Genomic DNA, 230,686 nt, shown 5'->3' with positions numbered 1-230,686 from the left:
GGAATACGACCCGTCGCCGAACGAAATACGCTGCTGTCCTGAACCATCGGCATTCATCACGTATATCTGCTGACGGCCGCCACGGTCGCTTTCAAAGGCAACACGTTGCCCATCCGGGGAGAATGACGGTGCAGTATCGATCGCGGACGTGTTCGTCAGGCGCGTCGTGGTTCGTGAGCGCAGGTCCATGGTGTAGATATTGGCGTTACCATCCTGCTGAAGGCTCATGATGACCTTCTGGCCATCCGGCGAGAAGCGCGGCGAGAATGTCATGCCGGGGAAATTACCGACCACTTCGCGCTGTCCGGTTTCCAGCTGCAGCAGGTAAACGCGCGGCTGCTGGCCTTCAAACGACATGTAGGTGACTTCCTGACGGTTCGGCGAAAAACGCGGTGTCAGGACGATGTCGTTCGAATTGGTGAGGTTACGGACGTTGAAGCCGTCCTGGTCCATGATCGACAGCTGACGCTTGCGGGCTGTCTTCGGGCCGCTTTCGGAGACGAAAACGACGCGGGTATCGAAGTAGCCCTTTTCACCGGTGACGCGCTCATAAATGGCGTCCGCGATGATGTGGGCGACACGGCGCCAGTTTTCCGGCTGCGTGAAGAACTGCTGCCCGGTCATCTGCTGGCCTGCGAAAGTATCCCAAAGGCGGAACTCCGCACGCAGACGGCCATCGCTTTCACGCGTCACGCGGCCCGTTACGAGTGCCTGCGCGTTGATAACCTTCCAGTCCTCAAAACGCGGCTGCTGATCCGGGTTGGCGATTTTTTCGATGAAGGCACTCTTGTTGACTGGCGCAAACAGGCCGGAACGCTGCAGATCGGCAGCAATTACGGCCGATACCTGCGCGCCGATGCCGTCACCCGAGATGAAGTCGGTGATGGCGATGGGCAAGGGTTCGACGTTGCCCTTGTTGATGTTGATTTCCACCCGCGCAAAAGCCGGTGCGGAGAAAACCGACATAAGGGCCGCGACAGCGAGCACCAGCCGGATCGGCGAAAATATCTTCATGTTGCCAGGCCTTTCAGCATTCATAGCAATTCACTGGGATCGAAATTCACTACGACTTCGTTCCATGCATCATATTTGTCGGCAGGAAGGTTCGTGAACGGAGCAGAACGCATGATGGCGCGATAGGCACCACCGGAAAGGGCGCGACGCGTTCCCTCGGAACCACCCGTTGCTTCGATCTCGGGTCGGCCGATGATGGATCCATCACGGTCAAGCTTCATGGTGACCCGAACGCGAACGTCCGAGGCATCCGCCATGCCGGGAATGATCTGCCAGTTTTTCTGGATTGCGCCACGCAGCGCATCCATTTCCGTCTGGCTGAGCGTCGAACCGCCCGTGGTCTTTTTGCCGCCAAGCGAGGCCTGCTGGGTGGAGCGCTTTGCACCACCACCGGAGGGCGCCTGCTTGTTCAAAAGCGCGGCAACATCGTCAGCGTTAAAATCGCTTTCCTTCGACGAAGCGGATTTCGCCGTTTCCTGCTTTTTCTCACCCGGCTTCTTGTCGGAAGGCTTGTCCGTGGACTTTGCCTGATCGGGCTTGGTCTCTGCAGGCTTCTCAGCGGGCTTCTGCTCGGCAGGTTTGGTCTCAGCCTGTTTCGGCACTTCCGGCTTCGGCGGCTCCGGGCGGGAATTCGGGCGCGGCACATTCGGCGGCACGGGAATTTCGGCCGGTTCCTGTTGCACCGGGGGTGGCTCTTCCGCTTTCGTTTCCTGCGGCGGCGGCTCCGTCTTCGGTTGCGGCGCGATCTCGGTCTTAGTCTGCGGCAAGGCGGCCATTTCCTGCGGCTTCGGAGCCGAGGTCTCTTCCTTGACGATTTCCTTCACCTCATTCGCCTTGGTGTCGACAACCGGCTGCGGCTTTTCCTGCTTTGGCGGAGCGGCCGCACTGATATTGTCGTTCGGCTTTGTAGTAGGCGTCGGCGGCGCTTCTATATCGGCCACGTTGTTGCCGACATTCTGAGCGTTCGGAACGATATCCGGACGTGTAGTCGGAACCGGGGCCGACTTTTCCGCCTTCGGCGCGTTCTTGTCGCCTTGCTGGATCTGGCTCAATTCCTCGATTGGCACCAGCTCCACAGGCAGTGCCTCAGCCTGCGACACGTCAAGAGGCTCCGGCGAGCCCAGGGAAACGAGGGCGAAAGCCAGAAGCGATGCGTGCACGATCGCGGATGTGGTAAGGCTGCCCTTCATCGCTGACGTCAATTATCCTGTTTCTGCTGGGTCACAAGGCCGATATTCTTGAAGCCCGCTGCCTGGATACGCGCCATCACGTCGGCGACGACGCCATAGGCGGCAACGGAATCCGCGCGCACGAAGATGCGTTCGTTATAGCCTGTCGTGGCGATTGCCTGCAGCTTGTCGGCCACCTCGGCCGCCTGGATTTCCGTTTCCTGCAAATGGATCTGGCCATTGGCATTGACGGAAATCGTGATCGGCTGCGTATCCGAATTCAGCGCGTTGGCAGATGTCTGCGGCAGGTCGATCGGAACGCCGACCGTCATCATCGGTGCGGCCACCATGAAAATGATGAGAAGCACAAGCATGACGTCAACCAGTGGCGTCACGTTGATTTCGCTGATCGCGCCGCCCCTGCGACGTCCGCCGCGCCCACGGCGTCCACCGGAACCGCCGCTGCTGCCACCTGCTGACATACCCATAACATCTACTCCATTTTGCCTTGCGGCAAATTACTGCGCGGCGCGCTTATTGGGCTGCCTGCCGCGTCTGAAGTTTTTCATCGATCTGGCGCGACAGGATCGCGGAGAACTCGTCGGCGAAACCTTCCATGCGAGCGGAAAGCTTGTGCGCGTCAGCCGTGAACTTGTTGTAGGCGATAACCGCCGGAATAGCCGCGACAAGACCGATGGCCGTTGCCAGAAGCGCTTCGGCGATACCCGGCGCCACGACCGCAAGGTTGGTGGACTTCGAACCGGCAATCGCCTGGAACGAGGTCATGATACCAACGACCGTACCGAAGAGGCCGATGAACGGACCGGCAGAACCGATCGTCGCCAACGAACCGAGGCGAGCCTCGTATTGTTCGCCTTCACGAGCAATCGTCACGTCCATTGCCCGGTCGATACGCATTTGCAGACCGATGGGTGAACGGGCGCCGCGTTCAAATGATTTCTTCCACTCCCGCATGGCGGAAACGAAAATTGCCGCGAGACCAACATTCTGGCGTTCTGCCAGAGTGCGGTAAAGCTCTTCGAGCGACTGGCCAGACCAGAAGACCTGTTCGAACTGGTCGAACTGGCGCTTTGCCTTGCCGAAGCTTACGTATTTGTCGAAGACGATCGCCCACGTCCAGACCGAGGCGGCGATAAGTCCAATCATCACGAACTTCACGATGAGGCCCGCCTGCATAAACAGCGCCCAGAGACTTACATCGTGCGTCGCCGCTGCCAAACCTGCCTGTTCCATAAATATCCAATCCCCGAATCCAAACGCCCGGTACGGGACCGGGCGATTCAAACGCGTGTTAACGCTCGAAGCTATGCAGCAACAGCCGCAAACCCCTTTGCCATACCCCGATACTTGCCAGTAAGCCTTACTTGCCAATAAATTTGGTGAAAGGAAGGCGTGCGCCGCACAAATGCCAGTTGCTAAAGTAAGACACCATTATGGTTAAAGGAGTGTTACAACCGCGCCACGTCTGATGGATTTACTGGACCAGCCCCGAACTTACTTCAGGAATTTTTCGGCCACCGTCTCCGGAAGGCGCCTTGGCCGGCCATTGGCATTGATGACGGCGATGATGACCTTGGCGGCAACAAGCAGCGTTTCGCCGCGCCGGATTTCCTGATTGAGCACCATTTTTGCGCCCCCGGCCTTTTCGGTAAGGGTGGTGATCGTCAACACATCATCCATCCGGGCCGGGCTCTTGAAATCGATCTCCATACGATGGACGACGAAAACGAGACCCTCCTCGTCGGCGGTCAGGAGTGCGCTTTGCTCGCAGCCGAGGCAACGCAGGTAGTCGGTTCGACCGCGCTCGAGAAAATGCAGATAGCGCGCGTGATAAACGAGGCCAGAAAAATCCGTGTCCTCATAATAGACCCGCTGCGTCAGGCGGTGCCCATGTTCGATGAGTTCGCCGGAAAGCGAAACCACAAGCTCGCTCATGATATCTCCTTGGAAAGTTCGGCCGCACCTGAACGACCTTCGCGGACGATAAGATGCTCGTGGCGCTGAGGCAGCATCTCGATGCGCTCAGCAATGAAACGGGGTCTGAGATCGTGTTCCAGCAGCGCGGAAGGCTGCGCGGGCAGCCAGCGGAACTCCACCTCGACGCCATCCAGCACGCGATGCACTATATCGCTTTCATGGAACGGCAAAGGCTGGCGCAGCGAAACCAGATAATAAAATGCCAGTTCATGCGCGGCATAATCATCATAGGCGAAAAAATTCTCCGCCGACCAGAGAAGACGCTCGACGGCGCAATCCCGGTCGAGCTCCTCGCCGATCTCGCGGATGATGGTCTGCTCGGAGCTTTCACCGATTTCCGCCCGCCCGCCCGGCAGGGCCCAATAGCTATCCTTGGCGCCACGCTGGACGAGAAGATAGTTGTCGTGGAAAATCAACGCCGCCACACGCATGCTGAACAGCTGCGGCTTGCGGTCCAGCCGGATCATATGGCGCTCAGGGGCAGAAGTCATTTGGCGTCCAGGTCGCCGTCATACCAGACAAGGTGTCGTGTGGTGTCAGGCAGGTGTTCTATTTCATCCGCGATGAAATAGGGCGGAATATCGAGTTCGGTCAATGCATCACGGGTCGCGGCGACCCAGCGAAACTCGAGCTCGTTATCGCCATCCTGAACGCGGTGAATGATATCCGTCGGGTGAAAGGCAAGGGTCTCCGGCAAATCCATCAGGTAATAGAAACCGAGTTCGTGCCACTCCTTACCCTCATAATGGAAAAAATTCTCGACCGCCCATAGAAGCCGCCCGACCTTCGCTTCGACGCCAAGTTCCTCGACCATTTCGCGCGCCAGCGTTTCTTCGGAACGCTCGCCCATTTCGGCGCGGCCACCCGGAAAGGTCCAGAATTTCTCATGGGACGCGCGGTGCACCAACACGTGGCCATCCCGAAACGCCAGCCCCGCAACGCGCATCTGGAAAATGCGTTTCGGCTTGAATTTCATGCGAATACGGGTGTCCTGCACCGTGGTGTCTTGCGTCATTAACTGAACCTGCTGGCTGGAAACATCAAATCGGTTTCCGTCCACCCTAACGCATCCATCTCGGCTTTTCTCGCCTTTGCGTCGTCTCCCACAATGAATTCATCCAGTTGTGGCGGCTTGATCATGGTGCCGGACAACATGGCATGCACCTGCCCGCGATGATGCGTCTGGTGCTGGAAGAGATGGGACAACACATCATCGCAGCGATCCTGCTGGATGCGTATTCCACGATGAATATTGACGATGGCAGCGAGGCCGTCCTCATCCAGCATGTCGACAAAATCGATCAGTTCTTCGTCCAGTTTCGCTTGGGCAGCATGCAGCTCCGCCATGGTGGTGAAAGGCTCTTCTTCTTCAAAAGCGGCAAGGCCGAGCGTCCCGCCTTTGACAGCGTCGATATAAAACAGGTCAACGGTGTAGATGTGGTTCAGGGTCGCCCGAAGGGTTGGAAAGAAGCTGACGCGAGCGGCCACGAATTCCTCCTGCAACAGCTGAAGACAAGCCTGATGCAGCCTTAAATTAGCCAGCCGGTTGTTGCGCGCGAGTTTGCGGAAAACCCGCATCGGATCGTAGGCCATCGACGTCCCTTCTTATGGCGCCTGATAACGCCGTTTTTCAATCGACGTGTTCAAGCTCGGACTTGCTCTTCAGAACCTTCGCCCCATCTTCCTGCTCGATAAGATAGGCGGGTTCGTCCTTGCTGGCCTTGCGCTTTATCGTGGAACCGGAAATCGTTTTTTCGACATCATCAGTAAACGTCTCGACGATTTTTCCTTCGCCGGTTCCGTTGCCCCATTTCCAGCGAACCTTCGTACCCTTGCGATATTCAGGCATCATCATTTCCTGACCAAAGAAAATCAAATGCGAAAGCGCCGGGCTTGTTCCCTCAATCCTCTTCCAGCGTCAGCCGGAATTGCGCCGCCTCGAGATCTTTAGGCGGCTGCATGCCCAGATGTTTCCAGGCAGTGCCGGTCAGAACGCGGCCGCGCGGCGTGCGCTGGATGAAACCCTGCTGGATCATGTAGGGTTCTATGATGTCTTCGATCGCATCACGCGGCTCCGACAAGCCAGCGGCGATGGTCTCGATACCAACAGGGCCGCCGCCGAAATTGACCGCGATCATGGTCAGATAGCGCATGTCCAGCTGATCGAGACCCATTTTGTCGACAAGCAACCGCGTCAGCGCTTCGTCGGCAATCTCACGGGTGACGGCTTCCGCCCGTGCCACCTCAGCGAAATCGCGAACCCGGCGCAAGAGCCGTCCGGCGATGCGCGGCGTGCCGCGTGCACGCCTTGCTATCTCGCGTGCGCCATCGTCGGTCATGTTCAGACCCATCAGCCGCGCGCCGCGCCGAACGATCAGTTCCAGCTCGTCGACAGTGTAGAAGGCCAGACGGACAGGAATGCCGAAGCGGTCGCGCAGCGGCGTTGTCAGCAAACCAAGACGCGTGGTCGCGGCAACGAGGGTGAACTTGGAAAGATCGATCTTCACCGAGCGGGCCGCAGGCCCCTCACCGATGATGAGGTCGAGCTGGAAATCCTCCATCGCCGGATAGAGAATTTCCTCGACTGCCGGGTTGAGACGATGGATTTCATCGATGAAGAGCACATCGCGCTCCTCGAGATTGGTCAAAAGTGCGGCAAGGTCGCCAGCCTTGGCGATCACCGGTCCGGAGGTGGACTTGAAGTTGACGCCAAGCTCCTTGGCCATGATCTGCGCCAGCGTGGTTTTGCCGAGACCGGGAGGCCCGACGAACAACACATGGTCCAGCGCCTCGCCACGGTTCTTGGCGGCCTCGATAAACACCTTGAGATTGGCGCGAGCCTCGGCCTGGCCGGTAAAATCGTCCAGCGACTGCGGGCGCATTGTGGTGTCGATATCTTCACCGCGCTTGTCCGCCGAAATCAGTCTGTCCGCATCGCTCATAGAGGGCATTCCATTGTTCTAACCAGTTCAAGAGATGGTCTTCGCCGCTATATCACGACTGTCGCACGAAGGCGCTTCACGAAATTCAGCATCGCACCCGGCTTTGTTCGCTTGCTGCGCGCAGCTTAGCGTGAAAGTTCGCGCAGGCCGAGCCGGATGAGTTTGGCACTGTCGCCGCCCTCCCCGCCGTTCTTCAGCGCGGCCGCAACGGCATTTGCGGCCTGATCGCGTGAATAGCCGAGATTGGTGAGCGCCGACACGGCATCCGCCACCGGCGCGGAGGCGACACCCTCGCCAAGTTCCTGCTTGAGCCCGATGGAAGCCGAAGCTTCTCCTGCAAAGGCAGGCGCCTTGTTGCGAAGCTCGGTAACGAGGCGCACCGCCACCTTCGGCCCTACGCCCGGCGCACGCGAAATCATCACCTTGTCCTGCAGCGCTATCGCATTGGCGAGTTCAGAAGGCGACAGGGTAGACAAGACGGCCAGCGCCACTTTCGAACCGACCCCCTGCACACTCTGGAGCAGATTGAACCATTCCCGCTCAAGTGCCGACAAAAAGCCGAACAGCCTCAACTGGTCTTCGCGCACATAGGTTTCGATGAAGAGGACGACCGCTTCACCAGCGGAACCTATTTTTGAGAGTGTGCGCGCCGAGCAATAGGCGACGTAACAAACGCCGTGCACATCCACCAGCACGTAATCCGTGCCGATTTCCTCAATGGTGCCTTTAAGTTTTCCGATCATGATGCCGCCCGCTGCAATGAGACTTCAATATTCAACCGGCTGCCAATAGCCGCGCCATCCTGTCGCCGCCGCGATTATGGGCGTGGCAGATTGCGATCGCCAAGGCGTCCGCCGCATCGTTACCCTTGAATTCTGCTTTCGGCATCAGGATTTTCAGCATCATGTGGATTTGCTGCTTTTCGCCGTGCCCAACACCTATGACGGCTTTTTTGACCGCGTTCGGCGCATACTCGAAAACAGGCAACCCTGCCCTCGCCGGAACCAGCATGGCAATGCCGCGCGCCTGACCGAGCTTCAGCGTGGCGACAGCATCCTTGTTCACGAACGTCTGCTCCACCGCCGCCTCATCGGGCTGATAGCTGTGAACGGTATCCGCCAGCCCATCATGCAGCTGGCACAGGCGGGAGGCGAGATCCATATCACCATCCGATGTCACAGTGCCGGAAGCGACAAACCGAAGGCTGTTGCCGAAGGTTTCGATGACACCCCATCCGGTGCGCCGCAACCCGGGGTCGATACCGATGATTCGAATCGTCTTTTGCATAAGCCACCCTATCTTTTCGGCTGCGACCCTGCCAGCGATAAGTGAACAAAACGACAACATTGATCAAATTTGCAGTGCAGCATTTACCTCTGCTTAAACCGCGTACCGCATTGTTCCCGCACAAAATCAAAAAAGGGGAGCTGCGGACATGATGATCCGCAGCGCAATATTTTCGCCATATCAGCCATCCGGTGGCGCCATCAATGCATGGTGCGGGAAGTGATACGGCATTGAGGGCTGCATCGGCCATGCTGAACCGTTTTCATTCCATATCCACCAAAGTGCTCGTGATTTTCCTTGCGCTGATGACGATCTCGACCGGGGCTCTCACGCTTCTCGGCTATCAAAGCAGCAGCGGCGTTCTCGAGGAACAGGCGTCGAAATCCATGGAGAGCATTCTCGTCTTCAGGGGCGATATGCTGCAGGAACGCCTTGAGCAGCTTGAAACGCAGGCGGATTCTATCGCCAAGATCGAATCCCTGCAGATGGCGGTAGTTTCCATGCGCAGCGGCTGGGGCACCGTGCAGAAGAGTTCCGGCGACGCAAAGGCGGAACTGCAACGCGTCTTCGTCAAGGAAAACCCCTACGGAGAGAAAGAAAAGCTCATCAAGCCCGAAAATCCGAGCGGCTTTTATTATTCCACCCATGAAAAAACCCAGACGGATATCGGCGGCTACCTCAAGGGAACCCCATTCAGCGATGTTCTATTCATCGATCCGGCCGGCACGGTTTATTACTCCTATCTGAAAGGACCGGCTTTCGGGGAAACCGTCACGGGTGGCGCCTGGGCGGATAGCGGCCTTGGGGCTGCTTTTGCGCGCGGAGCCACCAACGCAGGAAAAGCCGTGAACGACGTGGCGCAGACGAGTTTCTCCGGTCTGCGCATCGACGCCGCGACTAAAGAGGCCGGCATCTATTTCGGTATTCCGGTAGTCAAATTCGGTGCGTTCAAGGGCATCGTTCTCTTCCGCGTCAAACAAGAGGTCTTCAGCCAGATCCTCGCGAAAGGCATCTCCGCCGGCAGCTCCGAACAATCCGCGATCGTTTCCGCCGATGGCAAGGTTCTGGGCGTGGACGGAAACGGTCTCGTCAGCCTTAATCCGGCAATCTATGGCTTCCATGCACAAGCACTCAATACGTCCGGTATGACGATTGCCAAGATCAACCGTCCGGACGGCGAAGCCAATGCCTATGCCCGCGCCTTTTCGTTTGCCGGTGAAAAATACCTCGCGGTGGAAAGCATGTTGCGCAGCGAGTTGAACGCCGGTTCCATTTCGATTGCCGGCACGCTAGCCGTCATCGGCCTTTGCGTTCTGGCAGCCATGTGCGCGGCAACCGCCTTTTTTGCACGGCGCCTGTTCGCACCGCTGGAGAAGCTGGCCGGGCTGACCGGCGAAGTGGCGGCAGGCCGTCTCGATGCCGAGATCGGCAATCAGGACCGCAAGGACGAGATCGGCCGCATGGCGCGCGCGCTTGGCAGTTTCCGCGAAAAACTCATTTTGCAGAGGGAAATGGAAGCGACCGCGTCCCGTACGCGCGAGGAAGCCGAAATGGCACGCCGCGCACATCTTGCGGAACGAGAGGCCGAGGCCGGCACGCTGCAAATGGTCGTGCGTTCTCTTGACGAAGGGCTGGATCGACTGGCAAGCGGCAATCTCGCCTATCGCATTGAGACTGTCTTCCCAGACGATCTTGAAAGCCTGCGCCACAACTTCAATACGGCGCTTGCAAGGCTCAGCGAGACCATGCAGGCCATCGGCGGCAATTCCGCCGCCGTTCGCGGCGGCTCGGAGGAAATGCGAGTAGGTGCAGACCAGCTCGCTGAGCGCACCGAACGGCAGGCCGCCTCCATTACCGAGACGGCAAGCGCCATCAAGGCAATCACCGAAGCCGTCCGCGACCAGATCGAACGCGCCGAACAGGCAACACGGATCGCCCGCGACGCCAGTACGCAGGCCACTGCGTCCAGCCACGTCATGGAGCAAACAATCGCCGCCATGGAAGCGATCCAGACCTCGTCGCGCCAGATCAACCAGATCATCGGCGTTATCGATGAAATCGCCTTCCAGACCAACCTTCTCGCCCTGAACGCAGGTGTGGAAGCCGCGCGTGCGGGCGAGGCCGGCAAGGGTTTTGCCGTTGTGGCGCAGGAGGTGCGCGAGCTGGCACAACGCTCGGCCGCCGCCGCAAAAGAAATCACCAGCCTGCTGAAGCGCTCCACCGACGAGGTTTCCACCGGCGTGGCACTGGTCGAAAAGGCGGGGGCCTCGCTAACCGGCATCGGCAAGCACGTGCAGACCATCAGTTCCCGCATCGAAGAGATCATGGAATCCACCCGCGAGGAGGCGCATACGCTTGCGGAAATCAACAGCACCGTCACCAGTCTCGACACCATGACGCAGCAAAATGCCGCCATGGTGGAGGAGACGACGGCGGCCATTCACAATCTCGCTTCCGAGGCGGGCGAGATGGACGGCAGGCTCGGACAATTCGTGCTCGCTTCCGACCGGCAACCTCCAGACCATCGCGAAACCCGGCAATTCCGTCGAGCGGGCTAAAAAAATGAAAAGGGGCCTCTTTCGAGGCCCCAATTTTTTTGAACCATCCTTCAATTCTGCGCGACTTCTATGGTAAATCGGGACACGCGCCTTACATCCGCATCAAAGACAGAATTTGTGTAGGAGCGTTGGATGATCCCCTTTTCCATTCTCGACCTTTCGCCAATCGGCGAAGGCGAGAGCGTCAGCCAGGCGCTTGAAAATTCTCGCCGCATGGCGATCAAGGCTGAAGACCACGGTTACAACCGCATCTGGCTTGCGGAGCACCATGGCATGCCCGGTATTGCGAGCGCAGCCACATCGCTCGTGATCGCCCATGTTGGTGCCGCCACGAAACATATTCGCGTCGGTTCAGGCGGCATCATGCTGCCTAACCACTCCCCGCTCGTCATTGCCGAACAATTCGGCACGCTGGCGGCACTGTTGCCTGGCCGGGTCGATCTCGGACTTGGCCGCGCGCCGGGAACCGATATGCGGACGGCAAGGGCGCTGCGCCGCAATCTTGATGCCGGTGCGGAGAACTTCCCGCACGACATCATCGAGCTCCAGCAATACCTTGGCCAGCCCCAGCAGGATCAGGCGATCCTTGCCGTGCCCGGCATGAATTCGCACGTGCCGCTCTGGTTGCTTGGCTCAAGCACCTATAGCGCGCATCTGGCAGCTGCACTCGGCCTGCCCTATTCCTTTGCGTCGCATTTTGCGCCTGACATGCTGATGGAGGCGATCCATATCTATCGCGAGCGCTTCCAGCCCTCTGCGACGCTGGACAAGCCCTATGTGATGGTTGGAGTGATGGGAGTCGGCGCCGATACCGACGAGGAGGCGCAATATCTCTTCACCTCGTCACAGCAGCAATTCGTCAACCTGCGCCGCAATGTACGCGTCCCGTTCCCCAAGCCGGTTTACAGCATGGACGACCACTGGAACGAGATGGAGCGTTTTTCGGTGGAACATACCTTGCGTTTCGCCGCCGTCGGCTCGCCTGAAACAATCGGACGCCACCTCGACGGCTTCCTCGCCGAAACGCAGGCCGACGAACTGATCGTCTCGATGCCGATCCACAATATCGAAAAACGGCTGCGATCCGTGGAGATCTTCGCCGATGTGCGGACCTCCATCAGGAAGGCCGCCTAAACAAAAAGCCCCGGAGCGATGACGCTGCCGGGGCTTTTTTTTAAATCTGAACCGTCAGGCGGAAAGCTTGGCGAGAATTTCTTCCGAAACTTCGAAGTTGGAATAGACGCTCTGCACGTCGTCATCGTCTTCGAGATTGTCGATGAGCTTCATCAGCGACTGCGCCTTTTCCTCATCCACCGGCACCGTGTTCTGCGGCTTCCAGATTGCCTTGACGCTTTCAGCTTCGCCGAGCACGCCTTCCAGCGCCTTGGAAACCTCGTTCATCGCCTCGAAACCGCAGATGATGGTGTGACCGTCCTCAGAAGATTCGACATCGTCGGCACCAGCTTCGATAGCCGCTTCCATGACCTTGTCGGCATCGCCGACTTCGGCCTTGTAAGTGATCTCACCGACGCGGTCGAAGGAGAAGGAAACCGATCCGGTTTCGCCGAGTGCGCCACCAGCCTTGGTGAAGATGGAGCGGACGTTGGAGGCGGTGCGGTTGCGGTTGTCGGTCAAGGCCTCGACGACGACGGCGACGCCACCCGGGCCGTAACCCTCGTAACGGACCTCATCGTAGTTTTCGCTGTCTGCACCGGAAGCTTTCTTGATCGCGCGCTCGATATTGTCCTTCGGCATGGACTGGGCCTTGGCGTTCTGAATTGCCAGGCGCAGGCGCGCGTTCATGTTCGGGTCGGGCATGCCCGCCTTTGCCGCAACGGTGATTTCACGCGCAAGCTTGGAAAACATTTTGGACCGAACGGAGTCCTGCTTGCCCTTGCGGTGCATGATGTTCTTGAACTGTGAATGACCAGCCATGGAAAACCTGATTGTCTTAATTTGGAGATTGCGGGCCTTATAAGTGCGATATGCCCGCCGTTCAAGCCCGCAAGCGCTTTCTCTTGGCCGCAAGAATATAAGGAACTGATTTATCCGCTTTTCGTTTTGACAATGAAAGCGGAAGAGCGGGACATTTTTCACCCTCCCGGTCGCCGCAGCAAACCCAACGGAGGAAACACATGGTCAGTCTGACTGAAGCAAGAGAAAACCCTGCCCGCCAGCTCTGGGATGAGGTCAATTCGGTCCATGCCGGCATGCTTGGCCTCGAGGGCCTGCACAATCATATGCAGCCGATGGCACCGCACGCCGACCCCAAGACCAACACGATCTGGTTTTTCTCCAAGAAAGACACCGATCTCGTCAAAACGCTGAAGCCGGGTTCGCGGGCTCATTTTTGTGTCGTCGGCAAGGACCATGATTATCACGCCTGCCTCTCGGGCGTGCTCGAGGCGCGCGACGACAGGACAAAGATCGAAGAATACTGGAACTCCGTCACCGCAGCCTGGTACGAGCACGGTAAGAGCGATCCGCAACTGACGATGCTGGCGCTGCATGTTGACGACGCGGAAATCTGGGCCTCGACTGACAGCACGCTAAAATTCGGCTGGGAAATCGCCAAGGCCAATATGTCCGACGATAAAATGCCTGATGTCGGCGTTCGCCAGCACCTCGCCTTCGCCTGAGATACCGACTCCCCCGACTTTCCTCGCCGGTCGCTTTACTACATGCCTTTTGGCACCAGTATCTGCGGCTGGCGGGGAAGGTTTCTCATTGAGACCCGGATGATCGCATCTTTTGCGTAGGCGATCTGGAAGCTTTCCCCAAACATCGTCAAAAACTGCTCCAACGGAGGCCCAGTGCGGTGCATGGGCAAGATCAGTGCGGAGCGCAGGCGCTTGACCACGCGGCTCATGCTGTCGGCCCCCATCGTCAAACCACCATCCACTGGAACCATTAGCACATCCAGACGACCAATTTCGGCATAATGCTTGTCCGTCAGTTCGTGATGCAGATGGCCGAGATGGCCGATACACAGCCCCGCGACCTCGAAGATGAAAATGGAATTGCCGTTTTCCTGAAAGGATTCGTAATCGCCCCAGCGGTTGCGAATGTCAGTCGCGACGTTGCGGATATAGACATCACCAACCAGAAGCTTGTGCTCGGCCTTTTCTCCGGGCGTATCGCTCCAACCGTGCAGCACATGTTGAATGGCCGGATCCGGACTAAGAGTGAAATGCGTCATATGCGCCCGGTTCATCGTCACCACTGTCGGCGTGACCGGTGGGCGATAGACGCCATTATAATCTGTGGCGATCGTCACGCCGCCAGGACTTTCGATGAGATAGGTGGAATGGCCGATGAAGCTGATCTTCACCTCTTCCTTAGCCGTGGCCTGCGCCAGCTGGGCACCTGCCGGTTTGAAGCTGGCGAACATGACGCCGGGAATGTTGCGGGCGATTGCCTGGCACTGGCTCACAGGAGGGCGGCTTCCAGCCTGGGAAAAGGCCGCTCCCGCGCACGCAACCAGTCCGGCCATTGCAAGCATTAGCACGCGCAGCATCATGCCACTCCCTCGAACTTGCGAAGAAAGGAAGATGAGGCAGGTTTTGCAGGGCGTCCAGCGCCAACAGCGGCGGAACGCTCACGATCTCGTCATTGTGAACGGGTGATGAGCGCTAGAAGCCGAAAGCTCACGCCCAGAAGGACGGGAGGGTTTCGGAGAGCCTCGGGCCAATTCGCAGCGGTGCGATCTTTTCCGCAAGGCCGGTCCGGTCGGAAATCTCGACGCCGACGCCGCAGATCGTCGCAGGTCCACTGGCGGCTTCGAAACGGCCCTTCGGCATTTTGGAAATGAAGCGGTTGATCGGCTCTTCCTTTTCCATGCCAAGCGAGCTGTCGTAGTCACCGCACATGCCGGCGTCCGACATATAGGCCGTGCCACCGTTCAAGATCTGGGCGTCAGCAGTCGGAACATGGGTGTGGGTGCCGACGACGAAGCTTGCGCGCCCATCAACGAAATGACCGAAACACTGTTTTTCGCTCGTCGCTTCCGCGTGGAAATCGAAGATGATGGCGTCGGCCTGCTCCTTCAGCGGGCAGGCAGCGAGAATGTTCTCCGCCGATTTGAAGGGATCGTCCAGTTCCGGATGCATGAAGACCCGGCCCATGATGTTGGCGACAAGCACACGCGCGCCGTTGCGGGCGTAAAAGATGCCCGAGCCCTTGCCAGGCGTACCATCGGGATAATTGGCTGGCCGCAGGAACTGGTCATGGCGCTCGCAGAAGGAAACGGCCTCCTTCTGGTCCCAGACATGGTTGCCGGTCGTCACCACATCCGCACCGGCATTGATGGTTTCGAGATAGATATCCTCGGTGATGCCGAAACCACCGGCGGCGTTTTCGCCATTAACGATGACGAAATCGAGCTTCAGATCGGAAACAAGCCCGGGCAACCTGTCCCAGACAGCCGTGCGTCCGGTCTTGCCAACCATATCTCCGAGAAAAAGAAGCCTCATTCACCCGCCCCGATCTTGCGCATGTTCCTAAATTCCGTCCCCTCTAACGGGTAATCCATCTTTTAAAAAGTGCTAAAACGCCTTTTTCCCATCGGTCATCAACGGCTAAGCCGAAAACCAGCGCAGGCCACTCTCCGTCAGAACCGCCTGAAGCGGCACGTCATGCGGCTCCGCCGGCACGGATGGCACTTCCTGACAATCAAATGCGACGCCGATGAGAACGGGCGCTCGGCCTTTGCCGTGCAATCTCGCAATCGCGCGATCATAATGACCCGCGCCATAACCGATACGCTGACCCTGACCGTCAAAGACGGAAAGCGGGACGAGCAGAATATCCGGATCGAGAACTTCTGCGTCCTCCGCCGGACCGGTCGTGCCGAAGCCCGTCTTCACCAGCGGTGCATCCGCATCAAAGGCGCGGAAAATGATGGTCTCCCGGTTCAGCACAACGGGAAGGGCGAGGCGCCCGCCTCTTGTCCGCAGTGCCTCCATCAACGGCCGAATATCGGCCTCTGAGCGAATGGGCATGAAACCGGAAATAACGGCACCTGGCGAGAACGGAATGGCAGATGCACCATATGCTGTCATCGCCTCGCTTTTTTGCTGACGCTCGGCTTGTGGCAACGCATCACGCGCGGCAAGCCTCTCGCCGCGCAGCCTTGCTTTTTCGGCGATGTCGCCGGACATCAGGCAGCCCGGCTCACGAGCACCTTGTCGATACGGTGTCCATCAAGGTCTATGACCTCAAAACGCCAGCCGTTGCGGGTGATGTGTTCGCCCAGTTCCGGCAGGCGACGGAACTCGTCAAGCACCAGACCGGCAACGGTCTCGAACTCGGCGTCTTCGTCGATCTGGAAGCCCATGCGGTAAGCGAACTCATCGGCGGGCATCCAGCCGGCAACGAGGAACGAACCGTCCTCGCGCTCGACGATCGCCGGCTCCTCGTCATTGTCTTCCTGGAAGGCACCTGTGATTGCTTCCAGAACGTCGCCAGAGCTGACGATACCTTCGAAATGGCCGTATTCGTCATAGACCAGCACCATATGCACGGTGGAACGGCGCAATGACTGGATGACATCGACAGCGCTCGTCAGATCCGAGACGACGGGAACTTCGCGCAGAAGCTCGCGCACGTTCAGCTCCTTGCCGGATGCCAGCGCATCGAAAGCGTCCTTGGCGAAAAGCACGCCCAGAATTTCATCGGAGGCGCCGTTGCGCACGGGCAGGCGGGAACGCTGCGTTTCCCGAAGCTGAACGCGGATTTCTTCCGCACTGTCTTCAATATCGACGACTTCCACGTCGCGGCGCGGCGTCATCAGGCCACGGGCATTACGGTCGGCAAGGCGCATGACGCTGGTGATCATCGCCGATTCCTCGGTTTCGATGACGCCGGCGCTATGAGCTTCCGCCAGAACCGTGCGGATTTCGTCATCCGTGACCGATGCATTGGACGTGCCGCTATGGCCGAGAAGCGCAAGGATGGCCTTGCCGGATTTGTCGAGAAACCAGACCAGTGGCGCGCCGACCTTGGAGAGCATCACCATAGTGGGTGCAACACGGGCAGCGATCTTTTCCGGATCGCGCAGCGCAATCTGCTTCGGCACCAGTTCGCCGACGATCAGCGACAGATACGTGATGGCGACGACCACGGAGCCCACGCCCAACGCATCGGCAACCCGATCGGGGACGCCCTGCACCGACAGCCATGCCGTGAACCGGGCGCCGAGGGTGGCACCGGAAAACGCACCGGAGAGAACGCCGACCAGCGTGATGCCGATCTGCACCGTGGAAAGAAAGCGTCCGGGATTTTCGGAAAGACCGAGCGCCATCGTGGCGCCCTTGCTGCCGTGCGCGGCAAGCACCTTGAGCCTCGCCGGTCTGGAGGAGACAACGGCAAGCTCGGACATGGCAAGCACACCGTTCAATACGGTGAGCAGGACCACGATCATAATTTCAGTAAACAAGTTTAGCTCTTTGGGCTGTTGAACGGCACGTCGCGGTTTTGGCCGCAGCGCCCTCTTTCAAAAAAAGGGCATGACAGACATACCAATTGAGATAATAGGGAATTGTTCCGCCATTGCAATGACAGCAGCATAAAAAAGCCGTCTCCGGCAGCAATGAAAAATAACTGTCGACACTATATCAGTCAGAAGAAGAATCGGGGAGTGACCCGAAGCTCCAAGTGCGATCCACGGCGACCGATGGAGATTTACGATCCTGGGTGCCTACAAATGTAGGTGGGCGCCATGTGTCCAGCCCCACGGGACTGGCCAGGGACAGCTCCCTTTGGATCGAGTATGGCCCCAGGGATTGTGGTTCCTGTCGGGAAGCGCAGAACGCCTCTTAGATATAGGACGTATCCAACCAAACCACCAGAGGGCCACGAACGAATTTTGTTGCTGGAAAGCTTTGCCGACGATCAATGCGCCGCAGGCTTTGGCCGCGCCAGGAGTTTTTCGGTAATACCGTTCAGACGGTCGGCCAGATCGCTGATGGCAACGGCAACCATCTCGTCCGATCTTGCCTTGTGTTCGGCCATACCGTCGCGGTTGCGAGAAAGGGACGCTATTTCCCCCTCCAGCTTTTCGATCTTGCGGTTGAGCTCGGAAAGTTCGTCCATCACCATGATGCCCGACATGACGGTCAAGCGCAGATCACCGATTTCGCCGAACTGGCTCTTTAGATGCCCCACATAACGGTCAAAACGGGTAGCGAGATCGGTCAGGTGCTCTTCCTGCCCTGCCTCGCAAGCCATGCGGTAGGCCTTGCCGTCGATCATAACAGTAACTTGCGCCATGAAACCGCTCCCTATCGATCCAGCACCGCGCGAATCGTCTCCATCGCCGTCACCAGACGGCGGGAAACCTCGCGGTTGACTTCTTCGAGACGATTGGCGCGAAACTCGGCCTGGTCCAGCTCGTGCGCGAGCCTTGCGCGATCGACATGGACCCGCTTGACCTCGTTATCGATTTCGCCCGTCTCCCTTTGCCGTTCGATACGCATATCGATGGCATTTTCGAGATTTGTGATGGCAGCGCTCAGCTCCGTCACCGCAGATTGTACGGTCTTCTCAGCCGACATCGTTTTTTCCAACTCGCAAGTAACCGGCCGAATCGTCCGGTTTCAGGCCTTTTCAACATCCAAGAGGTTATTACCCGATTTATCATCACGTCAATCAAACCAGTGCATTGAGGCGTTTTGCTCTGTGGATGAACGAGGAAATGGCGACACATATCGCACGATTTTTCTCGAGACACCCGTTTTGCTAAACGATTTTTATCCTTGAGAGAACCGCAATTGCCCGTGGATTTATTGACTTGCCTGCCTCACCTGCTATGGATCAACCCGCTTTTTGGATAGTTGCGTAAAACTATCTCCCTTCACCCGGAAACAGACGGAAAAGCCATGATTTCTCGCGACAAACACGACCGGATGGCCAATGCAATCCGCTTTCTTGCCATGGATGCAGTAGAGAAGGCCAACTCCGGCCATCCCGGCCTGCCGATGGGCGCAGCTGATGTCGCCACTGTTCTTTTCACCCGCTTTTTGAAGTTCGATCCCAAGAGCTCGCTGTGGCCGGATCGTGACCGCTTCGTGCTGTCTGCGGGCCATGGTTCGATGTTGCTTTACTCGCTGCTCTATTTGACGGGCTACGAGGACATGACGATCGACGAGATCAAGCGTTTCCGTCAGTTCGGCTCCAAGACCGCCGGCCATCCCGAATATGGCCACGCGACCGGCATCGAAACGACGACCGGCCCGCTCGGCCAGGGCATCGCCAACGCCGTTGGCATGGCAATCGCCGAACGCAAGCTGGAAGAAGAATTCGGCTCCGATCTGCAGAACCACTTCACCTATGTGCTGTGTGGCGACGGCTGCCTCATGGAAGGCATCAGCCATGAAGCCATCGCGCTTGCCGGCCATCTGAAACTCAACAAGCTCGTTCTTTTCTGGGATGACAACAACATCACCATCGACGGTGAAGTTGGCCTTTCCGACAGCACCGACCAGATCGCCCGCTTCCAGGCTGTTCACTGGAACACCATACGCGTCGACGGCCATGATCCGGATGCGATTGCCGCCGCGATCGAAGCTGCACATAAATCCGACCGCCCGACCTTCATCGCCTGCAAGACCGTGATCGGTTTTGGCGCACCAAACAAGCAGGGCACCCACAAGGTTCACGGCAACCCGCTGGGCGCCGAAGAAATCGCCGCCGCCCGCAAGAGCCTCAACTGGGAAGCCGAAGCTTTCGTCATTCCGGAAGACGTGCTGGATGCATGGCGTCTCGCCGGCCTGCGCTCCACCAAGACCCGTCAGGACTGGGAAGCCCGTCTCGAAGCCACCGAAGCCGGCAAGAAGGCCGAATTCAAGCGCCGCTTCGCCGGCGATCTGCCCGGCAACTTCGACAGCGCGATCGATGCCTTCAAGAAGAAGATCATCGAGAATAACCCGACCGTCGCCACCCGCAAGGCGTCCGAAGATGCGCTCGAAGTCATCAACGGCATTCTGCCGGAAATGATCGGCGGCTCGGCCGACCTGACGCCGTCCAACAACACCAAGACCAGCCAGATGAAGTCCATCACGCCGACGGACTTCTCCGGCCGGTACCTGCATTACGGCATCCGCGAACACGGCATGGCAGCAGCGATGAACGGTATCGCACTGCATGGCGGTCTCATTCCCTATGCCGGCGGCTTCCTGATCTTCTCGGACTATTGCCGTCCGTCGATCCGTCTGGCTGCCCTGATGGGCATCCGCGTCGTCCACGTTCTGACGCATGATTCCATCGGCGTCGGCGAAGACGGCCCCACCCACCAGCCGGTGGAGCAGATCGCCGCGCTGCGCGCCATCCCGAACCTGCTCGTCTTCCGCCCGGCGGATGAAACCGAGACGGCGGAATGCTGGCAGCTGGCGCTTGAGCAGAAGCATCGTCCTTCGGCGCTGGCGCTCACCCGCCAGAACCTTGCGCCTTCGCGCAAGGAATACGAAGAAAAGAACCTTTCCGCTTACGGCGCCTACGAACTCGTATCCGCAAGCGATGCCAAGGTTTCGATCTTTGCATCCGGTTCGGAAGTGGAAGTAGCGCTCAAGGCCGCAGCGACGCTGAAGGACAAGGGCGTTTCCGCCCGCGTCGTTTCCGTTCCCTGCTTCGAGCTCTTCAAGGAGCAGCCGGAAACCTACCGCAACGCCATCATCGGCAAGGCTCCGGTCAAAATTGCGGTGGAAGCCGCCATTCGCCAGGGCTGGGATTACTTCATCGGCTCCGACGGCGCTTTCGTCGGCATGCATTCCTTTGGTGCGTCCGCGCCGGCGAAGGATCTCTTCAAGCACTTCGGCATCACGGCGGAAGCTGTCGTCGCCGCAGTCGAGGCAAAACTTGCATGAGGGCTTCCCAAGCCCTCACATTCCGCAAAGACCAAGCACATATCTTGTTCGGGAGACTATAAATGACTGTAAAAGTTGCCATTAACGGCTTTGGCCGCATCGGCCGCAATGTTCTGCGTGCCATCGTCGAATCCGGCCGCACCGATATCGAAGTCGTTGCCATCAACGACCTCGGCCCGGTTGAAACCAACGCCCATCTGCTGCGCTACGATTCGATCCACGGCAAGTTCCCGGCAGATGTGAAGGTCGAAGGCGACACGATCATCGTTGGCGGCGGCAAGCCGATCAAGGTTACGGCCGTTCGCGATCCGGCAACGCTGCCGCACAAGGAACTGGGTGTCGACATCGCGCTCGAGTGCACCGGCATCTTCACCGCCCGCGACAAGGCCGCTGCCCACCTGACGGCAGGCGCCAAGCGCGTCATCGTTTCCGCTCCTGCTGACGGCGCTGACCTTACGGTCGTCTTCGGCGTCAACGACGATCAGCTGACGAAAGACCATCTGGTCATTTCCAACGCGTCCTGCACCACCAACTGCCTCGTGCCAGTTGTGAAGGTTCTCGATGACGTCGTTGGCATCGATCACGGCTTCATGACGACGATCCACTCCTACACGGGTGACCAGCCGACGCTGGACACCATGCACAAGGATCTGTACCGCGCCCGCGCCGCAGCCCTTTCCATGATCCCGACCTCGACGGGTGCAGCCAAGGCCGTTGGCCTCGTTCTGCCGCACCTCAAGGGCAAGCTGGACGGTACGTCGATCCGCGTTCCGACCCCGAACGTTTCGGTCGTCGATTTCAAGTTCATCGCCAAGCGCGACACGACGGTTGAGGAAGTCAACGAAGCAATCAAGTCCGCTTCCAACGGCAAGCTGAAGGGCATTCTCGGCTACACCGAAGAGCCTTTGGTCTCCCGCGACTTCAACCACGACAGCCACTCCTCGATCTTCGCGATCGATCAGACCAAGGTCATGGAAGGCAAGTTCGTGCGCGTTCTTTCCTGGTACGACAACGAGTGGGGCTTCTCCAACCGCATGTCGGATACGGCCGTCGCATTTGCGAAGACCATCTGAATAGGCACCACGGTTCGCGAATTACGAAAAACCGGCAGGCGCAATCCTGCCGGTTTTTCTTTGCCAAAAAATTGCCGGCGGGACGAGGGACCCGCCGGCATCGATCCTGAAGCAAGGCGGGCGCTTCGGATCGAAAACCATCGCCCGGCAAGAGGCGCATGAGACCAAGCCGACCAAGTCTGATGAGCTGCACAACCCGTTATTTCCTGTTGTTGATGATAATCTGATCCGAACTGCTACCGCTCCAGATCGTATCGAAAGTCTGTTGCCTCAAATCGCTTTGCTGCATGGAAAGCTTCATCATGCAGTCAGCGAAATCACGCGAACCTTCAGGGTAACCAAACACCCGGCAACGCTCGCGTTGGGCGGCCATGTTTTCAGCCGTCTGTTCCGTGCTAGAACAGCCCGAAACAATTGGGCCGACCGCCAGCAAGGCAATAAATATAGTAATGGATTTCCGTTTCATCCGATCGCTCCGGTCATGGTGAAAGCAACTCGGACGCGACAACTAACGTAGCTGCATTGTCTCTATGTTACGTCGAAACGCCGGCATGCGAATTGTTTGCGCGAAACATCCACAGCGCTACACGCCATGAACGTTTCGCCCGGGCGCCGAAAAAAATCCCATTTCCTGCCTTCGTCTGGTCCACTTTGAAACGGACAAGAAGAACAGGGACAACGGTCGTGCGCAATGCACTTCGGCCCTGCCGTATCATTCGATACACCCCGCCTTGCGTCGCCTTTCATCGCCACCCACAGCAGCGCTGACAGACCGCAACCCGTGGCGCATTGACTGCAAACGTGTAGGGCATTGATTGCGACGGCCAGCGCGGTTTGAAAGAGGCGGTGGACGTGGAATCATTTTATCTTCTGTTGCTGGTGGCAACTGTTCTGGTTCTCGTCGCAGCGTTCTCAAGCCTCATCGCCTTCCGGTTCGGCGCACCGCTCCTGCTGCTCTTCCTGATGATTGGCCTTGCGGCAGGCGTGGATGGCCTCGGTATCCAGTTCACCAACAATCCGCTCGCCTATATGCTCGGCTCGCTCGTTCTCGCCGTCATCCTTTTCGATTCCGGTTTCGGTACGTCGATACAATCTTTCCGGCTTTCGGCAGCGCCCGCCGTCGCCCTCGCCACCGTCGGCGTCATCCTCACATCCGTGTTTTTCGCAGGCGCTGCCGCCCTGCTGCTCGGACTGTCGTGGCTGGAAGGCCTGCTGCTCGGCGCCATCGTCGCCTCTACGGATGCGGCAGCCGTATTCTTTCTCTTGCGCATCGGCGGCATTCATATCCGCGATCAGGTCCGCTCAACGCTGGAGGTCGAATCCGGCACCAATGATCCCATGGCGATTTTCCTCACCGTCGCGCTGGTCGAGATCATCGCCAAGGGACAGGGACTGGCCGGCATCGACACCGGCTTCCTGCTGCTGTTCGTCGAGGAAATGGGTCTCGGTGTTATTTTCGGCCTGCTCGGCGGCGTCATGATCGCAACAGTCGTCAACCGTTTCGCTGCCGACCGCGGGCTGGCGCCGATCTTCGTGCTGGCTCTTGCCCTGCTGGTCTTCTCCTTCACCGGCGCTATTGGCGGCAGTGGATTTCTTGCGGTCTATGTGGCGGGCATCGTTGCCGGCAACCGCCGGATTTTTGCCAAGGAGACCATCCGCCGTTTCCATGAAGGGCTGACCTGGCTTGCCCAGATCATCATGTTCCTGATGCTCGGCCTTCTGGCAACGCCATCGCAATTTCCAGCGATTGCCATTCCGGCCGTGCTGCTTGCGCTTTTCCTGATCTTTGTCGCCCGCCCGCTGGCGGTGTGGCTCAGCCTCATGCCCTTCAACTATACCCAGCAGGAAACCTCCTTCGTGGCATGGGTGGGCCTTCGTGGAGCGGTTTCCATCCTGCTTGCCATCATGCCCATTCTTGGCGGGCTGGACGATGCGCAAATCTATTTCAATGCCGCCTTCATCATCGTGCTCGTGTCGCTTCTGCTGCAAGGCTGGACCATCAAGCCGGTGGCAACACGGCTCGGGCTGATCGTGCCGCCGCGCATGGGTGATGTCGACAAGCTGGAAGTGGACCTTCCCGGCACTGCCAATCACGAACTGATTTCATACCGCGTGGCCAAAGGCAGCGCCATCATGCAGGGCGAGCGAATTCCCCGCTGGGCGATGCCTTCGCTCGTCGTGCGTGATGGCAAATCCATTCGCTACCAATATGCCGGGCGCCTGCGCGAAAATGATCTCGTCTATCTTTTTATCGCGCCCGGTTATACGCGGCTGATCGACCGGCTGTTTGCAAGCGCCCTGCCGGTTGCGGATGACGACGCCGATTTCTTCGGGATCTTTGCAATCTCTCCCGCGCGTCCGGCCACGGAGCTTGACGCCGCCTACGGCCCCGGCCTTATTTCGGCCCACGAGCATGCCATGACCATCGCGGAACTGATCGAGGCGCGCCTTTCTGGCAAGGCAGATTATGCCGACCGGGTGCGCCTCGGTTCTATTGTTCTCATCGTTCGGGCGCTGGACGAACATGAGGCGATTACCGGGATCGGAATTTCGCTTGAGCCGGTCGAACCGGCTATCGGCCTGCCGATCTTTATCAGCTTTTCGGAAATTCTCCGCCGCGTGCGCGCTTATCTGGCGCAGCGGCGCCAGTCGGGCTCCACCGCTGCCGGCAAGGGCATTTCCGCGCCTTCAGACGAGGCAAGAGAAAATGAGGCCTGACCGGCTTGCGTCGGCAATCAGGCATAGTATGGTCCGTCCCGAACTCGCAACGAAATCAGGATCGACCTATGCCCGCCTTCAAGACCATCGATGACCTTAACGATATTGCCGGAAAGCGCGTCCTTGTCCGTGTTGATCTCAACGTGCCGGTTGCGGATGGCAAAGTGACGGACAGCACCCGTATCGAGCGGGTTGCACCGACCATTCTGGAGCTTTCCGAAAAAGGCGCAAAAGTCATTCTGCTCGCCCATTTCGGTCGCCCCAAGGGTGAACCTGTCGCCGACATGTCGCTCTCCCAGATCGTGCCTGCGGTCGAGGAAGTGCTGGATCACGCCGTTTTCTTCGCATCCGATTGCATCGGTGCGCCGGCAGCCGACGCAGTCGCGAAAATGAATGATGGCGATATCCTGCTTCTGGAAAACACCCGCTTTCACAAAGGCGAAGAGAAGAATGACACCGCCTTCGTCGAGGCTCTGGCAGCCAATGGCGATATCTATGTGAACGACGCCTTCTCTGCCGCGCACCGTGCGCACGCCTCCACCGAGGGCTTGGCGCGTCATCTGCCCGCCTATGCCGGTCGCACCATGCAGGCCGAGCTTGAGGCGCTGGAAAAAGGCCTTGGCCAGCCTGTTCGCCCGGTCGTCGCCATTGTCGGCGGCGCCAAGGTTTCCAGCAAGATCGATCTCCTGATGAACCTCGTCAAGAAGGTCGATGCCCTCGTCATCGGCGGTGGCATGGCCAATACCTTCCTTGCCGCGCGTGGCGCACAAGTCGGTAAGTCCCTGTGCGAGCACGACCTTGCCGAAACCGCAAAACAGATCATGATCGAGGCGGCGACATCCGGCTGTGCGATCGTACTGCCGGAAGACGGCGTGGTTGCCCGCGAATTCAAGGCCGGTGCGGCAAATGAAATCGTCGATATCAACGCCATTCCCGCTGACGCCATGGTTCTCGATGTCGGCCCAAAATCAGTCGAAAGCATCAAAGCCTGGATTTCGCGCGCGGAAACGCTGGTCTGGAACGGCCCGCTTGGCGCCTTCGAAATCGAGCCCTTTGATGCGGCAACCGTTGCTGCCGCAAAACATGCTGCCGAATGCACGAAGGCCGGCAAGCTCGTCTCCGTCGCCGGTGGCGGCGATACGGTCGCGGCACTCAACCATGCCGGGGTCTCGGACGATTTCACCTATATCTCGACGGCAGGCGGCGCCTTCCTCGAATGGATGGAAGGCAAGGAATTGCCGGGCGTTGCCATCCTGACCGCCGCCAAGTAGACTTCCCACACTTGCCTGACACGAGGCCGGACAAGCGATGCTTGGCCGGCCTTGTTTTTTGGTAAGTGCGCATGGGAGGAAAGTTTCAAACGATTGAAATGATTTCAATCGTTTCAATGAGTTAGCATGCCATTTCCCTGCCCTGGAACTTCTGTTATCGGAAATTTATTGTGCCTTGGGAGAATAGCAAATGACCGAACGTCTCGAAGACATCGCAATCAAAATGGTTGCAGACGGCAAGGGCCTGCTCGCCGCCGACGAATCCACAGGAACGATCAAGAAGCGTTTCGACAGCATCAACCTGGAATCAACCGAGACCGCCCGCCGCGATTATCGCGAAATGCTGTTCCGCTCCGACGACGCCATGAAGAAGTGCATCTCCGGCGTCATCCTTTACGAAGAAACCTTGTTCCAGAAGGCCGCCGACGGTACGCCATTCGTGGACATCATCAAGGCCGCCGGCAGCCTGCCGGGCATCAAGGTGGATATCGGCGCCAAGCCGATGGCTTTCCACCCGGGTGAATTCATCACCGAAGGCCTTGACGGCCTATATGAGCGCCTGCGCAAGTACCATGAAGCCGGCGCGCGTTTCGCCAAGTGGCGCGGCGTCATCACCATCGGTGATCAGCGTCCGAGCTGGGGTTCGATCAAGGCAAACTCCCAGTCGCTCGCCCGTTACGCTGCCCTCTGCCAGCAGGCAGACATCGTGCCGATCGTGGAGCCGGAAGTGCTGATGGACGGCGAACCCGGTACGCACGATATCGATCGCTGTGCGGAAGTCACGCAATGGGTTCTCCAGACCGTGTTCGCGGATCTGTTCGACGCCCGCGTCAACCTTGAAGGCATGATCCTCAAGCCGAACATGATCATCGACGGCAAGAATGCCCGCAAGGCTTCCGTTGATGAAGTGGCGGAAAAGACCGTGAAGGTTCTGAAGGCGACCGTGCCTTCTGCCGTTCCCGGTATCGCTTTCCTTTCCGGCGGCCAGTCCTCCGAAGAGGCGACGGCGCATCTCTCCGCCATGAATGCCGGTTACGATCTGCCCTGGTCGCTGACCTATTCGTACGGCCGCGCCCTTCAGGACACCGCACTCAAGGCTTGGGGCGGCAAACAGGAAAATGTCGCCGCCGGCCAGCGTGCTTTCACACACCGCGCGATGATGAACACCCTGGCTGCCAAGGGCAACTGGAAGCAGGAACTCGAAAAGGCTGCCTGAGGCATAGCCCCAGGCATTTATAAAAAATTGAAGCCGCCCCTTGGGCGGCTTTTTCTTTATGGGCGCAAAAGCAGCGTCGCCGACCAGATGACGAAGGCGGCAACCGCTATCTTCCAGCAATCGCCTCTTTTCTTGAGGCCGGGCAGGCCCAAGGGGCGGATGATCTGCACAATCATCGCCAGCAGTAAAAAAAGGCCGATCGCCTTTGTCATTTATTGAGCCTTTTCTTTATTTCTGCATCGTCACAGGCTGGACATTTTTACCGTTCACCAGAAGAGTGCAACTCATTCGGGTAACCCCCGTCTTATGGCCTGCCGACCATACGTTCGAACGCATGAGAGTGTCTTCATGAGCAGAAATCTTCTACCCGTATTCGCTCTTTTATCCAGCACTCTGTTTCTTTTTCTCGGTAACGGCCTTCAGGGTCTCGTGCTACCCATGCGCGGTTCGGCGGAAGGCTATTCCAATGAAATTCTGGGCTTTCTCGGCACCTCCTGGGCGGCAGGCTTCGTCATTGGCTGTTTTGTGGCGCCCGCCATCGTGCGCCGTGCGGGGCATGTGCGGGCATTTGCCTCCTTCGTGGCGCTTGTCTGCCTGACCGTGCTGATGACCGGCCTCGTTATCGATGATGTCTGGTGGATTACGCTCCGCGCGCTTACAGGCTTCTGCACCGCCGGCACTTCCATGATCATCGAGAGCTGGCTGAACGAGCGCGCGACCAATGAGAGCCGCGGCATGATCTTTTCGCTCTATATCGCCATAACGCTGCTTGGCGTCGTGGCTGGGCAGATGATCGTGCCGATGGGCGATATCAGCAATAGCTCGCTGTTCATGATCTGCGGCATCATCTATTGCATCGCCATTCTGCCGGCCACGCTTTCTAAGGCTGCCAGTCCCCAGCCCTTGCAAAAGGTGAAGCTGGACTTACCCGCCCTCTATCGGAATTCGCCGGTCTCCTTCGTCGGTATCCTGATGATCGGCATCGCCAATGGTGCTTACGGTACGCTTGGCGCCGTTTTCGGCGCGCGGGCGGGCCTTGATCCGACCATGATCGCCATCATGGTTTCAGTCACGATTTTCGTCGGCGCACTCGCCCAGTTTCCAGCAGGCCGCCTTTCGGACCGGATTGACCGCCGTTATGTGCTTGCCGGACTGGCGGGGCTTGGCGCGGTTGCGGGCCTGGCCGTGGCGGCCGTGCAGCCGCATGATGTCTATGTGCTCATTCCGATGATCGCCATTTACGGCGCCGCCGCCAACGCGCTTTATCCCATCGCCGTGGCGCATGCCAACGACTTTGCGGCATCGGAAGACTTCGTCAAGGTTTCCGGTGGATTGCTACTGCTTTATGGCATCGGCACCATCATCGGCCCGACGCTCGGCGGTGCGGTCATGACCTATTCCGGCCCCTATGCACTGTTCCTGGTGACAGCCGTCGCCCATGTGCTGATCACGGCCTATGCCATCATCAGAAGCCGTCAGCGCGCCACGCTTTCGAACGCCGAAAAGGACAATTTCTCGACGATGATGCCGACAACGCCCTCACCGCTCGTGACACCGGAAAGCATTGCGCTTGACCCGCGCGCGCCGCAATATCCCGAGGACGATGGCGACCATGTTGAAAAAGGAGCAGGCATATGAGCCTCTTGGACGATGACCGTCCGCAAAAACCGGTAGCGCATGAGATCGGCAGCGATCTCAGCCTTCTTTCGGTGGACGAGCTGAGCAACCGCATCGACATTCTTCAAACGGAAATCACCCGACTTGAAGAGGAGAGGAAAAGGAAGTCTGCCGGCCGGCTTGCGGCGGAGAACCTCTTCCGGTCCTGACAGGCGGCCTTCAGCAAAACCTCCGGCCAAGTCTTAACTCGATAAGCTGCTGCCACAAAGGCAAACGAGATTAACGATTCTGATGCAGTCTTTCGTTTACCATTAACCAAAAATTAAGCTTTCTGAGAGATTACTATACATGTCCAGTTCTTCTGGGCCTCAGGCATCTTCTCCATACGGCGAATTGGTCTGATTTTTCTCCCTGTTTTACCTTGAGAGCCGCTTTCGCGGCTCTTTTTTTACCGATCACCGGATTTCGTAAAACTGTGGGTATTAACCCTTCTTTAATAATTGCCTTGCGCATTTCAGGTAAAGATACCATCCTGAAAACACTAAAGGCCGGAACAAAATATTACCGGTCGTCGTTGCCTGACAGTGTGGTGCGTGAGCAGGGATTTAAAGAAAATGTCGGAACAGGTTTTAAATACCATTAGCTTTGCGGGTCGCGCGGCTGCTTCCAACCAGTTCAAGACCCTCTATACCGAAGGCATGACCTTGGTTGAGGAAACGGCGAGCTATCTTGATGGAGCCGGTCGTACCGCTTCAAAGGTTCTGCCGCGCATGGCGTCTGTCCTTTACGCGGCAGAATCGATGCGCCTCACCACCCGCCTGATGCAGATGGCGTCCTGGCTGCTTCTGCAGCGCGCCGTCAACAATGGCGAGATGACACGCGATCAGGTTCTCAGCGAAAAAAGCAAGGTGCGGCTCGACAGCTTCAACGTCGATCGGAACGCTCCGGGCTGGAACGACCTGCCTGAGTCCTTCCGTGACCTCATCGAGCGGTCGCTCCGCCTCCAGAACCGCGTTGCCCTTCTCGACCGTGAAATTTACCGCCCGTCCGAAGCCACCAAGGTACCTGACAACGAAAACAGCGTGCAGGCGCAGCTTAACCTTCTGCGCACGGCTTTCTCGATCAACTGAGAAAAGACGACCTTATCCGGACAATTTGAAAAGCAGGCTCATGGGCCTGCTTTTTTGTTTTGGCCTACAATGGGCTCGTTTCACCGGATCGACAGACAACAAAAAAGCCCGGTAAAACCGGGCTTTTTTTAAATGATACGTCCACAAGTGGATTAGAGGCCGAGGCCGCCGAAACGCTTGTTGAACTTGGAAACGCGACCACCGCGGTCCATAAGCTGCTGGTTGCCGCCCGTCCATGCCGGATGGGACTTGGGGTCGATTTCAAGGTTCATGACTGCGCCTTCCGAACCCCAGGTCGAGCGGGTTTCGTATTCGGTGCCATCGGTCATGACGACCTTGATCGTGTGATAAGCGGGATGGATATCAGCCTTCATGACAATCTTCCTGGTTAAGTGACGTGCGGTCCATTTGCCGCAATTGCGTCAACTGAGCCATTTCAATAAATGAAGCCATAGTCCTGATGGGCTATGGCTTCCCAATTCGATGCGGAGCCTATACATGAAGGTCGCCCAGATAACAAGAGCCTGCTATCCCCTTGTGAAAGGAGATAGCCGCAGGGACTAGAATTTTACCGCGCGCCGGAAATTCACCCGCAAAAGGCCGAAAAACGGCACGGAACGAGGAGTGTAGCGGACGTGGCAGACATTGAAGAGCAGAAAGCGGCTAAACAGAGAAACCTGAAGCCGCTGCTTGGCCTGTTTCCCTATCTCAGGCGGTATCGCGGCCTGATGGCAGCGGCCCTGTTTGCGCTTGTGCTTTCTTCCGCCACGACACTCGCCTTGCCGCTTGCCGTTCGCCGTATCATCGATCACGGTTTCCAGACGCCGGACGGTGGCATGATCAACAGCTACTTCGCCGTGCTTCTGGCCATTGCCGTCCTTCTCGCTCTCGCCAGCGCCATGCGCTATTATTATGTCATGACCATCGGCGAAAGGGTCGTTGCCGATCTGCGCCGGGATGTCTTTGCTCATCTCACCACGCTGTCGCAGCAGTTTTTCGATGCCAACCGCTCGGGAGAGCTGACCTCTCGGTTGACCGCGGATACCGTACAGATTCGCTCGGCGTTCGGTTCCTCAGCTTCCGTTGCGCTGCGTAACATCATCATGTGTTGCGGCGCGGTGGCGATGATGATCTATACCAGCCCCGGCCTTTCCGGCCTTGCGCTCCTGGCCATCCCGTTCATCGTTTTTCCTTTGATTGCTTTCGGGCGCTCGGTTCGTGCCCGCTCCCGCAATACGCAAGACACATTGGCCAATTCCGCCGCCTATGCCTCGGAAACTATCGGGGCGAGCCGCACAGTGCAGTCCTTTAACGCCGAGGCGCTTGCGAATGCCCGCTACGGCGCCTCCGTAGAAGCAGCCTATCAGGGTGCGCGGGCGGCGATAGGCGCCCGCTCCATCCTCACCGCCGTCGCCATCGCGCTCGTTTTCGGCAGCGTCGTCGGCATTCTCTGGTATGGCGCGCAAAGCGTTTTGTCCGGCGGCATGACGGCGGGTACGCTTGGCCAGTTCGTGCTTTATTCGGTCATCGCGGCAAGCGGCCTAGGCCAGCTCTCCGAAGTCTGGGGTGAACTGGCGCAGGCGGGCGGCGCGGCTGAACGGCTTTCCGAACTGCTGAACGAGCGCTCGCCCGTTGCAGAGCCGTCAGCACCCGTTTCGATGGTTCAGCCGCCGCGCGGCGAAGCGGCATTCGAGAATGTCGGTTTCATTTATCCACTCGCAACCGGTGGCCCGATCATCTCCGGCCTCTCCTTCAAGGTCAATGCCGGCGAAACCGTCGCCATCGTCGGCCCTTCCGGGGCGGGAAAAAGCACGGTCTTTTCGCTGCTGATGCGATTCTACGATCCGCAGGAGGGCCGCATCACCATCGATGGCGTCGATATCCGCGATGTTAGCCTTGCCGATCTGCGCGCGCGACTGTCTATTGTTCCACAGGATGTGGCGATCTTTGCCTCCTCCATCCACGATAACATCGCATTTGGTCGGCCGGCTGCGACACGCGAAGAAGTGCGCACGGCCGCTATCGCCGCTCAGGCAGACAGCTTCATCGCCCGGCTGAACGATGGTTATGACACGCAGGTGGGCGAGCGCGGCGTAACGCTTTCCGGCGGTCAACGCCAGCGCATCGCCATTGCCCGCGCCATCCTGCGCAACGCCCCTATCCTGCTTCTTGACGAAGCGACCTCCGCACTGGACGCCGAAAGCGAAACGCTGGTGCAAAAGGCGCTCGATGAGCTGATGAAAACCCGCACCACCATCGTCATTGCCCATCGCCTTGCCACCGTGTTGAAGGCCGACCGCATTCTCGTGATGGATGAGGGTCGTATCATCGAGGAAGGCACGCACCAGAGCCTTATCCGCCAGAACGGCCTTTACGCGAGACTTGCCCGGCTGCAATTCCAGACAGGGCCGGACGAGCTGCGCGCTCAAGCGTGAGCCGTGTGGGCTTAAGCCAGCACGCAACGCCCCGCGACACGGCCCGAAAACAGGCAACCGCCGAGGAATGTGCCCTCCAGCGCATTATATCCGTGCATGCCGCCGCCGCCGAAGCCTGCCACCTCTCCGGCAGCATAAAGGCCCGGAACAGGGTTGCCGGCCGCGTCCAGCACCCTCGCCTCTAGGTCCGTATGCAAACCGCCAAGCGTCTTGCGCGTTAACACATGCAGACGCACCGCAATCAGTGGCCCTTTTGTCGGGTCTAGCAACCGATGTGGTTTTGCAGTGCGCATCAACCGATCACCAAGATAACGTCGCGCTCCGTGGATCGCCGTAACCTGCGCATCCTTGCTGAAACCGTTTTCGATCTCCCGGTCTCGTGCCTCTATTTGATAGCGGATGTGGTCAATATTCAGCCGATTGTCCCCGTTTATGGTATTCATCGCCGCCACGAGTTCTTCCAGCGTATCACGGACGGCGAAATCCTCGCCGCGTTCCATGAAAGCCCGCACTGGCCCCGGTGGCTCCTTGCCCAACCGTTTGAGCAGTAGCCGCACATCCTTGCCCGTCAGATCCGGATTTTGCTCCGAACCAGAAAGCGCAAATTCCTTCTTGATGATTGCCTTGGTCAGAATGAACCAGCTGTGACCGCTGCCGCGTTCGCCCAGCATCTTAAGCGTGCCGAGCGTATCGAAGCCCGGCATCGCGGGTGCTGCGAGCCGGTTTCCATCCGCATCGCACCAGAAAGACGAGGGGCCGGGCAAAATACGAATGCCATGGTCCGGCCAGATCGGATCGTGATTTTTCACGCCCTCGGTATAATGCCACATACGGTCGCGATTGATGACCGTTCCGCCCGCTGCTTCCGTAATAGCGATCATACGGCCATCCACATGCGCAGGCACGCCACAGACCATGGTCGCGGGGGGCTTGCCCAGCCGCTCCAACGGCCAGTTGCGCCGCACCAGTTCCTGATTGCCGCCGATGCCACCGGAACTGACGATGACCGCCGAGGCCGAAAGGACAAAATCACCCTGCTCTTCCCGGCTGCTTGGTTGCCCGCGCAACACCGGATCCCTGGCAAGAACAACACCGGAAATGCCCGTCACCCTGCCGTCGGTGATATCCAGATGATCGACGCGGTGGCGGAACCGAAAGGTGAGCCGACCGCTTGCCGTCATGATCTTTGCCTTTTCAACGAAAGGCGCCAGCACACCGGGGCCAGTGCCCCAGGTGACATGGAAACGCGGAACGGAATTGCCGTGGCCATGAGCAAGGGCACCGCCACGCTCGGCCCAGCCGACCACGGGAAACCAGCGCATGCCCAGCCGATGCAGCCATTCACGTTTCTCGCCTGCGGCGAAATTGAGATAAGCCTCCGCCCAGCGGCGCGGCCAATGATCTTCCAAGCGATCAAAACCGGCGGAGCCGAACCAGTCCTGCCTTGCAAGATCGAGATTGTCGCGCACCCGCATTTGGCGCTGTTCGGGACTATCAACAAAAAACAGACCACCCAGCGACCAGAAGGCCTGCCCGCCCAGGTTCTGCTCCCCCTCCTGATCCACAAGGCAAACACTGAAACCGCGCTCAACAGCCTCTGTCGCTGCGACCAGACCGGCAAGCCCCGCGCCGACAACGATCACATCATATCCCTCCATCAGCTCCTCCCAGATGCGACAGAATTACGTTTACGCGAACGTAAATTTACTTGCAGCTCAAGGCAACCGCTATGATACGGCTTAAGGTGTTAGCGCTCGGTGAGCTTCAGTTCGATACGGCGGTTCTGCTGGCGTGCTTCCGGCGTGTCGCCTTCGGCAATCGGCTGATATTCACCGAAACCGGCAGCGACCAGCCGGTTGGCCGGAACACCCTTGGAGATCAGGAACTTCACCACGGAGGTTGCGCGTGCCGAGGAAAGTTCCCAATTGTCACGGAAGCGGCCGGACCCGGAAAGCTGGACATTGTCCGTGTGGCCATCCACGCGCAGAACCCAGTTGATCTCGGTGGGGATTTCCTTGGCAAGATCGATCAGCGCGGCCGCCAGCTTCTCCATCTCCGCCTGCCCTTGCGGATTGAGGTCGTTACCACCGGATGGAAAGAGCACTTCGGACTGGAAGACAAAGCGGTCGCCGACGATGCGAATGTTTTCGCGATCCGAGAGGATTTCACGCAGACGCCCGAAAAAATCAGAACGATAGCGGTTGAGTTCCTGAACCCGCTGCGCCAGCGCAACATTGAGACGGCGGCCGAGATCGGCGATCTTGACTTGTGATGAGGTATCCTTGGCTTCCGACGCCTGCAGGGCGGCTTCCACCGATGCGATCTGCGCCCTAAGCGCCGCAATCTGCTGGTTGAGCAATTCGATCTGTGCGGAGGCGCGGGAATTGGCCTGTCTTTGGTCATCCAGCTCGCCGGTCAGGCTGCCAATCCGGGCATTGGCGCTTGCATTGGTGCCCGATCCCGCATCGAGAAGCGACTGCAGACGTGAGCGCTCGCTTTCAGATGCGGCAAGGGTTGATTGCAGGCTCGCCAGCGCATCCTCGATATCCTGCTTGCTGCCCTTTTCCATGGCCAGAAGTTCAGTCAATTCGGCAATCTGGCTGTTGAGGCGCGTCAACACCTCGTCCTTGCCACTAATTTCCCGCGACAGAACAAATTGCGCCAGCACGAAGACCGTCAGCAGGAACATGATGGCCATGAGCAGCGTCGACAGCGCATCGACGAAACCCGGCCAATAATCCACACCCCTGTCGCGGCGGCGGTTGCGCGCAAGCGCCATGGCTACTCGCTCCCGTTATCGTGCCGGGTGCGTCCGGAGGATTTTGTCTCGCCGTCGATACGTGTCGACAACCGGTCGAGCGTGCGGCGAAGTGATTTCGATTCCTCCTGCTGCGCCTCGATCCAGTCACGCAACATCTGCTGCTCGCTGCGCATGTTCTTGACCAGACCTTGAATGCCTTCAGCAAGACTCGTCATGGCGGCAAGCGAGCGCTCAGTGCTGACCATTGCGCCGGGTTCAGCGTTGAATTCCCTTGGCCCATCCGCCGACGTATCCGTCACCGACGACAGCCAGTTTTCGAGCTGGGTGTAAAAACGGTTCTGGGCACGGCCGGCCTGAAGATCGAGGAAACCGAGGATCAGCGAGCCTGAAAGGCCGAGGAGCGACGAGGAAAACGCCGTTCCCATGCCGGAAAGCGGCGCGGTGAGACCGGACTTGAGCGAGCTTAGAATATCGTTGCTGGTGCCGGCGCTGGGATCGAGCGACTGAATGACATTGCTGATGGCGCCGATGGTGCCGATCAGACCCCAGAAGGTGCCGAGCAGGCCGAGAAACACCAGAAGGCCGACAAGATAACGTGAAGTATCGCGCGATTCATCAAGGCGTGTCGCGATGGAATCGAGAATTGTCCGCTGCGTAACTGCAGAAAGCCGGACTTCGCCACGCTTGCCGATCAACGTGCTCATGGGGGCCAGCAGTTTTGGAGCGCGGCCGACTTTCTCGGCGCTGCCGGCGGCCCGGAATGCGTTAAACCAGCGGACTTCCGAACGCAGGCTCATGGTCTGCGTGAATACCAGAATGATGCCGATGACGAGAACGCCAAGAATGAAGCCGTTCAAGCCCGGATTCGTCATGAAGGCCGTGTGCGCCTGCCGGTAAAGAATGGCCGCCAGAAAGCCGACGAGGATCAGAAACAGAACCATCGTCCACAGAAACGGTGTGGGGCTGGACAGCTTGTGGCTGTATTGCCGTGTGGTCACCGGCTTTTCCACGCCGAGATCGAGCAACTCCGAATCCGCCATAACGTTCGCATTCCCTTCGGTCACGTATCAACCGGACGCTATTTGAAAATTGCGACGATTTGAAGCGAAAAGCCTGTCTTTCGTCACAGGCATTTCACGAAAGCCGGCTTGACCGAAGACCGAAAAAACAAAAACGCCCGGCGATAGTTCGCCGGGCGCCTAAAACCTGGATTAAACGGCAGGTTTTCTGCCGAAATCGATCAACGACCCGGAATCGGACGGTTGGCAACTTCCACAAGTGCCTTGTGGATATATTCGTTTCCGGCAGCAACACTGCCGCTGCCGAAGATATCCGCGCCGCCCTTGGCGTCGGAGGTGAACCCGCCAGCTTCGCGAATCAGCACCAGACCGGCCGCCATATCCCACGGCGAAAGCTCTGCTTCCCAGAAACCGTCGAGGCGACCTGCTGCAACATAGGCAAGGTCGAGTGCTGCAGCACCCATGCGGCGGATGCCGGCTGCTTCACCCATGACATGGCGAAGTTCGACAAGGAATTTGCCGTGATTGCCGCGACCGAGATGGGGCACACCGCAGCCGATGACGCAATCCGTCAACGCCTTGCGCGCGGCAACGCGGATACGACGATCGTTAAGGAACGCGCCGCCACCACGCTCGGCGGTATAGAGTTCGTCGGTCGCGGGATTGAAAATCACGCCGGCTACGACTTCTCCGTTACGCTCGAGCGCGATGGAAACGGCGAAATGCGGAATGCCGTGCAGGAAGTTGGTCGTGCCATCCAGCGGGTCGACGATCCAGCGATGCGCACCATCACTGCCCTTTTCCTCGCCGCCTTCCTCACCCAGAAAATCGTAGGTTGGGCGGGCTTTCATCAGCTCGTCGCGCACGATCTTTTCAGCCTTTAGGTCCGCCTGCGATACGAAATCGCTCGGTCCCTTGACCGAAACCTGAAGGTTCTGCACTTCACCGAAGTCACGCGACAAAGACTTACCCGCCTTGAGGGCGGCCTGAACCATGACATTGAGAAGGGCTGAACGTGCCATCGAATTTGTTTCCTGGAAAGCTTGCGAACCACCCGCAAGCTAGCCGGGCAGGAACGTCATTATTTTCTTGAATTGAAAGTTTGCGGTTCAAGACCACAAAACGCGCGGAAATTCAAGGCAAAAAGCCTGCACATGCACGCTGGCGCCGAACAACCGGCCTTGCATCACATCGGACGGAAACGATTTGCCGCCTCGATAGCCTTTTTCTGCTGCTCGTCGGTGATCCCGAGATAAAAATCCTCGAGAGAGGGATCCTTCAGCCCGGCGCGGCGGGAAAGCACGTACCATTTGGCCGCCTCCACCGGATCGGGCCGTGTGCCGAGCGCCTGAATGTAAAGATGCGCCACCTTGTTCTGCGCCACGACGTTGCCGCGCTGTGCAGCACCGTAAAGCCAGCGGAAGCCTTCATCCAGATTTCGCTCGCCGCCAAAACCGTTGACCAGCCAGATGCCGAGATCGACCTGCGCGGTATCGTAGCCGGCCTTTGCGGCCCGCGTCAGCCAATCGCGCGCCTTTGCCTTCTTTTCGGCCGGCACATCCTTGACCGAGTGGTAGATCTGCGACACCGCATATTGCGCGTCGGCAATGCCCTGCTCGGCGGACTTTTCATAATACGGCATGGCCATCAGCAATCCCTTTACGCCGGGATTTTCCGAAACCAGTATCTGCCCCCAGTTGAACTGAGCCGAAGCATTGCCGGCTTCCGCCGCACGGTGCATGTAATCGTCGGCCTTCGCCTTGTCGCGGGTAACGAACTTGCCCTCCATCAAAATGAGGGCGAATTTGAACATCGCGACGGGATCGCCACCCTGTGCCGCCTGCTGGTACCAGAAGGCCGCGGTCTTTTCGTCGCGGGCGATGCCGAGACCACGCGACATCATTTCCGCCACCAGCGTCTGGGCGGCCGCATCGCCGTTCTGCGCACGGTTGAGCGCCTTGTCGAGCGCCTGGACATATTCGCCGCGCTGGAAATGCCCATAGGCCTCATCCACCCGGCCCTTGAACTCCTTTTCAGGCGGCAAGGCCGGCAGGTCCGCGCCCATGCGCTGATAGACGTTGACGCCCTGCGACGGTTGCAAGTCCTTCTGCTCTTCGGATTGCACCCTGCCCTGACGGGAAGGCTGCGCCTCATCCTCCAACTGGCGGGAAAGCGCGTTGCTTTCGCTTTGCGGTCCGGATTGGGCAAAAGCGACGCCCGCCGGCGCGCCGAAAGACAGCGCCAGCAGCGAAATAGAAAGGCAGACGTGAACCGAGCGCATCAACATCGCCTGTATCAACCGTCAAACCGTGGCGCTTTTTCGTCAAGCAACGCGTTGATTTCAGAAACGGCCTGGGCAGCACCTGAGGCATTGTCAAAAACGCCGCTGCGCATCGCCACGAATTCCACGCCGGCTTCGGCCACGGCAACCACCGACGAGATATCGGTGCCGCCCATGACGATGGATGGAATCTCGATCATCGATGCCCACCATTCGCCGAGTGCCAGATTTTTGGGATGCGCTTCCGGCTTGATGTCGCCTTCGAGCTTTCCAAAAAACACGTAGTCCGGATTGGACTCACCCATCTCCAGAGCCTTATGCCGATCATCGGCATTGCCGCCGCCAACGATCAGCTTCGGTGCGAAATTTTCCACGGCCTCCGCAAGCGCCTCGGCATTGCCCGCCACATGCAGGCCATCCGCCTTCACCCGGCTCGCAACGCGGCTGTCGCCCGCGATAAGGGCAGCGGCACCAGCCTCCTGCACCATCGGCACGATCAATTCGGCGCGTTTCTGGAAAGTGGCGTCATCCAGATCATATTGCGGAATGATGACCGAAGCCACATCGCCGCCTCGCAGTGCTTCTTGCAATTCTGTCGCCTGCTTTTGCGCGTCGTCCAATTGCGGGACGATCAGAACAAGGCGGCAACGGTTATCAACTTTGGTCATCGGTTCGTCCATTTCAGGCAGAAGACACTTTCGGCGTTATCTGCACTCGTTTTGATATGATAAATCCGATAGACCGGACCGGCGAAAGGATCAACCTTCATCCATGCTGACCGATTTTCATTTTTTCCTCGTCGCCATCCCCGCAGTCGTGCTTGTCGGCCTTTCCAAGGGCGGGTTGGGCGGTGCGCTGGCACTGATGGGCGTGCCGCTGATGGCGCTTGCCATCCCGCCCGTGCAGGCGGCGGCAATCTTCCTGCCGATCCTGATCGTGATGGATCTTGTGGCGCTATGGGCCTGGCGGCACCACAACCACCGGCAAACGCTCCTTATCATGCTTCCGGGCGCGATCGCCGGCATTACTCTCGGCTGGGCGACATCAAGCCTCATCTCGGCAGACGCCATGCGCCTCGTCGTCGCCTCGGTGACGATCCTGTTCGTACTGCGTTATTTCCAGGAGAGCTTCAAAAGCCGCAAAGGGCAGGAGATTCCGGCCAGACCGCAGCGTCCGGTGGCTGCAACACTCTGGTCCAGCCTGTCCGGTTATGCGAGTTTCGTGGCCCATGCGGGTGGCCCACCCTTCCAGATCTATGTTCTGCCGCTGAAGCTCGATCCCAAGACCTATACCGGCATGAGCGTGCGTTTCTTCGCGATCATGAATGCAATCAAGCTCATTCCCTATTTCGCGCTGGGAGCGCTTGATGCAACCAACCTCAAGACATCGGCGAGCCTGTTGCCGGTGGCAATGCTGGCGACGCTTGCCGGCGCAAGGGTGGTGAAATATCTGAAACCATCAGTGTTCTACCCGCTGATGTATACCATGGCGCTGATCGCGGCGCTGAAACTGCTGTGGGACGGGCTGCCTTTCTAGACCCAAGGCGGCCACTAAAAAGCCCTGGCAGCACGCACGTACCGCCAGGGCCGAAAAAGAATCCGTCAGTCCTTTATCGAAGGCTGGGGAATGGCATCAATCAATGCCTTGTGGAGGCGCGAAGCCTCTGTAGTTCATCCTTCAGGCGCAGTTTACGGCGTTTGAGATCGGCGATCTCTCTATCGTCAGAGGACGGGGAAGCAAGAATACTTTCGAGCTCCTCCTCCAGAGCACCGTGTTTCTTTTCGAGCGATGCAATATGAGCCTGAATGGTCATGCGGCACGTCCTTCCATTTTTAAGCCTACCTCCAGCTCTCCATCGCTGGAGTTTCAGGTTTGCGACGACAATGTGACATGGATCGTTGGTCTTGTCGAAGGCGAAATGAAGGCAATAAGTGGGCAATTTGGTCGCAAGGGATAACTTCCCGTTACCGCGATTTGATGATAGAGGCTCGAGGACCGATGACATACGCGCCGGAGGCTCTCCGGCTGGCATAAAATGGGGATGACAAGATGCCCGATCAGGACCAGGCGGACATCAGGCTTACGCTGGCGCGGCTGCGCCAGGAGCATGAGGATTATGACGCTGCGATCAACGCGATGATCCAGACCAACTGCGATGCGCTGAGAATACAACGCATGAAAAAGAAAAAGCTAGCCGTCAAGGACAAGATGACCCAGATCGAAGATCAGGTCATTCCCGATATCATTGCCTAGAGTGGCTTCCGTGCTTCCTGCCGGATGCACGAGAGACGCTCTAATCTATTGAATTTACGCATCGTGCCTTGCAGAAATCAAAATCGATTTTTGCGCCTATGCTGTAAGCCGGAGAAGCGAAGTGACAGCAGAAACACCCCCCGTCGCCATCATCATGGGCAGCCAGTCCGACTGGGAGACCATGAAGAATGCCGCCGATACGCTGGATGCGCTGGACGTGGAATACGAAGCCCGCATCATTTCCGCCCACCGCACGCCTGATCGCCTTTATGAATTTGCCAATGGCGCGAAAGACGAAGGCTTCAAGGTCATCATCGCGGGTGCCGGCGGCGCCGCCCATCTGCCGGGCATGACCGCCGCCATGACCCCGCTGCCGGTTTTCGGCGTCCCGGTACAATCCAAGACGATGTCCGGGCAGGACAGCCTCTATTCCATCGTCCAGATGCCCGCTGGCATTCCCGTCGGAACGCTTGCCATCGGCAAGGCCGGCGCTATCAATGCAGCACTTCTGGCAGCTGCGGTTCTGGCGCTGGGTGACGAGGACCTGGCAGACCGGCTCGATGCATGGCGCGCGCGCCAGTCAGCGGCCGTTGCCGAATATCCCATGGACAGCGCCCAGTGACAGCCTCTGACACGACGATGAATACGAACAATCTCACCATCGGCATCATCGGCGGCGGGCAGCTTGGCCGCATGCTGGCAATGGCCGCCGCACGCCTCAACCACCGCACCATCGTTCTCGAACCGCAAGCCGATTGTCCGGCGGCGCAGGTCTGCAACAGCCAGATCGTCGCGGAATACGGTGACGAGACGGCGCTTGCGAAACTCGCTCGCCTTTGCGATGTCGTGACCTACGAATTCGAGAACGTACCCGTCACCGCAGCCGAGACGCTGAGCGCTTCAGTTCCCGTTTATCCCCCGCCGCAGGCTCTCAGCGCCTCGCAGGATAGGCTGACGGAGAAACGCTTCCTCAACGGTTGCGGCATTCCGACCGCCGATTTCCGCGCCGTGGATAATCAGGAAGAACTGGAGGCGGCATTGGCCGCTTTTGGTGGCAAGGGTGTGCTGAAAACCCGCCGCATGGGCTATGACGGCAAGGGCCAGAGGCTTTTCAAGGGTAGTGAGGACATCGCAGGCGCCTTCGCAACACTCGGTGGCGTGCCGCTCATCCTCGAAAGCTTCGTCGCTTTCGAGCGGGAAATCTCGATCATTGCCGCCCGTTTCAGGGATGGCACCGTTACCTGCTACGATCCGGCCGAAAACATTCATCTGAACGGCATTCTGCATACATCCACGGTGCCGGCAGCACTCTCCGATGCGGCGAAGGCGGTTGCCGTGCAATCGGCGGAAAAGCTTCTGGCTGCGCTCGACTATGTCGGCGTGATCGGCATCGAGTTTTTCGTGCTGCCAGATGGTTCGCTCGTTGCCAATGAAATGGCGCCGCGCGTGCACAATACCGGCCACTGGACGGAAGCGGCCTGCGTGGTCTCGCAATTCGAACAGCATATACGAGCCGTCTCCGGTCTTGTCCCCGGCAGCACGGCCCGCCATTCGGATTGCGTCATGACGAACCTCATCGGCGATGACATCAACGATGTGCCAGCATGGCTTTCGAAAAAAGACTGTCTCGTGCATCTTTACGGCAAGACACAAGCACGGCCTGGCCGCAAGATGGGCCATGTGACCGAGCTTTTGCACACAGGAAAAGCCTCAGTCTTTTAAGGCAAAGACGTCTGGAAGTGTTGACAGGCAGGGGTCAAACGGGTATTTGCCTGCCAACCGAAAAGAGCGCGCCCCGTTGCGCGCTTTTGATTGTTTGAATAAGCACGGTAAAAGCCGTGCAAAACTGCGGACCAGTAAAATGAAAATCAAGAATTCGCTTAAAGCGCTTAAGGCCCGTCATCGCGATAACCGCCTGGTTCGCCGCAAGGGCCGCGTCTACATCATCAACAAGCAGAACCCGCGCTTCAAGGCTCGTCAGGGCTGATTGAGTGCCACTGCGGTTCGCGATCACATCGCGGATCACTTTGTTGACAGTGCAGAACTTTGCATTTGATATTGGGCGCAGTCGGGTTAAGCTTTAACCCATGCGCCCAAATCGTTTTTGCACGGCTATCATCGTCGCTCAGGGTTTCCTGCTTTCGGGCCTCCTGCTTTCAGGAATGGCGTCCCTTGGTCATGCGGCAGATAGTCAGCCTCCCGCAGCCATGGAGGCTGCGCCTTCACCTGCAAAGACAGTTGACAGTCTTTTCGCATCGCTGAAAAAAGAGCGGAATGCGGTCAAGGCGCGCAGCATTGCCAACCAGATCGCTTCCGAATGGAACGATTCCGGCAGCGCGACAATCAATCTCCTGATGCAATGGGCAGGTGAAGCCGCAGACGACAAGCGCAACGCCGCCGCTTACGATTTTCTCGACCAGGCTATTTTACTCGATCCGGACTACGTGCAGGCGCCCTATCGCCGCGCCATGGTGCATTTTGCGGATGGCGACACCCGAAAGGCGATGGCGGATATCAATCTGACGCTGGAGAAGGAGCCGCGCTATTTTCCGGCATTGGCGAGCCTTGCAAACATCCTCGAAGCCTCAGGCCGTGACGATCTGGCGCTGAAAGCCTGGGAACGCTATCTCGCGCTCTATCCCGCGGACAAGGACGCCCGCAAAGAGGCCGCTGACCTTTCTGAAAAGCTGGCTGGCACTCGCAGCTGAATATCGCAGACGATCCAAACAAAAATCGCCGCAAAAGCGGCGATTTTTCATTGTGGGACCGTCAAACGATCATTCCATGCCAAGCGCAGCCATATAGGTCTGAAGAATGGTTTCTTCCTCGATACGCTCGTTGGCGTCCTTCTTGCGCAGGCGGATGATGGTGCGGATCGCCTTGGTATCGTAGCCACGACCCTTCGCCTCGCCCATGACATCCTTGATGTCTCCCTGAATGGCGGCCTTTTCCTCTTCGAGACGCTCGACGCGCTCGATGAATTGACGCAGTTCGGCGGCGGCGACGGTTTCGGTGGTGCTCGTTTCGTCCATCATATCATCCTTCATTGGTAGCAGCTCGGGTGAGCCTTGTTCATTAAATCCAGGCGAAGCCTTCGCCGGTCGCCGCCAGCCGGGCAGCAAAAATTCCGGCCTGTGACCTGCCCACTGACGGGCCTCACGTCAAGTCGTTTCCGTCGCTCGGGGGTTATTCCGTTGGCTTGTTCTGCTCAAAGGCGGCTTTCTGGGCGTCGCTCGCCTTCGCCTGATATTTTTCCTTCCACTCCTCATAGGGCATTCCGTAGACGATTTCCCGGGATTGCTCCTTGGTGAGTGCAACGCCGGCCTCGTTAGCGGCTTCCCCATACCAGTTGGAAAGGCAATTCCGGCAAAAGCCCGCGAGATTCATCAGGTCGATGTTCTGCACATCGTGGCGCTCGCGAAGATGCTCGACGAGACGGCGAAATGCGGCGGCCTCGAATTCAATCTGCTGTTTGTCATTCGGTGTCGTCATGGGGCAGCTCCAGGCTCAGTAGGGGCCGGTGCGAGAGGTGAACAGCTCATATTCATGCAAAATGGGATCGTCGTTCATTGCGGCGAAAATGGGAGCGAGCCGGTCCGACCATTCGGCAATCCCTTCCTCATCCGCGATCAAATCCTGCCGAACTTCAAGAAGCGCATGCGGTATGCCCTTCATCATGCAATGGCGATACATGGTATCGCCCTTCAGCGCCCCGTCATAGGGTTCGTTGTCACCAACGAGAATGTCGCCGGTCGCGCGCAGATGCGCCAGAAGCGGATCGACCGCACGATTATCCGTGTCCCACAGAACCGCCGCATGCCAGGGCCGCGGTGTTTCTTTCCAGAATGGCGTGTACGAATGCAGCGACAGAACAAGCGGCGCTTCCCCCGATGACTGCGCTACACCGGTGAGCACGCGATCGACGGCATTGTGATAGGGACGATGAAAAAACTCGATCCGTCTTTGCCATTCATCATCCGAAATCGGGTGGTTGCCGGGGATGATCGCCCCGTCCGAAATCTTCATGATAAGGGTCGGATCGTCCTCGCCGCGATTGGGGTCGATCAGGAGGCGCGAAAATCGTCCAAGCACGGCCGGCACGCCGAGGCGGGCCGCAAGAGAACGCGTCAGCCCTTCAATGCCAATATCAAATGCGATGTGACGATGAAAAGCGGTTTGCGGAAGGCCAAGTTTGCCGTAGTGTGCCGGCAGGAGGTTCATGGCATGGTCCGCCAGAAGAACCATGCCTTTGTCATAATCGCCTTCTATGATTTCATAGGGTATGAAGTCGTTCATCGATAATTTTCTGGGGCAGGATTGAGGAGAAAAGCTTGATGGCATGGCTTGAGGCCGGGCGCAAGTTTCGGCGACAGAACAGCCATCTACCTTATCGCACTCACGATCCCACGAACAATATAATCGATTAAACTCGCGTTGACTTTCTTTGGCGGCCACGCCAAGAAGTGTGTTCATTATAACCATGGAATCCGGATGGAAGCCGTGACTCAGTCATCTCTCGCTCTTCCTCGCCACTTTCGGCATCTTGCCCGTCTTTTCTCCGCAGCGGCATTGTTTCTGACCCCGTTTGTCTTCGTGGAGGCCGCGCATGCGGATTTCCGCGTCTGCAACAGCACGCAAAACCTCGTGGGGGTCGCAATCGGCTACCGGGCGCAGGACGGCTGGGTCAGTGAAGGTTGGTGGCAGGTCCCCTCCTCCACCTGCGCAACGCTGATAGAGGGTGAGTTGCAGTCGCGTTATTATTATCTTTATGCCGAGGACGCCGCTCACGGCGGCCGCTGGACCGGTGACGTCAACATGTGCGTGGCGGAAAACGAGTTCAAAATCGCCGGCGTAGACGATTGTTATGCCCGCAGCTTCCAGAGAATGGGTTTCAAGGAATATGACACGGGCAGACAGGGCAGCTGGATGGTCCAGCTTTCCGATACGCCAGGCACACAGGGAAATCAAAACTGATGAAGCGTAACCGCAAAGTCAAAATTCTTGCAACTCTCGGCCCCGCCTCTTCCGACGAGGCAATGATCGAAAAGCTGCATCTGGCCGGCGCCGATCTCTTCCGCATCAACATGAGCCATGCGAGCCACGACGTGATGCGGACGCTGATTGAGCGTATTCGCTCCGTCGAAAGCCGTAACGGCCGTCCCATCGGCATTCTGGCCGACTTGCAGGGTCCCAAGCTGCGCGTCGGTAAATTTGCCGAAACCAAGGTTGATCTCGTTCCCGGCCAGACGTTTACGCTGGACAATAACGATACGCCCGGCGACAACACCCGCGTTTTCCTGCCGCATCCTGAAATTCTCGAAGCGGTCAAGCCTGGCCACCGCCTGCTGATCGATGACGGCAAGCTGCATCTGCGCGCTGAGAAGAGCGACGGCAAGAGCATCGTCACCACTGTTGTTTCGGGCACCCGGATTTCCGACCGCAAGGGCATTAGCCTGCCCGACACCTTGCTCGGCGTCGGCGTTCTGACCGACAAGGACCGCGTCGACCTCGACGCCGTTCTCGCAACCAACGAAGTGGACTGGGTTGCCCTTTCCTTCGTTCAGCGCCCGGAAGACCTGGCCGAAGTGCGCAAGATTTCGCGCGGTCGCGTTGGCCTGATGTCCAAGATCGAGAAGCCCCAGGCTATTGAGCGCATCGAAGAAATCATCGAGCTTTCCGACGCATTGATGGTCGCACGCGGCGATCTCGGCGTGGAAATGCCGCTGGAAGCCGTTCCGGGTATCCAGAAACAGCTGACCCGCGCCTGCCGTCGTGCCGGCAAGCCGGTTGTCGTTGCCACACAGATGCTGGAATCGATGATCACAGCTCCGGTTCCGACCCGTGCGGAAGTTTCGGACGTTGCGACTGCCGTATTCGAAGGCGCCGACGCTATCATGCTCTCGGCCGAGTCCGCTTCCGGCGATTATCCGATCGAAGCCGTATCGACCATGGCATCCATCGCCAGCACGGTGGAACAGGACCCCTATTATTCCAACATCATCTACGCGCAGCGCCCACAGCCGGAAGCGACGGGTGCAGACGCCATTTCGCTTGCTGCCCGCCAGATTGCCGAAACGCTGAAGCTCGCGGCGATCGTCACCTACACCTCGTCCGGCACAACGGGTCTGCGCGCCGCGCGCGAGCGGCCGCAGGTTCCGATCATTGCGCTTTCGCCGATCATCCAGACCGCACGCCGTCTGTCGGTCGTCTGGGGCCTGCATTGCGTGGTTACCGGTGACGCCAGCGATCTGGACGATATGGTGAACCGCGCTTGTCGCATCGTCGTGTCCGAAGGTTTCGGCAAGCCGGGCGACCGCATCATCATCTCCGCCGGCGTGCCGCTCGGCACCCCCGGCGCGACCAACATGGTGCGCATCGCCTATATCGGTTCGGACGGCCAGAGCGGCGTCTGATATCGCGATATCAAGCACAATAAAAAACCCGCCGTCACCGGCGGGTTTTTTGTTGGCCTTTCGGCCGCATTGCAGAAAGCGGGGCTCAGTGCATCTTCACCGGCGTGCTGAAACGGCTGGACTCGATCGCCGCTGCACCGGGCTTGAAGCTTGCCGATGTGGCGGAAGCCGACATGTCGTGGCTGAGCATACGGTTGGCGACGACGCGCGGCGCCTTCACCGAACGGCCGGTCGAGCCCTTGTTCTGGTTGAGCGCCCAGTCCGAGATCAGATCCTGCGTCAGACGACCACCGCCGACCATGGCCTGATGGGAAACGGCGGCATCCTGCCTGCTCGGGCGTGAGCCCTTGGTCGGCAAGCCGGCCGTCAGCCCACCATTGATGGAGGGTTTCAGATCAAAGGCGTCACCGAAACCTGCCTCTGGCTCAGCCTTCGCCGTTTCGGCGGGAGCGACTGTAACCTTGTGGTTGACGGCAGCCGGGAACGGCGCGGCTGTCGGCACGGTAGCGGAATTGATCTGCGAACGGGCAGCCTGACCGCTCTGTTCCAGAGCAGCAACCACAGTCGGCGAAAGCGTATCTTTCCGCTCTTCGGCGAGATCTTCGTCGCCTTCCGGATCAGCATTGGCCTGTGCCAGCAGGGCTTCCGCCACAGCCGGACGATTGGCCGGCACCGGAATAGACGCAAGTTCGCCCGTCGCTGCGGGTGTCGCACCATCTGCGGATGCCGTCAGGATCGATCCTTCAGCGTCGCCACGCATGCCACGCGGCCCAAGAAGCGTCGGCACAGGCACGGATACCTCAGCCAGATCGGCAAACTGCTGACGCTCGGCCGGAGCAGAGGTCGGCGTCGGTGTTGTCGCAGCCTGGAGGGCATCCTGCGCCGCATTACGGGCAGGAGAATAAAGCGCGGTGGCAAGGCCCGTATTGGCCGGAGGCTGGTTGCCGAAAGCTGGACGTGCAATGGGCAGCGGCGCAGTGCTCACACCGGGAAGCGGTTGGGCGGAAGCAACGGCGATCGTCGGTTCTGGCTCAGGTGCAGCAGGCGGTGGCGTTGCAGGGCGAGCGACAGCCGGACGTTCTGCGGGCTGCGGCGTAGCGATGCTATCGGGATCTTCATCCTCGTCGCCTCCGCCAAAGAGCGCCTGCAACAGAGTCTTGCGCTTGCCGCCACCACCGGAGGACGCAGGGCCGGCACCGGCGCTGGAAGCAACCTGAATGGAAGAAGAATTGACGCGCTTCTTGTAGTCAGCCAAGGCCTGTTCATAACCGGGAAGCGGATTGCCATCGGAAGGAACGTGCAGCGTATTGCCCTTGGGGAAGATACGCACGAGTTCCTGACGGCTCATGCGCGGCCAGGCACGAACGCCGCCGACATCCATGTGCACGAAGGGAGAACCCGAGGTCGGGTAGAAACCTACGCCGCCAATCTGCATCTGCATGCCGATTTCGCGCAGTGTGGAAAGCTTCACGCCCGGAATGTAAAAATCCATGGCCTTGCCGAGCATATGCTGGCTTTTTTCCGCCACGCCCTTGGTGCGCGTGCGCAGGAGGCCGTTAGTCTCAGGCGAACGGAAGGCCGAAACAACGTTGATGTAATCGGTCGCGCCACTGCGGCGGTAGACTTCCCACACAAGATCGAAAAGACGCGGATCCATCCGCGTCGGTTGGTTACGACGCCAGTCACGCAAAAAGCGGTTCAGCTCCTGCAGACCCTTCTGGTCGTATTTTCCGTTGCGCTTGAAGGTTATGACCGCCTTCTCGCGTGTATGGATATAATACAGTTTGAGACTGCGCGTTTCGGCGAAAGCTTCCGTCGCCGAGACACCTGCGAATGGCATTGCGGCGAGCATCAAGCAGGCAAAGGTGACAGCGCGTGCCGACAGCTTCGTGCATATATCCTTGATCAAGCCGCGCGCGATCTTGGTCGACAGCGCGATATTTCGATGCAGATATGGCAATTCGATCCCCGCCTGGAAGACAATTTCTGTCACATTGCCTCAAATGAACGTCAAATACGGTGACACGATGGCAAAATTGCCACACAGATGCAACCTTCCTCTATATAGTGAATCAGCCACTAACAAGAGGTTTATAGACGGTAAGCGGATATCCTTGCTCAGAAGTTAACGAATCTTGCTATCTGCCGTCGAATAGGCGGTTTGTGCAATCAGGCCGCATCCCGCAACGGATCGTCCGGATCAATGCCATAGTCCTTCAGCTTGCGATAAAGCGTCGAGCGGCCGATACCAAGTTTCCTTGCGACCTGACTCATCTGCCCGCGATAAAAACGAAGGGCAAAACGGATAAGCTCCTCTTCGATCTCGGCCAGCTTCCTGATATTGCCTGAGTCGTCCATGCTGGAGATCAGGTTTCCTCCCCGATATATTGTGGTGGAAATATCTGACGCCTCATCCAGAATGGCGTGACTTTCGGCGGCCGGCGGCGGCGGAGAATAGGCGGCGAGTTTCAGCGACGATCCAGACGGCGACCGGATCGACTCACCCGCATCGTCCCTACCTGCGAATTCCGGCAATTGCAGCGCGATTTGCGGAAAATCGGAATCCGCCAGTTCCTCGCCCTGCGACAGCACGACGGCGCGGAAGACCGCATTTTCAAGCTGGCGGATATTGCCCGGCCAGTCATAGGCCGTTAGCAGTGCCAGCGCGCTAGCATCGAGGCCGACGGGATTTGGCAATTTCTGTTCCACCGAAAAACGCTCCGCGAACACCCGTGCTAGATGGGGAATATCCTCCTTGCGCCGGCGCAACGCCGGAATGGTGATAGGAAAGACGTTGAGGCGATAATACAGGTCCTCGCGGAAGCGGCCTTCCTTCACCTCTTCGATGAGATTCTTGTTGGTGGCGGAAATCAGGCGGACATTCACCTTCTGCACACGCGCGGAACCGACAGTTTCGATTTCGCCCTGCTGAACTGCCCGCAGTAGCTTTACCTGCACGTCGAGCGGCAGATCACCGATTTCATCGAGGAACAGCGTTCCGCCATCCGCTTCCATGAACTTGCCAACGTGTTTTTCCGTGGCACCGGTAAAAGCGCCCTTCTCGTGACCGAAAAGAATACTCTCCACCAGATTGTGCGGGATAGCGCCGCAATTGACGGTGATGAATGGTTTGTTCGCCCTGTCGCCAGCCGACTGGATTGCACGGGCGACCATTTCCTTGCCGACGCCGGATTCGCCTTCCAGTACCACGGGAATGCTGGACTGGGCGGCGCGCTGCGCCAGTTCTATCACCCTCAGCATGGCCGGGCTTGCGGAAACGATATCAGTAAAATTCACGGCATTGCTCCGTCCGCGCCTGCCCGTGCGGGCCTTTGCCTCTCTCCTGTCGAGCTTGAGGGCATTGGAGATGGCGGCGCCGATCCGTTCCGGCGAGACCGGCTTGACGACGAAATCGAAGGCGCCGGCGCGCATGGCCTGCACGACGGTATCGATGCCGCCCTGCCCCGTCTGGACGATGACCGGGACGTCGGTGCCGAGTTCGCCAACGGCTTTGAGGAAGGCAAGGCCATCCATTTCCGGCATCATCAGGTCGAGGACGACAACATTGATCTCGCCGCTATATTGCTTGAGCAGCTCCAGCCCCGCCCTGCCGTTTTCTGCAAGCAAGGCCAGATGCCCATAACGTTCCACCGCATTTTTGAGCAGGCGGCGCTGGACGGGATCATCGTCTATCACGAGAACATGCGCGGTCATTTTTGGCTCCGGTTTCCGGTTTATGGACCTGCGTCATGCGGTCCCTTGTGGTGCACTCTGGCACGGGAGATTTGAACATCCAGTTTTGAGATTTGCTTGCATTTTATCCATTGCTGCGGGAAACAAAGGCCCCATATGCTGCGCAGGCATAACGACAAGGACGCGTTCGATGACCCTCAATCGCCCAACACCGCACCCCGTATTTTCGCTTGCCGAAACCTCCGGCCCTGCCCTTGGCGACCTGCCCGGCTGGAAACTCTCGGATCTCTATCCCTCGGGCGATTCGCCGGAATACAAGGGCGACATTGAGAAGGCGGCGACGCTGGCGGCGGCTTTCGAGGATAAATGGAAGGGCAAGCTTGAAGACGCCGCAAAGGCGACGGGCGCCAACGGCATCGGCGCTGCTCTCAAGGAATATGAAGCGCTGGACGATCTTATCGGCCGCATCGGTTCCTTTGCGGGGCTGACGTATTTTTCAGATACCTCCAACCCGGCAAACGGCAAGCTTTACGGCGACGCCCAGGCGAAACTGACGGATATTTCCGCCCATCTGCTGTTCTTTACGCTTGAACTGAACCGCATCGACGACGCCGTAATGGATGCCTGCATGGCAAACGATGCCTTAGCTGGGCACTACAGGCCGTGGCTGGTGGATTTGCGCAAGGACAAGCCGCACCAGCTCGATGACCAGCTCGAACAGCTATTCCTCGAAAAATCGATGACGAGTGCCAGCGCCTTCAACCGCCTGTTCGACGAGACGATGGCCGACCTGCGCTTCGATATAGACGGCGCAAGCCTTTCGCTGGAAGTAACGCTCAATATGCTTCAGGAGCCGGAGCCGGAAACTCGCAAGAAGGCAGCACAGGCGCTCAGCACCACCTTCACCAATAATCTGCGGGTCTTCACCCTCATCACCAACACACTGGCCAAGGACAAGGATATTTCCGACCGCTGGCGCAAGTTCGAAGACATCGCCGACAGCCGCCATCTGGCAAACCGTGTGGAGCGCGAGGTCGTAGACGCTCTGGCTGCCGCCGTGAAAAACGCCTATCCGCGCCTTTCGCATCGTTATTACGCCATGAAGGCGAAATGGCTCGGCATGGAACAGATGAACTACTGGGACCGCAACGCGCCGCTTCCCGATACATCGAATACTATCATTCCCTGGGATGAGGCGAAGGACACCGTGCTGTCCGCCTATGGCGATTTTGCGCCGGAGATGGCCGATATCGCCCGCCGTTTCTTCGATGAGCAATGGATCGACGCCCCCGCCCGGCCCGGCAAGGCGCCGGGCGCCTTCGCGCATCCGACCGTGCCTTCGGCCCATCCTTATGTCCTCGTCAACTATCTCGGCAAACCGCGCGACGTGATGACGCTTGCCCATGAGCTTGGCCACGGCGTGCACCAGGTGCTGGCCGGCGATCAAGGCGCGCTGATGTGCGCGACGCCGCTGACGCTTGCCGAAACTGCCTCCGTTTTCGGAGAAATGCTGACCTTCCGCAAATTGCTTGACGACACGAAGGACGTCAGGGAACGCAAGGCCATGCTCGCCCGCAAGGTCGAGGACATGATCAACACGGTCGTGCGACAGATCGCGTTTTATGAATTCGAACGCAAGCTGCACACCGCCCGCAAGCAGGGTGAGTTGACCTCCGAACAGATCGGTGAATTGTGGCTTTCCATTCAGGCCGAGAGCCTCGGCCCGGCGATCAAGATTTCCGAAGGGTATGAGACCTGGTGGACCTACATCCCCCATTTCATCCACTCTCCCTTCTATGTTTATGCCTATGCCTTCGGTGATTGCCTGGTGAACTCGCTGTATGCCGTTTACCAGAAGGCCGAGACCGGCTTTCAGGAGAAATATTTCGAGCTTTTGAAAGCAGGCGGCACCAAGCACCATTCGGAACTTCTGAAACCATTCGGCCTCGACGCGACAGACCCTTCCTTCTGGGACAAGGGTCTTGCCGTGATCGAAGGGCTGATCGACGAACTGGAAGCGCTTGACAGCAAACAGGCCTGATTGCCTCCGAAAAATACCGATGACAGGCGACGAGCAAAGGCAATGAAACGCAAACCCGCCGATCTGACCTTGAGAGAAACGCTGCGCTGGGAGCCGCAATCGGGCTTTCAGCGCATTGACCAGCATATGCGCCGGCTATTGCGCTCAGCCGATGCGCTCGGTTTCCGAGCACCGGCCAACGCGGTTCAGGTACTGGAGAAGAAGGTGGGCGGCGAAAGTCCGCTCTGCGTGAAGCTGGTCATGAACTACAAGGGTGAGCTCGATATCGAAACGGCCGAGTTTCGGCCGTTGCAGGAGGGAACCGTCTGGCGGATCCGCATCGCGACGCAAACCAGGCTTGATTCCACCGACACCTTCTATCGCCACAAATCATCGCGCCGGGAACCCTATGATGCCGCCCGCGCCGAATTTTCAGCCGGGGATGCAGACGAGGTTCTGCTGCTCAACGAGCGCGGCGAGTTGTGCGAGGGATCATCGACCAGCATCTTCGTCGAAATGCCGGACGGGCAATTGCTGACGCCGCCGCTCGACAGCGGTATTCTGCCGGGCGTTCTGCGTGCCGATCTCATCCGCCAGCGCAAGGCACGCGGGCAGGCATTGAAGCCGGAGGATATTGCCGGTCGACGGCTGTTCGTGGGAAATTCGCTGCATGGGCTGATTGCGGCGGAGCTGGTCTAGACCGTCACCGCCAAAAGCCGGTCGCGGCCCTTTTCCTTGGCAGCGTAAAGCGCTTGATCGGCGCGCATGAAAACATCGTCGGCACTTTCTGCCATCCGATAGGTCGTCATTCCAGCGGAACAGCTATAGGAAAAATCCGGAAACTCGGCCAGAGGTCTGGAAAGACGCACCTTTTGCAGTAGCCGCTCGACGATCTCCCGGCTCTCAACAACCGAACTGCGCGGCAGGATGAGCATGAATTCCTCACCGCCGATCCTGCCAAAACAATCCACCCGCCGGACGACGGAATGGGCGATCCCGACAAAATCGCGCAGCACCGCATCGCCGCATTTGTGGCCAAAACGATCGTTGATGTGCTTGAAAAAGTCGATGTCGAGCGTGCAAAGGCAAAAGGGCGCTTCAAGCCCCTTGCCGACCCGCTCCACCTGCAGCGCGAGTTTGGCGAAAACAAAACGCCGGTTCGCCGTTCCCGTCAATTCGTCGGTCTGCGAGGCGCGCACCGCCAGATCCCGGTCCTGCCGCAGGGTTCTGTAGCCCTGGCGCAATTCGGTGACATCGCTTGCGACACACAGCATCCAGCCATCCTGCTGCACCGTCTCCGTCATCCAGAACCAGCGGCCGTCATACATGTCCATCTCGAAGGCACGATACGGCAGCTTGCCGCGCCGGGACTGCGCCGACAAAAGCCAGCCCTCGAAATCGCTGTTTCTGACGACCACGCCGGTTCGCAGACGGTGGTTCAAGCGCATGATTTCCGCCCAGGTCGAAAAATCATCGTCGGCAAGCTGAAAGCTCTGCCGAAACGACGGGTTGGCATGCCGCAACCGGTCTTCGGAATCGTAAAGTGCAATAAGAACGGGGGTGGCGCTCTGAAGCGCTGCGACACGCTCAATAAGACTATTCAACAGGCAACACTCCTGTGATGACGAAAAGCCCCCTTTTCGTCATCTTGCAAAAGCCCCCAAGCCCTAGGGCATATACACGAAAAGAAGAACTTGATTATAAACGTAGTCTCTAAAATGCGAAGGGGAAGAATGCGGTCGGAAGGTCTCGACTTCAATCTCGCCGGATCGCAACCGCGCAGAACGGGATCACCACACACCAACCCGTCACAACTTTCGCATCCCGGGCTTGCGCTACCGTCATATGTCCGTCATGCACCTGCCCTTTATTGTGGCACGCTTTTATGATCTAGCTTACTTATTGGCTTAAAAAGGAAAAATGACGAATGACGGACGCAAACCATCCGATTTACGGCGATATTGACGGCCCCATCATCATGATCGGCTTCGGCTCCATCGGGCGCGGCACTCTTCCGTTGATCGAACGTCATTTCAACTTCGACAAGACCAGGCTCGTCGTCATCGACCCGCGCGAGGATATCGCAGCGTATCTGGCCGAGAGAAACATTCGCCATATCCGTACGCATCTGACCAAAGAAAACTACAAGGAGGTGCTCAAGCCACTCCTTAAAGGGGTTCAGGGTCAGGGCTTCTGCGTCAATCTTTCGGTCGATGCCGCATCCGTCGATCTGATGAGGCTCTGCCGCAAACATGGCATGCTCTACATCGACACCGTAGTGGAGCCGTGGCCCGGCTTTTACTTCGATGCAGACGCCGACAATGCCTCCCGTACCAATTATTCGCTGCGCGAGACCATGCTGAAAGAAAAGGCTCGGAAACCGGGCGGCACAACGGCCGTTTCCACCTGCGGTGCAAATCCCGGCATGGTGTCCTGGTTCGTAAAACAGGCGCTGGTCAATCTCGCCAAGGATAGCGGTCTCGACATCGAAGAGCCGCGACCGCATGACCAGCAGGCATGGGCAAAGCTCATGCAGCAGCTCGGCGTCAAGGGCGTGCATGTGGCAGAGCGCGATACGCAGCGGGCAAAAAATCCCAAGCCCTTCGGCGCATTCTGGAACACCTGGTCCGTCGAGGGTTTTATCGCCGAAGGTTTTCAGCCCGCCGAACTCGGCTGGGGAACGCATGAAAACTGGATGCCGAAAAACGCGAAAAAACAAAAAAAGGGCAGCAAGGCAGCGATCTATCTCGATCAGCCCGGCGCCAATACGCGGGTACGGACATGGTGTCCCGGACAAGGGCCGCAATATGGATTTCTGGTCACCCACAACGAGGCGATCTCGATTTCCGACTATTTCACCGTCCGCAATGACGAAGGCGATCTGATCTACCGGCCCACCTGTCACTATGCCTACCACCCCTGCAACGACGCCGTCCTTTCCCTGCACGAACTTTTCGGTAATGGCGGCACGCCGCAGCCGATCCAGCATGTGCTTGGCGAAGACGAGCTTGTCGATGGTGCCGACGAGCTGGGTGTTCTTCTCTACGGCCATGACAAAAATGCCTATTGGTATGGCTCGCGGCTAACCTTGCAGGAGGCACGGGCGCTCGCCCCCAGCCAGAACGCGACCGGATTGCAGGTCAGCTCCGCGGTACTGGCCGGAATGGTTTGGGCGCTTGAAAATCCGCAGGCCGGCATCGTCGAGGCGGATGAAATGGATTATCGCCGTTGCCTTGAGGTGCAGCGTCCCTATCTTGGACCGGTCGAAGGACATTACACGGACTGGACGCCGCTCGACGGTCGCCCGGGACTGTTTCCAGACAATATCGACACCTCGGATCCCTGGCAGTTCCGCAACATCCTCGTGCGCTGAGGACATGGCGTCTCATATTTGTCACGCAGGTGTTTTCATGACGGATGTCAGGAACCCGGGAGAGCAAACAACGTTGCCTTGAAATAAATAACGCTTCACGGCATGGTCGAAACATCAGGGTTTCATCGAATCGCAGGAGAACAGGCTCATGAACTTCAAGACAAGCGCTGCTTTGCTTTGTGCCGCAATCGCGGTGTCTTCATGCGTTGCGCCGGGTCCCTCCCAGCAGACGTCGATGGCACCCTCGCTTGCCCGCGGCCCGGCCGTGGATGGCCGCTGGATCGACCGCAACGGCATCGTATCGACATTCCAGAACGGTGCTTTCTCCACCCGTTCGACCGATACCAACACGCTTCTGGCATCAGGCACCTATGTCACGATTTCGCCGACGCTCTATGAAATCAACATGACGTCGTTGGTGCGCAACACGCAATCGCGCGTCAACTGCGCGCTCGTCTCCCCGTCACAACTGAACTGCACGACGGACAGCAACAGCCAGTTCTCGCTAACGCGTCAGGGCTGATAACACAGACTTTTCAATGGCATGAGCTTTTAAAACGCACGCCTCAAGCGTGCGTTTTGCTTTATTGCGCCACTGTCACAATTTCCGCTTGCGGCAGCTGCCGCTAAATGGAAACATCGCGCTTTGAAAGACTGACATACTTTCAGACTAGAGAATGAGCACGGCCTGATGATGATCGACCGGCCAGGGCTTCCGCTTTGAACAGGAGAGAGGGACCATGAAGAAAATTTTGAGACTGAGTATGCTGAGCGTTTCCGCGATAACGCTTTCAGCCGGAGCGGCTCTGGCCGACTACGAACTCAACATTCTTCACATTAACGATTTTCACTCCCGTATCGAATCGATCAATAAATTCGACTCGACCTGCTCGGCGGAAGAGGAAGGCAAAAACGAATGCTTTGGCGGCGCCGCGCGCCTCTTGACCGCAATCAACCAGACAAGGGACGCGCTCAAGGCTCAAGGCAAGAACGTTCTCCTGCTCAATGCCGGCGACAATTTTCAAGGCTCTCTGTTCTACACCACCTACAAGGGTACCGTTGAAGCCGAAGTGCTGAACGCCATGAAGTTCGACGCCATGACCGTCGGCAACCATGAATTCGACGATAGCGAAGACGGGCTTGCGGGCTTCCTCGACAAGGTTCAGTTTCCGGTCGTGACCGCCAATGTGGTTGCCAGCGCCGCCTCGAAAATCGGCGATCGCGTCAAGCCGTCCATCGTCCTTGAAGTCGGCGGCCAGAAAATCGGCATTGTCGGCGCTGTCGCCAACGACACGGCGGAACTTGCGACCCCCGGCCCCAACATCACCATTGCGGAAGATGTCGCGAAAATCAGCGAACAGGTGCAGAAGCTGAAAGGCGAGGGTGTCAACAAGATCATTGCCCTGACCCATGTCGGATATCCACGCGACCTCGAATTTATCGCGAAAATCCCGGATGTGGACGTCGTTGTCGGCGGCCACTCGCATACGTTGCTCTCCAACACCGACCAGAAGGCCGAAGGGCCTTATCCGACACTCGTCGACAATCCCGGCGGCTACAAGGTTCCGGTCGTTCAGGCAGGGCAATACAGCAAATATCTGGGTGACCTGCGCGTCGTCTTCGATGACAGCGGCGTGGTCAAGGAAAGCAAGGGCGATCCGATCCTGATCGATTCATCCTTCAAACCCGACGAAGCAACGCTCAAGCGTATCGATGAACTGAAAGCTCCGATCGAGGCGCTGAAATCGAAGGTCGTCGGCACTTCGGAAGGCCCGATCGAAGGTGACCGCAAGGTTTGCCGCGTCAAAGAATGCTCCATGGGTAATCTGGTAGCGGATGCGACCCTTGCCCGCGTCAAGGATCAGGGCGTCACCATCGCTTTCGCAAATAGCGGTGGCCTGCGCTCCTCCATCGATAGCGGCGATGTCTCGATGGGCGAAGTCCTGACGGTTCTGCCGTTCCAGAACACGGTCGCGACTTTCCAGCTGAAGGGCGAGGATATTCGCGCTGCCCTCGAAAACGGCGTCAGCCAGATCGACGATGGCGCGGGTCGTTTCATGCAGGTTTCAGGCATGAAATATTCCTTCGACCGCTCCAAGCCAGCCGGCAGCCGCGTTACTGCGGTCGAGGTCAAGGAGGGCGACGCTTTCGTGCCTCTCGACCCGGCAAAGACCTACACTGTTGCGGCGAATAATTACGTTCGCACCGGCGGCGATGGCTTCAAGGTATTCGCGACCAAGGCGATCAACGCCTATGACTTCGGCCCCAACCTCGAAGAGGCTGTAGCTGCCTATATTACGGCCAACAGCCCCTATAAGCCCTTCACGGACGGCCGCATCACCGAAGTGACGCCTGCCGGTTATGTGGCTCCGGCAAAGCCCGCTGCATCAGCGCCTGCCGCAACAGCACCGGCGGCAACTGCAACCGCTCCGGCCGCCACACCAGCCCCGGCTCCCGCAGCACCTGCTGCGACTGCGCCTGCCACCACCACGCCGGCAGCGGCCGCGGCTGCCGCCAGCAAATATGTCGTCGCAAAGGGCGATTCGCTCTGGAAGATCGCGGCGGAGAAGTATGGCGACGGTGCCCTTTGGACCAGGATTGCCAAGGCAAACACGCTGAAGCATCCGAACCATATCGAGATCGGCGAGGAACTGGAGGTTCCGGCTCAATAAGCCGCGAACACACAGACAGGGCAATTTGCCGCAGACGGGAAGCCGGCCTCGCACCATGAGGCCGGCTTCTTATTTTCCCTTTAAAAACAGATCATTACAGGCTGCGTTTTATCAAAAGACAATGCGTTCGTTACCGCACCTCGGAAATCACCTCCGCAGGTGGTTCAATCCTTACAAATTTCGTCTAGAACACGTGAACAAATTGACGGCACGAGCATATAGCTTGAGCATTTCCGGCAAAACCGCGTCACGGTTTGCGTCCGGCCATGTATAAAAACAAAAAATGGAGCGTTTCCGCCCTTTATCCCAAACGGAAACGTTCTCACGCAACCAGTACGAGTTCAGGGTGTCATTCATGACGACAGAATTATCCGCACTTCCCGTAGACCATCCCCGCGTAAGATTTGGCAAGGTCGGCGTTCTGCTTGTCAATCTTGGCACGCCGGATGGTACGGACTATTGGCCGATGCGCCGTTATCTGGCGGAATTTCTGAGCGACAAACGCGTCATCGAATGGTCGCGCCTCTACTGGTATCCGATCCTGTACGGCATCGTCCTCAACAAGCGCCCGCAGAAGGTCGGCAAGGCCTATGAGGCAATCTGGAACCGCGATCGCAACGAAAGCTATCTGCGCACCTATACCCGCAGCCAGGGCGAACTAATGGCACAGGCGCTGAAGGATTTGCCCAATGTCGTCGTTGACTGGGCCATGCGCTACGGCCAGCCTTCCATCGCCTCGAAAATCGACGCGCTGAAGGAGCAGGGATGCGAGAAAATCCTGCTATTCCCGCTCTATCCGCAATATGCCGCATCGACCACGGCGACGGTGAACGACAAGGCTTTCGAACATCTGATGAAGCTGCGCTGGCAGCCCGCCATCCGCACCGTTCCGCCCTATCATGACGATCCTGCCTATATCGAGGGGCTTGCCGCCTCCGTCAAAAACCATCTGGCAACGCTGGACTGGGAACCGGAGATGCTGATCACCTCCTTCCACGGCATTCCGCAATCCTACTTCAGGAAGGGCGATCCCTATTATTGCCACTGCCAGAAGACCGCCCGTCTGCTGAAGGAAGCGCTGGGACGGACCGAGAAGAACTTCATGATCACCTTCCAGTCGCGTTTCGGGCCGGAAGAATGGCTGCAGCCCTATACCGACAAGACCATGGAAAAGCTGGCATCCGAGGGCATCAAACGCATCGCCGTCATGAATCCCGGTTTCGTATCGGATTGTCTTGAAACGCTGGAGGAAATTGCCGGTGAGGCCGGAGAAATCTTCCTGCATAATGGCGGCGAGAAATTCACCCACATCCCGTGTCTCAACGACAGCGTCGAGGGTATGACAGTTCTCGAAAAGGTTGTACGACAAGAGTTGCAAGGTTGGGTGTAATCTTGCCATAACGATGCGGGTGTAAGATCCCAAAAGGTTGTGGTGCTGGAGGAAAAAGTGATGATTGCATTGGGCGGTTTCGATATCGTCGTCATAGCGGCGGTTGTTTTGGTTATTCTGGTGCTCTTTGCCGGCATCAAGACCGTACCGCAGGGACATCGCTACACGGTTGAACGGTTCGGGCGCTACACCCGCACACTCGAGCCGGGCCTCAACCTCATCGTGCCGTTCTTCGAAAGCATCGGTTCGAAGATGAATGTGATGGAGCAGGTTCTGCATATACCGACACAGGAAGTTATCACCCGCGATAATGCCAGTGTCTCGGCTGATGCCGTCACTTTCTATCAGGTCCTCAATGCCGCGCAGGCCGCTTACCAGATCACCAATCTGGAAATGGCTATTGAAAACCTCACCATGACCAACATCCGCTCGGTAATGGGCTCGATGGATCTCGATGAGTTATTGTCGAACCGTGATGCCATCAACGATCGCCTGCTGCGCGTGGTTGACGAGGCGGTGGGACCATGGGGTATCAAGGTTACGCGCATCGAGATCAAAGATATCGCGCCGCCGAAAGATCTCGTCGATTCCATGGCAAGGCAGATGAAGGCGGAGCGTGAAAAACGCGCGCAGGTGCTGGAGGCCGAGGGCGCCCGCAATGCTCAGATTCTGCGCGCAGAGGGCGCAAAACAATCTGCCATTCTCGAGGCGGAAGGCCAGCGCGAAGCGGCGTTCCGCGATGCCGAGGCCCGCGAGCGTCTGGCCGAGGCCGAAGCCAACGCCACCCGCATGGTGTCGGAAGCCATCGCTGCCGGCAATGTCCACGCGATCAATTACTTCGTTGCCCAGAAATATACCGAAGCGCTCTCCAGTATCGGCACCGCCAAAAACTCGAAAATCGTGTTGATGCCGATGGAGGCTTCTGCATTGATCGGCTCGCTCGGCGGCATAGGGGCAATCGCCCGTGACGTTTTCGGCGACAAGGGCGATGCACCAACGGCGCCTGCCGTCCCCGCATCTTCCCGCTCGGTGCCGCCGTCGCGGCCTTCGGCCCAGGCCATCAACGTGACAATTCCCGGTAATCCCTTCGGCTCTTCATCGGAGAAGTGACGATGCTGCAACGGCTTGCCACGGAACTGGGACCATGGAGCTGGTGGATTGCCGGCTTCATTCTGCTGGCTGCCGAGCTGGTCGCTCCGGGCGTGTTTCTGATCTGGATTGGCATTGCCGCGCTGGTGATCGGCGCGCTCTCCCTGCTGTTCTGGGATGCTGCATTCTGGGCGTGGCAATTGCAACTGGTGCTGTTTGCCGCCCTCTCCATCGCCTTCGCCCTGCTTGGCCGGAAATATTTCGGCAAAAACCGTGAGGCAAGCGACGAACCCTTCCTCAATCAACGGGAAGCCAGCCTTGTTGGCCGCACAGCAACCCTGCAGGAGCCGGTTGTCGAAGGACGCGGCCGCATAAGGCTGGACGATACCTGGTGGTCCGTTAACGGTGAGGACATGCCAGCCGGAACACGTGTCAGGATCGCAGCTGCGCGTGGCCGGACCCTGACGATAGAGCCGCTCGACCGCCCATAGCGATCAGGCTACACCGATTCTCAACAGATCGTGGAAATGCACCAGCCCTATTGGTCGGTTATCGTCATCAACGACGATCAGCGCACCGATATGGAATTTTTCCAGCGTCGCGAGAGCGCTGGTCGCCAGCACCGATTTTTTGACCGTTTTCGGAGTACGGGTCATGATGTCGTCCACCGTCAATTCCGCGAGGTTGCGCGACAGGTTGCGCGCCATATCGCCCTCGGTGACGATGCCACACAGACGGCCATCCTCGTCGAGAATACCGACGCAGCCGAAATGCTTGCGGGAAAGAACACTGACTGCTTCCGGCATGGAAGTTCCCTTGCCGACTAGCGGCACCCGGTCGCCGGTATGCATGATATCGCTGACCAGCGTAAGGCCCGCGCCCAGTTTGCCGCCGGGGTGAAACACCTTGAAATCACCGGCAGTGAAATTGCGTGCTTCCAGAAGCGCAACGGCAAGGGCATCGCCAAGTGCCAGCTGCATCAATGTTGAGGTGGTAGGCGCAAGTCCGAGCGGGCAGGCTTCCTGTTCATTGGGAACCAGAAGCACGATATCGGCTGCCTTCGCCAGCGATGCACTCTCCGAACAGGTAAGTGCAATCAGCGGGATGGAGAAACGGCGCGAATAGTTGATGATGCTACGCAGCTCTGAACTTTCACCGCCTTTGGAGATCGCCAGCACCACATCATCGCCGCCGATCATGCCCAGATCGCCGTGGTTGGCCTCTGCCGCATGCACGAAAAACGCAGGCGTTCCCGTGGAGGCGAAGGTGGCCGCGAGCTTGGCGCCTATGTGGCCGCTTTTACCAACACCGGTGATGATGAGGCGGCCATTAGACTGGCCGATCGTCTCGATCGCCTTGCAGAAAGGTTCGGAAAGCCCGTTCCTGAGGGCCTCTTCAAGAGCGGCAAGGCCAGCCCTCTCCATCGAAATCGTCCGCACGGCGGATTCAATCGCATTGTCTTCAACCAGTTTGACGGCTCTCGTAATCATGGCCGACTGTTACTATTTCAACCGGAATAAGTCCACTCTACAGCCGAAAATCGCCGCTCTTTAGTGGCGCAGGTTCGGCGGAGAAATCTCCTCCATCGTTCCCATCCGCTTGAAAGGGATGTTCTCTTCATCGACCAGATATCGCCCGACTGTCCTTATCCACGAGATAGAGCCGTCATCACGGCGCACGGCATATTCCTGATGGTAAAAGCTGGCGGCCTTGAGCGTCGTGAGCGCCGTTTCGATCACATGATTGCGATGGCCGATATCCACTTTTTCGAGCATCTGGAAAATGCTGATGCCCTGCATCGCCTGCCGCAAAGGAATGCCCAAGAGTTCAGCGCAGACTTCGTCTAGATAGAATCGGTCATTGGTAATATCCCAGCAATAAAAACCGACCTGCTTGACGTTCAAAACGGGATTCATGAAACGACGCTGTGACACAAAATAAAAATCAATTGGATTGCTAAAATAAAACGGACGAGTTCCACCCAATCATAGGGCGATTCCGTATCAAAATGAAACGTTTAAATCTGATCATATTCGAAATATTGGGCATCTCGGCAAATTTTCTTCAGTCGCGGTGCCGAAGCGGCCAGATCGAACGAGGAAGCCCCCCAGCTTTGCCGCAGCCACAGATGTGGTGAAATCCGGGAGGTCTTTATCAACTGTTAACCATAAAAATCCTATTGTTAAAGCGATATTAAAACTTGCGTCGCGTGTCTGGTCTCTTGGTCGTCCACTTCATCTGTCTGCCGCTCATTCGGCTTCAGGAAATGCTGAGACGAACTTTCGATCCGACATCGGCCAAATGCGCCGGGTGAAGAGGAATGATTGTGAAGGGCACCGCCACACGTCTGCCGACGTCGCGGAAAGCAGCAACCCTGCTGCTGCTTGCCTGTACGCTTCTCTACACCCCGGGGACTGTTTTCGCGCAAACAGCGGCCACGCGGCTGCCGGTCGCAGTTCCATCCGGCGATTCAACGCCGACAGAGAACCCCACAACGACAACTGAAAACGAGGCAAGCACGGTGCGAGCAGCACCGCCACAGCAACTATGGCGCCCCTCGAATAATCCGGGCGACCCCATTTCCGAACAGCAGGAAGAAGCGGGCCAGCCTTATGCCGACGCGGAAAACCCATATGAGCCAACGGTAGACGGCGGTGAAAACCCGCAAAGAGCCACCGAACCCGGACAAACCCCCGGCATCCGGCTCGGTACATTCCTGCTGCGGCCTTCGATCAGCCAAACGATCAATACGGAAAAGCAGACGAACACCGGCGGCCCTTCCAGACGTAACTACCTGACGACAGGTATTCGCGGCACGCTAACCAGCGACTGGTCCCGCCATGCGCTGACTGTAACAGGCGATGGCGCCTGGGAGAAAAATTTCGGCAGCAAGAATGGTGAAGAGCCGAGGGCGCGGATAGAAGCCGATCTGCGCCTCGATCTCGGCGAAGAAACGACGGCTAATCTCAAGGCGGGTTACGAATTCAGTCGTGAAGGCACCACGGACCCCAACGCTTTGACCGGCGCTGCCGTTCAGGGCGGAGAACACCGTTTCACGACCGGCGCATCGATCCAACGGGATTTCGGCAAGCTGCGCGGGCTGGCGGCGCTCGATCTGTCGCGTACGGTCTACACGGATGCAAAGGGCATAAACGGCCAGCCGATCAGTCTTAGCGATCGCGACCAAAACGGCGCGAACCTGCGCGGCCGCATCGGCTACGAATTGTCACCGGCCCTGATCCCGTTCCTCGAATTGAACGCGGGAACGACCAAATATGACAGGCGCCTGGACAATACCGGTTACGCACGATCCTCGAATTCCTACGGCGCCAAAATTGGAGCCGAGGTCGATCTTGGCGAGAAGACCCGCGGCGAGGCCGCCATCGGCTATCTACGCAAACAATATGACGACGACCGCATCGCTTCCATCGGCGCGCTGACACTGGACGGCGAACTGAACTGGTCGCCGCAGCGCGGCACCAACGTCAATCTTGGCCTGCGCACGACGATAGAGGATTTCGCCGGCGGACCACAGGGCGGCTGGATTTCCTATCGGCTGGATGCCGGGCTGACCCATGAATTGCGCAGCAATCTGGTCGCGCGGCTGACCGGGCAGATCGTGCACCGGACATTTCCCTCCTCCGATATCGAGGATGCCGTGGAATACACCGCAGGCGCTGGCTTGACCTGGGGGCTGAACCGCTATCTCGATCTGACGGCGGACGTTAGTTATCAGTGGACGCCAATTTATGACAGCAACGAACTGCGCGTCGGCGCGGGGCTTGTCCTGAAACGATAGCGTCGCCCCAAACAGAAATCCCGGCGCGAAGGCCGGGATCCCGTTGTCCAGTTGGTAAATTACTTCAGTCCGTCGATAAGAGCCTTGATCGGCTCCTCGATTGCGGGGCGGATGTCAGCGCGTTCGAGCGCGAAAGCAACGTTGGCAAGAATGAAACCATCCTTGGCGCCGCAATCGAACGTCTGCCCGCGGAAATGATAGCCAGCGAATTCCTGGGACTTGGCAAGCGTCAACATGCCGTCCGTCAGCTGGATTTCGTTGCCGGCGCCCCGTTCCTGATTTTCCAGAATGTCGAAAATCTCAGGCTGAAGGATGTAGCGACCGTTGATGTAGAAATTCGAAGGTGCCGTACCCTTGGCAGGCTTCTCGACCATTTCAGTGATCTTGAAACCCTCGCCCACGGCGTTACCCACGCCGACGATGCCGTATTTATGCGTCTGATCGGGAGCGCATTCCTGCACCGCGATGACGTTGCCGGCGGTCTGGTCATAAAGTTCGACCATGCCCTTGAGGCAGCTTTTCTGTGAATGCATGATCATATCAGGCAGCAGCACGGCGAAAGGCTCGTCGCCGACGATATCACGCGCACACCAGACCGCATGGCCAAGACCAAGCGGCACCTGCTGACGCGTGAAGCTTGCCGTGCCCGCCTTGGGCAGAAGGCCGGCCAGCAATGTAAGCTCGGCATTCTTGTTGCGCTCGCGCAGCATTTGTTCGAGTTCAAATTGAATATCAAAATAATCTTCAATCACCGCCTTGCCACGGCCGGTGACAAATACAAAATGCTCGATTCCCGCTTCCGCCGCCTCGTCGACGACGTATTGAATGACCGGCTTGTCAACGACAGTGAGCATTTCTTTCGGAACCGCCTTGGTTGCGGGCAGGAAACGCGTACCCAGACCTGCGACCGGAAATACGGCCTTCCGAATTTTCTTATGTTCTACCACATATCCCTCCTGAGAGATAAAACTTGATCACAATCCCCGCACAGTGTTGTTATTTCAAAAATAACAACGTTTTGTAAAGGGTGACGCTACCATCTATTAATGGTAAAGAATTTGTTGACATTCTTTTGTTATGCATGACGACGCCCGATGCGTTTTCGCAATCGAAATGATATTCGAGAGAACGAAAGACTGACGATGACAAAGATGATCCTTTCAAATGTCCGCAAATTCGGCTGCATGATGGTTGCAGGTCTGGCGATCTCGCTGGCCCCCGTCTCGGCCCGGGCCGATGCTGGGTTCAAGCAGTGGATCAACCAGTTCTACGCAACAGCCGCGAAAGAAGGCATTAGCAAGGCGACCTACCAGAAAGCCTTTGCTGGTGTCAGCGAGCCGGATCCGGATGCGCTGCGCAAGGCGACCTTCCAGCCGGAATTCACCACCCAGATCTGGGATTATCTCGATTCCCGCGTCAACCCCTATACGGTGCGCATCGGCCGCGAGATGAAGATGAAGCACGCGACGACGCTCAACTGGATCGAGCGTAACTTCAACGTCGACAAACATATCATTCTCGCCATCTGGTCGATGGAATCGAATTACGGCGCGGTTCTCGAAAAGCCGGAGCGCCTGCACAATATTCCGCAGGCACTGGCCACGCTCGCCTATTCCGACCCCAAACGCGCCAAGTTCGCGCGCACGCAATTGATCGCCGCACTCAAAATCCTGCAGGCAGGCGATGTCACGCCCAAGCAGCTGACGGGTTCCTGGGCGGGGGCGATGGGCCATACCCAATTCATTCCGACCAGCTACCTGCTCTATGCTGTCGATGCGGACGGCAACGGTAAGCGCGACATCTGGCACTCGGTTCCGGACGCGCTGGCGACGGCCGCCAATCTACTCGCCAAGAACGGCTGGGAACCCGGCCGGACCTGGGGTTACGAAACAGCCGTGCCGCGTGGCGGCGCCCGTTATGAGGGGCAGACGAAGTCTATTGCGGAATGGACCAAGCTTGGCTTTGCCCGCCCGAACGGCAAGAATTTCACCCGCGGCTCCGATCGCGCCATGCTGAAACTGCAGGGTGGGGCAAATGGTCCAGGTTTCCTGATGATGAAAAACTTCTTCACCATCAAGAAATACAACGCATCCGACAGCTATGCGCTGGCCGTTGGCCTGCTTGCTGACGAGATCGCCGGTTATGGCGGCATGCAGCAGAAATGGCCGCGTCCGGACGGCACGCTGGATATTCGTGAAAAATTCGAACTCCAGACCCGCATGAAAGAACTTGGCTATTACGATGGCGAAGTCGATGGCAATTTCGGCTCCGGCTCGAAGGCGGCGATCAGCGCCATCCAGTCGCGCATGGGTCTGGAAACCGACGGTCAGCCGTCGCAGCGATTGCTGAGAGCACTGCGGAATTGATAATATGCCGGTGAATTCGGCGGCGGTCTTCAACGCCGCCGAAGTATCCGGAAGGATCGATGTCATGAGTAGGAAACCTGCGGCAAAAAGCACAAGTACGGGCTGGCGCATCTGCGCCACCATTCTTTGTGCTGTCTTGTGCACGCCGCTTGTCCCTTCGCAAACCTTCGCCCAGGAACAGCGACGCACCCTGTTCGAAATGCTGTTTGGCCGGCCCGTGGGCCGGGAGGACACGCCAGGCCGCGAATACCAGCCCCGCAGTCGCCGGGATTTCCCGGCTGCCCCGCGTGAAAAATCAGTCACCCGCCCGCAACCCGCAAGAAAAGCGCCTTCGGTGGTTCAGATGCGAACCATAAAACCGGAGCCGACCGCCAAGCTTGAAAATGCCAGGCGTGTTCTGGTCGTCGGTGATTTTCTGGCCGGTGGCATGGGGGAAGAATTGGTCAATGCCTTCGCCAGCTCTCCGGGAATTTCGGTCGATGTGCGCGCGAATGGTTCTTCGGGCCTCGTACGCACGGACTATTACGACTGGTTCGCCAATCTGCCGCAGTTCATAACCGAAACAAATCCCGCCACGATCGTCATCATGATGGGATCGAACGATCGCCAGCAGATGCAGATCGGCGATACCAGGGAAAAATTTGGCACCGATGTCTGGTTCAAGGAATATGAGCGGCGGATCGATGAACTTCTGACCCTTGCCGGCCGGCCGAAGGTGCCGCTACTGTGGGTTGGCCTGCCGGCCTTCCAGTCAACCTCACTCTCGGCCGATCTCGTCGGCTTCAACCGGCTTTATCGCAGCCATATCGAAAAATACGGCGGCGAATTCGTCGATGTCTGGGACGGCTTTGTCGACGAGGCCGGTAAATTTGTCATCACCGGCTACGACATGAACGGGCAGCAGGCCCGTCTGCGTGAGGCAGATGGCGTCGGCATGACGCAGGCCGGCAAACGCAAGCTTGCTTTTTACGTCGAGAAATTCGTGCGCAGGCACCTCGACAGCGCCGGACCGGACCTCGTGAAACTGGACGGCAGCAATTTGCCTGCACTCACCTCCCTGCCCGCGCTTGGCATCGACGCGGGACAGGTGCGCACCCAGCCGATCAGCCTGACCGATCCGAACCTCGATGGCGGTGACAAGCTGCTTGGCGATGTCCCTTCGACGGCCGTATCGACACGTGTCTCGGTGGTGGAATCGCCACGCGAACGGCTGACCAAGCGGGGCGAGATGGCCGATGCACCGGCGGGTCGTATCGATGACTACCGGATTGTCCCGGATACTGCTCAGGCCAGACAGTAGCCACTTCTCCGCCGTCGCTACGGCTCGAACCGGCGTAATGTTGAGGCAACCCGGCAATGGCAGGATAAATTCAGCTTTGCAGAAAATGCGGGGTCGGCCAATTGCCCTCCCCTGCCCGCGCCTTACTGCACGGTGATATTTATCCGATGCCCCCGCGCCCCTTCCTCTCCGGGAAGGCGTACGCCAGACACTGCCGAGAACAATTCATGCGCCTGCTGCTTGTTGAAGACGAACGCGAAATGGCAGCAGCCCTTTCCGCCGCCCTGCACCGGTTCGATATCATCGTGGACAATGTCGGCACGCTCGATCTTGCCCGGCATGCGATCATGGACGGTGTTCACGATCTTGTCGTGCTCGACCGGCAATTGCCCGATGGCGATGGCATCCAGCTTGTAGAAGATCTGCGTCTGCTGCCCGTCACACCGCCCGTCATCGTGCTGACCGCGCAAGGCACGCTTGCGGATCGGGTGAACGGCCTGAACCTTGGTGCGGACGATTATCTGGCCAAGCCCTTCGCTGTCGAGGAACTCCTTGCTCGCATCCGCGCCCTGATGCGCCGGCCGGCCGGCAGCGTGACGATGACGGCGAAACTGGGCAAGCTGGAATTTTGCTTCGAAACCCGTGAAGTCCGCATCAAGGGAGAGTTTATTGCCCTGACCAGACGCGAATTGCTGATCCTTGAGGCCCTGTTGCGTCGGCAGGGCAGAACGGTGCTGCGATCGGTACTGGAAGAGGCGGTTTATAATTTCGACGATGAAATCCAGTCGAATGCGCTTGATTCCCATATCTCCCGTCTGCGCCGCAAATTGCAGGCAGCGGATGCGGGTCTGGAGGTTCACGGTATTCGCGGCGTCGGTTATCTGCTGAGGGCGGCCTCATGAAATCGGCCGGAAGGAAATCGCTCAAGCGACGCCTGACCATTCAATTGCTGCTTTTCCAGATCGGCAGCCTTTTCATCGTCACTGCCGCCTTCGTCGCTTACCTGTCCAGCGGCGCCTCGGGCAGCGCCCTTCTCAGCCCGGCAGCGGCCCAGATTACAGCCAATGCCATCATGCGTGACAAGGATGGCCGGCTGATGCTTGACGAAACAAATGAATTTGTCGAGCTGCGCGACAGCATGCCCGGTTTCTGGTTCGTTGCGGTCAGCGAGAAAGGTGAGATCGTGCAGGGTGGGCCGGTGCCTGAGGCCTTTAGCAACATGGATCAACAGCTTAGCGACGTCAAAGTGTCGGACGTACGCGATGCGGCATTGTCCTACTCCTATCTTGCTGTCTTGCGAATCGCCGTCGTGCGTCGTGCATCGGGACCGGCGGGCGAATTCGTTATGGTCGGCAAGGGCGGAGCCTTCAGTATGGCATTCCCCGTCCTACTGTTCTCCAACATACTGATCATGCCGATCCTCCTTATCATGTCCATTGTGACAATCGTGACCATTCCATGGATCATCCGTCGGGAATTTTTCGCACTTTCCGCTATTGCGCGAACGGCGGAAAGCATCGACATCGACAAGCGCGGATATCGATTGCCGGATAGCGATATTCCATGGGAGGTGCAGCCGCTCGTGCATGCCGTCAACGGCGCGCTGAAACGGCTGGACGATGGTTACGAGCGGCACAAGCGCTTCATTCTCGACGCCGCCCATGAATTGCGGACCCCTGTCGCCATTCTCCAGACCCGTGTCGAAACGTTGCTGGACGGACCGGACCGGAGCCGGATACTAGCCGATGCCAGCCGTATCGCCGTGCTTGCCGAACAGTTGCTCGATCTGCAACGACTTGGCGGGCAAAAGGCGTCGCTTATTCCACTAGATCTTGTCGGCCTCTGCCGGTCTGTCGTCGCTGATATGGCGCCGCTTGCAATCTCTCAAGGCTACGAACTTTCGTTCGAGCCGGACGAAGAGCCGATCCTCGCCCTTGCCGATGACGCCTCGCTGCAACGCGCCCTGATGAACGTCGTGCAAAACGCCATCGAACATGGCGGTAATCGCGGAACGATCACCATAAAACTGGGCGCCAACCGCGTGATCGACATATCCGACGAAGGCAACGGAATTCCCGAAGAGGACCGGGAAGCCGTGTTTGACGCATTTCACCGGTTGATACCGAAGGATCGCGGTACCGGGCTCGGTCTCAACCTCGTGCAGGAAATTGTCCGCTACCATGGAGGCGAGATCAGCATCAGTGATTCCCCATCCGGCGGCGCCTCCTTCCGCATCAGCCTTCCCTATTGCTGAAACGAATCCTGTCTTCGGACACCACGTAATGTAATTGCAATTCTCAGGCACGATATGTTGCCGTCCCCCTGAATGCGACACCTCCATCGCGTTTCGGTTCTCCAGTCAAACGAAAGGCCTGTTGTGAAATACAACAGGCCCTTTTGTTTTCGTTACGACGGCTTGCGCCGCATCAACTCGCTCAGCGCGGAAGGACGGTTGCGCCCATCAGCTCTTCGTCGATAGCACGTGCCGCCTGACGGCCTTCGCGGATTGCCCAGACCACCAGCGACTGGCCACGGCGAACGTCGCCTGCCGCCCACAGCTTGTCGACCGAGGTCTTGTAGTCCGTTTCGTTGGCGATCACGTTGGTGGAGCCGCGACGATCGGTGTTGAGCGACAGCTTGCCATCCATTTCCTTCAGCACGCTATCGGTGAAAGGACCGGAAAAACCGATGGCGATGAAGGCAAGATCAGCCTTGATGATGAATTCCGTACCGGCAATGGGCTTGCGCCGGTCGTCCACCTGACAGCACTTCACACCCGTCAAAACGCCGTCTTCACCGACGAATTCAAGCGTGGCAACCTGGAACTCGCGAACGGCACCTTCTGCCTGCGAAGAAGAGGTGCGCATTTTCGTTGCCCAGAAGGGCCATACGGCGAGCTTGTCTTCCTTTTCCGGCGGCATCGGGCGGATATCGAGCTGTGTGACTTTAACCGCACCCTGACGGAAGGCCGTGCCGACGCAGTCAGACGCCGTATCGCCACCGCCGACGACGACGACATGCTTGCCGCCGGCGAGGATCGGATCGGCCGGCCAGCCGATGCTGTCGATGTTTTCGCGGCCAACGCGGCGGTTCTGCTGCACGAGATAGGGCATGGCGTCGTAAACGCCATTGAAATCGGCGCCACCGATGCCGGCCGGGCGCGGGGTTTCCGAACCGCCGCAATAAAGAACCGCATCGTGATCAGCCAGAAGCGCTTCGACCGTTACATCCACGCCGACGTTGACGCCGCAATGGAAGGTAACACCTTCACCCTTGATCTGCTCGACACGGCGGTCGATGAAGTTCTTCTCCATCTTGAAATCCGGAATACCGTAACGCAGCAAACCGCCGGGCTTCGATTCACGCTCGTAAACGTGGACCTCATGACCGGCGCGGCCAAGCTGCTGCGCTGCCGCCATGCCGGAAGGACCGGAACCGATGATGGCGACCTTCTTGCCGGTGTGGATCGTCGCCGGCTTCGGCACGATAAAGCCCAGCTCGTAGGCCTTGTCGGCAATCGCCTGCTCGACGGTCTTGATGGCGACCGGTGCATCCTCGAGGTTCAGCGTGCAGGCTTCCTCGCAGGGTGCCGGACAGACGCGGCCGGTGAATTCCGGGAAGTTGTTGGTGGAATGGAGGTTGCGGATCGCCTCTTCCCAATTGTTGTTATAAACCAGATCGTTCCAGTCGGGGATCTGGTTGTGCACGGGACAGCCCGTCGGGCCGTGACAGTAGGGAATGCCGCAATCCATGCAGCGCGCCGCCTGCTTCTGCACCTCGGCATCCGACATCGGAATTGTGAATTCGCGGAAATGGCGGATACGGTCCGATGCGGGCTGATACTTGCCCACCTGCCGGTCGATCTCAAGAAAACCTGTAACCTTGCCCACGTTTATGTCCTCACATCAAAGCGGAGCGCCTGTCGGGCCCCAGTACCAGTAAGCGAAACCGAAAGCCGCCCCCAATACGATGAATTCAAATCCGGTCTCGCCGCTTGTCCAATAGATCACCATGGGAACGGCGACCGCGATCATCAGCGAGACCAGTTGGTGTAGTATCCCCACGCGGCGGATTATTCCGCCGCGACGCCCATGCGCATGCGCTCCATTTCCTCAAGCGCACGACGGTATTCGACCGGCATGACCTTGCGGAATTTCGGACGGAACTCGCTCCAGCGGTCGAGTATATCCTTGGCGCGTGCAGAATTGGTGTAATGGAAGTGATTGGAAATCAGCTGGTAGAGCCGCTCCTCGTCGTGACGCGTCATGTCCTCGGAGACGTCAACGCGTCCCTTGTGCATGAGGTCGCCACCGTGATGGTGCAGCTTCTCGAGCATGTCGTCCTCTTCCGGAACCGGCTCCAGCTCGACCATGGCCATGTTGCAGCGGGTGGCGAAATCGCCCTTCTCGTCGAGAACGTAAGCCACGCCACCGGACATGCCGGCCGCGAAGTTACGGCCCGTCTCGCCGAGCACCACGACAATACCGCCCGTCATATATTCGCAACCGTGGTCGCCGACACCTTCGACAACCGCGACCGCGCCGGAGTTGCGCACTGCAAAGCGCTCACCCGCAACACCGCGGAAATAGCACTCGCCGGTGATGGCGCCGTAAAGAACGGTGTTGCCGACAATGATCGAGTTTTCCGCGACGATACGGGTGTTTTCCGGCGGGCGCACGATGATGCGGCCACCCGAAAGACCCTTGCCGACATAGTCGTTGCCGTCACCCACCAGATCGAAGGTGATGCCGCGAGCGAGAAACGCGCCGAAGGACTGACCGGCCGTGCCGCGCAGCGTCACGTGGATCGTATCGTCCTTCAGACCCTTATGGCCCCAGCGCTTGGCAAGCGCGCCTGACAGCATGGCACCGGCGGAACGGTCGACGTTCTTGATCGGCACTTCGAAAACGACAGGCTCGCGGTTTTCCAGCGACGGTAGCGACTTCTCGATCAGCTTGCGATCGAGAATATCGTCGATCGGGTGCTTCTGACGCTCGGTCCAGAAGGTTGCCTCCTTGGGAGCCTCTACCTTGTGGAAGATGCGGCTGAAATCCAGACCCTTGGCCTTCCAGTGCGCCAGCATCTCATCCTTTTCGAGAAGTTCGGAAGCGCCGATGATCTCGTCCAGCTTGGTAACGCCAAGCGAGGCGAGGATTTCGCGCACTTCTTCAGCCACGAAGAAGAAGTAGTTGATGACGTGTTCCGGCGTGCCCTTGAAGCGCTTGCGCAGAACCGGGTCCTGCGTTGCGACGCCGACGGGGCAGGTGTTCAGATGGCACTTGCGCATCATGATGCAGCCCGCAGCAATCAGCGGCGCGGTGGCAAAGCCGAATTCATCCGCACCAAGCAGCGCGCCGATGATGACGTCGCGGCCGGTCTTCAGACCACCATCCACCTGCAGCGCGATGCGCGAACGAAGGCCGTTCAGCACCAGCGTCTGCTGGGTTTCGGCAAGGCCGATTTCCCAGGGCGAACCGGCATGCTTCAGCGACGTCAGCGGCGAAGCACCGGTGCCGCCATCGAAACCGGCGATGGTGATATGGTCGGCGCGCGCCTTGGCGACACCCGCCGCAACCGTGCCCACGCCCACTTCCGACACCAGCTTCACAGAAACATCTGCTTCCGGGTTGACGTTCTTCAGGTCGTAGATCAGCTGCGCCAGATCTTCGATGGAGTAGATATCGTGGTGTGGCGGCGGCGAAATGAGGCCGACGCCCGGCGTGGAGTGACGGGTCTTTGCAACCGTCGCATCCACCTTGTGGCCGGGCAGCTGGCCGCCTTCGCCGGGCTTGGCACCCTGCGCGACCTTGATCTGCAACATGTCGGCATTGACGAGATATTCCGTCGTCACACCAAAGCGGCCGGATGCGATCTGCTTGATGGCGGAACGCTCGGGGTTCGGCTTGCCGTTCAGAAGCGGCATGTAACGGTCGGATTCTTCGCCGCCTTCGCCGGTGTTGGACTTGCCACCGATGCGGTTCATCGCAATCGCAAGCGTCGTATGCGCCTCGCGGCTGATCGAGCCGAAGGACATAGCGCCCGTCGAGAAGCGCTTGACGATATCGACCGCCGGTTCGACGTCATCGATGGAAACCGGCTTGCGGCCGAGCGCTTCCGCCGATTTGACCTTGAACAGGCCGCGAATGGTGTTCATGCGCAGCGCCGTCTCATTCACCATGTCGGCAAATTCACGGTAGCGTTCCTGGCTGTTGCCGCGCACGGCGTGTTGCAGCGAGGCGACGGCATCCGGCGTCCAGGCGTGGCTTTCGCCGCGCATGCGATAGGCATATTCGCCGCCGATATCGAGCGTGTTGGCAAGGATCGGATCCTTGCCGAAAGCCGCCGTGTGACGCGTTACGGTTTCTTCGGCGATCTCGGTCAGACCCACGCCCTCGATGGAGGTGGCGGTGCCGAAGAAATACTTCTCGACGAATTCCGACGACAGGCCGATGGCGTCGAAAATCTGCGCGCCGCAATAGGACTGGTAGGTGGAAATGCCCATCTTGGACATGACCTTGAGGATGCCCTTACCCACCGCCTTGATGTAGCGATAGACGACTTCGTCGTCCGACACTTCCTTCGGGAAGGCGCCGTGCTTGTGCATGTCGAGCAGCGTGTCGAAGGCGAGGTAGGGGTTGATGGCCTCCGCGCCATAGCCAGCGAGCAGACAGAAATGATGGATTTCGCGCGGTTCGCCGGTTTCAACGACGAGGCCGACAGAGGTGCGCAGACCCTTGCGGATCAGGTGGTGATGCACGGCAGCGGTCGCCAGCAGCGCGGGGATTGCAATCCGGTCCGGGCCGAGCTGGCGGTCGGACAGAACGATGATGTTGTAACCACCACGAACAGCGGATTCAGCCCTCTCGCACAGGCGGTCGAGCATGTCAGGCATGCCTTCGGCGCCGCGCTCCACATCATAGGTAAAGTCGAGCGTCTTGGTATCGAAACGGTCTTCGGTGTGGCCGATGGAGCGGATCTTTTCCAGATCACCATTGGTGAGGATCGGCTGGCGCACTTCCAGACGCTTGGCACGGGCCGCGCCCTCGTGATCGAGAAGGTTCGGGCGTGGGCCAATGAACGAAACGAGGCTCATCACCAGTTCTTCGCGGATCGGATCGATCGGCGGGTTGGTGACCTGCGCGAAGTTCTGCTTGAAATAGGTGTAAAGCAGCTTGGACTTGTCCGACATCGCCGAAATCGGCGTATCGGTACCCATCGAGCCGATGGCTTCCTGGCCCGTTGTTGCCATCGGCGACATCAGGAGCTTGGTATCTTCGCTGGTGTAACCGAAGGCCTGCTGGCGATCGAGCAACGACACGTCACGCCGCAGCGCCCGTGGCTCCACCGGCTTCAGATCCTCAAGAATGAGCTGGGTGCGGTCTAGCCAGGTGCGATAGGGGTGCTTGGCAGCAAGCTCGTGCTTCACGTCCTCGTCGGAAATGATCGAGCCCTTTTCCATGTCGATCAGCAGCATCTTGCCGGGCTGCAAACGCCACTTCTTGATGATGCGTTCTTCCGGAACCGGCAGCGTGCCGGCTTCCGACGCCATGATGACGCGGTCGTCGTCGGTGACGAGATAGCGCGCCGGGCGCAAACCGTTACGGTCGAGGGTTGCGCCGATCTGCTTGCCATCGGTGAAGGCAACGGCGGCCGGGCCGTCCCACGGCTCCATAAGCGCGGCATGATATTCGTAGAAAGCCTTGCGTTCAGCCGACATGGACAGATTGCCCGACCAGGCTTCCGGGATCAGCATCATCACGGCATGGGCCATGGAGTAACCGCCGCGCACGAGGAATTCGAGCGCGTTGTCGAAGCAGGCGGTGTCCGACTGGCCTTCATAGGAAATCGGCCAGAGCTTGGAGATATCGTCACCGAACAGCGCCGACGAAACAGACGCCTGACGCGCCGCCATCCAGTTGACGTTGCCGCGCAGCGTGTTGATCTCGCCGTTATGGGCGACCATGCGATAGGGATGCGCGAGCTTCCAGGACGGGAAGGTGTTGGTGGAGAAACGCTGGTGCACCAGCGCAACCGCGGATTCGAAACGCGGGTCCGCCAGATCCTTGTAATAGGCCCCAACCTGATAGGCGAGGAACATGCCCTTGTAGACTATGGTTGAGGAGGACAGCGAGACCGGATAGAAATCCTGCGTTTCCTTCCCGCCGCCCTCGTCGTAGATGCGGTTGGAGAGAACCTTGCGGATCAGGAACAGCTTGCGCTCGAAGTCATGATTGGTCGCCGCATCGCGGCCGGCGCCGATGAAAACCTGAACATGGTGCGGTTCGGTGCCAGCGATATCGGGTGCCTTGGAAAGGGAAGAATTGTCGACTGGCACGTCGCGGAAGCCGAGGAACTGCTGTCCCTCCTCGCCGATCACGTCGACAATGACCTTCTTGTAGTGATCGATACGGGACGGATCGCGCGGCATGAAGATGTGGCCAACGGCATATTCGCCAGCTTTCGGCAGCGTCACACCCTGGCTCGCCATTTCCTCGCGGAAAAAGCGGTCGGGGATCTGCACGAGAATGCCCGCACCATCGCCCATCAGCGGATCAGCGCCGACAGCACCGCGATGCGTCAGGTTTTCGAGAATGAACAGGCCGTCCTTGACGATCTGGTGCGACTTCTGACCCTTCATATGGGCAACAAAGCCGACGCCGCAGGCATCGTGCTCATTGCGCGGATCGTAAAGACCCTGCTTTTCCGGCAGGCCGCCCGCGAAACGCCCCTTCGCAGAAACGGGTGCGGCCGCAGCCGCGGTGGGACAGTCTGTGGTCAGGGTTGCGGCGACGTTGTCTGCCTGCAGCTTGTTTGTCATTTTCGTCCCTCCTGCAAAATTACTTGCATGGTTTCATGCGAAGATCCGGCTCGACACGAATTTCGCTTTCCGAAAAATCCGCATTCAATCCGGCTCGACCAAATTTAGGACAGCAAAGCTGTCTCAATTCGAGAGAATTTTGGCAGAAACCCGCGGGTTTAGCAAGGGTGCGAATCCAATTAGTCGCAGTGCAGATTTGCAGCGAAGTTTCGATACTGACCCATTGCGCGAAACTTTCTTGTCACAAAACGCTTCGGGCCGTTGCTTTCATTGCCGGATTTGCCAACCGCGAGGTTAGGTCCTAGAACTTTGCGGTTCATCGTCAACGCATTCCCAACACCAGCACAACAGCCATCGGAAAGCTTTCAGAGATGTTTTTTGCCTCAGACAATTGGGCCGGTGCCCACCCTGCCATCAACGAGCGCCTTTCGCGGGAATCCACCCGATTTGCGGCTGCCTATGGCACCAGCGCCCTCGACCTTTCTATAGAAAAGCGCTTCAATGAAATATTCGAACGCGAAGTGGCGGTGTTTTTCGTCGCTACAGGTACGGCGGCCAATTCTCTTTCGCTGGCAAGCATTGCCCGCCCCGGCGGCCTGACCTTCTGTCATTCCGAAGCCCATGTGATCGAGGATGAATGTGGAGCGCCGGATTTCTTCTCCGGCATGCGCATGGTTGCCGTCGAGGGACCGAACGGCAAGATGCTGCCGGAAAATCTGATCGAGCGCATTTCGCGCTATCCGCAGGACGCCGTTCATCACGGACGTGCCGCAGCGGTTACGATGACACAGGCAACCGAGGCCGGTACTGTCTATACGCTCGATGAAATCGACGCGATTGCCAAAATCGCCAAGGAGAACGGCCTGCCGCTGCATATGGACGGCGCACGCTTTGCCAATGCGCTTGCCGCACTCGGCACCACGCCCGCCGAAATGACCTGGAAACGCGGCGTTGATGTGCTCTCTTTCGGTGGCACGAAAAACGGCTGCTGGTGCGCGGAAGCGATCGTGTTTTTCGACCCCGCGCTCGCCAAAGACTTCGCCTTCCTGCGCAAGCGCACCGCCCAGCTTTTTTCGAAGTCGCGCTTCATCGCCGCACAATTCGAAGCCTATCTGCAGGACGATCTCTGGTTGGGTCTCGCAAGCCACGCCAATGCCATGGCTAATCGGCTGCGCGCCGGCTTCGCCTCGCTTAACAGTGCCCGTCTGGCATGGCCGACCACTGCAAACGAGGTTTTCGCCATTCTGCCGAAGGCCGCCGCTGAAGCGGCAACGGAGAAAGGCGCGAAGTTCTACGACTGGCTGGTGCCCCGCGATATGCCGGAAAAGGTTGGAAAGGACGAGGTGCTGATCCGCATGGTCACCAGCTTCGCAACGACCGAGACTGATGTCGACGAATTCCTGTCGATCTGCGCCGCTGTCTGACAAAACATTCGGGGGCGCCGTGTCGTAACGGCGCCCTCAAACCTCCTGCAGCCGGTAGCCGACACCAGTTTCCGTAAGGATATAGCGCGGCTGATCCGGAATTTTTTCGATCTTCTGGCGAAGCTGGCGTACATAAACGCGCAAATATTGCACGTCGGTCAACTCGTCCCACACATGCTCCAGCAGGAAACGGTGCGTCAGCACCTTGCCCGCATGCTGGACCAGAACCCGCAGAATATCATATTCCTTGGGCGAGAGTTTCACCTCCCGGTCCTCCACCTTGACGATGCGTCTGACGAGATCGACCGAAAGATCGCCGGTATGAAACACCGGTCTCTCACCCTGGCTCTGAAGGCGATGGCGCAGGGCGACACGAATGCGGGCAACAAGCTCGTTCATGCCGAAAGGCTTGGTGATGTAATCGTCGGCACCCAGCTCCAGTGCCTTGACGATACCCGCCTCGTCAGTGCGGCTGGAAAGAATGATGACGGGTAGGGAAAGCCCCTCGCCCCGCCATTTCTCCAGAAGCTCGTGTCCCGACATATCCGGAAGACCGAGATCAAGGACCACGAGATCGGGCTTGTCCTCGTTCATCAACTCCATCGCGACGCGGGCATTCATCGCCTCGCTGACCGCATAGTCCTGCGTCGAGAGACCGACCCGCAAAAGTTTGCGGATCGGCGGTTCATCGTCGACGATCAGAATGCGAACGGCGGAATTGGTCATTGCCGATCTCCTTCAGCCCTAGTCATGATTAAGCACCGGCACTTCGGCGGGAACGGGCAGGCTTATGATAAATTGCGCGCCCGTGCGACCTGATCTGTTTTCAGCGCGAATAGATCCACCCATGGCCTCGATAAACCCCTTGCAGATGGATAACCCGAGGCCGGTCCCGGCCTGCACATGGTCCGCCTTGCGCACACGGTAGAAACTGTCGAACACCCGCTCGGTATCATCAGGGGGAATACCCGGCCCCTCGTCGGCAACGCACAGGAAGACATGTCTGCCCTGCCGCCACCCGCGAATCTGGATTACGGTTTGTTCGGGCGCGTATTTGGCGGCATTGTCGATCAGATTGAACAGAACCTGCTCAAAAAGCACCGGATCGACCTTCAGCATCGGCAGATCGGAGGGAATGTCCAGAACGATCTCGTGCCTGACAACGATTTTCGCCGCGCGTGAAAGCGCTGTTCCGACCATATCGCCAACAAAATGCAATCCGTAATTCGGCTCCATCGCGCCCGAACCGATCCTCGTCATATCGAGCAGGTTGGAAATGAAGCGGTTCAGCCGTTCGGATTCCTCGACGATGGTTAGAAGCAGTTCGGTGCGCGCCTCGAGCGGAATGTCGTCGGCGAAATCCTTCAGCGTTCCGGCGGAACCCAGAATGGCGGCGAGCGGCGTTTTCAGGTCGTGGGAGATGGAGGTCAAAAGCGCGGTGCGCAGCCGGTCGGTTTCCGCCGCAAGCCTTGCCCGATCGACATCCGAAACCAGCTGGATGCGCTCGATGGCAAGTGCCGCCTGATCCGCCAGCGCATCGAAAAGCCGCTGCTGCTCAGGTGTGAAAAGCGGGCCAAGCCGGTCGTCGTCCAGCCCCACCACCCCGACGGCGCCGCTGCCGGTGCGCAGCGGCAGATAAAGGCGTTTGGCACCCGGGAGCGTATCGGCACCCCGGCCTGCAGCCTTGTTGTGTTCCCAGGCCCAGTGTGCGGCCGCAATGTCAGCATCCACGAGCGTGTCATCGGGCGGATAGCCCGCCTTGACGGTGATCGAATTGTTTTCGGGCAGAAGCAGGACGACCCTGACTTTCAGCATCGACGCCATCTGGAACGCGGTTGCCCACAATACGTCATCCAGCGTGCCGGTAACCGCGAGTTTTTTGGAAAAAAGGTACAAATCTTCCGTGGTTCGCGCACGCATCCGTGCAGCTGCGGCCTGCCGCTGCACCGCCGCAGTCAGATTTGAGGCGACAAGCGCCACACCGAGATAGAACAGCAGCGCCACGACGCTTTCGGGATCGCGGACAGTCAGGGTATAACGCGGTTCAAGAAAGAAAAAATTGAACGCAAAGGCACCAAGCAGGGAAGCATATAGGCCAGGCCCCAGCCCTCCGCGCACGGCTGCCGCGAAAACCGCCATCAGGAACACCAGCGCCAGATTTTGAACATCAAGGGCTTGGTCAAGCACGATGCCGGCCACTATTGCCAGTCCGACAAACAGGGTGCTGTTGAGATAGGGCAGTATCGAAAACCGCGATTGAGCCGTTGCCGGTTTCACGGTCTGGACCGGCTTCTCCACGTTTTTGTCGCCGGAAATGACATGCACGCTGATATCGCCGGCATGGTCTATCAGATCATGCGTCAGCGAACGCTGCAGAATTCTCTGCCACCACGACCTTCTGGGACGGCCGATGATGATGTGGGTAAAGTTATTGGCGTTGGCATAAGATATGATTTCGTGCGTCAGGTCGAGCGCCGGCAGGGTTACTGTCTCGCCGCCCAACTGCTGCGCGAGCCGCATGGTGCCGGCCAGCCGATCCTTCTCCGCCTCCGACAATTGCTGAGAGCGAGGCGTGTCCAGATGCAGTGCCGTCCACGGCGCGCGCAGGCGATCGGCCTGCCTTCGGGCATAACGCACCAGACCGGGGCCGTTGCCGCCGTGGTCCAGACAGACTAGAACACGGTCTCCCGCAGCCCACGGCCCGGAGATGGCGTGCGACTGCATGTGGTTGAGCAATTGCTCGTCCACCCGCTGCGCTGTGCGCCGTAGCGCAAGCTCGCGCAGGGCCGTCAGATTGCCGCGCGAAAAATAGTTCTCGATGGCGCGCCGCGCGGTGCGGGGCATATAGACCTTGCCGTCCTGCAGGCGCTTGATCAGATCGTCGGGGGTGATATCGATGATCTCAACATCGTCAGCCCGGTCAATGATGCTGTCCGGCACCGTTTCGCGCACGCGGATACGGGTGATCTGCGCCACCACATCGTTCAGGCTTTCCACATGCTGAATGTTCAATGTCGTATAGACATCGATGCCCTGCGCGAGAATTTCCTGAACATCCATATAGCGCTTGGGATGCCGGCTGCCGGCCGCATTGGTGTGGGCCAGCTCATCGACCAGAACCAGCGCCGGTCGACGGGCAAGAATGGCGTCGAGATCCATCTCGTTCAGCGCCTGGCCGCGATAATCAATGTTCCGGCGCGCAATGATCTCGAAACCCTGCACAAGTGTTTCGGTTTCCTTGCGGCCATGCGTTTCCACGACACCGATAATGGTATCGACACCATCTGCGAGTTTTGCCCGGCCAGACATCAGCATTTCATAGGTCTTGCCGACACCGGGAGCTGCGCCCAGAAAAATCTTCAGCCGCCCTCGCGCCTCGCGCCGGGCGTTTTCAAGCAGCGCATCCGGCGATGGTCTGCTCGGCATATCACGATTATCGTCAGGCATTTAACCCACCAGTGGACAAGCTATGGCTTCCAAAGAAGCCATAGCCATTTCAGTTCATGAGCCGGCTGCGTCAAGAGCCATGTTGAGAGCCAGCACATTTACAACGGGCTCGCCCATGAAGCCCAATTCAGGCGCCTCCACATGGGCGTCGACGACGGCGCGCAGTGACGCTTCGTTCATGCCCCTTGCCTTGGCGACACGCGAGACCTGAAAATAGGCGGCCTCAGGCGACACATGCGGGTCAAGACCGCTGCCCGATGCCGTCACCAGATCAATGGGAACCTCGGCTGCCGGATTTTCGGCTTTAGCAGCCTCGTAGTCCTGCTTCACCCGGTCGATAAGCTTTGCGCTCGTCGGTCCCAGGTTGGAGCCGGAAGACGACGCGGCATTGTAGCCGTCGCCGGCAGCCGACGGCCTGCCGTGGAAATATTTCTCGCCGGTGAAGGCCTGCCCTATCAATTGCGACCCGACAACAGTCCCATTCTTCTCGATCAGACTGCCATTTGCCTGGAAGGGAAAGATAGCCTGTGCGAGGCCCGTCATTCCAAGAGGATAGGCAAGGCCGGTGATTGCGGTGGTGGCAAGGATCAGCACCAGTGCGGGACGTAGCTGTTTCAACATTTCCATACTCCTCAGGCGAGACCAAGCGCCGTAATGGCGAGGTCAATGGCCTTGATGCCGATGAAGGGCACGATGATGCCGCCCAGACCATAGATGACGAGATTGCGCGACAGCAGCGCCCCGGCCCCGATCGGGCGGTATTTGACGCCCTTCAGCGAGAGCGGGATGAGCGCGATGATGATGAGCGCGTTGAAGATGATGGCAGACAGGATCGCACTTTGCGGTGTCGAAAGACCCATGACATTCAGCACGCCAAGCTGCGGATAGAAGGCCAGGAACATTGCCGGGATGATGGCGAAATATTTGGCGATGTCGTTGGCGATGGAGAATGTGGTGAGCGCGCCGCGCGTCATCAGCAATTGCTTGCCGATTTCGACGATTTCGATGAGCTTCGTCGGATCGCTGTCGAGATCGACCATGTTGCCAGCCTCGCGCGCTGCGACCGTGCCGGTGTTCATGGCGACACCCACATCGGCCTGCGCCAGTGCGGGCGCATCGTTCGTGCCGTCACCGCACATGGCGACGAGCTTGCCCTTGGCCTGTTCCTCGCGGATAAGCTCCAGCTTGTTTTCCGGGGTCGCCTGGGCGAGGAAATCGTCCACCCCTGCTTCCGCCGCGATGGCAGCGGCCGTCATGGGATTGTCGCCGGTGATCATCACCGTGCGGATGCCCATGCGGCGAAGTTCGGCGAAACGCTCGCGAATGCCGCCCTTGACGATATCCTTCAGCTGCACGACGCCGAGCAGCTTACCGTCGCGCACGACGGCAAGCGGTGTGCCGCCTGTCTTGGCTATCTCTTCCGCGATCGTGCGGATGTCGCGCGTTACATCCGTTTCGGTTTTAACGGCAAGCGCCGTATTGCCTTGCTGCGTAACACCCCCATCGACATAGGAAAGAACGGCATCGACAGCCCCCTTGCGAATGGAAGAGCCTTCGAAATCCACACCGCTCATGCGGGTCTGGGCGGTGAAGGGCACGAAAGTGGCGTGCAGTTTCTGCATGTCGCGGGCACGGATGCCGTATTTTTCCTTGGCGAGAACGACGATGGAACGGCCTTCCGGCGTTTCGTCGGCAAGCGATGCAAGCTGCGCCGCATCGGCCAGTTCCTGTTCGGAAACACCGGTGACGGGGCGGAATTCGGTTGCCTGGCGGTTGCCGAGCGTTATCGTGCCGGTCTTGTCGAGCAGCAGCGTGTCGACGTCGCCGGCGGCTTCCACCGCGCGGCCGGACATGGCAAGCACGTTGAAACGCACCAGCCTGTCCATGCCGGCAATGCCGATCGCCGACAAGAGAGCGCCGATGGTCGTCGGGATGAGCGTCACGAACAGCGCCACCAGCACGATGATCGGGATGGAGCCACCGGCATAGGCCGCAAAGCTCGGAATGGTCGCGGTGGCCAGAACGAAGATGAGCGTCATGCCCGCAAGCAGAATGTTGAGCGCGATTTCGTTCGGCGTCTTCTGGCGCTCGGCGCCTTCAACGAGCGAAATCATCCGGTCGAGGAAGGTGGAGCCGGCAGCAGCGGTGATGCGAACCCTTATCCAGTCCGACAGCACCTGCGTACCACCGGTGACGGCCGAGCGATCGCCGCCGGATTCGCGGATAACAGGGGCGGATTCGCCCGTTATTGCCGCTTCATTGACTGAGGCAACACCTTCGATGACTTCACCGTCGGACGGAATGATGTCGCCAGCCTCGACGAGAACGACATCGTTCACCTTGAGGCCAGCGCCAGCTACCATCGTGTATTGGCTACGATCATCACCTGTCAGAAGTTTCGCCTGGGTTTCCGTGCGGGTTTTCCGCAGCGAATCCGCCTGCGCCTTGCCGCGCCCTTCGGCTACGGCCTCGGCAAAATTGGCGAAGAGAACGGTGAACCAAAGCCACAGATTGATCTGGAAGGAAAAGCCGAGATTTGCATTGCCGATGATGAGATCGCGAACGAACAGCACGGTTGTCAGCACCGATACCGTTGCCACGACGAACATGACCGGATTGCGCGCAAGCGTGCGCGGATTGAGCTTTTTGAATGCGTCGGCAATTGCCGGAACGAGAATGCGAGAATCAAGGATGCTCGCTTGTTTGGACTGGCTCATGAAGAGACTCCAGCGTTTGAAACAGGGCGACCGATGAGGGTCGATCAGCCCGTGAGAACTTCGAGAGCGCAGACGGCGGCGAACAGAGCCGCCATCATTGCAAGAATGAGATTGGATGCGCACCAGCCGCCCGGGCCGGCGCTCCCGTGAACAGGAGCGCCAGTGCGGACAGGAAGGGTGCGGTTACGTCGGGGAGTATCCTTCGTCATGGCACCACCTCAAAATACCTGGCCGGCGGCCATGACCAGATGTTCCACGACCGGACCAAGCGCCAGGGCCGGCAGGAAGGTGAGGCCACCGACGACCACGATCGTGCCGACGAGCAGACCGACGAAGAGCGGGCCGTCCGTGGGGAAGGTGCCGGCTGATGCCGGAACGGTCTTTTTGGTAACCAGCGAGCCGGCAATCGCCAACGCCGGGATGATCACCAGAAAACGTCCCATCAACATGCCAAAACCAAGCGTGATGTTGTACCAGGTCGTGTTGCCCGTGAGGCCGCCGAAGGCAGAGCCGTTGTTGGCAGCAGCCGAGGTATAGGCATAAAGAATCTCGGAGAACCCGTGCGGTCCGGCTGTGCCGACCGACGCGACCGCCGAGGGCAGAATTGTGGCGGTGGCTGTGAAAACCAGCATGGCGAGCGGCAGGCAGAGAATGGCCAGAACCGCCATCTTCATCTCCTTGGCCTCTATCTTCTTGCCGAGATACTCCGGCGTGCGCCCGACCATCAGCCCCGCCACGAAAATGGCGATGATGATGAAGAGAAGAATGCCATAGAAACCCGCGCCAACGCCGCCGACGATTACCTCACCCAGTTGCATGTTGATGAGCGGAATGAGACCACCGAGCGCCGTGAAGCTACCATGCATGGCGTTGACCGCACCGCAGGAGGCAGCGGTGGTGATGACCGCAAAGAGCGACGAGAGTGCCACGCCGAAGCGAGCTTCCTTGCCTTCCATGTTGCTTCCGGCAAGGCCGAAGCTGTGCATCAGCGGATTTCCGGCTGCTTCCGCCCAATAGGTCACTGCAACACCGGCGATGAACAGAACACCCATGGCAGCAAGGATTGCCCAGCCTTGACGGGTGTTGCCGACCATACGGCCGAAGACGTTGGTGAAGGCAGCACCGATCGCGAAGATCGACACCATCTGGATCATGTTGGAGATGGCATCAGGGTTTTCGAACGGATGCGCGGAATTGGCATTGAAGAAACCGCCGCCATTGGTGCCGAGCATCTTGATCGCCAGCTGCGACGCTACCGGGCCGACTGCGATCGTCTGCCGCGCGCCTTCAAGCGTCTGGGCGCCGACATAAGCGCCAAGCGTCTGCGGCACGCCGAGCCATACGTAAACCAGGGTAAGCACGATACAGGCAGGCAGCAGGATGTAGAGCGTCGAGCGCACCATATCCACCCAGAAATTGCCGATGGCCTTGCCGGAAGCGCGCGCGAAGGCGCGGATTAGCCCGATTGCAATCGCCATGCCCGTCGCGGCAGAAACAAAGTTCTGCACGGTGAAACCAGCCATCTGGGTCAGATAGGACATGGTGCTTTCGCCACCATAGTTCTGCCAGTTGGTGTTGGTGACGAAGCTGACTGCCGTGTTGAAAGACAGTTCCGGCCCGACCGCTGCCATTCCTTCCGGATTATATGGCAACATACCCTGAAAGCGCATCAGGGCGTAAAGCAGGGCAAAACCGAAGAGGTTGAAGAGGAGCATGGAAAACGCATAGGTCGTCCAGTGCTGTTCTTCGCGCTCGCTTGTCCCGGCAAGGGCATACAGGCCGCGCTCGACGGGTGCGAGAACCGGCGAAAGCAGGGTGCGTTCGCCATTGAAGACTCGCGCCATATAGAAGCCGAGAGGCTTCACCAGCGCGACAACGATCCCGCAGAAAAGCAGGATCTGAAACCATCCATTGAGGGTCATGGTATTGAACTTTCAATAGCCGCCGCTTCCCGATCAGAAGCGTTCGGGGCGAATGAGAGCATAGGTGAGGTAGGCGGCGATAAAGACGGTGACGGCACCGCTCAAAACATAGTCGAATAACATCTCGACCTCCGCCTAAAGCCGGTCGCAGGCGCGCGTATAGGCAAAGCAAAGCGCGAAAAACACCGTGGCTGCACCGATCAGAATAACGTCCATCATCGATGGGACTCCTTTTTTAACCGAGGAGCCGGACAGGAAGAAAAGCGCCGTCATGTGGGACGTCGCTTTTCATTCTTTCTGGCTGGGAAGAAACACCATCCCTTCCCGCACAGAAGAATGCACCCGAACCGCATAAAGGTTCGAGACGGCCGCAGATGGAATAAAATAGGAATCCCATAGGAATTTCGATGCTCGCCAATGCGGGCATTGCAGCCGCTGCTTAAGAGAGCGAGCCGTCTTTGAACGCGGAAACGATCTTTTCCGCCGGGCTGTTGGCGGCAATCAGCGCCGCAAGCAGTATACGCGCCTGTCCGGGGCGCAGCGTTGACGAATGGATGGCACCGGCCGCGACCAGATCGTGACCACCGCCGCCACCGCCGTAACTCGCCACCAGCAGTCCTTCCGGGACCCGGCTGGAGACGACGACAGGAACGCCTCGCTCGGCACAGCGCTTCACGGCCACAGCGATGCCCGGATTGGCGTTGCCGGAGCCAAGTGCGGCAAGCACGATCCCATCCGCACCGGCCTGCAGGCTCGCCTCGATATGGGCGGCATCACAACCGGGATAAATGGCAACGATATCAACCCGCAGATCGGCGAGGGGCACAGCAAGCTCCAGCGCTGCGGCATGGGCCGCCGGCCGCGCAGAGCGGAACGCATCCGCCGCATCCGCGCTCAGCTTGTACAGCCCCCATGCCGGCAGACATCTGCCGCCGAAGGATAAAAGCACGCCGCGTTCGGCATTCGTCTGATCAAGCGCCGTTTCTATGGCCGCGGCCAGATTGGACGGCCCGTCCGCATTCGGATGGTCGGCTGTAAACTGTGCGCCGGTGAAGACAACCGGCTTGGTGGTGGCATGCTGCAAATGCACGAGCAGCGATGATTCTTCCATCGCATCGGTTCCATGCAGAACGACGACACCGGTGACAGCGGGATCATTGAGCTCCACGCCTACCGCATCGCTGATGCGCTGCATGTCGGCCAATGTCAGGCTGGAGGAATCCTTCGCCATCAGATCGACCGGCTTCAGCCTCGCGTTGATTTGCGGAACCAGTGCAAGCAAGTCTTCACCCGAAAGGCTTGGTGTGCTGGCGCCATCGGCGCCGCGCCTGCTGGCGATGGTACCACCGGTGGCGATGACCGCCACCAGTGGAGCTTCACCATGCCCGCTCAATGCGATGCTCCCGCGCCTGCACGTTCGCCGGCCAGACGGTGGATACGGTCGCGCAGCATATACCAGCCGATGACCAGCGCCGGGATGATGACCAGCAGCGAAGCGATGGTCCACGAGCCGACAGGGTAATCAAAAGCCATCAGCACCAGCACGCCGAACAGGAAGACGAGTGTGAGAATGCCAGTGTAAGGCGCACCGAACATGCGGAAATCCGGGCGAGCCAGTTCGCCGCGCCTGGAAAGCTGCCACAGTTTGAGCTGGCAGAGCACGATGACGGCCCATGCGCAGATGATGCCGAGCGCCGACAGGTTGAGTGCAATTTCGAAGGCCGCAGCTGGCACGACGGCGTTCAGCGCCACACCGAGAACGGTGACGGCGGCGGTCACCGCAATACCGCCATAGGGCACGCCAGCCTTGTTCATCTTTGCCAGCGCTGCCGGCGCCGATCCGGAGACCGCCATCGAATGAAGAATACGGCCGGTAGAATAAAGCCCGGCATTGAGCGAAGACAACACGGCGGTTAGCACCACAAGGTTCATGATCACATCCGCACCCTGAACACCGATGGAACCGAAGAAGGTAACGAAGGGGCTCTCGCCAGCCTTATAGGCGGTATAAGGCAGAAGCAGCGTGAACAGCAATACCGAGCCGACATAAAACACCACGAGGCGCAGCACCACGGCGCGGATGGCGCGGGGCATGACTTTGCGCGGGTCTTCGGTTTCCCCTGCCGCCGTGCCGATCAGTTCGATCGAGGCGTAAGCGAACACTACCCCCTGAATGATGACGAAGGCGGGAAGAATGCCGTTCGGGAAGAAGCCGCCATTGTCGGTGATAATGCTGAAGCCTGTCACATGCCCTTCAATGGGCGTGCCAAAGATGACGAAATAGACGCCAACGACGAGGAAGATCGCAAGCGCCAGCACCTTGATCAGGCTGAACCAGAACTCAAGCTCGCCAAAAACCTTCACCGACAGCATGTTCATCGCCAGCACGACCAGAAGTGCCGTAAGTGCAAACACCCATTGGTCGATGCCCGCCAGCCAGGGGACGTAGTGCTTGAAGAAGTTCATATAGAGCGCAACGGCGGTCACATCGGCCACCGAGGTCATTGCCCAGTTCAACCAATACATCCAGCCGGCAAAGAAAGCCATCTTCTCGCCATAGAACTCGCGGGCATAGGACACGAACGAGCCGGAACTCGGGCGATGCATGATAAGTTCGCCAAGTGCACGCAGCACCAGAAACGCAAAGAAGCCGCAAAGCGCATAAACGAACACCAGCGCCGGACCGGCCTGCGCCAGCCGTCCACCGGCGCCCAGGAACAGCCCGGTGCCAATTGCGCCACCAATCGCGATCATCTGGATCTGACGCGGTTTGAGTGCCTTGTGGTATCCGAGGTCTTCTTCCGTGAAGACCTCGCGTTCGGCAGGTGCCGTTTTTACAGATTTCATTGATATTTCTCCTCCCAATGAATTTGCTTTGCAGTCGGCGATACGCCGGAAATCAAAATTGGAACTGGCATGCTCGGCGCTGGATACAGCGCCAGCAAGCTCATGCATCGCTGTAAAGCTGCATGACAGATTTTTGCCCTCATAATTGCAGAGAATGCTGTTCGTCAAGGGGATCGAAGCATTATTGACCTTCGTACGGCGAAGGATTAAGGTCGAAAAATCTGTAAGACAGCTTTACAGATTTAGGTAACGCTTTGAGCTATTGGAGGAAAAAGTGGGCGTGACGCGCATGGAGCATGATTTGCTCGGAACGAAGGAAATTCCGGCAGATGTTTATTGGGGCGTGCACACGGCGCGCGCGGTGGAGAACTTTCAGATCACCGGCGTAACGATCGGCCACAACCCCTATCTCGTCAGGGGACTGGCCTATGTGAAGGAGGCCGCCGCCCTCGCCAATCACGAGCTTGGCTTGCTTGACCAGGAGCGGATGGAAGCAATCGTCAGGGCCTGCCGCGAAATTCGTGAGGGTGCGCTTCACGAGCAGTTCGTCGTGGATGAAATTCAGGGCGGTGCTGGCACTTCCACCAACATGAACGCCAACGAGGTCATCGCCAACCGGGCACTTGAACTGCTCGGCCTCGCGAAAGGCGATTATGCCCACCTTCACCCCAACGACCACGTCAATCTCAGCCAGTCAACCAACGACGCTTATCCGACGGCGGTCAATGTAGGAATGATCGAAGCGATCGACGATCTCGCGGCTTCGATGGGTGTGCTGAAAGACGCGTTCGATCGCAAGGCACAGGAGTTTTCCGGCTTCATCAAGCTGGGACGGACGCAATTGCAGGATGCCGTGCCGATGACGCTCGGTCAGGAGTTCCGCACTTTCGTGGTGATGCTGGGCGAGGATCAGGCCCGCCTCATCGAATCCGCAGCCCTGCTGCACGAGATCAATCTCGGCGCCACCGCCATCGGCACCGGGCTCAATGCACCGCGCGGTTATGCGGCGCTTGCCTGCCAGCATCTGGCGCGCTTGACCGGACGCCCGCTGGTGACGGCCGCCGACCTGATCGAAGCGACGCAGGACCCCGGCGCATTTGTGCATCTGTCCGGCGTGTTGAAACGTGTCGCCGTCAAACTGTCAAAAACCTGCAACGACCTTCGCCTGCTCTCTTCCGGCCCACGCGCCGGCATCGGCGAAATCACCCTGCCCTCCGTTCAGGCAGGGTCGAGCATCATGCCGGGCAAGATCAATCCGGTCATTCCCGAAATGGTCAATCAGGTGGCTTATGCGGTAATCGGCAACGACATCACCATCACAATGGCCGCCGAAGCCGGGCAGCTTCAGCTGAACGCCTTCGAGCCGATCATGGTGCGTGCCCTTTCCCAGAGCATCAGCCAGCTAAGCGCCGCTTGCCGGACTTTGGCGGCACGTTGTGTCGATGGCATCGTCGCCAATCCCGCCATCATGGCACAGCGTGTGGAGGAATCGATCGGTCTCGCAACCGCGCTTAACCCGCTGATCGGATACTATGCAGCAACTGACGTCGCAAAGGAGGCGCTGGCCAGCGGCCGCACCGTCCCGCAGGTGGTGCTGGAGCGCGGCTATCTGACGGAGGCGCAACTTCAGCAGGCACTGAGCCCCCGCCACCTCGCCAACCTACCCGCGCTTACGGGTGTCGAGCCCGATCTTCTCCAATAATGGTCGTTACCACCTGCTTCACCTGACCCAGGTGAAGCTCCATCGCTTCGCGCGCATCGGGGGCTGAACCCCGCCGGATCGCCTCGACGATCCGGCGGTGCTCCAAATTCGATGCAACGCGCCGGCCAGCCATCAGGTTGACCATCTCGGACTGTTGGGAAAGAGCCTCGCGCGCATCGGCCACAACCTTGGCAAACAGTGCATTGGACGAGGCTTCCGCAATGGCGCAATGAAACTGCCCGTCCAGCAGCACCCACGGATGCGGCCTTTCCTCAGCCTCCATCCTGTCGCAGAGTTCGAGCAGAGTCTCTAGTTGGGCATCAGTGCGACGCAGCGCCGCCCAACCTGCCGCCGGCACCTCGATGAAGGGGCGTGCCTCGATCAGGTCACGGGCGGAATATGCTCCGTAACTCAATTCAGCAGGCGGTGTGGCGGTCATTACATAGGTGCCGCTGCCCGTGCGCGTCTGCGTCAACCCCAGAGTCTGGAGAGATCGCAACGCCTCGCGCACGATCGGTCGGCTGACACCATATCTTTCCGCCAGATGGGCTTCGGAGGGCAGCCGGGTTCCGACCACGAGCTGACCAGAGGTGATGGCCGAACGGATATCTTCGAACACCACTTCTGCGGCATTCTTGCGATTGATCGGCTTTGCGTCCGCAAGCCAATCCGACAACTCGCCCATCCTTGAACCCTCCGGCACCCTTGGTCTGTCAACGACGCAGAAGCAAACGCTTATCTATTGAAGGACAGCGCCGCTCCCGCAGCTAAGCCGATCTTCCTAACACTATCTGCGCCGAAGGAACAACGATGGCGGGCACATTTGCAGAATTTAAGCGGGATAGTGGCTTTGCCGGCGCCACACCCTCGCGATCACGAGGGTGTGGCTGTCTCACAGGAAATTACGTCTTGATTTCCTGTGCTTCCTGCTTGTCATCTTCGCGCGGAATGCGGAACCACGCGACATAGAGTGCCGGAAGGAACAGCAGCGTGAGCGCCGTGCCAACCACGATGCCGCCCATCATGGCATAGGCCATCGGACCCCAGAATATCTCCCGAGATATGGGGATGAGGGCAAGTGTTGCCGCCGCAGCCGTCAGCATGATCGGTCGCATGCGATGCTCGGTCGCCTCGATGACGGCGCGCCAGGCCGAGACCCCCTCGCTTCTGAGATGTTCGATCTGAACGACGAGAATGACCGAGTTTCGGATCAGAATACCGATCAGTGCCAATATGCCGAGAATGGCGACGAAACCCATCGGCGCGTTGGAGAGCAGCAGCGCTGCCACCACGCCGATCAGCGCCGTCGGGGCAACGGCAAAGACAAGAAACAGCCGGCTGAAGCTCTGCAACTGAACCATAAGGATCGTTGCCATCGCAAACAGCATCAGAGGCACCACGGCTACGATTGGCGCCTGCGAATCCGCGCTGGATTCCACCGAGCCACCTATTTCCACCTTGTACCCCACGGGGAGCGACTTTTCGAAAGCCTCGAGTTTCGGCTTCAACTGCTCCACGATCGTCGCCGGCTGCGTCGGGCCGATGATGGCAGCCTTGACCGTGACTGTCGGAATTCTGTCGCGACGCCAGATGGTCGGCTGTTCCAGCTCGTAGCGGAAATTGGCGATTGCCGACAGCGGCACGGCCTTGCCGTTCGTGGCTGGCAATTGCAGGTTCTGCAATGTTTCGATGGAGCCGCGCTCCGCCAGCTGCGCACGCGCCACCACATTGACGAGGTAGATATCATCCCTGACCTGCGTCACTGTGGAACCCTCGACAATGCTGTTCATGGCATTGGCGATGTCTTCCGAAGACACGCCCAGTTGGCGGGCCTTGTCCTGCAAAACGTCGACCTTGACCACCCGCGTCGGCTCATTCCAGTCCATGACCATGTTGGACAGCAGCCGATGTTCGCCGACGATGCCCGCCAGCTGCTGGCCGAGTTCGCGGACATGCTGGATATCCGGACCGCTCAAGCGATATTGCACCGGCTTTCCGACCGGAGGGCCGATGTCGAGCAATTTCACGAAGGCGTCGGTGCCGGTAAACGTCCGGTTCAGATAGTCCTGCAACTCAGCGCGCACCTTGTCGCGCACATCAAGCCCCTTGGTGACGATGATTGTCTGGCCGAAGGTGACATCAGGCGTCTGCACGTCAAAGGAGAGGATAAAACGTGGTGCGCCTTCACCGACATAGGTCGTCCAGTGGTCGATGTCGGGGTTTTTCGCCAGCGCTTCCTTCTCGAACTGTGCCATCTGCCGGTTGGTTTCGGCAATCGAGCTGTTTTGTGGCAGGTTCCAGTCTACGATCAGTTCCACACGGTCGGAGGCCGGGAAGAACTGCTGCTGCACGAGGCTCATGCCACCAACGGAAAGGGCAAACAACGCAACCGTGAGGATGATCGTTACCCAGCGAAAGCGCAGCGCCCGGGATAGAAGCCAGGAAAAGCCAGAGGCAAAACGGCCCTTCTTCTCATGGTGCGATTTCATCGCCTTGGGCAACATCGCCACGCCAAGCAGTGGCGTGAACACAACCGCGACAATCCACGACACGATCAGCGAAACGGCGATCACCACGAACAGGGTGAATGTGAACTCACCCGCCGCGCTGTTGTTGAGGCCGACGGGAATGAAACCGGCAACGGTGACCAGCGTACCGGTCAGCATCGGGAATGCGGTCGAAGTATAAACATAGGTCGCCGCTTTTCTGAGATCGTCGCCGACCTCGAGGCGTGCGACCATCATCTCGACAGCAATCATAGCATCGTCGACGAGAAGCCCAAGCGCGATGATAAGCGCGCCGAGAGAGATGCGTTGCAGCGAAATGCCGGTATATTCCATGTAGACAAAGGTGATCGCCAGCACGAGCGGTATGGAGACCGCAACCACCATGCCCGCCCGCAATCCGAGGCTGATGAAGCTGATGACGAGAACGATTGCAATTGCCTCGAACAGCGCCGAAGTGAAGCCGGAGACCGCCTCATCGACCACGGCCGGCTGATCGGACACGCGATGCACATCGACGCCAACAGGCAGGTCCGCCACGATACGCTTCATCTGTGCATCCAGCTCCTCGCCGAAATGCACGAGGTTCGCACCGGTTTTCATGCCTATGGCAAGACCGATGGCCGGTTGCCCGTTAAAGCGGAACAGCGAAGACGGCGGATCGACATAACCGCGCCGGATCGTCGCCACTTCCGTCAGCGGGAAGAACCGGTTGTTGACGCGCAGATTGATGGCGCGAAGGCTGTCTTCCGAGGTGAACTGGCCGCTGACACGCAGCGCAACACGTTCCGGCCCGGCATTGACGAAGCCGGACTGGGTGACAGCATTCTGGGCTTGCAGCGTCTTGATAATCGATTGCTGATCGATGCCCAGCGCTGCGATCTGCCGCGTGGAAAACTCCAGATAGATCGCCTCGTCTTGCGCGCCGATGACATCAACCTTGCCGATATTGTCGACAGTCAGAACCTTGGCACGCGCGTCCTCCACCAGATCGCGCAATTGCCGCTGGCTGAGACCGTCGCTGGTGAAGGCGTAGATATTGCCATAAACATCGCCGAAACGGTCGTTGAAGAACGGGCCGACAACGCCCGAGGGGAAGTCGCCCTTGATGTCGCCGATCATGTTGCGCACGCGCACCCAGGTGGGTTCGACATTCTTGGCTTTGGTTTCCGGCACGAGTTCCACGAAAATCGTCGTCTTGCCAGCGACTGTCTGGCTGCGCAGATAGTCGAGATTGTCGAGTTCCTCGAGCTTCTTCTCGATCCTGTCGGTCACCTGCCTGGCCACTTCCTCCGCGGAAGCGCCGGGCCATTGCGCGCTAATCACCATTGTCTTGATGGTGAAATTCGGATCTTCCTCACGTCCGAGGTTGAGATAGGAGAAAACACCGGCAAGAACGAAGACCAGCATGAAGTACCAGACGAGCGAACGGTGCTCGAGCGCCCAGTCGGAAAGATTGAATTTCTTCACTGATGGACCTCCTGATCGATCCTGATGGCTTGACCATCCTTAAGCTTGTGAACGCCGGCACTGGCGACACGTTCGCCGGGCTTGACGCCGCCGGTGATGCGCACACTGCCGCCTTCAGCGGGCTCGCCCTCTATTTTGACCGGGCGCGAGGTGACCGTGGCCGTATCGGTATTGACGATCCAGACACTCCAACCGTCTTCGGTTTTCAGCAGGGCCGACGAGGGGAGCATGATCTGCGATTCGGAGGCGGCAATTGCTGAGGCCGTGACGACCGAGCCGAGCCGGAATGTCGGCGGCGCATCCTGAAGGCTGATTTTCGTGCGGCGCGTGCGTGTTGCGGTTTCGGCTTCTGGGGCAATCTCACGCACCACGCCGGTGGTGCGTATCTTTGGGTCCAGTTGCAGGGCGATATCGAAGGTCGATCCGATATCAAGTCGCTGCGCCGCAAATTGCGGAACATCGACCACAACATCCCGCACTTCCGGGCGGGCAATGGTCACGACCGTCTGTCCGGCAGAGACGACCTGGCCAATTTCACCGGATGTCGCAGTCACCACGCCGTCAAATTCCGCGTGTAGCTGCGTATAGCCCAGTTGCTCCTCGGCCTTATCAAGATTTGCACGGGCTTTGGCGACGGCGGCATTGGCCGTTCGCGTGGCCTGCTCGGCCTCTTCAAGTGCTGCTTCCGTGCCGCTGCGGGCCTCGGCCAGCACGCGCTGACGCTGCTCGGTCGTCACCGCATTGGCCAGTTGCGCTTCGGCGTTGGATAGATCGGATTGGGCGCTCTTTACCGAAAGTTCCAGCGCGAGCGGATCGATCGAGGCCACCACATCGCCTTTCTTGACCAGATCGGCCACATCGACATTGCGGGCAATGATCCGGCCGAGAACACGAAAGCCGAGATCGGTCTGAATTCTCGATTCCACCGTGCCGGTCAGCCGCAGCGCATCGGCGCGCGTCTCCCCTACGACAACGGAGAGCACCGGGCGCGGCGCCTCAGCGGGCGCTGCCTGCTTTTCCTGGCAGGACGAGACCGCAATCGCCGGAAGCAGCAAAAACAAGCTTCTGTTTATCCTGAACATTATTGTGCCTGCCCCTTTTCATAGGCGACCTTTTCACCGGTGCGGAGAAATTTGGTCCCGCTGGTCACGACGAGATCGCCGGGAAGAAGTCCTTCCGCCACGACGAATTGACCCGTCTCATAGTCGGAGACCTCAACCCGGCGCATGGCGATTTCCGAGGACTGCGCATCGACCACCCAGACGGCGGGAAGGCCGTTCTGCGATGCCATTGCCGACCAGGGAAGCTCAATCGCCTCCACCTGCTTGAAGCGGAAATGACCCGATACCGGTGCTCCGAGCGGCATGGTCATATCGCCGTTCAGGCCAACCTTGACCCGGATCGTCCCATTGTCGGGATCGATCGTCGGGGAAATCTCCCGCACTGGTCCCTCGACAGCGCGGGCGGGATCCGACAGGAGGCTGACATTGACGAGATTGTCGATATCGCGCTCGAGGAACAGGGATTCGTAGACATCAAATACCGCATCGCGCGGCCCGTCATGCGCCAGCGTGAAAACGAGCTGAGCGGCCTGCGCCACCTGGCCGACTTCGACATTGCGCGCGGTGATCACACCATCCGCATCGGCCCTGAGTTCGGTGTAGGAAAGCGCATCGCGCGCCGTATCCAGCTGGGCCTGCGCCGATCTGACGGCGCCTTGTGTGGTGAGCAGGGTTTCCTGCGCCTTGTCGACCGCGGAGCGCGAAGTCACCTGCGTCTTGAAAAGACTTTGCTGGCGATCGAATGCCAACTGCGCCTGCGTCATCTGCGCTTCGGCAGATTGCAGGTTGGCCACCGCAACGTCGATATCCGCCTTTTGCTCTTCCGGGTCGATGCGAGCAAGCAATTGCCCGGCCTTTACCGGGGTACCCACATCCACCAGCCGCTCGGTGATCTTGCCGCTCACCCGAAAGGAAAGGTCCGTCTGGACCCGTGCCCTTACTTCGCCGGTGATGACGCTGCCACGGCCGACGGGCTTTTTCGCTGCCGCAACCACATCGACGACACGCAACGGCTTTTCAGCAGGCGGCTCTTCGTTGCTGCAGGACGACAGGGCGAAAATGCCGCCGACCGCCATTGCTAAAAGAATGCTTTTCATGGTGACCTCTTGATCTTCGCCTCACCCTATAATATTTGACTGACTGAATAGTCAATGAAATTCTTGTGTCGCCGATCGGGAACCGTCCGGACGTCAAACCTGGCTCCCCGAATGATCATTCCGAATTGCCCGGCGCGTCCTCGCGGACGCATCGGGGGATGTGCTGACATATTGAACCACGCACCACGTCTTGTAAAAATCGATTCCGGTTTTTACGCCGGTGCTATAGGCAAACCACCTGTCATTTCCGCCGATTGCGACGGGTAAAAAGGCAAGTGCCGAAAGAATACGTAGGGATCCGGGGTTATGGCAAAAGCAAAACTGACACGCGCAGAACAGAAGATACAACGTCCGTTGGAAATTCTCGACGCCGCATTCGAGGAATTCACCAAGAGAGGATTTACGGCCACGCGGGTGGAGGACATTGCCGAGCGGGTGGGAGTGACGAAAGGCACGGTCTACGTCTATTTCGAAACCAAGGAGGCTCTTTTCGAGGCGATGATCAGGCATGCCTCGGCACCTTTTCAGGAGGCATTCAAGGCTTATGCACGCACGTCGGATGATCCCGTCGAGGAGCTTCGGATGCTTCTTGAATTCCTGTTCGACGCCCTCGTCGACAATAGAAAGATGCGGGAACTGTTTCGCTTCATCGTTGCGGAAGGAGCAAAATTCCCCGATCTCATCGACCAGCACCATGACGTGGTGATGGCGCCGGTATTCGAGCGGATCAATACGATCCTCGAAGAGGGCGTGGCGAAAAAAAGGTTTAGAGCCAACCCCACGGAACTGGCCAAGGTCGTCATGTCACCCATAGTCGGAACATTGGTTTTCCGGTTGATTTTCGACGATCGGCGCAGTCTGGACAAGCAGGTCGTTCTGAAGATTCATCTCGAACTGATCATGCGCGGGCTGCTGGCATAAGCGGCATTCTCCTGCCCGTCGACGACCCCTGATGCTGCGATCTGATACATCGTAAGAAACCTTACATGTCGGGCGCGATACAGCCACAATGCTGCGGTAAGGGTCTGTTGCCTCGAGCATATTGCTCGTATTTGAACGAGTAATTGCCATCCTGTTGCCGAGACCCGCTCACCACTCCAACTTTTCAGCGATTTTAGTTGCCGAGTCGAGCTGTGCTCCTGCGCGAGAATGCAAGTGCCGATTAAATTCTAGTACCCTTCAATCAATTTGAGGTCACCCTGCCCCTCTGTGCAAACAGCGCCGGTACAGTTAGACAGAACAGGTTCCAGCCGCTCAGAGTTGTGCGAGATCCTCGCCGAGCAGATCGACTTAATAAACCGTTTCAGATTTCAGGAGCGAGCCTACAGCTCGGACATTTATGAACAAAACAGTGAATGCCCGCGCCGAGCAGAGCACGGAACCGCCGCGGCAACGCGTGTTGGCTCGAGATCGGGCTATTCCAGAAAACGACCGCCAGCGCGGTGAACACTTTTTTCGAAATGCAGGTGACCAGAAGGATTGCTATCAACCATGACCGCGACGTTAACAGCCCAATTACCTGGCGGCGCGAGTGAAAAGGCCCTGCTTAAAATACTTTCGAATTATCGCAAACCCCGGACCGGCCGCAGCTTGTACGAACTTGCTGTGACGCTTGTTCCCTTCGTATTCCTTTGGGCAGCAGCGTCGGTATCGATTCATTTTGGTTACTGGCTTGGCCTGCTTCTGGTGATCCCCGCAGCCGGATTCCTGTTGAGGCTCTTCATACTGCAACACGATTGCGGACACGGCTCTTTTTTCGGGCGCCGTCGCTGGGATGACTGGACGGGTCGCGCAATCGGTATCCTGACGCTGACGCCGTACGACTATTGGCGCCGCGCGCATGCGGAACACCATGCGTCAGCCGGCAATCTCGATGAGCGAGGGGTTGGCGACATTACAACTCTGACCGTGACCGAATATCGTGCGCTCTCCCCGCGCGGAAAACTCGGTTATCGCTTGTACAGGCATCCGCTGGTGATGTTCGGCATCGGTCCTGCTTTCCTGTTTCTGTTCAAACAAAGGCTACCGTTTGGCATGATGCGGTCTGGAGCGTTGCCCTGGATTTCGACAATGGCAACAAATGCCGGTGTGGCCGTATTGGCCATTCTTCTTATCTGGGCGATAGGGCTCGTGCCTTTTCTGTTGGTTCATCTGCCAATAGTGCTGCTTGCCGGGTCAGCAGGTGTCTGGCTGTTTTATGTCCAGCACCAGTTTGAAGAAACCCACTGGTCCAAGCCTCCGGAATGGACTTTTCCCCATGCGGCGATGCATGGCGCCTCGTATTACGATCTGCCGGGTCCGCTGCGTTGGATCACCGGCAATATCGGCATGCACCATGTCCACCATTTGTCGAGCAAGGTACCTTTTTACAGGTTGCCAGAGATTCTGCACGACTACCCGGAGCTTGCGAAACTTGGTCGCATCAGCCTTCGCGACAGCCTGGGCTGCGTAAAGCTCATTCTGTGGGACGAATCCACAAAACGGCTGATTTCGCTACGTGAGGCAAAAAAGCAACCGCGATAGATGAGAGCTGGAACGACGCAATGCCCCTTGAGCCGGTGCGTGAGTTATCATTCCGCTAAATGCGGAACCGACCCCAATGAGACGTGGCCAATAGTGTAGGTTTGCATTGTTTCAGTAACGGCCGGCACTGTCGGCCAGAGATTGAATTGTAGCAGCAGCCATTTTGTTGGATCGAATGCGGCTATGGCCGCGAGCACGCCGGCCCTGATTGCTGAACGCGCGTCCGCGGTCGCCGTATCGCGCAGCTTGGCCAGATCAGAATGTGGCGCTATGGACCGGACCTCCCGTGTGGCATATCGCGAGGCTGTAAGATCAGGTACGTGGTCGGCGTGCCAGACCAGCCATGTCTGCACCGACGGCCAGCCGAAGTCCCGTGTCAGAACCGCAAAACCTGGACCGGACAGGAAGCTGTCTATCCCTTCTGGCTCGTCCCAAAGATAGAACGGCGCGTAGAGGTTTTCAGCACTGGTGAAGCCGGCATCCTGCTTTCTCGCCGAAAGATAGGCCTTGAAACGCAGGCGTGGAAAGCCATCGAGCAGCGGCCCCTTCTCCCTTATGCGCCGGTCTATGATCGCCATGTCGTAGCCGGCAGGCAGCGTGAAGCTGTATTGCATGGCGATCATGACGTGCTCTCCTCTTTTTTGACAGGTTCCATCCAGTGGACGGCAGTTCCACTCCTGACCGGCTGGACGCTGAGATAGCTGAAGGGACAGGACGGCGCGGCGCCATGCCAATGGGCTTCGCCGGGCGCAAACCACACCGCATCTCCGGCACGGACTTCACGCGGATCGTCACCGTTGCGTTGGACGAGACCGATGCCATCCAGCACGAAGAGAAGCTGGCCGCGCGGATGACTGTGCCAATGGGTCACGACCCCCGGCGGCACAAAAGCGCGCATTGCCGTCATCTCGCCATCGATCCGGCTCGATAACAGCATCTGGACGAGGAAGGATCCGCTGGAGATACCCTCAGGTGCCGCAACTATTCCGTCACCGGCTCGACGCACGCTCATGGTAGATGGACAGGCCGGTTGCATCTCGAAAAAATCGGTCATCGGCCACTCCCATCCGCTGGTGTGCCTGCTGAAACGCCTGATGCAAAGGACCAGTCATCAAACGTCGAGTTGACGATGGCGACCATCACATCCTCTGGCCTCACACCGGGCGACACCGCCAGGTTTTCGACGAGCCTCGCATAGAAGCGCGCTTTGGTTTCCGGCGATCGCGTCTTACCCGTGGTGATATGAAAGAAAATGAAATCATCCGACCGAGGGCCGCCGCGATATGTTCGGTCGAAGATCAGTTCGCCCGGTTGGTGCTGGTGGATTGCAGCGAAGCGGTCGTTTTCCGGAACGTCAAAGCAGTCGACAAGCGCGCGGTCGAGACTGTCGGAAACCGCCTTGAGATAGTCGGTGGATTTGCCCGCAAGCAGAGATATTCGGGTGAAAGGCATGAATGCGCTCCGTTCAAGAGGATTGACAGCCACACTATGAAACGACATCATCATCCTGAAAATCAAATTATTCAGGACATTACGTCCTGATTTTAGGGACATTTAACTTGCGCCTTACCCATCTGGATCTGGACGCGCTCCGCAGTTTCGTGATTGGCATCGAGACCGGGTCGTTCGCGCAGGCCGCAGACAGACTGGGGCGTTCGACCTCTGCGGTCAGCGCACAACTCAAGAAGCTGGAGGACCAGGCCGAAACCGCTCTGGTGCGCAAATCCGGTCGCGGGCTGGCGCTGACCGAGAGCGGCGAAGTGCTGCTGTCCTATGCCCGCCGCTTATTGAGCCTGAATGACGAGGCGATCAGCGCCGTTCGCGGGCCGGAACTCGAAGGCTGGATCCGCCTCGGGATTCAGGAGGATTTCGGAGAAACCGTGTTGCCGCAGGTGCTGGGCCGTTTCGCACGCGCCCATCCACGGGTTCGGATCGAAGGGCGCATCGCTCGCAATAGCGAATTGCGGGAGAAGGTCGAGTCCGGCCATCTTGACCTCGCCTTGGCCTGGAACGACGACACGGCTTCGCCAGCTGAAACGGTTGCATCCATGCCACTGTGCTGGCTGGGCGCCGAGGAAACAGAAACTGTCTGGCAGACCGGCGGGAAAGAGCCGCTGCCACTTGCAGTTTTGGAAGCGCCGTGCCTTTTACGTAGCATTGCCTGCAACCACCTTGATCAACAGCGTATCGCCTGGCGCATTGCATTCGTCAGCCCGAGCCTCGGCGGGTTGTGGGCTGCGACAGCCGCAGGCCTTGGCATCGCACTTCGCACACCGTTCGGCCGGCCGCCTGCAGTTCGGGTGCTCGATCCACTCACCAACGGTTTGCCGCAACTCCCGTCGCTGGGGCTCAGCCTTCTTCGCTCCGGAAAAGACGAAAATCCAATCAGCGCCCATCTTGCCACGATCATCCGCCAAGCCTTGCAGGAATCGCTGCCGGAAGCATGGATAGTGCGACCGTAATCGCTGAAACAGCATAAGCTTCCGCCAAGATTATAGGTACGGCGAAGCTGCGGGGGAATCTTGGCCCCGGCTCAAGGCCTGCGCTCGATTCACTAAAATTCCGCATAATATCTTTCATTATCATAATAAACATGATTATCTGCGGAAATGGATTCAACAGACCGCAAAATCATCAGTCTTCTTGCAGAAGACGCCCGCCGCTCTCTGGCCGATATCGGAAATGTCGTGGAGCTTTCCGCTTCGGCCGTGAACGAGCGCATCCGACGCCTGACGGCCAGCGGGGCGATCCGTCGCATCACCGTTGATGCCGATCCATCCGCATTCGATTTGCCCGTGATCGCCTTCGTGTGGATCGCGTTGGCGCCGGATGCGGACGAGGCCGCGTTTCGTGTCTATGCGGCGTCGCAGTCCGCTATCGCGGAATGTCACCATGTGACCGGGCAGTGGTCCTACCTCGTCAAAGTTCACGTCGGGTCGCTGGCGGAGATCGAAACCTTTCTGGCGACAATGAAACAGAACGGGTTCCTTGCCCGTACCGAAACGATCATCGCCCTGTCTTCTGTCGTGCCGGGACCATTTATGCCGAAGGAAAGCGTGGACTGATGGAACTGATGCTCGTTTTGAAAAGCATTGTGCTGGGCCTTGCGGTCGCAGCCCCGCTCGGCCCCATCGGCGCCCTCTGCATCAACCGGACCCTTGAGCGCGGGTTCTGGGCGGGAGTGGCAGGTGGCCTTGGGACTGCTCTGGCGGATGCCGTGTATGCCAGCCTCGCAGCGCTCGGCTTTTCCGCTTTCGCGGCGACCCTTGCGACAATCGATACGCCGCTCAAAATCGTCGGCGGCCTTTTCATGCTGTGGCTCGGCTGGAAAAGCCTGAGGCCCAAACCTCTGGCAGAAGCGGCCAAGGTTGGAGCGCGCGATCTGCTCGGCACCATCACCGCGACCTTTTTCCTGACGATCACCAACCCCATGACGATACTGTCCTTTGCAGCAATTTTCGCGGGTCTCGGCCTTGCTGACGCATCGGGAGCGACGAGCGCGTTTTTTGTGGTCGCGGGCGTTTTTCTAGGCTCTTTATTGTGGTGGTTCATGTTGAGCGGCGGCGTTGCATTTGCCCGGCAGCGCCTTCCCACCACCTTTGCCCGCTGGGTTTCCCGCCTGTCCGGAGTGATCCTTGTCTTATTCGGGCTTTTTGCCCTAGGTTCACTTGCCTGGGGCATGATGGCTCATTGAAATGCAACGGTTTTGTCTGCGGCTCCAACTTCTGGGAAAATCGGCGCTCCCTCCACGGCCGCATCGAGATCGGCGTCGTCGACGATGAAGGGCGCATTGCCGCCAAGTTCCAGTCCCAGTTGGTCGGCGCGCATTGCCGGTAGAGATGTTCTCCCGTGCTCGCCGAAGAGCGTGGGATCATTAAGATGCATATTTCCGACCCTCAACAGAAAACCTGCGCCGACGCGGGATCGAAGGCCAGATGCACGAGATCACCACGGTTGAGGCCCGAAATTGCCTCATGGCCAAATGGCAGGCGCACGGCAAAGGGCTCTCCCGAACCTGTATGGGCGACGACATGGACGTTGTTGCCAAGGAAGGTGATATCGCTGACGGTGGCCTGAAAACCGGCGTAAGAGCCGGGCCTGTTGCGGCTGAGCTGTAAACGCTCCGGACGCAGCATCAGCGCCGCCTTTTTTCCCGGCGCAGCTTCGCCATGAACCGGAATTTGGTCAAAGACGATATTCTGCCCGAGCGAAACCGTCGCCTTGCCGCCCGAGGCGGCGAGGAGATCGCAGGCGATGAAGTCGCTGTCACCGATGAATTCGGCCACGAAGCGGGTGGTGGGATGAGCGTAAAGCTCCGGCCCCGTACCGATCTGGTCAATCACGCCTTTTGAAAACACCGCGATCCGGTCGGAGAGACGCAAGGCCTCCTCCTGATCATGGGTGACGTAAAGGATCGTTACTTCCGTCTGCTGGTGGATGCGACGGATTTCGAACTGGATCTCTTCCCTGAGCTTCTTGTCGAGCGCCGAGAGCGGCTCGTCCATCAGAAGAACCGGCGGATCATAAGCGAGCGCCCTTGCCAAGGCCACGCGCTGCTGCTGGCCGCCCGACATCTGCGCGGGCTTTCTGTCCTCGAAACCTTCGAGACGAACGAGCCTCAGCATCTCCTTCACCTTCGCATCGATTTCCGCCTTACTCTTTCGACGCACTTTCAGCGGAAAGGCGATATTCTCGCCAACAGACAGATGCGGAAACAGCGTGTAACGCTGGAAGACCATGCCGATATTGCGCTTGTGCGACGGCGTGGAGAGCAGGCTTTCGCCGTTCAGCAGGATGTCGCCCGCCGTCGGCTGTTCGAAACCGGCCAGAATGTAGAGCGTCGTGCTCTTGCCCGAACCGGATGGTCCGAGAAACGTCATGAACTCGCCCGGCTGCACCTCGAGATTGACGTCCTGAACGGCGACGACCGGTCCGTATTGCTTGGCGATGCCGCGAATTTGCAGGAGCGGTTTGGTCATGTTTTCAATCCTTTTCGCACAGCTGCGACAAGCAGCATGAGAATGATGGTCACCGCGATGAGAAGCGTCGATGCAGCGGCGATCACCGGCGTCAGATCCTGCCGCAGCGTCGCCCAGATTTTTACCGGCAGCGTCTGCAACGTTGGACTTGCCATGAAGATCGCCAGCACCACCTCATCCCAGGAAGTGAGGAAGGAAAAGATCGCGGCTGAGAACAGGCCGTGGCTGATGGCCGGCAAGGTGATGCGGATTTTGGCCTGCAGCGGGCTCGCGCCGCATAGCACTGCAGCGTCTTCGATCGATTTGTCGAAACCCTCGAGCGCGCTGGTCAACGCCAGAATGGAGAAAGGCAGCGCCACGACAAGATGGGCAATGACAAAGCCCGTGGTGGTGCCCGCAAGGCCGAGCTTCAGGAAAAAAGCATAAAGCGCCACCGCCAGCACCACGACAGGCAGGATCATCGGCGTCATGAACAAAGCCCGCAGACCCTCGCGCCCGATGAAACGCCCCCGCACCAGGCCGAAGGAGGCCACGAGGCCGATCAGCACCGACAGGACTGTGACCATCACGGCGATACGCAGGCTTGTCCAGGCAGCATCCAGCCACCTCGGATCGGCAAAGAAATCCGCATACCATTTCAGCGTCCAGCCGGGCGGCGGAAAGATCAGCCATTGCGACGAGCCGAAGGACAAAGCGGCGATGAAGACAATCGGCAGGATAAGGAATGCCGCTGTCAGCACGGTGATGAAAAGGAGCAGCCACTTCCATGCGCCAAGGCTGTTGTAGTTCAAAAGCATGTCAGCGCCCCCCTGCCCCGGCCGCGCCGAAGAATTTCAGCTGGATTGCGTAAAGCGTCAGCGTCACCACCAGAAGCACCAGCGCCGCTGCGCCGCCCATGCCCCAGTTGACGAGAGACTGCACGAATTGCGCGATAAGCTCGGCCAGCATCATGTTCGCCGTGCCGCCCAGCAGCGCCGGGGTGACGAAATAGCCAAGCGACATGACGAACACCATCAGCGCGCCGGAGATCATACCCGGAGCGGCAAGTGGAATGAGAACGCGGGTCAGCGCCTGAAAGCGGGTTGCCCCGCACAGCGCCGCCGCCTGGAGAATGGCCGGATCAATCTTGCGGATGACGCCATAGAGCGGAATGATGATGAATGGCAGCATGATATAGGTCATGCCGATCGTGACGCCGGTCAGGTTGTTGACCAGTGCAAGCGGCTTGTCGATGATGCCAAGGCCCATCAGCGTCTTGTTGACGACACCCGTCCGCTGCAACAGCACCATCCAGGCATAGGTGCGTGCCAGAAGGTTGGTCCACATGGACAGAAGCAAAATTGCGAAAACGACGGAGGCAAGCCGCGACGGCATGATGGCAAGCGCCCACGCGACAGGAAAACCGATGACCAGCGTTACGAGCGTGACCAGCGCCGAGACCGCGAATGTATTGAAGAAAATCTTCAGGTAGGTGGAGCTGCCCAGCAATGCGGCGTAATTGCCAAAGCCCAGGACAGGCTCGGTAACGCTGCGCGACAGCAGGATGATAACCGGCACGACGAAGAACAGGGCAAGCAGAACGAATGCCGGCAGGGTGGCGGCAAAATTGCCGGGCCGGAAGGGCATCCGCACCTTCGTCTTCGGGCTTTCTGTTTCATCGGTAAGCGAGACCATGCCCAAACCTCCCCGGAGGTGAAAATTTGCGCGGGCGCTTTTGGCTGCCCGCGCCGTTGCCTTACTTGGCCTGCCAGGCGTACCAGCGCTCACCGATCTCGTCACGATGTTGCGCCCAGTAGTTCATGTCGGCATTGACCTGGCTCGCTGTCTGCTGGTCGGGCAGGGACTTTGCCGTTTCCGGATCCATCAGCTTTGCGGATTCGACATTGACCGGGGCATAACCCGTGGCAGACGCCATATCCGCCTGCGCCTGCGCGGAGGTCGCAAGAGCGATGAACTTCATCGCCGCGTCCTTGTTCTTCGTTCCCTTGGGAACCACGAGGGAATCCGCTGCCGTGATGTTCTGCTCCCAGGAGGTCTCCACCTTCACACCGCTTTTCTCAAGCGCTGTCATGCGGCCGTTCCAGACGCTGCCGAAGGGCGCCTCCGCAGAAGCGATCAACTGCTGCGATTGCGCACCGCCAGACCACCAGATGATATCGGATTTGATCGTGTCCAGCTTCTTGAAGGCGCGATCGAGATCAAGCGGGTATAGCTTGTCGGCGGCAACACCATCGGCCAGCAGGGCTGCTTCGATCACACCCGGTGCGGACCATTTGTAAAAGGTGCGCTTGCCGGGGAACTTTGCCGTATGGAAAAGGTCGGCCCAGCTCTTGGGGCAGGCGGCTACAGCATCAACATTGCAGCCGATGACGAAGGAATAATAGAAGCTTCCGACGGAGTAGTCAGTGACGAAACGAGGGTCGAGCTTCGTTTTGTCGATGACGGCGAAATCAAGCTTCTCCAGCAGGCCCTTCGGCCCGGCCTGCGCGGCGTAGTCGCCCTCCACGTCGACCACATCCCATGTTACGCCGTTCGCCTCGACCATGGCTTTCAGCTTGCCATAGTCCGTCGGGCCATCCTGAAGCACGTTGATGCCGGTCGCCACCATGAATTTTTCGGCCCAGGCCGCCTTCTGCGCGTCCTGCGTGGTTCCTCCCCAGCTGGAAAAAACCAGATCATTCGCCTGTGCGGATGCGCCCAGGGCGAAAATTGCTGCGCATGTCATCAATACCAGTTTCGATCTCATGTTCCCTTACTCCGTTTTAGAGCTTGTTGTTGGCATGCACTTCGCGGCCGGCAGATTCACTTCAGCGGTGAAAAAGGCGCCGGCTTCATGATCTTGTTTTCGGCGACTTCAATGAGGTCGCGGATTTTCGGCAGGAAGGATAACCAGCGCGGATCGGCCATCAGCTTTGCGCGCCGCTCCTCGCGGTCATCCAGGCTGGAAAAGGCCCAGATGTGGACAATTTCATTGATCGGCCCGATCTCGGAAAAGAAGTAACCCACCAGCTCGCCCAGATGGCTTTTCTGGATTTCGATGCCTTCCTCCTCGACAACCCCAAGGTAGGCCGGAATGGCGCCGTTCTTCAGCCGGTAGGTGCGGATTTCGTAAAACATCGCGTCACCGCATCACGAATGGATCGGGGATCGGGTCATCGGAGGTTCTAAGCCATATGGTCTTCGTGCGCGTGTAATCGAGCGCTGCCGCAAGCCCGCCTTCGCGACCATCACCGGAAAGACCGAAACCGCCGAAAGGCGCAATCGGTGAGACGGCGCGATAGGTGTTCACCCAAACCACACCGGCGCGGATCGCCTTCATCAGCCGATGGGCGCGCGTCAGGTTCTGCGTGAAGACGCCCGAGGCGAGGCCATAGACCGTGTCATTGGCCAAAGCGATCGCTTCCGCCTCGGTTTCGAAGGAAACAACCGAAAGAACCGGGCCGAAGAACTCCCTTTCCATGGACGGCGAACGAATGCCGTCACAATCGAGAATGGTCGGCGGGTAGAAATAACCAGCGCCATCCACCGCCACACCGCCCGTCACCACCTTCGCACCGGCTTTTTCGGAAGCAGAGACCAGAGAGACAATATGCTTGCGCTGCCGCTCGGTCGCGAGCGGCCCCACTTCCGTTGCCATGTCCAGCGGCGAGCCGACGCGGATCGCCTCAGCCTTCGCCTTCAAAATCCCGAGGAAGCGATCCTTCACGCTTCTCTCGACGATCAGCCGTGATCCGGCAACACAGCTCTGACCGGTCGCCGCGAAAATTCCCGCGACCTGCGCATTGGCGGCGCTTTCGAGATCGGCGTCGGCAAAGACGAGGATTGGCGATTTGCCGCCGAGTTCGAGCGACGTGGAGGCAAGATTTTCGGCCGAGTTGCGAACGATGTGACGCGCCGTTTCCGGCCCGCCGGTAAAGGCGATATGGGCCACCTTCGGGTGCGTGGTGAGTGCCGTGCCGCAGGACGCACCGAAACCAGTGACTATATTGACGACGCCGGCAGGAAAACCAGCCTCCTGCACCAGCCGGGCGAACTCCAGAAGCGGCGCCGGTCCGTCTTCCGAGGCCTTGATGACGATTGTGCAGCCGGCAGCGAGCGCCGGGCCGATTTTAACGGCTGCCAGAAAAAGCTGGCTGTTCCACGGGACGATCGCGGCCACCACACCCACGGGTTCGCGCCGCAGCCAGACATCCATGTCCGGTTTGTCGATCGGCAGGTAAGCGCCCTCGATTTTGTCAGCCAAGCCCGCATAATAGCGATAATAGTCCGCGACATAGGCAATCTGCGCCGAGGTCTCGCGGATGATCTTACCGGTGTCACGGGTTTCGAGCTCGGCAAGCGTCTTTGCATTTTCGGCAACCAGATCGGCAAGCCGATAGAGCAGCTTGCCGCGTTGCGTCGCCGTCAGTTTCGACCAGGCGGCATCGTCATAAAGCGCCCGATGCGCGGCCTCTACGGCGCGGCTAATATCCGCTTCGCGGCTTTCCGGCATTTCTGCCCAAGGTTCACCGGTTGCCGGGTCGAGGCTCGAAAAGCTCGCCTCACCATCCTCGAAGCGCCCGTCGATGTAACATTGGAAACGGCGCATCATCTTACTCCTTGAAAGCCGGCATGACATCGGAAAGGAAGCGTTCCAGCGAGGCCTTCTTGCGCTCGAAGCTCATGCCGGTATCGATCCAGAAGGAATATTCGTCGTAGCCCATGGCCTCGTAGGCCTTAAGCCGGGTAATGACTTCATCGGCATCGCCGACAACGTTGTTCTTGCGCATGACATCACCGGAAAGCATGGCGTTTGCGACAATCTCCTCCGGCGCAATACGCTCGATCAGCCCTTGATGAACGGGCTTTTCGTTTTTGAACCATGCAAAGAAGTAGTTGTAATAGACGCTCATCTCATGGGCCGCCTGGGCAATGTCGGCTTCACCGGAACCGACATAGGTGTGGCGCAGCAGCATGATTTTCGGCCGCTGTTTATCCGGATTTTTCGCACAGGCATCGTTGAAGCGGCCCATCAGGGTTTCCACCTCGTCATCGCCTTGCCAGAGCGGCGTCACCTGAACATTGCAATCATTGCCGACAGCGAATTCATGCGAATTCGGATCACGCGCCGCCACCCAGATGGGCGGAAAAGGCTGCTGCAGCGGTTTGGGAGCCGATGTGGTGGCCGGGAACTTGAAGAATTCGCCGTCGTGGGTGTAGTCACCCGCCCACACCCCTTTGACAGCCGGAATAAGCTCGCGCATCCGCTGGCCGGCGCCCCAGGCATCGAGGCCTGGAAGCAGCCGCTCATATTCGAACGAATAGGCGCCACGCGCGATGCCGATATCAAGACGGCCATCACAGATCAGATCCGCCATCGCCGCTTCTCCGGCAAGCTTGATCGGGTGCCAGAAAGGCGCGATCAACGTTCCTGTACCCAGGCGTGCCGTCTTCGTACGCCGCGCCAGATCGGCGATCGTTACAAAGGGGTTGGGCGCTATGGTGAAATCCATGCCGTGATGTTCGCCGGTCCAGATGGCATGCATGCCACCACGATCGGCGATTTCGCAAAGCGTTACGAACTCCTCGTAGAGTGTCTTGTGGTCCTGGGAGGCGTCCAGCCGCTCCATGTGAACGAAGAGGGAGAATTTCATGGGTTTGGCCCCTTCATGGAGATGGGATGAACCTTGCCGGCAGTCTCGTTACCGACATAGACGCCGAAGTTGCCGATCGAGCTTTCCAGCACGAAACGATTGACGATATCCGCCGTAGCGCCGGAGTCGAATTTTGCCGAAGCCAGCGCGCCGGGCAACAGAAATCGGCCCTCGCGCGGCGCTTGATCGCCATCGGCAAGCGCGTGATAGACGACGTGTTGGCGCCCATCCGTCTTGTTCTCATAAACCGAGTAGAGAAATCCCGTTTTGACGGAGAGACCCGTCAGGTCTTCGAGACGTGATGTCAGCGCCGCGACCGGATCGCCGCTTGCCACGACACAGCCGGGAAGTGACAGCACGTCGTCGCCAACGAGGTAAATCTCGCCGCGCCGTTCCAGAACGGCGCCCACGACGATATCGCCCTCTGCCGCTGCCGATACCGCCTTTGCAGCCAGCATCGGCGTGAAATAGCCGCCGCGCGCATAACCGAGACCGTTCAGGCCGCTATTGTCGAAAGCCTCGATACGGCCGAGCAGAATGACATGATCGCCGGCCTCGATAACCTCCTGCATCGAACATTCGAACCAGGCCGCGACGTCTGCAAAGACCGGGGAGCCCTTCGGCGCATCCAACCAGCTGGCGGTGGCGAAACGGTCTTCGACCGGCCGGGCGAAGGTGTTGGAGAGGTCCTTCTGGCTTTCCGACAGAATATTGACCGCGAAGTTTTTGGTGCCCGTCATCGTCGCGAAATTGCGCGAGCTACGGGCAAGGCAGATCAGCAGCAACGGCGGATCGAGCGAAACCGAGGTGAAGGAGTTGGCGGTAAAACCGATGGGCTTTCCTGCATCGTCCCGGGCGGTCACGATTGTTACTCCCGTAACGAAAGCGCCGAATGCATCGCGCAAAGCGCGCGGATCAAGGGTTGCAACAGTCATTGCGGCTCCTCCTCTAAAGCCAGCCATTCGGCCATCATTGCATTGACAGTTTCAGGTGCGGTCAGGTTGACCATATGCCGGTGCGCCTCAACGACGCGGGCGTAACCGCGCGGTGTGATCGCCGCCATCTGCTCGGCCATCAACGGCGTCGAATTGGGGTCGTCCGAACCCGTCAGGAAAAGAGCCGGGCAGATGACCGAGGGCCACCGATCCGCATAGGTCTCGTCGCCGCCCGCAAATGCGGTATAGGCAACCGCGTAACCTTCGGGATCGACCATTTCCAGCCAGCCCCGCGTCAACTCCCGCGCCTGCTGGCTCTTTGGATCGTCGCCGAACCAGCGTAACAAAGGGCCTTCCTTGTCCACGCCGGTGGTCCGGATGGCAGCCGCGCGTGCAAGAACCGCAGCCTTCGCGGCCGGATCACGGCGGTAGACGCCGTTCAGATAACCAACGCGCGCAATTCGATCTCCAAAGGTTGCAGCGGCACCGCCGGAAATCAGCGCACCCATGGAGTGCCCGGCCACATTGGCACGCGCGATCCGCATATCGTCAAGAAAGCGGCCGAACCAGCCGACAAAATCCTTGAGCGAGCTGCCCGCTGGCAGGCGTTCACTGCCGCCATGCCCCGGCATATCTACCGCGATGACACGGTGCGTCTTTGAAAAGATTTCGATCTGCGGCTTCCAGGCTTCCAGCCGCATTCCCACACCGTGAATGAGGATCAGGTCTTCACCCGCGCCTGCCTCGAAATAGGCCGCCCCGCCCTCGGTCACCTTGCGAGGGAGCGCGGCAGCACCTGCCTTTGCAGCATTGACCCGTGACGTGGTGGCGGCCTCCTGCATTTGCATCACCCTCAAACACCCGCCGGGTTGGCAACATCCTGACCGAGATCCTTCAGATCCTGATAGCGGTCGCCGATGCGGTGATGAGGCCTACCGCCGACTGAAGCACCGAGCGCCACGACGATCTCATCGGCAGCCGGAGCATCGGGAACGGAGGTCTGGATAGTCAGGTAGTGCGAACGGCGACCTTCATCGTTCTTGTCCATTAACGGGATCATGATCGGCGCATTGCCGGGACCACGCGTATTGCAGAAGGCCAGATAGGACTTGGCACCCACAGCCTGACGATAGTGATTGCCGAAACGCAGCGTGTGAATGAGCGCGGAGGCATGTTCGATCTCACCATCCAGCCCGACGACGGCCGCCTTGCCATAGGCCTCCACCGCTTCGCCGGAACCCACGGCATCGAGGATCATCTTCGTCAGCAGTTCGCCCAGCACCGGCGCCCCGGCGTGGATTTCCGGTTTGAGATCATCCACGAAGCCTTTTCCAGCCCAGGGGTTTTTCACGACCGCGATGGCGGTGAACAGCTTCAAAGGTGTCGCTGCGGCCTTGCCTCCTTCAATCAACGTTGTTTCGACCTGCAACAGGGTCTTACGGATCTGGATGGGCATTGGCGTTCTCTCCGATAAATATGATGTCTTATGGTATGCCATAATACGAAAGTGTCAAGTGGCGGAAATCTGTGGCTTGAAGTTGCGAAAAATGACAATTCTTGCAGGATATTATGGCTCAAGGGCCTTCCATGCGGCCGTCAAAGGCCAGTTCGTAAAGGCGCGTCATTTCCGCTGCCGTCGGAACCCGTGGGTTATTTGCCGGTGTGCCGGAGGCGAGGCCTTGCCGCACCATTTCCGGCAAAAGATCGAGATAGCGGGTTTTGTCGATACCGAATTCCTGCGGGGTCGGCACCTTCAACCGCCTGTTCAGGCCGATGAAAGCCTCCACCATCTTTGCGCCTGCAATCTGGTCGCTGTCCGTCGAACTGGCGCAACCAAGTGCGCGGGCGGCGGCGGCATATTGCGGTAGAGCGGAATTCAACGAAAATTGTGTGACCAACGGCAGCACCATCGCATTCGACATGCCGTGCGGAACGTGGAAAAAGGCACCGACCGGCCGGCTGAGGCCGTGGATCAACGCTGTGGATGTGTTGGAAACGGCAAGACCCGCATGCGTCGCCCCGAGCATCATCGCTTCGCGTGCTTCCCGGTTTTGCGGGTCGTTCGCGACTTTTTCGAGATTTGCCCCGATCAGTTTCAGCGCGGACAGCGCCAACGCCTCGGAATGGGCATTACCGTTGCGGTTAACCAGCGCTTCCAGCGCATGGGTCAGCGCATCTATGCCGGTATCGACCGTGACGCGGTAAGGGCAGGTCAGCGTCAGCTCGTAATCGATGATGGCCGCAACGGGCAAAGCGGCAGTGCCGAGGATGAGCATTTTTTCGCTGGCAGCCGTGTCCGTCACGACGGCGGCGCGTGTTACTTCCGATCCGGTTCCTGCGGTTGTGGGTATGGCAATTACCGGCATGACGGCAAAATCCACGATCCTTGGAACTTTCAGCGCCCGCAGCTCTTCGCCACTGGTTGCAACGATGGCACCTGCTTTCGCCGTATCCATGGCGCTACCGCCGCCGAGTGCGACGAGACCATCATGACCGCCCCCGGAAACGCGTTTCACCAGTGTGGCGATGGATATATCCGTTGGATCTTCTACGACATCCGCAAAAATGGCGGCATCGATACCCTCGCCGCCAAGCGCCTGCAAAAGCGCATCCGCATGGCCGAGTTTCTGCATGACGGGATCGCAGACGAGCAGAGGGCGCTTCACCCCCAGAGATTTCAACAGTGACGGCAATCGGAAACGGCTGCCACCGCCGATGAGCATTTCGCGAGGCATCAGGACACGGTTTATCATTGCGGTTCTCCGCCACTATCATTCTGCGTTGTTCGGAACGGCCTAAGGCACACGATCTGAAGCGGGACTTCGTCATCCCGCTCCGGTCGCCGTGGCCTCAATGCGCCAGGATTTTCGACAGGAACGAGCGTGCGCGATCCGTCTTCGGATTGGTGAAGAAGCTGTCACCCTCGCCGATCTCGACGATCTCGCCGCCATCCATGAAGACGATGCGGTCAGCCACCTTGCGGGCAAACCCCATTTCATGCGTCACCACCATCATCGTCATGCCTTCCTGCGCAAGCGAGACCATGACGTCGAGCACCTCGTTGATCATTTCCGGATCAAGCGCCGATGTAGGCTCGTCAAAAAGCATGGCGACCGGATCCATCGCCAGCGCGCGGGCGATTGCGACGCGCTGCTGCTGACCGCCGGAAAGTTGACCGGGATATTTCTTCGCATGCGCGGTAAGCCCCACACGCTCCAGAAGGGCGTTGGCTTTGACCAGCGCCTCCGCAGGGGAGCGGCCGAGAACCTTCTCCTGCCCGATGCACAGATTTTCGAGGATCGTCATATGCGGGAAGAGTTCGAAATGCTGGAACACCATGCCCACTTTGGAGCGCAGCTTCGGCATATCGGTCTTTGGGTTGGTCACCTCAACCCCGTTTACGGTGATGATGCCGTTGCCGATCGTCTCCAGCGCATTGACGCATTTGATGAGCGTCGACTTGCCCGAACCGGACGGACCGCAGATCACGACGACTTCGCCCTTGGCTACATTCAGGCTGCAATTGGTCAGAACCTGAAAGGTCGGACCGTACCATTTGTTGACGGATTGAAGTTCGATCATGCTGGTTGCTTGAGACATCGGACTTCTCCCTAGTGTACGTCAGCCGACATTGGGCCGTAGGCCTTGCCGAATCGTTTCTCGATACGGCGCTGGATGAGTTCCCAGGCGGTCGTCATGGCGAGGTAATAAAGGGCCGCAACCATGAAGAGCTCCAGAACGAGGAACTTTTCCTGGATAAGAACCTGCGTGCGGCGCAGCAGCTCCTCCATGGAAATGATGGAGGCGATCGACGTTGTCTTCAGCACGCCATTGACGGAATTGCCAAGCGGCGGAATGATGATGCGGAAGGCCTGCGGCGCAACTATGTAGCGCATCACCTGCGCCTCGGTCATGCCGATGGCGCGCGCCGCATTGATCTGGCCTTTGGGAACCGCGGCAATACCTGCCCGGACGATTTCCGACAGATAAGCGGCCTCGCAGAGCGATAGGCCGATCAGGGTGGACTGCAGAACCGTCAGCTTGATGCCGAGCTGCGGCAGGCCGGTATAGATGATGATGAGCTGCACCAGCAGCGGCGTGCCACGAAATATCCAGGTGTAGAAATAGGCCGGTCCGGAGAGGAACCGGTATTTCGACATGCGCATCACCGCAATGACGAAGCCCAGCGCAAGACCCGCCGTCATGGCAAAAACCGTGAGGCCGAGCGTCACCATCGCCCCCTCGAAAAGATAATAATTCGTCAGATATTCGAAGAAACCTTCCCAGTTCCAACCCTTCACGTCTTTCTCCAATTCATGCGGGAATGGTCGCGGCGAGAACTCTCCCGCCGCGCTGACAGTTCAGATGGAGGAGATTTCAGCCTTCTGGACCAAGAACGGCGAGATCGCCGGGCGCGATGCTCACGCCATAACCACCCATCAGCTTTTCAAGCGAACCATCGGCCTTCATTTCCTTGAGAGCAGCAGAGACGGCACTGGCGACGTCCTTGCTTCCAAAGGAAAGCGAACCGGGCGTAGGGTACATGCCGGAAAGTGCATGCGTGAACTCGCCGCGATCCTGGTATTGCTTGGCGACAGGATCGATGGAGACCGCGGCCTGAACCTGACCTGCCCGCAGCGCCTGATAGACGGTCGCGTAATTGTCGAACAGGTTTATGGTCATCGGCGCAAGACCGCGTTTCTTGAAGTCCTCGTTCAATTCCTTGATCTTGCGCTCGGCATAGCCACCGATATCGGTGCTGACAGCCTTGCCGGCCAGATCGTCCACCTTGGTGATGGGCTCGGATGCACCGACGGCCGTTGAAATGCTGATGGCGAGACTCTCATAGGGGATCATGAACAGGATCTTGCGCCGCTCCGCCGTCACGAACAGGCCAGCATTGATCATGTCCCAGCGGCCGCCCTGCAGGCCCGGCACCATGGTGGCATATTCCGTGCTGATATATTCGGGCTTCAAGCAGAGGCGCTTGGCGATTTCATAACCCAACTCGATACGAAGGCCTTTGAGCACGCCCTGTTGGTCGGCATAGGCCATGGGCGGCAATGTCGGGCTGGTCGCCATCACGAGATGGCCGGGCTTGATGAGGTGATCGTTGGATATTTTCGGCGTGCAGTCCTGTGCAACGGCCGCACCGGCAAGAAGACTGATGACAAAGCCCGCCAGAGAGGTTTTGGCGCGCACGGCTATGCATTTCCGGGAAATCGGATTCCAGTTCATATTAAGCTCCGCTCTTTATATTATTTATTATGGCATACCATCACACCAAACGGATTGCCCTGTCAATAAGCGGTCATTTGTTTTTCTAAATTATTGTAAAACAACCATAAAATCAAAAAACCAAGAGCTTGCGGCCGCCAGCTGGGCAACCGCAAGACAAGCAGAACGGAGCGCCAAAAACCGTCAGTCAGCCGTTTTTTGCGCGGTGAGAACGGCTTCGGCGATAGCGCATGCGCTGGTGACATGATCGAGAGCGGCTTTGTAAGCGGCGTCCCCGTCACCTTTCCGGATCGCATCGACGATCTTTTTCATCTGCGCCGGACCTTCGGTATCGCGGCTTTTCGTCTTGATCGTCATGGAGCGAAGATGGTTGATTCGCACCGTCAGCAAATTGACGACGCCCCAGGCGACATGCCGGTCGATCTTGCTGAACAGCGTATGATAAAAAGACGAGGTATGCGCGAGAACACCGGGCATATCCTTGGCAACGTAACTTTCGCGAATATGCTCGAGCGAAGCCTCAAGCGCCTCGACAATGGCGGGATCGCGACGCTCCGCACAAAGGCGCGCCGCCATTCCCTCCAGCGCACCGCGAATTTCGTAAATCTGCTTGGCCTCGGCAAGATCGAGCAGCGCAACCATCGGCCCCTTGTTCGGCAAATTCGCCACCAGCCCCTCGGACTCCAGATGCCGCAGGACTTCGCGCACGATGGTGCGGGAAACGCCCAGCTGGGCGCAGAGATCGCGCTCCACAAGGCGGTCTCCCGGACGGAAGTAACCGTTCACGATGGCGTCGCGCACCTTGTCGAGCGCAAGCTCCCTCAGCGTCTTGGTCGGACGCTCAACGCGAATGGCAGTTCCCTGCAAAGCACCGGTCATGGTATCACCTCGTTTGGCACATCCCGCTTCCGCCCGCCGGGCGTGAAAACAGGTTCTGGCTCTTTATATTATGGCGTACCAACTTATTTAGCCGCGCACCATGTTTATGGCAACAGCGCGCGACCAGCTTGTCGCAATGCCGCGTCACCCCATCCGTTCCGATGCATAGCTGCCCGGGCTTGGCGGGAAGACCACGGTCCGGTTACCGTTGATGAAAGTACGGTGGTGGATATGGGCATGGATGGCGCGTGCCAGAACCTGCGCCTCGACATCCCGGCCGAGCGAAACATAATCCTCCGCGCTCTGGGCATGGGTAATACGCACAATATCCTGCTCGATAATCGGACCTTCGTCGAGATCGGCGGTGACATAGTGGGCCGTCGCGCCGATCAGCTTCACGCCGCGCTGATAGGCCTGCTTGTAAGGGTTGGCGCCCTTGAAGGACGGCAGGAAAGAATGGTGGATGTTGATGATCTTCCCCGACATCGTCTCGCACATCCGGTCGGAAAGCACCTGCATATAACGCGCAAGCACGATCAGTTCGGTTCCGGTGCTTTCGGCAATATCCATGATCCGGGCTTCAGCCTGTGGCTTGTTTTCCTTCGTCACCGGAATGTGGTGGAAGGGAATATCATGATTGACCACCACTTTCTGGTAATCGAAATGGTTGGAGACGACACCGACAATATCGATCGGCAAGGCCCCGATGCGCCAACGGTAAAGCAGATCGTTCAGGCAATGGCCGAAGCGCGACACCATCAGCAGGACCTTCATCCGCTCGGACTGGTCATGAAGCGCCACTTCCATGCCGAATTTCTGCGAGATCGGCATCAGTCCAGCCATCAAGTCGTCACGCTTTGCTCCCTCTTCGGAAATGAAGCCCACGCGCATGAAGAAACGGCCCGTACCGAGATCATCAAACTGCGAACTATCGACGATGTTGCAGCCTTTTTCAGCGAGAAAGCCTGAAAGGGCAGCGACGATGCCTCGGGTGGACTTGCAGGTTACGGTCAGGACGAAGTTCGTCATCCGGCACTCTCTCTGTCATCGAAATTGGAAAAACCCCGCGCTGTCTGACGAGCGCGGGGAAAAGCCGCGAGGGCGGCGGGGAAACCCGAACTCAAACGTCGAGCGTTGTCTGGTGCTCCCAGGCAGTGAATTGCGCGCAATAAGCGTTCCACTCTCCCTGCTTGAGCTTCAGATAGGCCTTTGAGAACTCCATGCCCAATGCCTGCTGCAGTTCCTCGTCCTTCTCGTATTCGCGCAGCGCATCGAGAAGATTGAGCGGCAGTTTCGGCGCATTCGTCACGGTATGACCTTCGCGATACATGTCTATATCGTGATGCGGACCGGGATCGGCCTGTGAGCGGACACCCGAGAGACCGGCCGCAATGATAATGGCCTGCAGCAGATAGGGGTTCACGGCGCCATCCGGCAGACGCAGTTCGAAACGCCCCGGCCCTGGCACGCGAACCATGTGGGTGCGGTTGTTCCCGGTCCAGGTCACCGTGTTCGGCGCCCAGGTCGCGCCCGAGATGGTCCGCGGCGCGTTGATGCGCTTGTAGGAATTAACCGTCGGATTGGTGACGGCAGCAAGAGCGGAGGCATGTTTCATGATGCCGCCCAGAAACGTCTTGCCCTTTGCGGAGAGCCCGAAAGGCATTGCCTTGTCGGCAAAAGCGTTGACCTTGCCGTCCAGGTCCCAGACCGAAATATGGGCGTGGCAGCCGTTGCCGGTCAGCCCCTTGAAAGGCTTCGGCATGAATGTCGCGCGCAGCCCGTGCTTTTCGGCAACCGACTTGACCATGAACTTGAAGAAGGAATGTTTATCCGCCGTCTGGAGCGCATCGTCATATTCCCAGTTCATCTCGAACTGGCCGTTCGCGTCCTCATGGTCGTTTTGGTAGGGTTTCCAGCCCAACTCCAACATGTAGTCGCATATTTCCGCGATCACATCGTAACGACGCATCACTGCCTGCTGGTCGTAGCAGGGCTTTTCCGCCGTGTCGTACTCATCGGAGATTTTCGCGCCGTCCGGCGAAATCAGGAAAAATTCCGGTTCCACGCCGGTTTTGACCCGCAGCCCTTGCCCGGCCGCTTCCGCGATGAGCTTTTTCAAAACGACGCGCGGCGCCTGTTCCACAGGCTGGTCTTCCATGACGCAATCGGCAGCAACCCAGGCCACATCCTTTTTCCAGGGAAGCTGGATGACCGAGGAGGCGTCCGGCACTGCGAAGAGATCGGGATGGGCGGGCGTCAGATCGAACCATGTGGCGAAACCGGCAAATCCGGCGCCGCCCTTCTGCATATCGGCAATCGCTTCTGCAGGAACCAGCTTGGCGCGCTGGCCACCGAAGAGATCGGTATAACTGATCATGAAATATTTGATGCCTTTTTCGGCAGCAAACTTGGAGAGGTCCAGTGTCACGTCATTCCCCTTTTTTTGAATATCAGACACTTCATCGAAAAAGACGGCCACATCCTCCCAAATGCGCCCGTCCATTGTGTTTTTTAAAAGCTGCCTTTACCCGGGAACCAGTTTGTTCCCGCCAGCGGAACCTGCGCCATTGCCGCAGCCTCCATGGTCAGAGCCACCAGATCTTCCGGCTCCAGATTGTGGAGATGGTTTTTGCCGCAGGCGCGTGCGATGGTCTGGGCTTCGAGCGTCATGACCTTCAGATAGTTGGCGAGGCGGCGACCGGCGGCGATTGGGTCAAGACGTGCGGCAAGTTCCGGGTCCTGCGTGGTGATGCCTGCGGGGTCTTTGCCCTCGTGCCAGTCATCATAAGCGCCGGCCGTGGTGCCTAGCTTCTGGTATTCGTCTTCCCATTTCGGGTCGTTATCGCCCAGCGCCACCAGCGCCGCCGTTCCGATGGCAACCGCATCGGCACCAAGCGCCAGAGCCTTGGCGACATCCGCACCCGAGCGAATGCCACCGGACACGACCAATTGCACCTTGCGATGCATGCCGAGATCCTGAAGCGCCTGTACTGCGGGGCGAATACAGGCAAGCGTGGGCATGCCGACATTTTCGATGAAGACGTCCTGCGTGGCCGCCGTGCCGCCCTGCATGCCATCAAGCACCACCACATCGGCACCGGCCTTTACGGCAAGTGCGGTGTCGTAATAGGGGCGCGCACCACCAACCTTGATGTAGATCGGTTTTTCCCAATCGGTGATTTCGCGCAGTTCAAAGATCTTGATTTCCAGATCGTCCGGGCCGGTCCAATCAGGATGACGGCAGGCGGAACGTTGGTCGATGCCCTTCGGCAAATTGCGCATATTGGCGACGCGATCGGAAATCTTCTGGCCAAGCAGCATGCCGCCGCCACCCGGTTTCGCACCCTGGCCAACAACTACCTCGATGGCGTCCGCACGGCGCAAATCCTTGGGGTTCATGCCATAACGCGACGGCAGATACTGATAAACCAGCGTCTGGCTGTGGCCGCGTTCCTCATCCGTCATGCCGCCATCGCCCGTCGTGGTGGACGTGCCGGCAATGGTCGCGCCACGGCCGAGCGCTTCCTTGGCGTTGCCGGAAAGCGCGCCGAAGCTCATGCCGGCAATGGTGATCGGCGTTTTCAGCGTGATCGGCTTCTTGGCAAAGCGCGTGCCGAGGGTGACGGTCGTATCGCACTTCTCGCGATAACCTTCGAGCGGATAACGCGAGATGGACGCGCCGAGAAACAGCAAGTCGTCGAAATGCGGCACCTTGCGCTTCGTGCCTGCGCCGCGAATATCATAGATGCCGGTCGCAGCCGCACGGCGGATTTCCGCCAGCGTGTGATCATCGAAAGTCGCGGACTTGCGCGGTGGGGTGAAGGGGTTGTGATAGCTCATCGGAAAATCCCTCGCCTCAATACGCGTCGGCGTTGTCGATGTTGAAATTGTAGAGCGTGCGGGCCGAACCGTAGCGTTTGAACTCGCTTGGGCTGACATCGGAGACGCCGGCTTTTTCAAGAAGTTCGGCAAGCTTCTCCAGATGTTCGGGCCGCATTTCCTTCTCGATGCAATCGGCACCAAGGCTTTTGACCGAGCCGCGCACAAAAAGCTTCGCTTCATAAAGGGAGTCACCCAACGCATCGCCCGCATCGCCGCAGACAACGAGGTGGCCGGACTGGCCCATGAAGGCGGACATGTGGCCGATATTGCCCTTCACGACGATATCGATGCCCTTCATGGAAATGCCGCAGCGGGAAGCGGCATTGCCCTTGATGACCAGAAGCCCGCCGCGACCGGTGGCACCTGCGTACTGCGAGGCGTCGCCCTCAATGACGACGGTGCCCGACATCATGTTTTCGGCAACGCCCGGCCCGGCCGAGCCGTAAACGGTGACGGTGCCGCCATCATTCATGCCAGCGCAATAATAACCGACCGAGCCGCGAACATCGACGATGACGGGGCTGTCGATGCCAACAGCGACGGCATGGTGGCCGCGCGGATTGACAACTTCGAATTCGGTGTCGTTTGCGCCCGAGGAAAGCCCATGGAGCGCGCTGTTGAGTTCACGCAAAGGCGTGTGGGAGAGATCGAAAACTGGCATGGATATGACTTTCGCAATATGCGCCGATGACGGTTTCACGCGGCCTTTTCATGGTCCCAGAAATAGACGGTCGCCGGCTCCGGCTCCCAGACGCGGGCATTTTCGATGCCGGGCAGATTGACCAGCGCGCGGTATTCAGAGCCGAAAGCGACATATTGATCGGTCTCGGCCATCACCGCTGGCTTGCAGGCGATGGGATCGCGCACCACGCCGAAACCGGATTTGGTGCCGACGACGAAGGTAAAGAACCCGTCGAGATCATCGAGCGCGCCGGTCAGCGCTTCGCCCAGATCCTTGCCCTTGGCCATTTCAGCCGTGAGATAGGCGGCGGCCACTTCCGAGTCGTTCTGGGTTTCGAAGGTCATGCCCTCGCGTACCAGTTCCCGACGCAGATTATTGTGATTGGAGAGCGAACCGTTATGCACCAGGCACTGGTCGGCACCGGTGGAGAAGGGGTGTGCGCCAAGCGTCGTCACAGCCGATTCCGTTGCCATGCGGGTGTGGCCGATACCATGGCTGCCCGCCATGGAGCGCACGCCAAAACGGGCGACGACATCTTTCGGCAGGCCGGTTTCCTTGTAGATTTCTACGCTGTCGCCGGAGCCCATCACCCGCACATTCGGGCGGATGGCAGCCAGGACCGAGCGAATTTCCGTGAGCTTTGCCGATGGAATATCCAGGACCGCGTGGGTGCTTTTCACCGCAACCGAAGCTTCAACGCCATTTTCCTTCAGCGCTTCGGCAAGGCCCGAAAAATCGGCGACGGGATCGGCCGACTGGATGGTCACTTTTGCCCTGCCATCGGCAGCGCTTCCATAGATCGCGATGCCGGCGGAATCCGGTCCACGATCCGTCATGGTCACGAGCATGTCCGAAAGCAGCTCACCCAGCTGCGGTTCAAGGCTTTTGTCTTTCAGGAATAGTCCAACAATGCCGCACATCGACAGGCACCTCCATTCGTTTCTGAATGAAGAGCTAGCATATGGAATTCCATCTCGTCAACTATCAGGAATATTTTTTTCTTCTAAGGCAACTTTTCAATCATTTGTCAGCCGCCTTTGCGGATAGGAAATGATCGACAGATAGCGAGCGGGAAGCTTCACCAGCTCCTCCGGTCCGTGCGGCGCATCAGCATCAAAAAACAGGCTGTCACCCGCCTGCATGGTGAAAAGCTGCTCGCCGTGGCGATAAACCACCTCTCCCTCCAGCATGTAGAGGAACTCCATGCCCTCATGCTGGAAGGTAGGAAATACATCCGAGTCCGTCGTCAGCGTGATGAGATAGGGCTCGACGGTGACGCCGCTGGTATTGTTGTCGATATGGCCAAGCAGGCTGTACTGATGGCCGGCGCGGGTGCCTCTACGCTCGATGTTCACCCCTTGGCCCGCCTTGACGAAGGTGGCGCTGCGCGGCTCCTCGAAGCCACGGAAGAACGCCGTGATCGGCACGCCGAGCGCCTTTGAAAGCGTCTGCAGCGTGGTGAGGGACGGCGAAATATTACCGTTTTCGATCTTTGAGAGCATTCCCACCGATACGCCGGTGGCCGATGCGAGATCGGTGACCGTGATGCCCAGCTTCTTGCGATAGGCACGCACCTCATGGCCGATCGCCATTTCGAGATTATTGACCCTCGGCTCGCGAACCGCATGCGGGTCCTGCGACAAAAGCGCAGGCTCGGTCTTTGTGCTGTCCTTTGCCATGTGATCCTCCGGCATAAAGCATTTTTCCTTCTTTAAAGGAAAACTATTTTAATTCAGAGGAAATTTTTACATCGCAGCATCGGTAAAGCCTGCGGAAGGTCAGTACGTCACTCTGCCATCGGAGAGATCAAAGACGGCACCAGTATAGAGGCATTTCAGTGGACTACGGACACGCGCTGTCCATCGTAGTCTTACGCTGATATTGAAGCTCACGCCTAAGACGCCGCCAAGCGGTGCCAAGAATTACCCGGCACCGCTGGATTTCGAAAGGCCCCTCGACCAGTCAATGGCAAGAGCCGTTCCTGCGGAGTTCAGGCTTCGACCAGCTCGCGAACATCATCAACGAGAAAATGCACGATCACATAGCGCGTCGTGTATTTCTGACCGCTATCGGACACGCTCTCGACGCTGCCGCCGTCGGAGGGATGCCATTTCTGATAGTGAGGATTGTTGGCGATCAGCGTAATCGCCTTGCCCGAAAACCTGCCGGTCAGCCGATAGCGAGCCTCTGCAAGATGCCAAATCTTTTCAAAATCCTGCTGGCTGATGCGGGCTTTCAAAGCCTTCTTGGATATCGTTTCTTCGGGCGAACTGTCGTCGTGTGCCCCCGATGGAATATGCAGGTCAACCTCTTCCGCGCCGTCCAGCAGAAAGGCAAATTCGTCTGGCCACATCCGTCTCACGTATCGCTCCTCCCAAAGCTTATCGTCCTACAACACAATTATGATAGCGCCTCTGCCGTAAGAGGCAATGGCGGATATGAGAGAGCACTTGCCGGCATCCCAATTTTTCGGGAGCGTGGCCTGTGGGCCTCCAACATGTGCTGAAGATCGCGGGTGGGACGCAACGAAATGGAAGCCAACGGCTATCTCAACCAGTCTGCCGCCGCTGACGCAAAGCGGCACCGGCTTCGCTAGCGGACTGCAGCATCAAAGCGACAAACGAATGAATCAGGCTATCTCGGAAAAATCTTACGGCTCAGCGTAAATTATGGCGGAGAGGGTGGGATTCGAACCCACGATACCCTTGCAGGTATGCCGCATTTCGAGTGCGGTGCATTCGACCACTCTGCCACCTCTCCGCATGCGCGAACGCTTGCGTTGCGCGCTCCTCATAAACATCAATGGCGGGACTGACAAGGGAAATTTCGTGTTTGTGTCACAAATTATTCGTCACGGACAAGGCTGTATAAATGCTTCGGCTTCTGGCCGTTTTGTGGATATTTTTCACGTGGCGCCACACGGCTTCACTCCTGCACGTCACATTCGGGCGGTGGCGTCACAGCTGGTGATAGCGACGTAAGATTTCCACGATCCGGTCATCCTGTTCCTGATCCGGCAGAAGGGCGGGTTGCCGGCTGGCGCCGACGGATGGGTCCTGAAGGTAAAGCGAGCGCTTGACCATGGCGGGCGCAAAACCGAGCGCATAGAGATCGGTGCGAAAATCCGTATAGATCGCCTGCTGGCGTTCGGCCTCGGCGATATCGCTGGCGTTGAAAGCATTGAGAATGCCGGCAAGTACATGCGGGAGCGCGTTGCCGAGGCCGGAGATGCAGCCGGCGGCACCGTTCTGCAACGACCAGAGAACGAGATGATCCGGGCCGGAATAGACTTCGAAACCGGGAATCTCCTTTGCTACCTGTAGATAGGCTTCCAGCGTTTGCTGCGCACCGCCCGAATCCTTGATGCCGGCAATGTTGCCATGGGCGGCAAGTTTGCGGGCGGTTTCCGGCTCTATGTGGTTCTGGGTTCGGGCGGGAATATCGTAAAGATAGACCGGTGTTTCGACGGCGTCGGCTACAGTCGAGAAATGGCGGATCAGCCCATCCTGGGTGCAGGCGATGAAGAAGGGTGTGATGACGGCAATACCGTCTACGCCGATGCGGTCGAAGGCTTTGGCGAGTTGCAGCGTTTCGAAAGTGGCGGGCATGCCGGCGTTGACGATGACCTTCGCACGGCCCGCAACTTCGTCCACCACCTCTTCCGTCAGCCGGATTTTTTCTTCATGCGTCAGTGCGGTGAAATCGCCGTTAGTTCCGGCGCACATGATGTTGTTGCCGGCCGCCACCTGACGGCGCACCTGCGCACGGGTCGCTTCGTAATTGATGGTTTCGTCCTCGTTGAAACAGGTCACGAGCGCGACGAAGGCTTGTTTTGTCATGAAAGAACTCCGCTTGGATTTCCAATAGTGTGATCGGCATCGGCCGGACGCACAGACTGCATATCGGGGTCGGGATCGAGGCTGGCGGAAAGAAGGGCGCGCGTATACGCCTCGCGCGGCGCTTCGAAAACCTGCCGGACAGTCCCGAATTCCACAACCTCTCCCCGCTGCATGACCATGACGTGATCGGCAAAATCGCGGACCACCGGCAGGTCATGCGCGATGAAGATGAAGGAGAGGCCCATTTCACGGCGCAGCTTGTCAAGAAGTGCAACAACCTGCGCCTGGACAGACACGTCGAGCGCCGAGACCGCTTCATCGCAGATGATGAGCTTCGGCTCCAGCGCCAGCGCGCGGGCAATCGCGATCCTCTGCCGCTGCCCACCGGAAAACTGATGCGGATAACGGCGCATATGTTCCGGCGAGAGGCCGACCTGATGCAGCAATTCCGCGACCCGTTCGCGCCATTTCGCTTTGGGTAGTATGTCCGGATGGATCACCCAGGCTTCGGAAACCAGCTGGAACACAGTCATGCGGGGGTTCAGCGACTGGGTTGGATCCTGAAACACCATCTGTAAATCACGCCTGAGGGCAAAGAGTTCGGCAGGCGAAAGCTTGAAGAGATCACGCCCGTTCCACTCGGCGCTGCCGGCATCCGGCTCGTCGAGCCGGAGCAGAATGCGCGCGAGTGTCGATTTGCCGGAACCGCTTTCGCCAACGACAGCTATGGTTTCCCCCGCCATAAGGTCGAAGGAAACGCCCTTCAGTGCCTCGAAAGCCCCATAACGTTTGCGCACATCGCGCACACGGAGGAGCGGTTCGCCGGTCGCATTCGGCTCGTGCATTTCGCCCCTGCCGGGGGCGGCGCTGATGAGCTTGCGGGTATAGGGATGCTTTGGGTTGCGATAGACCTCGCGAACCGTGCCTGCCTCCACCAGCACGCCCTTTTCCATCACGACCACCCGGTCGGCGATTTCGGCGACGACGCCAAGATCATGGGTGATGATGAGAACGGCCATACCGGTTTCCCGCTGCAATTCCTTGAGCAGGGCAAGAACTTCAGCCTGAACCGTCACATCGAGTGCCGTGGTCGGCTCGTCGGCGATCAGGAGATCGGGCCGGAGCGCAAGCGCCATGGCGATCATCACACGCTGGCGCTGGCCGCCGGAAAATTCATGCGGATATTTCTTCAAGGCTCCGTCCGGATCAGGAATTCCAACACGCGCGACAAGCCGCCTCGCCTCCGCTTCGGCTTTCGCCCTGTCCATTCCATGGGTGGTCATCGCCTCGCGGATCTGCCAGCCGACGGTATAGACCGGATTGAGATGGCTGAGCGGGTCCTGAAAGATCATGGCGATGCGCCGGCCATTGATCTCGCGGCGGGCCTCAGCCGGCATTGTCAGAAGGTCTTTGCCATCAAGAAATATCTGGCCGCCGCTGATACGTCCGGGCGGCATGTCGATGAGGTTCATGATGGCCGAGGACGATACCGATTTGCCCGAGCCGCTTTCACCGAGGATCGCAAGCGTTTCACCACGGTCGATATGATAGGAAACATCCTTCACCGCATGCACGACACCGCCTGCGGTGTGAAACTCCACGGAAAGGTTGCGCACATCGAGAAGATGGTCAGCCATGTTTGCGGCCTTTCATTTCCAGCCGCCAGCGCTGCACAGGGTCGAGCGCAATGCGCAGCCAGTTGGACAGCAGGTTGAGCGACAGGGTGGTGAGTATGATGGCAAGGCCCGGCCAGAAGGACAGCCACCAGGCGTTGGTGAGGTACTGCCGCCCCTGCGAGATCATCAGGCCCCAGGTGATTTCCGGCGGCTGAATGCCGATACCAAGGAAAGACAGCGCGCTTTCCGCCAGCATCACATAGGCGAAATCGAGCGTCGCAAGCGTTGTCAGCGTCGGCAGGACCACGGGTAGAATATGGCGGAACAGGATACGTTTGCCCGATGCGCCCATCACGCGCGCCGCCTGTACGAACATGCGTTCACGCACCTCCAGCACTTCGGCCCTTGTGGTGCGGATGTAAACGGGGATGCGGGTTATCGCCAGAACCAGCATCAGGTTGAGGATGGATGAGCCGAGCAGATAAAGCACGATGACCGCGATCAACAGTGACGGAAACGACATGATCACGTCCGCGAGCCTCATGATGATCTGGCCAACACGGTTGGAGGAAAAACCGGCGATCAGGCCAAGCACGGTGCCGGTGACGGCGGAAAGGAAAACTGCACCGGCGGCGATCATCAGTGTATTTTGCGTGGCGGCGACCATGCGCGCCAGCAGCGGGCGACCGAGCGCATCCGCCCCCAGCCAGAAATACCATTCGCGTTGCCATTCGAACGGGGCAAGGTTGCGTCCACGCAGGTTCTGCTTCGTCGCCAGCTCGCCAAGCCACGCCGGGCCGACAAAGGCGAGAATGATGACGACGACGAGGAAGATCGCGGCGCAGAGGGCGAATTTATCCGCCCACAACATGCGCAGCATGCGCGTTGCAAAGGATGGCTCATCAATGATTTCTGTATCGGCGTTTGAAAGGCTCATGGCTGAACGTCTCCTCAGTGCCGGATACGCGGATCGAGCAACGCATAGGCGATATCGATCAGAAGATTCATCAGGAAGATCGCAAGCGCGGTCACAAGAATTGCTGCCAGCACGACGTTGAAATCGCGCTGAAGAATGGAATCGATCATCAGCTTGCCAACCCCGGGGAAACCAAAGATGGTTTCGACGATGACTGCGCCGTTGAGAAGGCTTGCCGCCTGATCGCCGATGACGGTGATGACCGGTAGCATGGCGTTTCGCAAGGCGTGGATGAAGATGATCGGACCCGATTTCACACCCTTGGCGCGCGCCGTTTTGACATAGGCAGAGGACAACGCACCGATCATCGAGCCGCGCACCACCTGAACGATGATGCCGAAGGGGCGCACGAACAGAACCGAGATCGGCAATATCCAGTGCAGGACCGAGCCGGTGCCGGAGGTGGGTAGCCAGGCGAGATTGACGGAAAACACGACGATCGCCACGATCGCGAGCCAGAAATCCGGCACGGAAGCGCCGATGAGCGAAATGGTGGAGGCCATGCGATCGAAGAAGCCACCGGAGCGGAAAGCGGCAAGCGAACCGACGACGATTGCTGCTGTGGTGACGAGCGACATGGTGATGACCGCAAGCCACAGCGTCCAGACGAAAGCCTCCAGCACCACATCCAGCGCAGGGCGGGCTTTCCTGAGCGATTCACCCAGATCCCCCGTCATCACGTCGCCCGCGTAGCGCAGGAACTGCACCATCAGCGGATCGTTCAGCCCATGCAGCGCACGAAACTGCTGCTTCAATTCCTCCGAAGCCTCCACCGGCAAAAACAGTGCGGCCGGGTCGCCCGTCAGGCGGGAGAGGAAGAAAACCATTACGATGAGGCCGATCAGGGAGATCAGGCTCGCAACGGAACGTTTTCGGATGAAGCTCAGCATGGTTACCTCCGGTGTTCAGCACGACGGCGAAGCTAAAGCTCCGCCGCCGCTCTTTGGCAGATGAGATACCGGCTTACTTGATGCCGATTTCCGAAAGCTGCAGCATCGAATTGGTGGCGATGGTGGGCTTGAAGTCCAGCCGTTCAGAGACGCGTGAGAAGCCAACCATGTGGAACAGCAGCACATCCGCCACGACATCGTCATGCAGGTAGACGATGAGCTCGGACCAGAGCTTGGCGCGTTCATCGCCGACGGCTGCGGATGCTCGTTCGATCAAGTCATCCACCTTGGGGTCCGAGAAACCGGATTGCGTGCCCTTGGTGGCATATTTGAAGAACATGGTGAAGGACGGATCACCCTTGGAATTGTCGTGCATGGCAGCGACGATCTGCGGTCCCCGGCCTTCCTTGAAGGGCTTGGAATAATAGCTTTCGTGCTCGGCCACTTCCACGAATTTGAGGTCGATCTTGAAGCCGACTTCCTGCAATTGCTGCTGGATCGCCTCCATGATCTCGGTGACATTAGGGAAGTTCGCGGTGCGCGCGATGATGGTGATCGGCGTATCCACCTTCACACCAGCAGCTTTTGCCTCCTCCAGCAACTTCTTCGCGCCATCAGGGTCGTAGGGGAAAACCTTGACATCAGGGTTCCAGCCGAGGGTGGTCGGCGGAACGAGTGCGGTGGCCAGCACAGCACCTTCGGGAACCAGCGTGCCGAGGAAAGCCTGCCGGTCGATGGCGAGGTTGAGTGCACGGCGCACCCGCACGTCATTCAGCGGCGCGATGTTGTGGTCGAGGCGCATGTAGACCGTCTCGCTGTCGAGATAGGAAAAGTCGGTCTTCGGGTTTGTCGCGTCGAGCTGCGAAATGGAGGGTGAAAGATCGGCTTCGCCGGTCTGCACCATGGCGGCGCGAACCGAGGGATCAGCGCGGAAAAGATAGGTCGCTTCCGTCACCTGCGGCTTGGCGCCCCAATAGTCGTCACGTGCAGTCAAAACAATCTGCTGGCCCGGTGTCCAGTTGGTCAGCTTGTAAGGTCCGGTGCCAACAGGCTCGCGGATAAATTCCATCTTGGTTTCTTCGGGCACGATGGTGACGAGCGACATCAGGAGCGGCAGAATGGGCTGGGCCGGCTCTGTCTTGAAGTCGATCGTATGGTCGTCGACAATCGTGGGGGTGACGGTCATACCGCCGAAGTAACGACGGGATTCGCATGCATTCTTGTCGCTCATGATGCGTTCGAAGCTATGCTTGACATCCTTGGCATCGAAACCCGTTCCGTCGGAAAACTTCACGCCTTCACGCAGGTGGAAACGCCAGCTGCCATCCGCGTTCTGCTCCCATTTTTCAGCGAGGCGCGGCTGCACGCCGTTCTTGCCGCGCACATCAAGCTCGGTCAGCGTCTCGCTGACATTTTCCATGATGATACGGCCAATATTGGAGCGGGTCGCCATGCAAGGCTCCAGCAGGTCAGCCTCTTCCGCCAGCACGATCTTGATCGGCCCCGACGCCGCAAGCGCCGGCGAAACCGCGGCGCTAAGGCAACCCATAACAAGGGCGCCCGCAATCAATGACTTCTTCATTCCGTTCTCCTCCCAGATCAGAAATTCAGCAACATGGCGGCGTGCCGCAAGAGGCATTCAAAAGCCCCGTCTCCTGCATTGAGGAGCATGGCGTGCGGATGATCGTCTCCTCCACCCGTTATCAAAGCATCGACGCTATCACATTTTTTGTCAAATTATTTTTCAGAAGGATTTTTTATTGAGGCCTAGTACAGAAGTTTTATCGTTATAAAACATATATTTATTTTAAGTCATCAAAAATTTTAGGACCTCTTTTTGTCTTAAATAAACTTGACAACTTTTTGAATATGTCATTTTCATCAGACCAAGAGGAGACCACGATGACCCCTGATGACATTGCTCACGCCATGACCGGAGCCATCCATGCCGTTTCGGAAAACCGGCACGAAGCGTTCCTGCCATCGCCGATGATCCAGAACCATGCGAGCTTTCTGCACCTTCTGCAGGACGGCACCCTGCTGTGCGCCTGGTTTGGCGGAACGCTGGAGGGAAAATCGGATATTTCGATCTTCGCGTCCGCGCTCACACCCGGCGCGAGCCGGTGGGGAGCGCCGCAGCGCCTGAGCAACGATCCCGCCCATTCCGAACAGAACCCGGTTATTTTCACCGCACCTGATGGCACTCTCTGGCTGTTTCACACCGCCCAGCCATCCGGCAATCAGGACGAATGCCGCATCCGCATGGCGCGGGTCGTACGCGATCCGGCAATACCGGAAAAGCTTTCCACCGAAGATGGCCGTTTTCTCGATCTTCCGAAAGGCTGCTTCATCCGCGCGCCGCTTCGCATCCGCGATGACGGCGCCTGGCTTCTACCGATCTTCCGCTGCGTCCAGCGCCCCGGCCAGAAATGGAACGGCAGCCACGACACCGCAGCACTCGGCATATCGAAAGATAACGGCCTCACATGGCAATTGCAGGAGCTGGCGGGCTCGACCGGCTGCGTTCATATGAGCCCGGTTGCGGGCGCGAATGGACGCTACTCCGCTTTTTTTCGCCGCCGTCAGGCCGATTTCGTTTACCGCACGGAAAGCACAGATGGCGGTCGCTCGTGGGCAGAGCCGCAGCCGACCGACGTGCCGAACAACAATTCCTCCATCGCCGCGATCAGGCTCGCAGACGGCAGACTGGCAATGATCTGCAACCCCATCAACGCCGCGCAATCCAGCGACCGCCGCGCCTCGCTTTATGACGAACTGGGCGAGGAAGACGACAGACCGGATGCCGATCCGAGCGGTGGATGTGTGCCCATATGGGGTGTGCCGCGCGCGCCGGTTTCCATCTGCCTGTCCGATGACGACGGCCGCAGCTTTCCTACCCGGATTTTGATCGAGGACGGGCCGGGCACCTGCCTGTCCAACGATTCGACCGACGGCTGCAATCTGGAAATGTCCTATCCATGGCTTCTGGAGGCAGCGGACGGTACCCTGCACGCAAGCTACACCTATCATCGCCGCGCAATCAAATATGTCCGGTTGGCGCCCGGCTGGGCAGACGCCAAGGACGGGAGAATCGGATGAGCAACATCATTGGTATCACCATGGGTGACCCCTGCGGCGTCGGCCCGGAAATCACCGTCCGCGCGCTTGCGGAAATGTCCGCCCCGGATAGGGAAGCAACGCGGATTTATGGCAACCTTGCAACGCTGGAAGCGGCGCGGGGCGCGCTTGGCATCGACATCGATCTTACTCGGAATGTGGTCGATCTGCCGGTGGAGGGTGCGCCGCTGCCATGGGGCACGCTGTCGCCGGTTGCCGGAGACGCCGCTTTCCGTTTCATTGAAAAAGCGGTGCGGGATGCCGAAGCGGGCGCAATCGGCTGTATCGTCACTGCTCCGATTAACAAGGAGGCCCTCAATCTTGCGGGCCACCATTATGACGGCCACACCGGCATGCTGCGCAGCCTAACTGGTTCTTCAGCCGCCTACATGTTGCTTGCCTCCGAGCGGCTGAAGGTCATTCACGTCTCGACCCACGTGTCCCTGCAGGAAGCCATTCGACGGGCAACGACGGAGCGGGTGCTGGCGACCATCCGCGCTGGCAATGCTCATTTAAAGCGCATCGGTTACGAGCGGCCGCGCATCGCGGTTGCCGGTATCAACCCGCATTGCGGCGAAAACGGTCTGTTCGGCACCGAGGATGATGACCAGATTGCGCCAGCGGTTGCCGCCGCGCGCGCTGAAGGCATCGAGGTACACGGGCCGATCTCCGCCGATACCGTGTTTCACCGCGCCTATTCGGGCACTTTCGATCTGGTTGTCGCGCAATATCACGATCAGGGCCATATCCCGATCAAGCTCGTCGCCTTTGATACCGCCGTCAATGTCTCGGTCGATCTGCCGATTGATCGCACTTCGGTCGATCATGGAACGGCCTTCGACATCGCCGGCAAAGGCATCGCCAATCACGGCAACATGAATGAGGCCATAGCCTATGCGCGCAAGCTCGTGGCGGGCAAGGGCGCAAGAGGATGAACACCATGTCCACAGCCTCCATTCTCATCCATCAGCCGCGCAGGCTTGCCGTTGGCGCCGGCACCATTTCCCAGGTCGGCGCCTGGGCCGGCAAAACCGCTTCGACCCTGGTGATCGCCACGCCGCTGACAGCGAAATTTGCCGACCGGCTGCAATTGCAGGGTCCTTTCACTGTCTTCGACGCCATTCCCGGCGAACCGGACACAGGGACGCTCGATGCAGCACTGGCCGCAGCGCGCGCCGCCAAACCCGATCTCGTCATCGGCCTCGGCGGTGGCTCGGTGATGGATGTGGCGAAACTCGTCGCCGCACTCTGGAATTCCAGCCAGACGCTTGAGGATGTGGCAGGACCGAACAGGGTCGCAGGGCGCGACACCAGGCTCGTCCAGATTGCCACCACCGCCGGAACCGGCTCGGAAGCCGGGATTCGCTCGCTCATCACCGATCCCGTCAAGGGCAGCAAGGTCGCGGTCGAAAGCCCTCATCTGATTGCCGATTTCGCGGTGCTCGATCCGGAACTCACCTATTCCGTGCCATCAGCTGTGACAGCGGCGACGGGGGTGGATGCAATGGCGCATTGCGTGGAGGCTTTCACCAATCGCAAGGCCCATCCGATGATCGACGGTTTTGCCCGCATGGGCTTTTCACTGGTGGGCAAATATCTGGCGCGCGCCGTTCGCGACGGCGCGGATACCGAAGCCCGCGAAGGAATGATGCTCGCCTCCTACTATGGCGGCATCTGCCTTGGCCCGGTCAATACGGCGGCGGGTCACGCCATCGCCTATCCGCTCGGCACGCTTCTCAACCTGCCGCACGGGCTGGCAAACGCTATCGTCTTCCCGCATGTTCTGGCTTTCAACCAGCACGCGGTTTCGGCAAAGACGGCGGAGGTGGCCGGAGCGCTTGGGCTTCGCGAGCATCTTTCATCCGATGATCTTCGCAAGGCAGCGACAGATTTCTGCGCCGGCCTCGGCATTGAAATGTCCCTTGCGCGGCACGGGGCAAGCGAAACCGACCTTCCCCGTTATGCGCAAGACGCTCACGCAATCCGTCGGCTGATGGACAACAATCCCGTCGATATGAGCCTTGAAGACGTGCTCGGCATTTACCGCCGCGCTTTCTAATCGAAAGTCCGGTGCGCTACCGCGCGCACCGGCTCGCCGTCACTTGCCTCAATCCGTATGCGAAGACTCGAAGAGGCGGTCACGTGATCCCGTCAGATGGTCGTGCATCAGCCGCCGCGCGGCCTCGGCATCTCCTTCGGCAATCGCCACCGCAATCGCCTCGTGCTCGGCAAACACGCGGGTAAGGCCGGATGCCTCACGCTTCACCGACATGCCGTGAAACTTCATTCCCACCGCAATGTGGTCCTTGAGAGCCTCCATCGCAGTCGAGAAATAGCTATTCCGTGCCGCCCGCGCGATGGCAAGGTGGAACTGATAATCGGCATCCTCACGGTGGGACTGGCGATTGGTCGCGTCCCGCATCAGCTCGAGCGCCTTTTTGATTGCGACGAGCCTCTCGCCATCATGCCGCAGGGCCGCCGCCGCCGCCGCTGCCGGCTCCAGAGTCAGCCTGAATTCATAACAGTTCAGCAGGTCAGCGACATTTTCGAGCTGGCCGAAGCCCAGCGGCTCGCGCAGGCCGAATGCCCGCACATAGCTGCCGGAACCCCTTCGCGAATAGATGAACCCCTGTTCGCGCAGCCGCCGAAGCGCCTCGCGGACCACCGGTCGCGACACTTCGAATTCCATGGCGAGTTCATGTTCGGTCGGAAGCCGTTCATCCGGCTTGTAGGCGCCGGATTTGATCGCCCGGTGCATTCTCTCGAAAATAATGTCCGGAAGTGCCTTGCGCGCCGTTTCTTTCATCAGCCCCATCTGGTCAGCTTTCTCCAGCGTCATTTTCGCCAAGCATCATTTTCGCAATCCGTTTCAACGTGTCAGCTTGCCCAAAACCACCTGACTTCGCAATGATACATTGGTCGCCGGACCAGCCGACACCAAGACCGGGCAGGCACTCGCCGGCAAGGCGCAGACGCGATACCCCCATGGCAAGCAGCACCGCTTCGGCCGTGGCGCCGCCGGACAAAAGCAACGTGTCGGTCCCGGTGGTGAAAAGCGGCACGACGCCATACGCCAGCCGGTCTGAAACCTCGAGCGGGGAAAGATTTTCCGCCCCTTGCGTCGCGTAAACGAGCGTCAGCCTGGAACGAGCATGCGCGTGAAACGGCACGACGCCATTGGGTGCATCGGTGACCGATACCAAACCCGTTCCTTTAAGGATTTCAATTTGTTCAACGGTGATCGGGTCACGCGAACCTATGACGAAAAGCCCCTTACCCGCGGGAATAGATGCCGCTTCGGGCACCGCCTGCGCTGTCATCATTTCGGCCAGCGCCTCGGCCAGCCCTCGCGCGCCCACCAGAAGATCAACCCCGTTTGCGCGCCCGGCAAGCAAAGCCTCCCTGATGTCCGCATGCGATAGGGTGTCTGGTATTGCGCAGCGGCTGGCGTGACCGCCCAGTCTTTCATGAACCGAAATCGTGCCGTCAACGCCAAAGCCGGACACGGAACCGTCTACGACGATGCGTCCAAAATCCGGAATGGCTGGCGCTACAAGCGCGTGCCGATAGGAAACAGCATCCATTTCCGCGGCGATATGTCCTTTCAGGCGGGAATCGATCTTCTTGAACAGAATTGTATCGGCCGGAACCAGTGCCATCAGTTCCTGCGTACGGCGGCGGGCTTCATCCGCCTTGCCATCCCGACAACCCAGATTGACGCTGAGGACGGCCGGCGCATCGGCCACCGCTGCAGGGACGCCCTCAAGACCGATCGCAACTTCAGTCGAAAGCCCACGCCCGGCGAAGGGGGCGGCCGCATCAAGCGCACCGGTCAGGTCATCGGAAAAAATCAACAGCACGGGCGAAACCTTAAGAAAAGTTGTAATGTTTTCCTTCGATAAATTTATTTATAATCAATAGATAAATGGATGTGAATAACAAAAACAACACGACAGCTCGATTAGCCGCACCGACACATGTCGTCGTCATCGGCGAAAGGTGGCAGGGAGAGGTTGATCCCTAGACGAACCGGAAAGGCAGGCCTGAGATGAGCGCTTTGACAAAGCGCTTTTTCTGAAAGCGACCGTTTAGCGAAACGCGCGGCAACAGCATCGGCTTTTCAAGGCTATGGGCCCCAAGAACACCGGCCTGCGTGGTAACAGCTACGGGAAATCCCGCATCAAACACCGCTTTCGCTTCGCGTTCTCCCACGGCCTTTATCCAGCCATAGGGATAGGAAAAGGACCTCGGCCGACGGCCGACATAGGTCTCCACCCGTCTTGTCGATTCCTCGATTTCGTAGGCAAGACGCGCCACATCGATCTTGCGCATGTTCACATGCATCATGGTATGCGCGCCGAGATGGACCAGGGGATCGCTCGACAGCGCCTTGAGTTCGGCCGCATCCATAACGAGTTTTTCCACGATCGCGATCGGATCGATACCATGTTGCCCCGCGACACGGTCGATCCTCTCCACCGCCTCGTCCTCCGCGAATATCTGGACGAAGTTTTCCAGACGCGCAAAGGCTTCCGCTTTTTGTGGAAGGCTGCCGGATTTAATCTCCTCCGGCCCTGTCCCGAAATCGAATTCAAAGGACGTGGCTTTTTGCGTCAGCGCGGCAGTGGTTTCCCACCACACGCTACGCGTCCGCTCCACAAAACCCGGCGTGATGAAAATCGTATAAGGAACAGCATATTTTCGGAAAATCGGTGCAGCATATTCGGCATTGTTGCGATAGCCATCATCAAGTGTGAAAGCACAGAACGACCGTTTCTCGGAATTATCGGCGAGCAGGCCCGGCAGATCGTGCAGATGAACGGGAACGAGACCACATTCGAGCGCCGCCTCTATCGCCTCTTCCAGAAATTGTGGCGTGATCGACAAGTGTGCATTCGGCGCAAAAGCTGACGCTTCCTCGTCCGGACGAACATGGTGGAGCGTGAAGATCACGCCACGCCCGGCAAGAGCCGGAAAAGCCGCACGAACCGCCGGCAGGGAAGCTACCTCCAGCCCCGCCCTTATGACCCCATATTTCAGAGAGCGTTTTACCGACCGCAAAAACACCATTACCGATTACCGCAACTTCAAACCGGGCAGGACCCGTTTTTTGATGACTCTCCAGACCGTCAGCGGCAGGTCGATAAGGCCCGGCAAAGGATCGTTCGCCGCAAAAGCCGCCCAGCTGCGGATTGTGCGCAGAGAGGCGACATACTCCCCAATTCCCGCCTGTCCCCGTCGATTCAACGTCAATGCGGCAATGGCGTCACGGACAAGATAGGACCATGACACACCTTGCCGCGCATCGAGCATCTGGCCGCGCGGCATGTCGTTGGCAACCTGCCACAGCAGCGCGCCGAGATCGATGCCGGCCGCTGAACACAGGCCGAACCACGACCATGGGCGCGGATTGACATCGAGAAGTTTCAGCGATCCATCCCTGCCATCCCGCTTGAACTCCACCTCGACCAACCCGCTGTGACCGGCCGATTTCAATATTTTCCTTGCCGCATCGATCGCTTGAGGGTTGTCGACAACCTCGACACAGGTGCTGGTGTAACCAAAATCGACGGGATACTGACGCAGGCGTCGGGCGGTGAATTCTGCAACAGGCTTGCCGTCGCGCCAGAGCGCCGCATAGGAAAACTGGCTTTCTCCCCCGCCGGGAATGAGCTCCTGCACGACGACATTGCCCGCGCCGATCTCGCCGCTCGCAGCGGCAAAAGCGGCTTTCAGCGCCTGCCTGTCATCGGCGCGGATAACCTTCGCCCGGGAAATCGCGGTATCGCCCCCGCCCATATTCGGCTTCAGGATAACGGGAAACGTCACGTCCAGCGCATCGGCGTCATCGGACGAGGTCATGGCATAGGTCCTGGGGAAGCTGACACCGAGTTCCGCCGCGCGTTTGTAGAGCAGCGGTTTCTCGCACAACCATTGAAGGGAGGACCAATCAGGCAGGACGATTTTGTAAAGGGCGGAAAGCTCATCGCGATGTTGTGAAACGAGCTGAACCTCGCCATCCCCTGATGGCACCAGAAGACACCCTTTCAGATGATGCTTGTCTGCCATATCGCGTAAAAACGCCATCGCCCCTGCATCAAGAGGACCGGACCAGCGGATCGTGTTCTTCACGAAACGCGACCAGCCCGGCAGCGGTGAATCATGGGTGATATAGTGCACAGGCACATCAAGGGCGCCAAGGCTGCGGGCAAGGGCAAGCGTGCCGTGAGCGCCACCAACAATAACAACACCTGGAATGGTCACAGCCTGATCCCCGCCCTATTCCATACCTTGATCGCAAAAATTGATAAATAAATTGGATATTTCTAAAGTATTGCGCGTTCGGAGATCGAATTGGCGGAGCCGAAGAGCCTCATGCTCTTTCGGCTGCCTGCGAACGGTTGGAAGTTTGCTTCGAAGGCAAGCGCCTTACGCCTCTTTGCGCACAGGGCGCGGCTCGCCTTTGTCATCCACCGCTACCATGATGAAGACGGCCTCCGTAACCTTTTCCCGGGAATCCTGATAGTGCCTGCGGGTCCAGGCCTCGATCTTGAGCGTGACGGAGGTGCGCCCAACCTTTTCGATCCTGGTATAGACACACAATGTATCGCCGATCTTGACCGGTTTCTTGAAGACGATTTCATGAACCGCCACTGTGACGGTACGCCCGCCTGCCACATCATTGGCGCGGACGAAGGCGGCAAGGTCCATCTGCGACATCACCCAACCGCCGAAAATGTCGCCGGCCGGATTGGCGTCAGCCGGCATGGCAAGCGTTCTGAGCGTGAGTTCCATATCGGCGGGCGGTTGCTGTTCCATATCAAATTCCTTTCAAGAACCTCCCGCCGCCGGATTTAAACAACCGCGCCCCCTCAGCCAATAGCCGATTTTTCGCGGCAGCCCTTCCAAAACAGCAAGGAATCACGAAGCCATCGTAAGCTTCGGTTAACCATGATGCGGCACGATTCCAAAAAACCGCGAGGGCGTGCGAATGGCCTATGACTGGAGTGGAAACAATAAGATACAGCAGCGCTACGACCGTATCATTCTCGCGGTTGCCAGCGTCATTGCCATCAGCCTGGCGACCGGCACCTTTGTTCTGCGCTCGCAGATGGAGCCGGACGGCACCATAAGCCTTGCCAAACAGCAACGGCTGGACCTCGAAAAATGGCATTTGCGGCTTTGATCCGCACGATAGTGTCAACAGCAGCATAACCCGGCGGCTTATTTTGGAGCGATATCCGGCTTTACGGTATTTTCCTTCATGGGGGCATGGTCCAGATGGGCCAAAGCCGGGGTAAGAACCGACAGAAATGTCTCTGATCTGCCGATATAGATAATCGCTACGCCGTCGATCCCATTCAAAACCTCCGCCAGCGTATCCTGTGTCTGTTTTTCCAGCCCTTCCAGCAAATCGTCGATGACGATGAATTTCGGCTTCAACAACAGGGCATTGGCGATCCTGATGCTGGCCTGTTCATCCGAATCCAGCTTCTTGTCCCAGCGAATGTGTTCATCAAGCCGGGGCGCCATTTCACCGAGACCGCACGCGGTCAGCGCCGCGACATAGTCTGCCTCCGCAAACCGCTGGGGCGCGCGTGGATAGGCCAGAATTTCGCGCAGCGTACCTGTTGGCAAATAGCCGTGCTGGGCAATGAAAAGCGTGTCGGACTGTTCGGGCATTTCTATCCTGCCCTGCCCCCATGGCCACAGGCCGGCCATGGCGGCAAACAGCAGCCGCCGGTTCACGCCCTGTTCGCCATTGATCATCAGACGATCACCCCGCCCGATTTCAACCTCGGCCTCACGCAGCCGGAAACCACGCTCCAGATCCTGCCCGCCCGCATCACGGCAGATAGTCACCGACCGAAGGCGGATTTTTTCGTTGTCGGCACTCCGTTGAAGATCGATTGCGAGGCCGTGCTGTTCAACGCTATCCATCTGGATCAGAGCGTTGCGAAACACCGAAACACGCTGCAACGTCGCCTTCCAGCTGGCAATCGGCCCGAAATTGTCGATATACCAGCGAAGTGCGGTATTGACCTGGTTGAAGGCGCCGACGGCCATCATCAGCCCGCCGAAGGTGAGGTTGCCGGAAAAATAGACCGGCGCTGCAATAAGAATGGGCGCCACAACCGCCAACCAGCCGTAGCCCGACGACACCCAGGTCAGATGCGTCATTGCTAAAGCGAGCCCGCGGATTACGCCGAGCACGGCATCGATATCGACGCCGATCCGCCGCCGCTCGTTTTTTTCACCACGCGCAAGCGCAATCGCCGCCAGATTTTCGCTGGCCCGCATCAGGGAAAAGCGTAGTTCGGCCTCTTTTGAATAACGTTCAGCATTCAGGCCGACCAGACGATAGCCGACAAGGTTGCTGAGCAGGGACGCCGAGCCCGCATAAAGGATCGCCGCCCAGACCATGTATCCGGGAATCGCGACCGGATCGCCGTTGATCGTGATGGAAAAGCCTGCCGACAATGTCCACAGAACGCCGATGAAGCTGATGAGCAGGATCGTCGCATTCACAAGGCCGATGGAAAGCGCCGTGCTGCTTTCCGCAAGGTTGCGGACATCGTCGTGCAAACGCTGGTCCGGATTGATCGCAATCGTGCCGAAACCGGCAAGGCGGGCGGCGCGCCCCGGTTTCAGCCACTGGTCCACCATATCCTTGGCAAGACCCTCGCGCATGTTCAGCGCCGTCATCTGGTTAAGCCAGGTCTGAATGACATTGAGAAGCAACAACAGCCCGGCAATGATCGCGAAGACTTCGAGCTGGTGGAGGAAGGCGTCAAGATCGCGCCGCTCCAGCGCATTGTAAAACGGCGCGTTCCACTCATTGAGCCTGATCTGCCCGTAAGCGGTGAGCAATATCACCGTGAGCAGGGCAATCGACAGCAATATCAGCCGGTTGCGAACCGGCGACGTCCAGAAGGCATTGCCCATCATGCGCAGTTGCGAACGAAAATCGAGATCGAAGCCCGAAAGGTTCGCCGCACTCTTGCGCTGATCGTCGGTCACCGTTGTTGCCATTCATTCCATTCCGAAACGTCAGTCGGCAAGGAAAGCGGTTTGCGATCCTGCACCTTGCGATGCCCAGCAATAACACGCCGTTCGACCTTGTCCACAACCGCGGAGAAATCCCCAGGGAGACAATTAAAAAGCCGCGGCAATTCTTCGCGCCGGCAAACATCGGCGCCTCGGCCAACAATGCGGTTGCCTCCGGAAATGATCCTTGCTTTCTTTTCCTGCATTGCACAAAATCCAAATAATTTCAGAGGGGCGGACAAACCGCATAAACCGGAAAACCGGGCAAGGCAGATTAATGGCGATCAAAGCGAGCATCTATCATCTGACGCATTATAAATACGACAATCCGGTTCGCCTTGGACCGCAAATCATAAGATTGAAGCCCGCCTCGCACTCCAGAACCCATGTTATCAGCCATTCTCTCAAGGTTTCGCCGTCAAATCATTTCGTGAACCTTCAACAGGACCCATACGGCAATTATCTCGCCCGTTTCGTTTTTCCCGAGCCGGCGACGGAATTTAAGATCGAGGTCGATCTTGTCGCCGATATGACGGTTTACAATCCGTTCGATTTCTTCGTTGAGGAAGAGGCGACCAAGTGGCCGTTCGATTATCCGCAGGAGCTGCGGGAAGATCTGTCCATATACATGAAACCGGAACCGACCGGCCCCCTGCTTTCCGCCTTCATGGCCACCGTGGACCACACACCCGGGCAGCCGACGGTGGATATGGTCGTTGGCCTCAATGCCCGTCTGCAGCAGGAAATCGGTTACGTCATCCGCATGGAACCGGGTGTTCAGACGCCGGAAGAAACGCTGGCTTCCGGCAAGGGTTCATGCCGCGACACCAGCTGGCTGTTCGTTCAGATCTTGAGACATCTCGGCCTTGCCGCACGTTTCGTGTCCGGATACCTCATCCAGCTGACACCGGATCTCAAGGCATTGGATGGCCCGTCAGGGACAGAGGTCGATTTCACCGATCTGCATGCCTGGGCCGAGGTCTATATGCCGGGCGCCGGCTGGGTCGGTCTCGACCCCACTTCGGGGCTTTTGACCGGCGAGAGCCATATTCCGCTGGCGGCAACGCCGCATTTCCGCAATGCCGCACCGATTTCCGGCGGTTATTTCGGCGAGGCCAATACGGAATTCGCTTTCGACATGCAGGTTCGGCGCGTTGCCGAGACCCCGCGCATCACCAAACCCTTCTCCGATGAGAGCTGGGAGAGCCTCAATGCACTCGGCGAAAAGGTCGATCAGGTTCTGAACGCCCATGACGTCAGGCTGACCATGGGCGGCGAGCCGACCTTCGTTTCCATCGACGATTTCGAATCCGAGGAATGGAACACCGGCGCGGTTGGACCGACGAAACGCGAAAAAGCGGACGTGTTGATCCGCCGCCTGCGCGAACGTTTCGCGCCCGGCGGCTTCCTGCATTACGGGCAGGGAAAATGGTATCCGGGCGAAAGCCTGCCGCGCTGGACATTTTCGCTCTACTGGCGAAAGGACGGTCTGCCGATCTGGCAGAACCCTGCGCTGATTGCCGAAGAAGGCGCAAATACCGGTGTTGCCGCCGACGACGCGCAAAAGCTACTGAGCGGTATCGCCACTCATCTCGGTGTGGAGCCGGATCTGGTGCTTCCGGCCTATGAGGATCCTGCCGAATGGATCATCAAGGAAGGTAGTCTTCCCGAAAATGTCGATCCGTCCAACTCGAAACTGAAAGACCCGGAAGAACGCAATCGCCTTGCCCGCGTGTTCGAACGCGGGCTGACGACACCGACGGGTTATATTCTTCCGGTGCAGGCGTGGAACGCCAAGCCCACCACAGACAAACGCTGGGTCAGCGAGAAATGGAAAACACGGCGCGGCAAGATTTTCCTCGTTCCGGGTGATAGCCCGGTAGGCTACCGCCTGCCGCTTGGCACCCTGCCCCATGTGCCGCCATCCGCCTATCCTTATATCCATGAAGCTGACCCTTCGATCCCGCGAGGGCCGCTTCCCGAGAAATTCCAGCCCTCCGGACGCACCATGCCGGAAGCGTCTTTCCATGCGGATGAGGCATCCGGCCAGGAACGCATCGAGCAGACGCTTGGTGAAATCGGCGGCGCGGTGCGCACAGCCATGTCGGTGGAACCGCGCGATGGACGGCTCTGCGTCTTCATGCCGCCTGTCGAACGCATCGAGGATTATCTGGAACTGGTCGCAGCGGCAGAAGCGGCAGCGGCCGAGCTCGGGCTGCCCGTCCATATCGAAGGTTATGCTCCACCGCATGACGAGCGTATCAATGTCATCCGTGTAGCGCCCGATCCCGGCGTCATCGAGGTCAACATCCACCCGGCCGCAAGCTGGAAGGATTGTGTCGACATCACCACGGCGGTCTATGAAGAGGCGCGACAGACGCGTCTGGGCGCTGACAAATTCATGATCGATGGCCGTCACACCGGCACCGGTGGTGGCAACCATGTGGTCGTGGGCGGGGCCAACCCGAATGACAGCCCTTTCCTGCGCCGTCCCGACCTTCTGAAAAGCCTTGTCTTGCACTGGCAGCGGCACCCGTCGCTTTCCTACCTGTTCTCCGGCCTGTTCATCGGACCGACGAGTCAGGCGCCCCGCATCGACGAAGCCCGCCACGACAGCCTTTACGAACTGGAGATCGCGCTGGCGCAGGTGCCTGCCCCTGGCCAGGGTGCGCCGCCGCTGCCATGGCTGGTCGACCGCCTGTTCCGCAACCTCCTGACGGATGTGACGGGCAACACCCACCGCGCCGAAATCTGCATCGACAAGCTGTTTTCTCCGGATGGGCCGACCGGCCGCCTTGGTCTTGTGGAGTTCCGCGGCTTCGAAATGCCGCCGAATGCCCGCATGTCGCTCGCCCAGCAATTGCTGGTGCGTGCCCTCATCGCCCGTTTCTGGAAGAACCCTGCCGCCGGCAAATTCGTGCGCTGGGGCACGGCACTTGCAGACCGATTCATGCTGCCGCACTACATCTGGGCGGACTTTATGGACGTGCTCGGAGACCTGAGGGAAAATGGCTTCGACCTGAAGCCGGAATGGTTCACAGCCCAGCAGGAGTTCCGTTTCCCCTTCTTCGGTGAGGTGGAATACGAAGGCGCGAAGCTGGAATTGCGCCAGGCTCTGGAGCCCTGGCATGTTATGGGCGAACAGGGTGCCATCGGGGGAACCGTGCGTTTTGTCGACAGCTCCGTCGAGCGTATGCAGGTCCGCCTCGAAACCTCCAACCCTGCGCGCTATACCGTGGCGTGCAACGGTCGCGCCGTTCCGCTAACTCCGACGGAAAACCGAAGCGTTGCGGTGGCCGGTGTTCGTTTCAAGGCGTGGCAGCCCTCTTCCGGCCTGCATCCCGTTCTGCCGGTCAATTCGCCCTTGACCTTTGACATTTATGATACATGGTCGGGACGATCGATCGGCGGATGCATCTACCATGTTGCTCATCCGGGTGGTCGCAATTACGAGACCTTTCCCGTCAACGGCAACGAGGCCGAGGCACGCCGCCTTGCCCGTTTCGAACCATGGGGACATACGGCCGGGCAATATCCGTTGATGGCGGAAACCGTGTCGCCAGAATTTCCGCTGACGCTCGATCTGCGCCGGCCATACGGAGTATAAATTGTCGAAAGCCACGGCCACGGAACGCAAGACGGAAACGAGCGCGCAATCGCGCGGGCTTGACTACTCCACCTTGCCCGGCGTGGCCGATGAGATGCTCGATACCAACGGCAAGGTCAGACCGGTCTGGAAAACCCTGCTCGGTGCCCTGTCGCGCATGTCGGAACGCGAACTGCATGAGCGCTTTGCCCGCACCGACCGCTATCTGCGCGATGCGGGCGTGTTTTACCGCGATTACAGCAAGGGCAGCAGCGAAAGAAACTGGCCGATCTCCCATATTCCGGTGCTGATCGACGACAAGGAATGGACGGTTCTTTCCGAAGGGCTTAAACAGCGCGCCAATCTTCTGGAAGCCATGGTCGCCGATTTTTACGGCGAAAACCGGCTGGTGAAGGAAGGTTACGTACCGCCGGCACTGATCGCCTCCAATCCGGAATATCTGCGGCCGATGGTCGGCGTAAAACCTGCAAGCGGCCATTATCTGCATTTCTGCTCGTTCGAGATTGGACGCGGACCTGATGGCAACTGGTGGGTACTGGCCGACAGGACACAGGCGCCTTCCGGCGCAGGGTTTGCGCTGGAAAACCGGGTGGCGACCACACGCGCGCTTTCCGACATCTATGCCGAAACCCATGTTCACCGTCTCGCTTCATTTTTCGGCGCTTTCCGCGACACCTTGCAGTCGCACAGAAAACATCCGGATGACCGCATCGCGGTGCTGACGCCCGGCCCCGCAAACGAGACCTATTTCGAACACGCCTATATCGCCCGCTATCTCGGCTTCATGCTGCTGGAGGGTGAGGATCTGACCGTGGTCAACGGCCGCGTGATGGTAAGGACCGTGGCCGGACTGAAACCGATCGGCGTGCTTTGGCGGCGCCTCGATGCCTCCTATTCCGATCCGCTGGAACTGAACCAGCAATCCCACATCGGCACGCCCGGCATGGTCCAGGCGCTGCGCAATGAAGCACTGACAATCGTCAACGCGCTCGGCACCGGCATTCTCGAAACACGGGCCCTGCTGTCCTTCATGCCGCGCGTCTGTCGCCACCTGCTTGGCGAAGACCTGAAACTGCCGTCCATCGCGACCTGGTGGTGCGGACAGGAATCCGAGCGTCGCCACGTTGCCGGCAATATCGAGGGCATGGTCATCGGCCCGGCCTATTCCCGGCTGCCCTTCTTCGAAGACAACGGTCAGTCCGTGCTCGGCTCGTCCTTACGCGAAACGGCGAAGGAATCGATCAGCGACTGGCTCGCTTCCGATGGCCACAGGCTTGTCGGCCAAGAGGTGGTGACGCTTTCCACCACGCCAGCCTATATCGACAACAAGCTCGTGCCGCGCCCGATGAGCCTTCGAGTTTTTGCCGCCCGCACCCAGGATGGCTGGCAGATCATGCCGGGCGGCTTTGCGCGGATCGGCAGCAGCAACGATGTATCCGCCATCGCCATGCAATCAGGCGGCAGTGCTGCGGATGTCTGGATCGTCAGCGACAAGCCGGTGGAACGCACCACGCTTTTACCGGCGGAAGAAAGCTTCACCCGCAATATGCCGGGCAGCCTGCCAAGCCGTGCGGCGGACAATCTCTTCTGGCTCGGCCGCTATATCGAACGTTCGGAAGGCGCATTGCGCATCTTGCGCGCCTGGCACGGACGTTATGCCGAATCCGCCGACCCACGTCAGCCCTTGCTTGCGCATGTGACGCGTTATCTCGAAGCGCTGGATGTGGAAATGAACGATGCCGTGCCGGAAAGCCTGCTGAACAACATCAACAGCGCGCTTTATTCCGCCAGCAACATCCGAGACCGTTTTTCGCCGGACGGATGGCTTGCGCTGAATGACCTTGCCAAGACTGCCCGTCGGTTCCACGCAAAGGTTTCGCCGGGCGACGACGCGACCCATGCCATGACGATCCTCCTTCGCAAGCTTGCAGGCTTCGCCGGTCTCGTGCACGAAAACATGTATCGTTTCACCGGCTGGCGTTTCCTGTCGATCGGCCGCTATCTCGAGCGTGGCCTGCATATGACAAGGCTTCTCGGCCATATGACCGGACCGGATGCGCCAGATGGATCCTATGACATGCTGCTCGAAATCGGTGACAGCGTCATGACCCATCGCCGCCGATACAATGTCAGCACGGCGGGTCTGACCGTCACCGATCTTCTGGCGCTCGATCCGCTCAACCCACGGTCCATCCTGTTTCAGCTGAACGAGATTCGTACCGAGGTGGAGCAGCTGCCGAACGCCTTTACGAACGGCCAGATGTCGCCCTTTTACCGCGAGGCGATGCGGCTGCATTCCGGCCTTGCCGTCATGACGCCGGAAAACATGAATGGCGCGATCTACCGCCAGCTCGAAACGGACATGGAACATCTCTCCGATGTCCTGGCCCAGACATATCTCGGATAACCCGATGCTTTATGACCTTTCCCTGCATATGGGTTACACCTACGACACGCCGGCCCATGGCGCGCGCCACATCATCCGCGTGCTGCCCCTGTCGATCCCGGGCCGTCAGCGCTTCATCGCCGGCACCATCGATGTTTCGCCGGTGCCGGAAGAACGGGCGGTCTTTGAGGATTTCTTTCATCAATCGGCCACCTCAGTGCATCTGCGCGCACCGCACGAAAAGCTGGATATCCGCATGCAGGCGCGTGTGATGGTGGAGGCACCTGCGCTGACGGCAGATTTTTCACCCGAGCTTTCACGCCTGCCGCAAGACCTTGCAGACGTCTGGTCGGTCGACTTCCAGTCACCGCATCACTTCATCGGCGCCAGCCCGAGACTGGGGACGGATACGGCGATATCGGCCTATGCGCGGGAATTGCTGAAGCCCGGAATGACCATTCGCGAAATCGCACTCTCGATGTGCAAACGCATACACAAGGACTTCACCTATGACGGTGAAGCGACGACTGTCGATACGACACCGTCGGAAGCCTTCAAGCTGAAACGCGGCGTATGCCAGGACTTTTCGCATATCATGATCATGGCGCTGCGTAGCCTCGGCATTCCCGCCGGTTACGTCAGCGGCTTCCTGCGCACCATCCCCCCGCCGGGCAAGGAACGTCTGGAAGGTGCCGATGCGATGCATGCCTGGGTTCGCGTATGGTGCGGTGAGGCCGCCGGTTATCTGGAGCTCGACCCCACCAACGATATCGTTGCCGGCAGCGACCATATCGTCGTTGGCTATGGCCGGGACTATTCCGATGTCGCGCCGGTGATCGGCGTATTGAAGAGCTACGGCAACCAGCAGATCAAACAGGCCGTCGACGTCATTCCCGTCCAGTAATGATACATTACGTGTTATTATGAGCATACTCGAATTAATACTTGAAAAACTGCACCAATTTGAACGACGTATAAAATTTAACCGTCTACATTAGTGGATTCTACATCGTTTGCGGGTTTCCTGCGCTCAGTCTAATGTTCTAATTAGTGAGCCCGTTATGATCTCCTCCGCATATCAAAAAATGACGCGCCGTTTCCTTGCCGATACGGGCGGCAATTTTGGCATGATGACGGCAATATTGCTGCCGGTGCTACTTGGTTTTGCGGGAGCCGGCATGGAGCTGGCGAATGTGATGCAGGTGAAAGCGGACCTGCAGAACACGGCGGATTCGGCGGCTCTCGCGGCGGCGACCGAGGCCCGCTTGAAAGAAGGCGCTCTGACGGACGAACAAATCAAGGAAATCGCCAAGGCCTTCATCGCCAGCCAGATGGAAAAGACCCTGACCGAGGAGGAGAAGAAGGCGCTCGAGAAAAACTCTCCAGTCAATATTGGCACAACGGACGATGCGCGCGGCAAGACCTACACCATCCAGACCACGATAAACTACCAGATGCAGCTTAATCCGCTCTTGGGGTTCTTCGGGGCGAAAACACTCGATCTTGCCGCGACAGGCACCGCGGTAAGCACTGTCAACAAGGGCGCGCCGATCTCCATGTATCTGGTGCTCGACCGCTCGGGTTCGATGTCCTTCAAGACCGATACGCTCAACACCAAGAAAACGTCGTGCCAGAACTACACGGTCGATAACTGGGGGAGTTATCCCAATCTCAAAAATACATCGCCCTGCTACGTCAACAAGGCTACTTCGCTAAAAACCGCGGTCGGCTATCTCGTCGCGACGTTGAACAAGGCCGATCCCACTTATACCGCCAACGGCGGTTCCGAACTGGTTCGAACAGGAGCCTCGGTCTATACGCATGAGACCTACGCGGCCCAGCCTATCACCTGGGGTACTAGCAGCGTTGCCACCTATGTCGACAAACAGATCCCGGAGTTTCCGTCTGGCGGTACGGATGCCCGCAGCAGTCTGAATGCCGCATACAACGCCCTTAAAAAAGCGAATACCGTTGAAGCGAAAGAACACAAGGACAAGAAAAGCGAATCCTTCGAGCGATACATCGTTCTCATGACGGATGGCGAAATGACGGGGAACAGCTCCTCCTGGAGTTCCAGCATCGACCAGACCGTGCGCAATACCTGCGATACGGCCAAGAAAGACGGTATCAAGATTTTCAGCGTCGCGTTCATGGCGCCGGACAAGGGCAAGTCGCTGCTGCAACATTGTGCGTCCAGTCTCGACAATTATTACGCGCCTGAAAACATGGAGCAGATCGTTACCGCCTTCGGGGAAATTGCCCGCAAGGCTGCCGGCAGTTTGGCAACGCTGACCAATTAAGGGAAAATCAAGCCAGCATCCCCCGGAAACGACCCCGCTTCCGGGGAGCGATGTTCCCGGGGCGACCTTGCCGGGTTGCATGGCTGGCACGGCGTGCGCGGCAGGTGACAGCGCCGGCGACACATGGCATAGGAGAGCCGCTCCCATTCACAGGCCCCTGTCATGATCCGCATCGAAAATATCAGCAAGTCGAACAGTCACCGCATTCTCTACATCGAGGCCTCCGCTGCGCTCAATCGCGGCGAGAAGATCGGCCTTGTCGGCCCCAACGGTTCTGGCAAGACCACGCTGTTCCGAATGATGACCGGCGAGGAACAGCCCGACGAGGGACAGGTCGTCGTCGAAAAGGGCATGACGGTCGGTTATTTCAACCAGGACGTCGGCGAAATGTCTGGCCGTTCCGCCGTGGCCGAAGTCATGGAAGGCGCCGGCCCGGTCAGCGAAGTCGCAGCCGAACTCCGGCAGCTGGAAGCCGCCATGTCCGATCCCGACCGGATGGACGAAATGGATGCCATCATCGAGCGTTACGGCGAAGTGCAGGCGCGGTATGAAGAACTGGACGGCTACGCGCTGGAGGGCCGCGCGCGCGAGGTTCTGGACGGGTTGAGCTTCAGTCAGGAAATGATGGATGGCGACGTCGCCAAACTTTCCGGCGGCTGGAAGATGCGCGTGGCGCTCGCCCGCATTCTTTTGATGCGCCCGGACGTGATGCTGCTCGACGAACCCTCGAACCATCTCGATCTCGAAAGCCTGATCTGGCTCGAAGATTTTCTGAAGAACTACGACGGCGCGCTTTTGATGACCTCGCACGACCGCGAATTCATGAACCGCATCGTTACCAAGATCATCGAAATTGACGCTGGCAACCTCACCACCTATTCCGGCGACTACGGCTTTTACGAACAGCAGCGTGCGCAGAACGAAAAGCAGCAGCAGGCGCAGTTCGAACGCCAGCAGGCGATGCTCGCCAAGGAAATCAAGTTCATCGAGCGCTTCAAGGCGCGTGCCTCGCATGCCTCACAGGTGCAGAGCCGCGTCAAGAAACTCGAAAAGATCGACCGCGTCGAGCCGCCCAAGCGGCGCCAGACGGTCGCTTTCGAATTTGCGCCGGCGCCGAGATCTGGCGAAGATGTCGTCGCGCTGAAGAAAGTCAACAAGGCCTATGGCAGCCGCACGATCTATGGCGAGTTGGACTTCATGGTGCGGCGCAAGGAACGCTGGTGCATCATGGGTGTCAATGGTGCGGGAAAATCGACCTTGCTGAAACTGGTAACCGGCACGACCACGCCGGATTCCGGCAATGTCACGCTCGGCGCCAGCGTCAAGCTCGGTTATTTCGCCCAGCATGCCATGGATGTTCTGGACGGCGACAGCACCATTCTGGAGTGGCTGGAGGAACGTTTCCCGAAAGCCGGGCAGGCACCGCTGCGCGCCCTTGCCGGCTGCTTCGGTTTTTCCGGTGACGATGTGGAGAAGCGCTGCCGCGTTTTGTCCGGCGGTGAGAAGGCCCGTCTGGTCATGGCTGCCATGCTGTTCGACCCGCCGAATTTCCTCGTGCTGGACGAGCCGACGAACCATCTCGACCTCGACACCAAGGAAATGCTGATCAAGGCCCTGTCGGAATATGAAGGCACGATGCTTTTCGTTTCGCATGATCGCCATTTCCTGGCCGCCCTTTCCAACCGGGTGCTGGAACTGACGCCTGACGGTATCCACCAATTTGGCGGCGGATATACGGAATATGTCGAAAGCACCGGACAGGAAGCGCCGGGCCTGCGCAGCTGAGGCAGCTTGACGGACGTATGAGACGCAGAATTCCCGGGACAGGTTTCATCTTTTAACGTTTGCAGAGCGGATCGGTGGACTAACAAATGCAACTTAAAGACTGCTACAATTTCCACGATTTTCGCCGAATGGCTAAACAGCGTCTTCCCGGACCGATCTTCAACTACATCGACGGTGCTGCCGACGATGAGGTGACGTACCGGAGAAACACGGCCGCCTTCGAGAATTGCGATCTCGTTCCTGACGTGCTGCGGGGCGTGGCCGATGTGGACATGTCCGTCACCGTCATGGGGCAGAAGCTGGCGATGCCGGTCTATTGTTCCCCGACGGCGCTTCAGCGTCTCTTCCACCATCAGGGGGAGCGGGCGGTTGCGGCCGCAGCCGGAAAATTCGGCACGATGTTCGGCGTTTCTTCACTCGGCACCACCAGCCTCGAGGAAGCGCGCCGGATCAGCGGCGGCCCACAGGTCTATCAGTTTTATTTCCACAAGGACCGTGGTCTCAACCGCGATATGATGGCGCGCGCCAAGACTGCGGGTGTGCAGACGATGATGCTGACGGTGGACAGCATCACGGGTGGGAACCGTGAGCGCGACAAGCGCACCGGTTTTGCCATTCCGTTCAAGCTCAATCTTTCTGGCATTGCGCAATTCGCCATCAAGCCGGCCTGGGGGATCAATTATCTGACGCATGAGCGCTTCAGCCTGCCCCAGCTCGACGGCCACATCAAAATGGACGGCGGCGCGCTCTCCATCAGTCGCTATTTCACCGAAATGCTCGACCCATCCATGACATGGGACGACGTCGCACAGATGGTGCGTGAATGGGGCGGCCCTTTTTGTCTGAAGGGTGTCATGTCCGTGGAGGACGCCAGACGCGCCGTCGATATCGGTTGCAGCGGCATCGTGCTTTCCAATCACGGCGGTCGCCAGCTCGATGGCTCGCGTAGCGCCTTCGACCAACTGGCCGAGATTGTCGACGCAGTCGGTGACCGTATCGATGTCATGATGGATGGCGGGGTTCAGCGCGGAACGCACGTCCTCAAAGCCCTGTCTCTGGGGGCGAAGGCCGTCGGGCTTGGCCGCTATTACCTTTTCCCGCTTGCCGCCGCCGGACAGCCGGGTGTCGAGCGGGCGCTTGAGCTGATGCGCATCGAAATCGAGCGCGGCATGAAGCTGATGGGCTGCACCACCGTCGACCAACTGACACGCCGGAACCTGCGGTTTCGTGACTAGAGCGGTGTAAGCGCGAGGAAATCGAGGCCTGTCGAGCTTATCGACAATATAGTCGGATAATCACACGTACCGAATGACCCCTTTGAAACCACCACAGCGGTTTCGGGAGGTTTTCACGCTATCGGCGCTGCGCAGTGGTGACCTTGGCAAGACCGATCGAATATGATTATGGTTGCATGATGCAACCATAATGGATTTTGGCATGTCCGAAAGACCCTTTCCCATAAACGATATCCGCTCCACCTCGCGTCGGCTCGTGCGCGAACTCGGCTTCATGGGTGGAGACTTTGCCGGCACCGATCTGCCGCCCTCCGCCGTGCACGCCCTGATCGAGATCGAGGTATGCCCACGCATTACCGCACGCGATCTGGGAAAGATGCTTCGGCTTGAAAAGTCGAGCATCAGCCGCATGCTTCGCAAACTGGTTCTTTCGGGCGATGTTCTGGAAGAAACGGACGAAGAGGATAGTCGTATCAAGCGGTTGCGCCTCGCCGGGCGAGGACAGAAGCGGGTCGAAGCCATCCACACCTTTGCCAACCGACAGGTATCAAACGCACTGTCGCGGCTCGCGCCTGCGGATGGCCAAAAAATCCTTGACGGGCTTCGCCTTTATGCCGACGCGCTGGGATACCGGGCCGACGCCGCGGCTCCCCCGATCGAAATCGTCAGGGGCTACAGGCCCGGCCTTATTGCCCGTATCACGCAAATGCATGCGCTTTATTATGCCCGGACATCAGGCTTCGGCCAGCGCTTCGAATCCGTTGTTGCCGAAGGTCTCGCCTCCTTTTGCAACCGGCTCGAAAGCCCGCAAAATGCGATCTGGGTCGCAATGCGTGGAGACGATGTCATCGGCTCCGTTGCAATCGACGGTGAAGATCTGGGACCGGGGACCGCGCATCTGCGCTGGTTCATCGTCGATGATGGCGTGCGTGGTGGCGGCGTCGGGCGAAGGCTGTTGGCAACCGCCCTTGCGTTCACAGACGAAAAAGCATTCGCCGAAACCCATCTGTGGACTTTCAACGGACTTTTGGCGGCACGGCATCTTTACGAGGCCCAGGGTTTTACCTGTGTAGAGGAACGTCCCGGCAGCCAGTGGGGAAGCGAGGTTCTGGAACAGCGCTTCGTCAGGCCGCTTCCTGTGGTTCGCGGCGCTGAACGTGAAGCGAACTAAACCCCGTGGCGGCCGATCAAGCCGCCTTGAGAGCCCCCCGATGAGCAAGTGCGCCTGAACCCAGCTCGAACTGGCCGAGCAACCGGTTCAGCGCATCGACCTCGCCTGCAAGATTGTGGCTTGCGGCGGTCATTTCTTCCACCATCGCGGCATTTTTCTGCGTGTCCTGATCCATCTGGTTCACGGCGGTATTGATCTGCTGAAGGCCGGACGACTGCTCTTGCGCGGATTCGACGATCGCGGCGACGTGCTGGTTGATCTCCTGCACTTCGGCGACAATCGCGTCGAGTGCCTTGCCGGTGTCGCCGACAAGATGCACGCCCTCTTCGACCTGCTGGTTCGATTTTGTGATCAGCGACTTGATTTCCTTCGCCGCGCCGGCAGAACGCTGCGCAAGTTCGCGCACCTCCTGCGCCACCACGGCAAAACCCTTGCCCGCCTCGCCGGCTCGCGCCGCTTCCACGCCGGCATTGAGTGCCAGCAAGTTCGTCTGGAAGGCAATCTCGTCGATCACACCGATGATACTGGAAATCTCGTTCGAGGATTTTTCGATCCGCTCCATCGCGATCACGGCCTGACGCACGACTTCGCCCGATCGTTCCGCACCGATGCGCGTGCGGGAAACCAGCCGGCCCGCCTCATGCGCACGGTTCGCGGCATCTTTCACGGTTATTGTGATCTCTTCAAGAGCTGCGGCGGTTTCCTCCACGGCAGCAGCCTGCTGTTCCGTCCGCCTTGCAAGATCATCGGAGGCTGCCTTGATTTCATTAGCGCCGGCATCAATACCGGCGGTATTATCCGATACCCGCAGAAGCGCGTTCTGCAACTTCCCGGCAGAACCGTTAAAATCGTTGCGCACGGCATCGAACCGCTCGACAAAGGGATCGTTGATACGACAGGACACGTCGCCATCTGCGAGCCTGGCCAACGCCTGAGCCAGACTGTCAACCGCGAAACGGATACCGCTCGCCTCATCGGCCGCCTTGTGTTCGCGGGCCACCCGCTCCTGTTCGCCAAGAGTTCGGTTGGCTTCCGCTTCCTGCTCCAGCAAGGCTTTTTCACGATTGTTTTCGCGCAAAACGTCAAGCGAGCGGGCAAGATCGCCGATCTCGTCCCTGGTCTCGATATCCTTCAATGTCAGCTGGAGATTTCCCCGGGCGATCTGGGCGGTCTCATCGATGACATTCGTGATGCGGTTGATGAACCGCCGTGCAATAAACCAGCCGGCCATCGCCAGCAGCACCGCCGCCGTTACGATCGTCAGGACGGCGTCACGCATCATTGCATGCAGCTGCGCAAAGACCGTGTCCTCCGGAACCGAGACGATTGCGTACCATTTCATGTCGCCGGTGAGCATGACCGGCAAGGCGACGGCAAGGGAAACCGTGCCGTCCTGTGCCGTCATTTCCAGCTCTTTTCCGGGATTGGCGATCAGTTTATCCCAGCCTTCAGTTTGTGCGCCGCCATCTGCGAGGTTCTTACCCATTATCGTCGCATCGGGATGGCTGATGATCTTGCCGCCGCCACTCACAAGGCTCATGAAGCCCGTTCCCATCGGCCGGACGGCTGACAACGCCTTGTTCGTTTCCTCCAGCGACAGATCGAGGCCAGCGACGCCCAGAGTTTTACCGTCGACGATGACAGGTTTGGCGACCGAGGTAATCAGAACCTCCTTGCCATCGATTGCGTAAGAATAGGGTTCGATGACGACTGTTTTCTTCAATGTGAAGGGCAACTGATAATAATCGCCTGGACCCGCGGTGGTATAATCCGTCAATGCGGTGTTGCTTATTTTGCCTCCGCTCCGCACCCAATAGGGTACATAACGACCAGTCGCATCATATCCCTCCTTGTTGACGAAGTCCGCATCCTTGCCATCGAAGGCATTGGGCTCCCATCCGGTCCAGAGACCAAGCAAATCGGGATTGTTCGCCAGCATGTGCCGGATAAGCTGATCGGCCTTGCCCCGATCGGCATCGCCCGACTGCTTCATCGATTCCAGAACCGAGCCGAGGCTATTGACGATGTGAATCATGCCGCCGATATTTTTCTCGGTCGTCAAAGCTTCGGCTTGCGCGATCTGCTGCATACGCTCCATACTGTTGGCCCTCGTATCCTCAAAGGACCGATAAAACAGCACGGCCGAAGCCGCGATTGTTGCAACGACGCCGCACGCGGCGACTGCGAAGATATTACGGCCCGTTGTCGATTTAAACAGCATGTCTCATCCTCACAAAAAATCCCGGCCGCGACGGCTAAGGTCACTGCGCGCAAGCCCAAAATGTCAACAACCAGACCGGAGGATAATATTAGAAAACTATGCTTAAAAATTACTTTAATTCATATTTTTAGCGCAATTAAGAAAACAGAAATAAATTATAAAACCGTAATATTACAGTACATACAAAATATTACGCGATATCCGAACCTTCCGAAACGCCAGCATATATTGCAAGCTACGAGCAAGCTCAGCGGCACGCATCATTGCGTGCCGCTGATCAGGAAAACCGGGAGCCTTTAGTCCTGCAAACGCAGATCACTCCAGAAGCCGCGCAACTGGTCGGTCAATTGTGTGTAGAGGCCGTAGCGCCGCCGATAATGCGGGAGTTGCCCCGCATCCGGCCGGTAGGCACTGGCCACGCGGGTCATCGCTGCGACCGCCGCTTCATAGCCGGGATAGAGACCGACCGCCACGGCCGCGCCGATGGCCGCACCAAGCGCGCCGGTCTCGCGGGCCTCCGCGACACGCAGCGGGATTTCAAGAACGTCCGCCATGATCTGCGGCCAATGCTGGCTGCGGGAACCGCCGCCGGACATGACGGCACTGTCGATCGGCAGCCCCGCTTCCCTGAGAACGCCGATATGGCGGCGGTGTTCGAAACACACACCCTCGAACAGGGCTCTCAGCATGTGGCCTTCGCCATGCCATCCCGCCAGACCATAAAACCCGCCCCGAAATTCCGCGCCCAGTCGCGAGCCGAAGATGAACGGGTGGAAGAACGGATCGTCGGCGCGTTGCGAAACGGAACCGACCAGATCGTTGCAGCGCTCGAAGGCATGGTCACCATGGTCACCGCGAACACGGTGCACGTACCATTCAAGATTGGCCGCAGAGGTGGCGCTGGACTCGATATTGACATAGCGGCCACGTCCAAAGGTCGTGACCATGAAGACATCGGGGCTGATGACCGGTTTATCCGCGAAAACCTGATTAATGCTCCAGGTGCCGGCGATGATAGAAGCCTCCCCGGCGTTGATGACGCCCGACCCCATGGCGCTGGAGACGACATCGAAAAAACCGCCGATAACAGGTGTGCCCTCGGAAAGCCCCGTCAGAGCCGAAGCCTCAGCTGTCACATGGCCGACGATATCCGCCGATTCTACGAGGCGCGGAAAAAAGGCGACGGCATCCTCAAGCCCGTAGAGCGACAGGAGTTCCCGGTCGAGCTTCGCTTCGGAGAAGGCAAGCAACCCCGCACCACTGAGATCGGAAATATCATTGGCAAGACAACCGGTCAGGCGGAAGTTCAGGAAATCCTTGCAGAACAGCACCGTTCCGATCTGGGCATATGTATCGGGCGCATGCCTTTTCACCCAGGCCAGCAGGCTGGGCGTTTGCGCGGGCCAAGGCCGTTGCAGACAACGGTTCTGTAGTTGCACGCCGCTTTTCCGGTCAAGCTCTACCGCCACATCGGCGGCTCGGCTGTCAAGCGACTGGATACCGATCAGGGGCTGCTGATCCTTGTCCAGCAGGTAGAGACCGTTGCCGTGGCCGGCGCAACCGACGGCAAGGATGCTCAGGGGATCGACGGACGATTTTGCCAGAAGCTGGCGGATCGCCTCGCATCCGTTGCGCCACAACTCCTCCAGATCGCGCTCGACGTAACCGGGCTGCGGAAATGTCGAATGGCCGTCGATGGCGTGTTGCGCGACCTGCCGGCCGGCCGTGTCGAACAGCACCGCCTTGATCACCGTGTTGCCGACATCCAGACCCAATATATGATTTTTATCAGCCACGATTATAGATGTCCCATGCTTCTTCGCTGCCCGCACCCTGATGGATGATAGCCATCAAGGCGGCAACGACGGCCTTGGGGTTGTCATGCTGGTAGATATTCCGTCCATAGACCATCCCGTTCGCACCTTCGGCCACCAGTGCCGCTGATTTCGCCAGCACGTTGCGCAAGTCCTCACGCCCCCCGCCCCGCACCAGAACCGGGCACCGCGCTGCCTCGATGACCTTGTGAAAATCCAGCGGATTGCTGGTGGGATCGGCCTTGATGATATCGGCTCCCATTTCCGAGGCAAGACGCACCAGGGTGACGATCTTTTCAGCATCGCCATCCACCTGGTAACCGCCGCGCACATCATTGGGCAACATCACCAGCGGTTCGATCATCAGCGGCATGCCGTAACGATGGCAATCGGCGCGCACGCGGCTGATATTCTCGACGCATTGGCGAAACAGTTCCGGCTCGTCCGGCAACATGAACAGGTTCACGACGACGCAGGCGGCGTCCATCTCCAGCGCGCCGATGATCGGATCGTGATAGTTCTGGAGCTGCGACCACATGGTTCTGTGGCGCGTTGAATTATAGGGGTTGCCCATGTCGATGCGCATGACGAGCGCCGGCTTGTCGCGCTGCGGCCTTTGCTGCAATAGGTCCGCCTGTCCGTAGGTCATCTGGATGGCATCGGGACCTGCTTCCACCAGCCTGTCGACAGTTTGAGCCATATCCTCCAGCCCGACGAGGAAGCTCGGCTCGTTGCAAACCCCGTGATCAATGGCAACGTCCAAGCATCCACCATTGCGGAACAGCCGGTTCATGCGCGCCTTTTTCGAAATCCGCATCATCATGCATTCTCCTTGCATCTGTGTTTAAGCATTGCCGTCGTGACCCCGTAAAAGGTCTCCAGTTCATCAACGAGCCGCTGCCGTTCGTCCGCCGCCTGCTGTGGCGCCCATCCCAGCTCGCGCGCTGCGACGCCAAGGATCGCATCGATCAGATCGGCATCGATGACGCCGGTAATGGCAAGCGTCGTGCGGCGCAGGATGAGATCCGTCAGATGGCGGACATGTTCGCAGCGGATCAGCCAGACCACCTCTGCCGCCGTGATCGGCGGTTTTTCGCAAAGCGGACTGTCATCCGTACGGCCCCGACAAAAACCCATCAACTCGAAGGCACGTGAACCGTAGGCCGATGCCAGATACTCGGCCCGGTCCCGGTCGATCGAAAATTCCTCCGACAGCAGGGCCGGCAGGCGCCCGGCACCGCTGGGGAAGTTCCTGCCGCCGCCGATCGGGCGGTTCATTGTGCCAGTCAGCCGCTTGCGTCCGAGAAAGGCCAGAGCCTCGTCGGTCACCTGTTCGCCAAAGGCTCTGAACGTCGTCCACTTGCCGCCGATCATGCAGAGCTGCGGCGGATCGCCCTCCACGCGGTGGATGAAATGGCTGCGGGATATTCTTCCGGTAAAAGCGGCGTCGCTGCGCGGCAGCGGGCGTATGCCGCTGAAACTGTAGACGATGTCGGAATGGTCGATGGAAATATGCGGAAAGACCTGACGGACCGCATCGAGAATATAATCACGCTCTTCCGGTTCGCATCGCACCCGTTCGGGACGATCCACCTTGATATCCGTCGAACCAGCGAGAACCCGGCCAAGATAGGGAAAGAGGATACAGACACGGTTGTCGGCATTCTCGAAAAAAATCATATGGCCGTTCAAGGCCTTAAAGAGCGCCTCGTTGGCGAGGATCAGATGCGATCCCTTGGTGCCGGAAACGGTCGGTTTCGCCCTCCCCGCAGCCTGTGTGGTCGTTAGCGCTCCAATCGTCTCATCGATCCAGGCGCCCGTCGCATTGACGATAATGCGTGGCCGGACGGGCAAGGTTTCGTCCGTGCCCTCCACCTTAAGACGATAGTCGCCGCCAGCACGGACAAACTCGGCATAGTTCAGCGCAATGCTTTGCGGCGCATCGGCCCGGGTGTCGATCAGAAGCTCCAGCGCAAGCCGTTCGGGCTGGCTGATCCACGCATCGTAATAGGTGGCCGAATATCTGATGCCTGGAGTCAGGCCCGGCCAGCGTTGCAACGTCTTGCGTGCGTTGCGGAAGGTGTGTCGGGGAAGGATGCGATTTTTGCGGGTGACGAAGTCATAGAGCATGAGGCCAGCCTTGATCGCCAGTGCCCCTCGGCTGGCAGGTTTTCCGCCGGAACCCACAAAGGTCGCAGCCGCGTTGAACAAGCCGCTGAAGGTTGAAAAGATCGGGATCGTCGTCGGCAGCGGATGAACCATATGCGGTGCCAGCGTCAGAAGCGCATCACGCTCCCGCAGCGATTCCGCCACAAGGCCGAATTCACCGTTTTCGAGATACCGCAGGCCACCGTGGATCATGCGCGAGGGTGCGGCACTGCAACCGGACGAGAAGTCGTTGCGCTCTACCAGAAGCACCCGCAGTCCCTGTAAAGCGAGATCGCGATAGGCGGCGATACCATTGATACCGCCACCGATGACGACGGCGTCGAAATCACCGTCTTGCCGGATGCGGCGTAGAGCGTCCTCGCGAAAACTGGGCATAGGAATACCGTTCGCTGGCTAACAACCAGCGTCCCAATGTTGTTAAACGTTTAAAGCGACGAGAGAGAGGGGTGGCGAAAATTATGCGATATTCGCCTGAAGCACCGTCTCAGCTACATGATTTACGCATCGAGCCCCACGAGATGCTCGGCAACGCCGGCGCTGATGAGAGCCAGTTCATTTTCCGCAAGGCGCAGGCGGGCCGCAGCAGCGTTTTCAACCGCCTGAGCCGGATCGCGCGCGCCGCACAGCGAGAATGTTATGCCGGGCTGGGCAATCGTCCAGGCAATCACGACCTGCGCAATCGACGCCCCATGCGCTTTGGCGACCGGCTCCAGACGCCGCGTCAGCCGCGCGATCTTCTCGCGGTTTGCCTGGCTGAAACGCGGATTGCCCTTGCGCTGATCATCCCCTGCAAAAACCCGTTCGGGTCCGACCTTGCCGGACAGAAGACCGAGCGCCAGCGACGAGTAGCTCAGGACCGAAACAGCACTCGTGCGGCAAAGCGGCAGAAGTGTCGTCTCGATGTCCCGCCGCACCATTGAATATTCTTCCTGGATGGCATCCAGCGCGCCGGTGGCGATATAGGCTACCAAATCCTCCGGCGAGACGTTGCTCGCGCCGATCGAACGGATCTTGCCTTCGTCCTTCAGGCGCACAAGCGTTTCCACCGTCTCGGCAATCGGCGTCGTCGCATCCTGCCAGTGGGTGACATAGTGGTCGATATAGTCGGTTCCGAGCCGCTTCAGGCTCTCTTCGACCTCATGCCGGATCGAAGCGGCGCCGAGATAACGGTGAACGGGCTTGCCATCCTGGTGGAAGAAATAGGCGCCCTCGTTCACATGCCAGACCAGCCCGCATTTGGTGACCAACACCACCTTGTCGCGCCGGCCGGCAATCGCCTTGCCGACGATGGTTTCCGCAAGCCCCATGCCATAGGCCGGCGCGGTATCTATCAGGGAAATGCCCGCATCGATGGAGGCCTGGATAGCGGCGATGGATTGCCGCTCATCGGTGCCGCCCCACATCCAGCCGCCGATGGCCCAGGTGCCCAGCCCCACGGCTGATGCGCTGATACCGCTGCGGCCAATCGTCCGGGTCAATATTGAATTGTCCGTCACGAAGTTTCCCCCTCTTCCTGATCCAGTAAATAGCCGGCGATCGCCTCGTCCACGACGAGCGAGGTCAGATAGCGGCCGGCAAGCGTGGCTGCCACCGGTCCGGCCTTGATGGCCCCGGCCGCCACGCCGATGATGTTCGGGCACCGGGCAAGCTGCCCGGGGTCCAGCGCCACCACGCGCGAGTTGAGATCGATCCGCGCCAGTTGCCCATCCGCCATGGTGAGATGGGCAAGGAATTCCCCGGCAATGCCCGCATCCACCAGCGCCTGCCCGCCACGGGCCACATCCGGCAGCAGATCGTAATAACCGGAACCGGGCGCCTCCACGGAACCGATGCCAACCAGCGCCACCTGCGCCTGTCGCGCTAAGTCGAACACTTCGCGGATCGAAGCGACATTCATCAGGAGATCACGCTGTTCCTCATCCTCGGCAAATAGCGGCGCATGAATGAGCGACGCGCTGCCGCCGAGCTTTTCCGCCAGTTGCGTGGCCAGATGATTGACATCCGTATAGTGCTTGCCCTGGACACCGCCGGTCAGCGGCACTACCCGCACATCGAAACGGCGCTCGGCCTCCAGATTATCGACGACGGCACTCACCGCCTTGCCGCCGGTAATCGCAATCACGTCGCCGTCGCGGATAGTCTCCAGCAAGTGGTTGGCGGCCACGCGTCCGACCATCTGCAGCGCGGTTTCCGGATTGTCGGACACCGTTGGTGTCACCACCGACTGTCTGAGGCCGAAGCGGCGTGTGATCTCGTTTTCGAGGTCCACCAGCCTCTGATAGGGACTGGCGATAGTGATCTTTACCATGCCTGCCTTGCGGCCCGCCGCTATCATACGGTTCACCTTGGTGTGGGAAAGATTGAGCCGCTCGGCAATTTCCGACTGCTTCACGCCCTCGATGAAATGCAGCACCAGGACGGAGTACATCTGCCTCTGTTGATCGAAATCGTCCTTGGTATCCAGCATGATCGTATATCTCCAATTACCACAGGCGCTCAGCGGCGACGCTTGACAAGATAGTGGTCGAACAGGACCGCGGTCAGCAATATGCTTCCCCTGATGATGTCCTGCCAGTAGACAGACACATTGAGCAAGGCAAGTGAACTGGAAACGACCGACAGAAGGATCGCCCCGAGGATTGCGCCGAGAATGGTGCCAGAGCCGCCCGAAAGGCTGGCGCCGCCGATGACCGCGGCTGCAATCACGTTAAGTTCCATGCCGACTCCGAAGCTCGGCTGTGCTGACCCGAAGCGGGCCATGTAGATCACGCCTGCGAAACCGCACAGCATCGAACAAAGCGTGGTGGTGGCAAACACCACCCGGCCGACGCGGATGCCGGAATAAGCCGCCGCTTTCGGATTGCTGCCGGTATAGAACACCTTACGGAATGCCGTCGTGCGCCGCAGCAAGAGATCGAAGCAGACGACCACCACCGCGAATATGATCAGCACCAGCGGAATGCCGCCAAGCGCGCCCTGGCCGATGAATTTGAATTCCGGAGGCAGCGAGTAGAGACCGAGCGGCCGGCCCCCCGTTGCGAGCAGGCAGACGCCGCGCGCAATCACCATGACGCCGAGCGATACGATGAAGTGATGCAGGCCGATGACCGTTGTCAGAAATCCCATGGCCATGCCGACCAACGTGGTGAGGCAGATTGCCAGCCCGGCCGCGATCCAGGGATCGACACCGTTGAGGAATAGCCAGCCAGCCGCAACCATCGCAAGCGCCGTGACGGAACCGACGGATAGATCAATGCCGCCCGAGATTAACAGGATCGTCATGCCGACCACGACGATGCTTTCGATGGCGAAAACCATCGCCATGGCCCGCAGATTGTCGACCGTCAGGAAATACGGGGATATGAAAGACATCACCGCGAAAAGGGCGAGGATGATGACGATAAGTCCGGTCTCCCGTGCCTTGAGCGCCGGTTCCCACCAGCCTGTGCGGCGAACCGCCACTTCTGCAATGCCCGAAGGTGTTTCCGATGTTGCCATTTTCCCGCTCCCTCAGGCCCCTGTCGGGCTCTCTGCAATATTGATCGATGCAAGCTGCATGATCTTTTCTTCCGTCATGTCCTCACCCTCAACCTCGCCGGCAATGCGCCCCTCGCGCACGACCAGTACGCGGTCGCTGACACCGATGAGTTCCGGCAATTCAGAGGATATGACGATCACGCCCACACCCTCGCGTGCCAATTCCCGGATCTGGCGGTGGATTTCGGCCTTTGCGCCCACATCCACCCCGCGTGTCGGCTCGTCGAGAAAGACGACCTGTGGCTCCACCGACAGCATCTTTGCCAGTGCCACCTTCTGCTGGTTGCCGCCGCTCAAGGTGGAGACAGCGTCACCGACGCTGTTTGCCCGCAATTTCAGCCGGCGTCCCAACTCGTCGGCGCGCTTAATTTCCTTGCGCCGTTCGATAAAGCCCATGCCGTTTGATATCCTGCCGACATCGAGCGCCGAGACATTCGCGGCAATGGACATGTTGAGAAACAGCCCGTCGCCCTTGCGGTCTTCTGACAGATAGACCAGCCCCTCCCGAATGCTGTCGCGATAGTCCTTGAGCCTCAACGGCCGGCCGCGCAACGTAACCTCGCCTTTTGGTTTTCCCTCCAGCCGGCAGACCGCACGGACAATTTCGCTTCGACCTGCGCCGATCAGGCCGGCGAGCCCGAGGATTTCGCCCCGGCGCAGATCGAAATCGACATCGAAAACGCGCTTTCCCTCGTTCAGTCCCCGAACAGAGAGAATGACGTCACTCGATTTCTCTTCTTCTGCAAGTTTCGGTGGGTAGAGCTTGTCGAGCACCCGTCCCACCATGCTGTTGACGACTTCCTCCGGAGAAATCTCGGAGATATTCTCCGTCCTGATGTGGCAACCGTCGCGCATCACCGTGATGCGGTCGCAATGCTCAAAAATCTCCGCCATCCGGTGCGAGATATAGATGATCGCAATTCCGCGTTCCGCCAGCCGGTGCATGATCCGGAAAAGGGTCTGGGCCTCGGTTTCGGTCAAAGCCGCCGTCGGCTCATCAAGGATCAGGATACGGCAGTCCAGCGTCAGCGCCTTGGCAATCTCGACGATCTGCTGTTGCGAAATCGACAGATCACCGGCGCGGCTGGCGGGATCGATATCGCCGATTTCCTTGAGGATGGTTGCCGCCCGCTTGCCAAGATCGCGATAATTCATGAACCAGGATTTGCTTTGGCCGGTCTCCGACATGAACATGTTTTCGGCAACCGAAATTTCCGGGCAAAGCGCAATCTCCTGATGCACGAAACCGATACCGAGCCGGTTCGCCGCATTGGGCGAGGATATTTTGACCGGTTTGCCGTCCAGCAGGATTTCGCCGCCATCGGGCTGCAAAATGCCATCGATAATATGCATCAGCGTCGATTTACCGGCGCCGTTTTCACCCGCGAGCGCATGGATTTCTCCCCGCCGCAGCTCAAAGGCAGCACTGCGTAACGCCCGCACGGGCCCGAACGCCTTGTGAATATTCGTCATGTTGAGGATGACCTCGCCCATAACGCCCCTCCCGAACGTGGCTCCCCTTTGCCGGCGAGGCGTAAACCTCGCCGGTTTCAGGGCGGCGCGTCAGCGCCCCTTCATATAGTCATTGAGATCAAAGGAAGCGGCGTTCGCCTTGGTAATCACGGCGAAACCATTGTCCATCGAAGGAACCTGCATCGGGTTGAAGCCCGATACCTTGTAGTCGTTGAAGGGGTCGATCAGATCCGAATGGGCACCCAGAAAGGTGTTCATGAAACCCATGAAGCCCTGAACGCCCTGATTGGGATTGATGGACATGTAGATGTTGCCCTGCTTGATGTGCTCCAGCGTCGCCGGGGTAATATCCGCATGCAGGATCAGGACCTTCTTCTTGGCCTCGAGAACAGCGGTCGTTGCGCCTTCAGCCGAGCCGGCTTCAGGAATCCACAATGCGCCGAGATTGGGGTTGGCCTGCAACAGGGCACCCACCGCCTGATAGGCGACGTTTGCATCCTGGTTGGTCGCCTGGCGGCCGACGAGCTTCATTTCTGGATAGGTGCGCCCCATGTAATCGATCAGTGCGGTGACGCGCAGATCATGGTTGCTTTGGCCCGGATTTTCGAGAACGGCATATTCGCCCTTCTTGCCCAGCTTCTTGACGATCTCGTCAGCCGCAAATTTCGCCTCGGCAACATTGTCCGAGGTGATATAGGCGGTGCGTTTCGACTTCGGCGAATCCGCCGCAAAAGTCGTCACCGAGACACCGGAGTCGATCGCTTTGTTGATCGGTTCGATAAAGGGATCGGCCTGCATCGGATGCAGCAATATACCCTTCGGCTTCTTCACCAGTTCCTGCTCGAAGGACGCGATCTGCTTGGTGATGTCGTATTCGGGCGTGCCGGTGAAAACGGCCTCGCAGCCCAAGGCCTTCGCGGCCTGCTTGAAACCTTCAAAGACCGGCACCCAGTAGGGGTGGCTCGAAACCATGACGTTCATCACATAGGTCTCGCCCGGTTCACAGGCGAATTTGCCCGCAGCAGCGGCCTGAGAGCCGGCGCCTGCGGAAATCGCCACGGCTAAGACACCCGCGGCAACGGTCGATTTCAGAAAAGCCAACATATTCCCCTCCCAAGGACAATGACCAACCCGCAATAAATTTTAAGTCGTGTAATTTATTGCATGACGTTTGAGATATCGGGAAACCGGGCAAGCGTCAATCCGGTTTGAATTTTATTTTTTTGAGTGAAATTTATTGCGGAGCGCATGGATAGTTTGGACGCTGCCTACAGGATAGCCCGTCGCTCGAGCGAACTCCGCGGATCGAATAGGCAGTCAATCTGCTTGCCTATACCAATCAGCTGGCGGCAGTCGGATGTCTTAAGACCAAGGGATGGCAAGGCGCGATGCACTCAGGACGCCAAATGGCGGGCAGCACGCAAACGCTTCGGTTCATCACGCCCTCCTCCATGTCCATGCCGCATGGAAGGCCGCTAAGTCCTCCTGCCGATCCTCTTTGCCCTAGTTGGAGTGGTATTTATGACGGTGTCGCAGCGTGTTCCTGTGATGGGACCGTTGACGCATACTCCATAGGGGACAGGTTCGATTGACACTGAGGCCACTATGCAAAAAGGCCCTGCGATTTCTCGCAAGGCCATGATATTTAAGAATTCGGATGGTGGGCGTGACAGGGATTGAACCTGTGACCCCTACGATGTCAACGTAGTGCTCTCCCGCTGAGCTACACGCCCTCCGTGGCGGCGGATAGACCACAAAACCGGTTCATGCGTCAACTGCTTTTTTTCGGTTTTGTGAAGGTTTTTTGAGACCCCTTACGCCACAAGGAGTTTGTTGACCTCATCCACCAGATCGCGAAGATGGAACGGCTTGGAAAGCACCTTGGCATCCTTTGGAGCCTTCGAATCGGCGTTCAGCGCGACGGCCGCAAAGCCGGTGATGAACATGACTTTCAGGTCGGGGTCGAGTTCAGTCGCGCGCCGGGCCAACTCGATGCCATCCATTTCGGGCATGACGATATCTGTCAGCAACAGCGAGAAAGGCTCTTCGCGAAGCCGGTCGTAAGCGCTTGCGCCATTGTCGAAGGAAGAAACCTTGTAACCGGCTTTTTCCAGCGCCTTGACGAGAAAGCGGCGCATATCGTTATCATCTTCAGCGAGAAGAATTTTCTGATTCATCATAAGTGACCGTAACTGCTCAATGTTTGAGATACCCTAGCCCGATTATAGGATTTTCACGGTAAATATCATGTGAACACAAGAATCGGTATAGCGCTGCATGGTCGATAGTATGGACTTGCCGCACCGTAACTGGCAACATGAACATCCTGATAGTTTACGACATGGTAAATGGCACTGAATGGACTGGATAACGGGTGAATACGAGCTGTTCGAAGTAACGGAACCTGCCGTTCAAACCCTGCCATTCGTCTATAATTCACCCCATAGCGGTCGCTGTTACCCCATCTCCTTTCTGGAATCGGCACGGCTTGATTCGCACGAGATCCGGCGCTCGGAAGATCATTTCGTTGACGAGCTGTTCGCCGCTGCGCCCGACATCGGTGCGCCGCTGCTGAAAGCCAATTTTCCCCGCGCGTATCTCGACGTCAATCGCGAGCCCTACGAGCTTGATCCGCGCATGTTCGAAGGCACTCTACCTCCCTATGCCAATATCGGCTCCATGCGGGTTGCCGGCGGCCTGGGAACGGTACCCCGTATCGTCGCCGAGAATATGGACATCTATGCCCACCGCCTGCCGGTGGACGAGGCGCTGTCACGCATCGAGACGATTTACAAACCCTACCACGCCTGCCTGCGCCGGCTGCTGTCACGCACCCACGCCAATTTCGGCATGGCGGTACTGATCGATTGCCATTCGATGCCGGGCAATATCCGCGTTGCCGGCTCGAACCTGCGGCCGGATGTCATTATAGGCGATCGCTACGGCACCAGTGCTTCCCAGGAGGTCTCCCGCGCCGCTCTGCATTTTCTTGAAGAACTGGGTTTCGTTGCGGTCTGCAACAAGCCCTATGCCGGCGGCTTCATCACGGAACATTACGGGCGACCGATCCGCTCTCTTCACGCGCTCCAGATCGAGGTCAATCGGGCGCTGTACGTCGATGAAAAAACGCTTTCGAAGAAAGCAGATTTTCCAGCCATTCAGGCATCGCTTGAAATCTTCATGCGCCAGCTCGGCGCTTTCGTTTCGGAATACGCGATCGAAACCTCGCTCGCCGCCGAATAACACATCAAATTCCAGGATATTTCAGATCCCCCTTCCAGACCGCCTGGCCACGCGCCGGGCAAAAAAAACCGCGCCTTGGCGCGGTCAAGTCTAGGGAGGAAACACCCAAGGAGGGTATTTACAGTCAAAGACTGCAGGGTCACGCTACGCACTATATGCACAATTGTCAATCATTTTATTTTATGCACTTTTTTTAGGCTTATGCTGAAAATTTGGAATCGGCCTTGCTTGCATCCGTACGTGTGGACGGCGGGTGCAATTCCGGTCTATGCATTTCGCCATACAGTTCAGGCCCAATAATTCAGGCAATGAGGTTTCGCATGCTGCCCGACCGGGATTTCTTCTTCAAACTTGCCGAAGCCGCCAGCGCTGAAACGCTTCCCCGCTTCCGCACAGGCATTGCCGTCACCAACAAGGAGGACGGCGGCTATGACCCGGTGACGGAAGGCGATCAGGCAGCAGAAAGCGCCATTCGCGCCCTCATCGAGGCACGTTTCCCGCAACACGGCATTCTTGGTGAAGAACACGGCAATGTCGGTCTCGATCGCGAACATATCTGGGTTATCGATCCGATTGACGGCACACGCGCCTTCATTTCCGGCGTGCCGGTCTGGGGCACGCTGATCGGCTTCCAGTCGGCCGGCCGCGCTTCGATGGGCATCATGGACCAGCCCTTCACGAAAGAGCGTTATTTCGCCGACGGCGAGGCCGCATGGTATTTCGGGCCGGATGGTGAACGCAAGATCCGCACGCGCGAATGCGCTTCGCTGTCGGATGCTGTGCTGTTCACCACGACACCCCATATCTTCACGACGGAAGAAAAGCCCCTTTACGACAAGGTGCAGGATCAGGTTCGCCTTTTCCGTTACGGCGTGGATTGTTACGCCTATTGCCTGCTTGCCGCCGGCCATGTCGATCTGGTGATCGAATCGGGCCTAAAGCCCTATGATGTCGGCGCGCTCATTCCGGTGATCGAACAGGCAGGTGGCATCATCACCACCTGGGATGGGGGGCGTCCGGAAAATGGCGGCCGCATTCTGGCAGCCGGTTCCAAAGCCGTGCACGAACAGGCGCTCGCCATTCTTTCAAAACTGTAGATGATACGACTGACGGGGATGGCGCAAACCGCGCCATCCCCGTCATCGCCGCGTCATTCCGGCGCGAAAAAGGCGTCGATGGCCGCCAGCGCCTGTTTGCGGAAAACGTCGCGCTCATGCAGCAATTCATGGCGCGCGCCGGTTATGGGAAGAAGCTGCGCCGCGCGGAAGTTGCGCGAGAGTTCCTCCTGCGCCTTATAGGGCGTGATCGTATCCAGCATCGGCGCAAGAATGAGGGTGGGAATGGTTATGTCCGTCAGATGGTCCTGACGGGTCACCCGACCCATTGTTTTCAGCGCTTCATAAACCCATCGCGCTGTCGGTGCGCCGATGAAGAGTTCCGGAAATTGCCGATGCAGCGCAAGATTTCTGGCAAAACGTCTGGCGTCAGAGGTCAGCGGGTTGCCATCGAAATCCCGTTCGCGCTGATCCCTGCCGAGCTGAAGCTTTCCAAGACCCAACAGGCTTAAAGCGGTCGCGACCAGCCGGATGACGGACGAAGGAACGGATTGCTGGCTGTCCAGCTCGATAAAGGGCGAACAAAGCGCCAGACGGTCGATCCTGTTCGACAGGCCGGGTGCTGCGGCCAGTGCTGCAAGTGCGCCGGTTGAATGCGCGATCATGAAGAATGGCAGCCGGGTATCCGGCAGCACCACCTGTTCGAGAAACAAACTTATATCGCGCTTGTAGTCGGAAAAACGTCGTACATGCCCGGCGCCTGGCTTCTTCAGCAGCCGTTCGGAACCGCCCTGCCCACGCGTATCGAAGGTCGCGACCCAGAATCCCATGGCCGTCAGATCGCTGACGGTCTCGAAATATTTCTCGATACATTCGTTGCGACCATGCAGCAGAACCACAGTTCCGCGCGCAATGTGTCGGCTGGCGCGGAAGATCGCGTATCGAAGCTGTTTGCCGCCGTGGCCGGTGAAATAACCGGCGGTATGGTTGCCGGGAACCGGGTTGTCTTCGCTCTCGCGCAATGTGGCTTCGATCATCGGTCTTTTCCGGCTTCTCTGCCTTTTCGGGATAGGTCGGCGGCGGCGGAAGGTCAAAGAAAAAATTGCCGGAACCGTCGGTTAAAGCAGTCGCGGTTCCGGCGAATAGGGCAGAAGAAGAAGGGACGTTATTGCTTCTGCCACGGAGCATGTCTCCGATGACGGATATTTATGGCTCTCAAACTGAACGATGCTGGAACCGGATGTTCAGCGATGGTTCATCTTGTTGTCGCCCTTTCCGCTTTAAAGCGCCCCCTTGACGGAGCGCCAAGCCATTCCCATCTCATTCATGCGGCAGCCAGAACGGGGCCGCGCCATATGTCCGGCCGTCGCCAGAACGGGACGCCGGATCAACCGCAAACAGTCGCTTCATAAGGAGGACACCATGCGTCACGTCGATTTTTCCCCCCTCTATCGCTCCACCGTCGGTTTCGATCGTCTTTTTTCGATGCTCGACGGCCTCGGTCAACCCGAACAGGCCCAGTCCTATCCGCCCTATAACATCGAGCGGACGGGTGAAAACGCCTATCGTATAACCATGGCGGTTGCCGGTTTCGATGAAACGGAACTAAGCATAGAATCCCGTGCCAATACGCTGACGGTGAAAGCCGAGAAGGCTGCAGATGAGAAGTCGTCTGAAGGCGAGTTCCTGTATCGCGGCATTGCCACGCGCGCTTTCGAACGCCGCTTCCAGATGGCCGATCATGTCGAAGTCCAGACCGCTTCCCTGAAGAATGGCCTGCTTCACATCGATCTCGTCCGCAATATTCCGGAAGCCATGAAACCGCGCCGTATCGCGATCTCCTCCGACAGCGCAGATGCGCCGAAGACGATCGAAGCACAGATCACGCCGGCCCAGGTCAACTAAGCCGATCCGGATGTCAAACGAACGGCCCCGTTAAGGGGCCGTTTTTGTTTGCCGAAAATTCATCCCTCAGCGGGTGGATACTGCCGCGCCTTCCGCAGCGACAGTTTCCGTTATCGCTGCTTTTTCATGGGCCTTGCGGGCATAACGCTGGGCCAGCACTGCGCACACCATCAGCTGAATCTGATGGAAGAGCATGATTGGCAATACGATTGCGCCGATGCTCTGGCCGGCGAAGATCGCTCCTGCCATGGGCACGCCGCTGGCAAGGCTCTTCTTCGACCCGCAGAAGGTGATGGTGATTTCATCCGCCTTGTCGAAACCGAGCGCCCGGCTGCCGAACATCGTCACGCAGAGAACAAGCGCCAGAAGAACGATATTGATGCCGATGACAACGCCGATATCGCGCACGGAAAACGTCTGCCATATGCCTTCGATAACTGCTTCGGAGAAGGCAAGATAGACCACCATCAGGATGGAACCGCGATCGACCGGCGACAGCAATTTCTTGCGTGCCCTGATCCAGTCACCGATCCACGGCTGCAGCACCTGGCCGGCGATGAAGGGCAAGAGCAGTTGCAGGAAGATTTGCAGGAACGCATCCAGCGAAAATCCACCACCATGGCCACCGACCGTGAACAGCAGCCCGACCAGCAGCGGCGTCAGCACCATACCGAAAATATTCGAGGCGGAGGCTGAACAGATCGCGGCAGGCACGTTTCCGCCTGCCATGGATGTGAAGGCGATGGACGATTGCACCGTCGACGGCAGGACGCAGAGAAACAGCACACCCATATATAGCGGTGCCGGCAGAATGCTCTCGGGAATGAAACCGATCGCCACGCCCAGCAATGGGAAAAGGCCGAAGGTGACGAGAAGGATCGCCATGTGCAGGCGCCAGTGCAAGATACCCGCAATCACCACATCCCGCGACAGCCGCGCGCCGTGGAGAAAAAACAGCAATGCGATTGCCAGTTTCGTGGCAAGCCCGAAATACACCGCTGGCTGTCCGCTGATCGGCAAAAGGGAAGCCAGGATCACGGTGACCACCAGCATCATGGTGAAACGGTCAGGCAGGAAGCGGGTCATGGGAGGTCTTTCCGACATCGGTTTTGCTTGAAATATCCCATACTATCGCTCATCATGAATTCGGATGCAAAGACTAACAGTTATCACGATATGAGATAAATGCTGAACCTTCAACATCTTGCCAGCTTCGTGATGCTTCAGCAAACCGGCAGCTTCACGCTGGCTGCCGAGCGGCTGGGCATCGGCCAATCCACCGTCAGCCAGCATATTCAGCGGCTTGAGGCGGCACTTGGCCGTCGGTTGATTGCGCGCAGCACCCATCAGGTGAAGCTGACGGGCGAAGGCGAGGCGCTGCTCGGTTATGCCCGCAATATGCTGGAGATCGACAGCAGGGTTTCATCGCTATTCAGCGAAAACCGCCTGCGCGGGCGCTTAAGGCTCGGCGTTTCCGAGGATTTCGTCGCCAGCCGGCTCACCGCCATTCTGGAAGAATTCATCCGCCTGTATCCCTTGGTCGATCTGGAGCTGACGGTGTCGCTGAGCGGCGTGCTTTACCAGATGCAGGATAATGGCGAGTTGGACGTCGTGCTCGCGAAACGTCGACTCGGTGATAAGCTCGGCCACTTCCTGTACCGCGAACCTCTGGTATGGCTCGCGCGTGACCCGGAGCGAATGCTGAGCCAACCGGACGCCCTGCCGTTGATCGCCTTTCCGCCGCCAAGCATTACTCGAAAGGCGGCACAGGAAGCGCTGGATCGGGCAGGTCTCGCGTGGCGGATCGTCTGCACCTGTGGCAGCCTTAGCGGACTGACCGCTGCCGCAAGGGCGGGCATGGGGATCCTCGTGCAACCGCGCAGCATGGCGCCAGCCGGCCTCAGGGAGATTGCGGCTGATGTGCTGCCGGCGCTCGAAGACGTGGAATTCGTGCTTCAGCCAAGTAAGGGCGCGGACACAAAACTGGTGCGCGCCCTTTCCGATCTGGTATCCAGCAAGAGCATCGCACCGGGCAGTTTTGCGTAAAAAAGACGCTTGCTTGCGTCAATCTTCCCGTTTCGAGAGGCAGCGGCCAACACTATCACGCCACCCCGCGATGGCGCTCTTACGCTCAGTCTCATCCATATCTGGCAGAAAACGGCGATCCCGTTTCCAATGGGCGGCAAAGGCCTCCCGGTCCGGCCAGATGCCGGCGCGCGATGCTGCGAGCCATGCCGCACCGAGAATGGTGGTTTCCAGGAATACCGGCCGGTCGACCGGTGCAGCGAGAATGTCCGCCAGCCGCTGCATGGTCCAATCCGAGGCAACCATGCCGCCATCGACCCGGAGCACCGTCTTGCCATTGTCGCCCGCCCAGTCGTTGCGCATGGCATCCAGAAGATCGAAAGTCTGATAGGCGACACTTTCGAGAGCCGCACGGGCAAACTCCGCAGGGCCGGTGCCACGCGTCAGGCCGAAAATCGCGCCCCGCGCTTCGGCATCCCAATAGGGCGCGCCAAGGCCGGTGAAGGCCGGCACGAGGTAAACCCGCTGCTTGGGATCAGCCTTTTCGGCAAGCGCGCTGACTTCAGACGCGACCGATATGAAACCGAGCTCGTCACGCAGCCATTGCACGGCGGCGCCGGCAATGAAGATCGAGCCTTCGAGCGCATAGGTCGTCACGCCATCGAGACGGTAGGCAATGGTCGTCAGCAACCGGTTTGTCGAGGCGACCCGGTCGGTGCCGGTATTGAGAAGCGCAAAGCAGCCGGTGCCATAGGTCGATTTCATCATGCCGGGTTCGAAGCAGGCGTTACCGATAACGGCAGCCTGCTGATCACCGGCGACGCCGAGGATCGGAATTTCCGCACCCAGAAGCGCCTTGTCCGTTACGCCGAAATCGGCAGCGCAATCAAGCACCTCCGGCAGCATGGCGCGGGGAATGTCGAGGATGGACAGCAATTCGTCATCCCAGGCATTGTCCTCGATATTGTAGATCAGCGTGCGCGAGGCATTGGTGGCGTCGGTCACATGGCGGCGACCGCCGGTGAGGCGATAGATCAGGAAACTGTCGACCGTGCCGAAGCAGATTTCGCCCTTCACGGCTTTTTCGCGAAGGCCGCTGACGCTGTCGAGAAGCCATTTCAGCTTCGTGCCGGAAAAGTAGGGGTCGAGCAGCAGACCGGTCTTTTTCGAAAAGAGCGGCTCCAGCCCCCTTCGTTTCAAATCCTCGCAAATTGGTGCAGCACGGCGATCCTGCCAGACAACGGCCCGATGCACGGCCTCACCCGTATTACGGTCCCACAGCACGGTCGTTTCGCGCTGATTGGTGATACCGATCGCCTCGATATCGGAAGCGGAGATACCGGCATCGGCAAGCGCCAGCCGGATTGTTTCAAGCACGCTTTTCCAGATATCCTCGGCATCGTGTTCGACCCAGCCGGAGGCCGGGAAATGCTGCGGAAATTCTCGCTGGCCGACACCGATGACCCGCATGTCGCGATCAAAGACCATCGACCTTGTCGATGTCGTCCCCTGATCGATCGCCAGAATATAACCGCCCATTATGTCACTCCCTTTCAAACGCAATGACGGGGCGGCAAAGCCGCCCCGGTTTAAGATTTCACGCAGACATTACTTCTGCCAGCTTTTGACCAGCTCGTCGTAATTGACGGTGACCGGCTTTTCCTTTTCGTTGGCAATCTTCAGCTGCGGTGCCAGATTGCCCTTCGAAACGGCGTCCTTGTTCCAGTAGTCGATATCGTGTTCTTCCGCCAGTTTTGGGCCGATATCGCCCTGCACACCGGCGCGCTCGATACGGGCCATGACTTTTTCCTGCTCGGCGCAGAGCGAGTCCATTGCGGCTTGAGCGGTTTTGGCACCCGAAGATGCATCGCCAATTGCCTGCCACCAGAGCTGTGCCAGCTTCGGATAGTCAGGCACGTTGGTGCCGGTTGGCGACCATTGCACGCGAGCGGGCGAGCGATAGAACTCGATCAGACCACCAAGCTTGGCGGCCCGGTCCGTGAAGCTCTTGTGATGGATGGTGGTATCGCGAATGAAGGTTAGACCAACATGGCTCTTCTTCACATCCACGGTCTTGGAAGTTACGAACTGCGCGTAAAGCCATGCGGCCTTGGCGCGATCGTCAGGGGTGGATTTCATCAGCGTCCACGAACCCACGTCCTGATAACCGAGCTTCATGCCGTCCTTCCAGTAGACGCCATGCGGGGAAGGTGCGACGCGCCATTTCGGCGAACCGTCCTCGTTCACGACAGGCAGGCCGGGCTTGGCCATATCGGCAGTGAAGGCTGTGTACCAGAAGATCTGCTGGGCAATGTTACCCTGCGCCGGCACCGGACCGGATTCGGAGAAGGTCATGCCCTGCGCTTCTGGCGGCGCAAATTTCTTCAGCCATTCGAGATATTTTTCGATGGAATAGACCGACGCCGGACCGTTGGTATCGCCGCCGCGTGCCACGCACGAGCCGACCGGCTGCGACTTGTCGTTGACCTTGATGCCCCATTCATCGACAGGCAGGCCGTTTGGCAGGCCCTTGTCGCCGTTGCCGGCCATGGAAAGCCAGGCATCGGTGAAGCGCCAGCCAAGCGACGGGTCCTTCTTGCCATAGTCCATATGGCCGAAGACCTTCTTGCCGCCGACATCACGGCCGGTGAAGAATTCGGCAATATCCTCATAGGCCGACCAGTTTACGGGCACACCAAGGTCGTAGCCGTATTTGGCCTTGAAATCGGCCTTGTTCTTGTCGTCGTTGAACCAGTCGTAGCGGAACCAGTACAGGTTCGCGAATTGCTGGTCGGGAAGCTGGTAGAGCTTCTTGTCCGGTGCCGTCGTAAAGGCGCTGCCGATGAAATCCTTGAGATCTAGGCCGGGATTGGTGACGTCCTTGCCCTCATTGGCCATGAAATCCGTGAGGTTGCGGACCTGCTGGTAACGCCAATGCGTGCCGATGAGGTCGCTGTCATTCACCCAGCCGTCATAGAGGTTCTGGCCGGTCTGCATCTGGGTCTGAATCTTTTCGACGACGTCACCTTCCTGGATGATGTCGTGCGTGACCTTGATGCCGGTAATAGCGGTAAACGCCGGTGCCAGGACCTTCGATTCATATTCATGTGTTGTCAGGGATTCGGAAACGACCTTGATGTCCATGCCAGCAAAAGGTTTGGCGGCATCGATAAACCATTGCAGTTCCTTTTCCTGATCTGCACGCGAAAGCGACGACATATCGCCGATTTCCTTGTCCAGAAATTGCTTTGCCTCCTCCATTCCGGCGAAAGCGGAACCTGTCATTGCCAGCAGCATGGCTGCCGTCGTCGTCATCAGATGCCGTCGCATATCAGTCCTCCCAAGGGTTGCGATTGCACGAAGTCTGCCGGGTGCGGTTTTCCTCCGCCGCACCGTTCTTCCTGCTCTAGACGAAACGGAAAACGCCAATTGCGTAAACCGCCGACAGAGCGAGAGCCCACCACAGGTTCGGGCCGATCAGCCCGAGCCATGCAAGATGAATGAAAGCGCTGCCGAGCAGCGAAATGAACAACCTGTCGCCACGCGTTGTCTCGAAGCGCAGCAGGCCGAAGCGGGGGTTGCCGCCGGGCGAGAGATGTTCCCAGAACCACATCCCAACCAGCAACACGGCGATGGCACCGAAAAACGCGGCCGTCTGCCAGGTCCATGCCATCCAGGTGAAATCGGGCATCTTCGTCATGTCAAACCCTCCCCAGCGCAAAGCCCTTGGCGATGTAATTGCGAACAAACCAGATCACCAGCGCACCGGGTATGAGTGTCAGCACGCCGGCGGCGGCAAGCAGGCCCCAGTCCATGCCGGCGGCAGAAACGGTTCTCGTCATGGTCGCGGCGATCGGCTTGGCGTCGGTCGTCGTCAGCGTGCGGGCGATCAGAAGCTCGACCCACGAGAACATGAAGCTGAAGAAACAGGCGACACCGATGCCGGAGGCAATGAGCGGCATGAAAATCTTCACGAAGAATTTCGGGAAGGAATAGCCGTCAATATAGGCGGTCTCGTCGATTTCCTTCGGTACACCCGACATGAAACCTTCGAGAATCCACACCGCCAGCGGCACGTTGAACAGGCAATGCGCCAGCGCCACGGCAATATGCGTGTCGATCAGCCCGAAAGCGGAATAGAGCTGGAAGAAGGGCAGCGCGAAGACGGCAGGTGGCGCCATGCGGTTGGTCAAAAGCCAGAAGAACAGGTGCTTGTCGCCCAGGAAGCGGTAACGCGAGAAGGCATAGGCCGCCGGGAGGGCCGCCGAGACCGAGATCACCATATTCATGACGACGTAGATGATCGAGTTGATGTAACCCGAATACCAGGATGAATCCGTGAAGATCGTCCGATAATTCTGCAACGTCGGCTGGTGCGGATAAAGCGTCATCGACGAGACGATTTCTGTGTTCGTCTTGAAGCTCATATTGATAAGCCAGTAGATCGGCACGAGCAGCAGGATGATGTAGATCGTCGGTACCAGCCAGGAAAAGCGCGATGGCCCATGGCGGCGGCGCGATCGTGAATTCGCAGCAAGGCCTGATATTCTTGCCGAACTGGCTCTTACCGGTGGATTGCCGATACCGTTGAGTTCCACGCTTGTGGTGACATCAGAGGCGCTCATGTCTCAAGTCTCCGCGTCGTGGCTGGTCATCACGGTGTAGAACACCCAGGACAACAGCAGGATGATGAGGAAGTAGATCAGCGACATGGCGGCCGCGGGACCCAGATCGAACTGGCCGAGCGCTACCTTGACGAGATCGATGGACAGGAAGGTGGTGGAATTTCCGGGGCCGCCGCCGGTGACGACGAAAGGCTCGGTGTAGATCATGAAGCTGTCCATGAAGCGCAGCAGGAATGCGATCAGCAGCACCCGCTTCATCTTCGGCAACTGAATGAACCGGAAAACCGCAAAGCGCGATGCGCCATCGATCCTTGCTGCCTGATAATAGGCATCCGGAATGGAGACGAGGCTGGCGTAGCACAGGAGGACGACGAGGCTTGTCCAGTGCCACACATCCATGATGACGACGGTGATCCATGCGTCGACGGGATCGTTGACGTAGTTGTAATCAAGCCCAAGCTGATTGGCGTAATAACCCAGCAACCCGATATCGCTGCGGCCGAACACCTGCCAGATCGTGCCTACCACATTCCATGGCACCAAAAGCGGCAGCGCCATGGTGACGAGGCAGACCGGCACGCCGATGCCGGATTTGGGCATCTTGAGCGCGATGAATATGCCGAGCGGAATTTCAATCGCCAAAATGATGCCGGAAAATACCAGATTGCGTCCGAGCGCGTTCCAGAAACGGTCGGAGCCAAGAATTTCCTGAAACCATTGGGTTCCCGCCCAGAAGAATTGATTGTTGCCGAAAGTATCCTGCACCGAATAGTTCACGACCGTCATCAGCGGGATGACGGCGGAAAATGCGACCAGCACCAGAACCGGCAGCACCATGAACCACGCTTTGTTGTTCCAGGTCTTTTCCATGGTCAGGCCCCCATCTTCACACGCCAGGAATCGGCAAAGACACCGATAGCGGCCGGATCGAAGCGAACACCCGCTTCTGCCGGAATGTCCTCCTCCTCCGGAACGACAATCGCAAGCTTTTGGCCGGCGAACCGGGCGCGAACGATCTTTTGCCGGCCGATATCCTCGACCTTGTCGACGGTGATGGGCATGCCACCCCGCTCCAGCCGAACGAATTCCGGGCGGATGCCGATTTCGATCCGCTTCGATCCATCCACCACCGGCACGCCGGCAAGCGGAACGCCAAGGCCGCCGACAACCGCCGTTGCGCCATCGATGCTGGCAGGCATCACATTCATGCCGGGCGAACCGATGAAGTAACCGACGAACGTATGTCCCGGGCGTTCGAAAAGCTCGGCGGGTGTGCCGATCTGGACGATCTGACCGTCATACATGACCACCACCTTGTCGGCGAAAGTCAGCGCTTCGGTCTGGTCGTGCGTAACGTAGACCATGGTGAAACCGGACTGGCGGTGGAGGCGCTTCAACTGCGAGCGCAGCACCCATTTCATATGCGGATCGATCACCGTCAGCGGCTCGTCGAAGAGGATGGCATTGACGTCGGATCGCACCAACCCGCGCGCCAGCGAAATTTTCTGCTTCTGGTCCGCCGTAAGTCCGCGCGCGTGGCGTTTTGCCATGCCGGAAAGATCGGTCATCTCGAGGATTTCCCGCACGCGGCGGTCGATTTCGGCCTCCGGCACTTGCCGGTTGCGCAGCGGAAAAGCCAGATTGTCATAGACTGTCATCGTGTCGTAAACGACCGGAAACTGGAATACCTGGGCGATGTTGCGATCTTCGGTGGAAAGATCGGTGACATCCGTTCCGTCAAAGGCGATGCGACCTTCCGAGGGGCGCAGCAAGCCGGAAATGATGTTAAGCAACGTGGTCTTGCCGCAGCCGGAAGGGCCAAGCAGCGCATAGGCACCGCCATCCTCCCATTCGTGATGAACTTCCTTCAGGGCATAATCACCTGCCGCCTGCGCCTTGGCGTTGTAAGCGTGGCGAATATGATCGAGCGTGATGCGTGCCATGATCGATCTCCCCTTAAGCCGCTTCGCCGATGGCGTGGCCGTGTGTATCGAAAGCCATCAGGTGCCGCGTATCGAGAAACAGTTCGATCTCCGTGTCCGGCTCGATGTCGTGAATGCCCTGCGCCAGCATCACCCAACGCTGGCCTGAAAATTCCACATGTACGAAGCTTTCCGATCCGGCGATCTCCGAGATCAGTGTCCGCGCCCGGATGGATTGCGCCGCCTGCCCCTTTTGCTGTGGGAAAAGATGATGTGGCTGGAAGGCAATGGTCACTGGACCGTCAGGCATGGCAGCAAGATGCGCCGGCACCGGCACAACCGCATGGTCGGCGCGCGTGAAGGCGCCGCCCGTCTTGATGACCTCGATGGTGTTGAGTGGCGGATCGGCGAAGATTTTCGCGGTTACGATATCCACCGGACGCCTGTAAACTTCGATCGTGCGGCTGAATTGCGTTACCTTGCCCTCGTTCAGCGTCGCGGTATTGCCACCGAGCAGCAGAGCTTCGGAGGGTTCCGTCGTGGCGTAAACAAAGATTGCACCGGATTCCGCAAAGATACGCGGCAATTCCTCACGCAACTCCTCACGCAGCTTGTAGTCGAGATTTGCGAGCGGCTCGTCGAGGAGCACCAGATTGGCGTTTTTGACGATGGCGCGGGCAAGTGCCGTGCGTTGTTGCTGGCCACCGGAAAGGTTGAGAGGCGTACGATCTAGATAGGGCGTCAGCCTCAGAAGCTCGGCGGCCTTCCTCACCTCCCTGTCGATCGTTGCCTTGTCCTTGCCGGCAACGCGCATCGGCGAGGCGATGTTCTCATAAACGCTGAGCGCCGGATAATTGATGAACTGCTGATAGACCATGGCGACGTTGCGCTTCTGAACCGGCCAGCCCGTCACGTCCTCCCCATTGAAGAGAATCGTACCGCCACTTGGCTTGTCCAGCCCGGCCATCAGCCGCATGAGTGTCGTCTTGCCCGAAAGTGTCGGTCCAAGCAGGACGTTCAGGCTTCCGCGCTGCAACGTCAGATCGGTCGGGTGAACATGATATTCACTGCCGGCCATCTTCGAGACGTTTCGCAATTCAAGCATGGTGATCCAAAGCCTCCTCCGCTTTTTGATCGGATCGTCAGATTGCCTTCAAGCGTCCACCTGCAATGTCATCGATATAATCCTCCAGCCCGCGCACCTCTTCTTGGGTAAAGAAAAGCCCCTGCTTGGTGCGGCGCCACAGAATATCCTCCGCCGTCAGCGCCCATTCCCGGGCCATCAGCCAGCGCACCTCGGCCTCATAAAGCGTGCCGCCGAAATGCCGTCCCAGCCCTGCCATGTCCCCGGCATTGCCAATAATCGACGCGGCGTCCGTTCCGTAGCAGCGGATGAGCCGCTTCGCATGCCGCTCATCGAGGAAAGGATAACGCGACCGCAGGGCCGTGACCTCTCCCGCATAAGCCTCGGCACCGAAATTTCCGCCCGGCAAATGTGAACCGGCCGTCCACGGCGAGCCCTTTTCACCCAGCGCATCACCGATTTTTTCAAGAGCATGTTCGGCAAGCCGTCGATAGGTGGTGAGCTTGCCACCGAAGATATTGAGAAGCGGGGCTTCGCCTTCAGCTCCTTCGGTTTTCAGCACATAATCGCGGGTTGCCTCCTGCGCTTTCGATGCGCCGTCGTCAAACAGCGGCCGCACGCCGGAATAGGTCCAGACGATATCGGCCGACGTCACCGGTTCAGCGAAATATTCGCTCGCCGCGTTGCAAAGATAGCTGATCTCCTCGTCGCTGATCTTAACAGCCCGGGGGTCGGCGGTATAGTCGCGATCCGTCGTGCCGATCAGGGTAAAATCCTGCTCATAAGGGATGGCGAAGATGATGCGCCCGTCCGGGTTCTGGAAAAAATAGGCGCGCGGATCGGAAAACTTCTTGCGCACGATGATGTGGCTGCCCTGCACGAGGCGGACATTGTGGACATTGTTTTTACCGAATGTCGCAGCCAGAACCTTGTCTACCCAGGGGCCGGCCGCATTTACAAGCATGCGCGCCCGGTAGGTCGCGGTTTCTCCGGCACCATTTTTCGTTTCGACCCGCCAGAAGGCGCCTTCGCGGCGTGCCGAAACCACCTGCGTGCGGTTGAGGATCAAGGCGCCGCGATCGGCGGCATCGCGGGCGTTCAGCACCACAAGACGGGCATCGTCCACCCAGCCGTCAGAATATTCGAAAGCCCGGGCAAAAATCGGCTTCAGCGGTTTCCCTGCGGGATCACGGCGCAGATCGAGCGAGCGGGTGGCGGGCAAAAGCTTGCGGCCGCCGAGATGGTCATAAAGAAAAAGCCCGAGACGCACGAGCCAGGCCGGGCGCACGCCGCCCTTCTGAAATGGCAGAACAAAGCGCATAGGCCAGATGATGTGCGGCGCCATGGCCCACAACACCTCGCGCTCCATAAGCGCTTCTCGCACCAGACGAAATTCGTAATGTTCGAGATAACGCAAACCGCCATGAATGAGCTTTGTGGCGGCCGACGAGGTGCCGGAAGCAAAATCGTTCATTTCCGCAAGCGCAACGGAATAACCCCTGCCGACAGCGTCACGCGCGATGCCGCAGCCGTTGATGCCGCCGCCGATCACGAAAACATCGTGGATTGCCTCGTCAGACATGGACCCTCCCGCGCTTTCATCGACGCTCTCCTCATCGATATATTGAAAGCACGGACATCTAATTTGAAGACAAAACGAATGTCAAACGAAATTCCGGGGCGGTTCGGATCAAGGCTCCCCAACCTCGGTTTCAATCAACCTGACGTCATGATCGGCACAGATGGATCGAATCGAATCGACCGGACAATGATCGGTAATGAAGGTGTGCACCTGTGAAAGATGGCCGATGCGCACCGGCGCCGTCCGCTCGAATTTCAGTGAATCCGATACAAGAATGACGTGGCGAGCGTTGGACATGATCGCCTGGGCAACCTTGACCTCGCGAAAGTCGAAATCCAGCAAAGCGCCGTCTTCATCGATCGCAGAAACGCCGATGACGGCGAAATCGACCTTGAACTGGCGGATAAAATCCACTGCGGCCTCACCAACGATGCCGCCATCGGAACCGCGCACGACGCCGCCAGCGATCACCACCTCGATGCCCGGAAAAACCCGTAACCTATTGGCAACATTAATATTGTTGGTGATGACCATCAGCTCGTGATGATCCGCCAGCGCTTCGCCCACCGCCTCGGTCGTCGTACCTATATTGATGAAAAGCGAGGAGTTGTTGGGGATGAGGGCAGCGGCAGCGGCGCCGATCGCCTGCTTTTCGGAGGAGGCGATCGCACGGCGTGCCTCGTATTTGACGTTTTCGTTGCCGCTCGGAAAAAGTGCGCCGCCATGGATGCGCGTCAGCACCCGCGTATCGCAGAGATCGTTGAGGTCCTTGCGGATCGTCTGTGGCGTTACCGAAAACCGCGTGGCCAGCTCGTCCACCAGCACACGCCCGCTTGCTTTCGCCAGCGCAACGATTTCATCCTGACGCGGTGTGAGCATCATTTCACCCTCCCTCCTCTTTCAATTTTTTCGTTTTATTGAAGAGCGAACGAAAAACCAATGTCAAGGGACGGTTTTGTGGCGCCGATCAGGTCCACTTGCGGAGGTACGCGAAAAACGTATCCGCGCGAACCAGCAAGATTATTAGCCGGCTTTCTGAATTAACATCGGGACCGGCTTCGGCAGGCCGATCTCGGAAAACGCAGAGATTGCAGCACCAAACGCATCACCGATGCCGATCAATATAGGCTCGTTCACGCCCAGTCGCTCAACCGCCGCAGCCAGTTGCACGAGCGAACCGCACCAGCGCTGCTCATTTTCGCGGCTGACGGAAATCATGATGGCGACGGGCGTCGAGGCCGGCATGCCATGCGCCAGAAGGGCTTCCTCGATGCTGGCAGCGGTTCGCCCGCCCATGTAAAAAACCGTGGTCACGGAAGGGTTCGACAGGGACTGCCAGTCTATATTCTCCGGCAGCTTGCCCTGTCTGGAGTGCCCGGTGACGAAGCGGACCGACTGGGCATGATCGCGGTGGGTGAGGGAAACGCCGAGCCGCGAAGCCATGGCGCTTGCCGCGGTGATGCCGGGTACGATTTCGACCGGGATGTTTTCAGCCTCCAGCGCTGCGATCTCCTCGCCGGCGCGTCCGAAAATCATCGGATCGCCGGATTTCAGCCGCACTACCCTTTTGCCGGCCTTGGCAAGGCGGATCATCATGTCGTTAATATCTTCCTGCTTGCAGCTTTCCCGGCCGCCGCGTTTGCCAACAAGCATACGCTTCGCCTCCCGCCGCGCCAGTTCCAGCACCTCGGATGAAACGAGATCGTCGAACAGAATGACATCCGCCGCCTGCAAGGCGCGTACCGCTTTCAGCGTCAGCAGCTCGGCATCGCCCGGTCCGGCACCGACCAGCGTCACAAGGCCGCGTGCCGATCCTTTCCGACCTGCCTGCGTGCCGATGTCTGTCAGCAGCCTTTCTTCGCTGCCCTCATCCAGCCTTTCGGTAAACGCCCGGTCGACAAATTTCTCCCAGAATGAACGCCGCGCCGGGCCGGGCGCGAGGCGTATATTGACCCGCTCTCGGATGGTCTGGGCAAGCGCGCCCCAATCCTTGAGAGCGAGCGGCAGCAAAGTCTCGATGCGCCGGCGAATGGCCTGCGCCAGAATGGGTGCGGCGCCATCGGTGGAGATCGACACCACCACCGGCGAACGATTGACGATGGAGCCAAACTGGAACTGGCAGAATTCTGGCTTGTCGATGACATTGACAGGCACGCCGGCTGAGCGCGCGGCATTGTAAAATCTTCCCGCCTCTTCGTCGGTTTCACAATCCGCCAGCGCCAGTTCCGCGCCTTTGAAACTATCCGGACCCCAGGAACGGTCATGCCATGTCAGCATCTGGCTTGTCGAGACGAGCGCCGCAAAGCATTCCGAAAGCTCGCTTTCCTCGCAATAGAGGTGAAGTTCCGCCCCGCAGGCAAGCAGCAGTTCCGCTTTCCATGCGGCCCCATCCGATCCGCCCGCCAGCACCACGCGCTTGCCCTCAAGCCCCCAGAAGACCGGCAACTTGGCGAGCTTCTCCATGCGGTTCGGTTCATTCCGCTGCGGTTTTAAGGCATCCATCGATGATCCCCCTGATCTCGGCGCGGCAGGAGCCGCAATTGGTTCCGGCATTCAACGCAGCACCTATGGCTTCGACGCTGTGGCAGCCATTGCGGATGGCGGCCGTGATCTGGTTGACCCCGACATTGAAGCAGGAGCAGACCGTCCCCCCCGGATCGGCGCGGCCGGCGCCGGGACGCCCGGCGACCAGGGCAAAACGCATGCGCAAATCCTCATGGCGTTCGTTCAGCTGTGAAATCGCCCAGTTGCGGGCAACGGCCACCGGCTCTCTGGCGACGAACAGCGCTGCCAGCAAGGTACCACCGTCGAAGAAAGCAAGCCGCAGATCGCCCGTCTGCCGGTCACTGTAACCCAGAGGCTCAACCCTGATATCGACTCCGAAAACCCGTCGCGCCCAGAGCGTCCAGTCCTGCGGCTGTTCCTCGAAGGCAAGCTCCATGCGGTAGCCGCCATCCGCCTTTGCAACTGCCCAATAGGCGCAGCCCGGCGCATCAGGCCGGGTGCGGGAGATCGCAAATCCATAGGCTTTCGCTACAAAACGTCGTGCACTCACGCCGACATTCTTCGAAGCGGGCTGGCCGGAATGTGGGTCCGTGACCGCTGGCACGAGCATATCGATGCGGGCCTGCGAGGCGAACTGGTCGTTCCAGTGCATCGGCGCAAACACAGCTCCCCGCGCCTGCCTCTCGCTGACCAGAGCCCGCAGCAGGACCTTGCCGTGCGGGCTTTCAAGCTCCACGAGATCGGCGCTTTCGATGCCCAGCGCCTGTGCATCGCGCGGTTGAAGTTCGGCAAAGGGTTCGGCGATATGGGCGGTGAGACGCGCGCTTTTGCCGGTGCGGGTCATGGTGTGCCATTGGTCGCGGATACGGCCAGTATTAAGCGTCAGCGGGTAGTCCGCCGATGTCCTGCGGGTCTCCGGCAGTGCCGTGGCGATGAAATGGGCCTTGCCATCCGCATGGAAAAAGCGGCCATCCGCGAAAAAGCGGGTCGTGGCGGCTTCACCGGGTCCGGCTTTTGGCCATTGAAACGGTTTCATCGTACCGTAGGAATCACGGTCGATCCCGCCAATATCGAAATCGCGGCTTCCGGCGTTCTCGAATCCGGAGAGAGCGGCATGCTCGGCGAAAACCTCAGAAGGTTGCCGGTAGCCGAAGGCCGCGTCAAAACCCATGCGCCGTCCAACTTCGGCGAATTGCCACCAGTCGGCCTTTGCTTCACCGGGCGCGTCAAGAAAACCGCGCTGGCGGGAAATACGCCGTTCGGAATTGGTGACCGTGCCGTCCTTTTCACCCCAGCCGAGCGATGGCAACAGCACATGGGCGTGGCGGGCGGTATCGGTCTTGGCGATGACATCGGACACCACGACAAAGGGACAGGCCTTGATCGCCGCCTCGACGGCACCGGCATCCGGCATGGAAACGACGGGGTTGGTGGCCATGATCCACAGCGCCTTGATGCGGCCATCGGCAACCGCCCGGAACATATCCACGGCCTTGAGGCCAGGCTTCTGCGCAATCGCCGGCGAGGCCCAGAAGCGCTGCACGCGGTCGCGGTCTTCAGCGTTCTCGATGGCCATATGGGCCGCCAGCATATTGGCAAGCCCGCCCACCTCGCGTCCGCCCATGGCGTTGGGTTGGCCGGTCAGCGAAAACGGTCCCATGCCCGGCCGGCCGATGCGGCCTGTGGCGAGGTGGCAATTGATGATGGCGTTGACCTTGTCGGTGCCGCTTTGCGACTGGTTGACGCCCTGACTGTAGCAGGTGACGGTTTTTTGCGTGCGTTCGAACAATTCGTAAAAGGAAATCAATTCCACGATTGTCAGACCGGTCTTGTCGGCAATCTCCGGCAGGCTGTGCCCGGTCGCTGCCTGCATCGCGGCATCGAAGCCGACAGTGTGGTTTCCAACATAAGCGTTATCGAACGCGGAACTGCCGGAAAGATGGGCCAGAAGACCGGTAAACAGCGCCACATCTCCATCCGGGCGGATGGCGAGGTGCATATCGGCAATATCGGCGCTCATCGTCCGGCGCGGATCGATGACCACCACCTTCATGTCCGGCCGCGCCGCCTTTGCGGCAGCAAGCCGTTGATAGAGGACGGGATGACACCAGGCGAGATTGGATCCGGTGAGGATTACCAGATCGGCAAGCTCCATATCCTCATAGGTGCCGGGCACCGTATCGGCCCCGAAGGCGCGGCGATGGCCGGCGACCGAAGACGACATGCAAAGCCGTGAATTCGTATCGATATTGGCCGATCCGATGAAACCCTTCATCAGCTTGTTGGCGAGGTAATAATCCTCCGTCAGCAATTGGCCGGAAACGTAAAAGGCAACCGAATCCCGGCCGTGCTCGGAAATGGCCTCGGAAAATCTTGAAGCAACGAGTTGAAGCGCTTCGTCCCATGCCACTCGCTTTCCGTGGATTTCGGGATGGAGCAGCCGTCCGTCGAGGCCGATGGTTTCGGCCAGAGCCGAACCCTTGGAACACAGCCGGCCGAAATTGGCGGGGTGGTCCGGATCGCCTTTGACGGAAACGATGCCGTCATCGGCAACGGTGGCGATGACGCCGCAGCCGACACCGCAATAGGGGCAGGTGGTTTTCGTTTCAACGGGCATGGGTTTGCCCTCTTGGTGCGTGGCATTTACCCCCCTCTGCCCTGCCGGACATCTGCCCCTCAAAGGGGTAGATCAATTGTGGCACCGGCTCTATTTTACAGCTTGCGTCTCCGACAACAGAGATGAAGCGAGAAGCGTGCCACTTGTCGATCTTGCCCCTCGAGGGGGAGATGTCCGGCAGGGCAGAGGGGAGTATCGTCGCCAACATCTGATATCACTCCGCCGCAATCATCAAAGTTTCGAGCGCAATCGAAAGCCGCCCGTCGAGATTGCGGAGAGGAATGGTCCTCACCTCACCCTCATCCGCCCCCAACGCCTTGCCGGTCTCCAGCGAAATGACCCAATTGTGCAAAGGACATGTCACCGAAGCCCCGTGCACGATGCCCTGAGACAGCGGGCCGCCTTTGTGCGGGCAATGATCCTCGATGGCGAAGACCTGATTTTCAGCCGTGCGAAACACGGCGATCTTGCCCATAGGCGTTTTCACGCAGCGCGCGCCGCGCAGCGGAATGTCGGAAATGTCGCCAATATCGATCCAGTTGCTGTCCATCGTTCTCACTCCGCTGCCTCGTTGAAACCGATTGCCGCCATCGGCCTGAATTCGTGCTTGTCGTGGCCGGACACACGTTCCGACCAGGGATCGACCTGCGCGAATTTCTGGCTGAAGACGAAGCGGTCAAAATAGGCCCGGCGCTTGTCGGCATCGTCCATGATCTGGCGGCGGACTTCGTCGTAACCGATGCGCTTGGCCCATTTATAGATGCGCTCGAGGTAGCGCGCCTGCTCGCGGTACATCTGGGTCAACGCCACGATATGCTCCAGCGCCTCATCCTCGGTATGGACGAGGCCCAGCACTTCCGTACCCTTGATGTCGAGACCAGCGGCACCGGCGAAGTGGATTTCGAAACCGGAATCGACGCAGATGACGCCGATATCCTTGCATGTCGCCTCAGCGCAGTTTCGCGGACAGCCGGAAACGGCAAGCTTCAGCTTGGCGGGCGTCCATGAGCCCCACATGAATTTTTCGATACGGATGCCGAGGCCGGTGGAATCCTGCGTGCCGAAGCGGCACCATTGTTCTCCAACGCAGGTCTTCACGGTGCGAAGCCCCTTGGCATAGGCCTGGCCGGAAATGAAACCGGCCTTGCCGAGATCGGCCCAGACCGCCGGCAAATCCTCCTTCTCGATGCCGAGAAGATCGATGCGTTGCCCGCCTGTCACCTTCACCATCGGGATTTCGAACTTGTCGACCACATCCGCAATCGCCCGCAGTTCGGAGGAAGATGTGACGCCGCCCCACATGCGTGGAACGACGGAATAGGTGCCGTCCTTCTGGATATTGGCATGGACGCGCTCATTGATATAACGCGACTGGTAGTCGTCGGCATATTCGTCGGGAAAATCGCAGACGAGATAGTAGTTGAGCGCCGGTCTGCACTTGGCGCAGCCGCAGGAGGTCTTCCATTCCAGTTCCTGCATCACGGCGGGAATGGTCTTCAGGCTCTTGGCCTTGATGAGACGGCGTACATCATCGTGGCCGAGATCTGTGCATTTGCACATGGGCTGCACGGCAGCGGGATTGTAGCTGTCGCCAAGCGTCAGCGTCATCAGCTGTTCGACAAGGCCGGTGCAATTGCCGCAGGAGGCGGATGCCTTGGTATGGGCGCGCACATCATCCAGCGAGGTCAGCCCCTTCGAGGTGATGACCGAGGTGATCTTGCCCTTGCAGACGCCGTTGCAGCCGCAGATTTCCGCATCATCCGGCAAGGCTGCAACGGCCGCCATAGGGTCCAGCGGGGACCCTCCCTGATAGGCCTGGCCGAAGATCAGGGTTTCGCGCATGGCGGAAATGTCGGTCGATTTCTTCATCAGGTCGAAGAACCACGAACCATCCGCCGTCTCGCCGTAAAGAACCGCGCCGATGATGCGATTTTCCTTGAGGATCAGGCGCTTGTAGACACCGGCGGTGGCATCGCGCAGCACGATTTCCTCGCGGTCGTCGCCCTCGGCAAAATCGCCGGCGGAAAACAGGTTGATGCCGGTGACCTTCAGTTTGGTATTGGTGACAGACCCATGATACTCGGCTGAACCGCCGCAAAGCCGGTCCGCCAGCACCCGCGCAGATTCATAAAGCGGCGCGACCAGCCCGTAGCACATGCCGCGATGCTCGGCGCATTCGCCAAGCGCATATATCGAGGCATCCGACGTCATCATGCCATCATCCACGACGATGCCGCGATTGACGGCAATGCCGGCTTCCTTGGCAAGACCCGAGGCGGGACGGATGCCGACCGCCATCACCACCATGTCGCCTTTAATGACGCGGCCGTCTTCCAACTCGATGCCTTCGACCTTCTCCGCGCCGAGAATGCATTTGGTATTGGCCTTGGTGATGATGTCGATGCCGCGCTCGTTCAGCGCCTTTTCCAGAAGATAGGCCGCTGCCGGATCGAGCTGCCGCTCCATGATCGTCGGCATCAGATGGATGACGGTGACGTCCATTCCCTGGCGCTTCAGCCCATAAGCTGCTTCCAGACCCAGAAGGCCGGCGCCGATGACGATGGCGCGACCCTTGCCTTCGGCGATTTCAAGCATCTTCGTGACATCGTCGAGATCGCGATAGGCGAGAACGCCCGGCAATTGATGGCCAGGGACGGGAATGATGAAGGGCAGGGAACCGGTGGCGATCACCAGCCTGTCGTAGGAAACGGTGATGCCGTTTTCGCTGGTTACGGTCTTGTTGTCACGGTCGATGCCGGTGACCTTCGCGCCCTTGTGCAGCGTCACATTGTTGGCCGCGTACCATTCGTCATTGTGGATGACGATATCTTCATAGCTCTTTTCGCCTGAGAGTACTGGCGAGAGCATGATGCGGTCGTAATTGACGCGCGGCTCGGCGTTGAAAATGGTGACGTCGTAGAGGCCGGGGGCGGTTTCGAAAAGGTTTTCCAGCATGCGCCCCGGCGCCATGCCATTGCCGATGATGACGAGTTTTTGCGCCATGGTGGTTACTCCGCAGCTTCGACGAAGCGGTGACGTTCGTAAAGGAACTTCAGCACGGCCTCGCGGCATTTGAGGTAGGTCTTGTCGGATGCAAGCTCGATGCGGTTGCGCGGGCGCGGCAGCGGCACGTCAAGCACTTCGCCGATATGGGCGGCGGGACCGTTGGTCATCATCACGATACGGTCGGACAGCAGCACCGCCTCATCCACATCGTGGGTGATCATGACCATGGTGTTGCCAAGCCGGGCGTGGATTTCCATCACGGCGTCCTGAAGGTGGGCGCGAGTCAGCGCATCCAGTGCGCCGAAAGGCTCGTCCAGCAGCAGGATTTTCGGCTCCATGGCGAGCGCCCGGGCAATGCCGACGCGCTGTTTCATACCACCGGAAATTTCAGACGGTTTCTTGTCCTTGGCATGGGCCATCTGCACGAGATCCAGATTGCGCATGACCCAGTCGTGGCGTTCCGCTTTGGTCTTGGTATTGCTGAAGACCTTCGCGACGGCGAGGTTGACGTTTTCATAAACCGAAAGCCAGGGGAGCAGGCTGTGGTTCTGGAAGACGACGGCGCGTTCCGGGCCAGGTTCGTTGACCTCGCGGTTTTCCAGAAGCACCACGCCTGCTGAGACTTTGGTCAGCCCGGCGATGAGGTTGAGCATGGTGGACTTGCCGCAGCCGGAATGCCCGATGACTGAGACGAATTCGCCCTTGCCGATGGTCAGGTTGATGCCTTTCAGCACCTCGGCGCGCGAACCGCCCTTGTCGAAATATTTGTCGATATGATCGAGTTTCAGATAAGCGTTCATGATGGTCGCCCTTTTAGTTGGCCGCAGCGCCGCGGGTGATGACCTTGCCGAGCGCCGCTACCAGCTTGTCGAGCATGAAGCCGACAACGCCGATGTAAGCGAGTGCCACGATGATGTCGGGCAGGCGCGAGGAGTTCCACGCATCCCAGATGAAGAAGCCGATACCGACGCCGCCGGTCAGCATTTCCGCCGCCACGATGGCGAGCCAGGAGAGGCCGATGCCTATGCGCAGGCCGGTGAAGATGTAGGGGGCGGCCGACGGCAGCATGATCTTGAAGAAGAATTCGATCTGGTTGAGCCGCAGCACCTTCGCAACGTTGCGATAATCCTGCGGAATGTTGCGCACGCCGACCGCCGTATTGATGATGACGGGCCAGATGGAGGTGATGAAGATCACGAAAATGGCCGACGGATTGCTGTCCTGAAAGGCGGCAAGTGAAAGCGGCAGCCAGGCGAGCGGCGGCACGGTGCGCAGGACCTGAAAAATCGGGTCGAGGCCGCGCATGGCCCAGACCGACTGGCCGATGACCGCACCGAGAATGATGCCGGCGATAGCCGCAAGGCCGAAACCGTATGCCACGCGCTCCAGCGAGACCAGCACGCGCAAGCCGAGGCCGATATCCTGCGAACCATTATGGAAGAACGGCGATACGATGAGATCGTAGCTTTCCTCGAATACCTGGCTTGGCGGCGGCAGGGACGAGCCGGGGGCGGAACAGAGCACCTGCCAGACGCCCAGCAGAACGGCGAGGACGACAAATGGCGGTATGATATTGCGGGCCGCCGCAGCACCCAGTTTACGCAGATTGAACCGCGAGGGATGTTTGGGCGGAAGGGTCACGACGTTTGCCTTTTGTACCACCGGTTGCTGCGGCTGTTCTTTGAAATTTCGAGCCAATGCGGACATGGCGTTTCCTTTGGATTTCGGTTGCGGTCAGGGTCTCGCCCCTCATCCGGCCTTTGGTGTCCATCTTTAAATGGCAACCCGGCGGAGGAGGGGCGACACCCGTGTCTCCTCCTCAGGAGGCTGCCTTGATGGAAAGAGTTTCGAGATAGGCCGACGGGTTTTCGGGGTCGAAGACCTTGCCGTCGAAGAAGGTTTCCTTGCCGCGCGACGTGGAGGCGGGAATATCGGCAACACCGAGATCCTTTGCAGCGTCGCGCCAGATGTCCTCACGGTTGACCTTGGCAACCAGCGCCTTCACGTCCGTATCGGGTGCAAATTTACCCCAGCGGATGTTTTCCGTGATGAACCAGCTGTCGTGGCTGCGGAAGGGATAGGACGCGTGATCCTGCCAGAACTTCATCTGCAGACCGGTATTTTCCAGCACGCGGCCGTTGCCGTAATTGATATTGCCCTTGAGGCGGCCAAGAACGTCTTTCGGTGGCACGTTGAACCATTGGCGCTTGCCGAGGATCGTGGACATCTCCTCCTTGTTCGCCATCTCATCGCACCATTGCTGGGCCTCCATCACGGCCATCAGCAATGCCTTGGTGGCGTTGGGGTTCTTTTCCACCCAGTCGGCGCGCATGCCGAGCGCCTTCTCGGGATGCCCTTTCCAGAGTTCCCCGGTGGTACAGGCAGTAAAGCCGATGCCCTGATTGACGAGTTGCTCGTTCCAGGGTTCGCCCACACAGAAGACGTCCATATTGCCGACCTTCATGTTGGCGACCATCTGCGGCGGCGGAACGACGATGGTGGAGACGTCCTTGTCCGGGTCGATGCCGCCGGCGGCCAGCCAATAGCGGATCCACAGATCATGCGTGCCGCCGGGAAATGTCATGGCAGCCTTGATTTCCTTGCCTTCTGCCTTCTTCTTCTCGAAAGCTGCCTTCAGCTTGGACGCGTCGAGCTGAACGCCGGTTTCAGCATATTCCTTGGCGACGGAAATACCCTGGCTGTCGAGATTGAGGCGGGCGATAAGCGCCATCGGCACAGGCACGTTGTTCTGCGTCACCTTGCCGGTATGCATGAGATAGGGCATCGGGGTCAGGATATGCGCGCCATCAATGCCGTTCGATGCGCCGCCGAGCACGAGATTGTCACGTGTCGCACCCCAGGATGCCTGTTTGAAAACCTCGACATCCGGCATGCCATGCTTGGCGAACAGTCCCTTTTCCGCCGCGATGATAAGCGGGGCGGCGTCGGTCAGCGCGATGAAGCCGATTTTCGCGCCCTTCACTTCCGGCTCAGCCGTGGCTGCGAAAGCGCCTGACGGAAAAGCGGTGCGCACGGCGGTAACAAGGGCTGCGGCGGCTGTCGTCTTCAGTATGGTGCGGCGGCTGACATCGCCCGAGAATATCTTTTTCATTCGCATCTTCCCCTTATTGGACCACCGCATGGGTGGCGCGTTCGCTTGCGAAAAAACCTGAAAATAAAAAAAACGCCGCTCGGAGTTTGCGCCTTCGGAACGGGAGGTGTTCCGGGCAGCAAAACCTTGCGACGTCTATGTCTGTGAAAGCGCTTATGCCGCGCCCTGCTCGCCCCGATCGCCGTTGACCAGTGCAAAGACGAAGACGCAAGGGGCGTGCCAGTTTTACTTGTGGAAGCTATCGCCTTGGAAAAAAACGGAATTTCCGAGATTGGATCGGACGATTAAATTTTAATCAGTAGAAATTTTGTCTATGGTTTGCGCAGATGGATAAATTCCGAGCTTGAAATTTGCGCAGCTTGCCCGGCCGACGGCTGTCAGGCCTCGCCTTGGGAGATGGAAAACGGGGCAGAACTGCGCACGGAAAAGCCATTCACATAGCCAGCAATGTCTGCGGGATCGAAAACAAAACCGTCCACGAACCGGTCACCCGCCTCCTGCCCTTCGACTCGAATATCGGCATCATCTGGCGCATTGGCATCGCCCAGTGCCGCCCGATAAATATCTGGACGGTAAGCGGACAGGGTGGCCTCCACACCACCTTGCGAAAACTCCGTCTGCCCCCAGCGGATCATCTGGCTGTAAATCCACAGTGCCTGGCTCTGGCGCGGATAATTGGCATGGCCGCCGTGGAAGAGGAAATATTTGTCGATGACCCGGCGGTTGCCCTGGCTGTCGATGTTGAATTCACCGGCAAGCACATGGCGGATGATGCTTTGCGGCGCACCGATATAACGCGGATCGGCAAGTGTCCTGCTCAGATCATCGTGATTTTCCGCAAGGTCGCACCAACGTGCGGCGGCATCGAGCGCCGTGAGCAGCCGGCTGACCGTTTCCTGCTGGCTTTCGGCCCATTCAGGCCGCATCCCGATCACTTTTTCCGGCGCAGACGGCCACAAATCCTGCTTGGCAGCGACGATCCTGCCCACACCGCGCTCGGCGGCAACGATGTTCCACGGCGCACCGACACAGAAACCATCTATGGCGCCCGCCGCCAATGCATCCGACGTCAATGGCGGTGGTACGACCACCAGTTTGACGTCGTGATCGGGATGAATGCCACCAGCGGCGAGCCAATAGCGAAATTCGTAATTGTGCGAGGAAAACGGGTAGGTCATGCCGAGCGTCGGTGTAGCTTCGCCCCGCGCTCGCATGTCATCCAGCACCTGCTTTAAGGCCATCGCATTTTCCAGCGCCCCCGCCGTTTCGGAAAGCCCCGTCAACGCCTTCATCCGGGCAAAAAGCCGCGTCGAAAGCGTTATCGCATTGCCGCCGCGCCCAAGTGAAAACGGCGTGATCGTCGGCGAAGGGTTCGAGCCGAGTCCGAGCATGGAGGCAACGGGCATCGGCGACAGCATATGGGCAATGTCGAATTGCCGGAATGCCAGCCGGTCGCGCACATTCGCCCAGGACACATCCTTGACGAGATCGAGCGTCAGGCCTTCGCGCTCGGCAAAGCCGAATTCCGCCGCAGCAATGAGGACGGACGCATCGACAAGAGGAATAAAACCTGCCCGCAGGATTTTTTGCCGGTCGCTGCCAACAATTGCCGGCGCGCCCGCTTTTGAACCGGCCGATTTTTCCTGTGCCGCCATATCATACACTCCTCGACTGTCCCGCCGGCGGGTTCGTTACATCAACAGACCGGCCGCGGTGACCACGCTTTGCGCGATCTCGGATATTTTCTTTTTCTCGTTCATCGCCGTTTGCCGCAGAAGCGCAAAAGCCTCCTCTTCGGACAGGCCACGCATTTTCATCAAAATGCCTTTGGCGCGCTCGATGACCTTGCGCTCCTCAAGCGCCGATTTTGCTTCGGCAAGTTCCTGTCGCAGACGGCTGAAAGCGTTGAAGCGGCTGACCGCCATATCGAGGATGGGTTTGACGCGTTCTTTCTTCAGCCCGTCAACGACATAGGCGGAAACACCAGCCTCAACGGCCGCCTCGATGGACGCGGTATCGGAGCGGTCGACAAACATGGCGATCGGCCGGCCGACCGTGCGTGTCAACTGAAACAGATGCTCCATCATGTCGCGGTTGGGATTTTCAAGGTCGATGAAGATGACATCGGGCTGCAGCGTCTCGATGGTCCGCGCCACGCCGTGCACTTCATGGATGAGCGTCACGCGATTATACCCGGCCTCGCGCAGCCCCTCCTCGATGATCGAGGCGCGGATCGCGTTTTCGTCTATAACGAGAATGGTGAGGTCGCGAAGCGTCATGTCGGCATTGATGACGCACCGCAACAAACTTGGCAATCAGGCGCCGATATAAAAATGGAGCGGACGTGAAAGGGACGTTTTCGTCCCGCTACGCCTGATTTCTCATGACGCCCGTTCGAGCGCCTTCAAAACCGTCCGCTCGGAAAGATTGAGATAGATTTCCATCTCGTCACCGGCCTCAGCCGCCTTGCCCTCTTCCATCAGCGACAGGATCTTGCTGTTCATGTCCACAAAGGGGGAATGGAGCTGTTCCGGGTCTTTCAGCAGGCCGAAACAAAGCCTGAGCTCAGCGGCAATGCGCTCGTAAAAATCGCTGAGACGAGCGCTGTCTAGAAGGTCGACCACGGCGGCGTGGAACTTCATGTTGGCGCTGCCCACGCCTAACCAGTCTGCCTGGTCGCGCTTTATCCTGGCATCATCGACCGCCGTGCGCATTGTCCGGATGGCCGGGTGCTTGTGCCAGGCCTGACGCAGCGCCCCGCATTCCACCATGCGCCGCACCCTGTAAATATCAATCACCGAAGCCAGGGTGGGAACGGCGACAAAAACGCCGCGATTGGCCTCGTGACGCAGCAGACCATCCTTGGTCAGGAGACGAAAGGCTTCACGCAGCGAATTGCGGGAGACCTCGAAACGTTCGCTGAAGGCTGCTTCCGAAAGACGCTGGCCCGGCATCAGTTCACCGGAGATCAGCAGGGTGCGAATACCCTTTGCCAATCGATCCGCAAGCGGCAGACCCTCTATCGTTTCCGTCATGGCGCTTTCCTTAAGAGCAATGCAACGTTGGGAATTCCGTGACAGGCATGTTCGGACACGGCATGATTGCCCATAGCACAAAGCTTCAGCAAAGCGCCAAAAAAACGTGATGAATTCATACTCATAACGTCCAACAAATAGACAAAATAAAAGAACGATTATCATTTATTGTTGAACAATATTGACAATCTCACGGAACAAGACAAGATCGGTGGCATAAAGCATCCGCGAGGGGCGGATTGCGACAGGAGCGGAGAAAATCCATGGAGCAGAAAAAGCTCACCCCGACTGCCGATCTCAAAATGTCAAAACGTGCATCTCTTCTGGGAGCAATCTTCCTGATGGCAACATCTGCCATCGGTCCCGGCTTCATCACGCAGACGGCGACATTCACCATGCAGCTTGGTGCCGCATTCGCCTTCGGCATTCTTGCTTCCATCCTCATAGACTTCGTCGTTCAGCTCAACATCTGGCGCATCGTAACGCTGACGCGCATGCGTGCGTCCGACATCGCCAATGCTGCCATTCCGGGTTCCGGCTATCTTCTCGCCATTCTCGTCATCATCGGCGGCCTTTTCTTTAATATCGGCAATATTGGCGGCACCGGCCTCGGCCTGAACGCCATCTTCGGGCTCGATCCGAAAATCGGCGGCGCCATCAGCGCAATCTTTTCCATCGCCATCTTCGTTTCCAAACGGGCTGGCCTCGCCGTCGACCGGTTCATCATTTTCGCCGGTATCCTGATGATCGTGCTGACGCTCTACGTTGCATTCGTATCCGCGCCGCCGGTCGGTGATGCCTTCCGCCAGACTTTCCTGCCGGACACAATCAATTTCGCGACCATCACCACCATCGTCGGCGGCACCGTTGGCGGCTACATCACCTATTCCGGCGCGCACCGCCTGCTGGACCGGGGAATGGTCGGCATTGAAAACCTGCCCGCCGTCAACCGCGCCGCTCTGACCGGCATCGCTGTCACCGGCATCATGCGTTACGTGCTGTTCCTCGCCATTCTCGGCGTTGTCGCCAGCGGCGTCGTCATCGATACATCGGGCCAGGCCGCCAATCCCGCCGCACAGGCTTTCCGGTCGGCCGCGGGCGATCTCGGCTTCCGTCTATTCGGCATCATCTTCTGGGCTGCGGCCATCACAAGCGTCATCGGCGCGGCGTATACCTCCGTCTCGTTCCTGCCCGTGTTCAAGCAGGATATGACGGAACGCGCCCGCAACATGGCGACGGTCATCTTCATCGCTGTCTCGCTCGTCTGCTACCTGCTCATCACGACGCCGCCCGCCGCCATGTTGGTCTTCGTTGGCGGCCTGAACGGTCTTATCCTGCCCATCGGCCTCAGCATCTTCCTGTTTGCCGCATGGAAGCGCGAAGACCTGATGGGCGGCCACCGCTACTCGCGCATTCTGCTCGGGCTTGGCGTTCTGACATGCGCATTGACGTGGTACATGGGCTACAAGTCCGCCGGCACCATTTTCGGCCTGCTCGGCCTGTAAAAACTAGAGCGTTTCCGCATTTCGGAGAAAAACGGAAACGCTCTATATATTTGTTATTACGCATTTTCCCGACGCAAAACCGCTACGCACTTTTGCTGGAAATGCTCTAAAGGGAGGCAACATGGCCGCTATCGATCTCAACAGCGATCTTGGCGAAAGTTACGGCGCGTGGCGCATGGGAGATGACGAGGCGATGCTTGCCATCGTTTCCAGCGCTAACATCGCCTGCGGATTTCACGCAGGTGACCCGGCCGGCATCTACCGGACCGTTAAGGCCGCTGCCGAAAAAGGCGTGGTCGTCGGCGCCCATGTTTCCTACCCGGACCGCGTCGGCTTTGGCCGCCGCGATCTGGATGTGACCTCCGAAGAGCTGATCGCCGATGTCATCTACCAGATCGGTGCACTAAAGGGTGTCGCCGCCGCAGCCGGAACCACGGTGCGTTACGTGAAGCCGCATGGCGCGCTTTACAACCGCATCGCCAATGACGCGAAACAGGGACAAGCGGTCATCGACGGTATAAAGGCCGTCGATGCCTCGCTGGTGCTGATGGGCCTTGCCAATGCGCCCATCCTCGATCTCGCCCGCAAGGCAGGCCTTGCCGTCGTCGCGGAAGCCTTCGCTGACCGTGCCTATACGCCCGAAGGCCAACTCGTCTCGCGCCGCGAGGCGGGCGCCGTACTGCACGACGCTGCCAAAATCGCCAACCGGATGGTGCAGCTTGCCCGCGAAGGAACACTCGAAGCCATCGACGGCAGCAACATCAAGATCGAAGCACAATCCATCTGCGTGCATGGCGACAGCCCCGGCGCGGTGGCGATCGCCCAGGAAATCCGCCGCCGTTTCGAAGCCGAGGGCATCGAAATCCGCTCTTTTGCATCCATTCTCTAAAAGGGCGACCAATGACGATACCCTTATCCTTTCTGAGCCACACCAATGCGGATGCCGCCCGGACGGCCCGCGCCGATTATCGTGGCGGCCTCGTTGCACCGACCTCCGGCATCGCTCCCGGTTTCACGCAGGCCAACATGATCGTGCTGCCGCGCGACTGGGCCTTCGATTTCCTCCTCTATGCGCAGCGTAATCCCAAGCCCTGCCCGGTGCTCGATGTTTCAGATCCCGGCTCACCAACCACGCTTCTTGCCCCCGGTGCCGATCTCAGGACCGACCTACCGCTTTACCGTATCTGGCGGGACGGCAAACTTGCCGAGGAAACGGCGGATGCGACCGCCGCATGGGCAGAGCGTGACGATCTCGTCGCTTTCCTGATCGGTTGCAGCTTTACCTTTGAAACGCCGATGGTCGAAGCGGGTATCGAAATCCGTCACATGACCGACAAAAGCAACGTTCCGATGTATCTGACCAACCGCCCCTGCCGGCCGGCCGGCCGGTTTAAGGGCAACATGGTCGTTTCCATGCGACCGATCCCGGCTTCGCGCGTGGCCGATGCCGCGACAATTTCAGGACGTTTTCCGGCGGTTCACGGTGCGCCCGTGCATGTCGGCGCGCCGGAAGAAATCGGCATATCGGATCTCGCGAAACCGGATTTCGGTGATGCGGTGCGGATCGAACCCGGCGAGGTTCCAGTTTTCTGGGCCTGCGGCGTGACGCCTCAGGCTGCAGTCATGGCGTCCGGCGTGCCGTTCGCGATTACCCATGCGCCCGGGCACATGTTCATCACCGACATTCCCGATTCTGCCTATCACGCGTGAGGATATGATGCGTTTTCTCCCCGTCAGCCTCACCACCATTCTCGTCGAACTTGCCGATCTCGATGAAACGCTGGCGCTGTTCGCCTCGCTTCAGAACGATCCGATCGAGGGCATCGACGAAACAGTTCCGGCTGCCCGCACCCTGATGATCCGTTTCCGCCCCGAAAAGATTGGCGCAGAGGCGCTGGTTGCACGGCTTTCCAGCCGCGATCTCTCCGCAAAAATCGCGCCCTCGGACAATCTGGTGGAAATCCCCGTCCATTATAACGGCGAAGATCTGGCCGACGTTGCCGAACTGACCGGCATGAGCGTCGACGAAGTCATCCGCCGCCATACCGAAAGCGAATTCACCGTGGCCTTCTGCGGTTTCGCGCCCGGCTTCGGTTATCTGGTTGGCGGCGATACGGCTCTTCACGTGCCGCGCCGGCAAAGCCCGCGTACCCGCATTCCGGCGGGTTCGGTGGCGCTGGCTGGCGCCTTCAGCGGCGTCTATCCGCAAAACAGCCCCGGCGGCTGGCAGATCATCGGCACCACACCGGTGAAGATGTGGGATATAGACCGTGATCCCGGCGCGCTTTTCCAGCCGGGTTATCGCGTGCGTTTCTTCGATATGGACAAGGCCGGAAGAACGGTTGATGTTCCCACCTCAGCGCCGCGCACCGCCCGCCCTGAGATGACAAGAGAAGGCCCGCATTTCGAGGTGCTCGCGGCCCCCATGCCCGCCATTTTTCAGGATCTCGGCCGCTTCGGCCAAACCGGACAGGGCGTCTCCGCCTCCGGCGCACTGGATCGTGGCGCGTTTAACGCCGCCAACCGTATCGTCGGCAATCCCGTCAACTCGCCGTGTCTCGAGCTGACGCTCGGCGGCTTTTCCTTCAAAAGCACGAGCCGCGCCGTTATCGGCATTGCGGGCGCGCCCTGCCCCATCACCGTCAAGACCGCAGATCGCAGTTTCGCCGCACAACCCCATGTTCCCGTGTCTCTCGAACCCGGCGATATCGTAACCTTGGGTCAGCCGCCGAAGGGCATGCGCTGTTATCTTGCTGTGCGTGGCGGGTTCGATGTCGAGCCCGTGCTGGGCAGCTATGCGACGGATACGCTCGCCGTAGTGGGTCCAGAAAGCGTGACTGCGGGCACTACTCTGCCGCTGAAGGGCGAAAAGACAGGACTTTCCAGCGTGTCTGTCGACGAGGCTCCGGCCTTCGATCCGCCGGCAACCGGCGATATTGTGACGCTCGACGTGGTTCTCGGACCGCGTACCGACTGGTTCACGCAAAAGGGCCTCGATACGCTGACCGGCCAGCTCTGGCAGGTCACGCCGCAATCGAACCGCGTCGGCATCCGCCTTGCCGGCGAAGTGCCGATGGAGCGCAGGGACAGTGCCGAATTGCCGAGCGAAGGCACGGCCACCGGAGCAATCCAGATTCCCCATAGCGGCCAGCCCGTTCTTTTCCTTGCCGACCACCCGTTGACCGGCGGCTATCCCGTCATCGGCGCGGTCGCGGAATACCATCTCGATCTTGCGGGGCAAATCCCCGTCAATGCCAAAATCAAGTTCCGCCCGATCGGCCCTTTTGCCGAAATCGCGGCGGCTAAAAGTCTGTAGGGAGAATAGCGATGAAAAAAGTGCTGATTGCCAATCGCGGCGAGATCGCGGTGCGGATCATCCGCGCATGCCGTGATTACGGCCTGCAATCGGTTGCCGTTTATGCCGATCCCGATCAGAATGCGCTATTCGTTCGGTTGGCGGATGAGGCCTATGCGCTGGAAGGCGTCCGCCCCGCCGAAACCTATCTCGATATCGCCAAGCTGATCGCGATTGCCAAACGCGCCGGCGCGGATGCCGTGCATCCCGGTTACGGCTTTTTGTCCGAACGCGCCGAATTTGCGCAGGCGGTTATCGATGCCGGCCTTAGCTGGATCGGCCCCGACCCACATGTCATTGAAGCGCTGGGCGACAAGGTGGAAGCGCGGCGCATCGCCACCGGCGTCGGCGCACCGCTGGTGGCCGGCAGTGACGGCCCCGTCTCTACCGCCGCCGAAGTCACCGCTTTTGCCGAAGAATACGGCCTGCCCGTCGCCATCAAGGCAGCGCATGGCGGTGGTGGGCGCGGCCTGAAGGTCGCATGGAAGATGGAAGAGATCGCCGATCTCTACGAATCCGCCGTTCGCGAAGCGACCGCCGCTTTCGGTCGCGGCGAGTGCTTTCTCGAACGCTTCCTAGACCGGCCCCGCCATATCGAGGCGCAGGTTTTGGCCGACAAGCACGGCAATGTGCTGGTGCTGGGCACCCGCGATTGCTCGCTGCAACGTCGGAACCAGAAGCTGATAGAGGAGGCTCCGGCCCCGTTCCTGTCTGCCGAACAGCGACAAAAAATCCACGACGCGGCAAAGGCGATCTGTGCCGCCGCGGGCTATTCCGGTGCCGGCACCGTCGAATTCCTGCTCGGCGTTGATGGCACGATTTCTTTCCTGGAGGTCAATACGCGCCTGCAGGTGGAACATCCCGTTACCGAGGAAACCACCGGTATCGATCTCGTCATCGAGCAGTTCCGCATCGCCGAGGGCCACACCCTGCGGGTGGTTGAAACGCCGGAACCGCGCGGCCACTCTATGGAATTCCGCATCAATGCCGAAGATCCCGGCCGAGGATTCCTGCCAACACCCGGCACGATCTCGATTTTCGATGCTCCTTCCGGCCCCGGCATCCGTATGGATAGCGGCGTCGTCAGCGGCTCCAGCGTGCCTGGCGTATTCGACTCGCTGATGGCGAAGCTCATCGTTACGGGTACCGACCGCGATCAGGTTCTGCGCCGCGCGCGCCGCGCGCTGAAAGAATTCCGTATCGAAGGCATTGCCACGGTTCTGCCGTTCCATCGCGCCGCAATCGAGACGGACGACTTCATCGGCACCGACGGTTTCAAGGTTCATACCCGCTGGATCGAGACCGATTTCGCCGCCATGCCTGACGCCATGGAACGTCCTGCACCGGCTGAAGACCCTTCCATCACGCGCACCTTTCTGGAAATCGACGGCAAGCGTGTTTCTGTCGGCCTGCCGAACCTGCTGCTCTCCGGCCTCGGCGCTGTCAGCGGCGGCAATGCCGCTGCCCCCGGCGCGTCGGTCAAGGAGAAGGAAGGTGAAATTATCGCTCCCGTTTCCGGCACCTTGCAATCGTTCAAGGTGACCGATGGCGAAACTGTTTCCAAAGGCGATCTTCTGGCCGTCATGGAAGCCATGAAAATGGAAACGCAAATCGTGGCGACGAAGGCCGGCAAGGTCCGCCTGATCGTCAAGGAAGGCGACTATCTTCAGGCGGGCGCGGCACTTCTCGAAATTGCGGAATAACGCATAGACCAGGCCACCGGACCCATCAGGGAAGGTGGTCCCCTCACAATCGAAGTTTGGTCAATACGGTGGCGGAACCCTTTCGCCGCCGGGCCGTTTATGGCGCGACCTGCTAACCATCATGAGGGAAATATGGCCGGACGCACCTTGCTTCAATTCTTCCATTGGTACTATCCGGACGGAGGGAAATTATGGAGCGAGGTGGCCGAAAAGGCGGAAAGCCTTGCCCGAATGGGTATTACCGACGTTTGGCTACCGCCGGCCTACAAGGGTTCTGCCGGCGGTTTTTCGGTAGGTTACGATACCTATGATCTCTTCGACCTTGGCGAATTCGACCAGAAGGGAACAGTCGCGACCAAATACGGTGATCGCGCTGCCCTCGAACAGGCTGGTCGGACGCTGAAGGAAAACGGCATCCGCGTCATTCACGACGTGGTTCTCAATCACAAGATGGGCGCGGATGAAAGGGAGAAGGTGCGGGTTCGCCGCGTCAATCCCGATGACCGCACCGATATAGAGGACGAGGATTTCGAGGCGCACGCCTATACGCGCTTCACCTTTCCCGGCCGAAACGGCACGCATTCCAAATTCATCTGGGACCTGAAGTGCTTCAGCGGCGTCGACCACATCGAAGAGCCTGATGAGGACGGCATTTTCCGTCTCGTCAACGAATATGGCGACGGCGAATGGAATGAGGAGGTCGACGAGGAAAACGGCAACTTCGATTATCTCATGGGCGCGGATGTCGAATTCCGAAACAGGGCTGTCTACGAGGAACTGAAATATTGGGGCCGGTGGCTTGCCGAACAGGTACAGGTGGATGGTTTCCGTCTGGATGCGGCCAAACACATTCCGGCATGGTTCTTCCGCGACTGGGTAGGCCATATGCGCGACACGATTAATCCCGACCTCTTCGTTGTCGCGGAATACTGGCACCCCGATATAGACGCGCTGAAAAGCTATCTCGATCTGGTCGACAAGCAGCTGATGCTCTTCGATGTCGCCCTTCACCACCGCTTCCATGACGCTTCCAAGCAGGGCGGCGATTTCGACATGCGCACTATCTTCGATGGTTCGCTGCTTTCCGCTGTTCCAGATCACGCCGTCACGCTTGTCGACAACCACGACACGCAGCCGCTGCAATCTCTGGAAGCGCCCGTTGAACCCTGGTTCAAGCCTCTGGCCTATGCGATCATTCTGCTGCGCGAAGAAGGTGTGCCTTGCGTCTTTTATCCCGATCTTTTCGGTACGACGTATATAGACACCGGCAATGACGGCAACGACCATGAGATCGTCATGCCGGCTATCGAATGCCTTCCGAAGCTTATCGAGGCACGCAGCCGCTTTTCCAACGGTGCCCAGACGGATATTTTCGACGACCCGAGCTGCATTGCGTTTATTCGCCACGGTACCGCCGATGAGCCGGGCTGCGTTGTGGTGATGTCGAACGGCGAGGCGGCGGAAAAACAGATAGATCTCGGCCCTGAGCAGGCGGGAGCTGTATGGCGCGATTTCCTTGGTCACCGTCACGAACAGATCACCCTTGACGAGCATGGCAAGGGTCTGTTTTCCACCAATGGCGGCAGCGTCAGTGTCTGGGTTCCGGCCGACGTCGAGTAGGAACAATTGCTTTTAAAGCGGCCAGCCGGAAACCTTGCTCATTTGACGGATACGAGACGGCGCGGGCCCGCGCCGGCATCGGCCAGAACATCGTTTGGATTGCGTAAGGGACAATCATCGAGTGAGAGGCAACCGCAACCGATACAGCCGGTAAGCTGGTCGCGCAGCATAATCAGGCTGTTGATACGAAGCTGCAGCATTTCCCGCCAGGACTGCGAGAACACGCGCCAGTCAGCCGTCGTCGCCACCCTGTCCTGCGGCAAATCCGCCAAGGCGTCTCTGATGATGCTGAGCTGGATACCTGCTCGCTGCGCAATGCGGATAATGGCAATGCGCCGCAAGACCGCGCGATGATAACGACGCTGGTTCCCGCTGGTGCGCCAGCCTTCGATCAATCCCTTCGCCTCGTAAAAATGGATGGTGGAAACGGCGACGCCACTACGACGCGCAACCTCCCCAACCGTCAGGCTGTGTTTAAAGATGGTATTTTCCATGCCGGCTCCGTTTTCTGAACGGCCTCCGCTCTGAAAAACGCGGAAACACACTAGAGAGCAGCCGGTATAATTCCTCAACCATAGTTGAGGTCAATAGGATAGATGGCAAAAAGAGGCGCCCATCGGGCGCCTCTGAATTCATAAATATCGCGGATCAGAATTTGGCGGTCATGCTGATCCAGAAGCGGCGGCCTTCCATGACCGTGTTGAAATCGTCAGCGCCGACTTCCTTGTCGAATACATTGTAAACCGCCGCGTTGAGATCGACATTTTCGGCCACCGCATATTTCGTCCCGATGTCGAGAGTGGTGTAAGCGTCATATTTACGCCCGGCCTTGCCGTTGATCGTAACCGGTTTGCCGTTCGTGCCGATGCGCGGACCCGCATTGATTTCCGATCCGTGGTAGTTCACCGACGCCCAGGCTTCCAGCCCGTCCACCGGGGTGACCCATTCGCCTCTCAGATTGGCCATGTGCTCCGGCGTCCGCGCCAGCGGAAAACCCTCGTAATCGCCCGTCTTCTGTTCGGAATGCGTATAGGTATAGTTGCCGCGCAATGTCAGTTCCGGCGTCGCATACCATGCTGCCGTCAGTTCTATGCCCTGAATGACCGCGTCGTCGATATTGTAATTGTACCAGAGGCGATAATTGCTATCTTCGCTCCAGCGGGCAGGCGTACCATCCGGATTGAGCACGAGCGCGTTGGAAATCTTGTCCTTGAAATCTGTGTAGAAATAAGTGGCACCGAGGGCAACATCACCATTGTCCCAGAGTGCTGCCAATTCATAACTCGTGCTTTTTTCCGCCTCCAGACCCGGATCGCCGATGATCACGCCGCAGGTACCGTTCGAGGCATAGGTGCACCCACCGCCGCCAGTCGTATAGGCGTAACCCGGTGCGATCTGGCGGATTTCCGGTGCGCGGAAACCTGTTGAAATGCCGCCCTTGATCGTAAGATCGTCGGTTGCGCTCCAGACGCCGTAAAGGCGCGGGCTGAAATGATTGCCATATTTTTCATGGTTATCCAGACGAAGGCCGCCCGTCAGCGCAAAGCTATCGACGATGCGCCATTCATCCTCGACGAAGAGCGCCCATTGCGTCGCCGAGAAAGTTTCGTCGCGACCGGTACGGCGTCCCGGATTCTGGTCCTTCAGCTGTGCCTCGAAATATTGACCGCCGGTGACGAGCGTATGGTTGCCGAACAGTTCGAACGGCGTGGTGAACTTGCCGTCGAGAACGCTATTGCGAACCTCCGGCGAGCGCGGATTTTCAGTGACGCGTCCCGTGCGAAAGTTTCTGGTGAAGTTGGTGCGCTCGGCCCATTCCTGCTGGAAGGAGAATTCAGACGTGGTCGGTCCCCACCGGCCGGTATGCGACAATGACCAATGGTCGCGCGTATTGGTGTTGTAGGTGCCGTCTGCATTGGCTGCCAGCGTCTCGCCGGACTCGGCATCGCGGCGCAGCCGTGCTTTGCCAGCCTCGAGATAGATGTCGTGATCCTCATTCGGCGTGAAGGTCAAACGTCCATTGAAATCATATTCCTTCGCGCCCGTCGTACCATTCAATATGCGGTCTTCGCCGCGCGTGAAGCCCCTGCCCCAGATCTGCAGCCCCAGCCGGTCCTTCAGGATCGGCCCATTGGCATACCAGGACACCTGACCGCTATTGCCGAATTTTGAATGTTGCTGAACCGTACCCTCGCTGGTGACGGAGCCAGACCAGACATCGCCAACCTTGCGGGTGATGATGTTGATGACGCCGCCCATGGCATCGGACCCGTAAAGAGAGGACATCGGGCCGCGCACGACCTCGATGCGTTCGATCGCCGAAACCGGCGGCACGAAACTCTGTTCGAAGCCGGAATTACCATTGGTACGGGCATCGCGCGTGCTCTGCCTCTTACCGTCAACCAGGATCAACGTGTAAGCGCCGGGCAATCCGCGAATGAAAATATCCTTCTCATTGGCAATGCCGGTGACAGACACGCCCTGAACTTCGCGCAAGGCGTCTGTCAGATCGCGGTAAGACCCCTTTTCCAGATCTTCTCGCGTCACGACCGTGATGCTGGCCGGAGCATCTTTTACATTCTGCTCGAAGCCGGACGCGGTCACCACGATCTGCTGAAGAACGGTGGTTCCGTCGGTCGCCTGCTGCGCGACAGCAGGCAATGCAACGCTGAGCGCCGTTCCCGCCATAGCGACGGAAATGCCAGCCTTTATTATCGTCGCGGCCATATCCTGCCCGCGGTACTTCAATTCCATGTTACGCCCCCGCATTTAACTTGAGAATTTACCCCCACTTATTTAGGAGGGAGGTCTGGCGCAACGCGTTTGTTTTCGAACAGTTCTAAATTCCAGAAATTGCAAAAAGGCCCCCTGTAATCGGGGGCGAGGTAAAAAAACAGCAAGATGACAACCGGCAAGAGAAAAGAAGAACCAGCTTCCCCGACAAAGCCCGACAGGCTTGGTCAGCTGAAACTACTTGTCGCGTTCGATGCGTTGTTGCGGGAAGGAAGCGTCAGCCGCGCAGCGGCAGGCATGGGACTGCCGACATCATCGATGAGTCGGATATTACAGCAGCTGCGCGAGAAGTACGGCGACCAGCTGTTCTTACGCACCGGCCAGGGTTTGCGACCCACCCCCTTTGCCGAGACCATGCGGCTGCGCATTCGTTCGCTGGCGGCGGAGGCGGAAAACCTGATCGATTATTCACAGGAAAAAGCGGCAGCTCCCGCCGCCGCCAATGTTAGCGGCTGGGAACGGCCGGTGCTGATGAAGGCGCCGCCTCTTTCGCTGCGCCCCAGCGTTCTTCTGGAAGGTCAGCCGACACCGGAAAATATAGCGGACCGCCTTGCCCGCATCGGACACAATGCCGATCCGCAGCACAGGCTCGCCAAATATATAGCGACCTCGGCGATGGGCATCGGCAACAGCCGCCCGCTCAGCCAGCAAGAGGCGATGGACGCGCTTTCGATCATTCTCGAAGGCAATGCAGATCCCATACAGATAGGAGCGCTGCTTGCGACCATGCAATATCGCGGTGTGACCGCGGCAGAGCTTGCCGGTTTTATCGAAGCCATGTGGGGCCATATAAAAAGAGACCAGCAAGCGCCCGCATCGGTCGATCTCGACTGGCCGGCCTATATGTCGCCCAAACATCGCGATGCACCCTGGTTCCTGCATTCCGCGCGTCTCGTTTCCATGGCGGGATATAGCGTCTTGTTACACGGCCATGTGGGCCAGGGAGAAAATGGCGGTAAGCTCGAACTCGCCGCTGAAGCCTGCGGCATACCGCTCTGCCATTCACTTTCGCAGGCGGCCAAGGCCACTGCCTCGCAAGGGATCGCCTATCTGCCGATCGGTGGACTATCGTTACAGTTTCAGAGCCTGCTTGGCCTGCACGGCATTCTGGAAATGCGCCTGCCGCTCAATACGGTCGTGCATCTTCTCAATCCGCTTCGCGCCAGAAGCACCATTATCGGCGTCGCCCGCCCCTCCTATCAGGAGCTTCATCGCGATACGGCGCGGCTGCTTTCCGTCGAGAGCCTTGCCATTCTCGGCAATACGCGGGATTTCGCGCAATTTACTCCCTTCCGCAGCACCCGGATCTTCGGTCTTTCCAAAGGCGAAGATGTCGAGTTCGTCATTCCCGCCCGCGAAACACCACCGGCCGAAATGCCGACCATGTTCACCACCTTCGAATATTGGCGCGCCGTCTGGACGGGGGCGGCCAGAGACGAGAGAGCGGAAACCATCATCGTCTCCACCGCTGCCATCGCCCTGATGCTGGTCAATAATATGGTTCTGCCTTTCGAAGAGGCCTATGCCCGCAGCCTGCGGCTGTGGAACGACAGGGCACGCGATTTCGCCACTGCCTAGGCGTTGGCGACTGATTTTTTCAGCGCCAGATATTCCCACAGCGCCACCAGCAGCAAAATTCCCGTGCTTGCCAGTTGCAGCGCAAAAAGCGGCACGCCCGGCACCGGCAGAAGCAGGCAGAGCGCCGCTACTCCGGCAAAATGCGAGATCGGCCGCTGATAGGTGGCAGCAATCTTGACGCCGATATTACCGGCTAGAAACAGGATCGGGCCGCCAAGAATGGCGATGGACTCCCTCATCGTCGTCCCTTCATGGGCATGGGACAGGCTGAAATCCTCTCCAACTGCCGTAAGGATGATGCCGGCCACGATAGGCAAATGTCCGTAGTTGAAAAGATTCTGGGCAATCTTCGCTTTCTCGTCGGCATATTCGGCCTTTCTGGAGGCCTCTTCCTGTCCGTGATGGAAATAGATCCACCACATTGTGACGGTGCTGACGAAGGCCGAACAAAAGACGATGAATGTGAGGCCAGAATTCATATATTCCGTGGCCGTGCGGCCGGTGGTTAGGATCGTTTCCCCGAGACAGATGATGACGAAAAGCGCACAGCGCTCCGCAAGGTGCTCGCCGGAAAGATGCAGCTTATCCGCATCGCTTGCTTTCAATCCCGGGACGACATAACGACAAGCGGGTCCGGCATATTCTATCGCTAGCGCTATACCCCACAGGAGGATTCGATCCGTCAGATCGACAAGCCCACCAGCCAGCCAGAACAGGCTCGATACGACTAGCCAGATCGTCACGCGCACAAAAACCAGAAAAGACTGCCTGTCCTCTCCCTTGAAGGCATAAAGTGCAAACAGGCTCCGTCCCACCTGCATGGCACTGTAGATAAGGGCAAACACGAAACCCTGTTCCGCAAAAGCCTCCGGCAGCGCGATGGCCAAAAGAACCCCGCCGAACATCAGGACGAAAAGCAGAATCCGGACAGGCTCCTTTTCGGTATTCAGCAGGTTGGTGATCCAGGTGGTGTGTATCCACAACCACCAAAGTGACAATATCAGTATGCCCGCCTCAAGCGCCGCTGTCGGTCCGAAGTCCTTTGCTAGCGCATGGGAAAGCTGAATGAGCGCGAAAACGAAAACCAGATCGAAGAACAGTTCAGGAAAGGTCGCCTTTTCTGCTTCGTGCCCGTCCTGTTTGATCCAGGTTTGCGCATCCGGTTTGTGCCCGGACGTTTCGCTTTCGGTTCCCATTCTGCCCCTGTTCGTCAATATGAATTATTGCGATCGCGTTAGCGTTGCGCTTCAGCCGAAGAATTAACATTCGAGTCCCGGCCGGGAAACTGCAGCGCCCGCGCATTGTCGGGATAAAAACGCGGTCCTACCAGACGCACTGTCTTGCCGGAGACATCGGTAATATAATTCGATGCGGTCGCCCCAGGCGAGAATTCGGCGCTACGGGTCTTGGTCGGTTCCAATATGCTGACCTCTAGAGGCTGAGCAAATATCGGGTGGCTCGTCGCGGAGATGACAATTGTCGCGATAAAGAGGGACTTGGAGAACATCGGCACATCCTGTCACAATTGACTGCGCCATAAACAGCCCTCGCCCGGTTTGGTTCCAGCCGTCTTTCAGCTGTCCTCGTCCAGATAGGTGCGATATTGCACATAGTCTGAACTTGGTTGCCCGTCGATAATTTCCGGCGGCCGCCCCTCACCTCCGGTTAAATAACCGGCATCTTCAAGTCCCGCCTTCAAGAGCTTTTCGATGGCGGTATGTCGAGGCAAGGCAATGTCTGCCATGTACACAGCGACAGCCAGCTCGATATCGTCTGGAAAAACCATAGGCTCACCGCCCCCCTTCCAACATAGATAGGGAAACGCACGATCTTAAGGAAGGTTCAGTTCCAACATCGTGCCATATCGAAATCTCGGCATTACCCCGGTCTAGTCAGGCAAGAAACGCATAAAAATCGCGCTTTTCCTGCCCGTATCATCGCACTACCGCTAAAAGATACTCGGACTCAACCGATTGAAACCAATCATGGAATAACTCAAACGAAAGTCAATCAAGGCTTAACTTTCATTACTTTGCATTAACCATAGGGACCCCTGCCAGCACAGTCTGTTCGTAAACACTGGCAGCCTCACAGCGAATCTTCGGAGTCTTGCAGAAACAGCGTCAATGTAGCTGCAGACTGGGAATTCGGCAAGCCGACGCCATTTTCTGTCCGTCCTCAAGAGCTCATACGGCCATGCTTCTCTCTATCCCGTCAGTTCGACCCCGCAGTTGCGCCAGAAGCATGGCCTGAAGATCAAACCCGCCCTCATGGGCCTTACGGGTGAGATTGCGCAGATATCCGCCCAGCGAGCTGATCTGGTCCGCCTTTTGCAGCAGGCAGGCAAGAATCGCCGCTGTTCCCTGTCGACCGAAAGTGGTGAGGGCGTCCTGGTAGGCCGACTGGCTAACGTTGAACATGGTTTTGATGACTGATGTCGCCACTTCCAGATCACGCCATCCAGTCACTGCTCCTCCGGGTGCATAGAGGGAAATATCCGGGCAAGCCTTCACAACCAAAACAATATCAGGAACAAAAAATTGCTTATGAAGAACAGGCTTTGGCTGTTGCGATGACGGCTTTGCACTGACGGGTACGGCGTATTCTGGCTGTACGACTGTCGTGTCGGCAGGTGCGACGATTACCGGTTCACGCAAATTTTGCGGTTTAGATATAGATTCGGATTCTGAATTCTTTATGAGGCGCTCATTTTGGCAGTCATTGCCGCCCGATTTCTCCGAATTTTCAATATTTTCCAGATAGTTGGTCACTTCTGCACGCAGGGAGACCAAAAATCCGGCGATTTCCTTGAGTTCGACAGGCTTTGAATTACGGCCGAGAGACCGGGCAATGGCATTGTAGCGCGCCTGGAATCCTTCTGACGTTACGACTTCACCGCTGGCGGCTATCATTTCGCAAAGCTTCTGGATATCGCGGCGGCACAGGCTGATGTTTTCACGAAGCCGCTGAAGGTCGAGCCGCTCGCGAACGATGCGTTCGGCGAGTTCCTCGATTTCCGATTTGCGGGCGAGAAGCGGTGCCAGCGAAAAACCATAGGCTTCGCTGATTTCCCCGCCCCTGTGCTTACGGGCGTAGCGTTTTCCGTTCGGACTATCCTTGCGGATGATGAGACCGGCCTCGACGAGAGCCGAGAGATGGCGGCGCAATGTCTGTTCTGCCATTCCATGTGCTCGCAATGACAATTGCGTATTCGACGGAAAGACGACCAAACCGGCTTCGCTGGAGAGTTCATTTTTCGGATAAAAACTCAGAAGGGCGTTCAAGACCGCGAGAGAACGATCGGTCACGCCGAGCAATGGTCTGGCTTCACAGACCGAACGGTAGAGTTTCCATTTATCGACCGCCTCGGTCTTTTTGTTTTTCTGCGCGGCAAACTGAGTTGCGAGGACGCCAAACGACATCGCTCGCCGCCCAAAGGGCGTCGTTACACATGTGCTGTCCATGTCTTTCACCTTTCACAAGGCAAAAGAAAATCGCTCACCGAAAAATTCGATGCCAAGACTCTTGACTATGATTCGCGGAAATGAGATTCTTTGGTTGCTTAGATCAAAGAAAGGCTTCCGTGCGGCAACGTTCGGGGGCTTTTTTCTTTTGTAATGCGTCTCCTGTTAGTCGTTGGTATTAACAATCACTGCTTGGACCGGTATTCGGCAAACAGCGCCTGAAGATGTTCCAGAACGAAATCGGCAAATTCCGGCGCCTCGTTCTTGTCGATGGATATATCCAGCTTGCGGTCGCTTTCGACCACCTTTGCCAGTCTGCTGCCAGTTTCCGAAGACCAGACACCGGCTTTCTTTGCCTGTGCCTTGGGTTTTAGAAAATCCAGAAGCGACTTGAAGCGTTCTTCCGACGGAAGAGCGGCAACTGAAGGTTCCCTGACATAAGCGCGCGCAGCTTCCTTGACCTGTGACGAGGAGAGCTGATCTGCGAGATCCATCCAGTTACGGCGACCGACGGTGGGTGCCGGACCAATAAGATCGACCAGATCCTCGGGAATGCGACCGACAACCGATAGCATGTTGGAAAGATCGCCCTTGTGCAGGGACATCGCCGCCATGATCGTATCACGCGGAAACCGCATCTGCAGTTTCTGGGCGAAGCGCGCCTTTTCGATATAGGTTAGGTCACGGCGCTCGTTGTTCTCCTGTCCCTGGGCGACAACCAGCTGTTCGTCGCTGAGATCGCGAACCACGGCCTTGACCGGAATACCCAGGTTGGAAACGGCGCGCAGACGGCGATGGCCAAATGCGACCTGATAACGTCCGGGAAATTCGGGATGAGGGCGCACCAGAATGGGAACCTGCTGGCCCTGCTCGCGAATAGCCTCCACCAGGCCTGCATCCGCCTCTTCTGAGGCTGGCATGCGGTCGGGTATGAAAGACGGATCGATATCAGCAGGATTGAGCGAAACGATCGTAAGGCCCTCTGCGAGCCGTTTTTCGATCTCTTCAGCACGCTTGGAGCGTTCCGACACTTCGTTCAGAGACTGGCCGATCATGCCGACTGGCGAGTTCAACACATCCGTCACCAGTTCGGGAGAACCGAGGATGGGTCTGACACGCGGACGGGACCGCTCGGGAGTGGTATCGTTGTCTGTGCCTGGCGTGCCAAGATTGGCGAAAATCTGTTTTCTGCTCATGCTGCCCTACCCCACGCTTTTTTAATCAATCCCTCGATTTCAGCGTTCACGTTGTTCATGGCTTCCAGTGCGCGGTCATAGGTGGAGCGCGTGAACTGGGTTCTTTCCACCTCGAAAAGCGTCTGGTTGGTCAATCCGGCATCCGAAACGGCCGTGCTCTTCAGCATCGGGTGAATGAGGACGTTTTCACCGAAGATCGAGCGCAGGAAAGCCACCATCTGGTTCTGCGGCCCATCGCTCGGTTCGAAACGCGTGATGAGGTAACGCATCCAGTTATAATCGGAGCGTGCGCCGGCCCTGCCGATTTCAGCGAGAAGATCGCCAGTCATGGCAAGGAACTGGTTCATGGACATGACATCAAGCATTTGCGGATGAACTGTCACGAGAACCGATGTTGCTGCCGTCAGCGCCGAAAGCGTCAGGTAACCGAGTTGCGGTGGGCAATCGATGACCACGACGTCGTAGAAATTCTGGGCCTGGGCGATCGCCTGGCCGATGCGAGCGAAGAACAGCGTGTCGCCCGGTGCGCGACGCATCAGTGCGCGCGGGGTATCATGCTCGAACTCCATAAGCTCCAGATTGCCCGGAACGATATGAAGGTTGGGAATATAGGTGCCGCGAACGATCTCGGCGATCGGCCGGCGTTCGTCGTCGTAGCGGATCGCGCCGTAGAGCGTTTCATTCGGGCCGACATCCATTTCGGGCTGGTGACCGAAGAGAGCGGAGAGACTGGCCTGCGGATCAAGATCGATAGCCAGAACCCGGTAACCGCGCAGTGCCAGATATTGCGCCAGATGCGCGGATGTCGTGGTCTTACCCGAACCGCCTTTGAAATTCATCACGGCGATGACCTGCAATTCCTCGCCGTCGCGACGGTGGGGCAGATAGCGACGCGTGCCGCGCGCGCCCTGATCGAGAAACTTTCTGATCTCGTCCATATCCTCTACCGAATAGGAACGACGACCGGATGCCTGCGCTGCATCGAGCTCCGGACGCTCAGCGGCGATCTGACGAAGATAGGCTTCACCGATGCCAATCAGCCGGGCGGTTTCCGCCGGCGAAAAATGGCGCATACTCTTTTCGGTATGCGGCGAAAACGTATTCGCATTATGCGCCTGCAATTGGGCTGACAATGCAGCCGAATGCTGTTGTATAAGGCTCGTGAGGTCGGGTGCCCCTGCAGCAAATCTTGAGTCGGCACTCTGTGTCATGGATCTACTTTCGCTCGATATTGCAGTTGCGGTTTTTTTCGAAAAAGACGGTTTTTTCCGCAACTGAGATATAAGCGCCGATTCTCTTTTTGGCGCAATAGGCTTTTTTCCCGGATGCAGAAGTACCGCTAAGGCATTGTGGAAGAATCAGTTTTGCTTTTTGTGACAGTTTTTCGGTTAGCCGCGGCTAACTTCATCTTCGTTCTGGCTGAGACGCGGTTTTTCGACTTCCTTCAAGACTGACAAGGAGCGATCAGAGCGAAAGTTTGCCGCGGCTAACTTTGACAATCCTGCGCACCAAATGTGCAATGAGCGATCCCGCCGGCGGAAAGTGAAGGGTAGACATTGGCAGGTGTTTAATCTCTACTCATCGACTAGAGTATCAACGGGTCCGGCGCCCACCGCCTGACCTTTCGTGCTGTCGCAGGTTGGAGGAATAAATGTCCTATGATGTCGCTATCGTCGGTTCGGGTTTCTCGGCCATCTGTACCGCCGCTCATCTCTTATCATCCCTGCCCGGGGACGCGTCGATCGCCATTGTCGGCGACGAGTCGGATTTCGGGCGCGGTACGGCCTATCGTACCGAGTTGCCCTATCACCGGCTCAATGTGCCGGCAGGGCGGATGAGCGTATTCCCCGACAGGCCGGATGACTTTCTCGATTGGCTGACGGAGAACGGGCTCGGCAATGATCCATTGGCTTTTGCCTCACGTGGCGATTACGGCCTCTATCTCAGGGACAGGCTCGCCAGCCTGCTGAGAAGCCGGGATCAGCGGGCAAGGGTGGACTTCATTCGTGCCAAGGCTTCAGCCTGTCGCCCGGATGGCAATGGCGGTTTCTCTTTTGCACTGGAGAATGGTGAGAAGCTACGGGCGAAAAATGTTGTCTTATGTCTTGGTGTCGGCGCGGCAAGTTTGCCGGTGCAAACTCTGACGAAAGATGACGACGCGCCGCATCGCATCATCGGGCATTGCTGGCAGTCCGGATGGCTTTCGAGAGTAAAGGCGGGGGACCGCATCTGTATTCTGGGTTCTGGCCTGACGATGATAGATCAGGTCCTGACGCTTCGAGGAAAGGGACATCGTGGCCCAATCCACGTATTGTCCCGCCGCGGACTTGTGCCGCATCCACATATCAGCCCGCCACTGTCTCCAGCTGATCCGCGCTTACCAGAAGGTTCGACCGAGATCAGCCGGTTAGTGCAGGCTCTGCGTAAGCAGGTGAAAGATGGTGCGCCGTGGCGTACTGTCATGGACGGTCTACGGCCGAAGACCCAGCTGCATTGGCAGAGCCTGACATCTGATCAGCGAAGCCGGTTTCTTCGCCATGCTTTGCCTTGGTGGAACATTCACCGGCACCGAATCGCGCCCGAAGTGCATAAGGCTTTTGAAAAGCTATTATCTGACGGCGTTCTAGAGATTCACGCCGGTTATCTCCGCTCTCTCGACGAGCAGGACGAGGGGATCGCCGTACTCTATCGCCGTCGGCATACGGAGACGCTTAGAGAGTTTCAGGTCGATTGGGTCGTTAATTGTACCGGAATGGAGAGGGCGGGGATCGGTCATTCACGGCTTTTGGAAACCATGCGGGACGATGGCGTGCTTTTGCTCGACGCCTTTGGTCTTGGGGTCGAGGTCGATGGCCAGTCGCGCTTGTCAAGCGCGGACGGGCAGGTCTGGCCTGGCCTGTTTGCCGCCGGGGCGCTGACGGCGGGCCGCTTTTGGGAGATAACCGCCGTGCCGGATATCCGCGTGCAGGCGCAAAAGATCGCGCAAGCTGTTACGGACAGAGTGGTATCGGACCGGCGGGTATCGGCACACGGTTGATGTGACGGAAAGAACACTCGCACAGTGCCAGGTCTTAAAGAGTTTGCGCTTGAGACTGTTCCTCTAACTTTTCAGATACTGAGGTTTGCCGCGGCTAACCTCTCTATTTCTCTCATCAGGCGGCCATCCGAATGTACCGGGCTTTCCTCATTACGCGATAGAGCTAAGGGTTAGTAAGAGCCTTCGCTCAGCCAATAGCCGCTTCCATAGATCGCGACAGACAATGGGTTTTGAGCCTCATTATTCGGTTCGACAACGTGCGGCGATACGAATAGCTCACCGTGACGTCCATCCGTCCGCGAGTTGATGATTTACACAATTGCTAAATTATTTACATCACTTATGGAATATTGATGCAAAACGAGCTATTAAACCCTTAAAAATACGATTTCTATGAAAATTATTTGCGAGGCATCTATGGAAAAGCAGAAACTGGTACGATTCGAGACGGCTGACGCTCAGGCTGGCGGACAGCGCAGGCCTTTTGCCAAGGCCGTGCGGGCCGGTGATTTCGTCTATGTGTCTGGACAGGTGCCAACAGTCGATGGTGAAGTAGTAACTGGCGGCATTGTGGCTCAGACCGAGCAGGTTGTGGCCAATATCATGGATGTTCTGGCGCTTGCGGATTGTACACTTGCCGATGTCGTCAAGGTCAATGTCTGGCTGGATGATGCCCGGGATTTTTCGAGTTTCAACGCGGTCTTCCAGAAATATTTCATCGATCATCCACCGGCACGTTCAACCGTGCAGTCGCCCCTGATGGTCGATGCGAAGGTTGAAATGGATGTTATAGCCTATAAGCCACTGGTTTGATTGCCAATTTCCGATTCTGAGAGCGTTTGACGATGACCTACCCCTGGCCTGACGAAGGCACCCCACTCGATGCGATCTCGACGCCGATGCCCGTGATCGACGAGGACCGACTTGCCGCCAACATTGCGCGGGCGCAGTCCTATCTTGATGGACATGACAAGACTTTTCGCCCCCATATCAAGACGCATAAGATACCAGCCATTGCGAAGCAGCAGCTTCAGGCGGGCGCCATTGGCATCAATTGCCAGAAGGTCAGCGAGGCGGAAGTTTTCGCGGATGCCGGTTTCGACGACATTCTCATTACCTACAATATCCTCGGCGTGGCGAAACTCTCGCGGCTGAGGGCATTGAATGCGCGTATAAGGCAACTGAGCGTCGTCGCCGACAGCGCCGTGACGATTGCTGGCCTTGCCGGCACATTCGACGCGGAAAGACCGCTTTCCGTTCTTGTCGAATGCGATACCGGCGGAAAACGCTGCGGTGTGCAGACCCCGGAAGCCGTGTTGCAGCTTGCAGAAAAGATCGTCGCGGCACCGGGCCTCAATTTCAAGGGCGTTTTGACCTATCCGGCACCCGGTGGCGCTGAAAAGGTGGAGAACTTCATTCGGGAAACCATGGCGTTGCTTGCGGAAAAGGGCATCGACTGCCCGGTTCGCTCCAGCGGCGGCTCACCGGATTTTTTCTCTGCTCACCTCGTTCCCTCCGCAACCGAATATCGGGCGGGCACCTATGTATATAATGACCGTTCGATGCTGCGTGCCGGAAATTGCACCGCTGGCGACCTGGCAATGCATGTTCTTGCCACAGTGGTGTCGCGACCGACAGCTGATCGCGCTGTGCTCGATTGTGGCTCCAAGGCTTTGACCTCCGATCTCCTTGGGTTCAGCGATTACGGGCTGATTGAAGGGTATGAAGGCGCGAAAATCATGTCGCTTTCGGAAGAACATGCGGTGGTCGATTTGTCGGGCTGCACATCGGGCCGGCCGGAAATCGGTGAGCTGGTCAAGGTTGTGCCGAACCACACCTGCGTCATTACTAATCTTTTCGACAGGATGGTTTTCCATCGAAACGGTATCGTGACGCGGGTGGAAGACGTCACAGCACGCGGCACCGTCTGGTAACATTACCCGGCTAATTAAATTGCAAAAAAATGCTGCTGAAAAGCGGGCATCGGCAACGAGAATGACAGTCATGCGCATATTCACGGCATCGCTTGCCACCGAAACCAACACGTTTTCACCCGTCCCGACGGACATGGACGCCTTTCGCGCGGCTTTTTACGCTGGGCCCGGCGAACATCCGGAAACGCCGACACTGTGCTCCTCACCGGTACCAATTCTGCGCCGGCGCGGCAAAGCGGAAGGGTTTACGGTAATCGAGGGTACCTCCTGCTGGGCGGAACCGGCGGGGCTGATACAGCGCCAGACCTATGAAACGCTGCGCGATACGATTCTTGCCGAGCTTGCCGCCGCCCTGCCAGTCGATGCGGTAATTCTTGGTCTACATGGCGCCATGGTCGCCCAAGGTTATGATGATCCGGAAGGCGATTTCCTGTCGCATGTCCGCACGCTTGTTGGTCCCGACGTACTGATCGCGGCGGAATTCGATCCCCACAGCCATTTGACCCCTTTAAGGGTCCAAAATCTCGATATCATGGCGACGTTTCTGGAATTCCCGCATACGGATTTTGAGGAACGTGGTGAGCACGTCGTTGAACTGGCACTTCGCACCCTCCGCGGAGAAATCAGGCCGGTTATTTCCACTTTCGATTGCCGCATGATCACCATTTACCCCACCAGCCGCGAACCGATGCGTTCTTATGTTGACCGTTTGAAGGCTTTGGAGGGCAAGGACGGCGTGCTGTCTATTTCCGTCATTCACGGTTTCATGGCAGGCGATGTACCAGATATGGGCACGCGTATCGTCGTCGTGACAGATAATGACAGGGCAAAAGGTGACGCACTGGCCGAAAAACTCGGCCATGAGCTTTATGCCATGCGCAAGTTGACTGCCATGCCGATGCTCGACACGGAATCGGGTCTCGACAGGGCTCTCGCCATTCGTAGTGAGCATCCGGATATGCCGGTCGTGGTGTCGGATATATGGGATAATCCCGGTGGTGGCGTTGCGGGTGATGCCACCCATATTCTGCGGCGCATGGTGGAGCGCGGCATGGACAATATCGGTGTGGCAACGATCTGGGATCCGATTGCTGTGTCTTTCTGTCACGCGGCAGGCGAGGGGGCGGAGATTGATCTGCGTATTGGCGGCAAATCCAGTCCCGAAGGTGGCGAGCCGCTCGATTTCCGGATCAGGGTCATGCGCACTGCAGAAGCGGGGTGGCAGAGTTTCCGAAACAGCCGCGTCACGCTCGGCCGCGCCGCCGTCGTTCGACCGGTCGGAACTGAAATCGACATCATTCTCATTACCAGCCGCACGCAAACTTATGAGCCGGATATATTTTCCAATCTCGGCATTGATTTTGCCAGGAAAGACGTGCTGCTGGTGAAGTCCACCAACCACTTCCATGCGGGTTTTGCGCCGGTCGCTTCCGAGATCGTTTATATCGCCGCGCCCACTTCCTATCCGACCGATCCGGCCACAACCGCCTATCGCAAGGCAAGCCTCCAGCTATGGCCACGGGTGGCCGATCCGCTGGGGTTGGACTGAGGCTGCGACGCTTCAAATATCTTGTAGCGTGATCAGAAAGAATATGCCTTCACCATGATCTGCATCGATGGTGAACGGCACGCTTTCCGTGATGAAAACGCTATCCAGCTTCTCCAGCCGGGCTGTGTCGTTGTTGACGGCGACCGTCAGAGGATCGAGCGCGAGGATCAGCCTTGTTCCCGTTGCCGCCTGCATCGAGCGGCTGCCGGATAGTCTTTGCACGCTGTGGGCTAAGGATGAGCGGCGGGTCATGACGTTCAGGTCGACGATCGCGCCGTCCGTCAGGGTCGCATCTACGGGAACATCGGCGGCAAAGGGCAGGGGGGTACTCTCCGTCGTCAGCGCCACCGGCTCACGACCCGAAATAGCGAGTGCAAGGCCGTTTCCCTCGATAATCGCAAGCGTGCGGTCTATGCCGGCGAAGCTGGAAAATGGTCCGTCCTGAGCAACGGTCGCCATGCTGACGCGCCAGTCGAATGCATCCACGGAAGCACCCGGCGGATGGATGGCGATTTCCACCGTAACGCCGCCGCCATTTTTCCACGGCATGGTTTTGTGTTCGGAAGCGCGTAATATTCTCATGTGATGTCCAGAATCGGGTCGTTAAGGGCGCGGGGCCGGAAGTTTATGATCCGCGATCATTCTCGATGCGTCGCTCAATCGTTTTTTGGACCGCCTTTAAATCGGATGGCCGGCCGGCAACCTTTTCGATCGCGGCAATGGCAAGGTCACTGGCGACATAGTCAGATTTATGCCCGAGATTGTGCACGACGATCAAAGTGGAGCCGCGAATATCTCTGGCGAGATGACGGGAATGCACCTCTGGCGAGACGATCGTGTCCGTATCACCGGTTATGATGACGGTTGGTGCCGTGATGCCCCGATACTCCGAGGAAGCTCCACGCGCCCATTCATTGAGAGCCGCGACCTCCTGCGCATTGTGTCGAAAGGCCCTGGGCCGCAGGGCCGCCACGGAATGCGTTGCTTCCACATAACCGGCGGGTCTGGAATTGGGTGCAAAAACACCGCGCGTTGCCTGATCCAATGCCAGGAGCCCGGCGGGCGGAGCAATGAAGGTGCTGAACAGCGGACCGGTAAAGGGCGCATTTGCCGCTGTGTAATACCAGGCGATGCCGCCCTCCCACGGATAGACAGCGGGAGAAAGGAATACGAGGCCCGCGACCATCTCCGGATGACGGACCGCAAGCGATGCCGCGATGGCGCCGCCAAAGGAATGTCCGACGATAATCGCTCTCGGGACGCCTCGCTTTTTCATAAGCTGGGCAATGGCGTCCGCCTGTCCATCCGGGAGAATATTTGCCTTGCCGCCGATATCCGAATTGCCGTGCCCTGGCCTGTCGACAAATAGCAGTTTTGCACGGCCTCTGAGCTTTTCGAGAAACGAAAACATCGGATCATAGAGACTGGCGCTTGCGCCGTGAATGAAGAGGATCGGCGGAAGCTCGGCGCTTTTTCCCGGCTCGACCAAGATGCTGTTCAGCTTGTAGCCGCCCACATCGATCCGCACGGGAACATTTTGCTGCTTTTCGGACGCCACGGCATTCGTAGCGGAAACCGGAAGAAGTGCCCCGAGCAGGAGGGTAAAGGCAAGCGGAAGGAACCTGTGCGCCATTCTTTGATCTACCATGTCCTTCATGCCTGCCTAACGGTTAGCGCGGCTTTCAAACGAGCATACAGTCGGTCGGTTAAAAACAGCAACGTAAGAAAGCCGCAGACAGACCAGAAGTTCCACCGGCCGCCGACAGCGGCGTCGAAACTGATGCGGCACCGCTGTCGGCACTGTACGATGGGTGGATCGCGGCTCTCTTCCCCGATCAGATAAACGGCGCAGCCTGAAGACTGCGCCGAGTTTTTTCTTTAGTTACCGAGAATGCCGGGCAGTCGCAGGCCCTGCTCTTTTGCGCATTCCACGGCGATTTCGTAACCGGCATCGGCATGGCGCATGACGCCGGTTGCCGGGTCGTTCCACAGCACGCGCTCTATGCGGCGGGCCGCGTCATCGGTGCCGTCGCAGCAGATGACCATGCCGGAATGCTGGGAAAAGCCCATGCCGACACCGCCGCCGTGGTGCAGGGAAACCCATGTCGCGCCGGATGCGGTATTGAGCAGCGCGTTCAGCAGCGGCCAGTCGGATACGGCATCCGAACCGTCCTGCATGGCTTCGGTCTCGCGGTTCGGCGAGGCGACGGAACCGCTGTCGAGGTGGTCGCGGCCGATGACGATCGGAGCGCTGAGCTCGCCGTTCTTGACCATTTCGTTGAAAGCAAGACCGAGACGATGGCGATCACCAAGGCCAACCCAGCAGATACGCGCCGGCAGGCCCTGGAACGCGATGCGCTCGGCGGCCATATCAAGCCAATTGTGCAGGTGCTTGTTGTCGGGCAGCAGTTCCTTCACCTTGGCGTCGGTCTTGCGGATGTCTTCCGGATCACCCGATAGTGCCGCCCAGCGGAACGGGCCGACGCCGCGGCAAAACAGCGGGCGGATATAGGCCGGAACGAAGCCCGGGAAGGCGAAAGCGTTTTCCAGCCCTTCTTCTTTTGCCACCTGGCGGATGTTGTTGCCGTAGTCGAAAGTCGGAATGCCCATGTCCTGGAAGGCAATCATCGCTTCGACATGTTCGCGCATCGAGGCACGGGCAGCTTTTTCGACGGCTTTCGGGTCGCTCTCGCGCTTTTCCCTCCACTTGGCCATAGTCCAGCCCTTCGGCAGATAGCCGTTGATCGGGTCGTGCGCCGAAGTCTGGTCGGTTACCATGTCTGGACGGATGCCGCGGCGGACCATTTCCGGCAGGATTTCAGCGGTGTTGCCGAGCAGGCCGACGGACTTCGCCTCACCGGCGGCTGTCCAGCGCTCAATCATCTCCATCGCCTCATCAAGAGTTTCGGCGCGGGCATCGACGTAGCGGGTGCGCAGACGGAAATCGATCGAATCGGGATTGCATTCAATGGCAAGGCAGCAGGCACCGGCCATCACGGCGGCAAGTGGCTGGGCGCCGCCCATGCCGCCAAGGCCGCCGGTCAGAACCCATTTGCCTGTGAGATCGCCATTATAGTGCTGACGACCGGCCTCGACGAAGGTTTCGTAGGTGCCCTGCACGATGCCCTGGCTGCCGATATAGATCCACGAACCGGCGGTCATCTGGCCGTACATGGCAAGACCCTTTTTATCCAGCTCGTTGAAATGATCCCATGTCGCCCAGTGCGGCACGAGGTTGGAGTTGGCAATCAGCACGCGCGGCGCATCCTTGTGGGTGCGGAACACGCCGACCGGTTTACCGGACTGGACCATCAGCGTTTCGTCTTCGTTGAGGTCGCGCAGGGTCGCGACGATCTTATCGAAATCCGCCCAGGTGCGGGCGGCACGGCCGATGCCACCATAAACCACCAGCTCGTGCGGGTTCTCGGCCACTTCAGGATCGAGATTGTTCATCAGCATGCGCAGCGGCGCTTCTGTCATCCACGATTTCGCGGTCAGCTCGGTTCCACGCGCAGCGCGGACGTCGCGAATATTGTGACGAGGATTGGTCATTTGGTTCCCCTTTTGGTGTGTGCGAGTGTCAGCGCAGTCGTTTCGATGCGCGTGAGAATGTCTTTCAGGTGGATACGAAGCTTGGTGGCCTTGGCGTCGTCATAGGCAAACGGCAGTGCCTCTGTCGTTAGATGGGTGGATTGCGCCAGTTCCATCTGGATGGCGTGCACGCCGGTTTCGGGCTTTCCGTAGTGGCGTGTCGTCCAGCCACCCTTGAAGCGACCGTTGAGAATGCTGGTGTAACCTTCTGCCGCAGCGGTCGCTTCGACCGCCATTGTCTCGATGGCTGGGTCGCAGGTCCTGCCCATATCCGTACCGATGTTGAAATCCGGCAGCTTGCCTTCGAACAGGAACGGGATATGCGAGCGGATCGAATGGCAATCATAGAGAATGGCGATGCCGTGAATGGCCTTAACCCGCTCGATTTCCGCGGCAAGGGCCGCGTGATAGGGTGCATGAAACGTTTCCAGCCGAGAGACGATGTCGTCCTGATTCGGTTCCTGCCCCTCATTCCAGATCGATTTGCCGTCGAAATCGGTTTCCGGAACAAGGCCTGTGGTGTTTTGTCCTGGATAGAGGCTAACGCCTTCAGGATCGCGGTTGGCATCGATCACATAACGATGAAAGGTGGCGCGAACCGTCGTCGCGTCGGGGAGCAGATCCGCGTAGAGATCATGAATGTGCCAGTCGGTATCGGCAAGCATCTTACCGTTGTCGTTCAAGCGTTGCCAAATCGCTGCGGGAACATCGGTGCCGGTGTGGGGCAGGCCGAGAATGACGGGCGATGTGCCTTCTTTAATATCGAAGACGCGCATCTTACGCCTCCAGCTTCGGAAGAATGCCGTCGGAAATCACGGACACAAGAGCGCCGGTCGCAATAAGGTCGGATGCCGCCTTCAGATCCGGCGCCATATAACGGTCCTCTTCCAGTGAAGGGATCGCCTGACGCAGCACGGCGATTGCCTTTTGCAGCTCCGGGCTGGTTTTCAATGGCCCACGCAGCTCAACGCCCTGAACCGCCGAAAGCGCCTCGATGCCGAGGATGGCGAAAAGGTTCTCCGTCATCGGTAGCAGGCGGCGCGCGCCGTGGCAGGCCATGGAGACATGGTCTTCCTGATTGGCTGAGGTTGGCGTCGAATCGACCGAAGCCGGATGAGCCATCTGCTTGTTCTCGCTCATCAGCGCAGCGGAGGTGACTTCGGCAATCATCAGGCCGGAATTCAGCCCCGGTTTTTTCGATAAAAATGCCGGAAGGCCATAGGATAGAGCCGGATCGACAAGCAGCGCCACGCGGCGTTGCGCGATCGCGCCGATTTCGCAGATGGCAAGCGCCGTCTGGTCGGCGGCAAATGCCACCGGTTCAGCGTGGAAGTTGCCCCCGGATACGACGGAATTGTCGGAAAGCACCAGCGGATTGTCCGTCACGGCATTGGCTTCGATTTCAAGCGTGCGGGCTACCTGTCGCAGAATATCGAGGCAGGCGCCGTCCACCTGCGGCTGGCAGCGGATGCAATAGGGATCCTGAACGCGCTCGTCGCCTTCGATATGGCTGACACGGATTTCGGATCCTTCCAGCAGGTTGCGCAGCGCAGCCCCCGCATCGATCTGGCCCTTGTGGCCGCGCAATGTGTGAATATCGGGATGGAAGGGAGCCGAAGAACCCATGGCGGCATCGGTGGAAAGCGCACCTGTTATCAGCGCTGCCTGTGCCGCGCGGTGAGCGCGGAAAAGACCGGCAAGCGCCAGCGCCGTCGAGGTTTGCGTGCCGTTGATCAGCGCCAACCCTTCCTTGGCGGCGAGCACGACCGGGGTCAGCCCGGCTCTAGTGAGAGCTTCGCCGGCGGGCAGAAGCGTACCTTCATAGAAAGCCTCGCCTTCGCCCATCATCACGGCGGCCATATGGGCAAGCGGTGCGAGATCGCCCGACGCTCCGACCGAACCCTTTTCCGGAATGGAAGGGATGACACCCTTTTCCAGCATGTCCTCGATCAGCCGCACCAGTTCCAGCCGCACGCCGGAGGCGCCGCGACCGAGCGAAATCAGCTTCAGCGCCATGATCAAGCGCACGACATTTTCCGGAAGCGCCGCACCGACGCCGCAGCAATGTGACAGGATGAGGTTACGCTGCAGCGTCGCCACATCGGCTGCGTCGATCTTGATCGAGGCGAGTTTGCCGAAACCGGTATTGATGCCATAGACCGGCGCATTGCCGGCGGCGATCTCGGCGATGCGGGCCGCTGCTTTTTCTATGCCGGCATCGAACGAACGGTCGAGTTTCGCTGCGCCGTTATCCCAGTAGATTGCGGCAAGTTCAGCAAGGGTCACATTGCCGGGGTGAAGCGTGATAGTCATGGAGAAACCTTCTGTCCCTTGAAAATGCGGGCGTGGAGCGGGTTGAAGCCGATGCGGTAGACAAGTTCAGCCGGGCGTTCGATATCCCAGATGGTGAAATCAGCGGATTTTCCTGCTTCCAGCGTGCCGGTTTCCGCAAGCAGGCCGAGCGCCTTTGCGGCATTGCGCGTGGTCGCCGTCAGGCATTCCTCCACCGTCATGCGAAAAAGCGTGGCACCCATGTTCATGGTCAGCAACAGGGAAGTCAGTGGTGAGGTGCCAGGATTGCAATCGGTAGCCAGCGCGATGTCAGCGCCTGCATCGCGCAAGGCCTGAACCGGGGGCAGCTGTTTTTCGCGGAGCGCGTAAAAGGCCCCGGGCAGAAGCACGGCCACCGTTCCCGCTTTAGCCAATGCTTTTGCACCGGCCTCATCAAGATATTCCAGATGATCGGCGGAAAGCGCACCATAGGACGCGGCAAGCTCCGTACCGCCGAGGTTGGAAAGCTGTTCGGCATGCAGCTTGACGGGAAGACCGTACTGTTTTGCCGCTTCGAAAACCCGGGTCATTTCCTCAACTGAAAAGGCGATGCCTTCGCAAAAACCGTCAACCGCATCCGCCAGTCCTTCCGCATTGGCTTTTTCCAGCCCCGGCAGAACCACGTCCATAATGTAGTCGGCGTTACGGCCCTTATATTCGGCCGGTGTCGCATGCGCGGCCAAGTAGCTGGTGACGATTCTAACGGGCCGTAACGTCTCAAGTTTGCGGGCGACGCGCAGCATTTTCAGTTCGGTTTCGATATCAAGACCGTAACCGGATTTTAATTCGAGGGTCGAGACACCCTCCGCCAGAAGCGTATCCAGACGGGGCAATGCCTGTGCCACCAAAGCCTCTTCCGAGAGGGCGCGCGTGTCGCGTACCGAAGAAACGATACCACCGCCCGCTTTGGCGATCTCCTCATAGGTCGCGCCATTGAGGCGCATTTCGAATTCCATGGCGCGGTTGCCGCCGAAGACCAGATGTGTGTGGCAGTCTATCAGGGCCGGGGTGATCCAGCGTCCCTCACAATCGGTTATCTCGTCGGCCGTTGCCAGGTCGGCGGGCAGATCGCTTTCAGCGCCGGCAAAGACGATGCGGTCGTTGCGTATGGCAATGGCTGCATTTTCGATAGCGCCGATGCCTTCCATGGTAGGATCAAACGTCGCCAGCCGGGCATTGCGCCACAATGCGGTAGTGTCACCCGTCGCCATTCCCTTTGTATATTTGTTCCCTGGCATTTGCTTTTCGCCTTTCTTTTATGTGCCAAATGTATATACATAATAATCACGTTGGCAAGCCGCAATTTCGTATGCGACGTCGCCTTGTCAGAAGAGATCAAGAGGAGAGGGTGGCATGACGGTAATTCACGCGGGCGCAGCACTTCTGGCCGATGGGTGGGTGCAAGATGTTCGCATCCACTGCAGGGGCGGTGCTGTTTCATCCGTCGAAACCGGTGTTTCTCCACAGCCGCAGGATGAACGGCATGCCGTTATCGTGCCAGCCATGCCCAATCTCCACAGCCATGCCTTTCAGCGGGCCATGGCAGGGCTTGCTGAAATTCGCGGACCTGCCGATGACAGCTTCTGGAGCTGGCGCACGGTCATGTACAAATTCGCGCTGTCAATGACACCGGATCATGTCGAGGCGGTTGCTGCCCAGCTTTATATGGAAATGCTGGAAGCCGGTTTTGGACGGGTCGGTGAATTTCATTACCTGCATAACGATATGGATGGTTCGCATTACGGCAATATCGCCGAAATGGCCGAACGTATCGGTGCCGCCGCCTCGCAAACGGGTATCGGCCTGACTTTGCTGCCGGTATTTTATGCGCATTCCGGTTTCGGCGGTCAGGCGCCAATAGACGGTCAGAAACGTTTCATCCATTCGCTCGACAGTTACGAAAGGCTCATGCAGGGCGCCCAAGCCGTGGTGAATGGGCTTCCCGGTGCAACGCTCGGCATCGCGCCACACAGTCTCCGTGCCGTAACTGGTGAAGAACTGGCGGCGATCGAACCGCTGGCGAAAGGCGGCCCGATCCACATTCATGTGGCGGAGCAGGTCAAGGAAATCGAGGACTCGCTCGCCTTTTCAGGTGCGCGGCCGGTGGAGTGGCTTTTGCAGAATGCGCCGGTCGATGAGCGCTGGTGCCTTATCCATGCGACGCATATGACAGAAGCCGAAACTCGCCGCATGGCAAAAAGCGGTGCCGTTGCCGGCCTTTGCCCCATCACCGAGGCCAATCTTGGCGACGGCATCTTCCCCGCTCCCGGTTTCATCGCGGAAGGCGGCCATTACGGTGTCGGTTCGGATTCCAACATTTTGATCTCCGTGCCGGAAGAATTGCGGATGCTCGAATATTCGCAGCGCCTGTCGCTTCGGGCGCGAAATGTCATCGCCGATGTCGGCCGTTCCACTGGCGAGAAACTGTTCCAGCAGGCGCTTCAAGGCGGTGGCAGGGCGCTGGATTCAAAAAATCAGATAGAAGCGGGAAAAAGCGCTGATTTTGTCGCGCTTGATTGCTCGGCCGTTCCCCATCTTCCGGCATCCCAGATTCTCGACCAGTGGATGTTCGCGAGTAGCGTCCACGTCGATACCGTCTGGGTGCGCGGTAAAAAACTGGTGCAAGCGGGCCGGCACGTCCATCGCCATGAAATATCGGATCGCTTCAACAAGGTCATGGCCGAACTTGTCGATAGCTGATATGCGCTCGATAGGAACGACATCGAGCCGTTGGAAGGCATTGCGGACGTGACGAAAGCATCGGCCGGGCAAACCCTGCACCAGCGAATCCTCGGTGATATAGAGGGCCGGATCGTATCGGGCGAATGGCCGCCGGGTCACCGGTTGCCTTTCGAGGTTGATCTCGCCGCCCACTACGATTGCTCCCGCATGACCGTCAACAAGGTCATGGGCCAGCTTGTGAAGGCCGGCCTGATCGAGCGCCGCAAGAAATCCGGCAGTTTCGTTCGCCAGCCGCAGATCCAGTCCGCGGTTCTCGAAATCCACGATATCAGGGCGGAAGTCGAATCCCTTGGCCTGGAATATGGCTTCAAGGTCCTGAAGCGCACACAGCGTGTCGCAAAGCGTGAGGATCGGACAAGTCTCGATATTGCCATTGGTACATCGCTGCTCGATATCGTCTGCATTCATTTTGCGGGCATGCGGGAATTCTGCATCGAGCAGCGTCTCGTCAATCTGGCAACCGTTCCCGATGCCGCTGAAATCGACTTCACGGAGATTGCACCCGGACCCTGGCTGCTTGGCCATGTTCCCTGGAGCAATGCCGAACACCGCATCAGTGCCGAAACGCCCTCGAAAGATGTGGCACGCCTGTTGGGTATCTCCGACAGGCAGGCCTGCCTTGTCGTGGAGCGGCGCACATGGAGCAATTCGGGTGCCGTCACCTATGTACGCTTCACCTATCCCGGCAATGCGCACGCTCTGGTCGCCCGTTTCAGCCCGTCTTCCGAATAAGACTGGGAAGGGCGCAATGCCTGCAATGCCCAAGAGAGCGCCCTCGTCGTGGTAGGAAAAGCCCTAGCTCCCGTCATGCAGTTCCGAAACGTTAAAATCTGTTAGTTTGTATGACTAATTTCAAACTCTCCTTTAAAATCAATGTTTTGAATGTTTTTTTTAGAATTTGTATTTTGGTGTGTTGACTTGTTTGAGGGTGA

The 230,686-nt window shown here is 58.6% G+C and carries 205 protein-coding genes, 2 tRNA genes, 1 other RNA gene and 1 pseudogene (1 of these 209 cut by a window edge); 68 read left to right on the top strand and 141 right to left on the bottom strand.

Features of this window, described 5'->3' with window-relative positions; translation table 11 throughout:
- The 12 genes from tolB to ruvC form a co-directional block, all read right to left on the bottom strand.
- Positions 1-1,014 carry the 5' portion of a Tol-Pal system beta propeller repeat protein TolB gene (gene tolB / locus AC5SEO_RS01045; RefSeq protein WP_003511387.1) on the bottom strand. It extends 294 nt beyond the left edge of the window, so 1,014 of the gene's 1,308 nt are visible here — the first part of the coding sequence; its start codon is at positions 1,012-1,014; its stop codon lies beyond the left edge, outside the window.
- Between the two features lie 20 nt (positions 1,015-1,034).
- Positions 1,035-2,204, bottom strand: a complete 1,170-nt coding sequence (gene tolA / locus AC5SEO_RS01040) for a cell envelope integrity protein TolA (protein WP_495363653.1) — start codon at positions 2,202-2,204, stop codon at positions 1,035-1,037.
- Positions 2,205-2,212: 8 nt separating this feature from the next.
- Positions 2,213-2,671: a protein TolR gene (gene tolR, locus AC5SEO_RS01035; protein ID WP_003511389.1), complete on the bottom strand. Its 459-nt coding sequence runs from the start codon at positions 2,669-2,671 to the stop codon at positions 2,213-2,215.
- A 46-nt stretch (positions 2,672-2,717) separates the two neighbouring features.
- Positions 2,718-3,437 (bottom strand): protein TolQ, encoded by a 720-nt coding sequence (gene tolQ, locus AC5SEO_RS01030; RefSeq protein ID WP_003511390.1) that lies wholly within the window; start codon positions 3,435-3,437, stop codon positions 2,718-2,720.
- Between the two features lie 261 nt (positions 3,438-3,698).
- Positions 3,699-4,139 carry a tol-pal system-associated acyl-CoA thioesterase gene (gene ybgC, locus AC5SEO_RS01025; RefSeq protein WP_003511391.1) on the bottom strand — a complete coding sequence of 147 codons (441 nt, stop codon included), beginning with the start codon at positions 4,137-4,139 and terminating at the stop codon, positions 3,699-3,701.
- Complete coding sequence (locus AC5SEO_RS01020; protein WP_076845448.1) at positions 4,136-4,672, bottom strand: NUDIX hydrolase; 537 nt, start codon at positions 4,670-4,672, stop codon at positions 4,136-4,138. The genes ybgC and AC5SEO_RS01020 overlap by 4 nt, the downstream gene beginning before the upstream one ends.
- Positions 4,669-5,196, bottom strand: a complete 528-nt coding sequence (locus tag AC5SEO_RS01015) for an NUDIX hydrolase (RefSeq protein ID WP_076845447.1) — start codon at positions 5,194-5,196, stop codon at positions 4,669-4,671. The genes AC5SEO_RS01020 and AC5SEO_RS01015 overlap by 4 nt, the downstream gene beginning before the upstream one ends.
- On the bottom strand, positions 5,196-5,774 hold the full coding sequence (locus AC5SEO_RS01010; RefSeq protein ID WP_076845446.1) for a DinB family protein: 579 nt from the start codon (positions 5,772-5,774) through the stop codon (positions 5,196-5,198). Before AC5SEO_RS01010 ends, AC5SEO_RS01015 begins: the two co-directional genes overlap by 1 nt.
- A 37-nt stretch (positions 5,775-5,811) precedes the next feature.
- Entirely contained in the window at positions 5,812-6,030 is a 219-nt protein-coding gene (locus AC5SEO_RS01005) for a hypervirulence associated TUDOR domain-containing protein (RefSeq protein ID WP_076845583.1), read from the bottom strand.
- A gap of 52 nt (positions 6,031-6,082) precedes the next feature.
- A complete protein-coding gene (ruvB, locus tag AC5SEO_RS01000; RefSeq protein WP_003511396.1) occupies positions 6,083-7,123 on the bottom strand; it encodes a Holliday junction branch migration DNA helicase RuvB in 1,041 nt (346 codons plus the stop codon).
- Positions 7,124-7,248: 125 nt separating this feature from the next.
- Positions 7,249-7,866: a Holliday junction branch migration protein RuvA gene (gene ruvA / locus AC5SEO_RS00995; RefSeq protein ID WP_003511397.1), complete on the bottom strand. Its 618-nt coding sequence runs from the start codon at positions 7,864-7,866 to the stop codon at positions 7,249-7,251.
- Positions 7,867-7,897: 31 nt separating this feature from the next.
- On the bottom strand, positions 7,898-8,410 hold the full coding sequence (gene ruvC / locus AC5SEO_RS00990; RefSeq protein WP_003511398.1) for a crossover junction endodeoxyribonuclease RuvC: 513 nt from the start codon (positions 8,408-8,410) through the stop codon (positions 7,898-7,900).
- A 248-nt stretch (positions 8,411-8,658) separates the two neighbouring features.
- On the opposite strand from ruvC, the gene AC5SEO_RS00985 reads away from it, so the two are divergent.
- Both AC5SEO_RS00985 and AC5SEO_RS00980 read left to right on the top strand, forming a co-directional pair.
- On the top strand, positions 8,659-10,968 hold the full coding sequence (locus AC5SEO_RS00985) for a methyl-accepting chemotaxis protein (RefSeq protein ID WP_112682431.1): 2,310 nt from the start codon (positions 8,659-8,661) through the stop codon (positions 10,966-10,968).
- A 132-nt stretch (positions 10,969-11,100) separates the two neighbouring features.
- Complete coding sequence (locus AC5SEO_RS00980; RefSeq protein ID WP_076845444.1) at positions 11,101-12,102, top strand: LLM class flavin-dependent oxidoreductase; 1,002 nt, start codon at positions 11,101-11,103, stop codon at positions 12,100-12,102.
- Between the two features lie 54 nt (positions 12,103-12,156).
- Here the strand turns inward: AC5SEO_RS00980 and AC5SEO_RS00975 are convergent, their stop codons facing one another.
- The gene (locus AC5SEO_RS00975; protein WP_003497595.1) at positions 12,157-12,903 is read right to left on the bottom strand and encodes a YebC/PmpR family DNA-binding transcriptional regulator; all 747 of its coding nucleotides are present in this window, start codon (positions 12,901-12,903) and stop codon (positions 12,157-12,159) included.
- A gap of 200 nt (positions 12,904-13,103) precedes the next feature.
- On the opposite strand from AC5SEO_RS00975, the gene AC5SEO_RS00970 reads away from it, so the two are divergent.
- Complete coding sequence (locus AC5SEO_RS00970; protein WP_003511401.1) at positions 13,104-13,607, top strand: pyridoxamine 5'-phosphate oxidase family protein; 504 nt, start codon at positions 13,104-13,106, stop codon at positions 13,605-13,607.
- Positions 13,608-13,645: 38 nt separating this feature from the next.
- Here AC5SEO_RS00970 and AC5SEO_RS00965 read toward each other — a convergent pair whose 3' ends face one another.
- The 7 genes from AC5SEO_RS00965 to AC5SEO_RS00935 form a co-directional block, all read right to left on the bottom strand.
- A complete protein-coding gene (locus AC5SEO_RS00965) occupies positions 13,646-14,488 on the bottom strand; it encodes an MBL fold metallo-hydrolase (RefSeq protein WP_013761825.1) in 843 nt (280 codons plus the stop codon).
- Between the two features lie 127 nt (positions 14,489-14,615).
- Positions 14,616-15,440 (bottom strand): TIGR00282 family metallophosphoesterase, encoded by an 825-nt coding sequence (locus AC5SEO_RS00960; protein ID WP_013761826.1) that lies wholly within the window; start codon positions 15,438-15,440, stop codon positions 14,616-14,618.
- Between the two features lie 105 nt (positions 15,441-15,545).
- A complete protein-coding gene (locus tag AC5SEO_RS00955) occupies positions 15,546-16,127 on the bottom strand; it encodes a 5-formyltetrahydrofolate cyclo-ligase (RefSeq protein ID WP_076845442.1) in 582 nt (193 codons plus the stop codon).
- Positions 16,127-17,389 carry a hemolysin family protein gene (locus tag AC5SEO_RS00950; RefSeq protein ID WP_003511405.1) on the bottom strand — a complete coding sequence of 421 codons (1,263 nt, stop codon included), beginning with the start codon at positions 17,387-17,389 and terminating at the stop codon, positions 16,127-16,129. The genes AC5SEO_RS00955 and AC5SEO_RS00950 overlap by 1 nt, the downstream gene beginning before the upstream one ends.
- Before the next feature lie 233 nt (positions 17,390-17,622).
- Positions 17,623-17,781: non-coding RNA, 6S RNA (ssrS, locus tag AC5SEO_RS00945), on the bottom strand.
- Between the two features lie 78 nt (positions 17,782-17,859).
- The gene (locus tag AC5SEO_RS00940) at positions 17,860-18,237 is read right to left on the bottom strand and encodes a cell division protein ZapA (RefSeq protein ID WP_003511406.1); all 378 of its coding nucleotides are present in this window, start codon (positions 18,235-18,237) and stop codon (positions 17,860-17,862) included.
- Between the two features lie 11 nt (positions 18,238-18,248).
- Positions 18,249-18,521: a DUF4164 domain-containing protein gene (locus AC5SEO_RS00935; RefSeq protein WP_003511407.1), complete on the bottom strand. Its 273-nt coding sequence runs from the start codon at positions 18,519-18,521 to the stop codon at positions 18,249-18,251.
- 324 nt (positions 18,522-18,845) lie between these two features.
- Between AC5SEO_RS00935 and tkt the strand changes: the two genes are divergently transcribed.
- Together tkt and gap are read left to right on the top strand one after the other, a co-directional pair.
- The gene (gene tkt / locus AC5SEO_RS00930; RefSeq protein WP_003511408.1) at positions 18,846-20,828 is read left to right on the top strand and encodes a transketolase; all 1,983 of its coding nucleotides are present in this window, start codon (positions 18,846-18,848) and stop codon (positions 20,826-20,828) included.
- Between the two features lie 62 nt (positions 20,829-20,890).
- On the top strand, positions 20,891-21,901 hold the full coding sequence (gene gap / locus AC5SEO_RS00925) for a type I glyceraldehyde-3-phosphate dehydrogenase (RefSeq protein WP_003511409.1): 1,011 nt from the start codon (positions 20,891-20,893) through the stop codon (positions 21,899-21,901).
- A 199-nt stretch (positions 21,902-22,100) separates the two neighbouring features.
- Here gap and AC5SEO_RS00920 read toward each other — a convergent pair whose 3' ends face one another.
- Positions 22,101-22,367, bottom strand: coding sequence for a hypothetical protein (locus tag AC5SEO_RS00920; protein ID WP_019564907.1), 267 nt, complete (start codon positions 22,365-22,367; stop codon positions 22,101-22,103).
- Between the two features lie 386 nt (positions 22,368-22,753).
- Between AC5SEO_RS00920 and AC5SEO_RS00915 the strand changes: the two genes are divergently transcribed.
- The 3 genes from AC5SEO_RS00915 to AC5SEO_RS00905 all read left to right on the top strand — a co-directional run bounded on the left by AC5SEO_RS00915 (position 22,754) and on the right by AC5SEO_RS00905 (position 27,106).
- A complete protein-coding gene (locus AC5SEO_RS00915) occupies positions 22,754-24,619 on the top strand; it encodes a potassium/proton antiporter (RefSeq protein ID WP_076845581.1) in 1,866 nt (621 codons plus the stop codon).
- A gap of 68 nt (positions 24,620-24,687) precedes the next feature.
- A complete protein-coding gene (locus AC5SEO_RS00910; protein ID WP_003511413.1) occupies positions 24,688-25,890 on the top strand; it encodes a phosphoglycerate kinase in 1,203 nt (400 codons plus the stop codon).
- A 190-nt stretch (positions 25,891-26,080) separates the two neighbouring features.
- Positions 26,081-27,106 (top strand): class I fructose-bisphosphate aldolase, encoded by a 1,026-nt coding sequence (locus AC5SEO_RS00905; RefSeq protein WP_003511414.1) that lies wholly within the window; start codon positions 26,081-26,083, stop codon positions 27,104-27,106.
- Positions 27,107-27,162: 56 nt separating this feature from the next.
- Here AC5SEO_RS00905 and AC5SEO_RS00900 read toward each other — a convergent pair whose 3' ends face one another.
- Positions 27,163-27,318 carry a hypothetical protein gene (locus AC5SEO_RS00900; protein WP_013761835.1) on the bottom strand — a complete coding sequence of 52 codons (156 nt, stop codon included), beginning with the start codon at positions 27,316-27,318 and terminating at the stop codon, positions 27,163-27,165.
- A 136-nt stretch (positions 27,319-27,454) separates the two neighbouring features.
- Here AC5SEO_RS00900 and AC5SEO_RS00895 point away from each other — a divergent pair, with 136 nt between their 5' ends.
- The 3 genes from AC5SEO_RS00895 (at position 27,455) to rcdA (ending at position 29,853) form a co-directional block, all read left to right on the top strand.
- The gene (locus AC5SEO_RS00895) at positions 27,455-28,744 is read left to right on the top strand and encodes an MFS transporter (protein WP_003511417.1); all 1,290 of its coding nucleotides are present in this window, start codon (positions 27,455-27,457) and stop codon (positions 28,742-28,744) included.
- A complete protein-coding gene (locus AC5SEO_RS00890; RefSeq protein ID WP_003511418.1) occupies positions 28,741-28,932 on the top strand; it encodes a DUF1192 domain-containing protein in 192 nt (63 codons plus the stop codon). The genes AC5SEO_RS00895 and AC5SEO_RS00890 overlap by 4 nt, the downstream gene beginning before the upstream one ends.
- Before the next feature lie 405 nt (positions 28,933-29,337).
- Entirely contained in the window at positions 29,338-29,853 is a 516-nt protein-coding gene (gene rcdA, locus AC5SEO_RS00885; protein ID WP_003511419.1) for a protease adaptor protein RcdA, read from the top strand.
- Between the two features lie 152 nt (positions 29,854-30,005).
- On the opposite strand, the gene rpmE is transcribed toward rcdA, so the two are convergent.
- Positions 30,006-30,227 carry a 50S ribosomal protein L31 gene (gene rpmE, locus AC5SEO_RS00880; RefSeq protein WP_003506183.1) on the bottom strand — a complete coding sequence of 74 codons (222 nt, stop codon included), beginning with the start codon at positions 30,225-30,227 and terminating at the stop codon, positions 30,006-30,008.
- Between the two features lie 261 nt (positions 30,228-30,488).
- On the opposite strand from rpmE, the gene AC5SEO_RS00875 reads away from it, so the two are divergent.
- Positions 30,489-32,288: an ABC transporter transmembrane domain-containing protein gene (locus tag AC5SEO_RS00875; RefSeq protein ID WP_013761837.1), complete on the top strand. Its 1,800-nt coding sequence runs from the start codon at positions 30,489-30,491 to the stop codon at positions 32,286-32,288.
- A gap of 11 nt (positions 32,289-32,299) precedes the next feature.
- On the opposite strand, the gene AC5SEO_RS00870 is transcribed toward AC5SEO_RS00875, so the two are convergent.
- The 6 genes from AC5SEO_RS00870 to AC5SEO_RS00845 all read right to left on the bottom strand — a co-directional run bounded on the left by AC5SEO_RS00870 (position 32,300) and on the right by AC5SEO_RS00845 (position 39,017).
- The gene (locus tag AC5SEO_RS00870) at positions 32,300-33,946 is read right to left on the bottom strand and encodes an FAD-binding dehydrogenase (protein ID WP_112200801.1); all 1,647 of its coding nucleotides are present in this window, start codon (positions 33,944-33,946) and stop codon (positions 32,300-32,302) included.
- A gap of 89 nt (positions 33,947-34,035) precedes the next feature.
- Positions 34,036-35,067, bottom strand: a complete 1,032-nt coding sequence (locus AC5SEO_RS00865) for a peptidoglycan -binding protein (RefSeq protein WP_076845439.1) — start codon at positions 35,065-35,067, stop codon at positions 34,036-34,038.
- Positions 35,068-35,069: 2 nt separating this feature from the next.
- The gene (locus AC5SEO_RS00860; RefSeq protein WP_025595386.1) at positions 35,070-36,089 is read right to left on the bottom strand and encodes a hypothetical protein; all 1,020 of its coding nucleotides are present in this window, start codon (positions 36,087-36,089) and stop codon (positions 35,070-35,072) included.
- Positions 36,090-36,289: 200 nt separating this feature from the next.
- Positions 36,290-37,090: an inositol monophosphatase family protein gene (locus AC5SEO_RS00855; RefSeq protein ID WP_003511424.1), complete on the bottom strand. Its 801-nt coding sequence runs from the start codon at positions 37,088-37,090 to the stop codon at positions 36,290-36,292.
- 164 nt (positions 37,091-37,254) lie between these two features.
- On the bottom strand, positions 37,255-38,355 hold the full coding sequence (locus AC5SEO_RS00850) for a tetratricopeptide repeat protein (protein ID WP_013761840.1): 1,101 nt from the start codon (positions 38,353-38,355) through the stop codon (positions 37,255-37,257).
- Positions 38,356-38,363: 8 nt separating this feature from the next.
- Positions 38,364-39,017 carry a thiamine phosphate synthase gene (locus AC5SEO_RS00845; RefSeq protein WP_003511427.1) on the bottom strand — a complete coding sequence of 218 codons (654 nt, stop codon included), beginning with the start codon at positions 39,015-39,017 and terminating at the stop codon, positions 38,364-38,366.
- Positions 39,018-39,120: 103 nt separating this feature from the next.
- Here AC5SEO_RS00845 and AC5SEO_RS00840 point away from each other — a divergent pair, with 103 nt between their 5' ends.
- Positions 39,121-39,885: a sulfite exporter TauE/SafE family protein gene (locus AC5SEO_RS00840; RefSeq protein ID WP_003511429.1), complete on the top strand. Its 765-nt coding sequence runs from the start codon at positions 39,121-39,123 to the stop codon at positions 39,883-39,885.
- A 100-nt stretch (positions 39,886-39,985) separates the two neighbouring features.
- Here the strand turns inward: AC5SEO_RS00840 and AC5SEO_RS00835 are convergent, their stop codons facing one another.
- Complete coding sequence (locus AC5SEO_RS00835) at positions 39,986-40,162, bottom strand: YdcH family protein (RefSeq protein ID WP_003511430.1); 177 nt, start codon at positions 40,160-40,162, stop codon at positions 39,986-39,988.
- A 236-nt stretch (positions 40,163-40,398) separates the two neighbouring features.
- Here AC5SEO_RS00835 and AC5SEO_RS00830 point away from each other — a divergent pair, with 236 nt between their 5' ends.
- From AC5SEO_RS00830 to AC5SEO_RS00810, 5 genes are all read left to right on the top strand, one after another.
- Positions 40,399-40,602, top strand: coding sequence for a YdcH family protein (locus AC5SEO_RS00830; RefSeq protein ID WP_003511431.1), 204 nt, complete (start codon positions 40,399-40,401; stop codon positions 40,600-40,602).
- Positions 40,603-40,756: 154 nt separating this feature from the next.
- Positions 40,757-41,224 carry a 5-(carboxyamino)imidazole ribonucleotide mutase gene (gene purE, locus AC5SEO_RS00825; protein ID WP_035202505.1) on the top strand — a complete coding sequence of 156 codons (468 nt, stop codon included), beginning with the start codon at positions 40,757-40,759 and terminating at the stop codon, positions 41,222-41,224.
- A gap of 17 nt (positions 41,225-41,241) precedes the next feature.
- Positions 41,242-42,324 (top strand): 5-(carboxyamino)imidazole ribonucleotide synthase, encoded by a 1,083-nt coding sequence (locus tag AC5SEO_RS00820; RefSeq protein ID WP_013761843.1) that lies wholly within the window; start codon positions 41,242-41,244, stop codon positions 42,322-42,324.
- 139 nt (positions 42,325-42,463) lie between these two features.
- Positions 42,464-42,589: a type B 50S ribosomal protein L36 gene (gene ykgO, locus AC5SEO_RS00815; protein ID WP_003497670.1), complete on the top strand. Its 126-nt coding sequence runs from the start codon at positions 42,464-42,466 to the stop codon at positions 42,587-42,589.
- A gap of 100 nt (positions 42,590-42,689) precedes the next feature.
- Positions 42,690-43,310, top strand: a complete 621-nt coding sequence (locus tag AC5SEO_RS00810; protein ID WP_041694645.1) for a tetratricopeptide repeat protein — start codon at positions 42,690-42,692, stop codon at positions 43,308-43,310.
- Between the two features lie 69 nt (positions 43,311-43,379).
- Here AC5SEO_RS00810 and AC5SEO_RS00805 read toward each other — a convergent pair whose 3' ends face one another.
- From AC5SEO_RS00805 to AC5SEO_RS00795, 3 genes are all read right to left on the bottom strand, one after another.
- Positions 43,380-43,637 (bottom strand): DUF2312 domain-containing protein, encoded by a 258-nt coding sequence (locus tag AC5SEO_RS00805; protein WP_006314683.1) that lies wholly within the window; start codon positions 43,635-43,637, stop codon positions 43,380-43,382.
- Between the two features lie 151 nt (positions 43,638-43,788).
- Positions 43,789-44,094 (bottom strand): DUF1244 domain-containing protein, encoded by a 306-nt coding sequence (locus AC5SEO_RS00800; protein WP_013761845.1) that lies wholly within the window; start codon positions 44,092-44,094, stop codon positions 43,789-43,791.
- Positions 44,095-44,109: 15 nt separating this feature from the next.
- On the bottom strand, positions 44,110-44,898 hold the full coding sequence (locus AC5SEO_RS00795) for an N-formylglutamate amidohydrolase (RefSeq protein WP_035199675.1): 789 nt from the start codon (positions 44,896-44,898) through the stop codon (positions 44,110-44,112).
- A 273-nt stretch (positions 44,899-45,171) separates the two neighbouring features.
- Between AC5SEO_RS00795 and AC5SEO_RS00790 the strand changes: the two genes are divergently transcribed.
- Both AC5SEO_RS00790 and pyk read left to right on the top strand, forming a co-directional pair.
- Positions 45,172-45,576, top strand: a complete 405-nt coding sequence (locus AC5SEO_RS00790) for a DUF1036 domain-containing protein (RefSeq protein ID WP_370647635.1) — start codon at positions 45,172-45,174, stop codon at positions 45,574-45,576.
- Entirely contained in the window at positions 45,576-47,015 is a 1,440-nt protein-coding gene (gene pyk / locus AC5SEO_RS00785; protein ID WP_003511440.1) for a pyruvate kinase, read from the top strand. Before AC5SEO_RS00790 ends, pyk begins: the two co-directional genes overlap by 1 nt.
- Positions 47,016-47,100: 85 nt before the next feature.
- Here the strand turns inward: pyk and AC5SEO_RS00780 are convergent, their stop codons facing one another.
- Positions 47,101-49,008, bottom strand: coding sequence for a peptidoglycan L,D-endopeptidase MepK (locus AC5SEO_RS00780; protein ID WP_003511441.1), 1,908 nt, complete (start codon positions 49,006-49,008; stop codon positions 47,101-47,103).
- A gap of 176 nt (positions 49,009-49,184) precedes the next feature.
- The gene (locus AC5SEO_RS00775; RefSeq protein WP_013761848.1) at positions 49,185-50,729 is read right to left on the bottom strand and encodes a sigma-54-dependent transcriptional regulator; all 1,545 of its coding nucleotides are present in this window, start codon (positions 50,727-50,729) and stop codon (positions 49,185-49,187) included.
- A 169-nt stretch (positions 50,730-50,898) separates the two neighbouring features.
- On the opposite strand from AC5SEO_RS00775, the gene AC5SEO_RS00770 reads away from it, so the two are divergent.
- Together AC5SEO_RS00770 and AC5SEO_RS00765 are read left to right on the top strand one after the other, a co-directional pair.
- Positions 50,899-52,749, top strand: coding sequence for a M3 family oligoendopeptidase (locus AC5SEO_RS00770; protein ID WP_013761849.1), 1,851 nt, complete (start codon positions 50,899-50,901; stop codon positions 52,747-52,749).
- A 42-nt stretch (positions 52,750-52,791) separates the two neighbouring features.
- A complete protein-coding gene (locus tag AC5SEO_RS00765) occupies positions 52,792-53,427 on the top strand; it encodes an aminotransferase class IV family protein (protein WP_013761850.1) in 636 nt (211 codons plus the stop codon).
- Here the strand turns inward: AC5SEO_RS00765 and AC5SEO_RS00760 are convergent.
- The gene (locus AC5SEO_RS00760) at positions 53,424-54,332 is read right to left on the bottom strand and encodes a sensor domain-containing diguanylate cyclase (protein WP_003511446.1); all 909 of its coding nucleotides are present in this window, start codon (positions 54,330-54,332) and stop codon (positions 53,424-53,426) included. The two genes, AC5SEO_RS00765 and AC5SEO_RS00760, sit on opposite strands and share 4 nt — an antisense overlap.
- A 323-nt stretch (positions 54,333-54,655) precedes the next feature.
- Here AC5SEO_RS00760 and AC5SEO_RS00755 point away from each other — a divergent pair, with 323 nt between their 5' ends.
- The 6 genes from AC5SEO_RS00755 to AC5SEO_RS00730 all read left to right on the top strand — a co-directional run bounded on the left by AC5SEO_RS00755 (position 54,656) and on the right by AC5SEO_RS00730 (position 61,743).
- On the top strand, positions 54,656-56,101 hold the full coding sequence (locus AC5SEO_RS00755; RefSeq protein ID WP_076845435.1) for a homospermidine synthase: 1,446 nt from the start codon (positions 54,656-54,658) through the stop codon (positions 56,099-56,101).
- Positions 56,102-56,249: 148 nt separating this feature from the next.
- The gene (gene omp10 / locus AC5SEO_RS00750; protein ID WP_003511448.1) at positions 56,250-56,624 is read left to right on the top strand and encodes an outer membrane lipoprotein Omp10; all 375 of its coding nucleotides are present in this window, start codon (positions 56,250-56,252) and stop codon (positions 56,622-56,624) included.
- A gap of 217 nt (positions 56,625-56,841) precedes the next feature.
- Positions 56,842-58,773: a 5'-nucleotidase C-terminal domain-containing protein gene (locus AC5SEO_RS00745; protein WP_013761852.1), complete on the top strand. Its 1,932-nt coding sequence runs from the start codon at positions 56,842-56,844 to the stop codon at positions 58,771-58,773.
- Between the two features lie 355 nt (positions 58,774-59,128).
- A complete protein-coding gene (gene hemH, locus AC5SEO_RS00740) occupies positions 59,129-60,163 on the top strand; it encodes a ferrochelatase (protein ID WP_013761853.1) in 1,035 nt (344 codons plus the stop codon).
- Positions 60,164-60,223: 60 nt separating this feature from the next.
- Positions 60,224-61,273 (top strand): SPFH domain-containing protein, encoded by a 1,050-nt coding sequence (locus AC5SEO_RS00735; RefSeq protein ID WP_013761854.1) that lies wholly within the window; start codon positions 60,224-60,226, stop codon positions 61,271-61,273.
- A 2-nt stretch (positions 61,274-61,275) separates the two neighbouring features.
- A complete protein-coding gene (locus AC5SEO_RS00730; protein WP_013761855.1) occupies positions 61,276-61,743 on the top strand; it encodes an NfeD family protein in 468 nt (155 codons plus the stop codon).
- Positions 61,744-61,746: 3 nt separating this feature from the next.
- On the opposite strand, the gene AC5SEO_RS00725 is transcribed toward AC5SEO_RS00730, so the two are convergent.
- Positions 61,747-62,742 (bottom strand): KpsF/GutQ family sugar-phosphate isomerase, encoded by a 996-nt coding sequence (locus AC5SEO_RS00725; RefSeq protein WP_013761856.1) that lies wholly within the window; start codon positions 62,740-62,742, stop codon positions 61,747-61,749.
- Between the two features lie 60 nt (positions 62,743-62,802).
- The gene (locus AC5SEO_RS00720; RefSeq protein WP_013761857.1) at positions 62,803-63,168 is read right to left on the bottom strand and encodes a PAS domain-containing protein; all 366 of its coding nucleotides are present in this window, start codon (positions 63,166-63,168) and stop codon (positions 62,803-62,805) included.
- 404 nt (positions 63,169-63,572) lie between these two features.
- Here AC5SEO_RS00720 and uppP point away from each other — a divergent pair, with 404 nt between their 5' ends.
- Complete coding sequence (uppP, locus tag AC5SEO_RS00715) at positions 63,573-65,051, top strand: polysaccharide biosynthesis protein UppP (protein ID WP_111795502.1); 1,479 nt, start codon at positions 63,573-63,575, stop codon at positions 65,049-65,051.
- A 59-nt stretch (positions 65,052-65,110) separates the two neighbouring features.
- Here the strand turns inward: uppP and galU are convergent, their stop codons facing one another.
- Positions 65,111-65,998 (bottom strand): UTP--glucose-1-phosphate uridylyltransferase GalU, encoded by an 888-nt coding sequence (gene galU / locus AC5SEO_RS00710; protein ID WP_003511458.1) that lies wholly within the window; start codon positions 65,996-65,998, stop codon positions 65,111-65,113.
- A 195-nt stretch (positions 65,999-66,193) separates the two neighbouring features.
- On the opposite strand from galU, the gene AC5SEO_RS00705 reads away from it, so the two are divergent.
- The 4 genes from AC5SEO_RS00705 to AC5SEO_RS00690 all read left to right on the top strand — a co-directional run bounded on the left by AC5SEO_RS00705 (position 66,194) and on the right by AC5SEO_RS00690 (position 70,950).
- Positions 66,194-67,417 carry a lytic murein transglycosylase gene (locus tag AC5SEO_RS00705; protein ID WP_003511460.1) on the top strand — a complete coding sequence of 408 codons (1,224 nt, stop codon included), beginning with the start codon at positions 66,194-66,196 and terminating at the stop codon, positions 67,415-67,417.
- A gap of 64 nt (positions 67,418-67,481) precedes the next feature.
- On the top strand, positions 67,482-68,717 hold the full coding sequence (locus AC5SEO_RS00700) for an SGNH/GDSL hydrolase family protein (RefSeq protein WP_013761862.1): 1,236 nt from the start codon (positions 67,482-67,484) through the stop codon (positions 68,715-68,717).
- A gap of 206 nt (positions 68,718-68,923) precedes the next feature.
- On the top strand, positions 68,924-69,598 hold the full coding sequence (locus AC5SEO_RS00695) for a response regulator transcription factor (RefSeq protein ID WP_041694647.1): 675 nt from the start codon (positions 68,924-68,926) through the stop codon (positions 69,596-69,598).
- Positions 69,595-70,950 carry a sensor histidine kinase gene (locus AC5SEO_RS00690; RefSeq protein ID WP_174068917.1) on the top strand — a complete coding sequence of 452 codons (1,356 nt, stop codon included), beginning with the start codon at positions 69,595-69,597 and terminating at the stop codon, positions 70,948-70,950. Before AC5SEO_RS00695 ends, AC5SEO_RS00690 begins: the two co-directional genes overlap by 4 nt.
- Positions 70,951-71,131: 181 nt before the next feature.
- Here AC5SEO_RS00690 and AC5SEO_RS00685 read toward each other — a convergent pair whose 3' ends face one another.
- From AC5SEO_RS00685 to gltB, 3 genes are read right to left on the bottom strand one after another with little or no spacing between them, the layout of a single operon-like run.
- Entirely contained in the window at positions 71,132-72,586 is a 1,455-nt protein-coding gene (locus AC5SEO_RS00685) for a glutamate synthase subunit beta (protein ID WP_003511464.1), read from the bottom strand.
- A gap of 15 nt (positions 72,587-72,601) precedes the next feature.
- Positions 72,602-72,760, bottom strand: a complete 159-nt coding sequence (locus AC5SEO_RS00680) for a hypothetical protein (RefSeq protein WP_013761865.1) — start codon at positions 72,758-72,760, stop codon at positions 72,602-72,604.
- An 8-nt stretch (positions 72,761-72,768) separates the two neighbouring features.
- Positions 72,769-77,514: a glutamate synthase large subunit gene (gene gltB, locus AC5SEO_RS00675; protein WP_003511466.1), complete on the bottom strand. Its 4,746-nt coding sequence runs from the start codon at positions 77,512-77,514 to the stop codon at positions 72,769-72,771.
- 371 nt (positions 77,515-77,885) lie between these two features.
- Between gltB and AC5SEO_RS00670 the strand changes: the two genes are divergently transcribed.
- Positions 77,886-78,938 carry a threonine aldolase family protein gene (locus AC5SEO_RS00670; protein ID WP_003511467.1) on the top strand — a complete coding sequence of 351 codons (1,053 nt, stop codon included), beginning with the start codon at positions 77,886-77,888 and terminating at the stop codon, positions 78,936-78,938.
- 36 nt (positions 78,939-78,974) lie between these two features.
- Here the strand turns inward: AC5SEO_RS00670 and AC5SEO_RS00665 are convergent, their stop codons facing one another.
- From AC5SEO_RS00665 to AC5SEO_RS00620, 10 genes are all read right to left on the bottom strand, one after another.
- Positions 78,975-79,664 (bottom strand): response regulator transcription factor, encoded by a 690-nt coding sequence (locus AC5SEO_RS00665; RefSeq protein ID WP_003511468.1) that lies wholly within the window; start codon positions 79,662-79,664, stop codon positions 78,975-78,977.
- Positions 79,665-79,682: 18 nt separating this feature from the next.
- Positions 79,683-82,385: a DUF4118 domain-containing protein gene (locus AC5SEO_RS00660; RefSeq protein ID WP_112291821.1), complete on the bottom strand. Its 2,703-nt coding sequence runs from the start codon at positions 82,383-82,385 to the stop codon at positions 79,683-79,685.
- A 54-nt stretch (positions 82,386-82,439) separates the two neighbouring features.
- Positions 82,440-83,006: a potassium-transporting ATPase subunit KdpC gene (gene kdpC / locus AC5SEO_RS00655; protein ID WP_112292097.1), complete on the bottom strand. Its 567-nt coding sequence runs from the start codon at positions 83,004-83,006 to the stop codon at positions 82,440-82,442.
- 11 nt (positions 83,007-83,017) lie between these two features.
- Positions 83,018-85,102 (bottom strand): potassium-transporting ATPase subunit KdpB, encoded by a 2,085-nt coding sequence (gene kdpB, locus AC5SEO_RS00650; RefSeq protein ID WP_035199695.1) that lies wholly within the window; start codon positions 85,100-85,102, stop codon positions 83,018-83,020.
- Between the two features lie 44 nt (positions 85,103-85,146).
- Positions 85,147-85,311, bottom strand: a complete 165-nt coding sequence (locus AC5SEO_RS00645) for a hypothetical protein (RefSeq protein WP_162995269.1) — start codon at positions 85,309-85,311, stop codon at positions 85,147-85,149.
- A gap of 9 nt (positions 85,312-85,320) precedes the next feature.
- Complete coding sequence (kdpA, locus tag AC5SEO_RS00640) at positions 85,321-87,024, bottom strand: potassium-transporting ATPase subunit KdpA (RefSeq protein ID WP_003511472.1); 1,704 nt, start codon at positions 87,022-87,024, stop codon at positions 85,321-85,323.
- A gap of 33 nt (positions 87,025-87,057) precedes the next feature.
- Positions 87,058-87,147 (bottom strand): K(+)-transporting ATPase subunit F, encoded by a 90-nt coding sequence (gene kdpF, locus AC5SEO_RS00635; RefSeq protein WP_003511473.1) that lies wholly within the window; start codon positions 87,145-87,147, stop codon positions 87,058-87,060.
- Between the two features lie 12 nt (positions 87,148-87,159).
- Positions 87,160-87,297 carry a hypothetical protein gene (locus tag AC5SEO_RS00630; protein WP_003497749.1) on the bottom strand — a complete coding sequence of 46 codons (138 nt, stop codon included), beginning with the start codon at positions 87,295-87,297 and terminating at the stop codon, positions 87,160-87,162.
- A gap of 166 nt (positions 87,298-87,463) precedes the next feature.
- Positions 87,464-88,417, bottom strand: a complete 954-nt coding sequence (locus AC5SEO_RS00625; RefSeq protein ID WP_019564933.1) for an asparaginase — start codon at positions 88,415-88,417, stop codon at positions 87,464-87,466.
- Positions 88,414-89,871, bottom strand: a complete 1,458-nt coding sequence (locus tag AC5SEO_RS00620) for an amino acid permease (RefSeq protein ID WP_019564934.1) — start codon at positions 89,869-89,871, stop codon at positions 88,414-88,416. The genes AC5SEO_RS00625 and AC5SEO_RS00620 overlap by 4 nt, the downstream gene beginning before the upstream one ends.
- Positions 89,872-90,160: 289 nt before the next feature.
- On the opposite strand from AC5SEO_RS00620, the gene AC5SEO_RS00615 reads away from it, so the two are divergent.
- Positions 90,161-91,573: an aspartate ammonia-lyase gene (locus AC5SEO_RS00615; RefSeq protein ID WP_029658855.1), complete on the top strand. Its 1,413-nt coding sequence runs from the start codon at positions 90,161-90,163 to the stop codon at positions 91,571-91,573.
- Here AC5SEO_RS00615 and AC5SEO_RS00610 read toward each other — a convergent pair.
- The 4 genes from AC5SEO_RS00610 to AC5SEO_RS00595 form a co-directional block, all read right to left on the bottom strand.
- On the bottom strand, positions 91,542-92,258 hold the full coding sequence (locus AC5SEO_RS00610; protein ID WP_174068919.1) for a FadR/GntR family transcriptional regulator: 717 nt from the start codon (positions 92,256-92,258) through the stop codon (positions 91,542-91,544). The two genes, AC5SEO_RS00615 and AC5SEO_RS00610, sit on opposite strands and share 32 nt — an antisense overlap.
- 217 nt (positions 92,259-92,475) lie before the next feature.
- On the bottom strand, positions 92,476-95,547 hold the full coding sequence (locus AC5SEO_RS00605) for an efflux RND transporter permease subunit (RefSeq protein WP_025595358.1): 3,072 nt from the start codon (positions 95,545-95,547) through the stop codon (positions 92,476-92,478).
- Positions 95,544-96,629, bottom strand: a complete 1,086-nt coding sequence (locus AC5SEO_RS00600) for an efflux RND transporter periplasmic adaptor subunit (RefSeq protein ID WP_174068920.1) — start codon at positions 96,627-96,629, stop codon at positions 95,544-95,546. Before AC5SEO_RS00600 ends, AC5SEO_RS00605 begins: the two co-directional genes overlap by 4 nt.
- A complete protein-coding gene (locus AC5SEO_RS00595) occupies positions 96,629-97,705 on the bottom strand; it encodes an efflux RND transporter periplasmic adaptor subunit (RefSeq protein ID WP_025595357.1) in 1,077 nt (358 codons plus the stop codon). The genes AC5SEO_RS00600 and AC5SEO_RS00595 overlap by 1 nt, the downstream gene beginning before the upstream one ends.
- A gap of 306 nt (positions 97,706-98,011) precedes the next feature.
- On the opposite strand from AC5SEO_RS00595, the gene AC5SEO_RS00590 reads away from it, so the two are divergent.
- Complete coding sequence (locus AC5SEO_RS00590) at positions 98,012-98,626, top strand: TetR/AcrR family transcriptional regulator (protein ID WP_019564940.1); 615 nt, start codon at positions 98,012-98,014, stop codon at positions 98,624-98,626.
- A gap of 570 nt (positions 98,627-99,196) precedes the next feature.
- A complete protein-coding gene (locus tag AC5SEO_RS00585; RefSeq protein ID WP_112285909.1) occupies positions 99,197-100,228 on the top strand; it encodes a fatty acid desaturase in 1,032 nt (343 codons plus the stop codon).
- Between the two features lie 47 nt (positions 100,229-100,275).
- On the opposite strand, the gene AC5SEO_RS00580 is transcribed toward AC5SEO_RS00585, so the two are convergent.
- Genes AC5SEO_RS00580 through AC5SEO_RS00570 form a run of 3 tightly spaced genes read right to left on the bottom strand, consistent with a single transcriptional unit; the run spans position 100,276 to position 101,680 of the window.
- Positions 100,276-100,851 carry a DUF4865 family protein gene (locus AC5SEO_RS00580; protein ID WP_174068921.1) on the bottom strand — a complete coding sequence of 192 codons (576 nt, stop codon included), beginning with the start codon at positions 100,849-100,851 and terminating at the stop codon, positions 100,276-100,278.
- Positions 100,848-101,282 (bottom strand): cupin domain-containing protein, encoded by a 435-nt coding sequence (locus tag AC5SEO_RS00575; protein WP_111801025.1) that lies wholly within the window; start codon positions 101,280-101,282, stop codon positions 100,848-100,850. Before AC5SEO_RS00575 ends, AC5SEO_RS00580 begins: the two co-directional genes overlap by 4 nt.
- Positions 101,279-101,680 carry a tautomerase family protein gene (locus AC5SEO_RS00570; RefSeq protein ID WP_019564945.1) on the bottom strand — a complete coding sequence of 134 codons (402 nt, stop codon included), beginning with the start codon at positions 101,678-101,680 and terminating at the stop codon, positions 101,279-101,281. Before AC5SEO_RS00570 ends, AC5SEO_RS00575 begins: the two co-directional genes overlap by 4 nt.
- A 107-nt stretch (positions 101,681-101,787) precedes the next feature.
- Here AC5SEO_RS00570 and AC5SEO_RS00565 point away from each other — a divergent pair, with 107 nt between their 5' ends.
- The 3 genes from AC5SEO_RS00565 to AC5SEO_RS00555 all read left to right on the top strand — a co-directional run bounded on the left by AC5SEO_RS00565 (position 101,788) and on the right by AC5SEO_RS00555 (position 103,922).
- Positions 101,788-102,690 (top strand): LysR substrate-binding domain-containing protein, encoded by a 903-nt coding sequence (locus AC5SEO_RS00565; RefSeq protein WP_111801023.1) that lies wholly within the window; start codon positions 101,788-101,790, stop codon positions 102,688-102,690.
- Between the two features lie 147 nt (positions 102,691-102,837).
- Entirely contained in the window at positions 102,838-103,293 is a 456-nt protein-coding gene (locus AC5SEO_RS00560) for an Lrp/AsnC family transcriptional regulator (protein WP_013761886.1), read from the top strand.
- A complete protein-coding gene (locus tag AC5SEO_RS00555; RefSeq protein WP_003511488.1) occupies positions 103,293-103,922 on the top strand; it encodes a LysE family translocator in 630 nt (209 codons plus the stop codon). Before AC5SEO_RS00560 ends, AC5SEO_RS00555 begins: the two co-directional genes overlap by 1 nt.
- Before the next feature lie 38 nt (positions 103,923-103,960).
- Here the strand turns inward: AC5SEO_RS00555 and AC5SEO_RS00550 are convergent.
- The 29 genes and pseudogenes from AC5SEO_RS00550 to AC5SEO_RS00410 form a co-directional block, all read right to left on the bottom strand.
- A pseudogene (locus AC5SEO_RS00550) lies at positions 103,961-104,076 on the bottom strand (aldehyde dehydrogenase family protein); the annotation flags it as partial.
- A gap of 48 nt (positions 104,077-104,124) precedes the next feature.
- Positions 104,125-105,207 (bottom strand): ABC transporter ATP-binding protein, encoded by a 1,083-nt coding sequence (locus AC5SEO_RS00545; protein ID WP_019564948.1) that lies wholly within the window; start codon positions 105,205-105,207, stop codon positions 104,125-104,127.
- Positions 105,204-106,004 (bottom strand): ABC transporter permease, encoded by an 801-nt coding sequence (locus tag AC5SEO_RS00540; RefSeq protein ID WP_013761889.1) that lies wholly within the window; start codon positions 106,002-106,004, stop codon positions 105,204-105,206. The genes AC5SEO_RS00545 and AC5SEO_RS00540 overlap by 4 nt, the downstream gene beginning before the upstream one ends.
- A 1-nt stretch (position 106,005) precedes the next feature.
- Positions 106,006-106,833 carry an ABC transporter permease gene (locus AC5SEO_RS00535; protein ID WP_370647636.1) on the bottom strand — a complete coding sequence of 276 codons (828 nt, stop codon included), beginning with the start codon at positions 106,831-106,833 and terminating at the stop codon, positions 106,006-106,008.
- 109 nt (positions 106,834-106,942) lie between these two features.
- Positions 106,943-107,953, bottom strand: a complete 1,011-nt coding sequence (locus tag AC5SEO_RS00530) for an ABC transporter substrate-binding protein (RefSeq protein ID WP_174068923.1) — start codon at positions 107,951-107,953, stop codon at positions 106,943-106,945.
- A 56-nt stretch (positions 107,954-108,009) separates the two neighbouring features.
- Entirely contained in the window at positions 108,010-108,324 is a 315-nt protein-coding gene (locus AC5SEO_RS00525) for an NIPSNAP family protein (RefSeq protein WP_112285912.1), read from the bottom strand.
- A 4-nt stretch (positions 108,325-108,328) separates the two neighbouring features.
- Complete coding sequence (locus tag AC5SEO_RS00520) at positions 108,329-109,795, bottom strand: aldehyde dehydrogenase (RefSeq protein WP_026330722.1); 1,467 nt, start codon at positions 109,793-109,795, stop codon at positions 108,329-108,331.
- A 4-nt stretch (positions 109,796-109,799) separates the two neighbouring features.
- Positions 109,800-110,840 carry an LLM class flavin-dependent oxidoreductase gene (locus AC5SEO_RS00515; RefSeq protein WP_174068925.1) on the bottom strand — a complete coding sequence of 347 codons (1,041 nt, stop codon included), beginning with the start codon at positions 110,838-110,840 and terminating at the stop codon, positions 109,800-109,802.
- Positions 110,837-111,775, bottom strand: coding sequence for a flavin reductase family protein (locus tag AC5SEO_RS00510; protein ID WP_112285914.1), 939 nt, complete (start codon positions 111,773-111,775; stop codon positions 110,837-110,839). Before AC5SEO_RS00510 ends, AC5SEO_RS00515 begins: the two co-directional genes overlap by 4 nt.
- Positions 111,772-112,617 (bottom strand): alpha/beta fold hydrolase, encoded by an 846-nt coding sequence (locus AC5SEO_RS00505; RefSeq protein ID WP_019564955.1) that lies wholly within the window; start codon positions 112,615-112,617, stop codon positions 111,772-111,774. Before AC5SEO_RS00505 ends, AC5SEO_RS00510 begins: the two co-directional genes overlap by 4 nt.
- A gap of 11 nt (positions 112,618-112,628) precedes the next feature.
- Positions 112,629-113,231: an amino acid synthesis family protein gene (locus AC5SEO_RS00500; RefSeq protein WP_003511499.1), complete on the bottom strand. Its 603-nt coding sequence runs from the start codon at positions 113,229-113,231 to the stop codon at positions 112,629-112,631.
- A 118-nt stretch (positions 113,232-113,349) separates the two neighbouring features.
- A complete protein-coding gene (locus AC5SEO_RS00495; RefSeq protein ID WP_003511500.1) occupies positions 113,350-114,528 on the bottom strand; it encodes an iron-containing alcohol dehydrogenase in 1,179 nt (392 codons plus the stop codon).
- A gap of 97 nt (positions 114,529-114,625) precedes the next feature.
- The gene (locus tag AC5SEO_RS00490; RefSeq protein ID WP_025595347.1) at positions 114,626-115,357 is read right to left on the bottom strand and encodes an amino acid ABC transporter ATP-binding protein; all 732 of its coding nucleotides are present in this window, start codon (positions 115,355-115,357) and stop codon (positions 114,626-114,628) included.
- 29 nt (positions 115,358-115,386) lie between these two features.
- Positions 115,387-116,076 (bottom strand): amino acid ABC transporter permease, encoded by a 690-nt coding sequence (locus AC5SEO_RS00485; RefSeq protein ID WP_003511502.1) that lies wholly within the window; start codon positions 116,074-116,076, stop codon positions 115,387-115,389.
- Positions 116,077-116,152: 76 nt separating this feature from the next.
- Positions 116,153-117,013: a transporter substrate-binding domain-containing protein gene (locus AC5SEO_RS00480; protein ID WP_013761897.1), complete on the bottom strand. Its 861-nt coding sequence runs from the start codon at positions 117,011-117,013 to the stop codon at positions 116,153-116,155.
- Positions 117,014-117,196: 183 nt separating this feature from the next.
- Positions 117,197-117,892 carry a GntR family transcriptional regulator gene (locus AC5SEO_RS00475; protein ID WP_003511504.1) on the bottom strand — a complete coding sequence of 232 codons (696 nt, stop codon included), beginning with the start codon at positions 117,890-117,892 and terminating at the stop codon, positions 117,197-117,199.
- A gap of 144 nt (positions 117,893-118,036) precedes the next feature.
- A complete protein-coding gene (gene purU / locus AC5SEO_RS00470; RefSeq protein WP_003511505.1) occupies positions 118,037-118,921 on the bottom strand; it encodes a formyltetrahydrofolate deformylase in 885 nt (294 codons plus the stop codon).
- A 91-nt stretch (positions 118,922-119,012) separates the two neighbouring features.
- Positions 119,013-120,320, bottom strand: a complete 1,308-nt coding sequence (gene glnT / locus AC5SEO_RS00465) for a type III glutamate--ammonia ligase (RefSeq protein WP_003511506.1) — start codon at positions 120,318-120,320, stop codon at positions 119,013-119,015.
- Between the two features lie 83 nt (positions 120,321-120,403).
- Entirely contained in the window at positions 120,404-121,732 is a 1,329-nt protein-coding gene (locus AC5SEO_RS00460) for an FMN-binding glutamate synthase family protein (protein WP_174068926.1), read from the bottom strand.
- Positions 121,733-121,748: 16 nt separating this feature from the next.
- Positions 121,749-122,435, bottom strand: a complete 687-nt coding sequence (locus AC5SEO_RS00455; protein WP_003511508.1) for a GltB/FmdC/FwdC-like GXGXG domain-containing protein — start codon at positions 122,433-122,435, stop codon at positions 121,749-121,751.
- Between the two features lie 35 nt (positions 122,436-122,470).
- The gene (locus AC5SEO_RS00450) at positions 122,471-123,376 is read right to left on the bottom strand and encodes a class II glutamine amidotransferase (RefSeq protein ID WP_019564960.1); all 906 of its coding nucleotides are present in this window, start codon (positions 123,374-123,376) and stop codon (positions 122,471-122,473) included.
- A gap of 96 nt (positions 123,377-123,472) precedes the next feature.
- A complete protein-coding gene (locus AC5SEO_RS00445; protein WP_019564961.1) occupies positions 123,473-124,150 on the bottom strand; it encodes a helix-turn-helix domain-containing protein in 678 nt (225 codons plus the stop codon).
- Between the two features lie 296 nt (positions 124,151-124,446).
- A complete protein-coding gene (locus AC5SEO_RS00440; protein WP_003511512.1) occupies positions 124,447-124,809 on the bottom strand; it encodes a hypothetical protein in 363 nt (120 codons plus the stop codon).
- Positions 124,810-125,126: 317 nt separating this feature from the next.
- A tRNA-Ser gene (locus AC5SEO_RS00435) sits at positions 125,127-125,216 on the bottom strand.
- Between the two features lie 197 nt (positions 125,217-125,413).
- Positions 125,414-126,295: a dihydrodipicolinate synthase family protein gene (locus AC5SEO_RS00430; RefSeq protein WP_174068928.1), complete on the bottom strand. Its 882-nt coding sequence runs from the start codon at positions 126,293-126,295 to the stop codon at positions 125,414-125,416.
- A complete protein-coding gene (locus tag AC5SEO_RS00425) occupies positions 126,292-127,932 on the bottom strand; it encodes an ABC transporter ATP-binding protein (RefSeq protein WP_174068929.1) in 1,641 nt (546 codons plus the stop codon). Before AC5SEO_RS00425 ends, AC5SEO_RS00430 begins: the two co-directional genes overlap by 4 nt.
- The gene (locus tag AC5SEO_RS00420; RefSeq protein ID WP_112178520.1) at positions 127,925-128,848 is read right to left on the bottom strand and encodes an ABC transporter permease; all 924 of its coding nucleotides are present in this window, start codon (positions 128,846-128,848) and stop codon (positions 127,925-127,927) included. The genes AC5SEO_RS00425 and AC5SEO_RS00420 overlap by 8 nt, the downstream gene beginning before the upstream one ends.
- A gap of 14 nt (positions 128,849-128,862) precedes the next feature.
- Positions 128,863-129,777 (bottom strand): ABC transporter permease, encoded by a 915-nt coding sequence (locus AC5SEO_RS00415; protein WP_003511517.1) that lies wholly within the window; start codon positions 129,775-129,777, stop codon positions 128,863-128,865.
- Positions 129,778-129,850: 73 nt separating this feature from the next.
- On the bottom strand, positions 129,851-131,359 hold the full coding sequence (locus AC5SEO_RS00410; protein WP_174068930.1) for an ABC transporter substrate-binding protein: 1,509 nt from the start codon (positions 131,357-131,359) through the stop codon (positions 129,851-129,853).
- Between the two features lie 320 nt (positions 131,360-131,679).
- On the opposite strand from AC5SEO_RS00410, the gene AC5SEO_RS00405 reads away from it, so the two are divergent.
- Genes AC5SEO_RS00405 through AC5SEO_RS00395 form a run of 3 tightly spaced genes read left to right on the top strand, consistent with a single transcriptional unit; the run spans position 131,680 to position 134,953 of the window.
- A complete protein-coding gene (locus AC5SEO_RS00405) occupies positions 131,680-132,876 on the top strand; it encodes a sialidase family protein (protein WP_112178521.1) in 1,197 nt (398 codons plus the stop codon).
- The gene (pdxA, locus tag AC5SEO_RS00400; protein WP_003511520.1) at positions 132,873-133,829 is read left to right on the top strand and encodes a 4-hydroxythreonine-4-phosphate dehydrogenase PdxA; all 957 of its coding nucleotides are present in this window, start codon (positions 132,873-132,875) and stop codon (positions 133,827-133,829) included. The genes AC5SEO_RS00405 and pdxA overlap by 4 nt, the downstream gene beginning before the upstream one ends.
- Positions 133,826-134,953, top strand: a complete 1,128-nt coding sequence (locus tag AC5SEO_RS00395; protein ID WP_112178522.1) for an iron-containing alcohol dehydrogenase — start codon at positions 133,826-133,828, stop codon at positions 134,951-134,953. Before pdxA ends, AC5SEO_RS00395 begins: the two co-directional genes overlap by 4 nt.
- A gap of 48 nt (positions 134,954-135,001) precedes the next feature.
- Here the strand turns inward: AC5SEO_RS00395 and AC5SEO_RS00390 are convergent, their stop codons facing one another.
- From AC5SEO_RS00390 to AC5SEO_RS00370, 5 genes are all read right to left on the bottom strand, one after another.
- Complete coding sequence (locus AC5SEO_RS00390) at positions 135,002-135,709, bottom strand: FadR/GntR family transcriptional regulator (protein WP_003511522.1); 708 nt, start codon at positions 135,707-135,709, stop codon at positions 135,002-135,004.
- A 4-nt stretch (positions 135,710-135,713) separates the two neighbouring features.
- Positions 135,714-136,754: a four-carbon acid sugar kinase family protein gene (locus AC5SEO_RS00385; RefSeq protein ID WP_112178523.1), complete on the bottom strand. Its 1,041-nt coding sequence runs from the start codon at positions 136,752-136,754 to the stop codon at positions 135,714-135,716.
- Positions 136,755-136,914: 160 nt separating this feature from the next.
- On the bottom strand, positions 136,915-137,964 hold the full coding sequence (locus tag AC5SEO_RS00380; RefSeq protein WP_112178524.1) for a polysaccharide deacetylase family protein: 1,050 nt from the start codon (positions 137,962-137,964) through the stop codon (positions 136,915-136,917).
- Between the two features lie 6 nt (positions 137,965-137,970).
- Complete coding sequence (locus AC5SEO_RS00375; RefSeq protein ID WP_112178525.1) at positions 137,971-139,158, bottom strand: carboxylate--amine ligase; 1,188 nt, start codon at positions 139,156-139,158, stop codon at positions 137,971-137,973.
- Positions 139,159-139,323: 165 nt separating this feature from the next.
- Positions 139,324-139,713, bottom strand: a complete 390-nt coding sequence (locus AC5SEO_RS00370; protein ID WP_003511527.1) for an acyl-CoA thioesterase — start codon at positions 139,711-139,713, stop codon at positions 139,324-139,326.
- A 172-nt stretch (positions 139,714-139,885) separates the two neighbouring features.
- Here AC5SEO_RS00370 and AC5SEO_RS00365 point away from each other — a divergent pair, with 172 nt between their 5' ends.
- Positions 139,886-140,080: a hypothetical protein gene (locus AC5SEO_RS00365; RefSeq protein WP_013761913.1), complete on the top strand. Its 195-nt coding sequence runs from the start codon at positions 139,886-139,888 to the stop codon at positions 140,078-140,080.
- A 38-nt stretch (positions 140,081-140,118) separates the two neighbouring features.
- Here the strand turns inward: AC5SEO_RS00365 and AC5SEO_RS00360 are convergent, their stop codons facing one another.
- Positions 140,119-141,927 carry an ABC transporter ATP-binding protein/permease gene (locus AC5SEO_RS00360; protein WP_025595330.1) on the bottom strand — a complete coding sequence of 603 codons (1,809 nt, stop codon included), beginning with the start codon at positions 141,925-141,927 and terminating at the stop codon, positions 140,119-140,121.
- A complete protein-coding gene (locus AC5SEO_RS00355) occupies positions 141,912-142,148 on the bottom strand; it encodes a hypothetical protein (protein ID WP_003511532.1) in 237 nt (78 codons plus the stop codon). The genes AC5SEO_RS00360 and AC5SEO_RS00355 overlap by 16 nt, the downstream gene beginning before the upstream one ends.
- A gap of 71 nt (positions 142,149-142,219) precedes the next feature.
- Here AC5SEO_RS00355 and AC5SEO_RS00350 point away from each other — a divergent pair, with 71 nt between their 5' ends.
- From AC5SEO_RS00350 to AC5SEO_RS00320, 7 genes are all read left to right on the top strand, one after another.
- On the top strand, positions 142,220-145,549 hold the full coding sequence (locus AC5SEO_RS00350; protein ID WP_003511533.1) for a transglutaminase family protein: 3,330 nt from the start codon (positions 142,220-142,222) through the stop codon (positions 145,547-145,549).
- 1 nt (position 145,550) lies between these two features.
- Positions 145,551-147,956: a circularly permuted type 2 ATP-grasp protein gene (locus AC5SEO_RS00345; RefSeq protein ID WP_112178526.1), complete on the top strand. Its 2,406-nt coding sequence runs from the start codon at positions 145,551-145,553 to the stop codon at positions 147,954-147,956.
- Positions 147,957-147,960: 4 nt separating this feature from the next.
- Positions 147,961-148,839, top strand: a complete 879-nt coding sequence (locus tag AC5SEO_RS00340; protein WP_003511536.1) for a transglutaminase family protein — start codon at positions 147,961-147,963, stop codon at positions 148,837-148,839.
- 157 nt (positions 148,840-148,996) lie between these two features.
- Positions 148,997-150,235 carry a vWA domain-containing protein gene (locus AC5SEO_RS00335; protein WP_013761916.1) on the top strand — a complete coding sequence of 413 codons (1,239 nt, stop codon included), beginning with the start codon at positions 148,997-148,999 and terminating at the stop codon, positions 150,233-150,235.
- Positions 150,236-150,397: 162 nt separating this feature from the next.
- The gene (locus AC5SEO_RS00330; protein ID WP_003511539.1) at positions 150,398-152,020 is read left to right on the top strand and encodes an ABC-F family ATP-binding cassette domain-containing protein; all 1,623 of its coding nucleotides are present in this window, start codon (positions 150,398-150,400) and stop codon (positions 152,018-152,020) included.
- 86 nt (positions 152,021-152,106) lie between these two features.
- Positions 152,107-153,255, top strand: a complete 1,149-nt coding sequence (locus AC5SEO_RS00325) for an alpha-hydroxy acid oxidase (protein ID WP_035199743.1) — start codon at positions 152,107-152,109, stop codon at positions 153,253-153,255.
- Positions 153,256-153,457: 202 nt separating this feature from the next.
- Positions 153,458-154,426: a MarR family winged helix-turn-helix transcriptional regulator gene (locus AC5SEO_RS00320; RefSeq protein WP_081308513.1), complete on the top strand. Its 969-nt coding sequence runs from the start codon at positions 153,458-153,460 to the stop codon at positions 154,424-154,426.
- Between the two features lie 16 nt (positions 154,427-154,442).
- Here AC5SEO_RS00320 and AC5SEO_RS00315 read toward each other — a convergent pair whose 3' ends face one another.
- The 11 genes from AC5SEO_RS00315 to cpdR form a co-directional block, all read right to left on the bottom strand.
- Positions 154,443-156,647, bottom strand: coding sequence for a methyl-accepting chemotaxis protein (locus AC5SEO_RS00315; RefSeq protein WP_174068931.1), 2,205 nt, complete (start codon positions 156,645-156,647; stop codon positions 154,443-154,445).
- Between the two features lie 296 nt (positions 156,648-156,943).
- Positions 156,944-158,443: an FGGY-family carbohydrate kinase gene (locus AC5SEO_RS00310; protein WP_162632839.1), complete on the bottom strand. Its 1,500-nt coding sequence runs from the start codon at positions 158,441-158,443 to the stop codon at positions 156,944-156,946.
- On the bottom strand, positions 158,436-159,278 hold the full coding sequence (locus AC5SEO_RS00305; RefSeq protein WP_111795568.1) for a class I fructose-bisphosphate aldolase: 843 nt from the start codon (positions 159,276-159,278) through the stop codon (positions 158,436-158,438). Before AC5SEO_RS00305 ends, AC5SEO_RS00310 begins: the two co-directional genes overlap by 8 nt.
- A gap of 2 nt (positions 159,279-159,280) precedes the next feature.
- Positions 159,281-161,005, bottom strand: coding sequence for a glycerol-3-phosphate dehydrogenase/oxidase (locus AC5SEO_RS00300; protein WP_111803344.1), 1,725 nt, complete (start codon positions 161,003-161,005; stop codon positions 159,281-159,283).
- 122 nt (positions 161,006-161,127) lie between these two features.
- Positions 161,128-162,126 carry an aldo/keto reductase gene (locus AC5SEO_RS00295; protein WP_111803343.1) on the bottom strand — a complete coding sequence of 333 codons (999 nt, stop codon included), beginning with the start codon at positions 162,124-162,126 and terminating at the stop codon, positions 161,128-161,130.
- Positions 162,123-163,097 carry a sugar-binding transcriptional regulator gene (locus tag AC5SEO_RS00290; protein WP_019564982.1) on the bottom strand — a complete coding sequence of 325 codons (975 nt, stop codon included), beginning with the start codon at positions 163,095-163,097 and terminating at the stop codon, positions 162,123-162,125. The genes AC5SEO_RS00295 and AC5SEO_RS00290 overlap by 4 nt, the downstream gene beginning before the upstream one ends.
- Positions 163,098-163,126: 29 nt before the next feature.
- A complete protein-coding gene (locus tag AC5SEO_RS00285) occupies positions 163,127-164,128 on the bottom strand; it encodes an ABC transporter permease (protein ID WP_112154889.1) in 1,002 nt (333 codons plus the stop codon).
- 12 nt (positions 164,129-164,140) lie between these two features.
- The gene (locus tag AC5SEO_RS00280) at positions 164,141-165,661 is read right to left on the bottom strand and encodes a sugar ABC transporter ATP-binding protein (RefSeq protein WP_112154888.1); all 1,521 of its coding nucleotides are present in this window, start codon (positions 165,659-165,661) and stop codon (positions 164,141-164,143) included.
- 69 nt (positions 165,662-165,730) lie between these two features.
- Positions 165,731-166,744, bottom strand: a complete 1,014-nt coding sequence (locus AC5SEO_RS00275; protein WP_003511565.1) for a substrate-binding domain-containing protein — start codon at positions 166,742-166,744, stop codon at positions 165,731-165,733.
- Between the two features lie 554 nt (positions 166,745-167,298).
- A tRNA-Val gene (locus AC5SEO_RS00270) sits at positions 167,299-167,373 on the bottom strand.
- Between the two features lie 81 nt (positions 167,374-167,454).
- Positions 167,455-167,817, bottom strand: a complete 363-nt coding sequence (cpdR, locus tag AC5SEO_RS00265) for a cell cycle two-component system response regulator CpdR (protein WP_003497910.1) — start codon at positions 167,815-167,817, stop codon at positions 167,455-167,457.
- 181 nt (positions 167,818-167,998) lie between these two features.
- On the opposite strand from cpdR, the gene AC5SEO_RS00260 reads away from it, so the two are divergent.
- Together AC5SEO_RS00260 and hisN are read left to right on the top strand one after the other, a co-directional pair.
- Positions 167,999-168,883, top strand: coding sequence for an N-formylglutamate amidohydrolase (locus AC5SEO_RS00260; protein WP_003511568.1), 885 nt, complete (start codon positions 167,999-168,001; stop codon positions 168,881-168,883).
- A gap of 320 nt (positions 168,884-169,203) precedes the next feature.
- The gene (hisN, locus tag AC5SEO_RS00255; RefSeq protein ID WP_013761929.1) at positions 169,204-169,980 is read left to right on the top strand and encodes a histidinol-phosphatase; all 777 of its coding nucleotides are present in this window, start codon (positions 169,204-169,206) and stop codon (positions 169,978-169,980) included.
- Positions 169,981-170,033: 53 nt separating this feature from the next.
- Here the strand turns inward: hisN and AC5SEO_RS00250 are convergent, their stop codons facing one another.
- Entirely contained in the window at positions 170,034-170,975 is a 942-nt protein-coding gene (locus AC5SEO_RS00250) for an alpha/beta fold hydrolase (protein WP_112154887.1), read from the bottom strand.
- A gap of 385 nt (positions 170,976-171,360) precedes the next feature.
- Here AC5SEO_RS00250 and hspL point away from each other — a divergent pair, with 385 nt between their 5' ends.
- Entirely contained in the window at positions 171,361-171,843 is a 483-nt protein-coding gene (hspL, locus tag AC5SEO_RS00245) for a heat shock protein HspL (RefSeq protein WP_019564988.1), read from the top strand.
- A gap of 66 nt (positions 171,844-171,909) precedes the next feature.
- Here hspL and AC5SEO_RS00240 read toward each other — a convergent pair whose 3' ends face one another.
- Positions 171,910-172,929 carry a bile acid:sodium symporter family protein gene (locus AC5SEO_RS00240; protein WP_111788915.1) on the bottom strand — a complete coding sequence of 340 codons (1,020 nt, stop codon included), beginning with the start codon at positions 172,927-172,929 and terminating at the stop codon, positions 171,910-171,912.
- A gap of 99 nt (positions 172,930-173,028) precedes the next feature.
- Here AC5SEO_RS00240 and AC5SEO_RS00235 point away from each other — a divergent pair, with 99 nt between their 5' ends.
- Positions 173,029-173,889 (top strand): LysR substrate-binding domain-containing protein, encoded by an 861-nt coding sequence (locus AC5SEO_RS00235; protein ID WP_003511576.1) that lies wholly within the window; start codon positions 173,029-173,031, stop codon positions 173,887-173,889.
- Positions 173,890-173,907: 18 nt separating this feature from the next.
- Here the strand turns inward: AC5SEO_RS00235 and glpK are convergent, their stop codons facing one another.
- From glpK to AC5SEO_RS00140, 19 genes are all read right to left on the bottom strand, one after another.
- Positions 173,908-175,407 (bottom strand): glycerol kinase GlpK, encoded by a 1,500-nt coding sequence (gene glpK / locus AC5SEO_RS00230; RefSeq protein WP_003511578.1) that lies wholly within the window; start codon positions 175,405-175,407, stop codon positions 173,908-173,910.
- A 69-nt stretch (positions 175,408-175,476) separates the two neighbouring features.
- Positions 175,477-177,198 (bottom strand): ABC transporter substrate-binding protein, encoded by a 1,722-nt coding sequence (locus AC5SEO_RS00225; protein WP_003511579.1) that lies wholly within the window; start codon positions 177,196-177,198, stop codon positions 175,477-175,479.
- Between the two features lie 76 nt (positions 177,199-177,274).
- Positions 177,275-177,568 carry a DUF2160 domain-containing protein gene (locus AC5SEO_RS00220; protein WP_038494418.1) on the bottom strand — a complete coding sequence of 98 codons (294 nt, stop codon included), beginning with the start codon at positions 177,566-177,568 and terminating at the stop codon, positions 177,275-177,277.
- 1 nt (position 177,569) lies between these two features.
- Positions 177,570-178,493, bottom strand: coding sequence for a carbohydrate ABC transporter permease (locus tag AC5SEO_RS00215; RefSeq protein WP_003511581.1), 924 nt, complete (start codon positions 178,491-178,493; stop codon positions 177,570-177,572).
- Between the two features lie 3 nt (positions 178,494-178,496).
- A complete protein-coding gene (locus AC5SEO_RS00210; protein WP_003511582.1) occupies positions 178,497-179,363 on the bottom strand; it encodes a carbohydrate ABC transporter permease in 867 nt (288 codons plus the stop codon).
- Positions 179,364-179,365: 2 nt separating this feature from the next.
- Positions 179,366-180,436 (bottom strand): ABC transporter ATP-binding protein, encoded by a 1,071-nt coding sequence (locus tag AC5SEO_RS00205; RefSeq protein ID WP_111788917.1) that lies wholly within the window; start codon positions 180,434-180,436, stop codon positions 179,366-179,368.
- Between the two features lie 13 nt (positions 180,437-180,449).
- A complete protein-coding gene (locus AC5SEO_RS00200) occupies positions 180,450-181,520 on the bottom strand; it encodes an ABC transporter ATP-binding protein (RefSeq protein ID WP_174068933.1) in 1,071 nt (356 codons plus the stop codon).
- 37 nt (positions 181,521-181,557) lie between these two features.
- Complete coding sequence (locus tag AC5SEO_RS00195; RefSeq protein WP_019564992.1) at positions 181,558-183,081, bottom strand: glycerol-3-phosphate dehydrogenase; 1,524 nt, start codon at positions 183,079-183,081, stop codon at positions 181,558-181,560.
- Positions 183,082-183,189: 108 nt separating this feature from the next.
- Complete coding sequence (locus tag AC5SEO_RS00190) at positions 183,190-183,963, bottom strand: DeoR/GlpR family DNA-binding transcription regulator (protein ID WP_003511588.1); 774 nt, start codon at positions 183,961-183,963, stop codon at positions 183,190-183,192.
- A gap of 141 nt (positions 183,964-184,104) precedes the next feature.
- The gene (gene cysG, locus AC5SEO_RS00185) at positions 184,105-185,583 is read right to left on the bottom strand and encodes a siroheme synthase CysG (protein ID WP_174068934.1); all 1,479 of its coding nucleotides are present in this window, start codon (positions 185,581-185,583) and stop codon (positions 184,105-184,107) included.
- On the bottom strand, positions 185,555-188,203 hold the full coding sequence (locus tag AC5SEO_RS00180; RefSeq protein ID WP_174068935.1) for a nitrate reductase: 2,649 nt from the start codon (positions 188,201-188,203) through the stop codon (positions 185,555-185,557). The genes cysG and AC5SEO_RS00180 overlap by 29 nt, the downstream gene beginning before the upstream one ends.
- 214 nt (positions 188,204-188,417) lie before the next feature.
- The gene (gene nirD / locus AC5SEO_RS00175; protein WP_003511593.1) at positions 188,418-188,753 is read right to left on the bottom strand and encodes a nitrite reductase small subunit NirD; all 336 of its coding nucleotides are present in this window, start codon (positions 188,751-188,753) and stop codon (positions 188,418-188,420) included.
- Positions 188,754-188,758: 5 nt separating this feature from the next.
- Complete coding sequence (gene nirB / locus AC5SEO_RS00170; RefSeq protein WP_111788923.1) at positions 188,759-191,206, bottom strand: nitrite reductase large subunit NirB; 2,448 nt, start codon at positions 191,204-191,206, stop codon at positions 188,759-188,761.
- A gap of 5 nt (positions 191,207-191,211) precedes the next feature.
- Positions 191,212-192,009 (bottom strand): ABC transporter ATP-binding protein, encoded by a 798-nt coding sequence (locus tag AC5SEO_RS00165; protein ID WP_013761942.1) that lies wholly within the window; start codon positions 192,007-192,009, stop codon positions 191,212-191,214.
- A 13-nt stretch (positions 192,010-192,022) separates the two neighbouring features.
- On the bottom strand, positions 192,023-192,916 hold the full coding sequence (gene ntrB / locus AC5SEO_RS00160) for a nitrate ABC transporter permease (RefSeq protein ID WP_035199774.1): 894 nt from the start codon (positions 192,914-192,916) through the stop codon (positions 192,023-192,025).
- Between the two features lie 112 nt (positions 192,917-193,028).
- Complete coding sequence (locus tag AC5SEO_RS00155; RefSeq protein WP_111788925.1) at positions 193,029-194,321, bottom strand: CmpA/NrtA family ABC transporter substrate-binding protein; 1,293 nt, start codon at positions 194,319-194,321, stop codon at positions 193,029-193,031.
- A 377-nt stretch (positions 194,322-194,698) separates the two neighbouring features.
- Positions 194,699-195,976, bottom strand: a complete 1,278-nt coding sequence (locus AC5SEO_RS00150) for a CmpA/NrtA family ABC transporter substrate-binding protein (protein WP_035199776.1) — start codon at positions 195,974-195,976, stop codon at positions 194,699-194,701.
- 36 nt (positions 195,977-196,012) lie between these two features.
- The gene (locus AC5SEO_RS00145) at positions 196,013-196,600 is read right to left on the bottom strand and encodes an ANTAR domain-containing response regulator (RefSeq protein WP_003511609.1); all 588 of its coding nucleotides are present in this window, start codon (positions 196,598-196,600) and stop codon (positions 196,013-196,015) included.
- Between the two features lie 102 nt (positions 196,601-196,702).
- Positions 196,703-197,356, bottom strand: coding sequence for a GntR family transcriptional regulator (locus AC5SEO_RS00140; RefSeq protein ID WP_003511611.1), 654 nt, complete (start codon positions 197,354-197,356; stop codon positions 196,703-196,705).
- 263 nt (positions 197,357-197,619) lie between these two features.
- On the opposite strand from AC5SEO_RS00140, the gene AC5SEO_RS00135 reads away from it, so the two are divergent.
- From AC5SEO_RS00135 to amyA, 6 genes are all read left to right on the top strand, one after another.
- Positions 197,620-198,861, top strand: a complete 1,242-nt coding sequence (locus AC5SEO_RS00135) for an NRAMP family divalent metal transporter (RefSeq protein ID WP_003511614.1) — start codon at positions 197,620-197,622, stop codon at positions 198,859-198,861.
- A gap of 121 nt (positions 198,862-198,982) precedes the next feature.
- Positions 198,983-199,750: a LamB/YcsF family protein gene (locus AC5SEO_RS00130; RefSeq protein ID WP_174068937.1), complete on the top strand. Its 768-nt coding sequence runs from the start codon at positions 198,983-198,985 to the stop codon at positions 199,748-199,750.
- Between the two features lie 11 nt (positions 199,751-199,761).
- On the top strand, positions 199,762-200,571 hold the full coding sequence (locus AC5SEO_RS00125; protein WP_003511619.1) for a putative hydro-lyase: 810 nt from the start codon (positions 199,762-199,764) through the stop codon (positions 200,569-200,571).
- A 7-nt stretch (positions 200,572-200,578) separates the two neighbouring features.
- Positions 200,579-202,177, top strand: coding sequence for a 5-oxoprolinase subunit B/C family protein (locus AC5SEO_RS00120; protein ID WP_035199787.1), 1,599 nt, complete (start codon positions 200,579-200,581; stop codon positions 202,175-202,177).
- Between the two features lie 11 nt (positions 202,178-202,188).
- Positions 202,189-203,919 (top strand): acetyl/propionyl/methylcrotonyl-CoA carboxylase subunit alpha, encoded by a 1,731-nt coding sequence (locus AC5SEO_RS00115; RefSeq protein ID WP_035199789.1) that lies wholly within the window; start codon positions 202,189-202,191, stop codon positions 203,917-203,919.
- A 132-nt stretch (positions 203,920-204,051) separates the two neighbouring features.
- Positions 204,052-205,539 (top strand): alpha-amylase, encoded by a 1,488-nt coding sequence (amyA, locus tag AC5SEO_RS00110; RefSeq protein WP_174003523.1) that lies wholly within the window; start codon positions 204,052-204,054, stop codon positions 205,537-205,539.
- Positions 205,540-205,577: 38 nt separating this feature from the next.
- Here amyA and soxR read toward each other — a convergent pair whose 3' ends face one another.
- Both soxR and AC5SEO_RS00100 read right to left on the bottom strand, forming a co-directional pair.
- Positions 205,578-206,033, bottom strand: a complete 456-nt coding sequence (soxR, locus tag AC5SEO_RS00105; protein ID WP_003511623.1) for a redox-sensitive transcriptional activator SoxR — start codon at positions 206,031-206,033, stop codon at positions 205,578-205,580.
- Between the two features lie 154 nt (positions 206,034-206,187).
- Positions 206,188-208,293 (bottom strand): TonB-dependent receptor plug domain-containing protein, encoded by a 2,106-nt coding sequence (locus tag AC5SEO_RS00100; protein WP_112154880.1) that lies wholly within the window; start codon positions 208,291-208,293, stop codon positions 206,188-206,190.
- 147 nt (positions 208,294-208,440) lie between these two features.
- Between AC5SEO_RS00100 and AC5SEO_RS00095 the strand changes: the two genes are divergently transcribed.
- Entirely contained in the window at positions 208,441-209,910 is a 1,470-nt protein-coding gene (locus AC5SEO_RS00095) for a glycosyl transferase family protein (RefSeq protein WP_174068938.1), read from the top strand.
- Here AC5SEO_RS00095 and AC5SEO_RS00090 read toward each other — a convergent pair.
- From AC5SEO_RS00090 to repA, 6 genes are all read right to left on the bottom strand, one after another.
- Entirely contained in the window at positions 209,907-211,106 is a 1,200-nt protein-coding gene (locus AC5SEO_RS00090) for a low temperature requirement protein A (RefSeq protein ID WP_076845408.1), read from the bottom strand. The genes AC5SEO_RS00095 and AC5SEO_RS00090 overlap by 4 nt on opposite strands.
- A gap of 38 nt (positions 211,107-211,144) precedes the next feature.
- The gene (locus tag AC5SEO_RS00085; RefSeq protein WP_003511627.1) at positions 211,145-211,417 is read right to left on the bottom strand and encodes a hypothetical protein; all 273 of its coding nucleotides are present in this window, start codon (positions 211,415-211,417) and stop codon (positions 211,145-211,147) included.
- A 66-nt stretch (positions 211,418-211,483) separates the two neighbouring features.
- Positions 211,484-211,696 (bottom strand): hypothetical protein, encoded by a 213-nt coding sequence (locus tag AC5SEO_RS00080; protein WP_065687988.1) that lies wholly within the window; start codon positions 211,694-211,696, stop codon positions 211,484-211,486.
- A gap of 400 nt (positions 211,697-212,096) precedes the next feature.
- The gene (gene repC / locus AC5SEO_RS00075) at positions 212,097-213,374 is read right to left on the bottom strand and encodes a plasmid replication protein RepC (protein ID WP_075807636.1); all 1,278 of its coding nucleotides are present in this window, start codon (positions 213,372-213,374) and stop codon (positions 212,097-212,099) included.
- 185 nt (positions 213,375-213,559) lie between these two features.
- The gene (repB, locus tag AC5SEO_RS00070) at positions 213,560-214,570 is read right to left on the bottom strand and encodes a plasmid partitioning protein RepB (RefSeq protein WP_003511631.1); all 1,011 of its coding nucleotides are present in this window, start codon (positions 214,568-214,570) and stop codon (positions 213,560-213,562) included.
- The gene (gene repA, locus AC5SEO_RS00065) at positions 214,567-215,781 is read right to left on the bottom strand and encodes a plasmid partitioning protein RepA (RefSeq protein ID WP_029658853.1); all 1,215 of its coding nucleotides are present in this window, start codon (positions 215,779-215,781) and stop codon (positions 214,567-214,569) included. Before repA ends, repB begins: the two co-directional genes overlap by 4 nt.
- Positions 215,782-216,221: 440 nt before the next feature.
- Here repA and AC5SEO_RS00060 point away from each other — a divergent pair, with 440 nt between their 5' ends.
- The 4 genes from AC5SEO_RS00060 (at position 216,222) to AC5SEO_RS00045 (ending at position 221,090) form a co-directional block, all read left to right on the top strand.
- A complete protein-coding gene (locus AC5SEO_RS00060) occupies positions 216,222-217,607 on the top strand; it encodes an FAD/NAD(P)-binding protein (protein ID WP_174068940.1) in 1,386 nt (461 codons plus the stop codon).
- Positions 217,608-218,024: 417 nt separating this feature from the next.
- Positions 218,025-218,420, top strand: a complete 396-nt coding sequence (locus AC5SEO_RS00055) for a RidA family protein (protein ID WP_003511636.1) — start codon at positions 218,025-218,027, stop codon at positions 218,418-218,420.
- Between the two features lie 32 nt (positions 218,421-218,452).
- Positions 218,453-219,541, top strand: coding sequence for a D-TA family PLP-dependent enzyme (locus AC5SEO_RS00050; protein ID WP_495363648.1), 1,089 nt, complete (start codon positions 218,453-218,455; stop codon positions 219,539-219,541).
- A gap of 70 nt (positions 219,542-219,611) precedes the next feature.
- A complete protein-coding gene (locus AC5SEO_RS00045; protein ID WP_026330730.1) occupies positions 219,612-221,090 on the top strand; it encodes a M81 family metallopeptidase in 1,479 nt (492 codons plus the stop codon).
- Positions 221,091-221,102: 12 nt separating this feature from the next.
- On the opposite strand, the gene AC5SEO_RS00040 is transcribed toward AC5SEO_RS00045, so the two are convergent.
- The 6 genes from AC5SEO_RS00040 to hutI all read right to left on the bottom strand — a co-directional run bounded on the left by AC5SEO_RS00040 (position 221,103) and on the right by hutI (position 228,250).
- Positions 221,103-221,672 carry a HutD/Ves family protein gene (locus tag AC5SEO_RS00040; RefSeq protein ID WP_174068942.1) on the bottom strand — a complete coding sequence of 190 codons (570 nt, stop codon included), beginning with the start codon at positions 221,670-221,672 and terminating at the stop codon, positions 221,103-221,105.
- 43 nt (positions 221,673-221,715) lie between these two features.
- Positions 221,716-222,723, bottom strand: coding sequence for an alpha/beta fold hydrolase (locus AC5SEO_RS00035; RefSeq protein ID WP_236771367.1), 1,008 nt, complete (start codon positions 222,721-222,723; stop codon positions 221,716-221,718).
- Between the two features lie 245 nt (positions 222,724-222,968).
- Positions 222,969-224,642 (bottom strand): urocanate hydratase, encoded by a 1,674-nt coding sequence (gene hutU, locus AC5SEO_RS00030; RefSeq protein ID WP_174068944.1) that lies wholly within the window; start codon positions 224,640-224,642, stop codon positions 222,969-222,971.
- The gene (gene hutG, locus AC5SEO_RS00025) at positions 224,639-225,457 is read right to left on the bottom strand and encodes an N-formylglutamate deformylase (protein ID WP_065660392.1); all 819 of its coding nucleotides are present in this window, start codon (positions 225,455-225,457) and stop codon (positions 224,639-224,641) included. The genes hutU and hutG overlap by 4 nt, the downstream gene beginning before the upstream one ends.
- Position 225,458: 1 nt before the next feature.
- Complete coding sequence (hutH, locus tag AC5SEO_RS00020; protein ID WP_174068946.1) at positions 225,459-226,994, bottom strand: histidine ammonia-lyase; 1,536 nt, start codon at positions 226,992-226,994, stop codon at positions 225,459-225,461.
- A complete protein-coding gene (hutI, locus tag AC5SEO_RS00015) occupies positions 226,991-228,250 on the bottom strand; it encodes an imidazolonepropionase (RefSeq protein WP_174068947.1) in 1,260 nt (419 codons plus the stop codon). Before hutI ends, hutH begins: the two co-directional genes overlap by 4 nt.
- 115 nt (positions 228,251-228,365) lie before the next feature.
- On the opposite strand from hutI, the gene AC5SEO_RS00010 reads away from it, so the two are divergent.
- Together AC5SEO_RS00010 and hutC are read left to right on the top strand one after the other, a co-directional pair.
- Entirely contained in the window at positions 228,366-229,712 is a 1,347-nt protein-coding gene (locus AC5SEO_RS00010; protein WP_174068948.1) for a formimidoylglutamate deiminase, read from the top strand.
- A gap of 48 nt (positions 229,713-229,760) precedes the next feature.
- A complete protein-coding gene (hutC, locus tag AC5SEO_RS00005) occupies positions 229,761-230,486 on the top strand; it encodes a histidine utilization transcriptional repressor HutC (protein ID WP_174068949.1) in 726 nt (241 codons plus the stop codon).
- The last annotated feature ends 200 nt before the right edge of the window (positions 230,487-230,686 follow it).

Source organism: Agrobacterium sp. K11 (genome assembly GCF_059429395.1).
Note: the sequence above shows the minus strand (reverse complement) of the source record. Positions and strands in the feature narration are given on the sequence as shown.

Bases quoted from the DNA above. Each gene is read 5' to 3' on its own strand.
- AC5SEO_RS00500 (WP_003511499.1), bottom strand. From the start codon at position 113,231: ATGCCCATCCAGATCCGTAAGACCCTGTTGCAGGTCGAAACAACGTTG.
- AC5SEO_RS00855 (WP_003511424.1), bottom strand. From the start codon at position 37,090: ATGGCACGTTCAGCCCTTCTCAATGTCATGGTTCAGGCCGCCCTCAAG.
- AC5SEO_RS00390 (WP_003511522.1), bottom strand. From the start codon at position 135,709: ATGGGGCTGATGAAAGAAACGGCGCGCAAGGCACTTCCGGACATTATT.
- AC5SEO_RS00455 (WP_003511508.1), bottom strand. From the start codon at position 122,435: ATGCCAGTTTTCGATCTCTCCCACACGCCTTTGCGTGAACTCAACAGC.
- AC5SEO_RS00035 (WP_236771367.1), bottom strand. From the start codon at position 222,723: ATGGCGCACAGGTTCCTTCCGCTTGCCTTTACCCTCCTGCTCGGGGCA.
- soxR (WP_003511623.1), bottom strand. From the start codon at position 206,033: ATGGAAAATACCATCTTTAAACACAGCCTGACGGTTGGGGAGGTTGCG.
- AC5SEO_RS00575 (WP_111801025.1), bottom strand. From the start codon at position 101,282: ATGACCGATTTTTTCGAGATGCAACCGGCCTGTCCATCTACCATGAGC.
- AC5SEO_RS00190 (WP_003511588.1), bottom strand. From the start codon at position 183,963: ATGATGCTCACACCGCGTCAGGATGAAATCGTTGCGCTGGCGAAAGCA.
- AC5SEO_RS00620 (WP_019564934.1), bottom strand. From the start codon at position 89,871: ATGAAATCTGTAAAAACGGCACCTGCCGAACGCGAGGTCTTCACGGAA.
- AC5SEO_RS00205 (WP_111788917.1), bottom strand. From the start codon at position 180,436: ATGGCACGCATCACGCTCGATCATATTCGCCACGCTTACAACGCCAAG.
- hutI (WP_174068947.1), bottom strand. From the start codon at position 228,250: ATGCCAGGGAACAAATATACAAAGGGAATGGCGACGGGTGACACTACC.
- kdpB (WP_035199695.1), bottom strand. From the start codon at position 85,102: ATGAGCCAGTCCAAACAAGCGAGCATCCTTGATTCTCGCATTCTCGTT.
- amyA (WP_174003523.1), top strand. From the start codon at position 204,052: ATGGCCGGACGCACCTTGCTTCAATTCTTCCATTGGTACTATCCGGAC.
- AC5SEO_RS00450 (WP_019564960.1), bottom strand. From the start codon at position 123,376: ATGTGCGGCATTGTTGGACTATTCCTGAAAGACAAAAGCCTTGAACCG.
- AC5SEO_RS00380 (WP_112178524.1), bottom strand. From the start codon at position 137,964: ATGGTGTTTTTGCGGTCGGTAAAACGCTCTCTGAAATATGGGGTCATA.
- AC5SEO_RS00335 (WP_013761916.1), top strand. From the start codon at position 148,997: ATGATCTCCTCCGCATATCAAAAAATGACGCGCCGTTTCCTTGCCGAT.
- repB (WP_003511631.1), bottom strand. From the start codon at position 214,570: ATGAGCAGAAAACAGATTTTCGCCAATCTTGGCACGCCAGGCACAGAC.
- AC5SEO_RS00010 (WP_174068948.1), top strand. From the start codon at position 228,366: ATGACGGTAATTCACGCGGGCGCAGCACTTCTGGCCGATGGGTGGGTG.
- AC5SEO_RS00320 (WP_081308513.1), top strand. From the start codon at position 153,458: ATGTCCGAAAGACCCTTTCCCATAAACGATATCCGCTCCACCTCGCGT.
- AC5SEO_RS00850 (WP_013761840.1), bottom strand. From the start codon at position 38,355: ATGTTGATGCGCTCGGTTCACGTCTGCCTTTCTATTTCGCTGCTGGCG.
- purE (WP_035202505.1), top strand. From the start codon at position 40,757: ATGGGCAGCCAGTCCGACTGGGAGACCATGAAGAATGCCGCCGATACG.
- AC5SEO_RS00965 (WP_013761825.1), bottom strand. From the start codon at position 14,488: ATGATGCTGCGCGTGCTAATGCTTGCAATGGCCGGACTGGTTGCGTGC.
- AC5SEO_RS00800 (WP_013761845.1), bottom strand. From the start codon at position 44,094: ATGACGACACCGAATGACAAACAGCAGATTGAATTCGAGGCCGCCGCA.
- AC5SEO_RS00250 (WP_112154887.1), bottom strand. From the start codon at position 170,975: ATGATCGAAGCCACATTGCGCGAGAGCGAAGACAACCCGGTTCCCGGC.
- AC5SEO_RS00355 (WP_003511532.1), bottom strand. From the start codon at position 142,148: ATGCAGGAAAAGAAAGCAAGGATCATTTCCGGAGGCAACCGCATTGTT.
- AC5SEO_RS00730 (WP_013761855.1), top strand. From the start codon at position 61,276: ATGCTGCAACGGCTTGCCACGGAACTGGGACCATGGAGCTGGTGGATT.
- ruvB (WP_003511396.1), bottom strand. From the start codon at position 7,123: ATGAGCGATGCGGACAGACTGATTTCGGCGGACAAGCGCGGTGAAGAT.
- AC5SEO_RS00520 (WP_026330722.1), bottom strand. From the start codon at position 109,795: ATGCGCCGTTTCCAATGTTACATCGACGGGCGCTTCGAGGATGGTGAG.
- AC5SEO_RS00165 (WP_013761942.1), bottom strand. From the start codon at position 192,009: ATGAACGCTTATCTGAAACTCGATCATATCGACAAATATTTCGACAAG.
- AC5SEO_RS00360 (WP_025595330.1), bottom strand. From the start codon at position 141,927: ATGGCAACAACGGTGACCGACGATCAGCGCAAGAGTGCGGCGAACCTT.
- tolR (WP_003511389.1), bottom strand. From the start codon at position 2,671: ATGGGTATGTCAGCAGGTGGCAGCAGCGGCGGTTCCGGTGGACGCCGT.
- AC5SEO_RS00045 (WP_026330730.1), top strand. From the start codon at position 219,612: ATGCGCATATTCACGGCATCGCTTGCCACCGAAACCAACACGTTTTCA.
- AC5SEO_RS00695 (WP_041694647.1), top strand. From the start codon at position 68,924: ATGCGCCTGCTGCTTGTTGAAGACGAACGCGAAATGGCAGCAGCCCTT.
- hspL (WP_019564988.1), top strand. From the start codon at position 171,361: ATGCGTCACGTCGATTTTTCCCCCCTCTATCGCTCCACCGTCGGTTTC.
- gap (WP_003511409.1), top strand. From the start codon at position 20,891: ATGACTGTAAAAGTTGCCATTAACGGCTTTGGCCGCATCGGCCGCAAT.
- nirD (WP_003511593.1), bottom strand. From the start codon at position 188,753: ATGGACAGCAACTGGATCGATATTGGCGACATTTCCGACATTCCGCTG.
- AC5SEO_RS00830 (WP_003511431.1), top strand. From the start codon at position 40,399: ATGCCCGATCAGGACCAGGCGGACATCAGGCTTACGCTGGCGCGGCTG.
- AC5SEO_RS00560 (WP_013761886.1), top strand. From the start codon at position 102,838: ATGGATTCAACAGACCGCAAAATCATCAGTCTTCTTGCAGAAGACGCC.
- AC5SEO_RS00130 (WP_174068937.1), top strand. From the start codon at position 198,983: ATGGCCGCTATCGATCTCAACAGCGATCTTGGCGAAAGTTACGGCGCG.
- AC5SEO_RS00690 (WP_174068917.1), top strand. From the start codon at position 69,595: ATGAAATCGGCCGGAAGGAAATCGCTCAAGCGACGCCTGACCATTCAA.
- AC5SEO_RS00315 (WP_174068931.1), bottom strand. From the start codon at position 156,647: ATGCTGTTTAAATCGACAACGGGCCGTAATATCTTCGCAGTCGCCGCG.
- AC5SEO_RS00545 (WP_019564948.1), bottom strand. From the start codon at position 105,207: ATGACCAAACCGCTCCTGCAAATTCGCGGCATCGCCAAGCAATACGGA.
- AC5SEO_RS00090 (WP_076845408.1), bottom strand. From the start codon at position 211,106: ATGGGAACCGAAAGCGAAACGTCCGGGCACAAACCGGATGCGCAAACC.
- AC5SEO_RS00845 (WP_003511427.1), bottom strand. From the start codon at position 39,017: ATGACCAAAGTTGATAACCGTTGCCGCCTTGTTCTGATCGTCCCGCAA.
- AC5SEO_RS00580 (WP_174068921.1), bottom strand. From the start codon at position 100,851: ATGATCGCCATGCAATACAGCTTCACGCTGCCTGCCGGCTACGACATG.
- AC5SEO_RS00280 (WP_112154888.1), bottom strand. From the start codon at position 165,661: ATGGGCGAGGTCATCCTCAACATGACGAATATTCACAAGGCGTTCGGG.
- AC5SEO_RS00325 (WP_035199743.1), top strand. From the start codon at position 152,107: ATGCAACTTAAAGACTGCTACAATTTCCACGATTTTCGCCGAATGGCT.
- AC5SEO_RS00765 (WP_013761850.1), top strand. From the start codon at position 52,792: ATGAAACGCAAACCCGCCGATCTGACCTTGAGAGAAACGCTGCGCTGG.
- AC5SEO_RS00120 (WP_035199787.1), top strand. From the start codon at position 200,579: ATGCGTTTTCTCCCCGTCAGCCTCACCACCATTCTCGTCGAACTTGCC.
- AC5SEO_RS00235 (WP_003511576.1), top strand. From the start codon at position 173,029: ATGCTGAACCTTCAACATCTTGCCAGCTTCGTGATGCTTCAGCAAACC.
- AC5SEO_RS00350 (WP_003511533.1), top strand. From the start codon at position 142,220: ATGGCGATCAAAGCGAGCATCTATCATCTGACGCATTATAAATACGAC.
- glpK (WP_003511578.1), bottom strand. From the start codon at position 175,407: ATGGGCGGTTATATTCTGGCGATCGATCAGGGGACGACATCGACAAGG.
- AC5SEO_RS00570 (WP_019564945.1), bottom strand. From the start codon at position 101,680: ATGCCTTTCACCCGAATATCTCTGCTTGCGGGCAAATCCACCGACTAT.
- AC5SEO_RS00085 (WP_003511627.1), bottom strand. From the start codon at position 211,417: ATGTTCTCCAAGTCCCTCTTTATCGCGACAATTGTCATCTCCGCGACG.
- cysG (WP_174068934.1), bottom strand. From the start codon at position 185,583: ATGGATGCCTTAAAACCGCAGCGGAATGAACCGAACCGCATGGAGAAG.
- AC5SEO_RS00080 (WP_065687988.1), bottom strand. From the start codon at position 211,696: ATGGTTTTTCCAGACGATATCGAGCTGGCTGTCGCTGTGTACATGGCA.
- ykgO (WP_003497670.1), top strand. From the start codon at position 42,464: ATGAAAATCAAGAATTCGCTTAAAGCGCTTAAGGCCCGTCATCGCGAT.
- AC5SEO_RS00285 (WP_112154889.1), bottom strand. From the start codon at position 164,128: ATGGCAACATCGGAAACACCTTCGGGCATTGCAGAAGTGGCGGTTCGC.
- AC5SEO_RS00425 (WP_174068929.1), bottom strand. From the start codon at position 127,932: ATGGCTGACCATCTTCTCGATGTGCGCAACCTTTCCGTGGAGTTTCAC.
- AC5SEO_RS00910 (WP_003511413.1), top strand. From the start codon at position 24,688: ATGCCCGCCTTCAAGACCATCGATGACCTTAACGATATTGCCGGAAAG.
- nirB (WP_111788923.1), bottom strand. From the start codon at position 191,206: ATGGCGCAAAAACTCGTCATCATCGGCAATGGCATGGCGCCGGGGCGC.
- AC5SEO_RS00410 (WP_174068930.1), bottom strand. From the start codon at position 131,359: ATGAAGAAGTCATTGATTGCGGGCGCCCTTGTTATGGGTTGCCTTAGC.
- AC5SEO_RS00115 (WP_035199789.1), top strand. From the start codon at position 202,189: ATGAAAAAAGTGCTGATTGCCAATCGCGGCGAGATCGCGGTGCGGATC.
- AC5SEO_RS00525 (WP_112285912.1), bottom strand. From the start codon at position 108,324: ATGTTTTACGAAATCCGCACCTACCGGCTGAAGAACGGCGCCATTCCG.
- AC5SEO_RS00365 (WP_013761913.1), top strand. From the start codon at position 139,886: ATGGCCTATGACTGGAGTGGAAACAATAAGATACAGCAGCGCTACGAC.
- AC5SEO_RS00445 (WP_019564961.1), bottom strand. From the start codon at position 124,150: ATGCCGGAGGATCACATGGCAAAGGACAGCACAAAGACCGAGCCTGCG.
- ruvC (WP_003511398.1), bottom strand. From the start codon at position 8,410: ATGCAAAAGACGATTCGAATCATCGGTATCGACCCCGGGTTGCGGCGC.
- AC5SEO_RS00225 (WP_003511579.1), bottom strand. From the start codon at position 177,198: ATGCGACGGCATCTGATGACGACGACGGCAGCCATGCTGCTGGCAATG.
- ntrB (WP_035199774.1), bottom strand. From the start codon at position 192,916: ATGTCCGCATTGGCTCGAAATTTCAAAGAACAGCCGCAGCAACCGGTG.
- tolQ (WP_003511390.1), bottom strand. From the start codon at position 3,437: ATGGAACAGGCAGGTTTGGCAGCGGCGACGCACGATGTAAGTCTCTGG.
- uppP (WP_111795502.1), top strand. From the start codon at position 63,573: ATGATTGTGAAGGGCACCGCCACACGTCTGCCGACGTCGCGGAAAGCA.
- AC5SEO_RS00460 (WP_174068926.1), bottom strand. From the start codon at position 121,732: ATGAGCTATCACAACCCCTTCACCCCACCGCGCAAGTCCGCGACTTTC.
- rpmE (WP_003506183.1), bottom strand. From the start codon at position 30,227: ATGAAGGCTGATATCCATCCCGCTTATCACACGATCAAGGTCGTCATG.
- kdpC (WP_112292097.1), bottom strand. From the start codon at position 83,006: ATGTTGAAACAGCTACGTCCCGCACTGGTGCTGATCCTTGCCACCACC.
- AC5SEO_RS00940 (WP_003511406.1), bottom strand. From the start codon at position 18,237: ATGGCGCAAGTTACTGTTATGATCGACGGCAAGGCCTACCGCATGGCT.
- AC5SEO_RS00510 (WP_112285914.1), bottom strand. From the start codon at position 111,775: ATGACTGTTGCAACCCTTGATCCGCGCGCTTTGCGCGATGCATTCGGC.
- AC5SEO_RS00660 (WP_112291821.1), bottom strand. From the start codon at position 82,385: ATGCCTGACGATAATCGTGATATGCCGAGCAGACCATCGCCGGATGCG.
- repA (WP_029658853.1), bottom strand. From the start codon at position 215,781: ATGACACAGAGTGCCGACTCAAGATTTGCTGCAGGGGCACCCGACCTC.
- AC5SEO_RS00150 (WP_035199776.1), bottom strand. From the start codon at position 195,976: ATGGCGGCACAGGAAAAATCGGCCGGTTCAAAAGCGGGCGCGCCGGCA.
- AC5SEO_RS00275 (WP_003511565.1), bottom strand. From the start codon at position 166,744: ATGTTGGCTTTTCTGAAATCGACCGTTGCCGCGGGTGTCTTAGCCGTG.
- AC5SEO_RS00145 (WP_003511609.1), bottom strand. From the start codon at position 196,600: ATGACGCTTCGCGACCTCACCATTCTCGTTATAGACGAAAACGCGATC.
- AC5SEO_RS00805 (WP_006314683.1), bottom strand. From the start codon at position 43,637: ATGATGGACGAAACGAGCACCACCGAAACCGTCGCCGCCGCCGAACTG.
- hutG (WP_065660392.1), bottom strand. From the start codon at position 225,457: ATGCGCGTCTTCGATATTAAAGAAGGCACATCGCCCGTCATTCTCGGC.
- AC5SEO_RS00865 (WP_076845439.1), bottom strand. From the start codon at position 35,067: ATGGCGCTTGCGCGCAACCGCCGCCGCGACAGGGGTGTGGATTATTGG.
- omp10 (WP_003511448.1), top strand. From the start codon at position 56,250: ATGAACTTCAAGACAAGCGCTGCTTTGCTTTGTGCCGCAATCGCGGTG.
- AC5SEO_RS00975 (WP_003497595.1), bottom strand. From the start codon at position 12,903: ATGGCTGGTCATTCACAGTTCAAGAACATCATGCACCGCAAGGGCAAG.
- kdpF (WP_003511473.1), bottom strand. From the start codon at position 87,147: ATGTTATTCGACTATGTTTTGAGCGGTGCCGTCACCGTCTTTATCGCC.
- AC5SEO_RS00095 (WP_174068938.1), top strand. From the start codon at position 208,441: ATGACAACCGGCAAGAGAAAAGAAGAACCAGCTTCCCCGACAAAGCCC.
- AC5SEO_RS00135 (WP_003511614.1), top strand. From the start codon at position 197,620: ATGGAGCAGAAAAAGCTCACCCCGACTGCCGATCTCAAAATGTCAAAA.
- cpdR (WP_003497910.1), bottom strand. From the start codon at position 167,817: ATGAATCAGAAAATTCTTCTCGCTGAAGATGATAACGATATGCGCCGC.
- AC5SEO_RS00420 (WP_112178520.1), bottom strand. From the start codon at position 128,848: ATGAGCCTTTCAAACGCCGATACAGAAATCATTGATGAGCCATCCTTT.
- AC5SEO_RS00555 (WP_003511488.1), top strand. From the start codon at position 103,293: ATGGAACTGATGCTCGTTTTGAAAAGCATTGTGCTGGGCCTTGCGGTC.
- AC5SEO_RS00125 (WP_003511619.1), top strand. From the start codon at position 199,762: ATGACGATACCCTTATCCTTTCTGAGCCACACCAATGCGGATGCCGCC.
- AC5SEO_RS00590 (WP_019564940.1), top strand. From the start codon at position 98,012: ATGGCAAAAGCAAAACTGACACGCGCAGAACAGAAGATACAACGTCCG.
- AC5SEO_RS00585 (WP_112285909.1), top strand. From the start codon at position 99,197: ATGACCGCGACGTTAACAGCCCAATTACCTGGCGGCGCGAGTGAAAAG.
- AC5SEO_RS00505 (WP_019564955.1), bottom strand. From the start codon at position 112,617: ATGCAGGAGGCCGCCACCACGTCACGGGTCAATGCTGCAAAGGCAGGT.
- AC5SEO_RS00430 (WP_174068928.1), bottom strand. From the start codon at position 126,295: ATGACAAAACAAGCCTTCGTCGCGCTCGTGACCTGTTTCAACGAGGAC.
- AC5SEO_RS00490 (WP_025595347.1), bottom strand. From the start codon at position 115,357: ATGATCGAACTTCAATCCGTCAACAAATGGTACGGTCCGACCTTTCAG.
- AC5SEO_RS00890 (WP_003511418.1), top strand. From the start codon at position 28,741: ATGAGCCTCTTGGACGATGACCGTCCGCAAAAACCGGTAGCGCATGAG.
- ruvA (WP_003511397.1), bottom strand. From the start codon at position 7,866: ATGATCGGAAAACTTAAAGGCACCATTGAGGAAATCGGCACGGATTAC.
- AC5SEO_RS01020 (WP_076845448.1), bottom strand. From the start codon at position 4,672: ATGACTTCTGCCCCTGAGCGCCATATGATCCGGCTGGACCGCAAGCCG.
- AC5SEO_RS01015 (WP_076845447.1), bottom strand. From the start codon at position 5,196: ATGACGCAAGACACCACGGTGCAGGACACCCGTATTCGCATGAAATTC.
- AC5SEO_RS00775 (WP_013761848.1), bottom strand. From the start codon at position 50,729: ATGACCGCGCATGTTCTCGTGATAGACGATGATCCCGTCCAGCGCCGC.
- AC5SEO_RS00600 (WP_174068920.1), bottom strand. From the start codon at position 96,629: ATGTTCAGGATAAACAGAAGCTTGTTTTTGCTGCTTCCGGCGATTGCG.
- kdpA (WP_003511472.1), bottom strand. From the start codon at position 87,024: ATGACCCTCAATGGATGGTTTCAGATCCTGCTTTTCTGCGGGATCGTT.
- AC5SEO_RS00260 (WP_003511568.1), top strand. From the start codon at position 167,999: ATGGACTGGATAACGGGTGAATACGAGCTGTTCGAAGTAACGGAACCT.
- AC5SEO_RS00240 (WP_111788915.1), bottom strand. From the start codon at position 172,929: ATGACCCGCTTCCTGCCTGACCGTTTCACCATGATGCTGGTGGTCACC.
- AC5SEO_RS00200 (WP_174068933.1), bottom strand. From the start codon at position 181,520: ATGCTTGAATTGCGAAACGTCTCGAAGATGGCCGGCAGTGAATATCAT.
- AC5SEO_RS01005 (WP_076845583.1), bottom strand. From the start codon at position 6,030: ATGCCTGAATATCGCAAGGGTACGAAGGTTCGCTGGAAATGGGGCAAC.
- AC5SEO_RS00395 (WP_112178522.1), top strand. From the start codon at position 133,826: ATGAACACCATGTCCACAGCCTCCATTCTCATCCATCAGCCGCGCAGG.
- tolA (WP_495363653.1), bottom strand. From the start codon at position 2,204: ATGAAGGGCAGCCTTACCACATCCGCGATCGTGCACGCATCGCTTCTG.
- AC5SEO_RS00905 (WP_003511414.1), top strand. From the start codon at position 26,081: ATGACCGAACGTCTCGAAGACATCGCAATCAAAATGGTTGCAGACGGC.
- AC5SEO_RS00920 (WP_019564907.1), bottom strand. From the start codon at position 22,367: ATGAAACGGAAATCCATTACTATATTTATTGCCTTGCTGGCGGTCGGC.
- AC5SEO_RS00810 (WP_041694645.1), top strand. From the start codon at position 42,690: ATGCGCCCAAATCGTTTTTGCACGGCTATCATCGTCGCTCAGGGTTTC.
- AC5SEO_RS00440 (WP_003511512.1), bottom strand. From the start codon at position 124,809: ATGTGGCCAGACGAATTTGCCTTTCTGCTGGACGGCGCGGAAGAGGTT.
- AC5SEO_RS00980 (WP_076845444.1), top strand. From the start codon at position 11,101: ATGATCCCCTTTTCCATTCTCGACCTTTCGCCAATCGGCGAAGGCGAG.
- AC5SEO_RS00405 (WP_112178521.1), top strand. From the start codon at position 131,680: ATGACCCCTGATGACATTGCTCACGCCATGACCGGAGCCATCCATGCC.
- AC5SEO_RS00665 (WP_003511468.1), bottom strand. From the start codon at position 79,664: ATGACCAATTCCGCCGTTCGCATTCTGATCGTCGACGATGAACCGCCG.
- AC5SEO_RS00330 (WP_003511539.1), top strand. From the start codon at position 150,398: ATGATCCGCATCGAAAATATCAGCAAGTCGAACAGTCACCGCATTCTC.
- rcdA (WP_003511419.1), top strand. From the start codon at position 29,338: ATGTCGGAACAGGTTTTAAATACCATTAGCTTTGCGGGTCGCGCGGCT.
- AC5SEO_RS00700 (WP_013761862.1), top strand. From the start codon at position 67,482: ATGAGTAGGAAACCTGCGGCAAAAAGCACAAGTACGGGCTGGCGCATC.
- AC5SEO_RS00955 (WP_076845442.1), bottom strand. From the start codon at position 16,127: ATGTCCGGCGACATCGCCGAAAAAGCAAGGCTGCGCGGCGAGAGGCTT.
- AC5SEO_RS00155 (WP_111788925.1), bottom strand. From the start codon at position 194,321: ATGAAAAAGATATTCTCGGGCGATGTCAGCCGCCGCACCATACTGAAG.
- AC5SEO_RS00895 (WP_003511417.1), top strand. From the start codon at position 27,455: ATGAGCAGAAATCTTCTACCCGTATTCGCTCTTTTATCCAGCACTCTG.
- AC5SEO_RS00060 (WP_174068940.1), top strand. From the start codon at position 216,222: ATGTCCTATGATGTCGCTATCGTCGGTTCGGGTTTCTCGGCCATCTGT.
- hisN (WP_013761929.1), top strand. From the start codon at position 169,204: ATGCTGCCCGACCGGGATTTCTTCTTCAAACTTGCCGAAGCCGCCAGC.
- AC5SEO_RS00720 (WP_013761857.1), bottom strand. From the start codon at position 63,168: ATGAATCCCGTTTTGAACGTCAAGCAGGTCGGTTTTTATTGCTGGGAT.
- AC5SEO_RS00670 (WP_003511467.1), top strand. From the start codon at position 77,886: ATGTTTTTTGCCTCAGACAATTGGGCCGGTGCCCACCCTGCCATCAAC.
- pdxA (WP_003511520.1), top strand. From the start codon at position 132,873: ATGAGCAACATCATTGGTATCACCATGGGTGACCCCTGCGGCGTCGGC.
- AC5SEO_RS01010 (WP_076845446.1), bottom strand. From the start codon at position 5,774: ATGGCCTACGATCCGATGCGGGTTTTCCGCAAACTCGCGCGCAACAAC.
- AC5SEO_RS00645 (WP_162995269.1), bottom strand. From the start codon at position 85,311: ATGACGAAGGATACTCCCCGACGTAACCGCACCCTTCCTGTCCGCACT.
- hutU (WP_174068944.1), bottom strand. From the start codon at position 224,642: ATGACCAATCCTCGTCACAATATTCGCGACGTCCGCGCTGCGCGTGGA.
- AC5SEO_RS00615 (WP_029658855.1), top strand. From the start codon at position 90,161: ATGGAGCATGATTTGCTCGGAACGAAGGAAATTCCGGCAGATGTTTAT.
- AC5SEO_RS00970 (WP_003511401.1), top strand. From the start codon at position 13,104: ATGGTCAGTCTGACTGAAGCAAGAGAAAACCCTGCCCGCCAGCTCTGG.
- AC5SEO_RS00210 (WP_003511582.1), bottom strand. From the start codon at position 179,363: ATGGAAAAGACCTGGAACAACAAAGCGTGGTTCATGGTGCTGCCGGTT.
- AC5SEO_RS00535 (WP_370647636.1), bottom strand. From the start codon at position 106,833: ATGCCCTTCCGGCCCGGCAATTTTGCCGCCACCCTGCCGGCATTCGTT.
- hemH (WP_013761853.1), top strand. From the start codon at position 59,129: ATGACGACAGAATTATCCGCACTTCCCGTAGACCATCCCCGCGTAAGA.
- purU (WP_003511505.1), bottom strand. From the start codon at position 118,921: ATGACGAACTTCGTCCTGACCGTAACCTGCAAGTCCACCCGAGGCATC.
- gltB (WP_003511466.1), bottom strand. From the start codon at position 77,514: ATGACAAACAAGCTGCAGGCAGACAACGTCGCCGCAACCCTGACCACA.
- AC5SEO_RS00735 (WP_013761854.1), top strand. From the start codon at position 60,224: ATGATTGCATTGGGCGGTTTCGATATCGTCGTCATAGCGGCGGTTGTT.
- AC5SEO_RS00745 (WP_013761852.1), top strand. From the start codon at position 56,842: ATGAAGAAAATTTTGAGACTGAGTATGCTGAGCGTTTCCGCGATAACG.
- AC5SEO_RS00215 (WP_003511581.1), bottom strand. From the start codon at position 178,493: ATGAGCGCCTCTGATGTCACCACAAGCGTGGAACTCAACGGTATCGGC.
- AC5SEO_RS00290 (WP_019564982.1), bottom strand. From the start codon at position 163,097: ATGCTGGATACCAAGGACGATTTCGATCAACAGAGGCAGATGTACTCC.
- AC5SEO_RS00340 (WP_003511536.1), top strand. From the start codon at position 147,961: ATGCTTTATGACCTTTCCCTGCATATGGGTTACACCTACGACACGCCG.
- AC5SEO_RS00050 (WP_495363648.1), top strand. From the start codon at position 218,453: ATGACCTACCCCTGGCCTGACGAAGGCACCCCACTCGATGCGATCTCG.
- AC5SEO_RS00860 (WP_025595386.1), bottom strand. From the start codon at position 36,089: ATGGCGGATTCGGAGTTGCTCGATCTCGGCGTGGAAAAGCCGGTGACC.
- AC5SEO_RS00475 (WP_003511504.1), bottom strand. From the start codon at position 117,892: ATGACCGGTGCTTTGCAGGGAACTGCCATTCGCGTTGAGCGTCCGACC.
- AC5SEO_RS00305 (WP_111795568.1), bottom strand. From the start codon at position 159,278: ATGCGGATTTCGAAAAAGGCGCGCATGAACCGGCTGTTCCGCAATGGT.
- AC5SEO_RS00480 (WP_013761897.1), bottom strand. From the start codon at position 117,013: ATGAACTGGAATCCGATTTCCCGGAAATGCATAGCCGTGCGCGCCAAA.
- AC5SEO_RS00195 (WP_019564992.1), bottom strand. From the start codon at position 183,081: ATGTCTGACGAGGCAATCCACGATGTTTTCGTGATCGGCGGCGGCATC.
- AC5SEO_RS00370 (WP_003511527.1), bottom strand. From the start codon at position 139,713: ATGGAACAGCAACCGCCCGCCGATATGGAACTCACGCTCAGAACGCTT.
- AC5SEO_RS00820 (WP_013761843.1), top strand. From the start codon at position 41,242: ATGAATACGAACAATCTCACCATCGGCATCATCGGCGGCGGGCAGCTT.
- AC5SEO_RS00840 (WP_003511429.1), top strand. From the start codon at position 39,121: ATGCTGACCGATTTTCATTTTTTCCTCGTCGCCATCCCCGCAGTCGTG.
- hutH (WP_174068946.1), bottom strand. From the start codon at position 226,994: ATGACTATCACGCTTCACCCCGGCAATGTGACCCTTGCTGAACTTGCC.
- ybgC (WP_003511391.1), bottom strand. From the start codon at position 4,139: ATGAGCGAGCTTGTGGTTTCGCTTTCCGGCGAACTCATCGAACATGGG.
- AC5SEO_RS00415 (WP_003511517.1), bottom strand. From the start codon at position 129,777: ATGCTGAGCTTCATCCGAAAACGTTCCGTTGCGAGCCTGATCTCCCTG.
- AC5SEO_RS00985 (WP_112682431.1), top strand. From the start codon at position 8,659: ATGCTGAACCGTTTTCATTCCATATCCACCAAAGTGCTCGTGATTTTC.
- AC5SEO_RS00770 (WP_013761849.1), top strand. From the start codon at position 50,899: ATGACCCTCAATCGCCCAACACCGCACCCCGTATTTTCGCTTGCCGAA.
- AC5SEO_RS00515 (WP_174068925.1), bottom strand. From the start codon at position 110,840: ATGAAATTCTCCCTCTTCGTTCACATGGAGCGGCTGGACGCCTCCCAG.
- AC5SEO_RS00140 (WP_003511611.1), bottom strand. From the start codon at position 197,356: ATGACGGAAACGATAGAGGGTCTGCCGCTTGCGGATCGATTGGCAAAG.
- AC5SEO_RS00100 (WP_112154880.1), bottom strand. From the start codon at position 208,293: ATGGAATTGAAGTACCGCGGGCAGGATATGGCCGCGACGATAATAAAG.
- AC5SEO_RS00935 (WP_003511407.1), bottom strand. From the start codon at position 18,521: ATGTCGGCTGAGAAGACCGTACAATCTGCGGTGACGGAGCTGAGCGCT.
- AC5SEO_RS00540 (WP_013761889.1), bottom strand. From the start codon at position 106,004: ATGCTTTTGAACTACAACAGCCTTGGCGCATGGAAGTGGCTGCTCCTT.
- AC5SEO_RS00870 (WP_112200801.1), bottom strand. From the start codon at position 33,946: ATGGAGGGATATGATGTGATCGTTGTCGGCGCGGGGCTTGCCGGTCTG.
- AC5SEO_RS00755 (WP_076845435.1), top strand. From the start codon at position 54,656: ATGACGGACGCAAACCATCCGATTTACGGCGATATTGACGGCCCCATC.
- AC5SEO_RS00900 (WP_013761835.1), bottom strand. From the start codon at position 27,318: ATGACAAAGGCGATCGGCCTTTTTTTACTGCTGGCGATGATTGTGCAG.
- AC5SEO_RS00040 (WP_174068942.1), bottom strand. From the start codon at position 221,672: ATGAGAATATTACGCGCTTCCGAACACAAAACCATGCCGTGGAAAAAT.
- repC (WP_075807636.1), bottom strand. From the start codon at position 213,374: ATGGACAGCACATGTGTAACGACGCCCTTTGGGCGGCGAGCGATGTCG.
- AC5SEO_RS00495 (WP_003511500.1), bottom strand. From the start codon at position 114,528: ATGATAAACCGTGTCCTGATGCCTCGCGAAATGCTCATCGGCGGTGGC.
- pyk (WP_003511440.1), top strand. From the start codon at position 45,576: ATGAAGCGTAACCGCAAAGTCAAAATTCTTGCAACTCTCGGCCCCGCC.
- AC5SEO_RS00835 (WP_003511430.1), bottom strand. From the start codon at position 40,162: ATGACCATTCAGGCTCATATTGCATCGCTCGAAAAGAAACACGGTGCT.
- AC5SEO_RS00950 (WP_003511405.1), bottom strand. From the start codon at position 17,389: ATGATCGTGGTCCTGCTCACCGTATTGAACGGTGTGCTTGCCATGTCC.
- AC5SEO_RS00220 (WP_038494418.1), bottom strand. From the start codon at position 177,568: ATGACGAAGATGCCCGATTTCACCTGGATGGCATGGACCTGGCAGACG.
- AC5SEO_RS00795 (WP_035199675.1), bottom strand. From the start codon at position 44,898: ATGAACGACTTCATACCCTATGAAATCATAGAAGGCGATTATGACAAA.
- AC5SEO_RS00595 (WP_025595357.1), bottom strand. From the start codon at position 97,705: ATGAAAAGCATTCTTTTAGCAATGGCGGTCGGCGGCATTTTCGCCCTG.
- AC5SEO_RS00055 (WP_003511636.1), top strand. From the start codon at position 218,025: ATGGAAAAGCAGAAACTGGTACGATTCGAGACGGCTGACGCTCAGGCT.
- AC5SEO_RS00180 (WP_174068935.1), bottom strand. From the start codon at position 188,203: ATGCCCGTTGAAACGAAAACCACCTGCCCCTATTGCGGTGTCGGCTGC.
- tkt (WP_003511408.1), top strand. From the start codon at position 18,846: ATGATTTCTCGCGACAAACACGACCGGATGGCCAATGCAATCCGCTTT.
- AC5SEO_RS00960 (WP_013761826.1), bottom strand. From the start codon at position 15,440: ATGAGGCTTCTTTTTCTCGGAGATATGGTTGGCAAGACCGGACGCACG.
- AC5SEO_RS00705 (WP_003511460.1), top strand. From the start codon at position 66,194: ATGACAAAGATGATCCTTTCAAATGTCCGCAAATTCGGCTGCATGATG.
- AC5SEO_RS00300 (WP_111803344.1), bottom strand. From the start codon at position 161,005: ATGCCCAGTTTTCGCGAGGACGCTCTACGCCGCATCCGGCAAGACGGT.
- AC5SEO_RS00530 (WP_174068923.1), bottom strand. From the start codon at position 107,953: ATGAGATCGAAACTGGTATTGATGACATGCGCAGCAATTTTCGCCCTG.
- AC5SEO_RS00630 (WP_003497749.1), bottom strand. From the start codon at position 87,297: ATGACGGCGCTTTTCTTCCTGTCCGGCTCCTCGGTTAAAAAAGGAGTC.
- AC5SEO_RS00725 (WP_013761856.1), bottom strand. From the start codon at position 62,742: ATGATTACGAGAGCCGTCAAACTGGTTGAAGACAATGCGATTGAATCC.
- AC5SEO_RS00610 (WP_174068919.1), bottom strand. From the start codon at position 92,258: ATGGGCGAGTTGTCGGATTGGCTTGCGGACGCAAAGCCGATCAATCGC.